Here is a 230,686-nt window from a genome sequence, read left to right on the forward strand (position 1 = left end):
CGGTGTCCGGCAACGCAACGTCACCATCTTCGCCGACGGCCAGGTGGACCGGTCGCCGTGCGGCTCCGGCACCTCCGCCGTCCTGGCGCTGCTGCACGCCGACGGCACCCTGCCCGAGGGCGCGACGCTGCGACACGGCTCCATCGTGGGCACCGAGTTCCTCGGCCGGGTGGTCGGGGAGGGGCCCGACGGGGTGGTCACGGAGATCACCGGGATGGCGTACCGCACGGGGGAGTCGGTGTTCGACCTCGACCCGGCCGACCCGCTCGGCACCGGGTTCGTGCTCCGGTGAGCGCGCCCGCCGGGACCGACCTCGCGGCGCTCGGCCTGCGCGGTGCCATCGCCGCGATCGCCGACGCGCTGTGCGCCGGGCTGGACCCCGAGGCCGACCCGCCCCGGAGCATCGTCGACGTGCCGGCCGGGCAACTGCTCCTCATGCCGGCTTCGCACGACGGGTACGCCGGCGTCAAGGTCGCCACCGTCGCCCCCGGCAACCCAGCGCTCGGCCTGCCCCGGATCCAGGCGCTCTACCTGCTGCTGGACGCGGCCACCCTGACCCCGGTGGCCACGCTGGACGGCACGGCGCTGACCGCGCTGCGCACCCCGGCCACCTCCGCCGTCGCCGTCGCGCACCTCGCGGCCCCCGACGCGGCGCACCTGCTCGTCTTCGGCACCGGACCGCAGGCCGCCGGGCACGTCGCCGCCGTCCGGGCGGTGCGCCCGATCAGCCGGGTCACCGTGGTCGGGCGCGATCCGGGGCGGGCCGAGCGGTTCGCCGCGGAATGGGGCGCCGTGGTCGGCGTACCCGACGAGGTGGCGGACGCCGACGTCATCTGCTGCTGCACGACCGCCTCGACCCCCCTCTTCCCGGGCGGGCTCGTGCGGTCCACCGCGACGGTCGTGGCCGTCGGCTCGCACGAACCGGCCGTCCGGGAGACCGACGACGACCTGGTGGCCCGGTCCGACGTGTGGGTGGAGGCCCGGTCGGCGGCGTTCCGCGAGGCCGGCGACCTGATCGACCCGGTCGGTCGGGGCGTGATCACCCCGGGGCATGTCCGCGGCACCCTTTCCGACCTGGTCACCGGCCGGGTGGCCCCGCGCGCCGACCGGCCCCGGTTCTTCAAGGGCGTCGGCATGGCCTGGCAGGATCTCGTGGTGGCGGCCGCCGCGCATCGGGGCTCGCCCTCGTCGCCGATGGGGTAGAACTGGGGGATGGTCGAGAGCGAGAGCGACCGGGCGAAGCGGAACTTCGACGAACTGCTCCAGGAGTTGCGGGTCGCGCAGACCGGCAACCAGATCCTCTTCGCCTTCCTTCTGACGGTCGCCTTCACGCCCCGATTCGCCCAGGCGACCGGGCCGGAGAAGTTCGTCTACGTCCTCACCGTGCTGTCCGCCAGCGCCGCGACGGCGTTGTTCATCGCCCCGGTCAACCACCACCGGCTCACGTTCCGGCGGGGCATGAAGTCGCAGATCCTGCCGATGTCGTCCCACCTGGCGATCGCGGGCCTGTTCTTCATGATGCTCGCCCTGAACGGGGCGCTGTATCTGGCCGTGCGCACGGTCGTGGGCGCACCGTGGGCCGGGATCGCCACGGGCCTGATCGCCACGACCTATGTGGTGCTCTGGTATGGCGTCCCCCTCATCAGGAGGATCCGCGGCTATCCTCCCCAGGAGCCATGACTATCCTGTAGTCATGGCAGTACTGAGGGTCGACCGCCCAGGGGTTCCGCGGCACGCCCGACTCCTGGTCGAGGGCGATCTGGACATGACCACCTCCCCGGAACTGTCGACGGCGATCCGCGCGGCCCTCGGCGACGGCGCCACCGCGATCAGCGTGGACCTCTCCGGCGTCGGCTTCCTCGACTCGACCGGCATCCGGGCCCTGTTCGACGGGTACCTCGACGCCACCCGGCTCGGCGGCGAACTCGCCGTGCACGCCGCGAGCGACTGGGTCCGCCGGGTGCTGGAGATCAGCGGCGTCGCCGAGGTCCTGCTCGCCCCGGCCACCGCGGAGGCCCGGGGCCGCTAGTCACACCAGGTGCCCGAGCCCGGTGAGCTCCAGCACCTGACGCGCCGGTCCGCCGACCGGAGCCACCAGCCGCAGCCCGTCGCAGTCCGCCGCCAGCTGGTGCAGCAGGACCACCCCGGCGCTGGCCAGCTGACTCACCCCGGTCAGGTCCACCACCACCGGCAGCGCGCCGCCCCGGCTGGCCGCCATCACCGCGTCCCGGACCCGCTCGACGGTGTCCTGGTCGACCGGGCCGGACACCCGCAGCACCGGCCGCTCGTACGCGGTGCGCAACTCCTCCGCGTCCCGGCCCGGCTCGGCGGCCGACCCGAGCCGCACGGCCCGGCGCAACGGCTGGTGGAACGTCACCGCCGTCCCCGACGACGTCGCCGACACCTCCACCCGGTCCACGAGGGAGCGCATCAACCGCAGCCCCCAGCCCCGCCCGGCCGGCTCCGGGGTCGGCTCCCGCCACCGGCCGCCGTCGGACAGGGTCAGGTGCGCCACCCCGTCCTCGCCCAACCGGCACTCCACCCGCATCCGGTGCCGGACCCCTGCCGGGTACGCGTGCTCGATCGCGTTCGCCGCCGCCTCGCCCACCACCAGCTGCAACCCGTCGGCGTCCATCCCCGTGACGTCCAGCGCGGCGAGCCACGTGCCCACCGACCGGCGCAGCCCGCTCAGCGCCCCACTGGACGCCGGGAAGTCCACGCTGAGGTCCGCACGCCGCGGCACCGGCTCGGCGGCCAGCAGGGTGACGTCGTCGGAGTACCCGGACAGGGCCAGGCGCTCCACGACCAGCGCGCACACCCGGTCGACCATCAGGTCCGGCACCGTCGTGTCGTCGCCCACCGCGTCGCGCACCACGGCGGAGGCCACCTTCGACAGCCGGGCCATGCCGTCGGCGAGGGTGCGACCGGGGCGCTCGACGAGGCCGTCGGAGTACAACAGGACCAGCTCGCCCGACGTGAGCGGCTCGCGGTGCACCTCGGCCTTCGCCGACCCGGAGCCGAGCGGGCCGCCCGGCGCGCCCGCCAGGAACCGGGTCACGCCGTCCGGGTCCACCACGAGGGGGGCGGGGTGCGCGCGGCTGGCGTACCGCACCTCCCCGGCGCCCGGGTCCAGTACCACCAGGCACACCGTCGCGCCCCGCGCGGTCGGCACGTGGTCGGCCAGCCCGTCCAGGCGGGCCACGGTCTCGGCGATGTCCGCGCCGGACGTCAGCGCCTGCAGGGCCACCGCGCGCAACTGGCCCATCGCCGCCACCGCCGGGGCGCCGTGCCCGACGACGTCCCCGACGAGCAACGCGGCCCGGCCGTCGCCCAGCGGCACCACGTCGAACCAGTCGCCCCCGGCGGCGGTGTCGGCCCCGGCCGCCAGGTACCGCGCGGACGTGCGCACCCTTGGCAGCACCGGCATCCCCTGGGGGAGCAGACCGCGCTGCAGGCCGAGGACGAAGTCGCGCTGTTCGCGGTAGCGGTGCTCGGACGCCGCGGCCCGGTCCTCCGCGGCGTGGCGCAGCCGCACCAGCTCGGTGTTCTCCACCGTGTACACCAGCAGTCCCCGGACGGTGCCGTCGGCGTGCAGGGCCGGCTGCGCGGAGTACGTGAAGAAGCCCTCCTCCAGCTCGCCGTCGCCGTCGCGGTCGATCAGGACCCGCAGTCCGGGCTGGGACCGGCCCCGGCCGGTCACGTAGATCTCGTCGAACATCGCGAAGATCTGCTGGCCCTCGAGCTCCGGCAGCACCTCGCGGACCGGCCGGCCGACGATGTCCGCCCGGTGGCCGGCGGAGGCGCGGGCGGCCCGGTTCGCGGCGACGACCCGGTGCTCGGGGCCCTCGAAGGCCCACAGGATGGCGGGCAGGTCCTCGAAGGCGCGCACCACATCGGCCGGTTCGCCGGGAAAAGCCGTGCTTGGCTCCATATCCGGCATCCTAGCCACGGGCACGCCGACCCCCGGGCAGGCTGGAGGCCGTGTCCGCCTCTGGGTCGCGTAAGACCGCGGGGTGCCGCCCGGGCCGACACGGCACGTCGACCCGGGCGGCCGGGTCCTACTGGAAGTAGGAGAAGGACCAGCCGGAGACGCGGAAGTGGCACTCCACGGTGTCGATGCCCCAGTACTCGGCGGCGAGGCGGTTGCTCTCGCACGCCTCGAGGGTCGGGTACCGGCTGGACTCGTGCCACGCGGGGGCCCCGAACGCCGCGGAGGCCGACGACGGCAGGGCGAGCAGTGTCGCCGCGGTGACGGCGGCCGCCGCGGCCAGGGTGGCGCGCACAAGGACTCGGTGCATGGGGGCTCCTCGAAGGTCGACCGCGGGCGAACTCGCCGGTGGGGAGCACCGGCGGACGCGCCTCGGGTCGGCCGCCACCCGCGAAGGTCACAGTCTATAGTGGACAGTCTGGGTTGTCGATGCGTGAGCCGTCAGGCCGTGGGTATGGTCACAGCAGGTTCGTAGGCCCCGAGGGCACGGACCGCGGCGGCCACGGGGTGGGGTCGGCGGCGCAGATCGCGGCGAGCGCCGAGGCGGGGGCCCCGTCCTCGGCGAGGTCCCCGAGGGTCAGGATGCCCACCGGTCTGCCGCCCTCCGCGCACACCGGCAGCCGGCGGACGGCGTGCTGGCGCATCAGTCTCAGCGCGAAGTCCACCGGATCCTCCGGGCCGAGGACCAGGGGGTGCCCGGTGGCCAGTTCGCCGCACGTGGTGCTGTCCGGGTCCAGGCCGGCGGCCACCGCGCGGACCACCAGGTCGCGGTCGGTGAGGATGCCGCGCAGGGTGCCGCCGTCGAGGACGAGCACGTCACCGATGTCGTGGTCGGCCATGTGCTCGGCCGCCTCGGTGAGGGTGGCGTCCGCCGGCAGGCAGATCGGGCCACGGGTCATCAGGTTGCGCACGAGTCCGCGCATCGGGGGATCCTCTCAGACGGTGGGGGGTGAGGCGCTGATGTCGGCCAGCGCGGAGTCGGGGTCGCGTTCCACGGCGAGGTCGCCGAGGGACAGGATGCCGACCGGCGTGCCGTGGGCGTCGCACACCGGCAGGCGGCGGACGCCCAGGTCGCGCATCATCTCGACGGCTATCTCGACCGGCTGGTCGGGTTCGAGGACCGCCGGGCTGGTGGTGCACAGGGTGCCCACCGTGGTCGCGAGCGGGTCGGCGTGCAGGGCCAGGCCCCGGACCACGAGGTCACGGTCGGTGATGATGCCCTGGAGCGTGCGGCCGGAGACGACGAGTACGTCGCCGATGTTGTGGTCGCGCATCTGTTCGGCGGCGTGCACGAGCGTGGCGTCGGTGGGCACGCACACCGGGTTCGGCGTCATCAGGTAACTCACTGTGTCGGACATCGGGTGTCCTCCTCTGGTCGACATGGCCCCGGGTACCCGGAAAGGGGTCACCGCAAACGCCGGGACCACCGCAGCAGCCGGCCGACCGGCCAGCTGTTGACGATCCGGTCGGTGGGCACCCCGGCGCGTTCGGCCCGGGCGCACCCGTTGTCGAGCCAGTCGAGCTGGCCCGGGGCGTGCGCGTCGGAGTCGATCGAGAACAGGCAGCCGGCGTCGACCGCGACCTTCAGCAGCCGCGACGGCGGGTCGAGCCGCTCCGGCCGGGAGTTGATCTCCACGGCGACCTGGTGCTCGGCGCACGCGGCGAACACGGCCTCGGCGTCGAAGGCGCTCTCCGGGCGGTTCCCGCGCTCCGAACGCAGCCGCCCGGTGCAGTGCCCGAGGATGTTCACCCGCGGGTCGCGGACCGCGCGGAGCATCCGGCGGGTCATCCGGGGCGAGGCCTCGCGCAGGCCGCTGTGCACGCTGGCCACCACGACGTCGAGCCGGTCGAGCAGGTCGCCGGCCTGGTCCAGGGTGCCGTCGGCGAGGATGTCCACCTCGATCCCGGCGAGGACCCGCATCCGGCGGCCCAGGACCCTGTTCACGGCCCCGATCACGTCGAGCTGCTCGGCGAGCCGAACGGCGGACAACCCCCGGGCGATCGTCAGCCGCGGCGAGTGGTCGGTGACCGCGAGGTACTCGTGCCCCAGCTCCATCGCGGCGACGGCCATCTCCTCCACGGAGTGGCTGCCGTCCGACCAGCTGGTGTGGCTGTGGCAGTCCCCGCGCAGCTCGGCGCGCAGGGCCGTGGGCTCCGGGGCGCTGATCCTGCGCAGGTAGGAGGGCTCCTGGCCGGCGATGGACTCGGCCACGCAGGCGGCGGTGACGGCCCCGATGCCCGGTACGTGGGTCAGGGTGCCGGCCGCCAGGTGCGCGGCGAGGGCGGTGGCCCCGAGCCCGGCGACCGTGTCGGCGGCCTGCCGGAACGCCTGCACCCGGTAGCTGCCCTCGCCGGAGCGTTCCAGGGCGAAGGCGATGGCCCGCAGGTCCTCGGCGGGATCGCGGGCGGTGCTCCGGCGTGTCCGGGACCGGCGTGTCGGGCGCCGGGCGAGCAGCGGCGCGTACAGGTCCCCGTCGGAGGCGACCCGGTCGAGCACCTCCGGCGCCGTCCACAACCGGGGCTCCTCGTCCCAGCCGAACGGCGTCGACACGGTCGGGTGCTCCGTGGCCCGCAGCGAGTACGGGGCCACGGTCGTCTTCGCCGCGTTGTTCTGGCTCCAGTCGATGAACACCTTGCCGGGCCGCAGCGCCTTCGCCATCCGGGACACCACGTCGCCGGGCGTCTCGCGTTCGAGTTCCTGGGCGACGGCGAGGACGTAGCCGGACACCTCGTCGGAGGTCCGGTCGCCGGGCAGCGCCGCCATCAGCTGCATGCCCTTGCGGCCGCTGGTCTTCGGGAGTGCCACCAGGCCGTCGGCGGCGAGCCGGTCGCGCAGCCGCAGGGCGACGGCGAAGCACTCGGCCAGTCCGGCGGGCGGCCCGGGATCCAGGTCGATGACGAGCCGGTCGGGGTGCTCGGGGTCGGCGGTGCGCCACTGGGGCACGTGCAGCTCCAGCGCGTTGAGATTCGCCAGCCACACCAGCGTCGCCAGGTCCTCGACGAGGGGGTACTCGACGTCGCCGACCGTCACGGTCGGTACCCAGTCGGGCCGCCCCGCCGGGGCGTTCTTCTCGAAGAAGCTCTCCCTGGCCGCGCCGTGCGGGAACCGGATCCGGGTCAGCGGCCGTCCGCTCAGGTGCGGCAGGAGCACCGGGGCGATCCGGGAGTAGTAGTCGAGGACCTCCGCCTTGGTGAAACCGTCCGGGTACATCACCTTGTCCAGGCTCGACAGCCGCAGCACCCGGCCCTCGACGTCCACGGCCACCCGGTCAGGCATCCTCGACCACCTTCCGCAGCCGGGGGAACCGCAACCGGCCCGCCATGGTCTCCTCCCCGTAGGCGACCTCGACCGTGACCAGCGGTTCCACCCAGTGCGCCCCGCGCCGGTCCTCGGCGGGCAACTGTTCGGCGAACGCGGAGGTGGGCCGCTCCAGGGGTGCCAGCAGCGCCAGCAGGTGCCGTTCGGTGGCCGCCGAGATGCCGCCGCCGACCCGGCCCCGGTAGACCAGGCCGCCGTCGGTGGGGCTGCCGACGAGCAGCGCCCCGATCCGCCGGGCCCCCGGCCGCCAACCGCCGACGACACAGTCCATCGTGTACTCGTGCTTGTGCTTGATCCAGTCGGCGCTGCGCACCCCCGGCTGGTACCCGGAGGAGAGTCTCTTGGCCATCACGCCCTCCAGTCCCAGCTCCCGGGACGCCACCCACGTGGCCGCCCCGTCGTCGAAGCTCGGCGGGACCAGCACGTGCGGGTGCGCCAGGGCGAGACCCTCCAGACGGGCACGCCGCTCGGCGTACGGCAACGCGCACAGGTCCTCCCCGGCCAGCCGGGGCGCGTCGAACACCATGTACGTCACCGGCAGCCGCGCGACCAGCGCCGCCGGCGGCCGGTCGGTGTGCATCCGCGACGCGAGCAGTTCGAAGCGCGGCACCCCGTCGTGCAGCAGCACGATCTCCCCGTCGAGCACGGTGCCGGCCGGCAGCACCAGATCGGCCAGCTCCGGGTACCGGACGGTGATCTCCGTGCCGGACCGGGCCCACAGCCGCGGCCGGGCGTCGAACCCGGCCAGGCACCGCACGCCGTCCCATTTGGCTTCGAACGCCCAGTTCCCGCCCGTGGGCAGCGGGCCGTTCGTGGCCAGCATCGGCGCCATCGGAGCGGGCATCCCACCATTTTCCCAGCTCACCCGGTCGATGACGGCCAATCGTGCGATGCTGGCCCGGTGAGGGCGATCTGGAAGGGCGCCGTGTCCTTCGGCCTCGTGGCGATCAGCGTCAAGCTGTACTCGGCCACCGAGGAGAAGGACGTGCGCTTCCATCAGGTGCACCGCGCCGACGGCGGACGCATCCGCTACAAGAAGGTCTGCGAGGTGTGCGGCGAGGAGGTCGGCACAGCCGACATCGTCAAGGGCTTCGACATCGGCGGCGGGGAACTTGTCCTCCTCGACGACGAGGACATGGCCCACCTGCCGCTGAGTTCGTCGCGGGCCGTGGACGTGCTGGAGTTCGTGCCCGCCGCGCAGATCGACCCGATCCTGTACAACAAGGCCTACTACCTCGAACCCGAACCGGTCGCCGTCAAGCCGTACGTGCTGCTCCGCGACGCCCTGCGCACCGGCGAACGGGTCGCGATCGTCAAGGTGGCCCTCCGCCAGCGCGAACAGCTCGCCACCCTGCGGGTCCGCGACGACGTGCTGGTCCTCAACACGATGCTGTGGCCCGACGAGGTCCGCACCCCCGACTTCGGATTCCTCGAGGACGACGTGCACGTCCGGCCGCAGGAGCTGGCGATGGCCGCCTCGCTGATCGAGTCGATGAGCGGGGACTTCGAGCCCTCGGACTTCTCCGACCAGTACCGGGCGGCGGTGCAGGAGGTCATCGACGCGAAGATCGCCGGGCGCGAGACCGTGGCCCCGCCCCTCGTCGAGGCGCCCGCCGGCAAGGTGATCGACCTGATGGCGGCGCTCAAGGCCAGCGTCGCGCAGGCGCGCGCCGGGCACACCGGGGATGCCGAGCGGGAGGTGCCGGCTCCCCGCAAGGCGGCACCCCGCGCGGCCGCCGCCCGCACGGCCGCCCCGCCGGCCGTCGCCGCGCCGAAGAAGGCCACGGCCAAGCGGGCGCTGAAGTCGGTGCCCGAGCCGGCGAAGAAGACGGCGACGAAGGTCGCTGCGGCACCGGAGAAGAAGGCCCCGGCCCGCCGGCGCAAGACCGCCTGACCCGCCGCCGTCCGGCAGCCCCTGTCACGCTTCGGCCCGGTCCGACCCGTGCCGCTCCGACCCGGGCCGCGACGGTGTCACCCCACGCGGATCAGCCGGTAGCCGAGCGGCTCGGAGGGATCCTCGATCGCGAGGACGTGCAGGCCGCGGTCGACGCCCACCCGGCGCAGCACGTCGCCGAGCGCCTCGTGCACCCCGGCGACGATCAGGTGCGCTGGCCGGCCCCGCGCGGTCTCGTTGATCGCGCGCCGCAACCGTGGGTCGCGCAGGGCACGGGCCATCCGGTCAGCGGCCTCACGGTGGTGTCGGTCGGAACTGGCCGGCTCTGTGATCACACGCGCGAGCATAACCAGACGCCTGGCGGCGCCCTGCGGATCGCCGCCACGGTCGAACAGGGCGTCCGGTCGGCGACCACGCCGCCGGGGACCGGACGGCCACCGCCGCCGATCACCGGTCTGGCCCGCCGATCACGCGTCCCCGCTGGTCTCCATCCAGGTGTGCAGCTGGTCCAGCGCCCCGCGCAGCAGCCGCGACACGTGCATCTGGGACAGGGCCACCCGGTCGGCGATCTCCGACTGGGTCAGGTCCTCGCCGTAGCGGAGCGCGAGGATCCGGCGTTCGCGGCCGGAGAGCCGGGCGAGCAGCGGGCGCAGGCTCTCCCGGGTCTCCACGACGTCGAGCGCGTGGTCCTCGGCCCCCAACAGGTCGCCGAGTTCCGCGCCGGAGTCGACCGGGGCCTGCAGGGACACGGCCGTGTACGCCGCAGCGCAGTCCTGCCCGGCCCGCACGTCCTCCTCGGTGATCCCGAGGTAACCGGCCAGGTCCGTCACGGTCGGGGTCCGGCCGAGCCGCTGGCCGAGCAGCGCGACCGCCTGGTTGAGTTCGAGCCGGGTCTCCTGAAGCCGGCGGGGTACCCGCACGCTCCAGGCCCGGTCGCGGAAGTGCCGTTTGAGTTCGCCGGCGATGCAGGGCACGGCGTAGGCGGTGAAGCCGGGGCCGCGGGCCGGGTCGTACCCGTCGACGCAGCGGACGAGGGCCACCCGCGCCACCTGCACGAGGTCCTCGAGGGCCTCGCCCCGGTGCGCGAACCGGTGGGCGATCCGGTCGGCCACCGGCAGTGCCGCGGAGATGGCGCGCTCGCGCAGTGCCGCCCGGTCGGGGTGGTCGGCGGGGAGGGCGTGCAGGTGGTCCAGCGCCGCGGAGATCCGGTCCTCGGCGGGCCGGGTGGTAAGGGCGGTAGTCGACACGACGTCCACCTCCAGCGAAGCGTCCACGGGGCGCGTGGCACCGCGGTCATCGAAGGGATCGCGGTGTCGGTGCCCGCTGCTGGAGCGCCGGAGCAGGCTCTTCGCCCGGGGCCTGGTCTGGACTCCTGAGCGTGCGCGTCCGCTGATAATCACACTACGCTCGTGCTTCGTCACGTGCGGTGCGCTCAGCTGGACAAATGATCGGACGGCTGATCGGATGGGGCCATGACGGAGGAAGTACCCGCGAGTACCGATCCGGTGGAAGCGCTTTCGGGCATGGTGGCCCGCCTCCGCAGCGAGCGGGACGGACTGCGCCGGGCGATGCGCAACCGCGCCGTCATCGAGCAGGCCAAAGGCGTGCTCGTCGAACGGATGGCCATCGACCCGCAGACGGCGTTCGACCAGCTCGTGGAGCTGTCCACCCACAGCAACGTCAAGCTCGTCGAGCTGGCCGCCGCGCTGGTCGCCACCCGCGCGCCCGCACCGACCGCCGTCGACGAGGGCCGCCAGCCCGGCGTGGCGGCGCTCGACCGGCTCGCGACGACGGGGGAGCCCCGCCCGGCGCCGGTCCCGGTGTCCGCGGACCTGGAAGCCCTGCGCGCCCAGCACCAGCTGCTGTCCGGCCGGGTCGCCACCTCCCGGTCCTACGACGAACTCGCCGAGACCCTGGCCGACAGTGCCGCCGGCTGGCCGCCGCCCAGCACCGTGATGGTGATGGAGAGCGAGGCCGACGGCGCGCTGCTCCTCCTCGGCGCCTGGGGGTTGTCCGCGGAGTCGCGCAGCCAGTGGGAGCGGGTGCCGCCGATCCAGGACCTGCCGATCGTCGCCGCCGCCCAGACCCGTTCGCCGGTACTGGTGGCCCACGCCCCCGACGACCGGTGGCTGTCCCGTGCCGTCGTCGCCCTGCCCCTGGTGCGCGACGACCGGGTTCTCGGCGTCATCAGCCTCGGCTGGGACGCGCCGCTGGTCGTCGACGACGAGGTCCGAACGTACCTGTTCGCGCTGGCTGAGCCGTGCGCCCGCCGGTTCGCCGAGCTCGCCGCCCCGCCGCCCGGCTCCCCGCACGACGGCGGCGCGGAGGGCCGCACCGACACCAGCGTGCTCCCGCTGCTGGTGGAGGCGTTGCGCCGGCCGGCGGTGGTGCTCGTGCCCGAGTACGACGACGACCGGATCGTCGACTTCCACGCCGAGTGCGCCAGCCCGGCGGCCTGGGAGCTGGCCACGACCGAGGGCTTGGACGCGTCCGACGCCAGTGTCCTGACCGTCCTGCCCCAGCTCGGCAGCCAGGTGCTGCTGCCGGCGCTCGCGGAGGTGGTCCGCACCGGGGAGTCCCTGGACCTCGCCGACGTGTGGGTTTCCCCGGAACGCGAGGGCCTGCGCGGCTCGTACCTGGTGGACCTGCACGTCGCGCGGCTATGGGACCGGCTGCTGGTCACCTGGCGGGTGCACGCCGAGGCCGACCTGCTGCACGAACAGCTGCTGTTCTCCGAGGAGGTCCTCGACGCCGGCTCCTTCCGGTGGAACCTGCGCACCGGCGAGACCCGCTGGTCCCCGGGCCTGTACCGGCTGGCCGGCCGCCGACCCGGCGACGGCCCCTTCCCCGTCGAGCAGGCCGACAGGCTCGTCGACCCCGAGGACCTCGCCGGGCTGCCCAAGGCCGTGGACGACACCCTGCGCGCCGGCCGCGCCCTGCGGGTCGACCTGCGCGGCGCCGGTCACCTCGCCGGCCGGCGGCTGCGGGTCACCGCCGAGCCGAGGACCGACCCCGACGGGACACTGTGGGCGGTGCTGGGCACGGTCCAGGACGTCACCCCGACCGGTACCCGCGACCCCCGGGCCGAGCTGGCGGCCGCCTCCCGCCGGCACCGGCTCCTCGACGAACTGCTCGCTCCGCCGTCCGCCCGGCACGACGCCACCGGGCTGGCGGTGTCGGCGCGGGCCGGCGGCCTGGGCAGCTGGCACGACATCGTCCCCGCCCCCGACGGCGGCACCCTGCTCCTCGTCGGCGAGGTGGCCGGGGACGGCGCGGTCGCCGCGGCCCAGCGGCTGCGGCACGCCGCGGCGGCGTACGCGGTCGCCGGCCTCGCCCCGGGCGGCCTCCTCGCCGGCCTGAACGCCTTCCTCCGCCAGCGCGAACCGGGCCGGACGGCCACCGTCGTGGCCGCCCGGGTCGCACCCGGCGGGCGGACCGTGCGCTGGGCGGTCGCCGGCCAGGTCATCCCGCTTCTGTACCCGGCGGCCGACGCGCCCCGGGTCCTCGCCGGACCCCTCGGCCTGCCCCTGGGCGTGACCGACGGCGTCGGGTACGACGAGTCCGAGTCGCCCCTGCAGCCCGGCGACCGGCTGCTGCTCTACCCGGAGGGCCTGCTCGCCGGGGGACTGGCCGGGGGACTGGCGACCCTGCTGGCGGCGCGCGACCCGGACCTCGAGGCGCTCGCTGGCGGACGCGACCTGTCCCTGCTGCTGGCCGGCGCGACGGACTGACGCGGGCATCCGCCAGGTCGCCGGGGAGAACGGGGTGGCCGTGACCCCGCCGCAGGACGTGCGGCGCGGGGGCGGCGGCGTAACGTTCCCGTTATCCCGATACGGCCCGGTGGGTCCGGGTGGTGCGCCAGATGAACAACAGGTGCCGTCCCGGGGCGGGCGCGCGAAGGCCCGGATTCGGCCCCGCCGGTGGTTACGCTGGGCGACATGTTGGCGAGCAGGCCCGTCCGCGAGGGCGTCCCGGAGCACGGACGCGTGCCCAAGTACTTCACCGTGAAGGCCCGGCTGGTCAGCCGGCTCGCCGAGCTGGGCGAGGGCGCGCCGCTGCCGGCCGAACGGGAACTCGCCGCCGAGTACGCCGTGTCCCGCGCGACCCTGCGCCAGGCCATCTCCGAGCTGATCCTCGAGGGCCGGCTCAGCTCCCAACAGGGCCGGGGCACCTTCGTCGCCGCGCCGAAACTGATCCAGCCCCTCGGCCTGGTGTCCTACACCGAGGCCGTGCGCACCATGGGCCGCGAGCCCAGCCGGCGGATCGTCACGGCCGAACGGGTGCCGGCCACCCCGGTCCTCGCCGGCGTCCTCGGCCTGGCCCCCGACGCGGAGGTCATCCACCTCGAACGGGTGCTCCTCGCCGACGGGGAGCCGATCGGGCTGGAGAGCACGTACCTGTCCGCCGGGCGGTTCGCCACCCTGCTCGACGTCCTGGCGCCGGGCGCGTCGCTGTACCGGTGCATGCGCGAGGAGTTCGGCGTCGAACTGGCCGAGGCCGAGGAGCAGATCGAGACGGTGCTGGCCAGCCCGCGCGAGGCGGCGCTGCTGGGCGCGAACCCGGCGCTGCCGATGCTGCTCGTGCACCGGGTGTCCCACGACGCGGCCGGGACCCCGGTCGAGCAGGTCCGGTCGCTGTTCCGCGGCGACCGGATCGGCTTCCGGACCCGACTGCGGGGCTAGCCCCTCGCGGCCAGGCCGGACCCGGCCGCGAGGCTAGGCCGGAACCGGCAGGATCTGCCGCAACCCGAGCGGCACGCCCCGCCGGTACTGACGCTCCCTCGGGTAGCCGATCGACACCTCCTCGAACCGCACCCCGTCCTCCACGGTGGTGCGCGGGATGTGCAGGTGCCCGTAGACCACCACCTCCGCGTTGAACCGCAGGTGCCAGTCCGCCGACCGGGTGGTGCCGCACCACTGCGCGAACTCCTGGTACCGCAGCGTCCGGGTCGCCTCCCTGGTCAACGGGAAGTGGTTGACCAGCACGGTGCGCGCCCCGTCCAGATCCAGGAGCCTCTTCTCCGTGTACTCCACCCGCGCCGAGCACCACGCGGCCCTGCTCGGATAGGGGTCCGGGAACAGCAGCGCCTCGTCCGTGGCCACGATCCCCGCGTTCAGCGCGATCTCCAACCCCTGTTCGGGGGTACTGGCGCCCTCGGGCATGAACGAGTAGTCGTACAACAGGAAGAGGGGTGCGACCGTGACCGGGCCGCCCTCGCCGGTGAACACGGGATACGGGTCCTCCGGCGTGTGCACGCCCATCTCCCGGCACAGCCGCACCAGGTGCTGGTAGCGCTCCTCGCCCCGCAGCGCGTTCGGGTCCTTCGGGTGCGACCACAGCTCGTGGTTGCCCGGGGTCCACACCACGGTCCCGAACCGGGAGGCGAAGAGCCGCAGGGTGGCCTCCACGTCGGCCACCGCCTCTCCGATGTCCCCGGCCACGAGCAGCCAGTCCTCGTCGGACTCCGGGCGCAGCCCCTCGACCACCTGCTGGTTCTCCGGATAGCGGACGTGCACGTCACTGATGGCGAACATCTTCACCCTCGAATCCTACGTGGCCAGGCCGTGCCGATTTTGTCTTCTGGTTGCGCGAACGGGGCGACAATGGGCCCATGCGCCGACCCGTCCCCGACCCCCGGACAGTGTTCCGCTGGGGCGTGGCGGCGGCGGCCGGGGCCGGGGGCCTGTTCCTGCTGGCCTGGGCCGTGTACGGCGTCCGGGACCTCCTCGTGCAGGTCTTCATCGCGCTGTTCGTCGCGATCAGCCTCGACCCGGCCGTCCGCTGGCTGGTCCGGCACCGGATCCGCCGGCCCTGGGCGGTCACCCTCGTGATCCTGTCTGCCGTGCTGTTCGTGGCCGGCTTCCTGCTCGCCGTCGTGCCGCCGCTCGTCCAACAGGCCCAGAACCTCGCCGCGGACGCCCCGCACTACCTCGACCAGCTGCGCCGGCAGTCCGAACGGCTGCGCCACCTCGACGAGAAGATCCACTACCGCGACAAACTCGACGCCTGGCTGCGCACCCTTCCGGCCGCCGTCGGCAGGCAGCTGCTGACGTTCGGCACCCGGTTCTTCGGCGCGCTCGCCTCGTTCCTGCTGATCTTCGTCCTGTCCCTGTACTTCATGCTCGACCTGCCCCGCCTGGTCGACCTCCTGGTCGGGGCCGTGCCGGAGAACCGCCGCGAACGGGTCAGCCACGGGGTGCACGTCCTGATCGACAAGATCGGGTCGTACATGATCGGGAACATCGTCATCTCCCTGATCGCCGGCGTCGCCTCCTTCGTCGCCCTCGAACTCCTCGACGTGCCCTTCGCGCTGCCCCTGGCGTTCCTGGTCGCGTTCACAGACCTGATCCCGATGATCGGCGCGACCCTGGGCGCGGCCATCTGCGTCCTCGTCGCCGTCGCCTCGGTGCCGCTCTGGCCCCAGGCGATCGGGGTCGCCGGCTTCTTCGTCCTCTACCAGCAGCTGGAGAACTACCTGATCGCCCCGCGCGTGATGCGCAACGCCGTGGACATGCCCGCGATCGGGGTACTGCTCGCGGCCCTCGTCGGCGGCCAGATCCTGGGACTGGTCGGCGCGCTGATGGCGATCCCGCTCGCGGCGGCGATCAAGATTATCTATGTCCGGGGTCGGGAGGCGCGCCGGGAGGCGGCGGCTCCGGAGTCGGAACCGGCGGGGGACTGAGGCACCCGCCGCCCCCGGCCCCGTCCGGCAGGCCCCGCGGCCCGCCGGACGTGACCGGACACCCGCCAATTTGGTAGGAAGTGTATGGATCCGGCACGATAGTCGCGTGACGCGGCGACCCGGATTCCTGTCCCTGGCCCTCGCGGCCGTCCTCACGATGTCCGCCTGCTCCGGCGACAAGGGCGCGAAACCCGCCCCGTCAACGGCCACCACCCCGGCGAGGAGCACCGTGCCGTTCTCCCTCGCGGTCACCCCGGCGGCGAACGCTTCCGGCCTTCCCCTCTCGACGGAGATCGGCACAGCGGTGACCGGAGGCAGGGTCACCGGCGTCGAGGTGCTCTCCGCCGGGAAGAGAGTCGAGGGCGCGCTGCGCGCCGACGGCACCGCCTGGGTCCCGGCCAAGCCCCTGACCCCCTCGACGTCCTACACCGCGACCGTCACGGCCACCGGCGACGACGGCAGGACCGAGTCGCGCGCCACGAGGTTCACGACGATGTCGCGGCCCGGGAACCGAGTCGGCACCGGGATGTACCTGTTCTCCGGCGGCACCTACGGCGTCGCCATGCCGGTGGTGGTCGAGTTCGTGGACTTCCAGGTGCCCGAGGCCGAGCGGGCCGCCGTCGCGCGCCGCCTGTTCGTGACGAGCGATCCGCCGCAGCTCGGCGGCTGGCACTGGTTCGGCGGCAACCAGGTCCTGTTCCGCCCCAAGGAGCACTGGAAGCCCGGCACCAGGCTCACCGTGCGCGCGGCCCTCGACGGCCACCCGCTCGGCAACGGGAGGTACGGCGACCAGGAGCGGGCCGCCAGCGTCACGATCGACGCGTCCGCCCGCTCCCTCGAGGTCGACAACGCCACGAAACAGATGGTCGCCAGGAAGGACGGCCAGGTGGTCCGGACGATGAAGGTCAGCCTCGGCAAGACGTCGACGCCGTCGTCCAGCGGGAACCTCGTCGTGATGGACAAACTCGACAAGACCATCTTCGACTCGTCCACCTACGGGGTCCCGGCGACCTCACCCGACGGGTACCGTTCCGAGATCCACTACGCGCAGCGGCTCACCTGGAGCGGCGAGTTCATCCACGCCGCCCCCTGGTCCGTGGGCGACCAGGGGGTGCGCAACGTGTCGCACGGCTGCGTCAACGTCTCCTGGGAGGACGCCGAGTGGGTCTTCGGCTTCACCGCGATCGGTGATCCCGTGACGATCCGGGGGACCGAGCGCACGGTGACGGCGGGCAACGGGTGGACAGCCTGGGATCTGCCGTGGGAGGAGTTCACCCAGGCCTGAGGCCGCGCGCCGGTGCCCGGCTACCCTCGGCCGTCGGGGACGAGGGGCACCGGACGCCAGCTGTCCGGCTCGCGCGGGTCGGTCGTGAAGTCGTACCGCACCCGGCCGTCCGCCGACAGTGCCACCAGGGAGACCGAGCCCGTCGCGTACCGCCGGCCCTCGTGTTCCCGGTCGACCAGGATCGCCCGGTCGTCGTCCCCGGGCAGCCCGCCGCCGGCGAGGAGGTCCAGCCACCCGCCCCAGGCCGCGGCCGTCGCCAGCCCGGGCTCCGGCGTCGTCCCGCCGAGCGCGCGGAAGGCCGGCATGGTGTGGCTGACCCGGGGGTGTTCGAGGTTGTCGGCCCCGAGCGAGGAGACGATGTGCCTGCCGTCGGCCAGCTCCCGCCGGTCGAGCGTCTCGCCGTCCCAGCTCAGCAGCACCGCCGAGTCCAGGGAACACCGCAGCAGATGGAACCCGGCGTACGGCTCCGGATCCAGGTCGAGCGAACGCAGCGCCCGCAACGGCAGCGTGCCCCGGGAGACGGTGGCCTCCGCGTCCCGGGGCACCGGCTGCTGGTTGAGCACCACGGCGACCACCGGCGCCGCGGTGTCGACGGCGAGCCACGTGCCGCCGGCCACGTCGTCGCGGCCGCCCAGCACCTGCGCGCCGAGAGCCGGCCAGTACGCGGCCGGCGGGGACCACGGCCGGTCGGCGAACTCGTCGCGGACACCGGCGAGGAGCACCGGCCACGGCCGGGAGCGGTCGAGATCGATGAACACGGTACACATCAGCCCCAGCGTAGCCGCGCGTCGGGCACGCTGGGGTGCGGGCGACGGTGGCTGGTGGGCGGGCATGATGGCAGGGTGCGGATTCGAGCGGTCACCCCGGAGGTCCTCGTCACCGAACTCGCTGACCGGATCGCCGCCGCCCCACCCGACGGCTGGGTGCGGGTCGCGCTGGACGGTGCCCCGGCGGCCCACCCGGGCCGGCTCGCCGACGACCTCGTCGCCCCGCTCCGCCTGCGCGGTCGGGCCACGCTGCGGGTGTCGGCGGCTGACTTTCTCCGCCCGGCCTCGCTGCGGTACGAGTTCGGTCGCACTGACCCCGACTCCTACTATTCCGACTGGCTGGACGCCAGGGCGCTCAACCGTGAGGTGCTCGACCCGCTCGCCGAGGGCGGCACAGGACGGGTCGTGCGCGCGCTGTGGGACGCGGCGTCCGACCGCGCGACGCGCACCCCGTACGAGGTCCTGGCCCCGGGAGGTGTCGTGCTGGTCGACGGCGCGTTGCTCCTCGGGCAGGGGCTGTCGTTCGACCTGGCCGTGCACCTGTGGCTGTCGCCGGGCGCGCTCGCCCGGCGCACCCCGCCCGAGGAACACTGGACCCTGCCGGCGTTCGCCCGCTACGAGAACGAGGTCGGGCCGACCGGGTTCGCCGACCTCGTGGTGCGGATGGACGACCCGCGCCGCCCGGCGGTGTTCACCCCACTCGCGGACTGAACACGCCCGGCCACCTCCGCCACAGGGCGACGCGGACGGGCCGCTGGAACCAGGGGCAGGTGTCGCCGTAACCGTCTGATGGGTTTTCAGGCGCTGGCCAGGCCGCCGTAGAAGTTGGTGGGCACGGCGCCGGGGGACTCCCCGTCCGCGAGTCCCCAGGCGGCGGCCGGCCGGATGCCGTCGGCCGTGAGCGTCCACGGCCCCAGCAGCGCCGCGAACTCGGCGGGCTCGCGCATGTGGAACGGCTCGCCCATCATGGCCAGGACCTGCGGATGGTCGGTGAGCAGCCGGCTGTCGAAGTCGAACGCCAGGTGGCTGCCGGCCGGGACCGCGGCGTGCAGGTCGGCGAGCGCGCGGCGCAGCGTGTCGTCGTCGAAGAACACCGGCAGCCCGAAGACGGCCACGCCGACGGGGGAGCCGTTCCAGTCCGGCAGGGTCACGGTGCTCAGATCGGTCAGATCCCCGAAGGCGTACTCCACCCCCGGCACCCCGGCGACCACCTCCCGGCCGAGCGCGATGTTCTCCGCGTCGATGTCGAGGTAGAGCACCCGGGAGTCGGGCGCGTGCTCGTGCACGTTGCCGCAGGTCGGGATGCCGGCGCCGAAGACGAGGTAGTCGCGGATCCCGAGCGCGTGCAGCCGGCCGACGGCGCGGCCGATGAACCGGCGCAGGTCCCGGAACACGGCCGGTCCCGGCGGGTAGGCGGCCTCCAGCGCGCCGGCCGCCGCGACGTCCACGGGGTGGTGGTGGCTGCCGCCGAGCCAGTGGTCGATGATCCGCGCGGTGCTGGGGGTGTCCGGAGTGTCCATGAGGGACAACCCTAGCGCGCGGCCCGAGGGGCGGCGGGTCGACAGCCCGGCCGGTTAAAGCAGGGGACTCATAATCCCTTGGTCGTGGGTTCGAGCCGCCGTCGATGTGGGACAACCTGTCCTCGGGATCTATCAGGAAGCCTTCCTATCTAATACGCTCGATGGCACCACCTCACCCCTCCGGAGGATCACCATGAGATCCAGAACCCCGTTGGCCCTGCTCGCGGCGCTGGTCGTCGTGTCGGGCGCGGCCAGCCCCGCCCTCGCGGCCCCCGCGCCGGGCCGCGCCCCGTCCCAGGTCGGGGCCCGCAGCGCAGCGCCGGCCGGTGGCTGGGACGCCGCCCTGGCCCGGGCCTCGGACGCGGCCACCGCCGCTGAGGCCACCGAGGCGGGCACGGCGTCCGCCGCCGAGGCCGGCCGGGCACTTGCCGTCACCAGCCGCATGTCGACCCTCGTCCCGGTCCCGGTGACCGTCCAGCCCGCCACCGGCGCCGACTACCCCCTCACCGCCACCACCTGGATCTACGCCGACCCGGGCGCCGAGGCCCCCGCCGCGTACCTGGCCGGCGTCCTGCGCCCCGCCACCGGCTACCAGCTCCCGGTCCAGCCGGCCCCCGGCACCGGCATCTCCCTGCTGCTCAGCGGCGCGGACCCGACCGTCGGAGACGAGGGCTACCAGCTCGACGTGACCGCCGCCAAGGTCGTGCTCCGGGCCCGGACCGCCGCCGGACTGTTCGAGGGCGTCCAGTCCCTCCGCCAGCTCCTCCCCGCGAGGGTCGAGAGCCCGACGGCCCAGTCCGGACCGTGGCAGGTGGCCGGCGGGCACATCGTGGACCACCCCCGGTACGCGTACCGGGGCGCGATGCTCGACGTCGCCCGGCACTTCCGTCCGGTGGCCGACGTCGAGCGGTACATCGACGAGGTCGCCCGCTACAAGATCAATTATCTGCACCTGCACCTGACGGACGACCAGGGCTGGCGGCTGGTGATCAACAGCTGGCCCCGGCTGGCCACGTACGGCGGCAGCACCCAGGTCGGCGGCGGCCCCGGTGGCTACTACACCCAGGCCGACTACACCGCGATCGTGGCGTACGCGCAGGCCAGGCATGTCACGATCGTCCCCGAGGTGGACATGCCCGGGCACACCAACGCCGCTCTGGCCTCCTACGCCGAGCTGAACTGCGACGGCAAGGCCCCGCCGCTGTACACCGGGGTCGACGTCGGCTTCAGCACGCTGTGCGTGCACAAGGAGCTGACGTACCGGTTCATCGAGGACGTGGTCACGGAGCTGGCGGCGCTGACCCCCGGCCCGTACCTGCACCTCGGCGGGGACGAGGCGACCTCGACCACTCCGGCGGACTACGCGACGTTCGTCAACCGGGTGCAGGCCATCGCCCACGCGCACGGCAAGATCGTGCTCGGCTGGCACGACGTGGTGCACGCGACGCCGCTGCCGACGACCGTGGCCCAGTACTGGGGGACCGAGACCAGCGACGCCCAGGTCGCGGCGGCCACGAAGAAGGGCACCACGCTCATCATGTCGCCAGCGAGTAAGGCGTACCTGGACATGAAGTACACCGCGAGCACCCCGCTCGGCCAGGACTGGGCCGGGCTGATCGAGGTGAAGGCCGCCTACAACTGGGACCCGGGCTCCTTCCTCAGCGGCGTCGCGTCCTCGGCGATCACCGGGATCGAGGCCCCGGTGTGGACGGAGACGCTGAAGTCGCAGCGCGACGTCGAGTACATGGCGTTCCCGAGGCTGCCGGCCCTCGCCGAGCTGGGCTGGTCGCCGAAGTCCACCCACGACTGGAACACCTTCAAGGTGCGGCTCGGCACGCAGGGCCCGCGCTGGAAGGCTGCCGGCGTCACGTACTACCGCTCGCCCCAGGTGCCCTGGGCGACATCCTGATAGATCGGCTCTTGACCAGTTAAATCGATGATTGTAGGTTGAGCGGCGCGGGGGATCAGAAAGGTAACCTACCTATCTAAGTGGAGGTCCCCATGCGTCGACCCGGACTCGCGGCATTCACCCTCGCGGCTGTGACCGTGCCCCTGCTGACCGTCCCCGCGACGACCGCCTCGGCGGGCACCCTCGCCGGCCCGACCGCCGCCCAACTGCTCGCCCGGGCCGGGCAGGGCTGCACCGTGGTGTCGCACGGCAAGTACGCCACCGACGACGACACCTCGTCCACCGTGAACATCTGCAAGGCGGGCTCCGCGTTCGTCTGGAAGGCCGATCTGGACGTCGACTGCGACGGGGTGCAGACGAGCCACTGCAACCACAGCACGGATCCGTGGTACCAGGACCAGACGTCCTTCCAGACCTCGAAGGGCAAGTCGTTCACGGCCGACGTCACGCACTACTTCGTGATCCCGCTGCCCAGCTCGCGGTTCAGCTACAAGTCCAACGGGATCAAGCCCGGCAGCGTCGCCGCGGTCATCTACAACAACAAGGTCGTCTACGCGGTGTTCGCCGACGAGGGCCCGAGCAACATCATCGGGGAGGCGTCCTACGCCACGGCCCAGGCCCTGGGCATCAACCCGGACCCGGCCAACGGCGGCGTCGACTCGGGCGTGACCTACATCGTGTTCCCCGGCCAGGTCCCGAGTCCGGTGGAGACCAACAGCGTCATCGACAGCAAGGGCGCGGCGGCGGCCAACGCCTTCGTGAACAGCTAGCAGTAGGGGCGGGCTTCACGGCCCGCCCCACCATCACACCCATCAAATCTTTCGGTGGGCCTCTCCTGCAGCGTCGGCCCTGGATTCCGGAGTGATCGGTCACGCACCTCGGCCACCCGGACGCGGGCGATCACCCGGTCGTCCGGGGCGGCGGTCAGAACGCCGGGCTGCCCAGCCGCGCGAACAGCGCCTCGCGGGCCGCCGACAGTGACGCCTCCAGCGCCCCGAACAGCACCGCGTCGTCCTCCACCCCGGTCACCGCGATCGGGGTCCGCAGCTCGCCGATCTCGCCCAGCGAGGCCTCCACGGCCGCCCGGAGCGGATCGGCCCCGGCCTGCGCGACCTCCCCGGCGAGCACCACCAACGGCGGGTCGAGCACGGCCACGACGGCGGCGAGCCCGACGGCGATACGCGCGGCCAGTACCCCGAGAAACGCCCGGCCCCGCCCGGCGGCCTCCTGCGGCCCACCCGCCAGCGCCGCGCCTCCGGCCGTCCCCACCGCCGCCACGGCCAGCGCCACCGCGTCATGCGCCGTCTCCGCCACGAACCCGTACTCCGCGGCCAACGCCACCACGGCGGGCCCGCCCACGAGCTCCTCGTAGTCGGGCCGCCGCTCGGCCCCGGGCAACCCGACCGGCATGTACCCGATCTCCCCGGCCCCCTGCCGGGCCCCGCGCAGCAACGTCCCCCCGAGGTCGATGGCCAGCCCGACCCCCTCGCCGAGCCACAGCATCGCGAACCCCGCCGAGGGGTCGGCCGCGGCCACCCCCCGGTGCCGCTCGGCCACGGCCGCGAGGTTCACGTCGTTGTCGACGTGCGCGGCCCGGTACGCCCGGCGGACCTCGCCGAGCAGCCCCGGCCGCTCCCACCCGGGCACGTGGATGTGCCGAACCATGTCGGTGCGCTCGTCGTAGGACCCGGGGATCGCCAGCTGCACGTGGTCGAGCTGGTCGACCCGCAGCCCGGCCCGTCGGCACAGCTCCTCGACGGCGCCGGTGACGGCCCGGGCCGCGTCGGTACCCGCGAAGTCGACCTCGACCTCGATCCGGGCCCGCAGCGCGCCGGACAGGTCGCACACGGCCGCCGCGATCGTGGAGGCCTTGCGCACGGACACGGCGGCGGCGTAGGCCGCCTCCGGGTTCGCCGCGTAGATCTCGGCGGTCGGCCCGGGCCCACCGCCCTGGGTGCGACCCACGGTCAGGGCGAGCCCGGCGTCCTGGAGCCTGCGGAGCACCTCGGAGGTGGACGGCTTGGACAGGCCGATCAGCGCGCGCAGGTCGGCCCTGGTCAACGGGCCGCTCTCGAGCAGGTGCGCGAGTGCCGCGGACTCGTTGATGGCGCCCAGGAGCCGGGACGAGCCAGAGACCCTAGCCATCATGCCGCCTTCGTCGGTAACGGAGTGTGGAGCAACAGTGTCTCAGCCCTTCACCGAGGCCGCAGCCAGCCCGTCGACCACATATCGCTGGAAGGCCAGGGCGAGCAGCACCGGGGGCAGGGTGGCCAGCACGCCGCCGGCCGCGACGAGCCCGAAGTCGGCGCTGTAGCGGCCGGTGAACTCGGCGATCGCGACCGGCACGGTCTTGGCCTCGGGCGTGGCCGTGAAGATCAGCGCGTAGAGGAACTCGTCCCAGGACATCAGGAACGTGAACATCATCGTCGCGAACAGCCCCGGCCGGGCAACCGGCAGCACGACCCGCAGCAGGGCCCCGAGCCGGCTGCACCCGTCGACCCGGGCGGCCTCCTCCAGCTCCACCGGGAGGGAGAGGAACTGGTTCGTCATGATCCACAGTACGAAGGGCGTGGTGAACGACGTGTACACCACGATCAGTCCGATCTTGCTGTCCAGCAGCTGGAGCTGGGTGAGCACCAGGTACAGCGGGATGAGCAGCGCGATCGGGGGCAGCATGTACGCGATCAGGAACGCCACCATCGTGCTCCGCCGGAACCGGAACCGCAGCCGGGCCAGGGCGTAGCCGCCCAGCACCCCGATCACCATGGACACCGCGACCGTGCCGAGGGCGACGATCACGCTGTTGCCCATCGACTGCCGGAACAGCCCGGCCACGTCGGAGCCGTCGGAGTTGGCGATCGCGTCGTACCGCGACCAGGTCGGGTGCTCGGGGATCCAGTGCAACGGCCGGGCGAGCAGGTCACGGGGCTCGGACACGCTGGCGATGACGAGCCAGGCCAGCGGGGCGAGGAACACCGCGGCCACGAACGCGGCGGCGGCGTGGATGAAGATCTTGTACCTCACAGCAGTGCCCCCCTCTTGCGCAGCGTCCGCAGATACACCACGGACAGCACCAGCACCACGGCCGTGACCAGGTACGACAGCGCCGAACCGTAGCCGAGCCGCTGGTCGGAGAACGCCCGGACATAGGTGTAGAACGCCACGGTCTGCGTGCCGCTCGCCGGGCCGCCGCCGGTGACGATGTAGACGATGTCGAAGATGCGCACCGTGTCGATGGTGCGCAGGACGAGCACGATCACGATGCTCGGCACCAGCATCGGCACCGTGATGGAGAAGAAGGACCGGATCGGGCCGGCCCCGTCGATCCGGGCCGCCTCGTACAGGTCGGACGGGATGTTCTGCAGGCCCGCCAGGAGCAGGAACGCCACGAGCGAGGTGTTCTTCCAGACGTCGGCGGCCATCACCATGTTCAGGGCCAGAAACGGGTCGGACCCCAGCCACGACCTGTACTCGTCCATCAGCCCGAGCTGGGTCAGCACCGCGTTCAGCGCGCCGTACTGCCCGGAGAAGATGTAGCGCCACATCGCGCCCGACACGATCGTCGGCAGCGCCCACGGCACGATCACGATGGCCCGGAACAGCCACCGGGCGCGCAGCGGCGCGTTGAGCAGCAGCGCGATGCCGACCCCGAAGACGACCTCGAAGAAGATGGAGGTCACGGAGAAGTACGAGGTCTGCCACACGGCCCGCCAGAACCCGGGGTCGCCCAGGGCCTCGACGTAGTTGGACACCCCGACGAACGGGGTGCTGTCGTCCAGCGGCCCGTCGACGTCCAGCACGGACGTGACCAGGGTGCGTACGACGGGGTAGACGACGACGCCGAACACGACGAACGCGGCCGGCAGCAGCAGGAAGAGCGCGAAGCGGGCCTCGCCCCGCCCCGCGCGGGAGGGACGCACGGGCGTCTCCTGCGCGCGGGGCGGGGCGGGCCGGTTGAGCTGGTCGGTCACTTGAGCTCGCTCGCGGCGGCGGCTGCGGCGTCGTCGAGCGCCTTCTGGACGGGCTTGCGGCCCAGCAGGGCGTTGGAGATCTCGCCCTGCAGGATCTGCGACACGGCGTTGTAGTGGTTCACGCCGGGCCGCAGGATCAGCGAGTCGAGCTCGGCCTTCGCGGCGGCCACGGTCTCCGGGCTCGTCGCGACGACCGTGTCCTTGGTGTAGGAGGCCTTCCACACCGGCAGGGAGCTCTTCGCGTACTGCTCCTGCGTCGCCGCGCTCGTCAGGTGCTGGATGAGCTTCCAGGCGTCGTCGGGCTTCTTGCTCGTCGCCGGGATCGCCAGCGCCATCGACCCGTTGCACCCGGGCCGCTTGCCGCCGTCGCCGGCCGGGGTCTGGCCGATGGTGACCTTGCCCTTGACCTTGCTCTCCTTCTCGTCCTGGGTCTTGGCCCACATGAACGTCCAGTTCAGCGCGAACGAGGCGTCGCCGTTCGGGAACGCCTTGGCCACGTCGTCCTCCAGGCTCTCCATCGAGGCCGGGTTGCTCAGCCCCTCGTCGAGGGTGGACTTCATGAACTGCAGGGCCCTGACCCCGCCGCCGGTGTTGAACGCCGGCTTGCCGGCCGCGTCGAGGAACGTGCCGCCGAACGCGCCGAGCAGCTGGGTGTAGTCGCAGATCACGGCCTCGGTCTGCTTCCAGCTCCAGATCAGGGGGTACTTCACCACCCCCTTCGCCTTGATCGCGCGGGCCGCCTCGACCACGCCGGACCAGGTGGTCGGCGCGGTCGGGGCGAGCCCGGCGCGGGTGAGGTGCTCGGTGTTGGAGTACAGGTACTTGGCGTCCAGGATCCACGGCACGCCGTAGAACCTGTCCTTGTAGACGGCTGTGGACAGCGCCCCCTCGAGCATCTGGGTCTTCCACTCGGCCGGCACCCGGGGGGTGATGTCGGCGATGAGCTTCTTCTCCGCGAACTCGGGGGGCCAGATCACGTCGATGAGGACCACGTCGAAGGTGCCGGCCGGGGCCGCCGCGACGATCTTGTCGCGGAGCGCCTCGTACGCCACGAAGGTTTTGTTGATCTTGATCTTCGGGTTGTCCTTCTCGAACAGCGCCACCATCGCCGAGATGTCCTCCTCGGAGTACCCGGCCTGCTGCATGAACAGCACGTTCAGGGTGCCCTCGGCCGATCCCGAGGACGTGCCGCAGGCGGCGAGGGCAGCGCCGACGCCCGTGAGCCCGATCGCGCTCAGGACGGTGCGCCGTGACCAGTTGTCCATCTAGTACTCCAGAAATGTGCGGGTGGTCAGGATGTTTCGAGGTAGTCCGCGTTCGGACCGCCGTTGGCCGTGGTCGCCGTCGCGCGCACGGTGCTGGTGCCGGCCGGCAGTGGCACGTTCAGGGTCACCGAGGCCCAGGTGTCCCAATTGCCGGTGCCGGGGAATGCCACGTCGGTGGCGACCACGGTCCCGTTGACCGTGATGGTCATCGGGCGGTTGACCGTGGTGCCGTTGGCGTAGCGCAGGGTGAGTGTCGAGGTGCCTCCCGTGACGGTCCACTGCACCCAGCCGCCGGTGATGTTCGTGTAGTCCACGAATCCGGAGCCGGAGTAGCCGAGGTGGTTGCTGGCCACCGTGGCTTGCGAGAGGGTCGCGTTCTCCGCCTCGTACCGGCCGGTCGACGTGCCCGGCGTGGTCACCGACAGGGGAGCGGTCGGCGGCGAGGAGTTGCCCGCCGCGTCGCGGGCCACGACGGTGTAGGCGTAGGTGGTACCTGCCGTCAGGGTCGGGTCCGTGTACGTCGTGCCGGTCACCGTGGCGATCGGGCTGCCGTCGCGCAGCACGTCGTACCCGGTCACGCCCACGTTGTCGGTGGACGCGTTCCACGCCAGCGCCGCGCTGGTGCCCGTGACCGCCGTGGCGCGCAGGTTGCCCGGCGTGGACGGCGGCTGGCCGTCGCCCCCGCCGCCGGCCGGCACGGTCTGGGTGGCCGCGTTCCAGCCGGACACCCGGACCTTCGGCGCGGCCCCGTGCAGGTCCGCCGTCCGGTACGTCGCGGTCAGCGTCGTCTGCTCGCCCGGCCACAGGCTGACGGCGTTGTCGGACCACTTCACCGGCAGCACCGGCTTGTCGCCCGTCCCGACCAGGTGCGCGTCGAGGTAGAACGCCGGCGTCTTCGCCGTGCCGGTGTTCTTCAACGTCACCGACGTCGTGGTGGTGTCGCCGCTGACCGTGGAGGACGCGGTCGCCGACACCGGGGCCTGCGCCATGCCGGTCAGGCCCTTGAGGTCGGCGTAGGAGGTGGTGGGGACGTAGTACCAGTCGTTGTTGGGCCAGTCGATGACGTCGTCCTTCGTCGACAGCCAGTACACGTTGCGGCTGACCTCGTGGCCGCTGGCGTCGGTCAGCAGCAACCGGGCCAGGTAGGTGGTCGAGAGCCCGGTCACCGATGCCGGCACGGTCACCGCCGCGGCCTTCCCGCCGCCACCGGCCACGGAGAGCCCCGTCGCGGTCTGGGAGAACTTGTTCGTCCCGTCCGGGTTGAACAGGTCCACCTTCACGGTCAGACCCGACGCGGCTCCCGGCTGGGAGTTGACGACCACGACCTGCCGGTTGTCATAGGAGTACTGCACGTGCAGCGGCTCTCCCGCCTTCTTGGCCCCATAGTAGGAGCCGCCCTGGTCGAGGTAGTAGTCGAACAGCTGCCAGTGCAGCGACGTCCAGCCGCTGTTGAGCATCCAGTAGATGACCCCGTCGGCCGGGTTCGACGCGTCGGTGAAGTTCCGGCCGAACGACTCGAACTGCGCGCGGGTGTTCTCGTACTGCGCGAGCTGCGCCTTGCGGACGTAGTCGTCCAGGCTGGTCGGGGCCCCGTAGCGCCCCGTGATCGCGTTGTCGAAGATCTTCAGGGTGCCGAAGGTGGCCGACTGCGACCGGTGGTACTGCGTCGCGTTGTAGTTCTTCCACAGCGTGTCCAGCTCGGCGGACGACATCATCCGCTTCAACGTGTCCAGGGTTGGCACGTCCGGCCCCGCGCTGGTCTCCGAGGCGAACCCGAAGGCCCCGCCCTCGCGCTTGTTGTACCAGTACCCCGGCGGCACCCAGTCGTACGGACCCGGCATCTTCATCCCCGACGCGCCCGTGATCGGGGCGGACCGGTCAGCGGCCGACGCGACGACCGGGGTGGCCCAGTCGGCGGCGTTGAGCGCGTCCACGTAGTTCTTCTCGATCGTCGCCGTCGGGGCGAAGTCGCTGCCGATCAGGAACGAGATCACGCTCGGGTGATCCCGCAGCCGGCGCGCCTCGGCCGTCATCGAGTCCTTGGCCGTGACGTAGTCGGCGGCGGTCCAGGTGTCGCCGGGTTCGCCGCCGTTGACCTGGCCCTCCCACTTGTCGCAGCACTCCCAGCCGGGCAGGGTGAGGATGCCCATCTCGTCGGCCATCGCGAAGAACTCGTCCGGCTCGATGTGCCCCTCGAGGCGCACCGTGTTCAGGCCGAGGTCGAGGACGTAGCGCAGCTTGTCGGCGGCGTAGCCGGCGTCCCAGCGCAGGAACAGGTCCGGCGACCAGCCGCCGCCCTTGATCAGCAGCGGCCTGCCGTTGACGCTGTAGCGCCGGTGCCCGCTGCCGTCCAGGGGTGCCTTGACGTCGCGGATCCCGAACCTCTCCGTGTACGTGTCGGAGACGGCGCCCCCGACGCTCGCGGTCAGCGTCAGGTCGTTGAGGGTCTGCGCGCCCATCCCCGCCGGCCACCACAGCCCCGGGTTGTTCACCGTGACCTGCCCGAACGTGACCGTCTTCGTCTCGTGCGCGGCGAGGGCCACGGTCTGGGTGAGCGCGGCTCCCGCCACGGAACCGGCCACTGTCGCGCTGACCGCCGCCGCCGAGTCGTTGCGGACCTCGGCCTTCACGGTCAGGTCGGCCCGGGTCAGGCCCGGGTTGAGGGCGGTGACAACGTGCCCGCCGCGCAGCGCGACCGCCCCGCCCCGGTGCACCCGGACGTCGCGGACGATGCCCATGTTCCTGTCCGGCGGGGTCTGGGCCCAGTCGATCCACCCCATGGACAGGTCCTTGTTGGGGTCGTTCGGGTAGACCCGGATCGCGATGCTGTTCACCCCCGCGCGCACGAGCGCGGTCAGGTCGAACTCGTGCGCCGTGTACGCGCCAACGACCTGCGCGCTGGTGGCCACCTGGGTGCCGTTGACGAAGATGTCCGCCTTGGACAGCACTCCGGAGAGGTTCACGTAGGTGCGCGTCGAGGTGTCCGTGACGGCGAGGTCCGCCCGGTACCACCACGGCACCGTGAAGTCCGCCGTCGGGATGTTCTTCATGTTCGTCGAGTAGAACGGGTCGGGGTACTTGTTGTTCTGCAACAACCCGGAAAGCACGGTCGACCGCGCGCCGACCGGGTACCAGCCGGCGGTGTCGTACCCGGGCTGGGAGATCTGGGCACCGGTGCCGCCCGTCTTCGCCGAGGACTGAAGCAGGAAACCGGGGATCGCGGTGCTGCTGCCGGGGGCGGCGGGAATGGCGACCGACGCGGTGGGGGACGCGTCGGCGCGGGTGGGGGAGCCGGCGACGATGCCGGTTCCCGCGAGGACCACCGCGACGACGGCCGCGAGGGGGAGTCGCAGTCGGGCGTGGTTCGAGGGGGGTTCCACGATGCCTCCTGAGGGGCGACGTTAGATAGGTAGGCTACCTAACCAATGGAGCGTAGCGACGGCCCTCGATCCTGACAAGACGCTGTCCCTTACATCCCCGAAAGGGGACGTTGCCGCCCGTTGAGCGGCCCCGTCCCCTGTGCGGTCATCTACCGCGCCCCGGCCCGGCGGCGGGCGCCGGCGTCGCAGCCGTCAGCCGCCCGGGGGTCAGCGCGGCTTCAGCCCCCGCAGCACCTCGGGCACCTCACCCGGGCACAGCACCCCGAGCCGCCGCGTCGACCGGGTCAACGCCACGTACAGGTCGTTGTGACCCCGGGGCGACTCGTCGAGGATCGCCTGCGGGTCCACGATCAGCACTGAGTCGAACTCCAGGCCCTTGGCGTCGCGGACCGTCAGCACCTGGTCGTGCACGCCGACTTTCCGCAGCTCCGGCCGGCCCTCCGGCACTATCACGCCCACCCGGCCGTGCGCGCCCTCCTCGGCGAGCAGCGCCGCGATCCGGCCGGCCAGGTCCTCGACCTGCTCCACCCAGGGGTCGATCCCCACCGAGCGCACCGGGCGCGGCGCGGCCAACGACGGGTCCACGACGGCGAGCACGTCGTCGGCGACCGCCATGATCTCCGCCGGGGTGCGGTAGCTGACCGTGAGCTCCGCGAGGCGCCACCGCTCGGCGACGTAGCCGCCCAACGCGTCCTGCCAGGACGCGGCCCCGGCCAGGTCACCGGTCTGCGCCACGTCCCCGACCAGGGTCATCGACCGGTTCGGGCTGCGGCGCATCAGCAGCCGCCAGACCATCGGCGACAGCTCCTGCGCCTCGTCCACGATGATGTGCCCGAACGCCCACGTCCGGTCGGCCGCCGCGCGCTGGGCGGCCGTCAGCCGTTCGACGTCCTCCTGGCGCTCGGCGAGCTGCCCGGCGTTGACGACGTCGGCGACGAGCAGCAGCTCCGGGTCCAGCTCGTCCTCCAGGTCGATCGACCGCGAACCCAAGGCGATATCCATGACGCCCTCGGCGTAGTCGGCGTCGACGGCCGGTCGGGCCGCGGACTCGACGGGCTCCTCCTCGCCGAGCAGCTCGGCGGCCTCGTCCAGCAGCGCGACGTCCGCCGGGGTCCAGGCGCCCCGGGCCCGGTACAACGAGAGGCGCTCTTCGGAGGTGAGCAGGTCACCGGCCGCGATGTCGATCCGGTCCCGGTCGGCGTAGAAGTCGGCGAGCAGCCGCTCCGGGGTCAGCTCCGGCCACAGCTCCTCGAGGGTCGCGGCCACCTCGGGGTCGGCGGTCAGCTCCTCGCGGATCTCCACCAGGTCGGCGGGCCCGAGCAGGTTGTCCCCGCCGAGCGGGTCCGCGCCGATGCGGTCGGCGGCCTGGCGGACCAGGGCGTCGAGCACGTCGTCGACGAACGTGGGCCGGGCCAGGTTGTGCGGCCGGCCGGTGCCCAGTGCCCGGGTGCGGGCCCGCTCGCAGGTCACCGGGTCCAGCCACAGCGGCTCGTGGTCGTAGGTGAGCTCGAGGGGCTCGTCGGGCACCCGCTGCCGGTCGGCCACGGCGTTGGCGAGGACCTCCGCCATCACCAGCCGGCCCTTCACCTCGGCGACCCGCGCCGGTTCGGCCGCCGTCGCGGTCACCCCGGGGAACAGGCCGCCGGGGGTACGCAGCAGCACGCCCGTCTCCGCCAACGACGGCAGCACCTGGGAGATGTACCGCAGGAACGTCGGGTTCGGCCCCACGATCAGCACCCCGTGCCGTGACAGCTGCTCGCGGTGCGTGTAGAGCAGGTAGGCGGCCCGGTGCAGCGCGACGGCCGTCTTGCCCGTGCCCGGGCCGCCCTGCACGACGAGGACCCCGCCCATCTCGGAGCGGATGATCACGTCCTGCTCGGCCTGGATGGTCTCCACGATGTCGCGCATCCGGCCGGTCCGCCGGGCGTCCAGGGCCGCGAACAGCGCCGCCTCGCTCGTGATGCCCACCTCGGCGTCGTCGCGGGCCGCCTCCGCGAGGTCCAGCACCTCGTCGTCGAGCTCCGTGACGTACCGGCCCTGGGTCCGGATGTGCCGGCGGCGGCGGACACCGTCGGGCGCGGCGGCCGTGGCCAGGTAGAACGACCGGGCGGCCGGGGCGCGCCAGTCCATCAGGAGCTGCTCGTGGGCGCCCTCGGTGTCGAACAGCCCGATCCGGCCGATGTGCCGGACCGTGCCGTCGTCGAGGTCGAGTCGGCCGAAGCACAACCCTTGCTCCAGCGCGCCGAACTCGACCACCTGGTCGGAGTAGAGCGTGCTGGCGGAGTCGCGCTCGGACCGGTTCTGCGGGGTGCCGCCGGGGGTGTAGCGCAGGGTGGAGGCCAGTCGCTCCCGTGCCCCGGCGCGCAGGGCGTCGAGGTGACCGTAGAGCATGGACAGGTAGTCCTGTTCCTGGCGGAACTCGGCGGCAGTTGACAAGCCAACTCCTTGTTTGGTACGGTCGCGTCTCTGGTAACACGTCTCGAACCGCTCTTCGCAGCGGTTCTTTTTTGTTGCACGAACTTCCCAGTATACCCATGCCCGTCGCCCGGGGTGGCGTCGCCGGCCGACCCGGCTACTGGGCGACCCGCGACGGCGGGGACGTGCGTCCCGGCTCGGGACCCGTGGCAGATGTCGCGGAGAACCCGACGGCAGCGGCCGGTCACCCGCACCTGGTAGCCGCCCTCGAGGCGGGGCGTCGCGCGCCTGGCGCCCACATCGCCCCAGCTCCCAGGCTTACGCTCCGTCAAACCTCCCGAGGTGGTCGGATAGTCGACAATCGACTGATTGCTATGCCTTGGCTACGCTGGGAATCGGGAGACTCGCCACGGGGAGTAACGGACTGGGGGATCGTTGATTCGTACGGTGCTCGGACACGAGAGAGCGCTCTGGCGGGGAGCACTGAGAGCGATGCTCGCCCGGGAGCGCGATCTGATCGTGGTGGCCGAGGTGGGGCGCGGCGAGGATCTTCTGACCGTCGCCCTCCGTGAGCGGCCCGAGGTCGTGGTGCTCGACATCGCGCTCCCCGGCACCGTCGAGGTCGACGAGCTGTGCGTGACGCTCTGCGAGGAGTTACCCGACGCCGGGATCCTCGTCCTGGTCGACCGGCGGACCTCGGCGGCCATCGGGCCCGAACTCACCCGGCTCGCGCCCCGGGTCGGCTTCCTCGCCACCGACTCCTCGCCCCGCCAGCTCGTGGACGGTATCCGGGAACTCGCCCGGGGCAAGCCGGTGCTCGACATCGACATCGCCGTCGCCGCCCTGTCCGCGGAGAACAACCCGCTGACCAGCCGGGAACGCGAGGTGCTCCGCAAGGCCGTGGACGGCGCGCCGGCCGGGGAGATCGCCGCGGAGCTGTTCCTGAGTACCGGCACGGTGCGCAACTACCTGTCCAGCGCGGTGTCGAAGACCGGCGGCCGCAACCGGATCGAGGCCATCCGGATCGCCCAGGACGCCGGCTGGGTCTGACCACCGGCCCGACGGCGGGTCGGGCCCGCCACGGTCGTCGGGTCGCCTGCGCCGGGTGGGTCGATGCGGCCCGGCCGCCGCTGTGGGAGGTGTCGATCCCGTCCGTTGTCCGGTTCAGGGGGCCGGCTGGGTCTGGCCGGCCCGCCAGTGCCCGAGGAGTTCGCGGTACAGCGGGGACGCCGCCAGCACCGTGTCGTGGTCCCCGACCGCGGCGGTCACCCCGTCGAGGACCAGCACCCGGCGGGCCCGCGACGCGGAGCTGATCCGGTGCGCGATCACCACCACGGTCCCGCCGCGCGCCGCGAACGCCTCCTCCGCCCGGCGCTCCGCCTCCGCGTCGAGGTGGCAGGTGGCCTCGTCGAGGACGACGACGGGCGCGTCGGCCAGGTACGCCCGGACCAGGGCGAGCAGCTGGCGTTCCCCGGCGGACAGGCTGGCGGGGGACAGGAGGGCGGAGTAGCCGCCGAGGCGGGCCAGTAACGCGTCTGCGCCGAGCGCGGCCACCGCGTCGTCGAGCAGGGGGGCGCTGGCGTCGGGGCGCAGGTAGCGCAGGTTCTCCCCGACGGTGCCGGTGAAGACGTACGCCTCCTGGGGGATCAGGACCCGCTGGTCGGTCCGCAAGGCCGTGACGGTGCCGGCGTCGGGGGCGCGCAGACCGCAGAGCAGGCCGGCCAGCGTGGACTTCCCGATCCCGCTCGGGCCGACGACGGCGAGGTGGTCACCCTCGGGGATGTCGAGGTCCAGGTCGCGCAGCACGGGTTCGGAGTGCGGCCCGTAGGCGAACGTGACGCCGCGCAGCCGGATCCCGCCCTCCCGCACGGAACCCGGGCCGGCCGGGCGCGGCGTGGACCCACTGTCCGGAGTGGACGTGTGGCCGGCGTCCAGGATCCGGCCCAGGGTGACCACGAACCGCAGGCCGCCGCCGCCCAGCCCGTTCACCAGCGCGCCCAGCGCCGGCTGCAGCCCGACCAGCACGTACGTCAGCGCGCCGAGCAGCGCGCCGGCCGTCAGGCCCCGCCCCACCAGCCACGGCCCGGCCGCGAGCAGCACCAGCAGCGGACCCCACCCGCCCACGGCGAGACACAGGGTCCGCAGCGCGCCGACCCGGGCCAGCGCCAGCTCGGCCGCCGCCTGCTCGGCCACCGGGCGGCCGACCAGCGCCGCCGCGTGGTCCTCGGCGCCGACCCCTGTGACGTCGCGCAACCCGGCGAGCACGGCACCGGCGGCGCCGGCCAGCCGCTCGTCGGAACGGACGTACGCGCGCTGCCGGCCGGTCGCCACGCCCAGGGTGGCCAGGAACGCGCCGAGTCCGAGCAGGAACGGCGGCCCGACCAGCACCCCGACCACCGGCGCGGTGGAGGCCAGGCCGACGGTCGCCCCCACGGCGGTGACGACGAAGCCGCGCACGACGACGACCAGGCCGGCGTACGTGTCGCGGACGATCTCCACCTGGTGGGTCAGCCGGGCCACGGCCCCGTCGTCGGGGCGGCCGGCGACGCCCCGGCGCAGCGCTCCGCGCACCACGTGCCGGACGAGGTCGTCGCGGAACGGCTCGACCAGGTCCCCGAGCCGCCGGTACACCTGTCGGGCCCCGAGCGCGCCGACCCCGGCGGCCCCCAGGAGTGCGGCGAGCCAGGCGAGCCCGACGAGCGGCCGGCCGGCGAGGAAACCGGCGTCCACGGCCCGGGCCACGGCCAGGCCGGACAGGGCCGCGGGCACCGCCTCGGGCACCGACCAGGCGAGGAACGCCGCCGTGGGCCGGCGCCGCAGCGCCGCTAGCGCGTACCGCACCTCGCGCCTCACGTCGGGAACACCGCCCGGTAGCCGGGGTCCGACCACAGGGCGTCATGCGGGCCGACGCCCCGGACCCGGCCGTCCTCCAGCCACACGACGAGATCCGCCCGGGCCGCCGTGGACACGCGGTGGGTGACGATCAGACGGGTACGGTGCCCGTGGTCCTCGGTGAGCGTCCGACTGATCCGCATCTCGGTGACCATGTCCAGGCTGGACGTCGCGTCGTCGAGGACGAGGAGCCGGCCGGCGTGCCAGGCCCGGGCCAGGCCGAGCCGCTGGGCCTCGCCGCCGGACATCGGGGCGTCGGCGAGCGCCGTGCCGTAGCCCCGGGGGAGCCGGGTAACGAAGTCGTGGGAACTGGTGGCGTGGGTCGCGGCGAGGACCCGGGCCGGGCCACGGCCCATGCCGACGGCGTCGGCGACGGTGTCCCCGACGAGGACGGGCCGCTCGAACGCGCTGGCGACAGCCGCCCGCAGGGCGGAGTGCCGCAGCTCGGGGAGTGGCACGCCGTCGAGGAGCACGGTGCCGGAGTCCGGGTCGCGCAGCCGGGCGGCGAGCGCGGCCAGGACCGACTTGCCGGCCCCCGACCGGCCGACGACCGCCACGGCCGAGCCCCCGGGCACGTCCACGGTGATCCCGTCGAGGACCATCCGAGGCCCTGACGACCGGTCCACCAACGAGTCCACCCCGCTCGGCCCGGCCCCGCTCGGCCCGGCCCCGCTCGGCCCGGAACCCGAAGGCGCGGTGCTGGACGGCGCGAAGCGGGACGCGGCGGAGTCACGTCGTGTGGACGCGGACGGCGGGGGCGGGGTGTCCGCGCGCACCGTGACGTCGACGAACTGGAGGCGGCCCGGGCCGGGGGGCAGGTCGCGTGCGCCGTGGGTCGCCGGGGTGAGCGTGAGGACCTCCTCCAGCCGGGCGGCCCCGGCCCGCGCCCGGGCCAGGCGGCCGAGGAGTCCGGTGAGCCCGCCGAGGCCGGCGCCCTGCACGGCGTACTGGCCCGCGGCGAACAGGTCGCCCGCCGTGATCCGGCCTGCGGCGAGGGCCAGGCCCCCGGTGGCCAGGACGGCGACGAGGACCAGGGGGCCGACGAGCGCGCCCTGGGCAGCGGTGCCGGCCAGGACGTGCCAGGCGCGTACCCCGTGCCGGCGCAGCTCGACCAACGGTCCCAGCACCCGGGTCTCCTCCCGGTGTGCGGTGCCGGCCGCGGCGATCGTGCGGGCCCCGGCGAGGGCTTCGGCGAGCCGGCCGGCGATCCGGCCCTGGGCCTCCTGGTAGAGCCGGGCGGCCTCCGTGGTGCGCCGGGTGAACGTGCGCAGGACGAGTGCGACGAGGCCCAGCCCGGCGAGGAACGCCCCGGCCAGCCACGGGTCGAGCACGGCGAGGAGGACGAGGCTGCCGGCCGGGGGCAGCACGGCCGCGACCAGCAGCACGAGCGCGGGGCCGGCGTGCGCGGCCGAGGCTGCGCCGGAGGACACCCGGGTCACCAGGTCGCCGGGCGCGAACGGCCGGGCCGGCCCGGGGCCGAGGTCGAGGACGTGCCGGACCAGGCGGCGGCGGAGCCTGGCCGTGGTGTCGGCGACGGAGGCCGCGCCGGCGTAGCCGCCGACGAGGTCGCAGGCGACGACCACCGCGACGGCGAGCGCGGCCCAGCCGACCCATGACAGTCCGCGCGGAGACCTGTTCCCGCCGGCGACCAGGCCGTCGACCGCCAGACCCAGAACCCAGGGCAGCGCGAGCCGGGCGGCGCCCGCGCCGATCGCGGTCACCGCGACCAGCGACAGCCAGCCCGCACCGGCTCCCGCCCTGCGAGCCGCACCTCCGACCCCCACTGGCATCTAGACTCCTCGATACGGGCCGTGGCCCCGGGCGAGCGACAATCGCCCGGGGCCACGGTCGGGTGCGCGGTGGTGCTAGTCGCAGAGCAGCACGCTGAGGCCGCTCTCGCCGCACAGCGCGACGCTCAGGTTGCTGCCGCCGTGGCCGTGCTCGGGGGCGGTGGTCAGGCCCTGCAGGTCGAGAAGTGTCATCGGATTCTCCTTCGAGGGATTCTCAGTGACCCGCGCCGGTCGGCGCGGGGGTCTGTGGGGCCGGCGCCGGGCGCGGCCAGGGGGAGAGCAGAGGCGCGTGCACGGGCTCGTCGTGCAGGACGGCGCCGAGGGCGAGCAGCACGCCGGCCGTGCCGGTGGCCAGGTCCATCGACAGCCGCAGCAGCGCGGTGCCCGGGAAGGCCGTCCCGCCGCCGTGCGGCAGCGCGTGCCAGTCGAGGCCGCGCACCTGCCGGGCGACGTCCGGGTCGGTCCGCGGGTCCGGCGACCGGCCGGCCAGGTAGAGCAGGATCCCGGCCCGACCGGTGAAGAGGCCCGGCAGGACGTACATCGGGGAGCGGGCCGCCAGCGCCACGCCCCGGCTGGCCGCGGCGAACTCCTCGTCGGCGCGCCGGGCCAGGTACCCGTCGAGCACCAGCCCGATCCCCACGCTGCCCACGTCGAGGTACGGGTTCGTCCGCCACCCCTCGTCGACCTCCAGCACCCCGGAGGGCCGCACGGAGCACCGCGCGAGGTCCTGGCGCAGGGCCGTGGCCGCGTGGTCGAGATACCCGGTGTCCCCGGTGTCGTCGTAGGCCCGCAGGAACAGCAGCGCCCGGCCGGCCCCGCCGCGCATCAGCCCGACCCCGGAACCGGCCCGGCCCCCGGCGGCCCGGTCCGCGACGAGCTCCGCCGCCCGGTGCGCCACCGCCCGCAGCGACGGCTCCCCGGTCCGGTCGGCGAGGTGCAACAGGTTCAGGCCGACGCCGGCGAGGCCGCCGAACAGGTCGGCGGGCAGTCGTTCCCAGTGTTCGCGGAGGAAGACGTCGACGGCGTCGAGCGCCTCCTGGCGGTACCCGAGGTGGTCCAGGGTGAACGCCGCGCCGTGCAGGCCGTCGTACAGGCCCAGGCGGGTGCCCGGCGCCGGGGTGCGGACCCGGCGGACCAGCCAGTCCTCGCACCGCTGGTGGCGGCCGGCGCCGGTCGCCGACAGCGCGTGCAGCACTCCGGCCGCGCCGTACGCCAGGCCCAGGCCGCCCACCTCGAACTGCCCGATGTCGCCGGGGAACAGCCGGTCGTCGCGCTCCGGGGTCGCGCTGGCCACGATGGACCGGGCGAGGTCGGCGCGCAGGGTCGGCCAGCCGGCCGGGTCGGGTTCGATCCGGGCCAGGGGCGCCACCGGCAGCCCGGGCGGGGCGATCACCTCGACGGCGCGGGCGAGGAACGTCGGCGGTACCGGGAAATGGTCCTGGATGATCTCGGCGTGCCGCCGGGCCTTGGGCCGGTGCAGCCACAGGAGGTTCGTCATCGGCAGGAACAGGGCGAGGCGCAGGCAGGCCAGGGAGTACAGGTCCAGGTCGACGCCGGTGACGCCGCGCGGGGCCGCGAAGCCCTGATTGCCGAGGCCGGCGCGGGTGGAGTCCTCCACGAAGGACGCCACCTCGAAGTCCAGCAGGGTCACCGGACCGTCGCCGACCAGCACGTTGAACAGGTGCAGGTCGCCGTAGACCACGCCCCGGGCGTGCACGGCGGCCAGGGTCTCGGAGACCTGCCGGTGCACGTCCATGGCCCAGTCGGTGTAGCGGGCCCGGTCCCCGGCGTCGGCCGTCGGGTCGATCAGGGGGTAGCGCCGGACGATCTCGGAGCTGAGCACCGTGCCCTCGACGTACTCCATCACCAGGAACCGGTGCTCGCCGAGCGTGAACAGGTCGTGCGCGCGCGGGATCCCTGGGATGCCGTCGAGCCGGCGGAGCATCGCGTACTCGTGCTCCACCCGGCGGACCGCGTCGTGTCCCCAGGCGTCCAGCCCCGAGTGCGGCCGGCCCTCCTTGAGCACCACCCGCGCGCCGGTCCGGGCGTCCAGCCCGGTGTAGACGCCGCCGCCGTTGGAGAAGTGCAGCACCCCGTCGATCGTGTACGGCAGACCGGCGACCGTCACGGCGTCGCGCGCGGCCAGGTGCGGAGCGAGGAACCCGGGCAACGTGACCCAGTCCGGCACGTGGAACACGGGGTCGCGCCGGTCGGCCACGAGCGTGCCGTCGGGGGCGCTGATCGCCGGCACCAGCTCGCCGTCGTCGCCGACCAGGTGGCGGCGGGCGAAGGCGCCGTAACGCACGTGCAACGGCCCGTTCCCCCACCGCAGGTCGGTCAGGATGGTGGGATTGGGCTCCCCGTCGAGCAGGGCCCCGAGCTCGGTGAGGATCGTCTCGCACGCGGCGTCGTCGGCCGGGTACAGGGTGACGAGCTTGCCGCTGTGCCCGCGCGGCGCGTACTTCGACACCCGGGCGGTGAGCGCGGCCCGGGACCGGAGGAACTTGAACCCGATGCCCCGCGGCACGCAGTAGTCCCACACCGCGTCGAGGATCCGGTCGGCGTTGTCCCGGGTCGCCGAGGCGTGGATCTTCCAGCCCTGCGGCGGCAACGCGGCGTCGGGGCGGCGGAAGACCAGCCAGTCGTCCTGTTCGGCGCGGGACCAGCCGGCCGGCAACGGGCGGTCGGCGGTCGCGAAGGACTGTCCGGCGGTCGCCGCGGAGTGCAGGGCGTCGTAGAAGGTCCGGTCCGCCAAGCAGTAACTCTCGTACCGTTCTGCCATGCCGCGCCCCGATCCGATCGGCGGTGTCAACGATTCCCATCTTTCGGGGGAATGGCGCGGCACAGTAGTGCGGTCCGTCATAGGGCGGATATGAATCGCTCACCGAAGATTCGTGGGTATTTCACGACCGCGAACGCGTTTAGAAACTCCTTCCGACGGTAACCTCCGCGACCATCCGCTGTGGACTCAGCGCAGTCCCGGTCGGACCGTCAGGTCGGTGACCTCCGCGTCCCGGGGCAGGTCGAGGGCCGCCATCACCGCCGAGGCGACGCTGTCGGGCTGGATCCACTCCTCCGGCACGTAGTCGGCGCCCTCCTGCAGGTGCACCTTCTCCTGCATCGCCGTCGCGGTCCGCCCCGGGTACACGCTCGTGACCCGTACCCCGTTGCCGTGCTCCTCGGCGCGCAGGGCGTCGGCGAGGGCGCGCAGGCCGAACTTGCTCGCCGCGTACGCGCCCCAGCCGGCGTGCGCGGCGAGCCCGGCCCCGGAGTTGACGAGCACCACGTGGCCGGCCGCCGCGCGCAGCGCCGGCAGCGTCAGCCGGGTCAACTCCGCCGGTCCGGCCAGGTTCACCGCGAACATCGTCTGCCAGATCTCCGGATCCAGGTCGCCCACCGGGCCCAGCTCCACCGCTCCGGCGCAGTGCACGAGCGCGTCGAGCCGGTCGGGCAGCAGGCCGGCCAGTTCGGCGGCGAGCTCCGTCGGCCGGCCCACGTCGGCGACGAGGACCTCGGTGCCGGGGAACTCCTTGGCCAGCGCGTCGAGCGCCGCCCCGTCCCGGCCGAGCAGGAAGAGCCTGTCCCCCCGGTCGTGCAGTCGTTGTGCGATGACCTTGCCGATACCGCCGGTGGCCCCGGTGAGCAGTGAGTTCGCCATGGACCCCATGATGCCAGCCGGCCCGGTCGGGTCCCTGGCAACTCCGTGGCAGTTGTCGGGCGCGCCGGCTAATGTCCCGACCATGATCGACACCTACGTCCTGCCCGGCGACGGACTCTTCCCCGAGGGCATCACCGAGGACCCCGACGGCCGCACCTTCTACGTGTCCAGTTCCCGGAAGGGCACCCTTTTCCGGGGTACCACCGACCGGGCCGACCTTGAGGTCTGGCAGCCGGCCGGCGCCGACGGCCGGACCGGTGCGCTCGGCATGACGGTCGACGGGCACGGCCGGCTGCTGGTCTGCGGGTTCCGCACCGGCCACCTGTTCGCCTACGACCTGGCCACCGGCGAACTGGTCGCGCGGCGGACCGTGCCGGGGGACAAGGTCCTGCTCAACGACATCGTGGTGGCGGGCGGGCACGCCTACGTCACCGACTCCGAGCGCCCCGTGCTGTGGCGGTGGCCGGTGGGCGCGGAGATCGGCGAGCTGGAGGAGTGGCTGACGGTGCCGGACCCCGGCGCGCTGCCGTACCTCAACGGGATCGTCGCCGTGCACGACGGCGCGACGCTCCTGGTCGCGGCCCAGGGCACCGAGGTGCTGTGGCGGATCGACGTGGCCACCGGCGCGGCCGAGCGCGTGGAACTGGGCGGCCCGCTGGCCGCCGACGGCATGGTCGTGGCGGACGGCGCGCTGTTCACCTGCGACAACGTCGAGCTGCCCGACGGCACGGTGGAGTACGCGGTCAGCCAGGTGGCACTGTCCGCCGACGCGCGCACGGGGAAGGTGACGCGGCGCTGGGTGCGGTCGGCGGCGGACACCCCGACCACGATCGCGTACCTGGGCGGCCGGATCCTGCAGGTCAACTCGCAGTTCGGTGCCGAGCGGGCCGGCACCGCCACCACCCCGTTCACTGTTAGGGCCCTGGACGTGACCGACAGTCACTAGGCTGGCGGCGTGACCCACGACGCCGAGCTGTACCCGGCCGACCGGCTCGACCGGGCCCGCACGGCCGCCGTCGCCGCCGGGTACGACGCGCTGCTGATCTCGCCGGGCCCGGACCTGCGCTACCTGACCGGGTACGACGCCCAGCCCCTCGAACGCCTCACCTGCCTGGTCGTGCCGGCCGGCGGCGAGGCGTTCCTCGTCGTGCCCCAGCTGGAGCGGCCGGCCGCCGCGGCGTCGCCGGTCGGCGGGCTGGGGATCGAGATCGCCGGCTGGGCGGAGACCGACGACCCGTTCCAGCTGGTCGCGGCCCGGTTGCCGGCCGGACTGGGCCGGGTGGCCGTGGACAACCACATGTGGGCGGAGAAGGTGATGGCCTTCCGGGGCGCGCTGCCCGGGGTCGACCAGGGCCTGGCCGGCGACGTGCTCAGCGGGCTGCGGATCCGCAAGTCCGCGGCCGAGGTGGCCGCGCTGCGCCGGGCCGGGGCGGCCATCGACCGGGTGCACTCCCGGATGGCCGACTGGCTGCGCGCCGGCCGCACCGAGCGGGAGGTGGCCCGCGACATCGCCGAGGCCATCCTCGCCGAGGGGCACGCGCGGGTGGACTTCGTGATCGTCGCGTCCGGCCCGAACGGGGCCAGCCCGCACCACGAGGTGTCCGACCGGGTGGTCGCCGACGGCGACCCGGTGGTGGTGGACATCGGCGGCACCATGCCCGACGGGTACTGCTCGGACTCCACCCGCACCTACGCCGTCGGCCGGCCGCCGGACGACTTCACCGACTACTACGACGTGCTGCTGCGTGCCCAGACCGCCCAGACCGCCGCTGTGCGGCCCGGGGTGACGGCCGAGGTGCTCGACGCGATCGGCCGGGACATCATCGACACCGCCGGCTACGGGAAGAACTTCATCCACCGCACCGGCCACGGCATCGGCCTCCAGACGCACGAGGAGCCGTACATCGTGGCCGGCTCGACGCTGCCGCTGGAGCCGGGGATGGCGTTCTCCGTGGAGCCCGGCATCTACCTGCCGGGCCGCCACGGGGCGCGGATCGAGGACATCGTGGTGTGCACGGAGACCGGCGGCGAACGCCTCAACGTCACCGGGCGGGATCTGGCGCTGCTGTAGCCCGCCGGGCGCCGAAGAGCACCTTCCACACCATTTTCGGGGTACGCAGCGCCTCCGGCCCCTCGATCAGGTGCTGCACGGCCGTGAACGTCCGGCGCACCTCGGGATCGGTCTGCGCGGCGATCTGGATCCGCCGCGAGTACCAGTTGAGCAGTCCGATGCCCTTCGGTCGGGGCCCCTGGGTCTGCGGGTAGGCGAAGTCCCCGCCCACCGCGAACTGCCACGGGGTGGAGATCACCGCTGCGGCCCGCTGGTAGAAGGCCGTGGTCAGTTCCGCGTCCACCTCCGCGCGCCCGTCGAGGAGTTCGCCGAGCGCGACGGCCTCCAGGGTCGCGCAGGTCATGCCCTGGCCGTAGATCGGGTTGAAGCTGCAGATCGCGTCGCCGAGGGCCACGTACCCGGCGGGCACCGATGTCAGGTCCTCGAAGTGCCGGCGCCGGCTGGACGGAAACCCGTGGTAGGCGATGTCCCCGAGCGGCGCGCACCGCTCCAGCAGGCCCGCGATGTCCGGGTGCGGCAGGGACCGGATGTGCTCGTCGAACCCGGCCTCGTCCTTCGGGTACGCCCCGTGCCAGCCGCCCACGGTCACCAGCCACCGGTCGCCCTCGACGGGCAGCGCCAGGCCGACCCTGCTCTCCTCGGGCGCGGACGGCACCACGAACACGGCCTGACCGGCGGCGAGATCGCCGGGCTTGCGGGTGAAGAACCGGGTCGCGTACCCCACGCCGACCTTGACCTCGGTGACCGTCGGGGCGTCGAAGCCCAGCGCGCCGAGCCACCGGTCCGAGCGCGAGCCCCGCCCGGAGCAGTCGACGACGAGGTCCGCGCCGACGGTCTCGCCGGTGTCCAGGACGACGCCGGTGACCTTGCCGTCCGCGCCGACCAGGTCGGAGGCCGCCACCCCGTCGCGGATCTCCACAGTGGGCAGCCGTGCCACCCGGCGGCGCAGGGCCAGCTCCAGCAGCGGCCGGCTGAACGTGACGAGCCGCAGCCCGATCGGGATCCGCTCCCAGGTCGCCCCGAACCGGTGGAACGTCAGGTCCAGCCCCGGGTCGAACTCGCTGGCCCCGTCGGCGACCAGCTCGGCCATCAGGCCCGGGAACTGCTCCTCCAGGGCCTGCTGTCCGGCCACGAGGAGCACGTGCCCGTGGCCGCTCTGCGGCACCCCCTTGCGGGGCGTGGCCGTGTCCGGCAGGCCGTCGCGGTCCAGGACGAGGACCCGGGCGAACCGGGGCGCGAGGGCGCGGGCGGCGGCGAGGCCGGCGATGCCCGCGCCGATCACGACGGCTGACTGGTGCGAAGGCGTTCCCATCCCTGCATGTTAGGCGTTTGGTCCGTTGTGCGGTGCGGGGGAGGACCCGTCGACCAGTCGGGTCGGGGCGCCGGAGCCGTCGGCGGGCACCGTCCACACCGTACCGGCGCGGCCGTAGCCCACGGTGGCGTCGTCGAACCAGACCGCCTGGTCGTCGACCTCGGCCGACTCCGCGAGGGGGTGCTCGGCCATCGTGGACAGGTCGAGGACGTACAGTCGCCAGCCGGTGCCGACCCGCTTCTTGAAGGCCAGGCGACCGCCGTCCGGGGACAGCGACGGGCACTCGACGTTCTCCCGCACCGTCCGCGCGCTCCACTCGGCGAAGTCACCGCGCACCAGGTACGTCCTGCCCCTGCTGGCCAAGGTCGCGTAGAACGTGTTGTCGTCGGCGGCGAAGGTGACGCCCCAGACGTTGATGTCGGGCGCGTGGTAGCGCTCGCCGTCGACGTACAGCTGCAGGTTCTCGATGTTGACGACGAAGGTGCCGGTACGGGCGTCCAGGATTCCGGTGGCCGTGGAGAACGTGCCGGACGCGGCGTAGGAGTCCCCGGTGGTGAAGGTCGTCCAGGACAGGAACCGACCGGTGGGCGACACCTGGGCCCGGCTCGGGATGCCGGGCAACTGCAGCCGGCGGGTCTCCCGCAGGTGCCCGTCGAGGACGATCCCGGTGGTGGTCGGCACGGCCCCGGGGGTCGCCACCAGGCACAGTCCGGTGCCGGCCGCCGCCGAGAACCGGTCGCACGCCCGGTCGCCGGTGGTGACCTGGCCGTCGGGGCTGCGGGCCGTCACCCGCCCGTCGGGTGCCCGGAACAGCAGCGCGCGGGCGTCGAGGGTCAGCGCCGCGCCTGTGGCCGTGACCCGGCGCGCGGAGTGCAGGGTGTACCCGACCGCGACGGCGACCAGCACCACCGCCGCGACCAGCGTGATCCACAGTCGAGCCTTCACGAGTCCTCCTTCGGCAACAACAACGGCGCGGCCACCAGCGCGCACGCCAGCCCGACGGCGGCCACCGCCAGGGCAGCGGTCATGCCCCACCCGGTCCACGCGGCGCCGAACAGCACCGACGAGCCCAGCCGGGCCAGGGCCTGTGCGGTCTGCACCTTGGCGAGGGTCCCGGTCCGCCGCGCCGGGTCCGACAGCGGCCCGGCGAGGGCCATCAGGACCCCGTCGGTCGCGGCGTAGAACACGCCGTGCAGGGCGAGGGCCGCCACGAGCAGGGTCGCCCCGGCGATGGGTGACAGCAGCAGGGCGTACACGGCCGCCAACGCCCCGTGCCCCGCGAGGAACACGAGCCGTCGGCCGTACCGGTCGGCCAGCATCCCGGCGGGCACGGCCAGAGCCAGGTACAACCCGGCGGTGCCGAGCGGCAGCAGCGGGAAGTACCCGTCGGGCAGCGCGAGCCGGTCGCGGAGCACCAGGTAGACGAACGGGTCGGCGACCGTGACGACCCCCAGCAGCGCGGCGGTCAGGCAGATCCGCCGCACGGCGGGCCCGGCCGTGCCGCGCGCGACGACGGCGCGGGCGACCCGGGGCGCCTCGTGGACGAACAGCACCAGCAGCAGCACCCCGAACGCGCCGATCCCGCCGCTGACCACGAACACGGCGTCGTACCCGCCGGACGCGACGGCGAGGATCCCGAACGCGACCAGCGGCCCGAGGAGCGCCCCGGCCGTGTCCATGGCCCGGTGCACGCCGAACGCCTGGCCGAGAGCCCCGGCCGGCGAGCTGAGCGTGATCAGCGCGTCGCGGGGCGCGGTGCGGATGCCCTTGCCGGCCCGGTCGACGACCAGCGCGCCTACCAGCCACGGCACGGTGCCGACCAGGAAACCGAGCCGGGCGAACGCGGACAGCCCGTAGCCGAGGCCGGCGACGAGCTTGTGCCGCTGCCAGCGGTCGGCCGCGTGCCCGCCGGCGAGGCGGACCAGGGCGGTGACCCCGCCGTACAGGCCGTCGAGGAAGCCGAACTGCAGCGGACTGAGCCCGAGGCCCAGGACCAGGTACAGCGGCAGGACGGCGGTGACCATCTCGGACGACACGTCGGTGACCAGGCTGACCGTGCCGAGTACGAGCACGGTGCCGGCCACCCGTCGCCCGGACCGGGACGCGACGCGCGCGTCCCGGTCGAGGGTGACGTACATCAGTGGCAGGTGTACGTCGGGCTGGTGTCCAGCACGCTGTTGTCCACGCCGATCAGCTGCGAGCTGAACGCGTTGTCCGAGAACGTCAGCTTGAGCACCCCGAACTTGCCGGTGATCCGCTTGAGGCTGTTGGGCTGCACGTTCACGATCGGGTACGGGTTCGCCCCGCCCATCCCGCCGAGGATCTCCACCGGCCCCTTCGGGTCGGACTGGGCGGTGGGCGACTGCGGGCCGAACCGCTCGTAGTGGTGGTCGTGGCCGTTGAGGATCAGGTCGGTGCCGGCCGTGTACAACGTGTCCCAGACCGGCTTGCTCACCGGGTCGTTGCCGTGGTCGCCGGAGCTGAACAGTGGGTGGTGCCAGTACGCGGCCACGCAGCCCTTGGAGTTCGCGGCCAGGTCGGCCTTGAGCCAGGCGAGCTGCGCCGCGTTGTCGAACAGGTTGGAGTCCAGGGCGAGGAAGTGCCAGTTGCCCTCGTCGTAGCTGTAGTAGCTCTTGCCCTGCGGGAACGCGATCGCGCCGAAGTAGCCCTTGTAGCCGACTTCGAACCCGGCCGGGTCGTAGGTCTCGTGGTTGCCCGGGGCCGGCTTCGTCTTCGCCTTGAACGCGCCCCAGGTGGTGTCGTAGTAGGCGCGGAAGTCCGACAGGCGCGCGTCGTCGTACTGGTTGTCACCCATCGTGATGACGAACTTCGGGTTCATCCCGGCCACGACCTGGGCCGTCTTCGGGTGCTGACAGCTCGAGGTCGACGCCGTGCACTGCTCGGCGATGTCCCCGGCCGCCGCGACGACGAAGGAGCCGCCCGGGCTCGCGGTGGGGCTGGGGCTGGGACTCGAGCTCGGGCTCGCCGAAGGGCTCACCGACGGGCTCGGCGACGGGCCGGGGCCGCCGGGGGTGCCGTACACCTCGACCTCGTGCAGGGAGTAGCCGTAGGAGGTGCCGCGCTGGGTGCCGGTGACCCGGACGTACCGGCCGGCCCCGGTCAGGCCGGTCAGGTCGTCGGTGCCACCGTTGCCGGCGGTCGTGGTGTAGATCCGGGTCCAGTTCGTGCCGTCGTTGGAGACGTCGAACTGGTACTTCTTCGCGTAGGCGGCCTCCCAGACCAGCTTGATCCTGGACACGGCGGACACCGCGCCCAGGTCCACCTGGATCCACTCGGGATCGTGGCCCTCGCGGGAGGCCCAGCGGGTGCTGGTGCTCCCGTCGAAGGCCTTGTCGGCCGAGTAGGACGAGGTCTCCACGGAGGAGGCCGTGGCCGGCTTGTTCCTCGACAGCAGCGGATCGGCCGCCTGGGCGGCGGTGACCCCGACGCCGAGCAGGGCCGCGACGAGGGCGATCGGGATGACGGTATGGCGTAAACGGAACACGTCTGCCTCCTGGGCAGGGAAACACGGGCGGGCGTCCCCACCGTCCTCAGGGGGAGGGCGGTGGCTCGGCGGGCGCGCGTGCGCCAGCCGACGGCCGGGTCAGTGCTTCTTACTGAGCGCGTCACCTCGCAGTGGGGAGGCCGCGCCGAGCCGCTGGATCGATCACAGCGGATCATGCGGGTGTTTGTCAAGCAACCTAACTATCTATTGGCACCCTTGAGGTCATTCAAGATCGCTGATACAAAGGGAGCGCTGCGCGGGACGGCCATCCGTCCCTACTCCTCCGTGGAGGAAACATGTCCGACCCCTCGACGCCGCGCCGTGCCCTGACCGGATCCGCCCTGTCCCGCCGGACCGTGTTCCGGGGCGCCGTCGCCCTCGGTGCCGGCGCGGCGCTCGGTGGCCTGGAGCTCTCCGGGGCCGCGTCGGCCGCCGTCACCGTGCCCACCATCGCCAGCTGCGCCTCCTGGGGCGCCCGCCCGCCGGCCGACCCGCTGACCGAGATCACCACGGACCCCAACAAGATCCTGATCCACCACACCGCCACCCCGAACGTCACCGACTACTCCCAGGCGCACGCCTACGCCCTGGCCCGCTCCATCCAGAACTTCCACATGGACGACAACCACTGGTCCGACACCGGCCAGCACTTCACGGTCAGCCGCGGCGGGTACGCGACCGAGGGCCGCCACTTCAGCCTCGCCCACCTGACCAGCGGCGCCGGCATGGTCGTCGGCGCGCACTGCACGGGGCAGAACAACCAGGCGATCGGGATCGAGAACGAGGGCACCTACACCTCGACCACCCCCACCACGGCTCAGTGGGCCAAGCTCGTGGACCTGTGCGCGTACATCTGCGAGCGGTACGACCTCGCGCCGACGAAGATCTACGGACACCGCGACTACCTGAACACCAGCTGCCCGGGCGACGCCTTCTACGCCCAGCTGCCCCAGCTGCGCCTGGACGTCGCGGCGAAGCTCAACGGCACGCCGCCGTTCTCCGTGGTCGTCGACAACTCCGCCGCCGGGTTCCGGGCGTCGGCGGCGTGGGACACCTCCAGCTTCTCCGCCCAGCGCTACGGCGCCGACTACCGGTTCGCCACCCCGGTCGGATCCAGCGACGCCGCCTACTACGCGGCGACGCTGCCCGCCGCGGCGAACTACAAGGTGGAGACCTGGTACCCGGCCGACGCCGGCTACAACGCCGCCACGCCGTTCGTGGTGTTCGCCTCCGGCGGCAACCGGACGGTCAACGTCAACCAGCAGGCCAACGGGGGAGGGTGGCGCGACCTGGGCACCTACCCGTTCGGAGCGGGCGCCCGCGACGTCGTGGCCGTGAGCCGTTGGACGTCGGGGACCCAGTACGTGATCGCCGACGCGGTCCGGATCACCCGGGTCTGACACCCGCCGCCGGACCCGGGACACCTCCCGGGTCCGGCTAGGAGTCCACCGTCGACTGCAACCGCAGAGCTTCCGACGTGTACGCCGCCGCCAACGCGTTCGTGTGCAGCTCGCCCAGCCGGCGCGCCGTGCGGGCCTGTGCCCGCCGGTCCCCGATCCGCTCGAAGATCTCCCAGGCCCGGGTCAGCCGCGCCACCGCCCCCACCGTCCGGTCGAATCCGGCGAGGTCGGTCAGGCAGTACGCCTCGCCGTGCGCGTCCCCGAGCGCCGCGAACCCCTCCAACGCCGCCCCCATCGCCGCCAGCGCCCCGGCCCGGTCCCCGGACCGCAGCCGGACGACGCCGAGCTGGTGGGTCAGGTGCGCGGTGCGGTGCGCGTCGTCGACCTCCCCGGCCAGCCGCAGGCCGGTGAGCAGCGCGTCGGCCGCCGCGCGCAGGTCGCCGCCGGCCAGCGCGACCGCGCCGAGTGCCCCGTGCACGTACGCCTGGCCGTGCCGGTCGCCGTCGGCGGAGTAGAACGCCAGGGACCGCCCGAGGCAGTCGCGGGCCTCGTCGAGTTCGCCCCGGATCCGGTGCACGGCGCCCAGCCCCGCGCACGCGCCGGCCTCGCCGCGCGGGTTGCCGAGCCGCGCGTACAGCAGCCGGGACCGGCCGAACGCCTCCGTCGCCGCCCCGTACCGGTCCCGGTACAGGTGCACCTGCCCCAGGTCGCGCAGCGTGACCGCCTCGCCGAGCAGGTCACCGGCCCGCCGGCACGCCGCGTGCGCGGCCCGGGTCGTGCGCTCCCAGTCCGTGGTCCGCCCCACCAGGTCGCACCACGGCACGAGGGCGTGCGCGAGCTCCCACGCCAGATCCGGGTACCCGGCGCGCGCGGCCAGCCCGACGGCCGCGACCAGCGAGTCCCGCTCGGCCGTGAACCAGGCCACCGGGTCGGCCGTGAGCACGTCGCCCCCGGGCACCGGCCAGCGCTGCGCGACCAGCGCCCCCGGACCGAACACCCGCACCGGCAGCGTGCGGGCCGCCCGGTCGGCGAGGGCCAGGTAGCCGCCGAGGACCCGGCGGACGGCCGCGTCGTCGGGGACCCCCGGCAGGTCCGGGGCGAGCAGTCCGACGAGGACGGGCAGGGCGAGCCGGGGCTGGCCGAGGGCGTCGACGCCGTGGTCGCGTACCAGTCGACGGGTGTGCAGGGTTTCCAGCACCGACCGCCAGGAGGTGCGGTCGGCCAGCGCCCCGACCACCCAGCCGGGCACCGGCCCGAGCCCGAGCCGGGCCAGGCCGCGCAGCACCCCGGCCGCCTCGCCGTCCAGCCGCGCCGCCCCGGCGAGCCCCGGCACCTCGTCGCGGAGCAACAGCGACCGGTGCAGGGCCCGCAGCGCCTCGCCCGGCTCGACGCCCAGCTCCTCGGCCAGGGCGCGCCGGGCCCGGACGTAGGCGGCCAGGGCCTCGGCGCGCCGCCCGGTGGCCTCCAACGCCGTCATCAACAGCAGCCACGAGTCCTCGCGCAGCGGATCCTCGGCGACCAGGGCCCGCAGATCCTCCAGCCGGCCCGCCGGGTCGGCGGCGGCCCCGGCCTGCCGCACGGACCGCCACCGCTCCACCAGCCGGTCCACCTCTGCGGCCCACAGCGGGGACTGCGGCAGGTTCTCCACCGGGAATCCGCGCCACAGCCGCAGCGATCCGGGGTCGTCCGCGTCGAACCGGGCAGCGTCCAGCTCGCCGTCGCCCAGTTGGAGCCGGTACCCCGGTGGCCGCCGGTGCAGCCGGTCGTCGCCGAGCAGGCCGCGCAGGTAGCTGACATAGGTGTGCACATTGGCCACGGCGGAACGCGGCGGCCCGTCCGGCCAGAGCACCTCGACCGCGTGGTCCACGGACACGGTCCGGCCGTGGTGCAGGGCGAGGGTGGCCAGCAGCTGCCGGGGCTTGCGGCCCTCGACGGTAACCGTAACCCCGTCGCGGACCAGTTCCAAAGGGCCGAGGATCCGCAGTTCGAAGCCGTCCGACATCGACACATCACCCACGATTCAAGATCGATGGGGCTGAGCCTAGCGGTGGCCGATCTTCCGGACCAGTGCCGTGTGGAGGGAATCTGTAGCGGCCCTGGAGGACCGGACAGCAGGCTGGGCGCGCCCCCGCGCAGCAGCGGAACCCGCGCGAAAGGAGCCCTTCGTGGGGCCCGCCGTCCCCCGTCGGCGGGCCCGCGGCACGTCACTTCCGGGGCGTCACCCGGCGGGTCGGCGGTGCCGTCGTCGGGTCCTCCGGCCACGGATGCCGCGGATAGCGCCCCCGCAACTCACCCCTCACCTGCGGGTACGCGTTCCGCCAGAACGACGGCAGGTCGCCGGTGACCGCGACCGGCCGCCCGGCGGGGGACAGCAGGTGCAGGACCACCGGCACCCGACCCTCGGCCACCGTCGGCGACGCGGCCCAGCCGAACACCTCCTGCACCTTCACGGCGAGCACCGGGGCCGCCGGGTCGGCGTAGTCGAGCCGGACCATCGATCCACTGGGGACGGCGAGCCGCTCCGGCACCACCTGGTCGAGGCGGGCGGCCTGTGCCCACGGCACCAGGCGGCGCAGCGCCGAGGCCACGTCGGTCCGGGCGAGCTGGGCCCGCCGGACGGCCTTGCGCAGCTCCGGTCCGAGCCACTCGGCGGCCCGGTCGAGCAGCGTCGCGTCGTCCACGGCCGGCCACGGTTCCCCCAGCGCGCGGTGGCAGCAGGCGAGCCGGTCCCGCAGTCCCCGGGCCGTCGGCGACCAGTCGAGCAGGCCCAGGCCCTCCCTGCGCAGTCCGGTGAGCAGCGCATCGGCGACCAGTTCCCGGTCGGGCGCCGTCAGCGGGCGTTCCACCAGGACGATCGCGCCCAGGCGCTCCACCTGGCGGGCGAGGACGTCGCCGTCGGTCCAGGTGACCTGCTCCTCGGTGCGCACCATCGGGCCGCCCAGCTCGCGGGCGGTCGCCTCGTCGAGCGGGGCGGCCAGCCGGATCCTGGCGGACGCGCGGCCGGTGGGCCGGTCCGCGGTGGCCACGGCGAGCCACGGCAGGCCGGTGAGCGGGGAGCCTTCGGCGAGTTCGGCGCCGGTGCCGCCGGCCATCAGGTACTCGCGGCCGCCGGCCCGGCGCAGCTTCGCCAGCCGCTCGGGGAACGCGAGCCCCACGACGATCCCGGCCGCCGTCTCGTCGGGGATCCAACCCTGTCCGGCGGCTGGTTCCCGGCCGCCGTGGATGCCGCTGCCACGGGAGGCCTTGCCGCCCGGCGGGGTCGTGCTCCGGTCCGGCAGCAGCCGGCGGGTCTCGTCGCGCCAGCGGGCCGTCGCCGCCCGGTCCACATTGTCCCGCAGCCGCCGCCAGTCCGCCGCCAGGTCGTCGGTCGTGTGCGCCTCCTCCGTCAGCAGCGCCACCACCTCGGCCGCCGGCCGGTGACCAGCGCGCCCAACCCCCGGGCCAGGTCGATCCGGGGCGCACGGGCCAGGCCGGCGTCCACCACGATCCGCACCCCGGGCACGGTGAGGCTGCTCTCGGCCACGGCACTGGCGAGCACGACGCGGCGGCGGGTGCCGGGTCGCAGCACGGCGTCCTGGGTGCCGGCCCCCTGCCGCCCGTGCAACGTCAGCACCTCCACCGGCCCGCCGTAGGGGTCCGTGAGGCCCGACAGCCGGCCGGCGACGGCCGCGATCTCGCCGGCCCCGGGCAGGAAGACGAGCACGTCGCCCTCCGCCTCGCGCAGCGCCCGGCGCACGGTGGCCGCCACGTGGTCCAGGAGCCGCGGGTCGACCCGCAGCCCGTGCGGTGGCGGCAGCGGTCGGTCCGGGGGACACCACACGGTGGTGACCGGGTGCAGCGCCGCGTCGGCGGAGACCACCGGCCCGCCGACCACCCGGGCCAGCCGGTCCGCCTCTGCGGTCGCGGACGTCGCCAGCAGCCACAGGTCCGGGCGCAACGCCGCCCGGACGTCCACGGCGAACGCCAACGCCAGGTCGGTGTCCAGGTGCCGCTCGTGGCACTCGTCGAGCATCACGGCGCCGACCCCGGGCAGTTCGGGGTCGCGGGCGAGCCGGCGGACCAGTACCCCTGTGGTGACGACCTCGATCCGGGTCCGGGGGCCGACCCGGCGGTCGCCGCGCACCGCGTACCCGACGGTGTCGCCGACGTCCTCGCCCAGCAGGGCGGCCATCCGGCGCGCCGCGGCCCGGGCGGCCACCCGGCGGGGTTCGGCCACCACCACGGTGCCGGTGACGTGTTCGGCGAGGGCGAGGGGCACCACGGTCGTCTTGCCGGTGCCGGGCGGGGCGACCAGTACCCCCGCGTGGTGTTCGGCCAACACTGCGAGCAGCGACGGGAGCACGGCCCCGATGGGCAGATCGGTGCGCAGCATCCCGACAGCTTCGCACGGCCCGACGTCGACCCGGCCGGACTCCGCCCGGGCGTCGGTCACCGGGAACGTCCACCCGGCGTTTCATGATCGAACCCCGGCAACGGCCCCGGTGCGCGATGCGCCCGCTTACGATGCGAGCATGAGCGGAAAAGTAGTACATTTCGAGATTCCAGCCGACGATCTGGAACGCGCCCAGTCCTTCTACGCCGGAGCCTTCGGCTGGAACCTGGACCCGATGCCCGACTACGGCTACACCATGGTCCGCACGGTCGACACGGACGAACAGGGCATGCCCAAGGAACCCGGCGCCATCAACGGCGGCATGGCGAAACGGAAGGCTCCCCTGACGAGTCCGGTGCTGACCATCGACGTCGAGGACATCGACACGGCGCTGGAGAAGGTCACCGAGCTGGGCGGGAAGGTCCTGGAGGGCCGCCAGGAGGTGATGGGGATGGGGTTCACGGGCTACTTCGCCGACACCGAGGGCAATACGATCGGCCTCTGGCAGAACGCCACGCCCGCCTGACGGGTACGTCAGTCCTCAACCCGGCCGTAGATCGCCCTGCGCACGATCGTGACCAGGGTGTCCACCGTCTCGTCCGGGTCCGCGCCGCTGTCCCCGGCCAGCACGGCGTACTTCATCACCAGGAGGGTCCTGGCCAGGACGTCGGCGGGCGGCCCTGGCGGGGCGAGGCCGGCCGCGCGGTCCCGGGTGATTCGGGCACTGGCCTGGCGCACTCCGTCGGAGACCAGCCGCTCGCGGAGTTCAGCGAAGGCCGGTTCCGGGTCGGGGGCCGTCATGACCTGCCGGAGCAGCGCGCCGTGGGTCCGCCAAAGCCGGGCGCTCGTGGCCATGGTGCGGCGCAGCGACTCGACGCCCGAGCCCTGGCCGTCGAGCCACTCGGCGCTCTCGCGGTGCATCTCCTCGGCGATCTCACCCATCAGGTGGGTGACGACGGCGGCTAGGGAGTCGAAGTAGAAGTAGAACGACGAGCGGGAGATGCCCGCCGCGCGGGCGATCTCGTCGATCGTGATCTGGCGGAGCGGCTTGTCCTCGACCAGGCGCCGGGTGGCGGCGAGGATGTCGAGCTCGCGCTGGTCGCCCTTGCTCAGTCCGCGTCGCCGCCGTCCCGGTTCCATCCGGTCGATGCTACCCACGTTCTCGACACAGTGTCGACGATCACCGACGACAATAATCGACAGTGTGTCGATTCTGTGCGACGGTGGATTCTTCCCCGACTCCGCTCTGACCAGAATCGATGCGCACCATGCCCCAGCAGCACAAACCCCGGCCCGAGGGCCTGATCCTGTTCGCGCTCGGTCTCGGCGCCATGATCGTCTCGATGATGCAGACCCTGGTCGTCCCGATCCTGGGCACCATCGGCCACCGGCTGCACGCCAGCTCCACGGACGTCAGCTGGGTGCTCACCGCGAACCTGCTCGCCGCCGCCGTGCTGACCCCGCTGCTCGGCCGGCTCGGCGACCAGCTGGGCAAGAAGAAGGTGCTGGTCGCCAGCATGATCGTCCTGGTAGCCGGCTCGCTGCTGGCCGCGACCACCAGCTCGCTGGGCCTGTTGATCACGGCCCGGGCGCTGCAGGGCGTCGGTACCGCCATCTTCCCGCTCGCGATCGGCATCGCCCGCGACGAGATCCGGCCCGCGAAGCTGCCCGGAGCGATGGCGCTGATCAGCGCGACGCTGTCCGTCGGCGGCGGGGTGGGCCTGGTCGCCACCGGCCTGCTCATCCAGGGTGACAACCCCGACTACCACCGGGTGTTCTGGCTCGCCACCGCCCTCGCAGCCCTGGCCCTTGTCGCCGTCGTGGCCCTCGTGCCGGCCGGTACCCGGGCCAAGGTCGCCAGCCGGGTCGACTGGCTCGGGGCCGCGACCCTCGGCGCGACGCTGGTCGCACTGCTCCTGCCGCTGTCGCAGGGCAACAGCTGGGGCTGGACCTCCGCGCGCACCCTGGGCCTGTTCGCCGCCTCCGTCGTCCTCGCCGGCCTGTGGGTGCTCGTCGAGCGCCGGGTGGCCGCGCCGCTGGTCGACCTGCGGATGTTCGCCCGCCGTCAGGTCGCGATGACCAACATCGCCGCCCTGCTGTTCGGCTTCGCGATGTTCGGGATGTTCATCGGGGCCTCGACCATGGTGCAGATCCCGCACGCGCTGGCCGGGTACGGCTTCGGGGCGACGGTGCTGCGCGCGGCCGTCGAGTACCTGCTGCCCAGCTCCCTGGTCAGCGTGCTCGCCGCACCCCTGGGCGGCCTGCTCGTCCGCCGGATCGGGGCCAAGGCCGTCCTCGCGCTCGGCACGGTCACCGGCGTCGTCGGGTTCAGCTCGTTCGCCCTGTGGCACGAGAAGTCCTGGCAGGTGATCGCCGCCGTGATGATCTCCGGAGTGGCCATCTCCCTCGGGTACGCGGCCATGCCGGCCCTCATCGTCGCCGCCGTGCCCGTCGAGCAGACCGGCATCGCCAACGGGCTCAACTCCATCGCCCGGACCGTCGGCAGCTCCGTCGCCAGCGCCGTCGTGACCACGCTGCTCACGTCGCGGCTGGTCGTGCACAAGCCGTTCCCGCCACTGCCCGCCGAGTCGGGCTTCACGCTGACGTTCTGGCTGTGCGCCGGGGCCTGCGCGCTCGCTGCCCTCGTGACCCTGATCGGGGTACGCGGCAACACGCACTCCGAACCGCCGCACGTCGTGGCGCTCAACGACGTGGAGGCGCTCCCGGAGCTCGCCGGCGCCGGTCGGAAGATCTGACGACGTCGAGCCGCCGGCACGGGCCGCCACGTGACCCGGCCGGCGGTGGAGTGGGTGCACACCCTCGCCGGGTTCCTCGCGGACCACTTCCTGGCCTGGGGATCAGCCCACCCCGATCTCGCGCATCGCCTCCTCGAAGCGGCGCAGCGCGCGGCGGGCCTCCCCGTGCCGGCCGCTGTCCCGCAGCAGCCGGAGCAGGAACCGGTGACACCGCTCGTCGTACGGATCGATCGCCAGCGACCGGTGCACGTACCGGATCGCCTCGTCCGGCGGGCTGATCTCGGCGAGGACCGTCAAAACCCGCAGGTACACGCTGCGCGCCTCCTCCCGCAGCGGCACCGACCACTCGTCGTACGGCTCGTCGGCCAGGAAGTCCCCGCCGTACAACCGCTCGGCCTCCGTGAGGACCCGGCCAGCCTCGGCGAGGTCGCCGCGCTCGTGGGCGGCCAGCCCCCGCCCCGCGTCGGTGAGAAACACGTCCACGTCCAGCCACAGCCGGGACGGGTCGACGGCGGCGCTGGCCCGGTCCACGCGGAGGAAACCGCTGGTCCGGTCCGGGTCGAGCTGGCCGCGCAGCCCGGACAGCTCCGTGGACAGCCGGTGTCCGACGTCCCCGGGGCCGCTCGCGCCCCACAGCAGCTCGGTCAGCTCCTCCCGGGGCACCGGCCGGCCGCGCCGGGCGAGCAGGATCCGTAGCAGGTCGCGTGCCTTACGGCTCGGCCAGCTGACCGGCGGCGCGCCCCGCCCGCCGGCCCGGACCTCGAACCGGCCGAGGGTGCGGATCACGATCGGCTCCGCGCCGGGCTCGCACAGCCCGGCCGCGACCAGCCGGTGCCGGGCCCGGCGGCCCTCCGAGCGCTCCTCGTCGGTCGCGCCGGGCAGACCGGCCAGTTCGACGGCCATCCGGTCGGCGTCGCCGGTCGCCCCGGCTTCGGCCCAGATCGACCGGGCCTCGGTGAGGGCGGCGTGCCGGGCGGCCGGGTCGGCGGCGAGCGCGGACCGGAGTTCGAGGGCGTCGGCCAGGCCCGCGCGGTCGCGGTGCCGGCGGGCGATCCCCTCCGCACGGGTGACGGCGGCCATGGCCTGGTCGGGGCGTCCCGCCGACCGTTCGACCCGGGCCGTGGACAGTTCCGCGACCCCGAGGAGGCGGCCCACGGCCCGGCTGGCGGCGTTCTCGGCCAGGGCGGCGGCCACCTCCGGCTCGGAATCGGCGAGCAACAGGACCAGACCGGCCGTGGCGGGGACGATGCCCTGCAGGTCCGCGCACGACTCCGAGATCCGCAGCGCCTCCTCGTGCGCCGTCCGGGCCAGGGTGGGCCGGCCCTGGCGGCGGTAGACCTCGCCGAGCCCGTTCAGCGCGTACGCGGCGGCCGCGTCCCCGGTGTTCTGGCACAGGGTGAGCGCGATCTGGAACCGCTCGACCGCCTCGTCCAGCACGCCCAGCCGGAGGAGCGCCTGCGCGTGGTTGGACACCGCCACTACCAGGTACGCGGGGGTGCCCGCCAGCTCGGCCGCCGCGGTGGCCACCTCGGCGGCCTCTCTGGCCGTGGCGTACGCGGCGACCTCCAGCGCCTGGGACGCCTGGTTCGTCCGGATCCTGGCGATCTGCCGCCGGTCGCCGGCCCGCTCGGCGTGCACGAGGGCCCGGCGGTAGTGGAACTGGTTCGCGCCCCGGTCCCCGAGGCGCTCGGCGTGCAGGGCCGAGGCGACGTGCGCGGCGGCCAGCGCCCGTTCGCAGCCGGCCGCCGTCGCGATCCGCAGCGCCCGGGCGGCCAGATCGCCGCAGCCCGGCACGTCGCCGACGGCCCACCGGGCGGTGGCGCTCCACGCGGCCAGCTGGGCCTCGTCGCCGGTGTTCTCCGTCGGGTACGCCCCGCGGTCGAGGATCTCCGTCGCGGTGGCGAGCCGGCCGGCGAGGTAGTGCACCATGCCGAGCCGCCATGCGAGCCCGGGCGGGAGGGGGCCGGTCGGACCGGCCAGCGCCGCGAGGACCGCCAGCGCGGCCTCGGGCTCGGCGTCGGCCAGTTCCTCGGCGTGCAGCAGCGGCTCCCGCTCGCCCATCACACTCCCCGTCCGTGCTCGTCCGGGTTCGGATCCCGTTCGGACTTCTCCCGGAGGTTCCCACTCATGCTCGTCCGTGGGTGCCGGCATGGCATCGAAAGTATCGGAAGAAGGACTCCACATGCGAGGACGAACTCTCACACCACGAATCGCCCGAATGTTCGCGGCGTTGGCGATGGTCCTGGCCGGCCTGTTCGTGGCCGTCGGCCCGGCCCAGCCGGCGCAGGCCGGCTCGCCCTGCGTTCCGCTCTACGACAGGTGGGGCCGCATCGTCGGCTGGGACTGTCCACCGCAGCTCTGGGACCCCTGGGGCTGGAACCGCCCGGACCCGCCCTGCTTCTGCCCGGACTGGGTGATCGAGTGGCGGGACCTGATCGACCCCGAGCGTTTCCTGACCGACCTGAACGAGGGCCTGAGCCGGGAACGGATGGGTGACACCGCCGGGGCGCTGGACGTGCTGACCCAGTCCGCCAAGGAACTGCAGGGCAACCAGTTGACGTTCGGCTCGGTGGGCCAGTTCTACGCCGAGGAGGGCGTCTACAAGGAGGGCCAGGACGACGCGCTCGCCGACGCCGGGTACCTCATCGCCTCCGGCGAGCGCTACCTGCAGAAGGCGATGGTCGACGAGCAGAACGCCGGCTACTACAACCGGCTGGCCATGAACCGGTTCGACAAGGCGATCAGCCGACTGATGGAACGGCGGCAGTAGCCGCCGGCCGGTGGCCGCGGCGGTGCGGGACCCTGCCGGTCCACCCGCCGCGGCCCCCGCGGTGGACCGGGGAGCAGGGGGCGCGGCGGTCGAGGATAGGCTGAAAGGGCTGCTCGCCGCCCGTACCCCATTGTGAGGTTTGTCCCGTGACCGCGTTGACCATGCAGGATGCCCTGACCCGACTCGCCGAGTACTGGCGCGAGCAGGGTTGCCTCACGGTGCAGCCCATGAACACCGAGGTCGGCGCGGGAACCCTCAACCCGGCCACCTTCCTGCGGGTCCTGGGCCCCGAGCCGTGGAAGGTCGCCTACGTCGAGCCGTCGGTCCGCCCCGACGACGCCCGCTACGGCGAGAACCCCAACCGGCTGCAGACGCACACCCAGTTCCAGGTGATCCTGAAGCCCGAGCCGGGCAACGCGCAGGAGCTGTACCTGGGCTCGCTCGTCGCGCTCGGGATCGACGTCGCCGCACACGACATCCGCTTCGTCGAGGACAACTGGGCGCAGCCGGCCGTCGGTGCGTGGGGCCTGGGCTGGGAGGTGTGGCTCGACGGGCTGGAGATCACCCAGTTCACCTACTTCCAGCAGGTCGGCGGCCTGAACCTCGACCCGGTGCCGGTGGAGATCACCTACGGGATCGAGCGGATCCTGATGGCCCAGCAGAACGTCACCCACTTCAAGGACATCGCCTACGCGCCCGGCGTCTCCTACGGCGAGGTGTTCGGCCAGGGCGAGTACGAGATGTCGCGGTTCTACCTCGACGACGCCGACGTCGACACGGCCCGCGCGCTGCTCGGCCACTTCGCCGACGAGGCCCAGCGGATGATCGACGCCGGGCTGCCGGTGCCCGCGCACACCCTGATCCTGAAGTGCTCGCAGGCGTTCAACATCCTGGACTCCCGGGGCGCGGTGTCCACGAGCGACCGGGCCGCCGAGTTCGCCCGGATGCGGCGCATGTCCGGCGACGTCGCCAAGCTGTGGGTCCAGCGCCGCGCCGAGCTCGACCACCCGCTCGGCGTCGCGCCGACCGCCCCGCTCGCCGTGGCCCCCGCCGCCACCGGGCACGCGATCCCCACCACGACCAGCTCGGCGGCCCCCGGCCCGCAGACCCTGCTGTTCGAGATCGGCGTCGAGGAGATGCCGCCCGCCGAGGCGCGCGCCGCCCGCGAGTGGCTCGCCCAGACCGTCACCGACAAGCTCGCCGGCACCCGCCTGGCGCACGGCGCGGTGTACGCGCTGGCCACCCCCCGCCGCCTCGTCGTCACCGTCGAGGGCGTCGCCGCCGTCGAGGAGGACGCCACCCGGACGGTGAAGGGGCCGAAGGTGTCGGCCGCGTACAAGCCCGACGGGACCGTGACGCCGGCCGCCGCCGGGTTCGCCCGCTCGCAGGGCGTGGCCGTCGAGGACCTGGTCAGGGTCGAGATCAGCGGCGTCGAACACCTCGCCGTCGTGAAGGACGAGCCGGGCCGGACCGCGCCCGTCGTGCTCGCCGACCTGCTCGGCGAGGTCGTCACCGGCCTGCGGGGCAGCCGGAACATGCGCTGGCTCGACCCGTCGCTGTCGTTCACCCGGCCCGTGCGGTGGCTGCTCGCGCTGTGGGGGACCGAGGTCGTGCCGGTGGTCGTGTCGACCCTGGCCGCCGACCGGTACACCCGGGTGCACCGCACCTCCGCCGAGCCGACCCTGGCGATCACGTCCGCCGACAGCTACTCCGGGCAGCTCGCCGCGACCGGGATCGTGCTCAACCCCGACGCCCGGTGGGAGCTCGTCACCAAGGGCGCGCTGGCCCTCGCGGCGTCCGTCGGCGGCACCGTCGACCTCGCCGCCGAGGCCGGCCTGCTCGACCAGATCTGCTACCTGATCGAGCAGCCCACCCCGCTGCTCGGCTCGTTCGCGCCGTCCTACCTGGAGCTGCCGGAGGAGATCCTCACGGCCGTCATGCGCAAGCACCAGCGCTACCTGCCGGTCCGGGCCGCCGACGGCACCCTGCTGCCGTACTTCGTCGTCGTCGCCAACGGCGCGATCGATCCGGACCTGGTCCGCGCCGGCAACGAGGGCGTGCTGCGCGCCCGGTACGAGGACGCCGCCTTCTTCCACCGTGCCGACCTGGCCACCCCGATCCCGGACATGGCAGCCCAGCTGTCCCGGCTGACGTTCACCGACAAGCTCGGCTCGATGGCCGACCGGGCCGCCCGGATCCGGGCCCTGGCCGGGGTCCTCGCCGACACCGTCGGCCTGGCCGGTGACGACCGCGCGACCCTGGACCGGGCCGGCGAGCTGCTGCTGTTCGACCTGGGCTCGCAGATGGTCACCGAGATGACCAGCCTCGCGGGCGTCATGGCCCGGGAGTACGCGACGGCGGCCGGCGAGTCGCCCGCCGTCGCCCGCGCCCTGTTCGAGGCCGAGCTGCCCCGGCAGGCCGGCGACATCCTGCCCACCAGCGTGCCCGGCGCGCTGCTCTCCCTGGCCGCCCGGCTCGACATGCTCACCGGGCTCGCCGCGACGGTCGGCCTGCCCACGGGCAGCAGCGACCCGTACGCGCTGCGCCGCGCCGTGCTCGGCGCGATCAGCGTGCACCGGTCGCAGCCGGCCCTCGGTGGGCTGTCGTTCGCCGAGTCCCTGGCGGCGGCCGCGCGGCTCCAGCCCGTCGACGTGACCGTGCTCGACGCGCTGGGCGAGTTCGTCACCCGCCGTTTCGAGCAGCAGCTCCTCGACGAGGGGTACCCGGTCGACCGGGTCCGCGCCGTCCTCCCGCACGCCGACCGGCCGCACCGCGCCGAGCTCGTCCTCGGCCAGCTCACGGCCGTGGCCGGCGAGGACGCGTTCCTCCGGCTGGCCGCCGCGCTCCAGCGCGCCCGGCGGATCGTGCCGGCGGGCACGGCGACGGCGTACGACCCGGCGCTGCTCACCGAGCCGGCCGAGCAGCTCCTGCACGACACCCTCGGCAAGGTGCACGCCGACCTCACCCCGGGCGTGGACCTCGCCGGGCTGGTCGCGGCCACCACCGCCGCCGGGCTGCCCGACGCCGTGGACCGGTTCTTCGACGACATCCTGGTGATGGCCGAGGACCCGGCGCTGCGGGCCGCGCGGACCGGGATCGTCGCGGCGGTCGCGGCGCTCGGGGACGGGCACCTCGACTGGGTGGAGCTGCGTGTCGCCCGCTGACCCCACCCCACAGGTCGTCACGCCCGCCGTCCCCGGGTCGTTCCCGTGGAGCGTCCTGCACGACCGGCACCCGAAACTGGTGGCCGGCGTGCGCGATGCCCACCCCTACGGCCCGGACCAGCGCCGGGCCCTCGACGCGCTGGTCGCCGAGTCCCTGACCGGCGTGATCGCACGTCTGCCCGCCGACGCGCACGACGCGGCGCGGTGGGAGACCTGGGGCACCGGCCACTACGGCCGGCGCTGGTTCGACGTGCCCTTCCTGTTCGCCGAGAGCTACTTCTACCGCCGGATCCTCGACGCCGTCGGCTATTTCGCTCCGGGTCCCTGGCAGGGCGTGGACCCGTACGCGTACCTGAAGTCGGCGGAGGCCCGCACCAGCTCCCCCTCGACCGGTTCGCTGCGGGAGCTGCTGGTCGCGGCCGTCTGGGGCAACCGGGCGGACCTGAGTTTCCGGATCGGCCAGCACGGCGGGCCGGCCGACGAGGGCTCGCTCGTCGTGGACGACTCCGCGGCCCTGTGCGCGGCGCTGGAGGCCGGGCTGGGCCGGGAACTGTGCCTGGTCGCCGACAACGCCGGCGGCGAACTGCTCGCCGATCTCGCCCTCGTCGACCACCTGCTGGCCACGGGGCTGAGCGAGCGGGTGGCGGTGCACGTGAAGCCGTACCCGTACTTCGTGTCCGACGCCCTGGCCACCGATGTCGCCGAGTGCGTGTCCGTCCTGGACCCGGCGACGCGCGACCGGCTGCTGGCGGCCGCCGCCGAGGGCCGGTGGACGCTGCGCACCCACGACTTCTACCGCGCGCCGCTGTCCTACCACCACGCGCCGGAGGATCTGCGGGCCGAGTGGTCGGCGGCGACCCTGACCGTGTTCAAGGGGGACCTGAACTACCGCAGGCTGGTCGGCGACGCGCACTGGCCGGCGCTGACGCCGTTCGCGGACGTCGTCGAGTATTTCCCGGGGCCGGTGGCGGCGCTGCGTACCCTGAAATGCGAGGTTGTCGTCGGTCTCGCGGCGGGGACCCTGGCGGCGCTGGACGCCTCGGGGGAGGAGTGGCGGGTGACCGGTGCGCACGGGTTGCTCCAGACGGCCGGCCTGGACAGCCGACCCGGATCCTCCCCGGCGCCCGGTTAGCGGACGGGTGGAGGCGGCGTCGGCCCGGGGCACGCGGTGCCGAGCTTCTCGGTCAAACCGCGCAACCGGTCGGACAGGCCGGTGTCCTGCCCGTGGTTGAGTTCCTTGTAGAGGTCGACGGACGCCGTGCGGTACTCGCCGGCCAGCCCGGTCAGCGCGCTCTTCAGTTTCGGGTCGACGGCGTGGCCGGCCTCGGTGTCGTACGCGGTCGCGAGGTCGGCCAGCGCCTGCGCGGCGGGTCGCTCGGCCTCCTCCGCGGCCTTGTCATCGTGACGGTCGACGGCGGCGTCGAACGCCTGCATGCTGGTGTTGAACGCTTTGAGCTGCATGACCATGGCCATTGCCGCGTTGCCGCACACGTCGCGCCGGTTGGTCACCGGGTCGACCGTCGGGCTGGGCGAGGCGCTGGCCGTGGGCCGCGCGCCACCGGCGGCCGGGGCGGCTCCGTCGTCACACCCACCGGCCGTGCCCAGCACCACGGCAGCCGCCACCACCGCGAACAGACGCCTCTTCACAAGCACCCTCCCCGTCGAACGGAACCCGCGAAGGCTAGCCGACCCTCCCGGCCCCGCGCAGCCCTGTCCGGCGCGCTGTCCCCGAACGCGCGACCTCCGTCCGGGCCCGGTCGTTGTTCCGGGTGAGGTGCCGCTGGCGTGGTCGCGCGCGGTGGGCCGCGTACCCTATGAATCTGACGTTTTCCCGACTCGATGCCCATCAAAGACATAAAGGGCAACGACCATAGGGGTGTACCGGGCGGGGGCCCGGGCGGTGGCGGGCATCCAGCCCGAACCCGAATGGTGGTGGGGACAAAGACGGGTGCGGCTGCAGCGCACCGTCCCCACCACCATCCGCCCCCGCGTGCGGCGGGACCAGATGATGGCGACCCGCGTCCCAGGTTCTCGCCCATCGGACGGCGGCTGTGTCGTGGGTGGAGTCGATGTCCTGGTCAGTCGCTTTGTGTGGCTGGTGGAGCGAACCTTCCGGGCACTGATGGCATATCGGGACATCGAAATTTTTGGTGCCAGTTGGTGGTAACCCCTTGTGTGCCCGGATCGCGGTGCGTAGCGTCCCCGCAACCGCCGGCGGAGCAGCGCGAAGCGGAGAAGGGATGCTGGGACGCTCTGCTGAAGCTTGTTTGCGAAACAGCTTCGCGCCCGCAACCCTGGTCCTCATGGCGGACGGCTCCACCAAGCCAATCAAAGACGTGATGGTCGGCGACTTGGTCTGGGCCACTGATCCAGAGACCGGCGATGCGACCGCTGAACCCGTCACCCAACTGCATCTCAACAATGACCATGACCTCACCGACCTGCAGATCATCAATGCGGCCGGCGAGACCAGCATCATCCACACGATGCAAGAACACCCCTTCTGGGACGCGACAGAGCGTACATGGGTCGACGCTGGCAAACTGCCCCCCGGTCACGGACTGACCACCTCCAACAGGTCGGCCCAATACGTCGGAACCGTTACCAACTACACTGCCCAAGACTGGATGCACAACCCTCACAGTCGCCGGGATCCACACGTACTATGTCGTTGCAGGCGACACGCCCGTCCTCGTACACAACACAGGGTGCGCTGTTCCCGCCGTCGATTCCACAGGCAAGCTCCATGGTGAACTTCCACCGGGAAACCGTGTGCCAGGGAACTGGACGGCCGAGGAACTTGAGCAGCTTGAGCGAGACTTGAAGGCCAGCATTGTACGTCGCAAGCAAGTCAATAGCGACCTTGGTATAGACCGCGGGCATGCCAAGTGGGTCGCCGACGAAGAGGCACTACTTCGCGATGTCCGCAACAAACTGAATGGGAAATAATGAGGTTGGAATGAAGATTCAAAATGGCGATATTCTGATCCAGCGTATCTGTGATGCTAGTCGCAGTGATGAGGCGCGCAGTGAAGATGCCTACGCATTGCTGCAGGAGCTATTTCATGGATATCCCATATTGAACCTTAAAGCTTTGTTGGATGGCGGTGAGGTGGGCGCGGTTGAAGTTGGTGTTTGGGTCCTGTCTGAACTCGGAGGCGAGGCTAAGCCTCTACTTGGACGGGTGGATCGACTTCTGGAACACCCGGGCCGGAAGGTTAAGTACTGGGCGATCGACGTAGTGCACTCCAGTGCGGGAGTTGATGACGGAAAATTAATTGGCAAAGCATTTGGACTATTGGAGGATACTGACATTGCAGTACGACGTGCTGCCCTCTATTTCTTGGCGCACGCGTCGAAACAGCAACTGGCGGCGGCGATCGAACAGCTTGGAACGAGCAAGCTGGGAATCCTGTTGGCGTGGCTTTCCAGCGCCGCTGATGATGCCTCCGTCCAGGGCATGCTGAGTCGAATCGATGACGACGATCGAATTGTCAGGATGGTCGCGGTGGCTGCGGCTGTTCGCATTGCCGGGCTTGGCCGCCCGGTCCTTGAGCGAGCAGCCGCCCTCGGCGACGCAGAGATAAGCATGTTCGCATCAAGAGAGTTGGGACACTGAGGCCTGGCCCTTATTTGGTGAGTCCTCGCTCAGTGTTGTGGCAAGTGCATAGCTCAAGGGCACCCGCCCAGTGGAACGCCGGCGCTGCGGTTCTACGAGCGGCTGGGCGCGCGGCCGGCCGCGAAGATCCGCTACTCGCTCACCCCGGAATCGCCCGGCCCGCCGATCGGCACGGGTGCCGCAGGTCACGCTGACTGAATGAGGACGGGTTGCGGCGGCCCGGGAATCTGGGGGCCGCGGCAACCCGTGGCGGTTCAGTTGTCGCGGAGTTTGCGGCCCTGGATGTCCGTGCCGCCGTTCACCAGGATCAAAATCCCGTCGATCAGCGGCCACAAGCTACCGAACCCGCAGGTCAGCCACGTCACCGCGATCTGGGCGATGGCGATGTTGGTGTGTCCGGTGTAGAACCGGCCCACCCCGAACCCGCCCAGGAAGATCTGCAACAGGCCGGCGACCAGCTTGCTCTTGTCGGACAGGATCTCCCCGGTCATCGGGTCGACCGGGTACCCGTACTGCGGGCCGGGGGCGTAGCCGGGTGGCGGGACCTGGCCGTACTGGCCGGCCGCGGGCGCGCCGTACTGACCCGGCGGGGTGTCGTAGGACGCGGGCGGCGGCGTGCCGTAGGACGGCGGCACGGAGGTCACCGGCGGGGTGCCGTACGCCGGCGGACCGGACGGCACCGTCCCGTACGACGGCGGCACGGAGGTCACGGGAGGCACCGGGGGCGTGCCGTAGGTCGGCGGCACCGGACTCGGCGCGCCGTACGACGGCGGGACGGACGTCGGGGCGGCTGGGTACTGCTCACTCCCGTGAGGCTGGTGAGCGGCGTCGTCAGAGGATGGGTACGTCACGGGCACCAGCCTAACGGAGGATCCGGTCGCCGACATCGGGTAAAACCCCTGGTGCCTGGACGGGCAGACCTGTCTGTCCTGCCGGCGGCCCCGCCTGGCCAGGGGAGGGATGCGACCGGAGCGCGGTGCGGAGGGTCCACGCCCCTGGCCCGCTCATAGGCCCCGCTCCGGCCGGGCCGAGGCCGCGCGCGCCCGGCTGGGTCAGTGGCCGAACTGGTGCTCCAACGCCGCCCGCCGGGCCGTCACCTCATCGGGGTCGTCTCCGTACACCAGGATCTGCAGCGTGCACTCCGCCACCGGTGCGTCGGTGCGCAGACTGTCGTGCCCGGCGATCACCAGCAGCCCGCCGGCGCGCACGGCCGGTCGCAGCGCGGTGAGCAGGTCGCCGAGCGGCCCCGTGCCGGACAGCTTCGCCGATTCGGCCGGCAGGTCGAGCGCGTGCGGGCGGATGGAGCGCAGGGCGAGCAGCGGGATGGAGCCGCTGGTGATCCGGAAGTTCAGGTCGAGGACGACGAGCTGGCCGTCCTCGGACTGGGCGCAGTCGAGGCTGCACAGGCCCCGGTACCCGACGTCGGCGGCGCGTTGGGCGATGGCGAGGCACTCGGTGAGCAGTTCGAACGGCGGGGCGTTGACCAGACCGAACCGGCCGCCGGCGTAGATGCCGGCGTCGTCGATGCGCTGTTCGGTGACGGCGAGCAGGCGGGCGCGGGCGTCGGGGCCGATGTGGAGTTGGATGCCCCAGTTGCGCTTGATCCGCAGGTACTCCTCGATGACGAACTCGTCGAGTACCGTGGCGAAGACGGGGAGTGAGATCGGGGAGCCGGCCTCGTGCAGGTACACGTCGAGACTGCCACCGTGTGCGGCGTTGGTCGCGGCCTTGAGCACCCAGGACTTCTCGGCGGGGGCCGCGTCGGCGAGTTCGGCGCGGGTGACGACGCTGCGCCGGGCCTGGAACCGGGGGTCGACGAGGGTGCTGATGCTCGCCTTGTTGTTCAGGTAGCCGACGAGCAGCGCGGTCTTCACGGTCCGGGCGTCGGGGCACAGGTCGGTGGGCTGCGGGTATTCCATGGAGATCAGCAGGCCGTCGGCCATCGCCTCGGCGACCCGGGCCGCGAACTCGGCCTCGGTGCGGAACTCGCGCAGGTCGGTGCCGACGGGCAGGCCGCCGTCGCGCATGACGGCGAGGAGTTCGGGGTCGGTGCCGCCGGCGCTGCAGAGGACGGCGGTGTCGTCGGCGACGGCGAGCGGCCGGGCGGACAGCGCGTCGCGGGTGTGCCGGTGCCGGGCGGTGGGCACGCCGGCCTCGACCAGGGGGCGGGCGCAGACGGCGACGCCGGGGCCGTAGACGTCGGTGAGGGTGCGGGGGGAGTCGACAGCGTGCGACCGGGGCGGGGAAAGTGTGATGGCGTGTCTCCTGGTGGATCGGCACGCGCCGGCCGGTGGGCGGGTGCGTGGAGACGGCGTTCGCGGTGGCGGACGCCGGAAGAGCTGGTGAACCGGGGACGGTGGAAACGCCCGCGGGAGCGGACCCGTGCGATGCGTGGACCCCGGGCGCCCGGGGCGTCCGATACGTGGACGACCAGCCCGGTGCGAGCCGTGTTCACCAAGAGTCTCACGATTCGGCCGACTCGCCCAATGCGCCCCGCCACAGATCAGGCGTTAGAGGACAAAAGAGCCTTTTCATGGGTACGGTCGCCCGCGCCCGCCAGCGGCAGCCCCACCAGCAGCCCGAGCGATATCCACACGAACGCGTTGCTGCCGAGCACCCCGAGGGCGCTGCGGCCGTCGTCCCACCACAGCCAGACCATGCTGCTGGACAGCATGAGGTAGAGCAGCCCGGTCACTCTCCACCGGCCGGAGTCGGCGAGCACGACGAGCGCCGGCAGCACCCAGACCAGGTGGTGCACCCAGGTCACAGGGCTGACCAGGCACGCGGCGAGCCCGGTCAGCGCGAAGCCGGAGGGCACGTCGGCGCGCCGGACCCGCCAGGCCCAGATCGCGAGCGCCACGAGGACCGCCAGCGCCCAGGGGAGCTTGTCGGTGACCCCGAAGCGGGCGAGCGCGCCCTGCAGGGACTGGTTGGACACGTAGGCGAGGTTGCCGACCCGGGAGGTGTCCCACAGGGTGTGGGTCCAGAACTCCCGCGAGGTCCCGGGCAGCACCCACCACGCGAGCAGGGTCGCCGCCGCCGTGGTGCCGACGGCCGTGGCAGCCGCGCGCCAGCGACCGGTCACGACGAGGTACCCGACGAACAGGGCCGGGGTGAGCTTGACCGCGGCGGCCAGCCCGACGCCGATCCCCGCGTACCGGGCCCAGCGGCCGGACAGCAGGCGCGCGTCGGCGAGCACGAGGACGAGGAGCAGCAGGTTGACCTGGCCGAAGCTGACCGTGTCGCGGGCCGGGCCGTAGAAGGCGAGCAGGCAGCCGCCGAGGGCGAAGGCGTACCACCGGCTCCAGCCCCGGCGGCGGGCCACCGGGTCGACGAGCCAGCACAGCAGCACCGCCGACGCCGCCACGTTGAGGGCCACGCTGACGGCCACGGTGGCGTGCCAGCCCAGCAGGGCCATCGGCAGCATGCACAGCAGCGCGAACGGCGGGTACGTGAAGCCGTACAGGTTCGTGGGCGGGCGCAGGTAGTCGTACGGGTCGCCGCCGGCCAGCCAGTGCCGCACGGTGCCGTGGTAGACGCCGACGTCGAACCAGCCCCGGTGGCCGGGGGCCACGGCGATGAAGACGGCGATGGCCAGGGCCAGGCCGGACACGAGGGCGATCCGGCGGGTCACCACAGGCGGTAGCCGACCGCGTGCAGGCGGGGTTCGGGGGCCAGTTCGACGCCGGTGACCCACCACCACGCGGCCACCACGGCCAGCAGCGCGCCGCCGAGCGCGACGGCGAGCCGCTCCGGGTCGGGGCCGAACCCGTCGGGGAGCACGGCCAACGCGAGCACGCCGCTGGCCCCGGCCGCCCAGCGGCGGACCGCGCCCGTCGGGGCCGCCGCAGCGATCGGGACCAGGCCCCACAGCAGGTACCAGGTCCGCAGCGCCGGCCCGAGCACCGCCATCGCCGCCAGGCACAGGCCGAGCGCGTGCACCACGCCGAGCTGTTCGCGGCGCAGCCACACGAACAGGCCGACCGCGCCGACCGCGCCCAGCCCGATCCACCGCCACGCCGACACCCCGAGGTGGGTGTCGAGGACGACGCCGGTGAGCCGGCCGAGGGCGCTGGTGACCGACCAGTTGGTGGCCGAGATGGGGGTGCTCAGCGCGCCGATCCAGCCGTAGCCGGTGCCGGCGACGCCGGTGGCGATCACGGTGGTGGCCAACCCGGTCCCGCCGGCCCGGAACAGGGCGAGGGGCCACCGCCACCGGCCGGCCAGCTGATCGGCCCAGATCGCCGCCACCACGAGCAGACCCAGCGCCGCGGGCGCCTTGACCAGGGCGGCGAGGGTGACCAGGACCGCGCCCAGTGCCGGCCGGCGGTGCAGCGCGACGACCAGGCCGGTGACGAGCAGGCCGAGCATCACGGCGTCGTTGTGCGCGCCGGCGACGAGGTGCAGCAGGACCAGGGGATTGAGCAGGCCGAGCCAGACGGCCGGCGACGGGTCCACCCCGCAGGCCCGGGCGAGCCGGGGCAGGCACACCGCCAGGGCCGCCACCCCGAGCAGCGCCACGGCGCGCATGCCGAGGACCCCACCGGCGATGTGCCCGTCGGCCACCCGCGACACCCGGGTCGCGAACGTGAGGAACACCGGCCCGTACGGCGTGGGCGTGGTCTGCCAGATCGCAGGGACCTGCGCGGCCAGGGGACCGCCGAGGGTGGCCGGGCCGAACTGGTACACGTCGATGCCCTCGCCGACCATCCGGCCCTGGGCGAGGTAGCTGTACACGTCCCGGCTGAACAGGGGCGGGCCGAGGGCCAGCGGCGCGGCCCACACCGCGAACGTGATCAGCAGGCCCCGGGTCGGCGGCCGGATCGTGCCGAGCCACCACCAGGCCAGCACGAGCAGGGCAAGCCCGAAGTACGTGCAGGCCAGGCCCGGGGTGGCGTAGCCGCGCAGGTCGCCCAGGCCGCGCACCGGCGTCAGGGTGTCGCGCACCGGCAGCGCGCCGGCAGCCAGGCCGCCGAGCGCGACGGCGGCCGAACCGACGAACCCGAGCGCGCGACAGCGGCGGTGTTCGGCGGCCGGCACCGCTGTGGCGAACAGGCTCAACACCCAGGCACCCTGTCAGGGGCGCGTGACGGGGAGACGGGGGCGAGTTGACGCCCGGGTGACGGGATCATGTCGGGGACGGTGTTTCACATTTCTTCGTCTGCCGGACAACCGTGGGTTCCCCGGCGCACCCGTGGCATTCCTACCGTGCGGGCATGCGAGTCGCGATCATCACAGAGTCGTACTCGCCGGACGTCAACGGCGTGGCCAACTCCGTGGCCCGGGTGGCAGACCATCTGGTCGCCCGCGGGCACAGTCCCCTGGTCATCGCCCCGAGGCCGGCGTCCACAGTGCTGCCCGCCGACGATCCGGAACACTATCCGGTACTGCGGGTGAGCTCCCTGCCCATGATGGGCTACCCGAGCGTGCGCCTCGGCCTGCCGACCCGGCGGATCCTCGAGGCGCTCCGGGCGCACCGCCCGGACGTCGTGCACCTGGCCAGCCCGTTCGTGCTCGGCGCGTGGGGCGCACGGGCCGCGGGTGAACTCGGGGTGCCGATCGTGGCCGTCTACCAGACCGACGTGCCCGGCTTCGCCCGCGCGTACCGGGTCGGGCTCGCCGAGTCGATGGCCTGGGGCTGGGTCCGCCGGGTGCACAACCGCGCGGCCCTGACCCTCGCGCCGTCCTCCTCGACGGCCGACCAGCTCACCGAGCGCGGCGTGCCCCGGGTGCGGCGCTGGGGACGTGGCGTGGACACCGACCTGTTCCACCCCGCCCGCCGCGACGAGGCCCTGCGCCGCGAACTGGCCCCGGACGGCGAGGTCATCGTCGGGTATGTCGGCCGCCTCGCCCGGGAGAAGTGCGTCGAACTGCTCGCCGCGACGTCCCGGCTGCCCGGGGTGCGCGTCGTGGTCGTCGGCGACGGGCCGACCCGCGACTCGGTCCGCAAGGCGATGCCCGACGCCACCTTCCTCGGTACCCGGCACGGCACCGACCTGGCCCGGATCTACGCCAGCCTCGACGTGTTCGTGCACACCGGACCGCACGAGACCTTCTGCCAGACGGTGCAGGAGGCCCTGGCCAGCGGGGTGCCCGTGGTCGCCCCGGCGGCCGGCGGCCCCATCGACCTGGTCGAGCCCGGACACACCGGCACCCTGGTGACGCCCTCCGACGAGGCCGCGGTCACGGCCGCCGTCGCCGAGCTGGTGGCCGACCCGGCCCGCCGGGACGCCTACGGTCTGGCCGCCCGCGAGGCCGTCGCCCGCCGGACCTGGGGCGCGCTCACCGACGAACTGATCGGGCACTACGCGGCGGTCGGGGCGGCCACCCCGGTGATCGCCGCGTGAGGATCGTCCGGCTCGCCAACTTCGTCACGCCCACCTCCGGCGGCCTGCGCACCGCCCTCTACTCCCTCGGCCAGGGCTACGCCGGGGCCGGCCACGAGCCGGTGCTGGTGATCCCCGGTGCCGACCACGGCGAGGAGGACACCCCGCAGGGCAAGGTCATCACGCTGCCCGGCGTGCACGTCCCCGGCCTCGGCGGCTACCGGGTGATGCTCCGCCGCCGCCCCCTCCTCGACCTGCTCGGCCGGCTCGACCCCGACCGGCTCGAGGTGTCCGACCGCACGACCCTGCGCTGGACCGGCGCGTGGGCCCGCGCGCACGGCGTACCGGCCGTGATGGTCTCGCACGAGAGCCTCGACGGCCTGCTCGGCGTCGCCCGGCTGCCCGGCCCCGCCCTGCGCTGGCTCGCCGGCCGGCTCAACCGCAACACCGCCCGCGACTACGACCGGGTGATCTGCACGACGGACTGGGCCACCCGCGAGTTCGACCGGATCGGCGTGCGCAACGTGGACCAGGTACCCCTCGGAGTGGATCTCGATCTGTTCCGCCCCGACCGGCGCGCCCCGCACGGCGGGCCCGGGGTGCTGCTCGTGTGCTGCGTCCGGCTGTCCCTGGAGAAGCGGCCGCAGCGGGCCCTGACCACCCTCGCGGCGCTGCGCTCGCGCGGCGTCGACGCCCGGCTCGTGATCGCCGGCGACGGCCCGCTCCGCGAACGCCTGGAGGCCGAGGCCGCGGCCGGCGGCCTGCCGGTCACGTTCACCGGCTGGATGTCGGACCGCGGAGCCCTCGCCGACCTGCTCGCCTCCGCCGACGTCGTGATCGCCCCCGGGCCGGTCGAGACGTTCGGGCTCGCGGCGTTGGAGGCGCTGGCCTGCGGCAGCCCGGTCGTGGTCAGCTCCTCCAGCGCGTTGCCCGGGGTCGTCGGGGACGCCGGGGTGGCCGTGGCCGGCGAGGACATGTCCGCCGGGGTGGTCGAGCTGCTCGGCCGGCCGGAGGCCGGGCGGCGGGCGGCCGCGCGGGCCCGGGCGGAGATGTTCGGCTGGGACGCGGCGGTGCGCGGCTTCCTCGCGGTGCACGCCGACCTCTGAGCGGTTCGCCGCCTGCGCACTATCGTGCGATGTCGCTCAAATCGGATAAATATGGACAATGGGGCCTGATCGGACTTAGGCTCGGAGGATGAGCGACAGCCCGTTCGCAGCACTCGCCCCGGACCGCCCGCTGTTCGCGGAGTTCGCGGCCTCCGTCCCACACACGATGGCGGTCGTCGCGGCGGTGACCGACGACCAGCTCGACGCGCCCACCCCGTGCGCGGACTGGGACCTGTCGGCCCTGCTCAACCACGTCCTGTGGGACGCGGCCGCGGGGGCGCGCACCGGCCGGCACGCCCCGGTCCCCGCCGATGCCTCGGAGTCCCCGGACGCCGACCGACTGGTCGGGGACTGGCGGTCGGCCTACGCCACTGCCGGGGCGGCTGCCGGCGACGCCTGGAGCCAGCCCGGAGCCTGGGCGGGCGAGACCTCGCTGGGCGGCGGGACGCTGCCCGCGGGGGCGTTCGGCACGTTGTTTCTCATCGACCTCATCGTGCACGGCTGGGACGTGGCCCGCGCCACGGGGCGGCCGTACGCCCCTGACGAGGATGCCGTCGGGGCCGTGCACGAGTGGCTGAGCACCCGCGCGGAGATCGGCCGGAGCACGGGCGCGTGGGGGCCGCCGGTGCCGGTCCCCGTGGCCGCGCCGCCGCTGCACCGGGTCCTGGGCCTGGTCGGGCGCGACCCGCACTGGGGAGGCGAGGGCACCCGCTGACGCGCCAGGTCAGCCCGTGGCCACCCCGACCAGCAGGATCACGGCGCACAGGATGCCCAGCACGTACGCGAGGATCCACTCGCGTTGCCGGCTGACGATGGCCATCACCAGGCCGAGCGCCGGCAGGAGCACGCCGAACTCGTGCGCCGTCTCGTACCGGTCAGGGTATTCGAACCCGCTGACCATGGACCCTTTCAGGTACAGGATCGGGGTGCCCACCAGCCAACCGACCAGCAGGACGCCGAGGAGCACCGACACAGCCCGCACCGGGGCGCGTTCCACCTCGTCCGACTCGAACTCGGCGTCGTCGTCCACCTCACCAGTCATCGCCACGACCTCGCCCTTCCACCTTCGTGGCTGGTGAGACTACGCCCGTGCGGGAGCCGGGGCCATGGGGTACCCGGCCCCTTGCCGACCCCTGACGTGTGGTTTCCGGCCCAACCCACCGATCCCGGTCACCGTGGGCGTCGCGGCGGGCTACTCGAACGGCGTCGGGTCGCCGGCCCCCACCCGGAGGATCTCCGGCTCGTCCCCGGACAGGTCGATCACCGTCGTCGGTTCCACCCCGCAGTCCCCGGAGTCGATCACCGCGTCGATCTGGTGGTCCAACAGCTCCTTGATCTCCCAGCCGTTCGTCATCGGCTCGTCGTGGCCGGGCAGGAGGAGCGTGCTGGACAGCAGCGGCTCGCCGAGTTCGGCGAGGAGGGCCTGGGCGACCTTGTGGTCGGGGATCCGGACCCCCACGGTCTGCTTCTTGGGGTGCAGCAGGCGGCGCGGCACCTCCCGGGTCGCCGGCAGGATGAACGTGTAGCTGCCCGGGGTGGCCGCCTTGATCAGCCGGAACACCGCGTTGCTGATCTTCACGAACTGGCCCAGCTGGGCGAAGTCGCGGCAGACGAGGGTGAAGTGGTGCCGGTCGTCGAGCTTGCGGATCTCGCGGATCCGGTCCAGGCCGGCCTTGTTGCCCATCTGGCAACCGAACGCGAAGCACGAGTCGGTCGGGTAGGCGATCAGGCCGCCGCCCTTGACCAGGTCGACGACCTGGCTGATCGAACGGGCCTGCGGGTTGTCGGGGTGCACGTCCAGATACCTAGCCACCCGGTGAGCCTAGTACCTCCGGTCGGGACACCGGCCACGAACACGCCTCAGCGGGAGCGGTACACCGTCGCGAGTGGGGTCTCGCACACCACCGGGCCGGTCATCAGCGCCGGCGTGCCGGGGCCGTACTGGTCCTGGTGGATGTAGTAGTCCACTCCGGCCGGCGCGCCGTTCGGGATCCACACCACCTGCCCGGCCCAGCCCGGGCGGCGCAGCACGGCCAGCTCCGTGAGCCGGGGTGCGCCCTCCTGCCGGTTGTAGCCGACCAGGGGCGTGCCGGGCAGGCGCAGGACGCACGCCTCGAGTTCGGCGGTGTTGGCGACGTTGCGGTAGACGTACCGGCCGCCGACGCCGGCGAGGAGCAGGCCGGTGAGGGCCGCGGCCACCACCGCGAACCGGCGCGCCGCCCCGGCCGCGCTGACCCTGGGACCGGCCGTGCCGACCGTGGCTCCGGTCGCGCCGAACGGGGACCGGGTCGGGGTCACCGACAGGACGACGCCGACCATGAGCAGGTAGACGTACGGCCCGGCGTAGTGCTCGTCGGTCTTCCAGGGCAGCAGGTTGGCCAGGTACAGCGCCCCGCCCCCGGCGACGGCCCACGCGACGCCGTCCCGCCCGGCGTACCGCAGCCCGAACGCGAACGCGCCCAGCGCCACGACGAGCAGCGGCGGGCCGATCTGGCGGGCGGCGTCGAGGGCGGAGGCGAACAGTTTGGCCGATCCGAAGTCCAGCGCCGCCGTGTAGTCGCCGGCCTGGCTGTACGTGTACGCGGTCACGAGCGTGCCGGCGCCGGCGGCGAGCGCGACGAGCCCGTGCAGCCGGTCGGACAGCCGGCGCTCGCCGGGGCGGACCAGGAGCAGGACGCCGTAGCAGACGAGCAGCCAGGAGAACGGGGACTTGAACCAGGCGGCGGCGAGCCAGAACAGGATCCGGGGCCACGGCCGGCGGTAGGGGAGCAGTCCGAGGGCTACGAGGGCGACGCCGGGGCCCTCCTGCAGCGACGGGTACGCCAGGTTGCGCAGCAGGCTCGGGTTGCCGGCCAGCAGCACGGCGGCCCCGGCGGCAAGGGGCCGGCTGCCGGTGCGCCGCCAGACGAGCCAGGCGGGGATCGCGACGGCCGTGGCGAGCATCAGCATCCGGGCCGTGAACGCGATCTTCACCGGCAGCAGGTAGAAGGTGCCCATGTACAGCCAGAACATCGGCCGGAACAGGCCCCAGGAGCCGTCGGTGAACCGGTAGAGCTCGGCGGTCTGGCGGACCCCGATCGACTGGACGTGCCCGAGGGCCTGCCCGTCGTCGATCAGCGACCACTCCCAGGGCACCAGCAGCCACCCGGCGACGAGGAGGACGGCAGCCAGGATCAGCAGGCGCAGAGGGGTACGCACGGTCGCCCAGCCTACGGTCCGAACCTGCGCCCGGCGACTCCAGGCGACGTCCTCACGCTTCGAGTGTGATCGATAACTCAGTGTGCCGGCGGCGGAGGGGCACGACGAGCGGCGTACCCGTCTCGGGGTCCTCGATCACCCGGCAGGGGAGGCCGAACACCTCCTCGACCAGCGCCGGGGTGATCACGTCGCGCGGGTCGCCCTGCGCGGCGACCGTCCCGCCCCGGCGCATCGCGACCAGGTGGGTGGCGTACCGGGCGGCCTGGTTGAGCTCGTGCAGCACCGCGACCAGGGTGTGCCCCTCGCGCTCGTGCAGGTCGGCGCACAGGTCCAGGACCTCGTGCTGGTGGGCGATGTCCAGGAACGTGGTCGGCTCGTCCAGCAGCAGGATGCCGGTGCGCTGGGCGAGCACCATCGCCAGCCAGACCCGCTGCCGCTGCCCGCCGGACAACTCGTCGACGAACCGGTCGGCCAGTTCGGCGGTGCCCGTGCGGCGCAGCGCGTCGGCCACGGCGGTCTCGTCGTCGCGGGACCACTGCCGCAGCAGTCGCTGGTGCGGGTAGCGCCCCCGCGCCACCAGGTCGGCGACGGTGATCCCGTCCGGCGCCGTCGACGACTGCGGCAGCAGCCCGAGTCTCCTGGCGACCTCCTTCGACGGGTACGAGGAGATCAGCGCCCCGTCGAGGAACACCCCGCCAGCCTTCGGCCGCAGCATCCGCGCCAGGGCCCGCAGCAGCGTGGACTTGCCGCACGCGTTCGGCCCGACGATGACGGTGAACGAGCCGTCGGGGATCTCGATCCCCAGTCCGGTGGCGACGGTGCGCTGCTCGTAGGCGAGGGTGAGGTTCTCCGCGTACAGCCGGGTCATCGGGTCGCCTTCCGCGTCATCGGTTCGCCTTCCGCCAGGAGTGGGCCAGGAGCCAGGCCAGGTAGCAGCCGCCGACCGCGCCGGTGGCGATGCCCACCGGCAGACTCGGGGCCAGTCGTTGCGTGGCCAGGTCGCACCCGGCGAGTAGCAGCGCGCCGGTCAGGGCCGCCGGGAGCAGCGCGGCGCCGGTGGACCGGGTCAGCCGGCGGGCGATCTGCGGGCCGGCCAGGGCCACGAACCCGATCGGGCCGGCCGCCGCCGTGGCCACGGCCGCCAGGCCCACCCCGACGGCGACGAGGACGAGCCGGGTGCGCTGCACCGGTACGCCGAGCGCGTGCGCCGCGTCGTCGCCCATCTCCAGCAGGGCGAGCCGCCGCCCCTGGTACAGGGCCACGGGCAGCAGGACCGCGCACGCGAGCGCGAGGGGCACCACGTGCTCCCAGCGCCGGCCGTTGAGGGTGCCGATCAGCCAGGACTGCGCGGCGAGGGCGTCCTGCCAGGACGCCCGGGTGATCAGGTACGCGTTGACCGACAGCAGGATCGCGCTCACCCCGATCCCCATCAGGATCAGCCGGGTGCCCTGCACCCCGCCCCGGACGGCGAGGAGGTACACGACCGCGGCGGTGCCCAGCCCGCCCAGCACCGCGCCGGCCGCGACGGCGAATGGGTCGCCACCGAGCAGCAGGATCGCCACCAGTGCCCCGGTCGCCGAGCCGGTCGTGAAGCCCACGATGTCGGGGCTGCCGAGCGGGTTGCGGGTCAGGCTCTGGAACAACCCGCCGCTGACCCCGAGCCCGGCCCCGACCAGGAGCGCGGTCAGCAGCCGTGGCAGGCGCAGGGTGCCGACGACGAAGTCGGTGCCGCCGTCGCCCCGGCCGACGAGCCAGGCCCCGACCTCGGACACGGTCAGCGGGAAGTCCCCGGTGGTCAGCGCGACCAGTCCGACCGCGAGCGCGCCGGCGGCCAGCAGGACGCACACGGTCGCGGCGCGCGGCGCGTACCGCAGGGACAGCCGGTCGCCCGGGGTGCGGAGTGTCCTCGTGGCGGGTCTCGCCGGGGTGCGTGGCGTCCTCACAGCCGGGCCAGCTTCCGCCGCCGGCACAGTGCCAGGAACACCGGGCCGCCGAGCAGGGCGGTCACGATACCGACCTGCAACTCGCCGGGCGCCGTGGCCACCCGGCCGATCAGGTCGGCGCCGAGGAGGAGGACCGGGGCCAGCACCATCGAGTAGCCGAGGACCCAGCGCTGGTCGGGGCCCACGATCATCCGGGCCACGTGCGGCACGGTCAGGCCCACGAACCCGATCGGGCCGGCCGCCGCCGTGGCCGCGCCGCAGAGCAGGGTGACCGCCACGGCTCCGAGGACCCGGGTCCGGCCGAGGTGCGCGCCGAGCGCCCGACCCGCGTCGTCGCCGAGGCCGAGCGCGTTGAGCGAGCGGGCCAGGCCGAGCGCGAGCAGGATCCCGACCAGCAGGAACGGCCCGACGGCGAGCACGATGTCCATCCTGCGGCCGGCCAGGGAGCCCACGTCCCAGAACCGGAACCTGTTGAACGCCGCCGGGTCGAGCAGCAGGACGGCCATGTTGAACGCGCCGAGCGCCGCCGTGACCGACGCCCCGGCGAGCACCAGGCGCTCGGGGGTGGCGCCGGACCGGCCGGCCGAGCCGAGCGCGTAGACGAGGAGGGTGGCCAGCGCCGCCCCGGCGAAGGCGAACCACACGAAGCCGGCGACGGCCGTGATCCGCAGGAACGCGATGGCCACCACGACGGCGGTGGCCGCGCCCATGTTCACGCCGAGCAGCCCCGGGTCGGCGAGCGGGTTGCGGGTGATGGCCTGCATCAGCGCGCCGGACAGGCCGAGGGCCGCCCCGACGGCGACGGCGAGGACGGTGCGCGGCAGCCGCACGCCGTGCACGATCACCGCCTCCGTGGATCCGTCCGGTTGCCAGAGCAGGTGCCAGGTGGTCGCGATCGGGATGTGTCGGGAGCCGACCCAGAGACTGAGCAGGCACAGCGTGCCGAGCGCGACCGCGGCGACCAGCAGGCCGGCCGCACGGCGGGCGGGGGCGAGGGGAGCGGGCACGAGATTAGGTTAGCCTAAGCTTTTCTACGCCAGGGGGTGGGGCAGTGAGCGCAGGTCGACTCTTACGATCCTCGATCGGGGGCCAGGCCCGGCACATCGCCACCGGGGCGACCCTCGCCGCGGCACACCAGGCCGGCGAGGTGATGGTCCCGGTCCTGATCGGCGTCGTGATCGACCGCGCCGTGGCCACCGGGGCCGGCTGGGCGCTCCTCGGCTGGCTCGCCGTGCTCGCCGTCGTGTTCGCCGCCCTGTCCACCAGCTTCCGGCTCAGCGCCCGGTCCGCCGAACGGGCCAACGAACAGGCGGCCCACGAGCTGCGGGTCGCGGTCACCGCGCGGGTCCTGCACCCCCGGGGCGGCGCGGACACCGGCCGTCTGTCCGGCGCGCTCGTCACCCTCGCCACCGGCGACGCCCAGCGGGTCGGCGCGGTCAACGGCGCGCTGGTCTGGGGGGTCGCCGCGCTGCTCGGCATCACGGTCAGCGCCGTGGCACTGCTGCGGATCTCCGTACCCCTCGGACTGCTCGTCCTGCTCGGCACCCCGCCGCTGCTGTTCCTCGCCCACCTGATCGGCCGCCCCCTGGAACGGCGCAGCGACGTCGAACAGGACCGCGCGGCGCACGCCTCCGGCATCGCCGCCGACCTCGTCGCCGGCCTGCGGGTCCTCAAGGGCATCGGGGCGGAGGCCGTCGCCGTGTCCCGGTACCGGGCCACCAGCCGAGACTCCCTCGCCGCCACCCTGCGCGCCGCCCGCGCCCAGGCCTGGAACAACGGGGCGATCGTCACCCTGACCGGGGTGTTCATCGCGGCCGTCGCGCTCGTCGGCGGCCGGCTCGCCGCCGCAGGCGACATCAGCATCGGCGGACTGGTCGCGGCCGTCGGGCTGGCGTTGTTCCTGCTCACCCCGTTCGAGACGTTCGCGTGGGTGAACGGGGAGCTCGCCCAGGGCCGGGCGTCGGCGGCCCGGATCGCCGCGGTCCTCGACGCCCCGCACACCGCGTCGGCCGGTGTCACGGATCCGGCGGCGCCGGTCGAGGGCCGGGTCCGGTTCTGGGCCGTCACCCACTCCGCGCTGCGCGACCTGCACCTCGACGTCGCCCCCGGTGAACTCCTCGGCGTGGTCGCCGCCGACCCCCTCGCCGCCAGCGCGCTGCTGGAGTGCCTCGGCCGCGACGTCGACCCGTACGCCGGCTCCGTCGAACTCGACGGCCGCTGCCTGTCCGGTCTGGACCCGGCCGGGGTCCGGGCCGCCATCCTCGTCGCGGCGCACGACGCGGACCTGTTCGAGGGCACCGTGCTCGACAACGTCGGCGGCACCGGGCCCGGCGGCGGGCCGGACGCTGCCCCGTCGCCCGGTGCCGACGGGGCGCCCGGCCCGGCACCCGATCCGGCGGTCCGGCCCGGCGGCCGGGTCCGCGCCGCCTTGGCCGCCGCGCTCGCCGACGAGGTGGCCGGCGCGCTGCCCCGGGGACTCGACACCCCCGTCACCGAACGCGGCCGGTCCCTGTCCGGCGGCCAGCGGCAACGGGTCGCCCTGGCCCGGGCCCTGGCCGCCGACCCGCCCGTCCTCGTCGTGCACGACCCGACCACGGCCGTCGACACGGTCACCGAGGCCCGGATCGCCGCCGGGGTCCGTGACCTGCGCGAGGGCAGGACCACGATCCTCGTCACCACCAGCCCGGCGCTGCTCGCCGTCACCGACCGGGTCGTCGTCCTGCACGACGGGGCGGTGACGGCCGAGGGCACCCATCCGGAGCTGGTCCGCGACCACCCGGGCTACCGCGCGACGGTCCTCGCGTGACCGCCGGCACGCACCGCATGGCCCCGGACGCCCCCCGCCCCGCCGTGCACACCGCGCCCGGCCCGGTCCGCTGCTTGTCCGCGAGGCCCGCGCCCGACCTGGCCCGCTGTTCCTCGGCGAGGCCGATGCCCGGCACGACCCTCCGCTCCACCGCGCGCCCAACGCCAAGAACGATCCGCCCCGGCACGCGGCCCGCACCCACGGCGACTTTCCGGCCCGCCCGCGGCACGATCCGACCCGCCGAGCCGCTGCCATTGCCCGACCTCTCCTGGAGTTCCCGATGACCGAGGCGTCCCCGGACCGCGTCCTGCTGCCCACCGCCGACGGGCCGGCCACCCGGGCCGCCGTCCGCGCCCTGCTCCGCCCGCACCGAAGCCTGGCCCTCGGCGCGTTGCTGGTCCTGGTCACCGGCACCTCCGTCGGCCTGCTCACCGCCCCGCTGCTCGGCCGGATCGTCGACCTGGTCGTCGCGCACCGGCCGGCCGGCGCGGTCACGCTGCCCGTCGCGCTGCTCGTCGTCGCCGCCCTCGGCCGGGGGGTGGCCACCGGGATCGGCGGCTCGCTCGTGGCCCGGCTCGGCGAGAGCATGCTCGCCACCCTCCGGGAACGGTTCGTCGGCCGGGTCCTGCGCCTGCCACTCGACCAGGTCGAACGGGCCGGCTCCGGCGACCTGAGCGCCCGGGTCACCACGGACGTGTCCGTCATTGCCCGCGCGGTCCGCCAGGCGCTGCCCGAGTTCGCCGGGGCGCTGCTCACCATCGTCCTCACCCTCGTCGGGTTGGCCGTCCTCGACTGGCGGTTCCTCCTCGTCGTGCTGCTCGCCGTGCCGGTCCAGCTGCACACGGTCCGCTGGTACGGCCGAAGGGCCGTCCCGCTGTACGCCCGCCAGCGCGTCGCCGCCGGCACCCTGCAGCAACAGCTCCTCGACACGATCGGCGGCGCGCGGACCGTCCGGGCGTTCCGGCTCGCCGACGGGCACGTCGACCGGGTCCGGGACCGGTCGCGGACCACGGTGGACCTGACCCTGGCCGGTATCCGGCTGCTCACCCGGTTCTACGCCCGGCTGAACCTGGCCGAGTACGTCGGCCTCGCCGGTGTCCTGCTGGCAGGCTTCGTGCTGGTCGCCAACGGCACGGTCACCCTCGGCACGGCCACCGCCGCGGCCCTGTACTTCCACAGCCTGTTCAACCCGATCAACTCGGCCCTCGCCCTGGTCGACGACGCGCAGTCGGCGACGGCCAGCCTGTCGCGACTCGTCGGCGTCGCGGACCTGCCGGCGGCCCCGGAGCCGGCCGACCCCGGCACCCCGGCCGACGCCTCGGTCACGGTCGTCGGCCTCCGGCACGGCTACCTGCCCGGCCATCCGGTCCTGCACGGCGTGGACCTGACCATCGCCCCCGGTGAACGCGTCGCCCTGGTCGGGGCCAGCGGCGCGGGCAAGACGACCCTCGCGAAGCTCGTCGCGGGCGTGCACCGCCCGGACGCCGGGGAGATCCTGCTCGGCGGTACCAGCCTCGACGCGCTCGGGCCGGCGGCGACCCGCCGGGCCGTGGCGCTGATCAGCCAGGAGGTGCACGTCTTCGCCGGCCCGCTCGCCGAGGACCTGCGCCTGGCCCGGCCGGGGGCCACCGAGGCGGACCTGCGCGTGGCCCTCGACCGGGTCGGCGCCCTTCCCTGGGCCGACGCCCTGCCCGAGGGCCTGGACACCGAGGTCGGCGACGAGGGGCACCGCCTCACGGTCACCCAGGCCCAGCAGGTGGCCCTCGCCCGGCTCGTGCTCGCCGACCCGCCGGTGGCCATCCTGGACGAAGCGACCGCCGACGCCGGCAGCGCCGGCTCCCGGGTCCTGGAGGCGGCGGCGGCCAACGCGCTGGCGGGGCGCACGTCGCTCGTGGTCGCGCACCGGCTGACCCAGGCGGTGACGGCCGACCGGGTCGTGGTGCTCGCGGCCGGCCGGGTGGTGGAGACCGGTACGCACGCGGAACTGGTCGCGGCGGGCGGCCGGTACGCGGCGCTGTGGGAGGCCTGGTCGGACACCCGGTCCTGAGCGACGGAAAAGGGCCGGGACGCGCGGAGCGCGGCCCGGCCCTTTTCCGTGCGGGAACTCAGGACACGGAACTCACCGTGGACGGTTCAGCGCACCGACAGCGGCCGCAGGTCCGTCCAGTGCGCCTCGACGTACTCCAGGCACTCCTCGCGGGACGCGTCGCCGAACACCGTGGTCCAGCCGCCGGGTACCGGGATGAACGCCGGCCACAGGGAGTGCTGGTCCTCGGCGTTGGTGAGGACCAGGAACCGGCCGTCGCGGTCCTCGAACGGGTTGGTGCTCATGACGTGCGCTCCTTCGTGATGTCGGACAGGGGGCGGTGCGGGTCGCCGACCGCCGCGCCGAGGACGGCGAGCAGGTCGGTGGTGAGACGTTCGGCCGTGGCGCGGTCGAACAGGTCGGTGCGGTAGATCAGGTCGCAGTGCACCGGGGCGTCGCCCCGGGGTTCGTAGAAGCTGAGGGTCAGGTCGGCAGTGGCGGCCCCGGTCGGCACCTCGTCGAGGTCGCCGAGCCCGCCGGGCAGGGTGGCCTCCTCGTGGTGCACGACCATCACCCGCGGGTGCGTGGCGTCCAGCCCGGCGGCGGCGAGCACGTCGCCGATCGGGACGTCGGCGTGGTCGAACGCCCGCAGGTCCGTCTCGCGGACCCGGCGGAGCAGTTCGGCGAAGGACGGGTCGCCGGCCGTGTCGGTGCGCAGGACGAGCGTGTTGACGAAGCAGCCGACGAGCCCGGCCAGGGCGTCCTCGGTCCGGCCGGCGGCCAGGGTGCCGATCGGCAGGTCCGTGCCGGCCCCGCCCCCGGTGAGCAGTGCGGCGAGCGCGGCCTGCAGGACCATGAACATGCTGGTGCCGGTCCACCTCGCCAGCGCGTCCACGCCCCGGTGCAGGTCCTCGTCGAGGCGGAACGCGACGACGTCGCCGCGCCCGGTGGGTGCCGCCGGTCGCGGCCGGTCGGTGGCGATCTCCACCTCGACGGGTACGCCGCGCAGCGCCTCCCGCCAGTAGCCCAACTGCCGGGCGGCGAGACTGGTCGGATCGGCCGGGTCGCCGAGCACCTCGTGCGCCCACAGCGCGTAGTCGGCGTAGCTGACCGGCAGCGGCTCCCCGCCGGGTGCCCGGCCGGCGACCCTGGCCGCGTACGCGGCGTTCAGGTCCCCGACCAGCGGCACGACGGACCACTCGTCCACGAACAGGTACGACGCGGTGAGCAGCAGCGCCTGCGCGCCGGCCCCGTCGGTGAGCAGCCGGACCCGGAAGGCGGGCGCGGAGCGTTCGCCGGCGAGCATCCGGAGCCGACCGTCGAGGTCGGCCCCGCCGGGGAGCACCTCCAGCGCCGGCCACGCGCGGGCCGGCCTCTGGACCGGCCACGCGCCACCGGGCACGATCTCCGTGCGCAACGCCGGGTGCCGCTGCACCACGTCGCGCACCGCCGCCGCGAGGGCCTCGGGGTCCAGCGGGTTCGACGGCCGCAGCACGAGGGCGATGTCCGGGGCCGCGTCCCGCCCGGTCCAATGCCGGCGCTGGGCCGGCGCGATCGGGACGACGTCCGCCGCCGGACGGGGCCGCAGCGGTGCGCGCCCGGCCACCGCCGTGCTCAGCAGCGCCGTGACGCCCGCCACGGTCGGGGCGTCGAACACGTCCCGGACCGCCAGCTCCACCCCGAACGCCGCCCGGATCCTCCCGACGAGCCGCATGGCCGCCATCGAGTGCCCGCCGAGGGCGAAGAAGTTGTCGTGCACGCCGACGTCGGCCAGGCCGAGGATCTCGCCGAACAGGCCGGCCAGGATCTCCTGCTCCCGGGTGACCGGCAGGTCCCCGCCGGTGAGTCCGGCCCAGTCGGGCACCGGCAGCCGCCTGCGGTCGAGCTTGCCGTTCGGGGTGAGCGGCAGCGGCCCGTCGAGCACCACGACGGCGGTCGGCACCATGTACTCCGGCAGCGTGGCGACCACCCCGGCCCGCACGTCGGCCGGATCGAGTACGCCGGTCCCGGCCGGCACGACGTAGCCGACCAGGCGGGTGATGTCCCCGTCGCGGTGGGCGACGACGGCAGCCTGGGCCACGCCCGGGTGCCGCGCGAGGACGGCCTCGATCTCGCCGAGTTCGATCCGGAAGCCGCGGATCTTCACCTGGTCGTCGACCCGGCCGAGGAAGTCCAGGTTCCCGTCGGCCCGCCACCGGGCCCGGTCGCCGGTCCGGTACATCCGCGCTGACGGCCGGGGACCGGAGGCGTCCTGTGCGGAGGATCCGGGGCCGCCGTCGACAACGAACGGGTCCGCCACGAACCGTTCGGCGGTCAGCCCCGGCCGGCCGAGGTAGCCGCGCGCCAGGCCGCGCCCGCCGACGTACAGCTCGCCGACCACGCCCACCGGGGCCGGCCGGAGCGCGGCGTCGAGTACGTAGCACCGGGTGTTCGGGTCGGGCACCCCGATCGGCACGGCCCCGGTCCAGCCGGGCACCGCGTCCCACAGGGTGGAGTTCACGGTCGCCTCGGTCAGCCCGTACGCGCCGAACAGGCGCAACCGCTCCGCCCACCGGCCGACGAGGTCAGGGGGCACGGTCTCCGTACCCACGAGAACGACGGCGTCCTTGGGCAGCTCGCAGTCGGCCGGCAGGGCCGAGACCAGCGACGGCGGCAGGATCATGTGGGTGATCCGGCGTTCGGCGACGAACCCGGTGAGCGCCGGCCCGGGCACCCGCGCGTCGTCGGGGACGCAGACGAGCCGGCCGCCGACGCACAGCGCCATGGCCAGTTCGAACACGAACACGTCGAAGCCGATGGACGCGAACTGCAGCACCCTGCTGTCGGGCGCGATACCCATCCGGTGCACGGCGGTCGCGACGAGGCTGCCGATGCCCTCGTGGGTGAGCACGACGCCCTTGGGCCGGCCGGTGGAGCCGGAGGTGTAGATGACGTAGGCGGCGTGGTCGACGCCCGTCGGGGCCGGCGGTAGCGGCGCGTCGCCCGTCTCGTCCAACGACAGTCGGGGCAGCACGTCGGGCAGCGCGGTCTCCGGGGCCGCGACGACGAGCCGGGCCCCCGAGTCGGTGAGCATGTAGGACAGCCGGTCGGCCGGGTGCGCGAGGTCCAGCGGCAGGAACGCCGCCCCGAGCTTGAGGGTGCCGAGCACGGCCGCCACCAGGTCGGCGGATCGGGGCAGGGCGAGGGCCACGACGTCCTCGCGGCCGACGCCGCGCGCGGCGAGCAGCCGGGCGATCGCCGTGGCCCGCTCGTCGAGCTGGGCGTAGCTGACGGACCGGTGCCGGTCGACGACGGCCACCGAGTCCGGGGAGATCGCGACCCGGGCCTCGAACGCGGCGATCATCGACAGTTCGGCGACGGGCCGGGCGGTGTCGTTGAACCCTTCCAGGACCCGGTGCCGCTCGTCGGCGTCGAGGATGTCGATCTCGCCGACCCGCAGCGTCGGGTCGGCGACCGCAGCGCCGAGCAGGCGGGTCAGCCGCTGACCGATCGTGGTCACGGTTCCGGGATCGAAGAGATCCGTCCGGTACTCGACGTAGGCGTCCCCGTCGGAGAACGTGAAGGCCAGGTCGAACTTGGCGGTACCGGTCTCGAAGTCCACGAACGCCGTCTCCAACCCGGCGAGGGCGAAGTCGTCCCCGACCGGATTGCGGTAGCTCAGCATCACCTGGAACAGCGGGTTGCGCGACGTCGAGCGCGTCGGGTTGCACGCCTCCACCACGGCCTCGAACGGCACGTCCTGGTGGTCGAACGCGGCCAGATTCGTCTCCCGCACCCGGGCGACGAGTTCTCCCATCGTGGGGTCACCTGACACGTCCTCGCGGAGCACCACGGTGTTGACGAAGAACCCGACCAGGTCGTCGAGGGCCTCGTCGGTCCGGCCGGCGACCGGCACCCCGAACGGGATGTCCGTCCCGCAGCCGAGCCGGGACAGCAGCGCGGCGACGGCGGCCTGGAACACCATGAACGCGCTCGCGCCGTACTCCTGGGCGAGCCGGCGCACCCCGTCGGCCACCTCGGGGGTGAACGCGATCCGCTCTGCGCCACCCCGGAAGTCGGGGACCGCCGGCCGGGCCCGGTCGGTGGGTAGCTCGATCTCCTCGGGCAGCCCGGCGAGCGCGGTCCGCCAGTAGTCGAGCTGGGCCGTGGTGTCCAGGCCCTGCTGCCACAGCGTGTAGTCCGCGTACTGGACCGGCAGCGGGGCCCAGTCCGGCGCGCTCCCGGCCAGCCGCGCGGCGTAGGCGGCCGCCAGGTCGGCGAGGAACGGGCCGTCGGACCACTCGTCGGTGGTGACGTGGTGCAGGAGTACCACCACGAGGTGTTCGCCCGGCGCGGTCTCGGACACGGTGACCCGCAGCGGCACCTCGGTGGACAGGTCGAACGGCCGGTCGATCGTGGCGGCCAGGTCCAGGTCGGCGACCACCTCGAAGGGCACGTCCGCGTCGAGGATCCGCTGGTAGGGCCGCCCGTCGTGCTCGGCGAACACGGTCCGCAACGCCTCGTGCCGCCCGGCGACATCCCCGAACGCTGCCCGCAGCGCGCCCAGATCCAGGGCCCCGCGCACGCTGAACGCGATCGGGAAGTTGTACGCCGAGGAGTCCCCGTCGAGCTGCTGCACCAGCCACAGTCGCCGCTGCGCGAACGACAGCGGCAGCCGCTCCGGCCGGTCCTGCGGCACCAGGGCGGCCCGGTCGGACACCCCGATCCGGCGGACCAGGTCCGCGACGGTCGGCGCCTCGAACAGGTCCCGGATGGACAGGTCCGCCGACAGCGCGGTCCGGGCCCGGCTGACGAGGCGGGTGGCGAGCAGCGAGTGCCCGCCCAGGTCGAAGAAGCTGTCGTCCACGCCGACCGTGCCGACGCCGAGGACGTCGGCGTACAGGGCGCACAGCACCCGTTCGGCCTCGGTGGCCGGCGCGCGGCTCGGCACGGCCGGGGTGGCGTCCGGTGCCGGCAGTGCGCGGATGTCGAGCTTGCCGTTCACGGTCAACGGCAGCCGGTCCACGGACACCAGGGCGGCCGGCACCATGTAGGCGGGGAGCCTGGCCTTCAGGTACTCGCGCAGCGTCGGCGCGTCGCCCACCACATAGCCGACCAGGCGCTTGTCGAGCACGACGACGGCGGCGTGCGTGACGTCCGGGTGCGCCTCGACCGCGGCCTCGACCTCGCCCAGTTCGATCCGGTAGCCACGGATCTTCACCTGGTCGTCGGTGCGGCCGAGGAAGTCCAGGTTGCCGTCGGGGCGCTGCCGGACGAGGTCGCCGGTGCGGTACATCCGGGCGCCTGCCTCGCGAAGCCCGGAGGCGTCCTTTGCCGAGGAGCTGAGCGAGCCAGACGACACAGCGCCGAACGGGTCCGCGACGAACCGGTCGGCGGTCAGGCCGGGCCGCGCGTGGTAGCCCCGGGCCAGGCCGACGCCGCCGACGTACAGCTCGCCGGGCGCGCCCACCGGCACCGGCCGCAGGCAGCTGTCGAGCACGTACGCCCGGGTGTTCCAGATCGCCCTGCCGATCGTGGGGGTGTCGCTGTCGGTGGTGCCGCCGCCGAGCGTGTTGATCGTGTACTCCGTCGGCCCGTACAGGTTGTAGCCCAGCGTGCCCTCGGCGTCGCGCAGCGCGGACCACACCGCGTCGGACACCGCCTCGCCGCCCAGCAGGACGAGCGCCGGCCGGTAGTGCCCCTCGGCGAGTAGCCCTTCCTCGATCAGGTGGTGCGCGTAGGTGGGGGTCACGTTGATGACGTCGATCCGGTGCGTGTCGCAGTAGGCGACCAGGGCCTCGGCGTCGCGGCGCAGTTCCTCGTCGCACACGTGCACCTCATGGCCCTCGACGAGCCACAGCAGCTCCTCCCACGACATGTCGAAGGAGAACGACACGGTGTGCGCGATCCGCAACCGCCGGCCACCCGCCCCGGCCACCACCGGGTCGAAGATGGCCTCCCGGTGGTTGAGCTGCATGTTCGTCAGCCCCCGGTACGGCGTGACCACCCCCTTCGGCCGCCCGGTCGACCCGGAGGTGTAGATCAGGTACGCCGGGTGCTCCAGGTTGAACGTGCGCCGGAGCGGGTCGGCGGGCAGCGCGTCGAGGGTGGCGGCGGTCGCCGGATCGTCGATCAGCAGCGCCGGCACCCCGGTGTCGGGCAGCGTCGCGGCGACGGCCACCGTGGACACCACGCACAGTGGCGCGGCGTCGTCGAGCATGAACGCGAGCCGCTCGGCCGGATAGTCCAGATCCAACGGCAGGTACGCCGCCCCGGTGCGCAGCACGGCGAACAGCGCCGCGACCATGTCCGCCGAACGCGGCAACGCCAGGGCCACCACCCGCTCCGGCCCGGCGCCGGCGTCGGCCATCAGCCGGGCGAGCCGGTTGATACGGGCGTCGAGCTCGGCGTACGTCCAGACCTGCGCGCAGAACACCAGCGCCGTCTCGTCCGGTGTCCGCGCCACCCGCTCGGCGAGCAGGTCCGCGACCGTGCTGCCGTCGAGCGGCCGGCGGCTGGCGTCCCAGTCGACGGCGAGCCGGTCGCGCTCCCGGGCCGGCACGACGTCCAGGGCCCCGACCAGCACGGACGTGTCCTCGACGAGCCGCTCCACGATCGTGGTGAACCGGGTCAGCAGCGCCTCGGCGGCTGCCGGTGCGAACAGGTCTGCCCGGTAGTCCAACCGGACCAGCAACTTCTCCCGGGGGGCGATCACCAGGACCAGGGGGTAGTGGGTGGCGTCCACGCTGCCGGAGGACACGATGCCATGCCGTTCCTTGAGCCCGGCGAGGTCGTCGTCGCCGCCGGAGAAGTTCTGCAGCACGTACAGCGTGTCGAACAGGTGGGTGTGGCCCGCCTCGCGCTGGATCACGCCCAGGCCGACGTGCTCGTGCGCCATCAGCCGACCCCGGTCGTCCTGGATCCGTCGGAGCAGCGCCCCGACCGTCTCGCGCGGGTCGAGCGCCACCCGGACCGGCACGGTGTTCAGGAACAACCCGATCACGGACTCCACACCGGGTACGTCCGCCGGCCGCCCGGCGACCGTGGTCCCGAACACGACGTCGTCGCGGCCGACCTGGTTGGACAGCGCCAGGGCCCAGGCGGCGTTCAGCACGGCGTTGAGGGTGACCCCGGCGCTCCGGGCCCCGGCGCGGACCCGGTCGCTGACCCGCTCGGACAGCACGGCCTCGTGCCGGTGCGGAATGACAGGTCGCGGATCGCGCCCGGCCGGGGCGACCAGCGTCGGCTCCGCCAGCCCTGCGAGCGCGTCCCGCCAGGCGAGCGCTGAGGCCGCCGTGTCCTGGCCGGCGAGCCACACGAGGTAGTCGCGGTAGGAGCCGGGGGTCTCGCCGCCCGCGCCTCCGGTCTCGTACAGGGAGAACAGTTCCTGCAGGAACAGGCCCTCCGACCAGCCGTCCCACAGGATCAGGTGGTGGCTGACCACGAGCCGGTCGGTGTCGCCCAGCCGGATCAGCAGCAGCCGGCACAGCGGTGGCCGGGCCAGGTCGAACCGGCGGGTCCGGTCGGCGGCCATCAGCTCCGCGACCCGCAGCGGCCGCGACTCCGGGTCAAGGCCCGTCAGGTCCACCTCCGTGACCGGCAGCTCGCACCCGGCGGCCACGAACTGCACCGGCGAGGCCAGCCCGTCGCTGGTGAACCCGGCCCGCACGCTGGGGTTGCGCGCCAGCAGCGCCCGGCCGGCCGCGCGCAGCCGGTCGACGTCCACCCGGGCCAGGTCGAAGTAGTCCTGCGCCGTGTACAGGTCGATCGCTCCGGCGTCGTAGCTGGAGTGGAAGTACAGCCCCTCCTGGAGCGGCGACAGTGGCCAGATGTCGGCCACCGCCCCGCCGGCCGCCGCCTCGACCCGGACGATGTCGTCCTGGCCGAGGGCGAGGACGGTCAGGTCCGAGGGGGTGAGCCCCGACGTGCCGGTGACGTCCGACGCCAGGTCGCGCAGCGCGTCAGCCCAGCGCTCGCCGAGCGCCGCCACGTCCTCCTCGGACAGTCCGCCGTCGGACCACGTCCAGGTCACCGTCAGGCGGGGACCGTCCGGGGTCTCCTCGCACACGGCGTCGACCTGGAGCAGGTGCGAGGGCGCGATCCCGCCGTTGACGACGTCCAGCGCGTCGGCCTCCGGGGCCGGGGTCCAGTCCGCGCCGGTGGCGGAGGGGAACCGGCCGAAGTAGTTGAACAGCACCTGCGGCGCGGCCATCCGGGCGAGGATCGGGGCGACCTGCGCGTTGAGGTACCGCAGCAGCCCGTGGCCGAGCCCGCCGTCGGGGGCCTCCCGCAGCCGCTCCTTGACCTGCTTGACCACCTCCCACCCGGCCACGGACCCGACGCCGACAGTCGCCCCGGACCCGGATCTGGACCGCGCGCCCGCGCCCGCGCTCAGGCCACCGCCAGCACCGTCGCTGGCGCCCAGGCCCGCCCCTGCGGCCGAGGCCGCGCTCGAGCTCGCACCCGCGCCGGGGGCCAGTCGGACCGGCTGCACGCTCGTGAACCAGCCCACGGTGCGGGACAGGTCCAGCCGTTCGCCGAGGTCCTCCCGGCCGTGCCGTTCGACGTCCACGAGCAGGTCGGCGGGGGAGTCCACCGCGATCCGCAGCGCGGCGAGCAGCACGTCGGTGACGTCGGCGTGCACCGCCGCCGGCACGGTCGTCAGCAGCGGCGCGGTCTCGGCGGACGTCAGCCGGGTGACGCGCCGCCGGGCGGTGCCGCCGACCGTCGCGCCCGGCACGAGGTCCGCGCCGGGGGCGAGGGTCCGCGCCCAGTGGGTGAGTTCGGTGAGCCGTCCCGGCCCCTGGGCCTGGGCGGCCACGGCCTTCGCGTACGTGCGCAGCGACGTGCCCACCGGCTCCAACGGCTCGCCCCGCCACGCGGCGGCGAGGTCCTCGAACAGGATCCGCCACGACACCCCGTCCACCGCCAGGTGGTGCACGGCGAGCAGCAGCCGGCCGGGCACGTCCGGCCCGCCGTCGAACCACACGGCCTGCACCATGACCCCGGTGTCCGGGTCGAGCCGCCGCACCGCCGCGCCGAACTCCGCCGCGATCCGCTCGCGCAGGTCGCCGGTGCCCGTCAGGTCGACCGTGCGGAGCAGATCCGTGGCGCGGACCGTGCCGGCCGGTGTCGTCTCCAACGACCACAGCACCGACGCGATCCTGGTCAGCGTGAGCCGCAGGGCCGGGTGGTGGTCGAGGACGGTCTGCAGCGTCGCGGCGATCGACGCGGCGTCCGCGCCGGCCGGTGTGGTGATCAGCATGGGGAGCGTGTAGCCGGCGATGTCGGGGCTGTGTTCGCGCAGCCAGTGCATGACCGGCAGCGCCGGCACGTCACCCACGCCGTCGTCGGCGGGTCCGGTGGCGACCGGCGGCGCGGCGGGGGAGCCGATCGTGGCCAGGGCGGCCGGGGTGCGGTGCACGAACACCTCTCGCGGACTGATGTCGATGCCCTCTCGTCGGGCGCGGTTGGAGACGCTGATGGACAGGATGCTGTCGCCGCCGAGGACGAAGAAGTCCTCCTCGGGGCCGACGTCGGACAGGCGGAGGACCTCGGCGAACACGGCCCGCAACACGCCGAGCGCCCCACCCGCCGGAGTCACGGCGGGCACACCACCCGCCAATGCGGCGCCGGGGACCGCCCGCGGCAGGTCCGGTGCCGGGAGCGCCGGCCGGTCCACCTTGCCGCTCGGCGTGAGCGGCAGCGCGTCGAGGAGCACGAACACCCCCGGCACCATCGGCGCGGGCAGCGCGGCGGCCACCCAGGCCCGCAACGCGTCCCCGGCGGGCGCGGCCCCGGGCACCGGCACGACGTACCCGACGAGCCGCACCGACCCCGGCCCGTCCGTCCGGGCCAGCACCACGGCCCGGGCCACCGAGGGCTCCGCCGCCAGGCGCGCCTCGATCTCGCCCAGCTCGACCCGGTGCCCCCGGACCTTCACGTGCTGGTCGGTGCGCCCCCGGTACTCCAGGGCCCCGTCCCCGCGCCGGGCGACGATGTCCCCGGTGCGGTACATCCGGGCCCCGGCCGGCCCGTACGGGTCGGCGACGAACCGGTCGGCGGTCAGCCCGGCCCGGTCGTGGTAGCCCCGCGCCAGCTGGTCCCCGGCGAGGTACAGCTCGCCCTCCGCGGCGGGGCGCAGGCCAGCGTCGAGCACGTACAGCCGGGTGTTCCACACCGGACCGCCGAGCGGCACGGCCGACTCCTCGGTGCCGTCGGTGCCCCACCAGGTGACCTGCACGGCCGCCTCGGTGGGCCCGTAGAAGTTGTCCAGCCGGGTGCCGGTGAGGGCGTGCCACCGCTCGGCCAGGTCGGCGGTCAGCGCCTCGCCGCCGCAGGACACCCAGCGCAGGCTCGCGGCCCACGACGGGTCGGCGGTGACGTCGTCGGACCGCAGGAACGCCTCGACCAGGGACGGCACGAACGTGACGGCGCTGACCCGGTGCGCGCGGATCAGCCCGGCGAGGTGCGCGGGGTCGAGATGGTCGCCGGGCAGCACGACGGCCGCGCCGGAGGTCAGCGGCCAGAACAGTTCCCAGACGGACGTGTCGAAGCTGGGCGAGGCGAGTTGCAGCACCGCGTCGCCGACCCCGAGCGGGAACCGGTCGGCGGACCAGGCGAGCTGGTTGCCGATCGCGCCGTGGCTGACGACGACGCCCTTGGGCCGCCCGGTGGACCCGGAGGTGTAGATCAGGTAGGCGGCGTCGCCCGGCCGGAATCCGCGCGACCCGGGATCGTGGGCCGGTGAGCCGAGGGCCGGGCCGGAACCGTCGGGCCGGTCGCCGGCCCCCACCAGCACGGGCGTCACCCCGTCGACCTGCGGCAGCCGGGTGTCCGCACTGGTCAACACCATGCGCGCACCGGAGTCGGCGAGCATGAACCGCACCCGCTCCACCGGATACCCGGCGTCGACGGGCAGATAGGCCGCCCCGGCCTTCAGCACGGCGAGCAGGGCGACGACCAGGTCCACCGAGCGGGGCACGGCGACGGCGACGACCTCCCCCGGCCGGACCCCCCGGTCGACGAGCTCGGCGGCGAGCCGGCCGGCCCGGGTGTCGAGTGCGGCGTAGCTGGCCCGTTGGGTGCCGGACACCACGGCGGGGGCGTCGGGCGTGCGGGCGGCCTGTGCCGCGAACAACTCCGCGACGGTGCTGGGTGGCACGGGGACGGACGCGCCGGTCAGCGGTCCCCAGGTCCCGAGGTCGATCTGGGACACCGGCCGCCCCGGGTCCGAGGCGACGGCGGCGAGGAGGAGGACGAGCTGGTCGGCGAGCCGGGCGGCGGCATCGGCGTCGACGCGCCCCGGGTCGTGTTCGAGCCGCAGGTCGAGGCGGTCGCCGTACCCGACGAGCAGGGACAGCGGGTAGTGGGTCGCGTCGAGGCTGCGGGTGCCGGTCACGGCGAGGTCGCCGGAGCGCGGCAGGTCCCCGCCGGGCAGGTTCTCCGACACGACGAGGGTGTCGAACAGTGCGCCGACGCCGCCGATCCGCTGGAGTTCGGCGAGCCCGAGGTGCTGGTGGTCGAGGAGCAGGGACTGTTCCTCCTGCAGCCGGGTGAGCACCGTGGCGACGGAGTCCCCAAGTGACCAGCGCATCCGGACCGGCAGCGTGTTGATCAGTGCTCCGACCAGGGACTCGACCCCGTCGACCTCGGCGTGCCGCCCGGAGACGGTGGTGCCGAACACGACGTCCTCGCTGGCGGTGCGCCGGCCGAGCAGCAGACCCCACGCGCCCTGCACGACGGTGTGCACGGTGACGCCGAGGTCGCGGGCCCGGGCGGTCAGCGCGTCGGTCAGCCCGTCGGGCAGGGCGACCGCGAGCTGGACCGGCCGCCCCGGAGGCCCGGGCGGCGCCACGATCGTGGGCCCGTCGAGCTGACCGAGTGCCCCGGTCCAGGCGGCGCGGGCGGCCTCGCGGTCCCGGCCGCCGACGAACTCCAGATAGTCCCGGTACGAGGGCACGGCCCCCAACCGCGCCGCGTTCCCCCCGGGCGCGTACCGCGCGAGGAGTTCCCGGACGATCAGCGGCTCCGACCACCCGTCGGACACCAGGTGGTGCAGGGTGAGGACGAGCCGGTGCCGGTCGGCGGCCAGCGGCACGAGGAGGAACCGGATCAGTGGCCCCGACGCCGGGTCGAACCCCCGGGCTCGCTCGGCGGCGGCCAGCTCGTCGGGGTCCCCGACGGCCTCCCTCCACTCCGCGTCCACCCGGGCGGCGATCAGCTGCACGACCTGCCCGTCGGCGCGCTGCCGGAAGGAGGCCCGCAGCGGCGCGTGCCGGTCGAGCAGGTCCTGGGCCGAGCGGCGCAGGGCCCCGGGGTCGAGCGGCCCGGAGAGGTCGATGTGCCGCTGGGGGACGTACAGGTCGGCGGCGTTTCCGTCGACGTGCGCGTGGAAGTACAAGCCCTCCTGCAACGGGGTGACCGGGAGCACGTCGGCGAGCCCGGCGACCTCCGCATCGTACCCGTCGATCTCGTCCTGGGTCAGTGCCACGAGCGGGAAGTCGGACGGGCTGTGCCCGGTGCCGGTGTGCCGGGCCAGCGCGCCGAGCGCGTCGAACCACAGCCGGGCCAGCGCGGCGACCTCGCCGTCGGCGAACACCCCGTCGGGCCACGTCCAGGTCGCGGTCAGCGCGGGTTCGCCGGCCACGTCGCGGGCCGCGCAGTTGACCTCCAGGAGGTGGCCGAGCGGCATGTCGGGGTCGAACGCGTCGCCCATCGGCTCGGCCTCCGGTGCCGCGTCCCAGGCGGTGGCCTCGCCGATCGCGAACCGGCCGAGGTAGTTGAACAGCAGCGGCGGCACCGGCAGCGCGGCCAGGGCCTCGCGGGTGTCGGCGTTGAGGTGCCGGAGCAGGCCGTGGCCGATCCCGTTGCCGGGGACGGCGCGCAGCTGTTCCTTGACCCGGCGCAGGACCCGGCCGACGACGGGTCCGCCGGCGAGGAACTCGTCCCAGTCGACGGCCCCGGCGTCCAGCCGGACGGGGTAGATGCTGGTGAACCAGCCGAGGGTGCCCGACAGGTCGACGCCGGCGAGGGAGTCCTCGCGGCCGTGGGACTCCAGGTCCAGTACCAGGGCGGTGTCCTGCCAGCGGGACCACGCGACGGCCAGGGCCGTGAGCAGCACGTCGTTGACTGCGCCGTGGTAGCCGGCGGGCACGGTGGTCAGCAGCGGGGCGGTCAGCCCTGCCGGCAGGGTGATGGTCAGGTGCACAGCCGTCCCGGCAGAATCGCGGGTCTCGAGCTTTCGGAGGCCGGGTTCGGGCACGCCGCCGGCGAACACGCCCCGCCACCAGTCCAGTTCGGCGGCCCGGGTCAGCGCCTCGGCGGACAGCACCTGCGACCAGCGCCGGAACGAGGTCCCGACGGGCGGCGGGGTGCGCCCCCCGGCCAGGTCGGCGAGGTCGGAGCAGAGGATCCGCCACGTGACGCCGTCGACCACGAGGTGGTGCAGCGCGACGAACAGCCGGCCGGCGTCGGGGAACCACACGGCCTGCGCCATCACGCCGGCGTCCGGGTCCAGCCGGCCCACGGCGGCCCGGGTCTCCGCCTCGCTGACCGGCCCGGCCACGGTCGTCAGCGGCATCGTGCCGGTGCCGACCGGCGCGACCTCCAGGGCCCAGTCCGCGTCGCGCCGCAGCCGGGACCTCAGCAGGTCGTGCCGGTCCACCAGGGCGGCGAGCGCGGCGGGCACGCCCTCGAACCCGACGGGCACCGTGAGCAGCATCGACTGGTGGAACGTGGCGATCTCGCCGCCCAGCTCGCGCAGCCAGTGCGTGATCGGCGTCGCCGGGACGAGACCCACCCCGTCGTCGGACACCACGGTCGTGGCGTCGCCGGCGACGGCGGCGAGCCGGGCCACGGTGCGCCGCTCGAACACGTCGCGCGGGCTGATCGTCAGGCCGGCGCGCCGGGCCCGGCTGACCAGCCCGATGGCGACGATGCTGTCGCCGCCGAGGGCGAAGAAGTTGTCGTGCGCGCCGACCCGGGGCAGCCCCAGGGTCTCGGCGAACAACGCGGCCAGGGTCTCCTCGACCGGCCCGGTCGGCGCGTCGTCGCCGGTCATCGCCGCCCAGTCGGGGGCGGGCAGCGCCGACCGGTCGAGTTTGCCGTTCGGGGTGAGCGGCAGCGGACCGTCGAGCGGCACCACCGCCGGCACCATGTACTCCGGCAGCGTGTCGGCGAGGTGCGCCCGCAGCGCGACGGGGTCGACGTCGCCGACGGCGTACCCGACGAGGTGCCTGACGCCCGGCTGGTCCTCGCGGACGGTCACCGCCGCCTGGCCGACGCCCGGGTACGCCATCATCGCCGACTCGATCTCGCCCGGTTCGATCCGGTGGCCACGGATCTTCAGCTGCCCGTCGGAGCGGCCGAGGAAGTCCAGGTTCCCGTCGGCCCGCCACCGGGCCCGGTCCCCGGTCCGGTACATCCGGGCCCCGGCGCACCCCGCGTACGGGTCGGCGACGAACCGCCCGGCGGTCAGTCCCGGCCGTCCGAGGTAGCCCCGGGCCAGGCCGCGCCCGCCGACGTACACCTCGCCGACGGCCCCGACCGGCACCGGCCGCAGCGCGGAGTCCAGCACGTAGCACCGGGTGTTCGGGTCGGGTCGGCCGATCGGCACCGGGCCGACCCAGTCCTCTTCGGCCGGCCAGAGCGTCGAGTTCACGGTCGCCTCGGTCAGCCCGTACGCCGCCACCACGGTGAGCCGCCGCGCCCACCGGGCGATCAGCTCCGACGGCACGGTCTCGGTCCCCACGATCAGGACGGACCCGTCCGGCAGCGCGCAGTCACCGGGCAGCGCGGCGACCAGCGACGGCGGCAGGATCATGTGCGTGGCCCGGTGCGCGGCGACGTAGTCGGTCAGCGCCCGGCCGGCGACCCGGCGCTCGGCGGGCACGACGATCACCCGGCCGCCCACGCACAGCGACATCACCAGATCCCAGACGGTGACGTCGAACCCGACCGACGCGAACTGGATCACCCGGCTGGAGCGGTCGATCCCGATCCGCTCGGTGGCGGTCGCGACCAGGCTGCCGATCCCGTCGTGGGAGCAGACGACGCCCTTGGGCCGGCCGGTGGAGCCGGAGGTGTAGATGACGTACGCGGCCTGGTCGAGGGCGACCGGCACGTCGAGTCCGGTGCCGTCGAACCCGTCGGCGTCGCCCAGGAACACGGGGGAGTCCCCCGTGCGGACCGCCGGCACGTCCCCGGCCAGGGCCGGCACGGTGAGCACGAGCCGCGCGGCCGCGTCGGTGACCATGTAGTCGAGCCGGTCGGCGGGATGCTCGAGGTCCAGGGGCAGGTACGCTGCCCCGGCCTTCATGACCCCGAGCAGCGCGACCACGAGGTCCACCGACCGGGGCACGGCCACGGCCACGACGTCCTCGGCGACGACGCCCCGGGACCGCAGCAGTCGGGCGACCCGGTTGGCCGCGGCGTCGAGTTCGCCGTAGGTGAGCCGCTCGGACTCGCACACCACGGCCACGGCCGCCGGGTCGCGCCGGGCCTGGGCCTCGAACGCCGCCGGCCACGTCAGGTCGGCGACCGGGGCGTCGGCGACGGCGAACTCGCCCAGCACCTGGGCGCACTCGTCCGCCGAGAGCAGGTCGATCGTGCCGACCGGGCCGGCGGCGTCGAACGCGTCGAGGACGGCGAGGAACCGGCGCTCGTGGTCCTCCAGGGCTTCCGGGCCGCACGCGGCGGGGTCGGCGGCCAGGACGAGGTGGGTCGGGTACACGAAGAAGGACAGGTCCGAGACGGGCCCGCGCGACAGGTCCACGAACGGCCACGGCCCGCTGTCGGGGACGACCGTCACGGCCGGCCCGACGAGTTCGCGGATCCCGCCGGGCACCCGCAGGTCCCGGCACAGCTCCTCGGCCCGGTACCGGGAGTGCTCCGTCAGCTCCGCGACCGCGCGCGCGACGTCGGCGACGAGGTCGGAGGTGACGGTGTCGGGGCGGACGGCGACCCGCAGCGGGAGCACGGTGGAGACCATGCCGGGCACGTCGCGGGTCGCCTGGTCGAGCCGGGCGGACACGGGCAGCCCGAGCACCACGTCGTGCGCCCCGGTCATCCGGTGGGTGTAGGCGGCCACGGCCGCGACGGCCAGCGCCGGGTCCACGGCCCGCCCGACGGTGCGGCGCAGCGCGAGCCGCCCGCCCGACCGGGCGGGCTCCACGAGCCGGGCCGGCTCCGACACGCCGGCCAGCAGGTCCGTCCAGTAGGCCCGGTCGGCCGCCGGGTCGTAGCCGGCCTCCGCGTCGAGCAGGTCCTGCGGTCCCCCGTCGGGGAGGAGGTCCGCCGCGCCGGCGTAGAGCGCCGCCGCCCGCCGGGTCAGGGCCGCGCAGCCGTCGGGGTCCATCACGAGCATGTGGTATCTCTGGTACCACCACACCCGCCCGTCCTCCAGCACGTACAGCGCCTGGCCGAACAGGTCCGTGGCGTCGGCCAGGTCCGCGAGCATCCGGTCTCGCGCCTCGCCGGGCGAACACCGCAGCACGGGCAGCTCCGCCCGGGCGGGCACCGGCTCCTGCCGCACCCGCCCGTCGGACTCCGTGAACCGTACGTGCAGGCACCCGGCCCCGGCGACCGCCCGCCGCACGCAGGAGGCCAGCCGGTCGACGTCGACGTCGCCGCCCACCTCGGCGTACCCGCCGATCCGGTACGCCGGACCGGTTCCGAGCTGGTCGGCGTACCAGATCCCCTGCTGCGCGCGGGTCAGTTCCATGTGCGGTGTCGCCTTTCGGGAGTGTCTTACTTGGACAGCAGCGGGACGAGCTGGTCGATCGCGTACGGGATACTCAGCACGGTGTCGAAGGACAACGCGGCCCCGGCCGGCGGCGCGGTGTACGGCACGAAGACGGCCCTCCCGGCGGTGACGACCGCGAGCTTCGCGTACACCGGGTCCTCCTGGATCCGCTTCTCGGCGTCCGGGTCGTCGATGACCCACAGCAGCCGGTCGACGTCGAGCAGGTCGAGCCGCTCGGAGCCGATGTCGGCGAAGCTCTGGGTGCCGGCCAGCTTCCCGATCGCCTCTGAGGGCCGGAATCCCAGCTCCTTGAGGAACACGGTCTTCGGGTCGGCGGGGGAGAAGACCGAGTACTTGCCCGGCTCGTAGCTCTCGGCCACCACGACCGTCTGCTTCGCGAACTCCGGATGCGCGGCCCGCACGTCCGCGAACCGCTTCTCGATCCCGGCGATCAACTCGTCGACCCTGGCCTCCCGGCCGAGCGCGCGGCCGATGACGCGGGTCATCTCCTGCCACGGGGCGGCGTAGTCGTCGTGTTTCGCGGACTGGGCCACCACAGGCGCGATCTTCGACAGCGTCTCGTACTGGTCCTTCTTCATCCCGCTGTACTGCGCGACGATCAGGTCCGGCCTCAGCGCCGCGATCTTCTCGAACTGGTAGTCGTCGCGCTCGCCGACGATCTCCGGTAACGAGTCGCCCCACAGCGGCTGCGCCCACGGCCACTTGCCGAACGGCCGCTCCTTGAACCAGTCGACCACCCCGACCGGCCTGATCCCGAGGGCCAGGACGGTGTCCTGGTCGCTGAGCCCGAGCGTGACGACCCGGGTAGGCGCCTTTCTCACCTCGGTCTTGCCGTACTTGTGCTCGACGGTCACGGGGAACCCGCCCCCGGCGGGCGAGGAGGTGCCGCCCTTCGCCGAGCCGCCACACGCGGACAGCAACGACGCCGCCACCAGGGCGGCGAGGGCCACCGGCAGGAACTTCTTCACGGGATTCTCTTCCTGGTCGGTCAGGCGGAAAGGGCTGGGGCCGGCGTGGAGGAGTCCAGCCGAGCCCGGCGGTCGAGGATCGACCGCAGGATCTCCCCGGACCGCACGGCGGTGTTCGACAGCAGCGACGACGTGATGCCGTGGGTGTGTTCGGTGCCGCCCTGCAGGTAGACGCCCGGCTCGACCCCGGGACCGGTGACGGCCCGGTAGTCGCGGGTGACCCGGGGCCGGCCGTGCCCGTCGCGGGCGCAGTACCGGGCGGCCTCGCCCAGCAGGCCCAGCGGGTCGGCCGGCTGGTATCCGGTCGCGCACACGACGACGTCGGCGTCGAGCGCGACGTTCTCGCCGGACAGCAGCTGGGCGATGTCGGCGCGTACCCCGGTGGCGGTCTCGGCGACCCCGGTCAGCCGGGACACGTTGAACATCCGCAGCCGGGGGGCGCCGGTCACCTTCTCCCGGTAGTACGTGCTGTACAGGGCGTCGATCAGGTCGCCGTCGACCACGGAGTAGTTGGTGTTCGCGTGGTACCCGTCGACCAGGGTCTTGACGTCGGCGGGCGCGTCGAAGAACTCGCCCACGGCCGCCGGGTCGAAGATCCGGTTCGCGAACGAGCTGTCGTCGGCGGGGCTGTAGCCGTAGCGGGAGAACACGGCGCACACCTCGGCGTGCGCGAACCGCTCGTGCAGGAACGCTGTGGCCTCCGCGGCGCTCTGTCCAGCGCCGACGACCACGAACCGGTACGGCGAGTCGGCGGACAGGTCGCTCACCCGGTGCAGCAGCTCGCTGGTGTGCCAGACCCGGTCGGAGGCCGCGACCCCGGCGGGCAGCGCCGGCTGGAGCCCGGTGGCCAGCACCAGGTTCCGCGCCCGGTAGACGCTGGTGCCCTGGGCGCCGCGCGCGGTCACGTCGAAGTGGACGACCGTGTCCCCGTCGGTGACGGGGGTGACGCCGACCACGTCGTGGCCGTACAGCACGAGGTCGTCGACCTTCGCCGCCGCCCACTCCAGGTAGTCGTGGAACTCGACCCGCAGCGGGTACAGGCTCTTGTGGTTGACGAAGTCGACGAGCCTGTCCCGGTCGCGCAGGTAGCACAGGAAGCTGTACTGGCTCGTGGGGTCACGCAGCGTGACCAGATCCTTGAGAAAGGACACCTGCATGGTCGCGTCGTCGAGGAGCATTCCCCGGTGCCAGCCGAACCGCGGCTGCCGTTCCAGGAAGACGGCGGTGGCGGCCTCTCCGGCCCGCGCGTTGTGCTCGGTGACGGCGACGGCCAACGCCAGGTTCGACGGCCCGAAACCAACCCCTACCAGGTCATATATCGGTACTTCGTCGTGCAGCGGCACCTGTGGCATAACCCGTCCTATCGCTCGGCTGGAGCCAGGTTAGCCTAACCTAAGTTTCCAGCGGAACCGGGGATCTAGTTAGGTTAGGCGTTGCTTACCTAGGTAAGGCTTGCTTAACTAGCCGTGCCGGTCAACACTTCGAGGAGGAAGCCCCTATGCGGGTCGTCATGTTCGGGTACCAAACCTGGGGCCACCGCACGTTGCGGGCATTGCTGGAGTCCGATCACGACGTCGCGCTCGTCGTCACCCACCCGGCCAGCGACCATGCCTACGAGCGGATCTGGTCGGACTCGGTGGCCGACCTGGCCGGCGAGCACGGCGTGCCGGTCCTCGTCCGCGAACGCCCCGACGACGAGGAGCTGCTCGCGGCCCTCAAGGCGGCCGACCCCGACGTCATCGTCGCCACCAACTGGCGCACCTGGATCCCGCCCACGATCTTCGAGCTGCCCCGGTACGGCACCCTCAACGTGCACGACTCGCTGCTGCCCGCCTACGCCGGCTTCTCCCCGCTGATCTGGGCCCTGATCAACGGGGAGAAGGAGGTCGGCGTCACGGCGCACATGATGGACCCGACCCTCGACGCCGGCGACATCGTGCTCCAGCGCGCCGTGCCGGTCGGCGAGCGCGACACCACGGCGGACCTGTTCCACAAGACCCTCGCCCTGTTCGGGCCGATCACTGTGGACGGGCTGGACCTGATCGCCTCGGGGCGGACCGACTGGGTGCCGCAGGACCGTTCGAAGGCCAGCTTCTTCCACAAGCGCGCCGACGAGGACCTGCGGATCGACTGGGGCTGGTCGGCCGTGGAACTCGACCGGCTGGTGCGCGCGCAGTGCGCGCCGTACCCGGCGGCGTTCGCGTTCCACCGGGGCCGGCGGTTGGAGATCCTGGCGGCGGACGTGTCCGAGGGCGTGTACGGCGGTACCCCCGGACGGATCTTCTTTCGGGAGGGCGACGGGGTGGTCATCGTCGCCGGGGCGGACGCGCGGTACGGCCGCGACCGGGGACTGCGGGTGCTGCGGGTGCGCACGGCCGACGGGGTCGAGCGCGCGGCGGCCGACTACTTCCGCACCATGGGCGGCTACCTGACGTCGCGGCCGTGAGACGGGCGGGCCCGGCCCCGGCGGTCACCGGCGCCGGGCCCGCCACTACGCTCCCGCTGACGCGAGCACCCGCTCCCAGTCCACGGTCCGGGCCCAGTCCCCGAAGGAGTGCCACCCGATTCCCGGGTACTCCGCCCGCAGCGCCGCCCGGTCCACGAAGTCGGTGTTGACCTCGAACGCCGCGAACATCGCCGCGATCTCCTCGCCGGCCCGCCGCCGGATCACGTCCGCCGGGATCACCTGGTAGGGCAGCTGCCGGCCGAGCAGCCTACCGAGCACCCCGGCCACCTCGGTGCCGGTGACGGTGTCGGACGCCAACTCCACCCGGCGGCCGGCCATCTCCGCCGGGTGCTCCACGGCGTGCGCCGCCATCGCCGCGATGTCGAGGACCGTCACCTGGTCCAGCCGGGTCCCGGGGGACAGCGGGGTGGCGAAGACGCCGTCGGACAGCCGGTGGAAGGAGACGTTGAGGGCGTTCTCCATGAAGTACACCGGGGCGAGGACGGTCGTGGGGCCGGGACGGTCGCGCAGGTACCCCTCGATGAGGCTCTTGCTGTTCACATGCTCGACCGTGGACGCTGCCCGGTCGGCGCCCCGGACCGAGGAGTAGACGAGCTGCGCGTCGCCCGCCGCGTCCAGGAGCGCCCGGCCCTGGGCGACCTCCCCGTCGAGCCCTCCGTCACCGAACGGGACGGTCAGCCCGAACACCGCGTCGACCCCTTTCGCGGCCCTGGCCAGGGTCTCCGCGTCGGCGAGGTCGCCGGCCACCAGCCGAGCCCCGGCCGCCGCGAGCGCCAGCGCCGCCGGCGCGTCCGCCCTGCGCACGTAGCCGGTCACCTCGTGGCCCCGCTCCAGCAGCAGCCGGGCGACCGCGCCGCCCTGCCGGCCGGCCGCGCCGGTCACCAGCACCCGCGCCATCTCAGTTGCCCCCGTTCGCGACGAGCACGACCTTGCCGCGCACGTGCCCGGTGCCGACGGCACGGTGCGCCTCGGCGGCCTGGTCCAGGGGATACGACCGCACGGTGACCCGCAGCGCACCGTCCTCCCACAACCTGGTCAGCTCGGCGAGCCGTTCCGCCGAGCGTCGCGAACCCAGCCGCCGGACGCCGAGCCGTTCCGACAGCGGGTTGAAGCCGACGGTGCCGATCCGATCGGCGGCGGCCAGCTCCCGGGAGACGGTCAGCGACTCCTCCGTGGCCACCGCGTCGAGGACCGCGTGCACGCCGTCCGGCGCGAGGGCACGCACCCGGTCGACGAGCCCGGAGCCGTACGCGACCGGCACCGCGCCGAGCGCGCGCAGGTAGTCGTGGTTGCGGGGGCCCGCCGTGCCGATCACGATCGCGCCCAGGGCCCGGGCGATCTGGACGGCCATGCTCCCGACCCCGCCGGCGGCGGCGTGCACTAGCAGCGTTTCGCCGGCCGCCACCGCCAGGTCCTCGAGGGCCGTGTGCGCCGTCTGCCCGGACGCCGACAGCGCGCCGGCCTCGGTCCACGGCATGGCGGCCGGCTTGCGCACGAGGTCGTGTTCGCCGACGACGGCCAGGTCCGCGAATGCGGCGAGGGCCACCCAGCCCAGCACCTCGTCGCCGACCGCCCAGGCCGTGACGCCCGGGCCGACGGCGTCGATGACGCCCGCGAGTTCGTTGCCGACCTGCTGGGGGAACGTGGCCGGCATGTACCGGGCCGCCTCGCCGGTGCGGAAGAGGTTGTCGAAGGGTTGGACGCCGGCGGCGCGGACCCGGACCAGGACCTGCCCGGCCGCCGGCCGCGGGGGCTCGACGTCCACGAGGCGCAGAACCTCGGGGCCGCCGTACTCGGTGAAGACGATCGCCTGTGTCATGCGACCCATTCAATCAGTTGGCTGAAATTTGTCAATCACATGATTGAAATCGCCTCCGCCGCTAGGGTGTGCTGATGGTCACCGAGCACACCCCGCGCCCCGCCCGCCGAGCGGTCGAGCCCGCCGAACGCGGCAAGGCGGCCGACCGGACCAGGGAGAAGATCCTCCGCGCCGCCGTCGAGGAGTTCGGCGCGAAGGGGTATTCCGGCGCCCGCACCGCCGGCATCGCCGCCCGCGCCGGGGTCAACCAGCAGCTGATCTCCTACCACTTCGGCGGCAAGCAGGGCCTGCTCGACGCGCTGCGGCGCGACTGGGCGGCGGCGCAGGAGACCCGGTCCGCCCCGGGCGCGTCGTTCGCGGAGTCGTTCGGCGCGTACCTCGACGTGGTCGGCGACCAGCCGGACTGGTCCCGGCTGGTGCTCTGGCAGGCGCTCGGCGACGACCCCGGCGGCTCGGAGGAACAGGCCGAGGCGCTGCGGACCCGGCTGGCGGGGTCCGTCGAGCGGGTCGCCGGCCGGCAGCGCGACGGGGAGATCACCGACGGGGTGGACCCGGAGTTCGTGATGCTGCTGTCCTATGTGCTGGCGTTCGCACCGATCGCGCTGCCGCAGCACGTGGCCGGGATCACGGGGCGCGACCCCCTGGCGCCGGACTACCGGACCTGGGTCCGCGACCAGCTGCTCGCCCTGCTCGCCCCGTAGCCGGCCCGGTCCGCGCCCCGGCCCTGGCACCGGCCGCGGCCCGGATCCGCGCCCATCCCTGGCGCCGGCCGGGCGGCAGCGCGCCCGGCCGGCCTGCGCTAGCCCTTCGTCGCGTGCAGCACGCTACCCAGCAGGCACGATGGGTCCGCGTAGATCGACAGCACGCCGATGTTCTTCGCCTCGGGGGCCACCCGCAGCGCCGTGCCGCCGTAGCCCTCGGGCGCCGACGGCATCCGGAACACCCCGTAGTTGATCGTGTACGGGACGACCTCACCGTCGGCCGTCAGCACCGGCTCCGGGACCGGGCGCAGTCGGCGTTGCAGGACCGCGCCGCCGTCCATCGAGGACGCGACCCGCTCGGCCCACACGTCCGGATCGGTGTCCACGCCGAGGATCACCCCGTGCCCGCTGTGCAGCAGCACCGGCTTGAGCACCAGGTCCTCGCGGTGCTCCAGGGCGTAGGGCAGCAGGTCGACCCGGGTGCCGTCCTCCAGGGTGACCTCGCCGGGGCGGGTGACCCGGGTCCACGGCAGCAGCCGGTCGAGGGTCGCGAGGGTGTCGGCGTCGAACAGGTGCCGGTGGGCCTCGTCGGACAGCAGGGCCAGGGCGGCCTTCGAGCCGTACACCTCGCAGCCGATCGGGGTGAAGATCTTCACCTCGCCCCGGTCGGCGGCGTCGAGCAGCGGGGTCATCAGCTCGCGCGCGCCGGGCAGCACCGCGTGTTCGAGCATGAAGATCCGGTAGATGACGTCGATCGGGTCGTCGCCGACCCAGACCCGGCCGTCGCGGTACTCCAGCATGCCCAGGTGCGCGGACACCGTCCTCACGTTGTACTGCTCGTGCAGCGCCCCGCACAGCTTCAGTGCCGCCTCGTTCGCCGGGTACTCGCCCGGCCAGTCGCACAGCGCCATCGTCGGCCGCTCGTCGGCCGCCAGCCCGGTCTCCTGCCGCATGCTGACCAGCGACTCCCCGACGGTGTCGACGTAGCCGAGGCCGTGTTCGGCGGCGAAGGCGGCCAGGGTCGGGTGCTCGACCATGCCGTCGTTGAGCAGGCTCACCTCGATCAGGCCGACGGTGCTGCCCATGTTGTACTCCATCAGCCGGAAGCCGGTGGCGTCCGCGTACAGGTCGGCCCGGCCGAACCGGGTGACCGGCCGCCCCGCCTGGGTCCGCATCACCAGGTCCACCTGGTCGCCGACCATGCCCACGGCGCGGGCGAACGCTGCGAGGTCCCCGCCGAAGAGTTTGTCCGGCAGGCTCTCCAACGCGTCCTGCAACCGCCCGAGGTCCTCGGTGAGCCGCCGGTACTCGGCGTGCCCGAGGAACACGGGCCGGGCGAGGAACTTGTCCTGATAGAACGCCTCCAGGACGGGGTGCACCCGATCGGCGGGAATCAGGTCTGTCGGGGTGAGTCCGGTCCGGCCGACCTCGTCGAGGTACAGCGCGGTGAGGGAGGGATCTGGCATCCCACGACCTTACGGCCGACCCTCCACGGACGACAGGGGCTGGTGTCGCGGGCGTACACGAGAACGCTGTTGGACGCCGTCGCCTCCCTGGGCGGCGGCACCACCCGGACCGCCCCGCCGGCCGCGCCCCCGGTCCTCGACATCCGCGACCTCACCGTCGTCTACCGGGGCGGCGTCCGCGCCGTCGACCACGTCAGCCTGACCGTCGCCCCCGGCGAGGTGCTCGCCCTGGTCGGCGAGTCCGGCTCCGGCAAGACCACGGTCGCGGGCGGGCACGATCGCCGGCCTGCTCCGACCGACCTCCGGCGAGGTGCGTCTCCGTCCAGTCCACGATCCTGGACCTGTTCGGCGACCTCCAGTCCCACCTGCGCTTCGCCTGCCTGTTCATCAGCCACGACCTGGCCGTCGTGGAACGCCTGTCAGACCGCGTGGCCGTCATGCATCAGGGCACCCTGCTCGAACAGGGCCCCACATCACGAGTGCTGTCCGCACCGGAACACGCCTACACCAGCCGCCTACTAGCGGCGGCCCCGGTAGCAGACCCCGACCGCCAACAGACCCGCCGCACAGCCTGGCGAAACCTACGCACGGCGTAACGGACCGCTCCGATCGCAGCACACGGGGCCGCCGGCCCACCCACCCCGCGATCACCCACAGTCACACCCCCCGGTGGTGATCATCACCGAGATGACTTTCCGACACCCGAATTTGCCCCCGGTGGGTACCGTACGTGAGTGCGGCCACCGACCCGGGACATTTGGTTACCCATAGTGATGGGCTGCCTCCAGTTCGCGGTCTGGCCGATAGGCCCGTGGCTGACCGGCCGACCGGTCAACCCCACCCAGGCCATCGGCGCCGGCACCTGCGTCCTCCTGGCATTCCTCGCCCTGGCCTTCCGCCGCACGGCCCCCGTACCGGCCGTCGGCGTCGTGCTCGGCATGCTCGTCCTCGCCACCGCCATCGTCGCCCCCGTCTCCACGGAACTGTCCGAACAGCACCTGTTCGTCGTCGGCTTCGTCGACCTCGTCGCGCTGTATTCCGTGGCGGTGCACCGCCCGGCCCGCGCCTCGGTCCTGGCGGCCGTCGCCACGCTGGCCGCCCAGACCGTCATCCAGCTCGGGCTCGTCCAGTCCGGCGCGGTCGGTGCGATCGGCGTCCTGTTCAGCGCCTCGTCCTACTCTCTGGCCTGGGCCCTGGGCCGGGTGCGCCGCCGCTGGCGGGCCCGCAGGGAGGCCGTCGCGACCCGGCTGGCCGCGACCCGCGCCGACCACGCGTACGCCGCCGCCGAGGAGCGCCAACGCCTCGCCCGCGAACTGCACGACGTCTCCGCCCACCACCTCAGCGGCATCGTCGTGCACGCCCAGGCCGCACAGCGTCTCGCCGACCGGCAGCCCGAACTCGCCGCCCAGGCCCTCGCCTTCGCCGCCGCGACCGGCCAGGAGACCCTGGAGTCCCTGCGCCGCCTGGTCGAGGTGATGGACGTCGAGCCGGAGCCCGGGGCCGACGGGGAACCGCCGACCCTGCGGGCCGTCGGCGAACTGGCCGCCGGGTTCGCCCGGCTCGGGCACCCGGTCACCCTCGAGGTCGAGGGCGAGCGCGGCGCGGTGCCCGCCGACGTGGCCGCCGCCGGGCACCGGATCGTCCAGGAGGCACTGACCAACGCCCTGCGCTACGCCGGCGGTGCCCCGGTCCGCATCCGGCTCGGCTACGGCCCCGGCCTCGTCGTGATCACCGTGGACGACGACGGACAGGGCGGCGCGCAGCCGGCGGCCGGGCTCGGCTCCGGCCGGGGCGTGTCCGGCATGCGCGAACGGGCCCGCGAACTCGGCGGCGACCTGCAGGCCGGCCCCGGTCCCGACGGCGGCTGGACGGTCCGCGCGGTGCTGCCGTACGCCGAGGGGGTCCGGCCGAAGGCCGCCGACGTGGCCTGGTGGCGGCGGATGGGCGACGCCCAGGTCGTGGACGTGCTGCTCGCGGTCCTGGCCGGCGCGTGGCCGGCGCTGATCGCGTACGGGGCGGCCCGGCAGCCGGAGACGTCGCCGATGGCCCCGGGCGTGGCGTCCCCGGTGATCCTGACCCTGGTCCTGGCCCTGCACGGGGTGCCGGTGCTGTGGCGACGCACCGAACCGTGGCTGGCCCTCGCCGCCGTCCTCGCCGTCGACGGGCTGTGGCTCGGCCTGCTGCTGTCCGAGGCGCTGCCGCCGCGGGGATTCTGGCTGATCCTGATGGCGGCCCTGTCCGAGGGCCTGGTCGTCTACGCCGTCGGAGCCTACGCCCGGCGCGGCTGGCTGACCTGGCTGAGCGCGGTCGCCGCCGGCTCCGGGGTCGCGGCGGTGATCTGCGCCGTCGGGCACAAGCTCGACACGAGCGGCGGGAGTCTCCTCGAGGCGCTCACGTTCTGCCTGGGCTTCGCGCTGGTGTCCACGGCCGTGCTCGTGCTGTTCGCCTGGCTGCCCGGCCACTTCGTCGGCCGCCGCCGCGGCCGCGCCCTGCGACGCGACACCGCCTCCCTGGACGCCGCCACCGCCACCGTCGTCGGGGCGGCCCGGGAGGAACGGGACCGGATCGCCCACGGGCTGCGCGGTTCCGTGTTCACCCACACCACCCGGGTCGTCGAACGCGCCGGCACCGGCGAGCCGGCGGCCCTGTCCGAGGTGGTCGCCGAGGCCCGCGCGGCCCTCGGCGCGATGCGCGAACTCCTCGGCGTGCTGCGGTCCGGCCCCGAGGGCGTCGACGGCAGCCCGGCGCCCACGGCCGCGGCGCTGCCCGGCCTGTGCGCCCGGCGCGGGGTGCAGCTGGCGGTCGAGGGCGAGCCGCGCCGGCTGCCGGTGGAGGTCGACGTGTCGGCGTACCGGCTGGTCGAGGCGGCGTTGACCCCGACGGAATACGCCGCCCGCGCCGAGGCGACCGTGGTGTATGGCAGCCGGCACCTGCGGGTGCACATCCTGGGCGCGCCGGCCCTGGCGGCGCACGTGGCGGAGTTCGCCGAACGGGTCGACGCCACGGGCGGCCGGTTGACCGTGAAGGCCGCGGAGTCGGGGTGCGACATCGACGCCTGGTACCCGGCCCCGGCCTGAGCCAGCCGCGGCCGTCGCCCGGCCCGACCGGCCGCGGACCCGGTGCCTGTCCGCTGCCGGGCCCCGGCCTAGGCGGCGGCGATCGGGGCCAGCACCGCGCCGGTGAGTTCGACCAGGTCGGCGGGGGAGAGCTCGATCTCCAGGCCCCGCCGGCCGGCCGACACGTACACCGTGGCGAAGTCCGCCGCCGAGCTGTCCACGACCGTCGGCAGCCGTTTGCGCTGGCCGAGCGGGCTGATCCCGCCGCGCACGTACCCGGTGGTCCGTTCGGCGAGCACCGGGTCGGCCATCGCGGCCCGCTTGCCCCCGACGGCCGCCGCGAGCCCCTTGAGGTCCAGGCTGCCGGCGACCGGCACGACGGCGACGGTCAGCGTGCCGTCCACGTCGGTCACGAGAGTCTTGAACACCCGCCCGGCCTCGACGCCCAACGCCTCGACGGCCTCCGCGCCGAACGACGCCGCCCCCGGGTCGTGCGGGTACTCGTGCACCACATGGGTCAGTTTCCGCCGCGCGAGCAGGGCGGTCGCGGGTGTTCCTCTGCCGGCCACACCCTGATTCTTCCGTACGCCCGTCAGACCCTCTCGACCACCACCAGCGGGATGTCGCGCCCGGCCACCTCCTGGTACGCGTCGTAGCGGGGGAACCGCTCCGCCATCGCCCGCCACAGGCGCTCCTTCTCCGGCCCGGACGCCGCGCGCGCCGCTCCCGCGCGCCGCTCCCGCGTACCGCTCCGCCCCGATCTGCACCTCGACGGCGGGTTCGGCGGCCAGGTTGAGATACCAGGCCGGGTGCCGTGGGGCCCCGCCGTTGGAGGCGACCAGGACGACGCTGTCGCCGTCGCGGCCGTAGATGAGCGCGGTCCGCCGGAGCCGGCCGGTGCGCCGGCCCCGGGTGACGAGCAGCAGGATGTCGTTGCCGTGCAGCCGGCCGCCGTCCCGGCCGTCGGTGTCGACGTAGCGGCGGATGTGCTGGGCCACCCATTCGGTGGGACTGTCCAGAATGTCATCGGTCATGCCCCGACGATACGGACTCCCGGCACCGCACCCGTCGGGTAGTCGGCACGGGTATTGACCCCGATCATGTGTTCGGGGACACTGCCTGACACGGGGAAGGGCGATGCTGGCGTGCCCTCCTGGTCGACCAAGGAGGATGGTGCATGCCCACTGTGCTCGATCGGGCCCGCGCCGTCGCCGCGCACAGCCCTTCCCGGCTGCGGTCCCTCGGGGCACTCGCGGTCGCCGGGCTGCTCCTCCTCGGCCTGGTCGGCGGGATCACGCTCGACAACCGCGCCACGGCGGCCCGTGACCTGGCCACCCGCAGCGAGCCGCTGTCGCTGGACGCCCAGGAGTTGTACCGCTCGCTGGCCGACGCCGACGCCACCGCCGCCAGCGGATTCCTGGCCGGCGGGATCGAGCCCGCGCTGCTGCGCGAACGGTATGACGCCGATATCGCCCGCGCGATGGCCAGCCTGAGCGACGCCACAGCCGTGGGCGGGGCGGACGCCGCCGGATTCGCCCAGGTCGCCCGCGACATCCCCGTCTACACCGGACTGGTGGAGACCGCGCGGACGAACAACCGGCAGGGCCAGCCCGTCGGAGCGGCGTACCTGCGGGAGGCCTCCGGGCTGATGCAGAACAGCATGCTCCCCGCCGTGAACCGGGGCTACACGGCCCAGAACGCCAGCGCCGCCGCCGACGGGGACCGGGCCACCGGCTTCCCGTGGTGGCTCGTGATCGTGCTCGTCCTCGTCGGCGCGGGTCTCTACCTGGGCCAACGTGACCTGGCCCGCAGGACCCGCCGCGTGTTCAACCAGGGCCTGGTCGCCGCCACCCTCGCCGTGGCGCTCGCCTTCGGCTGGGCGGTGATCGGCCTCGGCGCCGAGGCCGTGCACCTGTCCACCGCCCGGTCCGAGGGCTCCGACCCGGTGCTGGCGCTGTCCGCGATCAGACTCGCGGCGTTGCAGGCCCGCGCGGACGAGAGCCTGACCCTGGTGGCCCGGGGCACCGGCGACTCCTACGAGGCGGACTTCGCCCGGCAGGTCGCCTTCATCGGCGGCCGGGGCGGGTTCGACCGCACCGCGGAGCTGACCCGGCACCTGCCGGTGTCCGGTCTGGTCGGCGAGGCGCGGACCGCGTTCAACAGCTGGCTCGGCGCGCACGCCAAGGTCCGCGAGCTCGACAAGGCCGGCAACTACCCGGACGCCGTGCAGACCGCCATCGGGTCGGCCCCGACGTCGGCGGCCTCGGCGTTCACCGTCCTCGACGCCCGGCTGGGCGCGGCGATCGAACGCAGCCAGGCCACGTTCGCCACCGAGGCGGCCAGGGCGCGCGGTTCCGTCGCCGGGGTGGGCGTCGGCTTCGGGCTGCTGTGCGCGCTCGGCGCGGCCGCGGCGGCGTGGGGCGTCGGCCAGCGGGTCAAGGAGTACCGATGAACAAGGGTTTTCCGCTCGTGGTCCTGCTCGCCGGGGCGCTGCTCGCCGGCTGCTCGGTGTCCGTGCCACCGGCCACCCCGCAGCCCTCCCCGGCGCGGCCCCGCCCCGTCGGCGTGGTGGAAGGGCCCGGAGCCGTGCCGAGTCCGGTCGCGCCCGGCGCCGTGCCGCAGTGCGACCCCCGGGCCAGCCTGCGCCCCGACGGCGCGCTGCCCGCGCCCGGGGCCATGCCGGCCGGTTCGACGATGCGGAGGATCCAGGACCGGGGCCGGCTCGTCGTCGGCGTCGACCAGAACGCCTTCCTGTTCGGCTACCGCAACCCGGCCACCGGGCAGCTCGAGGGCTTCGACATCGAGATGCTCCGCGCGGTCGCGAGCGCCATCCTCGGCGACCCGGACGCCATCACCTACAAGGTGATCACCCAGGCCCAGCGGATCCCGGTCGTGAAGTCCGGCGAGGTGGACATCGTCGCCGACACGATGACGATCACCTGCGGCCGGCTCCAGGAGGTCACCTTCTCCACGGTGTACTACGAGGACGGCCAGAAGGTCATGGTCCTCAAGGGCTCCGGCATCAAGGGCCCCGACGACCTCGGTGGCAAACGCGCCTGCGCGTCCAAGGGCACGACGTCGATCGCCGAGTTCCAGAAGCTGCCGGCCAAGCCCGTCACCGTCGGGGTGGACAACTGGACCGACTGCCTCGTGATGCTCCAGCAGGGCCAGGTGGACGCCATCTCCACCGACGGCGGCATCCTGGCCGGCATGGTCGCCCAGGACCCCAACACCGAGATCGTCGGCCGGGCGTTCACCGAGGAGCCCTACGGCCTGGCCATCGCCAAGGAGAACCCCGACCTCGTGCGGTTCGTCAACGCCGTCCTGGAGAAGACGAAGGCGAACGGCGAGTGGGCCGCCAGCTACCGGCGGTGGCTCGAACCCCGGATGGGACCGCAGGCCCCGCCCCCGGCGAAGTACCTGCCGTGACCCGACCGTTCCCCGCCGACCGGGCCGACGAGGCGCTCGGCCGGTTGGCCGCCGAACACGACCGGATCTCGGCCACCCTGGTCGAACTCGACGCGCACCCGGCCCGCCGGCTGCTCGACGTCGGCGTCCTGACCGGCCAGACCGCGCGCCGCTGGGCCGTGGCCCGGGCCGGCATCGAGCAGCTGTGGAAGCTGTACGAGGCGTACCAGGCCGTCCTGCACCACGCCCGCGACGTCCGGGCCCGCCGGGCCAGACCGAACGCCGAGGACCTCGCCGAGCTGACCACCCTGCTGCTGGGCCGCTCGGTGTGGCTGGTCGGCCCGGACGTGCCCCTCGGCCAGCGCAGCCTCGCCGGCCCCACGGCCGTGGTCGAGGAACTCAGCCTGGCCGAGGCCGTGGCCCGGATGGAACAGGCGTTCGCGACGGCGTCCGGCCTGGTCGCGGCGGTGGACGCCGTGTGGACGGCCCTGAACCCGGAACTCGCGGCCCTCGGCGACCGGTTGGCGTCCACCCACCGGCTGGCCGGCGACCTGGGTTCCGCCGTGGACCCGGGGCTGGACCGGGACCTGGAGGCGCTACGCACCGGGGTGCAGTCCGACCCGCTGGCGTTCGTCACCCCGGAGGGGCCGGACCGTTCGACGCTGGACCGGCTGGCCGACCGGATCACGTCGACGCACGCCGGCCTGGAGCGCGCCGCGCGCAGCCGCGACGAGCTGGAGTCCCTGATCGTCCGGCTGGAGACCGGCATGGCCGAGCTGGCCGCCGGGGAGGACGAAGCCGCGGCCGTGCACGCGACCGTGGTGGAGAAGATCAGCGCCCCGCCGGTGCCGGCGCCGCCGACGGTGACCGGTCCGCTGCGGACCCGGCTCGAGGCGCTGCGGGTGCTCGGGCAGCGCGGCCGGTGGGCGCTGCTGGCCGAGGAGGCCGAACGGGTCACCGAGGCGATGCGTGCGGCCGGGGGCGCGGTCGCCGCCCGGCGCGCCGAGCTGACCGGGCTGCTGGACCGGCGTACGGAGCTGCGCGGCCGGCTCGCGGCGTACCGGGCGAAGGCGCACCGGCTCGGCCTCGCCGAGGACGCCGAGCTCGCCGGCCGGCACGAGGAGGCCCGGCTGCTGCTGTGGACGGCGCCCTGCGACCTGGAGGCCGCGGCGGCGGCGGTCACCCGGTACCAGCGGGCGGTCCTCGCCCGAGACTACGGAGGCACCCGATGACGATCTGCGACCGGCCCGGCTGCGGCGGCACGGTGGAGGACGGCTACTGCGACGTCGCGGGGCACGCCTACGGCACGGCCCCGGCCGGCGCGACCGGCTCCTCGGCCTCGGTGGCCACGTCCCCGTCGAGCGGCCCCGCCACGATCGGGCTCAGTTCCGCGCGCGGCTCCCGCAGGCCGGGCTCCGGCCGCACCTCCGGCCGCACGGTCGGCCGGGGCACCCTGGGCGCCGGCCTGATCGACATCGCCCCGGTGCCGTACCGCGACCCGGCCACCGCCGTGCTCGACACCGCGGAGGTGCCCGAGCGCAAGCGGTTCTGCAGCCGCTGCTCGGAGCCCGTGGGCCGGGCGTCCGGCGACCGGCCGGGGCGCACCGAGGGCTTCTGCAAGGCGTGCGGCCACGCCTACTCCTTCACGCCGAAGCTGCGCCGCGGCGAGCTGCTCGGTGGCCAGTACGAGGTGCTCGGCCCGATCGCGCACGGCGGCCTGGGCTGGATCTACCTGGCCAAAGACCGCAACGTCAGCGACGCGTGGCGGGTGCTCAAGGGCCTGCTCGACTCCGGTGACGCTGACGCGATGGCCGCGGCGGTGGCCGAGCGCCGGTTCCTCGCCGAGGTCGACCACCCCAACATCGTGAAGATCTACAACTTCGTGCAGCACGTGGACGCGACGTCGGGGGAGAACGTCGGCTACACGGTGATGGAGTACGTCGGCGGCCGGTCGCTGCGCGACATCCTCCTCGACGAGCGGGCGGCCGGCGGGCACCAGGGGCCGCTGCCGGCGGAGCGCGCGATCGCGTACATGCTGGAGATCCTGCCGGCGCTGGGCTACCTGCACCAGCGGGGCCTGCTGTTCTGCGACTTCAAGCCGGACAACGTGATCCAGACCGAGGAGCAGCTCAAACTCATCGACCTGGGCGGGGTGCGCCGGATCGACGACCTGGACAGCGCCATCTACGGCACGGTCGGCTACCAGGCGCCGGAGATCGCCGACGAGGGGCCGTCGGTCAGCTCGGACCTCTACACGGTGGGCCGCACCCTGGCCGTGCTGAGCCTGAACTTCCAGGGCTACGCCACCACCCGCTCCGACGCGCTGCCCCCGGTGTCGGCGACCCCAGAGCTCGCCGACGCCGAGTCCTTCCACCGCTTCCTGCGCCGGGCGACCCACCTGACCCCGGACCTGCGGTTCGCCTCGGCCGCCGACATGGCGGAACAACTCACGGGGGTACTCCGCGAGCTCCTCGCCAGCCGCGACGGCCAGCCCCGCCCGGCCCCGTCGACCCTGTTCGGTCCGGAACAGCGGGTCGCGCCGGCCGACCCGGACCCGGCGGAGGCCGCGGCGTGCCTGCCCGTGCCCCTGGTCGACCTCACCGACCCGGCCGCGGGCTTCCTGGCCAGCATCACCGTCACCGACCCGGCCGAGCTGCTCGCCCTGCTGGCCGCGGCCCCGCGGACCACTCTCGAGGTGACCCTGCGCCGGGTCCGGGCGCACCTCGCGGCCGGCGACGTGCCCGCCGCGTCCGCCGAGCTGGCCCAGGTGCCCGCCGACGAGGCGCTCGACTGGCGGGTCGGCTGGTTCAAGGGGATCGCAGCGCTGTCCGCCGGCGACACGACCGGGGCCACGGCCCTGTTCGACGCCGTGTACGACGCGCTGCCCGGCGAGGCGGCCCCCAAACTCGCGCTCGCCGCGACCGCCGAGTGCGCCGCGGACCTGGCCACCGCCGACCGGTACTACGAACTGGTCTGGCGCACCGACCGCGGCTACGTCGGCGCGGCGTTCGGCCTGGCCCGGGTCCGGGTGGCCGCCGGCCGGCACACCGCGGCCCGCGACGCCCTCGACGCCGTCCCGCACACCTCCAGCCACCACCTCACCGCCCAGCTCGCCGCGATCACCGCCCACGTGAACGGTCGGGCCCCCGGCGACCTGTCCGCCGCGGAACTCCTCGCGGCCGGCGCGCGCCTGGACGCCCTCACGGTCGACGCTGAGCGGCGCGGCTGGATCGTCCTGGACCTGCTGTCGGCGGCCCTGGCCTGGCACGACGCCGGCCGTCCCGGCGGGGAGCCCCCGGGCGCCCGGCTCCTCGGCACAGGCCTCACCGAGCGGGACCTGCGCACCGGCCTGGAGGCCGCGTACCGCACCCTGGCCCGGCTCGCCCCCGACGCGGCTACCCGGGTGAACCTCGTCGACCAGGCCAACGTGGTGCGGCCCAGGACGTGGGTGTGACCGCCGTGGTGAGTTGTCCGGGCTGCGCGGAACCCGTCGGGGCCGCCGACGGCTTCTGCGAGGCGTGCGGCCGGTCGCTGAAGCCCGCCCCGGCGTGCGTGCGGTGCGCCGTCGGCACCGTCGACGAGGACGGGTACTGCACGGCGTGCGGCGCGCGCCAGCCCGGCCCCGGCGACCACGAGGAGCTGGACCTGGGCGCGGTCGCCGGGGTGACCGACCGGGGGCTGCGCCACCACCGCAACGAGGACGCGATGGCGGTCCGCCGCACCGGCGACGGGGTGGCGGCGGTGGTGTGCGACGGGGTGTCGGTGTCGCCGCGCCCGCACGAGGCCTCCCGGTTGGCGTGCGACACGGCGGTGGCGATCCTGGCGTCGGGGCCGCCCGAGACGGTGCCCGCGCCTCGGCGGCCCGACATCGAGCCCGGACCGCCTGGACCCGCGCCCGCACCGGGCGCTGATGCCCTGACCGGGCCCGCCGATGCCGCCACCCGGGAGGCCGCCCGGGCAGCGGCGGCGGCCGTCGCAGCCCTCGGCACCCCCACGGCGGCCCCCGCCTGCACCTACGTGTCGGCCCTCGTCCGCGGCGGCTCCTTCACGGTCGGCTGGATCGGCGACAGCCGGGCGTACTGGCTGCCCGGCACCGGCGACGCCGAACTCCTCACCGAGGACGACTCCTGGGCGGTGGAGATGGTCGCGCACGGCCTGCTCACCCCCGAGCAGGCCAACGCCGACCGCCGCGCGCACGCCATCACCCGCTGGCTGGGCGCGGACGCCGGCCCGGCCGACCCGCACGTCGTGACCCGGCGGCCCGACGTGCCGGGCGTGCTCCTGCTGTGCAGCGACGGCCTGTGGAACTACCTGCCGTCGGCCCCCGACCTCGCCGCCCGGTACGCGGACCTGACCGGCCCGGCCGTCGACCGCGCCCGGGCCCTCGTCCGGTACGCGCTGGACGCCGGCGGGCACGACAACATCACCGTGGTGCTGCTGCCCGTCCCGACACCCCCCGAGGAGGACCCGTCATGACCGAGTTCCAGGTCGAGGTGGACCAGAACGAGTACCTGTCGGACGGCGCGAGCACCGTCGACGCGATCGCGACGGTCACCTCCTCCGGCCAGGCCGAGGCGGCGGTGGCTCCCCAGGCCGCCGAGATCATCGTGATCGACCGGTCGGGCTCGATGGAGTACCCGCCGACGAAGATCAAGGCCGCGCGGGAGGCCACCGTCGCGGCGATCGACTGCCTGCGCGACGGCACCCTGTTCGCCGTGATCGCCGGATCCTCGTCCGCGCAGGTCGTCTACCCGCGCTCGCGCGGCCTGGTCCCGGCGAACGCCACCACCCGGGAGGAGGCCAAGATCGCGGTCCGGGCCGTCAAGCCCGGCGGCGGCACGGCGATCGGCACCTGGCTCACCCTGGCCCGCGATCTGTTCGCCCCGCACACCGACGCGATCCGGCACGTCATCCTCCTCACCGACGGCAAGAACGAGAGCGAGTCGCCCACAGACCTGCAACGCGCCCTGGACATCTGCGGCGGCGTGTTCGTGTGCGACGCCCGGGGCATCGGCACGAACTGGGTCGTCGAGGAGTTGCGGAAGATCACGACGGCGCTGCTCGGCTCGTTCGATATCGTCGCGGACCCGGCGAACCTGGAGGCCGACTTCCGGGCGCTGATGACGCACGCGATGGGCAAGGCGCACGGCGACATCCGGCTGCGGCTGTGGACGCCGCAGGGCGCGACCGTCAAGTTCGTCAAGCTCGTCGCCCCCGAGGTCCGGGACCTGACCGGCAGCCGGATCGACGTCGGCGCGCAGATCGGCGACTACCCGACCGGCTCGTGGGGCTCGGAGCGCCGCGACTACCACGTCTGCGTCCAGATCAACCCGGGCGGCGTGGGGGAGGAGATCCTCGCCGGCCGGCTGCGCCTCGTGGAGGTGTCCCCCGACGGCACGGAACGGATCCTCGGCCAGGGCCTGGTCCGGGCGGTGTGGACCGACGACATCGTGCTGTCCACCCGGCTGCACCCGTCGGTGGCGCACTACACCGGCCAGGCGGAACTCGCCGACGCGATCCAGGAGGGCCTGGAGGCCCGCCGGGCCGGCGACACCGACACGGCGACGTCGAAGCTGGGCAAGGCCGTGAAGCTGGCCGCCGAGACCGGCAACGAGGCCACCTCGAAGCTCCTGAAGAAGGTCGTGGACGTCCTCGACGCCGACACCGGCACGGTCAAACTGAAGCCGAAGGTCAGCGCCGAGGACGAGATGACCCTGGACGTCGGGTCGACCCGCACCGTGCGCACCACCAAGAAGTGACGGGGGCCACGATGGCGACCTGCCCGAACGGCCACGAGTCCGCCGACGCCGACTACTGCGACGTGTGCGGCGCGCTGATCGGGGGCGTGCAGCAGACCACCGCGCCGGCCTCCGACCCGTCGGGTGCCGCGGCTGCCCCCGCACCGCCGGCCACGTCTGCGGCCGGGACCGTGTCCGGGACCGGAGCCGACCCCGGCACCGGAGCCGCGAGTGGATCCCCGGTCGGCGCCGGGCACGCCACCGCCGGCGCGGGGCCGGGAACCGCCCCGACCGGCGGCACCTCCCCGACCTGCCCCGCCTGCGACGCGCCCCGGACCGGCCGGTTCTGCGAGGAGTGCGGCTTCGACTTCACCTCAGCGGCCGTCCCGCCCCGCGTTCCGCCGACAGCCGAGCTGCCGTCCACGCCCCCCGGACAGCCCACCGGCGGCTGGAGCGTGACCGTCGTCGCCGACCGCGACTACCACCGGGCCGTGGCCGACCGCGCCGACGACGAGTCCGAGGCCGTGCCGTTTCCCGCGTACTGCCCCGAGCGGCGCTTCGCCCTCACCGGCGGCCAGCTCCTGATCGGCCGCCGGTCGCGCTCCCGGGGCATCGTGCCCGACATCGACCTGACCGGCCCCCCGGAGGACACCGGGGTGTCGCACGTGCACGCCCTGCTGGTGGCCTCCGGCGACGGCTGGGAACTGGTCGACCCGGGCTCGACGAACGGCACTCGGCTCAACGGCGCGGAGGACCCGGTGCCGGAGAACTCCCCGGTCCGGCTGGCCGACGGCGACCGGATCCACGTCGGCGCCTGGACCACGATCACGATCCACACCGCTTCCTAGATCACAACCACCCAGACATCACATTTTACGGAGGCCCGGCCCCCGCCGCGCATCGGCCGAAGCCAGGAGGGGCGATCCGGTGCCCCGGGCGGGCCACGCCCGTCCTCGCAGCGGTCCGAACAGCTCCCGGAACCACGGGCCACCTCCCCCCGCCGCGACCTGGCGTCCGCGCCACGAACCGCGCCCCCGGTACACGCCGCCGGGCCGCCCGGACGCGTCGGTAGAATCCGGCCGGTGTCCGAGACAGCCCAGCCCACGCACCCCGACCCCGCCGGCCGCCAGCTCCTGAGCCTGCGGGCCGACTGCGCGAACTGTTTCGGGCTGTGCTGCGTCGTACCGGCTTTCGCCGCCTCCGCGGACTTCGCCATCGACAAGCGCGCCGGCCAGCCCTGCCCGAACCTCCAGCAGGACTTCCGGTGCGGCATCCACACCACCCTGCGCGACCGGGGCTTCCCGGGCTGCACCGTGTACGACTGCTTCGGCGCCGGCCAGCACATCGCCCAGGTCACCTTCGGCGGCCGGGACTGGCGGGCACATCCGGACACCCGCGCGGAGATGTTCGCCGCCTTCACGGTGATGCGCCACCTGCACGAACTCCTGTGGTACCTCACCGAGTCCCTGACCCTGGCCGCGGCCAGCCCCGTGCACGCCGACCTCCGCCGGGCTCTCGCCCGCACGGAACTGCTCACCCGTGGCGACGCCGGGTCCCTGGTCGAGGTCGACGTCGACCGGCACCGCCAGGAGGTCAACGTCCTCCTGCTCCGGGTGAGCGAACTGGTCCGAGCCAAGATCCCGGGCCGTCGACTCGACCGCCGGGGCGCGGACCTGGTCGGCGCGGACCTGCGCACCACGGACCTGCGCGGCGCCCACCTGCGCGGCTCGCTCCTGATCGGCGCGGACCTGCGCGGCGCGGACCTGAGGAACGCCGACCTGATCGGCGCGGACCTCCGGGGCGCCGACCTGCGCGGCGCGGACCTGTCAGCGAGCGTCTTCCTGACCCAGTTCCAGGTGAACGCGGCCCGGGGCGACCTGTCCACGACACTCCCGGCGGCACTGACCAGGCCGCCCCACTGGCCCCGGACCCGAACCCCCGCCTCCCGGGGCACCGCGGCCACCCGGGACGCCTCCGTCACCCGGGACGCCCGCGCCAGGCGGGACACCACCGCGACGCGGGACACCTCCGCCGCCCGGAGTGGCCGCACCACCCGCACGGGTGCGGGTGCCGGGACCACCTCCACCGACCAGCCGACCCGCCCGAAGCACCCCCGCCGCTGACGCACCGGCGCGGCACCTCGACGAGCCGGGCCCTCGAGCACCCGCCCGACCCGGCGGCGCGCCCTTCTCGGCGTCGGGGACGTGCCGCCCGGCGACCGGTGCGCGTCGTCGGCGTGACCGCCGGTACCCGTCGCGTTGGCCCTGCGAAGCACGCCATTCGGCACTATCCATCAAGGACCGATGTCCGGGTACCATTTGATAGATCAACATAGGGGAGGAGTTGTCCGTGACGACTGCCAATGCCGATCTGTTCACGCCCGCTTTCCAGTCCGACCCGCACCCGGTGTACGCGAGGCTGCGCACCGACGAGCCCGTGCGCCTGGTGACGCTCCCGGGTGGGAACCAGGCCTGGCTGGTCACCCGCTACGAGGACGCCCGCCGGGCCCTGGCAGACCCGCGGCTGTGCAAGAGTGGCGTCCTCGCCCCGACCGGGCCGAACACCCTGATCGATCCGTCGGTGGTGGAGGCGATGAGCAAGCACATGCTCACCGCCGACCCGCCGGACCACACCCGGCTGCGCCGCCTGGTGTCGGCGGCGTTCACGAACCGCCGGGTCGAGCTGCTGCGGCCCCGGGTGCAGGAGATCACGGACGGGCTGCTCGACGCGATGGCCGGCCGCGACGAGCTGGACCTGATCGACGCGTTCGCGTTCCCGCTGCCCATCCAGGTGATCTGCGAGCTGCTCGGGGTGCCGGCGGAGGACCGGGAGTCGTTCCGCGAGTGGTCGGACACGATCGTCAGCGGCGTCTCGGCCGGCGAGCGGCTGCCGTGGGCGTTCGCGTCGATGCTGGAGTACCTGCGCGCGATGCTGGCCCGCAAGCGGGTCGAGCCGGCCGACGACCTGGTCTCGGCGCTGATCGCGGTGAGCGAGGAGGGCGACGCGCTCACGGAGAACGAGCTGACGTCCACGGTGTTCCTGCTGCTCATTGCCGGGCACGAGACGACCGTCAACCTGATCGGCAACGCCGCCTACGTGCTGCTGTCGCAGCGGGAGCGGTGGGCGGAGCTGCGGGCCGACCCGGAGCTGCTGCCGGGCGCGATCGAGGAGTTCCTGCGGTTCGAGAGCCCGGTGGAGACCGCGACGTTCCGGGTGGCCGTCGAGGACGTCGAGCTGGGTGGCACCACCATCCCGGCCGGGGCCGCGGTGCTGATCGGGCTGCTGTCCGGCAACCGGGACGACCGCAGATTCGCCGACCCCGACCAGTTCGACCCGGCGCGCCGGGACAACGCGCACCTGGCGTTCGGGCACGGCATCCACTACTGCCTGGGGGCGCCCCTGGCCCGGCTGGAGGCCCGGATCGCGCTCGGTTCGCTGCTGGACAGGTTCGGCGACCTGCGCCTGGCTGTCGACCCGGCCGAGGTGCTGTGGCGGCCGGGGGTCCTGATGCGCGGGCTGACCGCCCTGCCGGTCACCGGGCTTCGCTGAGTTCGACCAGGTGCCCGTCGGGGTCGCGGAGGAAGCAGCGGATCTCCGCGCCCCAGTCGTGGGGCGGGGTGAGGAACTCGACTCCCTTGCCCCGCAGCTCCTCGTACGCGGCCCGGCAGTCGGTCACGCGCAGTGTCAGCGCGTGGCCGACCCGGTCGGGCTCGGCCGGCGGCGCGAAGGTCACCCCGGGCTTGTCCGCGGTGGGGCCGCCGCCGGTGACGAGGAGCAGCCAGGTGCCGCGCAGGTCGAGGACCACGCTGGACCCGTAGCCGCGGAACACCGTGGCGCCCAGGGTGGTCGTCCACCAGTCGGCGGACCGGGCCGGATCGGTGACGACGAGGATGTGGGTGACGGCGGCGACGTCCATGGACCCGACGCTACGCGCCGGACGCCCGCGCCGCGGCCGATCGCACCCGGCCGCCCGCCACACCGGCGACCCGGTCCTGGACTTCGGTCGGCTCAGCCCGACGTCGAGCCGAGCCGGACCCCGTCGAGTTCCAGGACGAACCCCGCGCCGAACGCCGTCGCCGGCGTGTACGCCCCGGCCGCCAGTCCCGCCATCCTGGGCACGGCCCGCAGCACGGCGTCGGCCGTCAGGTCGTACGGGTTCGGGGTGACCAGAGTGTCCGACACCGTCGAGCCGTCGGGGGCGGACACCTCGCCCCACACCTCGGTCCTGGTGCTGGCCCGGGTGGCCGCCGACGGCCCGGACATCGTGGACCGCACGAGCCGGTCGGCGACGGCCCGGGCCCCCGGCAGCCGCAGCAGTCCGGGGCCGAGTCCCGCCCCGCCGGGCAGCACGGTGTACGTGGTGATGTTGGGGATGCCGGTGCTGCGGTACGCGGTGGCGAGGTCGCCCCACGGGATCGCCGACACGGTGCGCGGCCCCGAGGGCAGCGGCACGCTCCGGGTCGCGTCCGCGCCGGTGACCGGGACCAGCCGGCCGGCCACCCGTCGCCACAGCCGCCCGCCCCCGGCGAGCGCGGTGCGCGCGGTGCCGCGGCTGAAGCCGCCGCCGGCCATGAACGCCAGCTCCAGGCTGGTCGCCCCGGGCAGCCGGGCGTGCAGCATCGCGGCGAGGCAGTCGGTGGGCACGACGTCGAACCCGGCTCCGGGCAGCAGCGCCACCCCGGCGGCCACGGCCTCGTCGTGCCGGGCGAAGACGGTCTCGAACACGGCGATCTCACCGGTGATGTCCAGGTAGTGCGTGCCGGTGGCCAGGCACGCGTCGACCATCGGGGCGGCGGTGTCCTGGAACGGGCCGGCGCAGTGCGCCACGACGGCGACGTCCGCGAGGTGCCGGGCGGCGTCGGCCAGGTCGAACACGACGTGCTCCAGGCCGAGCTCTGCGGCCAGGCGCGCGACCGGCGCCGCCGAGCGGCCGGCGAGGACGGGGCGCTCGCCCCGCGCGACCGCGAGCCGGGCGACGAGTTCGCCGGTGTAGCCGTTCGCGCCGTAGACCATCCAGTTCGTCACCCCGCCAAGCTACTCGCAGGTAGCCTCCTGGGTCGAGTACCCGGCGAGGATTTCGAAATGCACGAACCATGGTCCGGGTACGCCAGCGCCAACCAGCCACCCGGACCGCGCACCCCGCCGGCTACGACACCAGCAACAGGACCACATCCGCCAGCGCCACCACGAGCACCGCCCGGAAGGCCGCGCGCGATCCGGGGGCGCGCCCGGCGTACAACCCGATGGACAGCACCACGGCGGCGGTGGCGGTCACCGCCCACCCGAACCACGTCGGCGGCCCGGGCGGCCCGAACGCCAGCACCGCCGACGCCGCGAACAGCCCCAGCGCCGCCAGCACCCGGCTCCCGGCCGCCCCGAGCCGGTGCGGCAGCCCGCGCACCCCGGTCGCCGCGTCGTCGGCGAGGTCGGGCAGCGCGTTGGCGAAGTGCGCCCCGAATCCGAGCAGCGCGCCGGCTGTCATCAGCCACCACGGCGGCGTCGCCGGCAGCGCGGACACCACGAACGCCGGCAACGCCGCGAACGACACCAGGTACGGCACGGGCGACAGGACGGTACGCTTCAGCGGCCAGTTGTACGACCACGCCGACACCAGCGCGACGGTCAGCACGACCCCGGCCCGCCACCCCGACAGCAGCGCGAGTGGCACGGTCGCGACCCCGGCGACCAGCGCGGCCACCCCGACGGTCCGCCGGGACACCTGCCCGGCCGCGACGGGCTTGTCGGTCCGGCCGACCCGGGCGTCGCGGTCCGCGTCGAGCCAGTCGTTGCCCCAGCCGACGGACAGCTGACTGGCGAGCATCGCCACGGCGACGGCCGCCACGCCGGACCACGACAGCCCGACGTTCACCGCCAACAGGGCCGTGACCAGCGTGACCGCGAGGGTGGGCTCGGGGTGGCAGGCCCTGATCAGAGGAGACACACCCGATAGTGTGGGCCTCGGGCCCGGGGCGTGCCACTCTGGACGGGTGCGTCGCCCCCCGAACGACCTCGGACTCTACGACGACCTCGCCGACGAGTGGTGGGACCCCGCCGGGGCGTTCGCCATGCTGCACTGGCTCGCCGCCGCCCGGGCCCGGCTCGTCCCGCCGGCGACCCGCTCCGGCGCGGTCCTCCTCGACCTCGGCTGTGGCGGCGGCCTGCTCGCCCCGCACGTGGCGGGCAAGGGCTACCGGCACGTCGGTGTCGACCTGGTGCCCAGCGCCCTCGGCCACGCCACCCGGCACGGCGTCGACGCGGTCCGCGCCGACGTGTCCGCGCTGCCGGTCCGTTCCGGCCGCGCCGACGTGGTCAGCGCGGGGGAGATCCTCGAACACGTCACCGACCTGGAGGCCACGGTCGCCGAGGCCTGCCGCGCGCTGCGTTCCGGCGGGCTGCTCGTCCTGGACACCCTCGCCGACACGGCGCTGTGCCGGCTGGTCGCGATCACCCTCGCCGAGCGGGTCGGCGGCGCGCCGCGCGGCGTGCACGACCCGGCGCTGCTGGTCGACCCGGCCCGGCTCGTCGCGCTGTGCGCCGAACACGGGGTCGAGCTGGAGGTGCGCGGCATCCGCCCGTCGCTGACCGGCCTCGCCCGCCGCGCCGCCGGCCACCCGGGCCCGGTGCCCATGGTCCCCACGTTCACGACGGCCGTCTTGTACCAGGGAAAGGGAGTGAAGTGGTGACCGATCTCGTCCGTACCGCCGAACGGCTGGCCCGGGGTTTCGCGCCCCGGGCGGCCCAGCACGACGCGTCCGGGGTGTTCCCTGCCGCGGACTTCGCCGACCTGCGCGCCGCCGGCCTGCTCGGCCTCATGGTGCCGGCCCGGCTGGGCGGCCTGGGCGCCGGCTTCGCCGAGTACGCGGCGGTGGCCACCGAACTGGCCAGGGGCAACGGGGCGACGGCCCTGGTGTTCAACATGCACGCCTCGGTGACCGGCGCGCTCGCGCACACCCCGGACGCCCTGGTCCGGGCCCTGGGCGCTCCGGACTCCTACTTCGAGGCCCGCGACCGGATCCTCACGGGCGCGGCGACCGGCTCGCTGTACGCGGTGGCGATGAGCGAACGTGGCGCCGGCTCGCGGCTGTCGAAGCTGACCACGTCGTACACGAGAGTGGACGGGGGTTTCCGGATCACCGGGTCGAAGACCTTCGTCTCCGGGGCCGGGCACGCCGACGCCTATCTCGTGGCCGCCCGCGACGGCGGGGAGGTGTCCCAGTTCCTGGTGCCGGCCGGCGAGGGTCTGCGGGTCGAGGAGACCTGGGACTCCCTCGGCATGCGGGCCACCGGCAGCCACGACCTGCACCTCGACGTCGTCGTCTCCGCGGACGCCCTGCTCGGCGGCCTGGAGGGCCTGGCGCTGCTCGCGGCCCAGCTGATGCCGCAGTGGCTGGTCGCCTCCTACGCGGCGGTGTACGTGGGCGTGGCCCGCGCCGCCATCGACGCCGCCGTCGCGCACCTGGTGGAGCGGAATCTGCACGAACTGCCGGCGGTGCGGGCCAGGATCGGCCGGGCCGACGCCGCCGTGGCTGCGGCGGCACTCGTCGTCACCGAGGCCGCGAGACGGGTCGACTCCGCACCGGGCGACGACGAGACCAACGTCTGGGTGTGGCGGGCCAAGCTCCTGGCGGGCACGACGGCCGCCGAGGTGGCGGCCTCGATGCTGGAGGCCGCCGGCACCTCGGCCACCCGGCGCGGCCACCCCCTGGAGCGGCTGTACCGCGACGCCCGGTGCGGTTCCCTGCAACCGGCCACCTCCGACGTGTGCGCCGACTGGCTGGGCACCGTCGCGCTCGGCGGCGATCCGAACCCGGGCCGATGGTGACCCCGACGATCGCCGGCATCGGGATCGCGCTGCCGGCGGCCAGCAGTCAGGACGCGCTCTGGCACGGCTACTTCCACCGGCACTTCAACGGCTCGGCCCTCGCCAAGCGGATCTTCGCCAACGCCGGGGTCGACCAGCGGCACACCGTGCTCAACCCGATCGGCGAGGACTTCTCGGGGGAGTCGACCGGCACCAGGATGCGCCGGTACGCCGCGGAGGTCGTGCCGCTGGGCAAGTCCGCGGTGATCGCCGCGCTGGCCGACGCCGGCGTGGAGGCGGGCGCGATCGGACTGCTGGCCGTGGCCACGTGCACCGGGTACACGACGCCCGGGCTGGACATCCTGCTCGCCAGGGACCTGGACCTCGACCCGGGGCTGCGCCGCCTGATGATCGGGCACATGGGCTGCTACGCGGCGCTGCCCGGCCTGGCGTCCGTCGCCGACTACGTGGCCGCGTCCGGCAGACCCGCCGTGCTGCTGTGCGCGGAACTGCCCAGCGTGCACGTCCAGCCGCCCACCACCGAGGTCGACCAGATCGTCTCGCACGCCCTGTTCAGCGACGGCGCGGCCGCCGTGGTGGTCACGCCGGGCGGTCGGGGGTACGCGGTCGAGGGCTTCGCAGCCCGCACCGACCCGGCGACGGCCGACCACATGACGTGGGAGGTCACCGACCACGGTTTCCGGATGGGCCTGTCGCCGAAGGTGCCCGACGTGCTGGAACTGCACATCGCGCCCCTGGTCGACGAGCTGCTCGGCGCGCACGGCCTGGGCCGGTCCGACGTGGACGGCTGGGCGCTGCACCCGGGCGGGCCGGGCATCCTCGCCGCGGCGGCCAAGGGCCTGGGCCTGCCGTCGTCGGCGCTGGACGTGTCGCGGGCGGTGCTCCGCGCACACGGCAACTGTTCCTCGGTCACCGTGCTCCTCGTTCTCGAGGCGCTCCGGTCGGCGGGCGCCTCGACGGTCCTGGCGGCGGCGTTCGGCCCGGGGCTCACCCTGTACGGCGGACTGCTCCGCAAGGTCGGCTGAGCCGGTCCGGAAACGCCGGACGGCGACGACTCGGGGGAGTCGTCGCCGTCCAGCGAGGGCCCGGCGCTGCGGGGTGAGGCGCGCGCTCAGCGACCCGCGAAGTCCCGGGCGAGGACGCCGATGTCGGCCATGTCGGTGAAAAGCCCGTCCACGCCCGCCCGGTGGAACGCGACCTGCTCGTCGATCGCCCGGCCGTACGCGTTCGGGTCGGTCCCGGTCCGGTAGTCCACCGGCAGGAACTGGTTCTCGGCCCGGAACGTGTACGGGTGCACGACCATCCCGGCCGCGTGCGCGTCGGCGACCAGCGAGGTCGGCGTGCCCAGCGTGCCGTCGGCCCTGCGCGGGATGACCAGGCTCTTGTCCGGCCCGATCCCGGAGACGAACCGGCTGAGCTCCTTGAGCCCGTCGGCGGACAGGTAGCTCGCGTACGGCCGCGGGTCCCCGAACGGGCCGCCCGCCGCCGACGCCAGGAACACCAGCCGGGCCCGGACCTTGTGCACGTCGTGCAGGTCGCGCAGGTTGTTGGCCTCGAAGGACTGCACGAACACCGGGGCGGTCGGCTTGTTCAGGTTGTTGTGCCGCAGCGCCTCGGCGAGCGGGGCCTCCAGCGCCAGACCGATCGAGCGGAAGTAGCTCGGGTGCTTGGTCTCCGGATACACGCCGATCTCGCGGCGCAGCTCCTTGCACAGCCGGTCCTGCAGGTCCAGGATCTCCTGGAACGTCGGCACCTCGAACAGGCCGTTGTAGATCGTGTTGCGCTGCCGGACGGCGGGCAGCCGCTCCACGGCGCGCAGCGTCTTGAGCTCGGCGAGCGTCAGGTCCTCGGTGAACCAGCCGGTCACGGTCACGCCGTCGATCACCTTGGTCGCCTTGCGGCCGGCGAACTCGGCCCGCGAGGCGATGTCGGTGGTGCCGGAGATCTCGTTCTCGTGCCGGGCGACCAGCACCCCGTCCTTCGTGGACACCAGGTCCGGTTCGACGAAGTCCGCGCCGAGGCGGGCGGCCAGCTCGTAGGAGGCCAGGGTGTGCTCGGGGCGGTACCCGGACGCGCCCCGGTGGCCGATCACGAGCGGGCGGTTCGAGGGCTTGCCCGGGGCGGCGAAGGCCACCTCCGAGGCGATCACGGGGGCGGCGATGGCGGCACCGGCCGCGAGCGCTCCCATGCGCAGTACCTGCCGACGGTCGGCCACAGCTCCTCCAAGGGTTGATGATCGTCCTACCTGGCCGGAGTCAACGCGTCCCGGGCGACCCGTGGCCCAATCGGGGGTGAACGCCAACCGAATACGCGCCACACTCGCCCGGGTGCCGTGCGCGTCCCGGTATTCCCTCGTTGTCCGAGTTCGTCGGGCCGGCCGGGTCGAGGACGGGGGGAGCGGTCGGTGACCCTCGGCCCGTATGCCGTCCAGCCGGCCGCGTTGCCGACGGTGCGCGCGGCCCGGGCGGGCCGGCCGGTCCAGGTGGTCGGCCGACCCGCCTGACTGTGCGTTGCGTCACACTGCATGCACGGCGGGTGAGATGAGCGTGACGCCGGTGATCAACCGGACAGAATCGCCTCGGTTTGTTGTTGTTTTGAGTTGATTACAGGCATTGCCGCGACATCGGCCCCCCTCTACGGTGAGATGACGTTTGCGAGCACCTGCTGATGTAGCTGCGAGGACACCGGCATGGCGGAGAGAAGAGGTCCCCGGGCGAGCGTCCGGCGATGGACCCTCGGAGTGGCGACCACGCTCGCGCTCGCGGTCGGCCTGACCCCGACGACGGGCTGGGCCGATCCGGCGGTGGGCGACACGGGCACCCCGGCCCCGGTCGAGCCCAACCCGGACGCCACGACCCGGAACGACACCCCGACGGGTACCGGCGACCCGGCCGCCGGGCAGTCCACGGCCCCCGGGGCGGGAACGGCCGACCACGCGGGGGAGTCAGGGGCGACGCCCCCGGCCACCGGGCAGCCAGCGGCAGCGGATCAGCCCGCGGCGGCCGACGCGCCCGCCCCCGGCCAGCCGGCGCCCACCGGCCCCGCGGCGACCCCGTCCCCGCAGACGCCGGCCGGCACCCCGAGCCGGGCCGGGGATCCCACCCCGGCCACACCCGAGCCTTCCCCGTCGCCCACGCCACCACCGGGCCCGGGCGTCCCGACCGCACCCCCCACGGCCGGGCCGCAGCCCTCCGACACACCGAGCCCCACGCCGAACGCCACCCCGAATCCGGCCCCGAGCCCGACGGCCGGGCCCGCCCCGATCCCGTCCGGAACACCGGGCCCGACGCCGTCCGGCACGCCGGGTCCGACGCCGACCCCGTCCGACACCCCGAGCCCGTCCGGGACCCCGGGCCCGGGCCCCTCCCCGACGCCGTCGGGCACCCCGGGGCCCACCCCGAGCCCCTCGGGCACGCCGACCCCGTCGTCCTCCCCGTCGCCGGGCCCGACCACCCCGAGCGAGCCCGAGCCCGCCCGGCCGAAGCCGCCGGCGCGGCCGGTGCCGCCGCTCGTGCCCGCCCAGCCGCCCCTCGCCCAGGGCACGACAGCCGCCCAGCTGGCCCTGGAGGCCGCGATCCGGGCCGCTGACGAGGCGAAGGCCGAGGCGGCCACGGCGGCCCAGACGGCGGCCACCGACGCGGCCGCCGTGACCACGGCCGAGGCGGCCGCGACGGCCAGCCGCGCTACCCGCGACCATCTGCGGACCGAGTTCAACGACGAGATCAGCCGGCTGTACCGGGGGCCGTCCTACAACGACCTGCGGCAGTTCGCGCCGGACACCTCCGTGCGCAAGAGCAGCGAGCTGGCCGGGAAACTGAAGTCGGCGGAGGAGCAGGTCACCGCCGACGAGGCGGCCCTCGTGGCGGCCAGGGGCAAGGCCCTGTTGAGCGCGGCGGCGTCGAAGGCCGCCGAGGACCGCCGGGTCGCCGCCGACGCGAAGGTCGAACTGCTGCGCGCCGAGGTCGGCCGGCGACCAGCTCCCCCGGTGGTGGTGACCGCGACGCCGTTCACCCTGTGCCTGGCGGCCGCCCCGGCGGGTTCCCGGATGGGACTCTCGCCGGCCCAGTCGGCCAACGCCGCGACGATCGTGGCCGTGGGGCGCCGGCTCGGCGTACCCGAAAAAGGCCTGGTGGTCGCTATTGCCACCGCCATGCAGGAGTCCTCGCTGCGCAACCTCGCCAACGTCGCCTATCCGGAGTCGTTGTCGATGGCCAACCAGGGCGTGGGCTACGACCACGACTCCCTCGGCCTGTTCCAGCAGCGCCCGGCCACCGGCTGGGGCACCCCGGGCGAGGTGATGACCCCGGAGTACGCGGCGGAGAAGTTCTACCGGTCCCTGCTCAAGGTCCCCGGCTGGCAGGACCTGCCGGTGACCGTGGCCGCGCAGTCCGTGCAGCGCAGCGCGTTCCCCGACGCCTACGCCCGCCACGAGGCCGCCGCCGCCCAACTCGTCGCCGGCCTCGCCGGGATCGAGTGCGCCACCGGCGCGTGGGTCGCGCCGGTCGGCGCGTCCATCACCTCCGGCTACATGCAGCCAGGCCGCCCCGACCACCACGGCGTCGACCTGGGCGCGGCCCGGGGCACCCAGATCCGGTCTGCGGCGGCCGGGGTCGTGCGCACGGCGGCGTGCGACGCCACCCAGGGCGGCCGCGACTACGGCTGCGACACCGACGGCTCGGTCGCCGTCACGGGCTGCGGCTGGTACGTCGACGTCGAGCACGCCGACGGGGTCATCACCCGCTACTGCCACATGCTCCGCCGCCCCGAGGTGACCGTGGGCGACCAGGTCGCCGCCGGCCAGGTCCTCGGCCAGGTGGGCACGAGCGGCAACAGCTCCGGGCCGCACCTGCACTTCGAGGTGCACCTCGGTGGGGGCCGCGACAACGCGTCCACCACGGACCCGGTCGGCTGGATGCGCGGCCACGGCGTACCACTGAACTGACGGTGCGGGCCCGTCGCGGGTCAACGGCGAGGCCTAGAGTGTGCCCATGATCATTCGCCGGGGGACCTCGGAGGACGTGGCGGCGCTCGCGGAGTCGCGGGACGTGGGCGCCGACCGGCTCGGCGAGTTCGCGGCGTGGATCGACGCGCACGCGGACACGCACCTTCCGTACCTGGCCGAGGTCGACGGCGAACCGGTCGGGTACGCCTGGCTGCTGGTGGCCGAGCGGGTCCCCGGCGGCGGCTCGTTCGACCGGCGGTACGGCGACGTCCAGGCGGTCTGCGTGCGCGAGGCGTACCGCGGCCGCGGCGTCGGCGGCGCCCTGATCGCGGCGATCCTGGACGAGGCGCGCACCCGTGGTCTCCTGCACGTGACCGTGCACTCCGGCCGCCGGGCGGTCGACTTCTACCTCAGGTCCGGTTTCCGCCACGACCGCCAGACACTGTACTGGGACAGCGCCGGCGGGCCGGACACCGCCACGTCGGACCGCTCGGCCCCTTAGAGCCGCCGGACGCGCAGCACGCCGGTGAGCATCGGCAGGGTGAACGCGCCGCTGGCGGTCTCCGGTCTACCCGCCAGGAAAGCCCGGATCCGGCCGAGCGCGGCCCCTCGGTCCTGTTCGGGCATGACCAGCATCCCCGAGCTCGAGGCCGGCGACCCAGCCGACCCGGTCGTCCAGGACGTTCCACAGGCCGGCCAGGACGCCCCCGGGCACGAGGACCCATCCACGCGGCCACCCTATCCGCGCCGCCGCCGGTCGGCCACCGACACGGCGCGGACACGTGTCGATGGCCGCCGACGGGCCCGCTACCCGCCGAGGAAGCCCCCCGACTGCTGGGCCCACAGCGCCGCGTAGAGGCCGTCGCGGGCCAGCAGTTCCGCGTGCGTCCCGTCCTCCACGACGCGCCCGGCGTCGAGGACCACGATCCGGTCCATCCGCGCGATGGTGGACAGCCGGTGCGCGATCGCGATCACCGTACGGCCCGCCGTCACCTCGTCGAACGTGTCGTGGATGGCCGCCTCGACCTCAGAGTCCAGCGCCGAGGTCGCCTCGTCGAGGAGGAGGATGGGCGCGTCCTTGTGCAGGGCGCGGGCGAGGACGATGCGCTGCCGTTGCCCGCCGGACAGCGTGACCCCGCGTTCCCCGACATGGGCGTGGTAGCCGGTGCGTCCGTCCTGATCGGACAGCGCGACGACGAACCCGTGCGCCGCGGCCCTGCGCGCCGCCGCGACGATGGCCGCGTCGTCCGAGGTCGGGGAGCCGATGTTGTCGCGGACGGAGCGGTGCAGCAACGCCGCCTCCTGGGTCACCACCGCGATCTGCCGGCGCAGGCTGCGCTGGGTCACCGCCGCGATGTCCTGGCCGTCGATCTCGACCGTCCCGGCCTCCGGGTCGAAGAACCTGAGCACCAGGTTGACCAGCGTGGACTTGCCGGCGCCGGACCGCCCGACCAGTCCCACCCGCTCCCCGGCGGCGATCTCGAGGCTGAGCCGGTCCAAGCCGCCGCCGTCCTTGCCGTAGTGGTGGCTGACCTCCCGGAACCGGATCGCCCCGCCCCCGACGACGAGGTCACCGGCGTCGGGCCGGTCGGCGACGGCGAGCGGCTGCGCGACGGTGGACAGCGCGCGCCCCAGGGTGCCCAGCGAGCCGAAGAGCGCCGACACGCCGTCGAGCAGCCACTCGGCCATCGCCGTGATCCGGAACGTGAGCGCCAGGGCGGCAGCGATCAGCCCGATCGGCGCCGCGCCCGCCTGCCACAGCACGATGCCGTAGCCGATCAGCCCGACCATCAGCACCCCGCTGAGCGTCACCATGCCGACGTTCATGGTGACCTCCAGCCGCTCGACCCGCAGCCGGGCGCGGCGCGCGGCGGCGAAGACCTCGCGGTCGGCGTCGGCCGGGGTGTCCAGCAGCGCGAGGGTGTCGATGTTGGCGTAGGAGTCCACCAACAGGCCGGTGAGCGCGGAGTCGGCGTCCTGCTGCCGCCCCGACGCGCGGCGGTAGCGGGGCACCACGTAGCTCATCAGGGCCGCGTAGAGCACGATCCACAGGCCCAGCGGCAGCATCAGACGCGGGTCGACGGAACCCATCAACCACACCGATCCGACGATGTACGTGAACACGTAGGTCAGCGTGTGCACGACGACGTACGTCGCGGTCATCGCTGCGGAGGCGCCCTCCCGGACCCAGGTGGCGATCCGGCCGGACAGGCCGGCGCGGAACCAGCCGACTGACTGGCGGGAGACGTGCCGGTGCGTCCGCCAGAGCACGTGCGTGAGGGCGTTGGGCCGGAATGCGAGGTCGTCCAGGCCCTCGTTCAGCAGGTGCAGCAGGGGCCGGACGAGGAGGACCAGTGCCGCGACGGCCGCCAACTCGACCCCGTGGGCGCGCCACATCCTGGTGGGGTCGGTCGTCGTGAGGGTGTCGACCAGCCGGCCGGCGTAGCCGATCAGCCAGACCTCCACGCCGGCGCCCACGACGGTCGCCAGCAGACTCGCGACCAGCACCGGGCGCAGTGGCCGGAACTGGGCCACGAGGAACGGGAGCACCCGGCGCGGCGGAGCGCTCAGGTCATCGTGGCGGAAGGGATCGACGGCGTTCTCGAAGAGACGGAACACGGACAAGCTCCAGGCAAGGGAGGGAAAGGGGGGAGACGCACGGGAACCTGCCGGAAGTCCTCATGGTCACTCCTTGCCTTGACGTGCCGGTGGCGTCGAACGAGCCGGAGCATAGCGGCGATCCGGCCCGGGACGCACCGCATTTCCGGGGCGACAGGCCGCTGCAGCCGTTCCGCCGCGATCCGGTGCACCCGTGCCGGGCCTACGCCCGCCGCGCCCGCACCCGCGCGTACCCGGCGACGGCGACCACCGTCCACACCGCCATGTGTGCCAGGGTCCACCCCGCGGCCCCGATCCACGCCCCCCGGGCGGCGTCCCGCGCGGCCGCCATCACCGGCGGCACCAGGAACGCGACCGGCGAACCGTGCCGCCCCAGGACCAGCGCCAGCGTGGCCCCGCCGACCAGCACGAGCACGCCCAGCCCGACACTGCGGGTCACGGCGCGGCTGGCCCACGCGCCGAGCGCCACGGCCGGCGGCACCGCCAACAGGTGCGTCCACACCCCGAGGAGCAGCGCGGACCCGACGCCGTCGGGCAGCGTGACGAGGCCGAGCACCATCGGCACCCCGATCAGCGCCGGCACCCAGGCCAGTCCGGCGAGCAGCGCGGCCCCCAGCCCGGCGGCGCCCTCCCTGCGGGCGCCGACCGCGATCCTGGACAGGTGTCGCTGCCTGTCGGGCTCGACGTCGAGGAGCGCCTTGGTCTGCCACGCGTGCAGGACGAACAGCGCCAGCCCCGAGGCCCCGAAGGAGTTGGCGGCCGGGGCGGCTCCGCCGCTGTAGATCAGGCCGTAGACGACGAGCGCGCCGAGGAGGGGGCCGAGGGCGACCTGGCTGCGCAGGTACCCGGCGAGCCGGTTGCGGATCAGGGTTCTCATCGCGGCCGGACCCCCAGCACCTCGTGGCCCTGCGCGCGCAGGGCGGTGACGGTGCCGGCGGCGTCGGCGGCCGGCACCTCGATCTCGATCACGCACCGGGAGGGGTCGTCGCCGTCGGGGTGCACGCCCCCGTCGCGGACCGTCCACCGCTGGGCGACGGCGAGTCGGGCGATCTCGCCCCGGTGGTCACTGACCAGCACGATCCCGCCGCCGGCCGTGACCTCGCCGACGATCAACGGCACCTCGGCCCGGGCCACGGCGTCCAGGCCCTCCCAGGGCTCGTCGAGGACGAGCAACTCCGGCGGCACGAGCAGGGCCTGGGCGAGCCCGACCTTCTGCGCGGACCCTTTGGACAGCCGGCCGAGCCGGACGTCGAGGAACGGGCCGAGGTGCAGCCGCTCGGCCCAGTGCGCGACGGCCCGGTCGGCGCCGGCGGCGGTGAGCCCCCGGATCCGCCCGGCGCCGGCGAGGTACTCCCGCGCCGTGAACGGCTGGGCGGCCGGGAAACGCTCCGGGACCCAGCCGACGACGGCCGGCCGGTCGGTGACCCTGCCCGTGTCGGGGCGGAGCACACCGGCGCACACGTTGAGGAGGGTGGACTTGCCGGCGCCATTGCGGCCGAGGACCACGACGGCCTCACCGGGGTGGGCGGCGACCGACACGCGATCGAGGATCCAGGGCCCGGACCGCGCGTAGCGGACGCGGACGTCGTCGAGCAGCATCCGCCCGACAGTACCCGCGCGTGGGCCGTCCCGACGCCCCCGGCCGCCGCGTCAGTCCAGCACCACCCGCAACGCCAGCCGGGTACTCGTCTGCGCGACCCCCGCCGTGTCCTTCAACGCCCGGATCAGGGCGTCCAGTGTGGCCGTGTCGGGCACCCGGGCCCGGATCAGGTAGTCGCTGTCCCCGGTGACGTGGATGACCTCCGTGATCCCGGGCAGCCGCACCACGGCGTGCTCGAACCGCTCGGCGGTCGTCTCGGGCCGCAGCCGGGCGTCGATGAGGATCGCCAGCGCGGAGTCGGTGACGGCGGAGCGGTCGACCAGGGTGGTGAAGCCCCGGATCACCCCGGTGCGGCGCATCTTGCGCACCCGGTCGGCGACGGCGTTGGCGCTGCGGCCCACCCGCCGGCCCAGGTCTTGGTAGGAGATCCGCGCATTCTCCTGCAAAGCGTCGAGGATCTCGCGGTCTGTGGCGTCCACACCGCGATTATCGCAGGATCCGTCGATTTCCGGGAGCGCCCCCTCGGCGGGCCGGCCGATAGTGGGACCCATGGACGCGTGGTGGTCGATGGCGGCGGCGGGCGGGGCCGCCGGGTTGGGTGTGGCGGTGCCGCTCGGCGGCGTCGGGGTGCTCCTCCTCCAGGAGGGGATGCTCGGCTGGCGGCGGGGCCTGGCGGCGGCGAGTGCCGTGGCCTGCGTGGACGGGGCGTTCACCGCCGGGGCGGTGCTGGCCGGCTCGGCGGTGAGCGCGCTCCTGGCCGGGCACGAGCGGCCGGTCCGGTGGGCGGCGGCCCTGGTCCTGGCGGCCGTGGCGGTGCGCGGCCTGCTGGGGCTGCGCCGACCGGTCGGCCCACCGTCCACCGCGCCGCCGGCCGCGCGGATCTTCCTGCGGTTCGTGGGCCTCACCGCCGTCAACCCCACCACGATGGTGTACTTCGCGGCCCTCGCCGCGGCCCTGCCCGGCCGGATCGGCGGCGGCGGGCCGCTCGGCGTGTTCGTGGCCGGGGTGCTGGTGGCCTCCCTGGCCTGGCAGGTGACCCTCGCCGCGGTCGGCGCGACCGTGGGCGCGCGCCTGGGCACGGGGGCGCGGCGCTGGACCCACGTCCTCGGCAACGCCCTCGTCCTCGGCTACGCCGTCCTGCTGGTGCTGCCGACGTGAGCCGGGCCCCCGAAGACGGGAGGCCCGGCAGATCACAATCCTTTTCCGGGTACGCCCCCGGCACCGCCGGTCCCGGGGCACCCGGCCCTAGAAGGTCAGGTTCCAGGCGTCGATCTTCCCGGTGTCCTGGCTCGCGACGTCCTGCACCCGCAGCTTCCAGGTGCCGTTGGCGACCTCGGAGCTGGCGTTGACGGTGTAGGTCTTGGCCACGTTCGCCGTGCTGTCGGAGTTCACGAAGTCCTCCAGCAGGTACACGCTGCCGTCGGGGGCCACCAGGGACACGATCAGGTCACCGCGGTAGGTGTGCTTGATGTCCACGCCGACCTTCAGCGTGGTCGGGGCGTTGCCCGTGACCCCGCTGACCACGATCGAGGACTCCACCGTGGTGTTGTCCGGGATCGCCACGTCGGTGAGGTTCTCGAAGTACTTCCCGGGGGCCGGCACGACGGCCAGCAGCGTTGCCGTCGCGTCGGCGAGCCCCGAGCCGCACCCGCCGGTGCAGGTACCCGGCAGCGCCCTGGCGTTGTTCTTGATCGCCGTCTCGATCTGGGCCGGGGTCAGGGTCGTCTTCGCCGCGATCAGCGCGACGAGGCCGGCGACGTGCGGGGCGGCCATGCTCGTGCCCATGTAGGTCTTGTAGCTCTCCGCGCCCGGCGTGGTCAGGCCACCGTTGAGCGTGGAGTAGATGCCGTCGGCCGGGGTGGTGCGGCTGCCCGGCGCGTCGGTCTCCAGGCGCACCTCGCCACCGGGGGCCGTGATGTCGATCTTCGCGCCGAAGTTCGAGTAGAACGCCCGGTTGCCGGCCCGGTCACTGGCCGCCACGGTGATCACGTTGTTGCAGTTGGCCGGGTTGAAGCCGGACACGTCGACATTGGAGTTGCCGGCGGCCACCACCACGGTCGTGCCGCGCGCGACGGCGGCGTTGATCGCGTTCTGGTACGTCACCGAGCACGCCCCGGACCCGCCCAGGCTCATGTTGATCACCTTGGCCGGGGTCGGGTTCGCCGGGACGCCGGCCACCGTGCCGCCCGACGCCCAGGTGATCGCGTCGGCGATGTCGGAGGTCGCGCCCCCGCACTTGCCCAGCACCCGCACCGGCTGCACCTTCGCGTTGTACGCGATCCCTGCGATCCCCTTCGCGTTGTTCGTCACGGCCGCGATAGTGCCCGCCACGTGCGTACCGTGCCAGGAGGAGTCCTCCGGCTTGCTCGGCACCGGGTTGCCGTTGGCGTCCGTGCCGCACTCGCCGGCCGTCGCCACCCAGTCACCCTCGTCCGCCGGGTTGTTGTCCCGACCGTTGCCGTCGCGGGCCGCCGAGGAACTGGTGATGAAGTCGTACCCGGCCACGATGTTGCCGGCCACGTCCGAGTGCGCCACGTACCCGGTGTCGATCACGGCCACGGTCACGCCCGCGCCGGTCGAGGTCGCCCACGCGCCGGGCACGTTCATGCCGGCTGTGGCCTCGAACAGGTCCCACTGCTGCGCGTAGTCCGTGTCGGTCGGATCCGCGAGCGGGTGCATCATCTGGTCGGCCTCGACGTAGTCCACGTCCGGGTCGGCCTTGTACGCGGCGATCACGGCCGCGGCGTCCCGCGCGTCCTTCGACCCGAGTCCGACGACGACACCGCCGGTGGCCAGCCGCCGCTCGGCGCTCAGCGCCCGGCCGTGCGCCTTGGCCGTGGCGTCCTTGGCGGCGCTCGCCAGGTCCCGGGCCTTCGCCGACCCGGGCTTGTACCCGACGATGATGGACGCGACCGGCTGGCCGCCCGCCGCCACCGGGGCCGGCGGGTCGGCGGCCGCCGGCAGCGCCGTGGCCAGACCCGCGCCGGCGAGCAGCAGCACGCCCAGCGCGGCACCCGACAGGGTGCTGCGTCGTGAAAGAGCCATGGAGGGGTTCCTTTCCGGGGAAAGGCAGGACCCGCCGTCACGCGCACGAGAAGGTGATGGCGGTCACTGCGTGCGCAGAGAGTGACAGCCGGAAGGTCAAGGGCACCTGTCGCGAGACTTAAAAATGCCTGAACGCGACGCGCAGCGTATTAACAAACCTAACTATCCGTAACCCGAGGCACCCGTCCCTGGCCGGTCCCGGACCACTGTCAGGCCGCGTCGGACAGGAACTCCCGCTGGGCGGCGCGCAGACGGTCCACGTCCCGGTCGGCCCCCGGCGGACTGAGTCGCCCCAACTCTGCCCACGCCCGCGCCAACTCCCGCCGCACCGCCGCCACCTCGGCGCCGTGCTGCCGACGCAGGTCGGCGCGCAGCGCCTCGCACCGCCGCGCCCAGCCGGCGGAACTCGCAGCGGCCCGCTCCTCGACGACCCGGACCCGATCCTCCGCGACCCTGACCCGCTCGTCCGCCGCACGCCCGGCGCCCGCCAGACGGCTCTCCAGGGCGGCGGCCCGCTGGTCGGCGGTCCCGGTGTCCCTGGCGGCGCGCGCCATCCCCACCGGCACCAGCGCGGCGAGCGGCTGGTTGGTCCGGTCGTCCACGATCACGGTGACCTGCCCGGCGGCGCGGGCCAGCGCGGCCAGGTGCGGTAGTCGCATCCGGACATCCCTGAGCGGCAGGGCCCGGCCGACCTCGTCGGCCCCGGTGGCGCGTGCTGCGATCTCAGCCATGCGCCCACCCTGACATCAGGGTCTGACAATTTCCCCGCCAGAAGTCCCGCCCGACGTCGCCGGCGCCGGGAGCCGTCACGGCCGGACGGCGGCCTCCCGGCCGGGTCTCACAGCGCCCCGACGTCCAGCCTGCTGATCCGGCCGTCCGTCAGCTGGAAGTGCCAGAACGTCGGCATGTCCCACTGGTCGGAGTGGAACGTCCCGGTCAGGTGCCGCCCGCCGCCCTCCTGTCGGTCCACGTGCAGCCTGCCGTGCGACCGGAAGATCTCCCGTTCCGCCCACGTGGCCAGCGACTGCGGCTGGCCGTCGTCGGTGAGCTCCGCCCCGGGCGCGAACGCCGCGAGGAACGCCTCCCGGTCGCCGTCCACCATCGCCTCGACCACGCCGCGTACCACCGGATCGGTCAGTCTGTCGAGATCCATCGCCTACCCCCGGGCCAGTGTGCTTTCCCCGATTGTGGGGGATCGCCCGACCCCGGGCCCCCGGAACGAAACGAAACGATGATCGGCCCGGTCGGCGGTACCAGAAAAAGGGGGACCCGGGCCCCGCACCGCCCCTACCCTGCGGGTATGACTGACACCACCACCCACGTCTGGCCGGGTCTGCGCTACGTGGACGCGCCGGCGGCGCTGGACTTCCTCGTCAGGGCGTTCGGCTTCGTGGAGACCGCCCGCTACCCGGGCGGGGAGCCGAACTCCGTCGGGCACGCCGAACTGCGCTGGCCGGCGGGCGGCGGGATCATGCTCGGCTCGCCGCGCACCGACAGCGTGCTGCGCGACCTGCCCGCCGGGACCGGCTCCGTCTACATCGTGTCCGACGACGTCGACGCCCTGTTCGCCCGGGCGGTGGCCGCCGGGGCGACCGTGGTCCGGGGCCTGGCCGACGAGGAGTACGGTTCCCGGGGCTTCACCGTCCGTGACCCCGAAGGTGTTTACTGGAGTTTCGGCACCTATCGGGGGGAATGACCGTCCAGGCCGTGGAGCACGCGCTCCGTGGCCGGCTAGAGTCTGGGGTGACCGGCCGACGGACGCGGGGAGGGCTCATGGCGCAGGTGCACGGTGCTGTTCCGTGGCGTCCGTTCACGCTGGCCAACGCCATCACCGTTCTGCGGCTCCTCGGCGTCCCGGTGTTCCTGTGGCTGCTCCTCGGCCCGGACCGGCACGACATCGCCGCCGTCGTGGTCCTGGCGGTCGGTGGCACGACCGACTGGCTCGACGGGTACGTGGCCCGGCGGATGGGCCAGGTCAGCCGCCTCGGTCAGCTCCTCGACCCGGTGGCCGACCGGCTCTACATCCTCGCCACCCTGATCGCGCTCACGGTCCGTGACGTCGTGCCGTGGCCCTTCACGGCGGCGCTGCTGGCCCGCGAGGTCGTCCTCGGCCTCGGCCAGCTCGCGATCCGCCGGTACGGCTACCCGCCGCTGCCCGTGCACTACGTCGGCAAGACCGCCACGTTCGTGCTGCTGATGGCGTTCCCAACCCTGCTGCTGGCCGCCGCGACCACGGGCACGACCCACACCTGGGCGTACGCGGCCGGGTGGGCCACCGCCCTGTGGGGCCTCGCGTTGTACTGGCTGGCCGCGGCCTTCTACTTCTGGCAGATCGCCGGCCTGATCCGCGACGCCCGGTCGGAGGCGCGCGCGTGACGGCGCCCCGTGCCGGCGACGGCCCGGCGGACCGCGACGCCGGCGGCCCGCCCCGCGACGCGACGGGCCAGGCGCCCCGCGACGCGCTCCCGGGTCAGCAGTTCGGCGGCGACCTGCTCACCGAGATCTTCAACAACTCCATGGACCCGGGGTACGCCGCGGCGGCGAAGAAGGGCCGCGGCCACACCCCGCTCGGCGTGGCCGGCCGGGTGCTGGCCCTGGCGGCGATCGGTTTCCTGTTCGCCGTGGCGTACCTGAAGGTGGTCGCGGACAGCCCGGCGACCACCCAGGCCCGGGAGAAGCTCGTCTCCGACATCCGCCGCGACCAGACCACCGCCGACAAGCTGGAGTCCGACGCGGAGAAACTGCGCGACGAGGTGTCGGGCATGCGCGACCAGGCGGTCCGCGAGGCCGGCGGCGACGCCAAGCACCTCCGCGACCTCGAGGCGGTCACCGGCCTCGGCCGGGTGCGCGGCGACGGCATCGTGGTCACCGTGGGTGACGCCGAGAGCGCGAAGGACCCGGTGACCGGCAAGCCGAAGGCCGAGAACAGCGACGGCAAGATCTACGACCGCGACCTGCAGAAGATCGTCAACGCGCTCTGGTACGCCGGGGCGGAGGCCGTGACCATCAACAACCAGCGGATCTCCGGCAAGACGACGATCCGGGCCGCCGGCGGGGCGATTCTGGTGGACTTCCGGCCGGTCGACGGTCCCTACCGGATCGCGGCGATCGGGCCGGACGCGATGCGCAAGACGTTCGAGAACACGCCGGTCGCCAAGCAGTTCCGGGCTCTGGCCAGCAGGTACGGGCTGTCGTTCGGGGTGAGGGACTCCAGCAAGATGACCTTCGCCGCCGCCGGGGACCCCCAGCTGCGCCTGGCTGAGCCGGTGCCGTCGCCGAGCCCGAGTCCCAGTACTTCCCCCAGTACGACGCCGTCCGGAGGTGGCCGTTGATCGCGGTGCTCGCCCTGATCGCCGGAGTGGCGCTGGGACTGATCCTGAAGCCGACCGTCCCCGTCGAGCTCCAGCCGTATCTGCCCATCGCCGTGGTGGCCGCGCTCGACGCCCTGTTCGGCGGGCTGCGGGCCAAGCTGAGCAAGATGTTCGACGACCGGCAGTTCATCATCTCGTTCGTGTCGAACGTGCTGGTGGCGGGCCTGATCGTGTTCCTCGGCGACCAGTTGGGCGTGGGCGGGCAGCTCGCCACCGGGGTGGTGGTCGTCCTCGGGGTGCGCATCTTCAGCAACGTGGCAGCCATCCGCCGACACTTCTTCAAGGCCTGACCGTGAGCGACGACGAGCCCCGCCCCGACGAGGAGCCCACCGCGGCCCCGGACGACACCGCCCCCGTCCCCGCCTCCGACGAGGAGACGGTCGTGCTGGCGTCCCCGGTCGTACCCGTCGAGGCGTCCGCGGCCGGGCCCGCGACGGCGGCCGAACCGCCCGCCGAACCAGCCTCCGACGACAAGCCCGACGGCCCCGGCCGCACCCAGATCAGCCGCCGGCTCTCCGGCGCCCTGATCGCGCTCCTGCTCGCCGTGGTCGGCTTCGCCGTCGTCATCCAGGTCCGCAGCAACGCCACCGACGAGGGCCTGACCAGCGCCCGGCAGGAGGACCTGGTCCGGATCCTCGGCGACCTCGACTCCCGCCAGGAGCGGTTGCGCACGGAGCTGTCCGCCCTGGAGGAGAGCAAACGCCAGCTGACCTCCGGCGCCCAGAACAAGGAGGCCGCGCTGGCCGCCGCCCGGGCCCGCGCGGACGAGCTGGGCATCCTGGCCGGCACGCTGCCGGCCCAGGGCCCGGGTCTGGACATCCGGGTGACCGTCGGCAGCAAGGCCATCCCGGCGGCCACCGTCCTCGACGCGATCGAGGAGCTGCGCGGCGCCGGAGCCGAGGCGATGCAGATCTCGGGCGCCAACGGGGCCTCGGTGCGCATCACGGCGTCGACGTACTTCATGGACGATGGCGGCCGGCTCAACGTCGACGGGTCGAAACTGGACGCCCCGTACGCGATCCTCGTGATCGGCGACCCACAGACGATGCGAGCCGCGCTCAACATCCCGGGCGGGGTCGTCGACACCGTCAAGCGGGCTGACGGTAACGTCGTGGTCTACGAGCCCGGTGTGGTGCGGGTGACCGCGCTGCGGCAGGTCAGCACGCCCCAGTACGCTCGACCTGTCTCATGATCGAGAGGAACGCACGGTGATTCCCGAGGACCTTCGCTACACGGCCGAGCACGAGTGGGTGCGCGCGGACGGGGACACCTTCCGGGTGGGCATCACCCATTTCGCGCAGGACGCGCTGGGCGACATCGTCTACGTGGACCTGAAGGACGCCGGCGAGGAGCTGGCCGCCGGCGACTCCGCCGGCGAGGTCGAGTCGACGAAAAGCGTGTCGGAGATTTATGCTCCGGTGTCCGGTACGGTGACGGCTCGCAACGCGGCACTCGCGGACGCGCCCGACCTGATCAACACTGACCCGTACGGCGACGGTTGGCTGCTCGAGATCAGGCCGACCGACCCGTCTGTGCTGGACTCCCTGCTCGACGCCGCGGCGTACCGCGCGCTGACCGAGCAGTCCTGACCGTAGGTAGACGTCGGCGGGGCCCCAGCCCCGCCTGGCCAGATCCGTGAGGTGGTCCGATGACACGTTCCGATGACGAGTACCCCCCGCTCGATGTGACGTCGACCCTGAATCTCGGCGCGATAGACGACGCGCTGGCCTCAGATGACGAGGTGATGCCCGCCAGGGTCTCCGGCTCGCTGCCCCCGGGCACGGCGCTGCTGGTGGTCCGGCGCGGCCCGAACGCCGGTGCCCGGTTCCTGCTCGACCACGACGTCACGACGAGTGGCCGGCACCCCGACAGCGACATCTTCCTCGACGACGTGACGGTGTCGCGTCGGCACGCGGAGTTCCAGCGCGAGGGCGGCTACTTCACCGTCCGCGACGTGGGCAGCCTCAACGGCACCTACGTCAACCGCGAGCGCGTCGAGGCCGTGACGCTGAGCAACGGCGACGAGGTCCAGGTCGGCAAGTTCCGGCTGGTCTTCATCGCTGGTCCGCGCCCGGACGAGGAGGTCGGCGGGGCGTGACGAAGTCCGGGAGCGCCGCGGCGGCGGACCTCGGCGCTCAGGGTCTGATGAGCATCGGCGAAGTTCTGGCCCAGCTGCGCGCGGACTTCCCGGACATCACGATCTCCAAGCTCCGGTTCCTGGAGACGGAGGGCCTGGTCGAGCCGTGCCGGACGGCCTCCGGTTACCGGAAGTACTCGTGGGGGGACCTGGTCCGGCTGCGCTTCATCCTGACGGCGCAGCGCGACCAGTACCTCCCGCTGAAGGTGATCCGCGAGCAGCTCGACGCCGGCGCGCACGAGATGACCCTGCGGCTGGTGACGGCCGACGAGCGGGCCGGCGTCGAGCAGCTGCTCACCCGGGCCGAGCTGCTGGTGCGCACCGGGCTGGATGAGGAGTGGCTGCGCGGCGTCGAGCAGTACGGCCTGCTGGCCGCGCGCTCGGACGGCCGGTACGACCCGGAGGCCGTCGAGGTCGCCACGGTCGTCGCCCAGCTGGGCGAGCACGGCCTGGAGCCCCGGCACCTGCGCGCCTTCCGGGGCGCGGCCGACCGGGAGGTGGGCCTGTTGGAGCAGGTGGTGGCCCCGATGGCCCGGCAGCGCAGTCCGGAGGCCCGGGCGCGCGCTGCGGAGACGTTGCGGGAGTTGGCGGCCCTGGCGCTGCGGCTGCACGCGGCCCTGTTGCAGGCGGGACTGCGGGGGAGCGCGGGCGGGTAGCCTGAAGTGGAGACGGCGCGTTCGGACGGCGCGCCGCCGGCAGGGCGGAAAGAGGGCTGGCGTGCACGAGTTGAACGTGGTCGGGGTGCGGGTCGAGTTGCCCACCAATCAACCGATCGTGCTTCTCAAGGAAGCCGCGGGCGAGCGGTACCTGCCGATCTGGATCGGCGCGGTGGAGGCGACCGCGATCGCGTACGAGCAGCAGAGCGTCAAGCCGCAGCGGCCGTTGACCCACGACCTGCTCAAGGACGTGCTGGCGGCGCTGAAGGCCCCGTTGCAGGCCGTGGAGATCACCGAGCTGCGCGACCAGATCTTCTACGCGGACCTGGTGCTCGGCGAGGGCGTGCGGGTGTCGGCGCGGCCGAGCGACGCGATCGCGCTGGCGTTGCGCTCGGAGGCGCCGATCCGGTGCTCGGAGCAGGTCCTGGCGGAGGCCGGGATCGTGATTCCGGACGCGCAGGAGGACGAGGTCGAGAGGTTCCGCGAGTTCCTCGACCAGATCAACCCGGAAGACTTCGAATAGTCACTCCTTGTGATTGACTGTGCACGGGGAGCGCCTCGCCGACTGTGACGGACATCGCTTCGGCGTGTCGTCCGTTCACGGGACCTCGATCCCCAATGTGGGCTATAGCGTGGCGGTTGGCACGACAAGCCGGGGGAGGTGGTCGCAGTGGACGAGCGGTTCTCTGAAGGGCCCGGAGCAGGGGTCCCAGGCCCCGTGCAGGGTGTCCTCTTCGACGGTGGCGAGGTCGGCGACGACGGCGACGTGGGCTACCGGGGTGTGACGGCCTGTCACGCCGCCGGCATCACGTACCGCCAGCTCGACTACTGGGCGCGCACCACCCTCGTGGTGCCGAGCATCCGACCGGCGGCCGGCTCCGGCTCGCAGCGGCTCTACTCGTTCCGGGACATGGTGGTCCTCAAGGTCGTCAAACGCCTGCTGGACGCCGGGGTGTCCCTGCAGAACATCCGCAAGGCCGTCGACACCCTGCGCTCGCGCGGCGTCGACGACCTGGCCCGGATCACCCTGATCTCCGACGGCACCACCGTCTACGAGTGCCGCTCCCCGGAGGAGGTCGTCGACCTGCTCCAGGGCGGCCAGGGCGTGTTCGGCATCGCGATCGGCGGCGCGTTCAAGGAGATCCAGGGCACCCTGGCCCACCTGCCGTCCGTGCGGGCCGAGGTGGAGCGGCCGGCGGCCGTGGCGCTCAGCCACACCGACGAGCTCGCGGCCCGCCGGGCCCGACGCAGCGCCAGCTGACCGACCCCGGCACACCGTCGCCGAGGAGGTGTCGGTCGCTCCGGCCGACATTCCGGCACCTGCCGGTCGGTCCGGCCCCTGGCCGGTCTCCGGGGCGGCACACCGAAGGTCAACCCCGTTCGACGGCTACGAACGCGTCTCCGACCCGGCGCGCGCCGGTTCCTTCCGGCCCGACCGGCCGGTCGCGCCGATCGCCACCGCCGCCAGCGCCACCCCCACGCCCAGCACGGTGTTGACGGCCAGCTGGTGCCCGGGCGCCGGGGCGACGAGGTCGAGCACCACGGCCCCGACGAGCTGACCGGCCACGCTGCCCAACGCGAACACCAGCACCCCGGTGGCGCGGACCACGGTCGCGGCGATCGCGATGAACAGGATGCCGAGCGGCCCGCCGACGTACAGCCACGGGGCGGTCGGGAGGGTGTCCGGCAGGCCACGTGTCGCGGTGACGACGGCGGCGACGAGCACCAGCGCGACGGTGCCGGCGAGGAAGTTGACCAGCGCGGCCGGCAGCGCGGCGTTCGCGGCCTCCCGTACCCGGCCGTTGACGGCCTGCTGCCAGGCGATGGCGACCCCGGCGGCGACGGCGACCCCGGCGAGCCCGATCCCGGACAGGCTGGTGACCCGGTCGGCGACGGCCACGGCGACCGCGATCAGGGCGATGCCGGCCCCGACGAGCCGGCGGGCCGTGATCGGCTGGGCGGCGCCGGGGCCGAGCCCGGCCCGGTCGACGAACAGGCCGCTGGCGAGCTGGCCGCCGACCACGGACACGCTGAACAGCGCGACCCCGAGGGTGGCGACCGTCAGGCCCTGGGCGGCGACGAGCAGCGCCCCGCAGGTGCCGCCGAGCAGGTGCCAGAACCGCAGTTCCCGGGCGCGCAGGGCGTCCCGGATCCGGCCGAGGGCCCGCCGGCCGGCCGGGAACGTCGGCACCAACAGCAGGAGCAGGATCAGCCCGGAACCGAAGGAGAAGGTCGCGGCGGCGACCCCGTCGTGCAGTTGGTGGCCGAGTTCGCCGTTGACCCGGGCCTGCACGGCCATGGCGGCGCCGCACAGGGCGGCGAGGGCGGTTCCGAGGGGGCGTTGCATTCCCCTGATCCTGCCCCATAAACCGGTGACGATCCTTGCGAGGATGAACACAGGGCCGCCCGGCGCCTGCCCCCTTAGCGCATGGACACGCCGAGCGGGGCCCGGCAGAATCCGCCGCCGACCTGCACCAGGTCCAGCTCGGTCGACCAGTCGGGCTCGGGCTGGCCGGAGAGGACCTTCTCCGCGTACACCTCGGCGTCGTCGACCGGGTGGTAGCCGATCTCCTTGCCGGCCTCCAGGGACCACCAGCGCCGGGTGTTGGCGCTGACCCCCCACACCGCCCGGTACCCGCCGAGCGGGGTGGTCAGCGTCGCCTCCACCAGCCGGCCGCAGTCGTCCGGGGACAGCCACGTCGCCAGGGACCGGGCGTTGAACGGCTCGGGGAAACACGACCCGATCCGCAGCGCTGTGACGGTCATCCCGAACCGGTCGGCGTACAGCTTGCCGAGAGCCTCCATCGTGGCCTTGCTGACCCCGTAGTACGTGTCCGGACGGGCCTCGACGTCGGCCGGCAGGTCGCCCTCGCCGCGCTCCTGGAACCCGACGGCGTGGTTGGAGGACGCCAGGATCACCCGGGACACCCCGGCGGTCCGGGCGGCCTCCAGGACCGCCCGGGTGCCGTCGATGTTGATCCGGAGGATGTCCTCCCAGCGGCCCTCGGAGGACACGCCGGCCAGGTGCACGATCGCGTCGACCCCGGCGCACGCGTCGGTGAGGGCGTCCATGTCGGCGATGTCGGCGGTCCGGATGTCCTCGGGGCCGTCCTCGACCGGGGCGACGTCCAGGAGACGGAGGGTGTGGTGGGCGAGGCGGGTGCGCAGCATCCGCCCGACGGAGCCGGCCGCGCCGGTGATAAGCACATGAGTCACGACACGGAACACTACCTGCGGCACCGCCAGGACGTCGCGTCGTCCCGATTGGTGAACTCCGCGTAGGCGTCGCGGCCGTGCTGGCGCTGGCACGCCGCGGTGAGGTCGGTGCCGTACAGGAACAGGCCCAGGGAGTCCGCGCACGACCAGTTGTCGATCGCGGCGTCGGGGCCCTGTGCCGGGCGGCGCAGCCGGGCCTGGCCGCCGGTGGTGGCCGCGCACTGCCCGGCGACATCGGGTGCGCCGAGCACGGTGACCGTGGGGCCGGCCGTGGTCGGCGGGGCGCTGGTGCGCGGGATCCGGCTGGGCGTGGGGCTGGGCGACGGGCCCGGGGTCGGCGCGCCGGTCGTGGCCGGGGCCTGCCGGGTGGTCGCCGGTGCCGCGACCGGGGCGGCGGGGGTGGGCAGGACGGGATCGTGGCGGGGGTCGGTCCGGGTCGCCGTCCACAGTCCCACCCCGGCGAGCAGCACGATCACCCCGCACAGCACCACCATCGCGTACCGGCGCCGGGGCCGGCGCACCAGGCCCAGCTCGACGGTGTCCTGACCGGCGGCGACGGGCAGCTCCCTCGTGGCGTCGTCTCCGGTGACGGCGTGCTCCGGGGGCAGCCAGGGTGCGACGCGCAGCCGGCTGCCGGGGCGGTCATCGGGGGTGGACATCCGGCTCCCTTCGGGTGGGCAGGGATGCAGCGTACGGAGTCCAACGGGCCCGACAGGCACGGGGACACGGTGTTGAGAATGATTTAAGGGTCTTTCCAGGGATAACCCTATTCACCGTTGGCCCGACACCCTATGTTCATATTCATCGTCCCCGAACGATATGACGACCACGCGTGGCGAACCCCTCCGGTCCCAGGGCCGCGTCCACAGTGGTGCACAGGTCGGCGGCCGTCCCGTTCCGCGGGGTGGCCGCCGACTCGACTGACGGCCCCGTGGGCGGGGTCAGCCGGTGACCGTGACCGTCCGGAGCACCTCCGCGCGGCCCTGGCTCCCGAACAGCCAGTTCTCGGCCCACCGGCGCAGTCCGCACGGCCAATGCATGCCGCACAGTTCGCAGACCGGGAACCGGTCGTGGCTGGTGTGGCAGGCGTACTCCTCCAGCGCGATGGAGGTCAGTTCCGCGATCACCTCGGGGGTGTCCTCCGGAGGCTCCGCCTCATCGACCTGCACGTCGTCCTCGCCCATGCCGCCCACCGCCCTCAGGTTTCGCCCCATTGTCCATGACGCGCCCGCAACAGGCGGGTGACGGCACTATTCGACACCATGGCCGGATATCGTCCGTCACCGCACCCGGTGATGCGGGGGGCTCAGGCGGTAGTACCCCTGAATGCTCTGAGGATCTGTTCTGCCGCCAGGGTCGGGGTGAGGGTGCCGTCGACCACGGCTTTCTCCAGCTCAGGTGCCATGCCCACGACGGCAGGGTCGGCTCGCAGCGCGTCGAGCAGCCGGTTGTGCACGGTCGCCCACACCCAGCCGACCTGCTGCCGGCGACGTTTGGCCGCCAGTTCCCCGGACGCCGCAAGGGTGTCCTGGTGCCGGACGATCTGGTCCCACACCGCGTCGAGCCCGACCCCGGTGAGCCCGCTGCACGTGAGCACCGGAGGGTCCCAGCCGTGTTCGGGGGACCGCAGCAGGCGCAGCGCCCCGGCGAGTTCCCGGGCCGCCGAGCGCGCGCCGGCCTCGAAGTCCCCGTCGGCCTTGTTCACGGCGAGCACGTCGGCGAGTTCCAGGACGCCCTTCTTGATGCCCTGGAGCTGGTCGCCGGTCCGGGCGAGGGTGAGCAGCAGGAACGAGTCCACCATGTCCGCCACGGTGGTCTCGGACTGGCCGACGCCGACGGTCTCCACGAGGACCACGTCGTAGCCGGCGGCCTCCAGGATCACCATGGCCTCCCGGGTGGCCTTGGCGACCCCGCCGAGGGTGCCGGCCGTGGGGGAGGGCCGGATGAACGCGTGCTCGTCGGCGGCCAGCCGGGTCATCCGGGTCTTGTCGCCGAGGATGCTGCCCCCGGTCCGGGTCGAGGACGGGTCCACGGCGAGCACAGCGACCCGGTGCCCGAGCCCGGTCAGGTGCACGCCGAGGCCGTCCACGAACGTCGACTTGCCCACCCCGGGCACCCCGGTGACGCCGACCCGCCGGGCGTTCCCCGCGTCGGGGGTCAGCTCGACGAGCAGGTCCTGGGCGAGCGCCCGGTGGTCGGGCCGGGTGGACTCGACCAGGGTGATCGCCCGGGCGATCCAGGACCGGTCACCGGCGCGGGCCCCCCGGGCGTACTCGTCAACCGTCGGCACGAGAGTGGCCGAGCTGGGCGGCCAGGTCGCGCAGCAGGTCCAGGGCGGCGTCGGCGATCACGGTCCCGGGCGGGAAGATCGCCGCAGCCCCGGCCTCGCGCAGCTCCGCGAAGTCCTGGGACGGGATGACGCCCCCGACCACGATCATGATGTCGGGCCGGCCGAGCGCCGCGAGTTCCGCCCGCAGCGCCGGCACCAGGGTCAGGTGCCCGGCCGCCAGGGACGACACCCCGACGATGTGCACGTCGGCCTCCACGGCCTGGCGCGCCACCTCGCCCGGAGTCTGGAACAGCGGGCCGACGTCCACGTCGAAGCCGAGGTCGGCGAACGCCGTCGCGATCACCTTCTGCCCCCGGTCGTGCCCGTCCTGGCCCATCTTGGCGACCAGGATCCGGGGCTGGCGGCCCTCGTTCTCCGCGAACAGCGCGGTCGCGGCGCGCACCTTCTCGATGTTGGACACCGCTCCCGCCTCCGCCATGTACACCCCGGAGATGGTACGGATCTGCCCCGCGTGCCGGCCGAACACCTTCTCCAGCGCGTCGGAGATCTCGCCGACGGTGGCCATGGCCCGCGCGGCGTCGATGGCCAGCGCCAGCAGGTTCGCGTCGCCGCGCGCGCCCTCGGTGAGCGCGTGCAGAGCGGCCTCGACGACGGCGGAGTCCCGCTCCGCCCGCAGTCGGCGCAGCTTCTCGATCTGGCTGGCCCGGACCTGCGCGTTGTCCACCTTGAGCACGTCGATCGGCTCGTCGACATCGGGCCGGTACTTGTTCACCCCGATCACCGGTTGCCGGCCGGAGTCGATCCGCGCCTGGGTCCGCGCCGCCGCCTCCTCGATCCGCAGCTTCGGGATGCCCTCGTCGATGGCGCGCGCCATGCCGCCGGCCTTCTCGACCTCCTGGATGTGCGCCCAGGCCCGCTCGGCGAGATCCTGGGTGAGGCGTTCCACGTAGTCGCTGCCGCCCCACGGGTCGATCACCCGGGTGGTGCCGGACTCCTGCTGGATGACGAGCTGGGTGTTGCGGGCGATCCGGGCGGAGAAGTCCGTCGGCAGCGCCAGGGCCTCGTCCAGGGCGTTGGTGTGCAGGGACTGGGTGTGCCCCTGGGTCGCCGCCATCGCCTCGATACAGGTCCGGGCCACGTTGTTGAACACGTCCTGCGCGGTCAGCGACCAGCCGGACGTCTGGCAGTGCGTGCGCAGACTCAGCGACTTCGGGTTCTTCGCCCCGAACTCCCGCACCAGCTTCGCCCACAGCAGGCGGCCGGCGCGCAGCTTGGCGACCTCCATGAAGAAGTTCATCCCGATCGCCCAGAAGAACGACAACCGGGGCGCGAACGCGTCCACGTCCAGGCCGGCGTCGCGACCCGCGCGCAGGTACTCCACCCCGTCGGCCAGGGTGTACGCCAGCTCCAGGTCAGCCGTCGCGCCGGCCTCCTGGATGTGGTACCCGGAGATGGAGATCGAGTTGTACCGGGGCATGTGCTCGGACGTGTACCGGAAGATGTCCGAGATGATCCGCATCGACGAGGTCGGCGGGTAGATGTAGGTGTTGCGGACCATGAACTCCTTGAGGATGTCGTTCTGGATGGTCCCCGACAGCTGCTCCGGCTTCACCCCCTGCTCCTCGGCCGCCACGATGTACAGCGCGAGCACCGGCAGCACCGCGCCGTTCATCGTCATCGACACGCTCATCTTGTCCAGCGGGATGCCGTCGAACAGTTGGCGCATGTCGTAGATGGAGTCGATGGCCACGCCCGCCATGCCCACGTCGCCGGCCACCCGGGGGTGGTCGGAGTCGTAGCCCCGGTGCGTGGCCAGGTCGAACGCGACCGACAGGCCCTTCTGCCCGCCCGCCAGGTTGCGCCGGTAGAACGCGTTGGACGCCTCGGCCGTGGAGAACCCGGCGTACTGCCGCACGGTCCACGGCTGGGTCACGTACATCGCCGGGTAGGGGCCGCGCAGGTACGGCGCGATGCCCGGGTACGTCTCCAGGAAGTCCAGGCCGGCGGTGTCCGCGTCGGTGTAGACCGGCTTGACGTCGATGCCCTCGGGGGTGCGCCACACGGGTTCCGCTGCCGGAGTCCCCGGCGTCGGGGAAACCGCGCCCAGCTCGACGGTCGAGAAGTCGGGGATCATCGGGCCACTCCCAGGTCGTCGAGGGTCGAGTCGCACACGGCGACGGCGTCGCAGCCGGCGTACAGGTAGTCGGCGACCTGTTCGCTCGTGCCCCGCTTCCCGGCCAGCCAGACCCGGGTCGCGCCGGCCGCCCGCAGCGCGTCGGCGGCGGGGCCGGCCTGCTCGGCGTAGATCCTGTCGCTGGAACACAGGCACGCGACGGTCGCGCCGCTGCCCGCGAAGTCGGCCACGTCGCCGGTGACCGTGGCGATGCCGCCCGCCGCGAACAGGTTCGCCGCGAACGACGCCCGCGCGGTGTGCGCGGCCACCGGGCCGAGGGTGGCGAGGAAGACCGTCGGCCGGGTCGGGTGCGCGTCGGCCCGGTCCCGCAGCGCCTCGAAGTCCTGGGCGTAGCGGACCCGGGGCAGGCCACCCGCGCGCCCGGCGGGGGCGGCCGACCGGACCGGCAGCTTCTCGTCCAGGTTCGGGAACTCGCTGACCCCGGTGATCGGGTCCTTGCGCCGGGCGATGTTGGCCCGCCGTTTCGCCCAGGTCGCCGCGAGCCGGTCCGGCACCGGCCCGTCGAGGGCCGCGGCCATCCCGCCGGCCCGTTCGATCTCGGTGAACCAGTCCCAAGCGGCCTTCGCGAGGTCCTCGGTCAGGTTCTCCACGTACCAGGAGCCGCCGGCCGGGTCGGCGACCCGCGCCACGTTGGACTCCTCGACGAGCAGCGACTGGGTGTTGCGCGCGATCCGCCGGGTGAACGCGTCCGGCAACCCCAGTCGGGCGTCGAACGGGGCGACGGTGACGGCGTCCGCGCCGCCCACCCCGGCGGCGAACGCCGCGAGGGTGGTGCGCAGCATGTTCACCCACGGGTCGCGGGCGGTCATCATCGCGTCGGAGGTGACGGCGTGCTGGCGCTGGCCGCGCGCGCCGGGGGCCGCGCCGCACACCTCGGCGACGCGGGCCCACAGCCGGCGGGCGGCGCGCAGCTTGGCGATGGTGAGGAACTGGTCGGCGGTGGCGGCGAAGCGGAACTCGAGCTGGTCGAGGGCGTCCCCGACAGTCAGGCCGCCGGCGGTCAGCGCGCGCAGGTACGCCACGCCGGTGGCCAGGGCGCAGCCCAGCTCCTCGGCGTCGGAGCCGCCGGCGTCGTGGTAGACGGTCGCGTCGACGGTGACGGCCCGGGTGCCGGCGGGGGCCCGCCGCGCCAGGTCCGCCAGGTCCAGCTCGACGGTCTGCCCGGTCCGGGCCCTGAGCCCGAGCGGGTCGGCACCCAGGTTGCCGCCGGACGCCACGTCCCGCCCGGCGGTCAGCGCGAACCACGCCTCGGCGGCGGCCAGGGTGTCCGCCCCGGCGTCGAGAACCACCGGCGCGAGGTCGAGCAGCACCCCGTCGAGGACACGGCCGAGATCCGACACCGGCACCCCGGCCGGGCCGAGGACCAGCCACACCGACGTGACGCCGTTCTCCAGGTCCGCCAGCACGGCCTCGCCGGTCACCGCCGGGTCCGGGTGCTCGTGGCGTTGCCGCAGGTCCCAGCCCCCGGCTGTCGCCCGGGTGCCCCGGGTATAGGGCGCCGTCCCGGGCAGCCCGGTCGCCGGCACGCCGTCGGAGGCCGTGTACAGGGGCGCGATCCGCACCCCGTCGTACGTGGTCGTGGCCAGTTTCTCCTCGATCTGGTCGAGGGGGGTCTCCTCGTCGGCTCTGCCCAGTTTGCGCAGCACGGCGGCGGCGAGGTGCCGCCACTCGTCACGCGTCGCCGTGGGAAAGCCGGTGGCCAGGAGAAGCTCGTCGGGACGCACCGTCATGAACGGATGTTAAGGCCGGGCGACCCGCGACCTACGCGCGAGTAGCCGATTGTGAGAATGTCCACCCGCGTGTCGCCCCGTCCCGGGCGCGCCGCCCGGCCACCGGCACCCCTTCGGCCACGGAAACCCGTCTTCCGGGTACCGCGTCCCCTGCGTCCGGTTCCCGCGTAGTGTCGGGGTGAGGTTCCTCGTGCAGGGAGGCGGCCATGGGTGACGCCGACGTCGTGCGCCGGGTCGCGTTGGAGATCTTCAACGAGGGCAACGTGGCGCTGATCAACGAGATCTTCACCCCGGACTTCGTGGAGCACGTGACCAGCCCGGGCTTCCCCGAGGGCCGCGCCGGCCTGCGGGCCTTCGTCCTGGGCATGCGCGGCGCGTTCCCCGACTTCCACTACGAGATCCTCGAACAACTCGACGACGGCGACCTGCACGTGCTGTACGTCCAGGCCAGCGGCACCATGGCCGGCGACTTCATGAACCTGACCGCCACCGGCCGGTCGGCCACCTGGCTGGAGATGCACATGGCCCGGATGCGCGGCGGCTGGATCGTGGAGCACTGGGCGGTGCTGGACCAGCTCGGCATGCTCCAGCAGCTCGGCGCGCTCCCGGCGGCGTAGACCCGGTCACGGCGCGCGTAGGGCGAGCACCCCGTCCACGACGTCGCGGCTGCCGGCCCCCGGCCGGAACGGGCCCGGCACGGGCAGTGGTCGGTAGTCGGTCACGGTCCACCCGGCGTCCTCGAACGGCGTGAGTGAGTCCAGTCCGTACACCGTCAGGCCCGGGGCCACGGCCGCCATCGCGCGCGCGGAGGTCACCGTCACCACATCGGTGAGCCACACCGCCCCGGGCCGGGCCAGCACCCGCGCGAGCGCCGCGATCCCGTCGGCCGGCAGGTACGGCAGCACACCCTCCGTCACCAGCACCGGCGCGCCGTCGACCGTGGCCAGCGCCCGGGCGAGCGCGTCGTGGTCGCGCAGGTCGAGGCCGATCCGGCGCACCGGCCCGCGCGGGGTGTGCCCGGCCAGCACCCGCTCCTTGGTCGCGATCACCTGGGCGGAGTCGAGTTCCACGACGGGCCGGCCGGCGAGGTCGAGGCGGTAGGGCCGGGCGCAGTACCCGGCGCCCAGGTTGACGATCGTCCCCGGGTGCGCGTCGAGCAGCCCGTCGACGATCCGGGTCCGCTCGACGACCTGCTCGCCCCCGGCCCTCAGCGCGCCCGGGTGCCCCGGCCCGTCGGCGAGAAAGAGCCGCGCGTACGGGTCGGTCAGCCTGGGCCGGGGGCGGCGCGCCTCGGCGGCCCGGAACGCCGCGGCGAGCAGCGCCGTGTCCCGGACGGCCCGCTCTACTCCCACCGTCCGGCCCCCTCGCGCACGCCTACTCCCACCGTCCGGCCCCCTCGCACGCCTACTCCCATCGGAACAGCCGGGCCGCGGCCGCCGAGCACGCCACGGTCACCCCGCCGAGCACCGCGAGGGCCGCAGGCACCTGGTCGCCGCCGTGGCCGGACCACGCCCAGCGCAGCGCGTCGACCCCGTAGGACAGCGGCAGCGCGTCGCTGACCGTGCGCATCCACCCCGGCATGATCTCCAGGGGCACCGTCGCGCCGGTCAGGAAGATCATCGGAAAGTACGCCAGGTTCGCGATCACCACCGCCGTACTCTCCGACCGGGCCACCGCGGCGATCAGCAGCCCGAGGCTGAACATGGCCGCCCCGGTCAGCAGCAGCGTGCCGGCGAACGCCACCGGGTGTCGGGGCGCCGACAGGTCGAACACGGTCGCGGCGCTGGTGAGCAGCACCCCGACGCCGAGCAGGCACACGACCCCGTTGACGACGACCTGGGCGGCGAGGAAGGCGCCCGGCCGGGCCGGGGTCGCGCGCAGCCGGCGGAGGATGCCCCGGGACCGGTACTCGACCATGCCGAGCGGCAGGCTCATCAGGCCGGCGACGGCGAGGACCATCGCGACGTACGCCGGCACCGAGGCGTCCACGGTGCCGACCCCGTCGAACAGGTCGGACGGCTCGTTGCCGTAGATCCCGCCGAACACGGCCAGGATCATGACGGGGAAGGCGAGCCCGAAGAACAGCGGCGGGAAGTTGCGGACCATCCGCCGGGCCTCGAACGCGAGCACACTACCGAACATCATTGCCTCCTGATGGTTGCCCGGTGAGCCGCAGGTACACGTCGTCCAGGGACGCCGGCACCTCCCGGACCCGGGCCCCGCGCTCCGCCAGCAGCCGGGTGACCAGCTCCCGCGCCGCCCCCGACGCGTCGACCAGCAACTTCTGCCCGGCGGGACTGACCAGCACCCCCGGATCCACGGCCTCCAGCTCGCGGCGCAGCCCCGGCCCCGCGTCCTCCACGACGAGCCGGTCGGTGTCGCCGGCGTGCGCCCGGACCAGCCCGACCACGGAGTCCAGCGCGACCAGCCTCCCGCCGACGAGAACGGCGACCCGGTCGCACAGGAACTCCACCTCCTCCATGTGGTGCGAGGTGATCACGATCGTCAGCCCGTCGGTGTTGCGCCGACGCAGCCCTGCCCACACGTCGCGGCGCGCCGTCGGGTCCAGTCCGGTGGTCAGCTCGTCGAGGAACACGACCTCCGGCCGGCCGATCAGCGCCAGGACCAGGGACAACCGCTGCTTCTGGCCGCCGGACAGCTTCGTGGCCCAGCTCCGGCGCGACCCGCCCAGCCCGAACTCGTCCAGCAGCGCGCCCCAGTCGGCCGGGGCGGGGTAGAACCCGGCGTACAGCCGGCACAGTTCCTCGACCCGGGCCCGGTCGGGATACGAGGAGTGCTGTGGCTGCACGCCGGTGACCAGGGCCAGCCGGGCGCGGTCGGCGAGCGGGTCCAGCCCGGCGACGGTGACGGTCCCGCCGGCCGGCCGGCGCAGCCCCTCCGCGCACTCCAGGAGCGAGGTCTTGCCGGCCCCGTTCGGCCCGATCACCCCGACCACCTCGCCGGCGCCGACCGTGAGGCTCACGGCGTCGACGGCGACCTTCGGCCCGTACCGGACGGTGATGTCGCGCAGTGTCACGGCGTCAGCCATGGGCCCTCCTGTCGAAACTGGCGTGGGTGTAGTACCCGGCGAACGAGGCGTGCACGAGGACCGCCGGGAGCACGGACCCCTCCGCGAGGACCAGCAGGCCGCCGACCAGGGACAACGCGCCGCTGGCCAGGCCGAGGACCAGGGCCTGCGTCCGGTTCTCGGTCAACAGCACCTGGCCGGTGGTGAAGACGAGGCCGGCGACCGCGACGGCCAGCCACGCCGGCGTGCCGTGGCCGAGGAGCGCGAAGAGGAGTACCCCTCGGAAGAAGAACTCCTCCACGGCGGCGCTGATCATCGGCACCACCCAGCGCCACCGCCGGCCGAACGCGCCGACCTCCTGGACCCACCGCACGGTGGTGACGGCCCCGGCGAGGTCGAGCCCCGGCCGGGCGGCGGCCACGACGCCCATCGCGAAACCGGTGAGCGCGTTGGCTCCGACGACCGCGAGCAGCGTGGTCGCGGCCCCGTGCGGGGTGACCCGCCAGGACAGCACGCCCGGCAGCCGCACGCCGGCCACCCACGCCAGACCCCCGGCTGCGAGCAGCCCCGCCACCAGGTAGATCGCCGTGCCGACCACCGGGAACACCAGTCGGCCGGGCAGCGGGGTGCGCGAGGCCACCCACAGCCGGAATCGTTGCCGGGTGCGCGGCGACCGCAACGGCAGCCGGTACACCGCGAGCCACGCCGCTGCCGCGAGCAGCCCCCACAGCGCGGTCACGGTCGACCCCCGAGCCGGGGCAGCACCGTCAGCACCAGCACGTTCTGCGTGACGTGCGCGATCACGGGCACCAGCACGCTGCCGCCCGACAGCGCGTACAACCCGCCGAACAGCAACCCGGTGGCCACTTTCTGCGCGACGGTGTCCCACCCGAAGTAGAGGTGGTTGAGCCCGTAGGCGACGGCGACCGCGCCGATCGCCGCCACGGCCGGCAGGCCGAGGACACCGAGCAGGTGCTGCGCGACCCCTCGGAACAGCACCTCCTCGGCGAGTCCCGTCACGACGGCGGCGGCCACCGCCCGCGACGCGGACCCGTGCAGCGCGACCCGGGCGACCCGCCGCCGCCGGAGCGCGGCGACGACACCGACCTCGACCCCGATCGCGCCGGCCCCGACCGCCACGGCGGCCAGGCACCACCACCAGCCGTGCGGCCGGGCGAGCACCCCGGTCGACGGCGCGACGTACCAGGCGAGCCCGGCGACCCCGGTCACCGCCGCCGCGAGCCGGGCCGGCCCGGCGTACCGGAACGCCTGCACCGGGCACGCCGCGCCGACCAGCACGAGGAGGCTAAGGGAGAGGGTGGGGGTGGTCATGGGCCACTCCGCCGTAGCTCCGCATCCTCGGGTGCGCCTTCGGGGGCATGCCGGGCAGGCACATGCTCAACAGCTCGGGGATCAGGACCCGGACCACCTTCCACGGGGTGCCGTCCAGCTCGGGCGGCGTGATATCCAGGTACGTCGCCCACTCGCTCACCCCCGCGACCATGGCGATCAGGTCGTCGAGCGGGTTGTCCAGCCCCGGGATCTCCGACAGCTTCACCGACCCGGCGAACCGCTCGGCCACGATCCGCCGCTTCAGCGCCGCGTCGGTCGGGGTGGCGTAGTAGAGCACGTTGGTGTCGAGGTCCAGGTACGGCGACGTGTTGGCCGACGCGTGCACCTTCACCGGGTCGAACACGGCGCTGTACATGCTCAGGCCGAGGATGGCGGCGGACTCCATCGTGCCGCGGATCATCGCGTACCGGGGGTCGCCGTCGCCCTGCACCCCGAACGTGAGCAGCGGCAACGTGTCGGAGCGGCGGTCCATGTACACGCCGATCGTGGGCAGCGGCAGCTCGGGCCGGGTCAGGTAGATCGGCCGCACCTCGTAGTCGGAGGTGGGGCCCAGCTTGAGTTTGCCGAGGAGGCGGTGGGTGGCGTCGTCGTCGACCACGACGGCCGGCGCGGGGGTCGGCGTGTACCAGTTGAGGATGAACGCGTCGATCTGCACGGCCTCGATCAGGGCGTTGCGCAGCGCGTTCTCCAGGCTGACGTGCGCCGCCGTCCCGGTGGAGAACGAGGGCGTGAACAGCAGGTCACCGGCTGGGGACGACGTGAAGCCGAGGAAGAACAGCTGCGCCGGCACCCACACGTCCTCGCCCGGTCGGGTCAGCGACGGGCACTTCACCCAGGCGATCAGGTCGTCCTCGGTGGGCGGCCGGTCGGTGTAGCGGTGCAGTTTCGAAGCGAGCACCGCCTGCTGGGAAGCGTCGAGGATGCCGAGGTACTCCAGAGGCATCGTCGGCCCCTCGGTCGCCATCTCCTTGTAGGACGCGTAACGGAAGTCGAACATCGTGATGGCCGCCATCGCCGCGTACCGTTCGACGCTCTCGCCCATCAGCTTGACCAGGGCCTCCTCGTTGTACAGGCCGTAGCCACTGAGGTGGTACTGCACCTCCATCAGCGGGTCGTCCATGATCAACCGGTGGTACTGCGGCATCGTCGCCGTCATCGCCCGCATCTGTGGCTCGCCCGGCACGTCGGCCACCGACACCAGGAACCCGGGCATGATGCCGCCCTGGTTGCCGCCGAGGTGCGCGTACCGCCGCAGGACGTTGGTCATCGACGGGTAGTGGGTGATCACCGCAGCACCCCCGAGATGATCCGGTCCACGGCCGACCGGCTGCTGAAGTTGATCTCCCGCACCCGTTGCCGGGCGACCCGGCCGCACGCCGGACAACTCGGCATCCGCAGCAGGTCCTGGGCCTGGATCTCCATCGTCGGCAGGTGGATGCTCAGCACCCGCCCGGACAGCCGCGAGGATCCGACGCTGGCGTGCAGGTACCCCTCGGTCACGGCCAGCACGGTCAACGTCGCCATCATCGGCGCGTCCGTGTCGCCCGGCTCCGGCCGGCCGATCGGCCCGCGCGCGAAGTCGTGGTAGCTGACGTGGTCCTCCAGCCGGGCGAGGGCCCGCTGCTCGAAACACTCGAAGCATCCGGTGTACGGCGACCGCAGCCCCACCACCGACAGGAACGGCCCGTCGATGAAGGCGCTGATCCACGCGGTGTCGGTGCCCTCGAGCACCCGGTTGAGGTTGCGCAGCTGGGGCAGGGAGGGCCGCTGGAAGCAGGTCACCACGGTGCGGCCGGTGAGCGCGGGCCGGAGTCGTTCGATGGCGGCCTCCGTGCCGTACCCGTCGATCCTGGTCGTCAGGTCGCCGGACGCCAGCTCCTCCAGCACGGCCGGATCCAGGGAGGTGAACCGCGCCCGCATCCCGGCGGCCAGGTTCCGGGCCTGCTCCAGCGAGGCCGCGCAGTCGGTGGCGAACAGCAGCTCCTGCGTCGGAGGCTCCGGGGACCCGGGATAAGGGGAGCGCAGCCGCCCCAGCAACGCGGCCGTGATGGCCTCCTGGCTGGTGTGCGCCACGGCGGTGACCAGCATGCCGGCCTGTTCGAGATCCACGAACAGCTTCTCGACGTTGGCCCGCTCGATCGGCAGCAGCCCGGGGTCCAGGTGCGCGCCGACCTCGGTCCGGCCGAGCGCGAGGGCCCGCAGCGCCGAGCGCACCGAGCCGGCCACGGCGGGGGACTCGCGGCTGACGTCGATGACGGCCTCCTCGTAGTTCCACACCCCGGTGCGCAGCCGGATCCGGCCCTGGCCGTCCTCGATGATGCGGACCGTCCCACCCAGTCGGTACTCCACGCCTCAGCCTTCCTGTCCGATGACGGTCATGTGCACCACGTGCCGGGACAGCCCGTCGAGGCCGAGGGCCCGTTCGATGCCCTGCTTGTCGTAGCCGCCCTGGTCGACGCCGGCGAGCGCGAGGGCCGTGCGGGTCAGGTGCACGGTCTGGCTGATCCCGCCGACCTCGATCAGCCCGAACACCACGCCCGCGTCGCCGTACTTGCGCGAGTTGTGCAGCAGGTTGTACACGTACGTCAGCACGAAGCCGGAGCCGGCGACGTCGAAGTCCACGGACCGCAGCACGCTCGCCGGGTCGCCGTCGAACTCGACGACGCCGAGGGCGTGCGCGTGCGGCAGGTACTCGTACGCCCCGTCGGCCAGCCCGTCCACGTGGAATGCCTGCACGAACAGGGTGACCGGGTACAGCCCGCCGCCCGACGGCACGGTGCGCAGCCGTATCACGCCGTGCGGGTCGTTCGGGTTGCCGTAGGGCAGCTCCCCGGTCATCCCCTGCGCGTGGTGCAGCACCGTGGCCAGGTCGGCCAGGCTCACCGGATCCTTGCCGAAGTCGCGGGTGCTGCGCCGGTTGTCGACCACCGCCGACAGCCCGGTCCTGATCCGCTTCGGCTTCGGTAGGGTCGCCACCGCGCGCAGGTCCTCCTCGAGCTCCGCGTGGCAGGCGGTGAGCACCGCGTCGGGTTCGAAGAACCGGCCGATGCCGAGCTGGAAGCTGATCCTGGCGTTGTCGGGGCGGTAGTTGAGCAGTAGCTGCTCCCCGCTGAAGTCCTCGCCCGGCGTGGCCCACCGGCCCCGGATCGTCGTCTCGGGGGTCTTCACCACGGTGGACGGGGAGTAGATCGACACGATCGTGTGCTGCATCGCGAAGCTGCCGACGGTGCGCAGGTAGTCGACCTCTCCCGCGGCGGCCTCGACCTCTTCCTTACTTCTCCGGTAGGGCACTGCGGGCCTCCTCGCCGATGGGGAGAGGGGCCCTGCGTTCCAAGGCCCCTCGGGGTGCTACCAGGAGCAGCAGCTCGAACAGCAGCAGTTGCCGCCGCCGCACGTGGTGGACGCTCCCGGGGCGACAGTGACGGTGAGGCCGCCGGTGGCGGTGCTCCCGACGTGGCCGGAGAAGCTCAACATTCGCATTCACCTCCTCGAAGGAACGGGTGGTTACCAGGAGCAGCAGCTCGTGCAGCAGCAGTTGCCGCCGCCGCACGTGGTGGAGGCTCCGGGGGCGACGGTCACGGTGAGGCCGCCGGTGGCGGTGCTCCCGACGTGGCCGGAGAAGCTCAGCATGTGCATTCACCTCCTCCCCGCAACAGGGGTGTCACGGTGTGTCAGAACCGCGGGTCCCATCAATGTAGGTGAATGAACTTCACAAGAGCAAGGGTCGGACGGGGGTGATCCGGCACCGGGTCGCAAAGATGAGGGATCCACAGTAGAACTTCGCGTTTCCGCAGGCCGGAGCGTCGCGAGAGCGGCCGTCGGCCGAATGGGCGCCGGCGGCCCCCGGCCCGGTTCCGGTGCGCGGACCCCCGTGGTGGCGGGTTTCTCCGGCCGTTCGGCGGGCCGCCGGGTCCCGGGCCGAGGGCCCCGCCGTAGGCTGGCCCGGTGACCGAAACTGCTGGCCTGCGGGCCGAGGTGGCCGACGACGGGGTGGCCACCCTGACCATCGCGCGCCCGGAGAAGCGCAACGCGTTCACCGCCGCCATGTGGTCGGCGTTCCCCGGGGTGCTCGCCCCGCTCGCCGCCGACCCCAGGGTCCGGGTCCTGCTGGTCACCGGCGAGGGCGGCACCTTCTCCGCCGGCGCGGACATCGCCGAGCTCAGCGAGACCTACTCCGACCCGGCGCGCGCGGACGCGTTCCACGGGACCGTCGTCGCGGCGGAGGAGGCGCTCGCCGCCTTCCCGAGGCCGACGCTGGCCGTCGTGCGCGGGTCCTGCGTCGGCGGCGGCTGCCAGCTGGCCGTGGCCTGTGACCTGCGGTTCGCCGAGCCCGGGGCCCGGTTCGGGATCACCCCGGCGAAGCTCGGCGTCGTGTACTCCTCGGTGCCGACGGCCCGGCTGACCCGGCTGGTCGGCCCGGCCCGGGCGAAGTACCTGCTCTACTCCGCCGAGTTGGTGTCGGCCGCCCGCGCCGAGGCCTGGGGCCTGGTGGACGAGGTGGCCGACGACGTCGACGCCCGGGCCCGGGAGTTCGCCCGGATCCTGGCGTCGCGGTCCCCGCAGACCCTCGGCGCGGCGAAGGCCGTGGTCGACGCGGCGGCGACCGGCGGGGACGCCCAGGCGGCCGTGGAGCCGTGGGAGAGGCGGTCGCGGGTCGGCCCGGACGTGCGGGAGGGGCTGGCGGCCTTCCTCGAGGGCCGCCAGCCCCACTTCACCCCTTGACCCCGGTCAGCGTGACGCCCTCCACGAACGCCTTCTGCGCGAGGAAGAACACGAGGATCACCGGTGCCATCACGAGCACCGTCGCGGCCATCACCAGGTTCCACTCCACGTGGTGCAGGCTGCGGAAGGACGCCAACCCCAGCGACAGCGTCCAGTTCGACTCGTTCTCGCTGGTGTAGAGCAGAGGCCCGTAGTAGTCGTTCCAGGCGTAGAAGAACTGGAACATGGCCGTCGCCGCGATGCCCGGCTTGGCCATCGGCAGCACCACCCGCAGCAGGGTCTTCCACTCGCCGCACCCGTCGACCCGCGCCGCGTCGAGGTACTCGTCGGGGATGGTCAGCAGGAACTGCCGCAGCAGGAAGATCGAGAACGCGTCGCCGAGCAGCATCGGGATGATCAGCGGCCACAGGGTGCCGGTGAGCCCGACCTTCGCCCACATCAGGTACAGCGGCACGGTCACCACCTGGGGCGGGAGCATCATCATGCAGATGACCGCGAGGAACATCGTGGTCCGGCCCTTGAACTTGATCTTCGCCAGCGCGTACGCCGTCGGCACGCTGGCCAGCAGCATCGCGCCCGTCGCGCCGCCCGCGTACAGGATCGTGTTGAGCAGGTAGCGGGGCATGGGGGTGCGTTGGAACACCTCGACGTAGTTCTCCGGGTGCCAGCTCGTCGGCCAGAAGTTGGCGGTGAGGGCCTGTTCCCCGCTCATCAGGGAGGTGAGGACGATGAACACGACGGGGCCCATGAACATGATGGTCAGGGCGATGCCGATGCTGTGCTGGGCGATCCAGACCAGTCGGGACTTCACGAGGCACCTCCCAGGAACGCCTTGTTGCGGCGGAGCAGGATGACGGTCACGGAGAACGCGACGAGGAACAGCACCACGGCCAGGGCGTTGGCGTAGCCCATCGCGCCGTAGCGGAACCCGACGACGTACAGCCACAGCGGGTAGGTGAACGTCGACTCCTGCGGATAGCCGAAGGTCGAGCTGATCCCGCCGCCCGTGGTGGCCTGGTCGGAGGCGACACTGGCCGCGACCGCCGCCTGGGTGAAGTACTGCAACGTCGCGATCGTCGTGGTGATCACGGCGAACAGGATCACCGGCGAGATCGTCGGCAGCGTGATGTGCCGCATCTTGTGCCAGGCGTTGGCCCCGTCGAGCTCGGCGGCCTCGTACAGGGCCGTCGGCACGTCGAGCATCGCGGCCAGGAAGATCACCACCAGGTCGCCCATGCCCCACAGCAGCAGCAGGGTCAGCGACGGCTTGGACAGGTCCGGGTCGTTGAACCACAGCGGCCCGTCGATGCCGACCGACTCCAGGATCGCGTTGACCGGCCCGGTGCCCGGCTTGAACAGCGCGACGAACGCGATGGTCGCCGCGACCGGCGGCGCGAGGTAGGGCAGGTAGAAGATGGTGCGGTAGAAACCCGAGGCTTTCCGGTACTTCGTCAGCAGGAACCCGGTCAGCAACGACCCCAGCACCTTGGCCGGCACCATCACGGCCACCAGCCACGCCGTGTTGTACACCGCCTTCCGCAGACTCGCGTCCTCGAACATGAACGCGTAGTTGTCGAACCCGACCCACCTCGGCGTACTGAGCAGGTCGAACTTCGTGAACGACAGGAACACGCTGGCGACCAGCGGGTACACGAAGAAGATCGTGATCCCCAGGAGCGCCGGGGCGGTGAACGAGATGACGGCGAGTCTGCGGCGGGCGGCGTACCTCACGTCAGCCGCCCAGCTTCAGCACGGCGTTGACCTGCTTGTCGACCTCGGCCAGCCCGGACTCGGTGGCCTTGCCGGCCTGCCACTCCTCGAGCCACTTGGCGAACGTCTCCTGGTAGGCGGGCCCGGAGGAGGTCGGCGGGGTGGTGGAGGAGTTCTTGTTGTTGAACATGTCCACGAACACCTTGAAGTCGGCGTCGAGCTGCAGGTCGGGGGCCGCCAGCGCGGCCTTGGTGCTCGGGATGTTCTTCAACGTGTTGGACAGCCCGACGATCGCCTTGGTGTCGTTGGTCAGGTAGCGGATCAGCTCCCAGGCGGCCTCGGGGTTCTTCGCCGTCTTGGACACGCCGATCACGTTCCCGGTGACGTAGCCGCCGCCGTGCCGGTCGGCGGTCAGGGTCGGCAGCGGGGCGACCCCGAACTTCACGTCCGGCGCCTGGTCCTTGAGGAACGCCGCCCGGAACTCGCCGTCCACGTTCATCGACACCTGGCCCTTGTGGAAGGCGTTGTCGGCGGAGAACTCGTCGCCCAGGCTGGCCTTGAACTTCTCCAGGTTCGCGTACCCGTACCAGTCCACGAGGTCCTTCTGCCACTTCAGCAGGTCCTTCCACGCCGGGTCCGTACCGATCGCCGAGGTCTCGTCGCCCTTGAGCCACGTGCCGCCGACCATCGGGCCCCAGTGCGAGGCGGAGTTCTCGTAGAAGCCGAACAGCGGCAGAAAACCGGCCCGCTCGATCGTGCCGTCCGCCGAGCGCTTGGTCAGCTTCTTCGCGGCGTCGGCCAGCTCCGCGAGGGTCCTCGGCACCGCCGTGATCCCCGCCTCGGCGAGCTGGTCCTTGTTGACGTAGAGCCCGTAGGAGTCGGCGAGGAACGGCATCGCGCACCGCTTCCCCTTGTACTCGGTGTACTGCTTGACCAGGTCCGGGTACCCGCCCATGTCGACCTTGTCCCGCCCGATGTAGGGCGACAGGTCCCGCCACGCGCCCGACGCGCACAGCTTGCCGACCATGTCGGTGGAGTAGGACAGCCCGACGTCGGGCCCCTTGCCGCCGGCGATGGCCTGGACCATCTTGCTGTCGTCCTGACTGTCCTTGACCACCACCTTGATCTTCGGGTGCGCGGTCTCGAAGTCCTTGACGGCACCGGCGACGGCGTCCGCCTCGCGTCCGGTGAAGAAGTGCCAGAACTCGACGGTGCCGGTCGCCTCGGTGCCGGCGGCGGCGATCGTCTCGGTGCCGGCGGACGTGCAGCCGGCCAGAGCCAGGGCCACGGCGAGGACCAGTGCGGTGCGTTTCATGGGGGTGCTCTCCTGACGGGGGGATCAGAACTGCAAACCGGACAACAGGTGTTCCCGGACGGCGGACAGGGCCGCGTCCAGCGCGCCGAGCAGGGCGGCGTCATCGGTGACCCCGGTGCTGCTGATCGGGGTACGCAACGGGCCGGCGGTGTTCAGCGCCGCCTCGACGGCCGCCCGCAGCGGCTCGCCCCCGGCCTGCGACACCTCACCGGCGAGGACGACGAGCGGCGGGTCGAGGACCGCGACGACGGCGGCGAGACCGACGGCGATCCGTTCGGCGAGCGCGGCGAGGAAGGCCGCCGCCTCGGGGGTGCCGGCCGCGACCGCCAGGGCCACGGCCGCCGGACCGGTGCGGGCGGCGAACCCGTGCTCGCGGGCGAGGACCTCGACGGCCGGGCCTCCGACCAGGTCCTGGAAGTCGGGCCGGCCGTCGGGGCCGGGCAGCCCGATCGGCATGTACCCGATCTCGCCAGCCCCCTGCCGGGCCCCGCGCAGCAGAGTGCCGGCGAGGTCGATGGCCAGGCCGATGCCCTCGCCGAGCCAGAGCAGCGCGAAGCCCTCGGCCGCGCCTCCGTCCGGGTGCGCGGCAACTCCCCGGTGCCGTTCGGCGACGGCGGCGAGGTTCACGTCGTTGTCGACGTCGACGACCTTGAGCACCCGGCGGCGCAGCTCGCCGACCAGCCCGGGCCGGCTCCAGCCCGGCACGTCGATGTGGTGCACGGTGTCGGTCCGCGCGTCGTAGGAGCCGGGCACCGCGACCTGCACGTGGTCGAGCTGGCGTAGGGAGATCCCGGCCTGCCGGCACACCTCGGCGAGCGCGTCGGTGACCGCGTCGACCGGGTCGGTGGCCCGGGGGTCCACGTGCAGCTCGGCGCGGGCCCGCAGGGTGCCGGTCAGGTCGCACACGGCCGCGGCGAGGGCCGGCATGGTGGCGCTGCCCAGGGTGTCGCGCACCGACACCGCCGCGGCGTACGCGGCGTTCGGGTTGGCCGCGTACACGTCGGCGTTGGGGCCCGGCCCGCCGCTGGTCCGGCCCACGATCATCGCCAGGCCCGCCTCCTCGAGCCGGCGGAGCACGTCGGAGGTGGTCGGCTTGGACAGCCGGGTGAGCGCCCGCAGGTCGCCCCGGGTGAGGGGGCCCCGTTCGAGCAGGTGGCCGAGCGCGGCGGATTCGTTGATCGCCCGGAGTAGTCGTGAGGACCCCGCAAGCCTCGCCATGGCGCCGCCTTCGTCGCAGTGATGAATAGAAAGACTGACTTACTAATGTGGGTGAAAGCTAAGACGGTGCACGCCCCGTGTCAATGGGTTGACGGGATCCTTAACAATTGGGCTGGTCAGAGGGCAGGAAAACCGACACTGTGCCAATAGGAAGACTGCCTTACCGAATTCCTTGACACTCTTCGATCACCAGGCATACCTTCCGATTCGTCACCCGGGCCCGGGTCACAGCGCGTCACCCTCATGACCGCCCGTAACGAGGAGGCACCATGCCCCGCCCCCCTGTGATCGCCCTGTCCGTCACGATCGTCGCGGCCCTGGCCCTCGGCGGCCTGGCCGTACTGCCAGCGGCCGCCGCCGAGCCCAACCTGGCCCTGAACCGGCCCGTCGCCGTGTCCTCGTCGGAGTCGTCGTCCTACGGCGGTGCCAAGGCCGTCGACGGTTCGACCAGCAGCCGGTGGGCCTCCGTCGAGGGCCACGACCCGGAGTGGCTCCGGGTGGACCTCGGCGCGACGTACCCGGTGACCCGGGTCCTGCTGCGCTGGGAGGCCGCGTACGCGAAGTCCTACCGGGTCGAGGTCTCCGACGACACCACCACGTGGCGGCCGTTGTTCTCGACCACGACCGGCAACGGGGCCAGTGACGACCTCACCGGCCTGTCCGGCTCGGGCCGCTACGTCCGGGTGTACGGCACGCAGCGCGGCACGGCCTACGGCTATTCCCTGTTCGAGATCGAGGTGTACGGCGGCGCGACCCCGACGCCGAGCGCCTCGGCGAGCCCGACCGCCAGCCCGACCGCGAGCCCCAGCCCGACGGTCAGCCCGACCACGCCCCCCGCCGGCCAGGCGGTCCCGTTCGGCAGCCACGTCTACCCCTACGCTGCCGGCACCCTGCGGCCCACCGGCTCGCAGTCCGCCCAGGACCAGGCGGTGGTGGCGTTCTACCAGAAGTGGAAGACCAACTTCCTGCGGCAGAACTGCGGCAACGGCTGGTACGAGGTGATCTCCCCGGACGCCGACCACCCGTACGTCGCCGAGGCACAGGGCTACGGCATGGTCATCGTCGCCACGATGGCCGGCGCCGACCCGGACGCGAAGAAGATCTTCGACGGCATGGTGAAGTTCATGCTCGCCCACCCCTCGGTGAACAACAAGGACCTCCTGGCCGCCGAGCAGGACACGGCGTGTAAGAGCGTCAACGGCGGCGACTCGGCCACCGACGGCGACATGGACGTCGCGTACGGGCTGCTGCTGGCCGCCCAGCAGTGGGGCAACGCCGGCACGTACGACTATCAGCAGTTGGCCGTGAAGCACGTCAACGCGATCAAGGCCGGCGAGATCAACCCGTCGACCCACCTGCTCACCCTGGGCGACTGGGACACGTCGGGTGACCCGATGTACTACGTCACCCGGCCGTCCGACCACATGATCGACCACTTCCGGGCGTTCCGGAAGGCGACCGGCGACGCGGCCTGGGACACGATCCGCCAGGCGCACCAGACGTTGACGACGAACCTGGAGAACCAGTACTCGCCGAACACCGGCCTGCTGCCCGACTTCGTGGTGAACACGAACTCGAGCCCGAAGCCGGCGGCCGGCAAGGTCCTGGAGGACCCGAACGACGGGTACCACTGGTGGAACTCCTGCCGCACCCCGTGGCGGCTCGGCGCCGACGCGGCGGTCAGCGGCGACGCGGCCAGCCGGACCAGTGCCCGGAAGATGACCAGCTGGATCCGGTCGAAGACGGGCGGTGACCCGGCGAAGATCGCGGTCGGCTACAAGCTGGACGGCACCCAGATCTCCTCGGGCAGCGAGCCGGCGTTCTTCGCGCCGTTCGCCGTCGCGGCGATCAACGACCCGGGCGCGCAGCCCTGGGTGGACGCGTTGTGGTCGAAGATGCTGACCACGACCCCCGGCGTCAACGACTACTACTCGACGAGCATCCAGCTCCAGACGATGATCGTGGTGTCCGGGAACTACTGGCAGCCGTAACGGGTCTCCGGGGGCCCTCGGGCCCCCGGAACCTCACAGCGACCGCCGCCGCACCGACACCAGCCAGTCCTCGACCCGCCCCTTGTCGGGTTCCGCGGGCAACGGGCTGCCCGGCAGTGCCTTCTCGAACCGCACGACGGCGGCGTCGTGCCAGGCGCGCACCTCGTCCCACGGCACCTCCCCGCGCCGCACCGCCAGCAGCCGTTCGCGCTCCGCGCCGACGTCGATGGTCAGGGCCCCGGTCGCCAGCAACCCGGTGCCGGCGTCCAGCAGCCGCAGCAGGTGCATCACGTGCTTCCAGGTCGGCGTCCCGTCCCGGGCGATGGCGTTCTCGGCCCGGTTGAGCTGCGCGCGGACGTACCCGAGGTAGGTCTGGTGGACCTTGCGGGACAGGAACGCGTCGCGCAGGCCGAGCAGTTCCTCGCCGAGGGGCGTGATCACCTCCACGAGCGGGGAGTGCAGCACCTCGAGGATGTTCGGGTTCGCGGTCAGGGCCAGGCCGCAGAACCGCTCGACCTCCCAGCTGAACCGCTCCTCCTCCGGCCCCTCCAGGTGGGTCGGCGGCTTGTCGAAGCGCCAGAACAGGGGCGCGGGGGCCGCGTACACGCCTCGGCGGTCGTGGTCGGAGGTCGCGGTGGCCAGCCCGAAGGCGCGCGATCCGGCGACGACGGACAGGAGTGTGTGTTCGGCGACCAGGTTCATGCGCCGATTGTCCCCGAGGCCGAAACCCTTTTTCGGGTACGCAGCGTGAGCACCCCGTGCGCCGCCAGCCCGGCCAGGAGCCCCCAGAACGCCGACCCGACGCCGAGAACGGTGACCCCGGACGCCGTGACCGCCAGGGTGATCAGCGCGGCCTCCCGGGCGGGCACGTCCTCGACGGCCCCGACGAGCCCGGTGAGCACCGCCCCGAGCAGCGCCACCCCGGCCACGACGGCGATCAGGGCCTTGGGCAGTGCGGAGAACGCCTGCACGAGCCCGGCGGAGAACACCCCGATGAGCAGGTAGAACACCCCGGCGGTGTACCGCCTGCGCGGGTCGGGGTGCGCCTCGGGCCCGGTGCAGATCGCGGCCGTGATGGCGGCCAGGTTGACCGCGTGGCTGCCGAACGGGGCGAGGAGCACCGACACGATCCCGGTCCCGCCGAGCAGCTTCCGGTCGTCGGGGGTGTAGCCGGACGCCCGCAGCACCCCCAGCCCGGGCGCGTTCTGCGAGGCTGACGTGACCAGCAGCATGGGGATGCCAATGCTGATCACCGCCGACAGCGAGAACGCCGGCATCGTGAACTCCGGCCGGGTCACGTGCGCGGTGACCTGCGACAACCCGTCGAGCTGCCCCTGGGCTGCGGCGATCGCGACCCCGACGAGGAGGGCGACGAGGACCGCGTACCGGGAGAGGAGTCTTTTGGCCAGCACGAACACCACGATCACCGCGACGGTGAGCACGGGCGCGCCGGGCACCGCCTGGAACGCGTGCAGCACGAACTGCAGCAGAATGCCGGCGAGCAGCGCCGACACGATGCCCTTCGGGATCCGGTCGATCAGCCGCCCGAACACGCCGGTCAGCCCGATGACCGTCATCGCGACGGCACTGAACAGGAACGCCCCGACCGCCGCCCGGTACGGATGGTCCCCGAGCGACGTGACCAGCAGCGCCGCGCCCGGCGTCGACCAGGCGGTGATCACCGGCATCCGGGTCCACCAGCTCAGCGCGAGCGACGTCACCCCGCTGCCGACGGCGATCGCCCACACCCAGGAGGCGCGCTGCCCGGCCGTGAGGTGCCCGGCGTCGGCGGCCTGGGTCACGATCGCGAACGGGCCGGAGAAACCGACCAGCACCGCGACGAGGGCCGCCACGGCCGCGGAGGGGGAGAAGTCCCGGAAGATCGTCACCGTCCGCAAGCTACTGTCCGCCACCACTCACGCGCTGTGACCCCGATCACGACGACCTCCGCCCGGGCGGTCCCTCCGGACCTTGGGACGTCCACCAGCCCGGGCCACCCTCCCGCCTCGCCCCGCGCGGCCCGGCCGCCCATCGCCGGCCGGCCCGTGCCGCGTGTCGCGCGGGGCGACGGGCCGCCACGGTGGCTCACTGGACCGGACTCGGTGCCGCGGCGGTGGTGTCCCAGGGGGTGAGGCCGGCGGACGGCGGCGCAGGGTCTCGCCAGGTCCGCCGTAGGGTGACCGGGGTGGTGACCCACTATCTGGCCGGGATCGTGCTCGGCCTCGGCCTGATCACGCCGATCGGCGCGCAGAACGTGTTCGTCCTCGGCCAGGGCGTCAGCGTCGGCCTGCCCCGCGCCCTGTGGGCCGTGGTCGCGGCGGCCGTGTGCGACACGCTGCTGATTCTGCTGGGCGCGGCCGGCGTCGGCGGGCTGCTCACCGCCGTGCCGGGGCTGCGGGCGACGATGCTCGGCGCCGGGGCGCTGTTCCTGGCGTTCCTCGGCGTGCGCGCGCTGCGCTCCACCGTCGCCGACCACGAGCCCGACGCCGCGCCGGCCGCGTTCACGGTGCGCGGGGTCCTGGGCCGCACCGTCGCGGTATCGCTGCTCAACCCGCACGCGATCCTGGACACCGTCGGCGTGATCGGCGCGGCGATCGTCGCCCAGCCGGCGGCCGGCCGGACGCTGTTCACGGCCGGCGCGGTGACCGCGTCCTGGCTCTGGTTCGGGGTGCTCGGGATCGGGGCCGCGCTGGCCCGCCGGTTCTTCACCCCGCGCCGCCGGGTCTGGTTCGACCAGTTCTCGGGCACGGTCCTCATCGTCTTCGCGGTGCTCCTCGTCGTGGAGCTGGTGCGCGGGTAGCCCTAGGTCCGCCGGGGTGGCGGCGTGTCGCGCCCGGGCCCTAGGGTGGCCGATCATGAACAGCTCCTACTGGCGACTGTGGACCGCCACCGTCGTGTCCCGGCTCGGCGACAGCGTCCGCCAACCGGCGCTCGGCCTGCTCGCCGCGGCACTGACCCGCGACCCGGTGGCGTTCGCCGTGGTCGCGATCGCCGGCCAGCTCCCGTGGCTGCTCGTGGGCCTGTTCGCGGGGGCCCTCGCGGACCGGTGGGACCGCCGACGGACGATGGCCGCCGTGGACGGGCTGCGGATGCTGCTCGTGCTGGCCTTCGCCGGTCTGGTCCTGGCCGACCGGGTCACGATCGCGGCCCTGGCCGGGTTCGCGTTCCTGCTCACCGCGCTGGGCACCCTGTTCGACGCCGCCGCCACCGCGGTGCTGCCCGCGATCGTGCCCGCCGCGCGGCTGCCCACCGCCAACGGCCGGATGGCCGTGGGCATCACGGTGATCGGCGGTTTCGTGGGCACCCCGCTCGGCGCGGTGCTGTACGCCGTCGCCGCCGCGTTGCCGTTCGCGGTGGACGCGGTGACCTTCGCCGTCGCCGCCCTGCTGGCCCTGACCCTGCCGTCGGCCCGCCCGCCGGCCGCCGACCGGCCGGGCCTGTTCGCCGAGGCCCGGCTCGGGCTGCGCTGGCTGGCCGCGCACCCGACCCTGCGGGCGCTCACCGGGCTGACCGCCGGAGCGAACCTGGTGGTCGGAGCGCTGCTCGCGGTGCTCGTCCTGCTGGCCCTGGAACACCTGCACGTGCCGGCCCGCGGGTTCGGGTTGTTCTTCGCGGTCGCATCACTGGGCGCGGCGCTCGGCGGGCTGCTCGCCGGTCGGGTCGGCCGACTGCTGGGCACCCTGCCGGCGCTCGCGGTGGTCCTGGTCGCCCAGACGGCCGCCCTGGTGGCCCTGGCCGTGCTGCGCGCGCCGGCGCCGGGAGCGGTCGCGCTGGGCCTGTTCACGGCCGGCGGCGCCCTGTGGAACGTGCTGGTCATGTCCTACAGCCAGGGTGAGGTGCCGTCGGGGCTGCTCGGCCGGGTCGGCACGGCGCAGCGGATGGCCGGGGTGGCCAGCGCCCCGGTTGGTGCGGCCCTGGGCGGGGCGCTGGCGGCGTGGCTGGGCCTGACCGGCCTGCTGCTGTGCTGCGCCGCGGCGATGGCGCTGGTCGCGGTGGCCACCGTGGTGCTGGCCGGCAGGTCCCGCCGGGCCGAGTTCCGGCCCCGGCCGGTGCTACCCGCTGGTACTACCGGGCGGTAGGCTCGGCGGCATGGCGGAGGTGTGGCGGGAGCTGGGCCTCCCCGGGCTGATCGACGTGCACACCCACTTCCTGCCGCCGTCCGTGCAGGCCAAGGTCTGGGCGTACTTCGACGACGCCGGCGCGAACTACGGCGTCGACTGGCCGATCCACTACCGGGGCACCGTCGCGGAGCGGGTTGCCCAGCTCCGCGCCCTGGGGGTGCGCGCCTTCACCAGCCTCGTCTACGCGCACAAGCCCGGCATGGCGGCCTGGCTCAACGACTGGGCGGCCGGGTTCGCCGCCGCCACCCCGGACTGCCTGCGCTCGGCGACGTTCTTCCCCGAGCCCGGGGCGGGGACGTACGTCCGGGCCGCGATCGAGGACGGCGCCCGGGTCTTCAAGGCCCACGTCCAGGTCGGCGGGTACGACCCCCTCGACCCGCTACTGGACCCGGTGTGGGGCCAGCTCGCCGACGCCCGGGTCCCGGTGGTGATCCACTGTGGTTCGGGTCCGATGCCGGGCCGGCACACCGGGCCCGGTCCGGTCGGCGCGGTGCTCGCCCGGCACCCCGGGCTGCGGCTGGTGATCGCGCACCTGGGCCTGCCGGAGTACCACGAGCACCTGGACCTGGCCGACCGCTACCCGGGCGTGTACCTCGACACCACGATGGTCGGTACCGACTTCACGGAGAAGCTGGCCCCGCTACCCGCGGACATCGGCCCCCGGCTGGCCGGGCACGCCGACCGGGTCCTGCTGGGCTCGGACTTCCCGTCGATCCCGTACCCGTACGGCCACCAGCTCGACGCGCTGGTCCGCCTAGGGCTGGGCGACGACTGGCTGCGCCGGGTGCTGTGGGCCAACGGGGCGGAACTTTTCGGGATAAGCCTCGCTTAGTTCACCTTGGCGGGGGACGCCGGTCACCTCATACACATAGAAATGTTTTCATGTTTCTCTCCGCCCCTCGGCGTGCCCTGCTGGGCACGCTCGCGGCCCTCGCCGCGACCGCCGTCCTGATTCCCGCCAGCCCGGCCCAGGCGGCCACCCCGCGCCTGAAGGTGCTCAGCTACAACGTCTTCCTGATGAGCCGCAACCTCTACCCGAACTGGGGCCAGATGGCGCGGGCCGACCTGATCGCGAACGCGTCCTTCGCCTCGGGCAACGACGTGATCGTGTTCCAGGAGGCGTTCGACAACGGCGCGTCCGACCGGCTGGGGGCCAACCTGGCCGCCCGCTACCCCTACCAGACCCCGGTCGTCGGCCGCTCGACGTCGGGCTGGGACGCCACCTCCGGCAACTACTCCTCGTCGACGCCCGAGGACGGCGGCGTCACGATCCTGAGCAGGTGGCCGATCGAGCGTCGCGAGCAGCACGTCTTCGCCGACGCCTGCGGCGCGGACTGGTGGTCGAACAAGGGCTTCGCCTACGTCGTGCTGAACGTCAACGGCGTCCGCGCGCACGTCGTCGGTACCCACCTGCAGTCCACGGACCCGGGCTGCTCGGCCGGGCAGGCCGCCGAGATCCGCGCGAAGCAGCTCCGCGCGATCGACGCGTTCCTGGACGCGAAGAGCATCCCGGCCGGCGAGCAGGTCATCGTGGCCGGCGACCTGAACGTCGACTACGCCTCGGGGGAGTACCCGGCGCTGCTGACCGCCGGTGACCTGGCCCCGGCCGACACCCGCGACGGCTGGGCCTACTCGTTCGACACCCGGGACAACTCGATCGCGCACTACCGCTACCCGGACGACCCGCGCGAGAGCCTGGACTACGTCCTGTACCGCAACGGCAACGCGCGCCCGTCCGGCTGGCACAACACGGTGTTCAAGGCGCCGTCGCCGACCTGGTCGGTGACCAGCTGGTTCACCACGTACACGTACACGGACTTCTCCGACCACTACCCGCTCGTCGGCGGCTGATGTCATTACGACACCACTACCCCTTGACTGACATCGGGGATGACGTCATGATGGTGTCATACCCGATGTCAGTCGAAGGAGTTCCGCCATGAACATCAATTTTTTCCGCCGTCTCGGTGCCCGCCCCGAGTCCACGCTCCGTGCGCCGCACGCCGCCCGTCGGGTCGCGCTGAGTGCCCGCCGGAGCGAGGATTTCCGCCTCGCCGGCCGGTGACGCCGGCCCGGCGGGGCCGGGGTGACGTCACCCGGCCGCCGCTGCCGCCACACCCAGGATCGTCACGCCGACCCCGGCCAACTGCCACCGCGACAGCCGTTCGGTGAGAACCTGCCGCGCGATCAACGCCGTCACCACGGGGGACAGCGACGCCAGCGCCGACACCACCGACAGCATCGCCCCCGGCTGGGTCGCGGCCAGGGTGTAGGTCAGGTTGGCGCTGATCTCGGTGCCGGCGATCAGCGCGATCCGCCCGAGCGAGCCGGGACCCACGGTCACCTGGTGCCGCGAGGCGAGCACGATCGCCGCGATCAGCGCCGTCATCGTGATCCGCTGCACGATCAGGGTCGTCGTCGCGTCCTGCTGGGCGCCGAGCGGGACGGCCGTGTAGACCACCCCGACGCACGCCGCCGAGGCCAGCGCCATGATCATCGCCGGTCGCGGGGTCCGGCCGTGCGCGCCGGGCGCGCGGGCCACCAGGGCGACCCCGGCCAGCGCCGCCCCGACGCCGAGCAGCTGCACCGGCTGCGGACGCTCCCCGGTCGCGATCCCGACCAGCACCGGCAGCACCGCCGCCGACGCGCCGATCGGGGCCACGACACCCATGGCCGCACCCGCCAGGGCCCGGTACATCGTGATCATCGCCGCGACCGCCGCCACTCCGGCCACGACGCCCCAGGCCGCCGCGCCCAGGTGCGGGGTCAGCCCCCGGGCCACCACGATCACGCAGGTGCCCACCAGGATCAGCGGCTGGGCGATGAACAGGACGGTCAGGGCCGGCATCTGCCGGCTGATGCTGCCGCCGAGGAAGTAGGACGACCCCCACAGGCCGCTGGCTGTCAGCGCGAGTACCGCCGCGAACACCCTCTACCTCCGTACACTTTGTTGGACTGCGAGCACAGTACAGTGCGCAGCCCACTGGAGTGAACTAGAGGTGCATCACAATGCACCATGGAGGTCGATGTGACGGAGCAGGACGTGGTGGCCCAGGCGATCGCCGCGCACCTCAAGGAGCTCCGCGCCCTGCGCGGCTGGAGCTTCGACGAACTCGCCCAACGCTCCGGCGTCAGCCGGGGGATGCTGATCCAGATCGAGGGCGCGCGCACCAACCCGAGCGTCGGCACCCTGGTCCGGGTGTCCCAGGCCCTCGGCGTCACCCTGGCCCAGCTCGTCGTCACCGACGTGTCTCCGGTGCTGCGCACCGTCCGGGCCGCCGAGACCGTCCGGCTGTGGCAGGGCGGGGCCGGCGGCTGGGCGCAGCTGGTGATCGGCTCCGACCCGCCCAACGCCGTGGAACTGTGGTCCTGGGAGATGCGCCCCGGCGAGCACTACCAGGGGGAGGCGCTGCCCGGTACCCGCGAACTGCTCACCGTCACCGACGGGGACCTGGTGCTGATCGTCGGCGGCGACGAGCAGACCCTCGCGGCCGGCGACGCCGTCGCGTTCCGGTCCGACCGCCCGCACGGCTACCGGGTCGACACCTCCGTCCCCGCCCGGTTCACCTGCGCTGTGCTGCGACCCGCCCAGGACCTTTCGTGACCGGACAGGTCAGCCGATCGGCACGATCTCCTGGCCGACACCATGATCCGGACACCGGTCCCGGAGCGCATGATGAGAGTTCACAACCGCATCTGGACCGGGGGTGGAAGTGACCATCCAGCACGACAGCCCCGACACGGCTGTCGTCCGCGACGCGGCCGGGCTGTCCCGGCTGATCCGCTCCGGGCGCAGCAGTGACGCCGTGGCCCGCGCCGACGAGATCCTGCCGCACCTCGCCGACCCGGTGGAGGCGATCCGGGTCCAGCTCACCAAGCTCGCGGCGCTGCTCAACCTGGGCAGGATGACCGAGTGCCCGCGCGCCATCGACCAGGCCGACGCCGCACTGCGCGCCCTCCCGCCCGGCCACGACGAGCCGGCGATGCTCGGCGAGTTCCACGCCCTGGCCGCCAGCGTCGCCCACCACCAGGGCTCCCTCGAACGCTGCGTCACCCACCTCGTCCGGGGCGCCCGGGCCCTCGACCTGGCCGGGCCGGCCGACCCGGGGGCCGCGCGCGCCTGGCTGGACCTGGCCGTCACCTACTCCTGGGTGGGGTTCCACCGGCACGCCGTCGCCGCCCAGCAGCGGGCCATGGAGATCTCCCGAGCCGCCGGCATGGACCCGGTGTTCGTCACCCACCCCGAGATCCGGGTCCGCCACGCCCTCGCCCTCGACCACCAGGGCGACACCGAGGCGTGCCTGCGCGCCCTCGGCGAGATCACCCGCACCCTCGGCCCCGACGACGTCACCGGCTTCGAACTGCCCTACCTCGGCTACGCCCTGGCCCGGTACGCGGCCCTCGGCGGCCGGGGCGGCATCGACGCCCGCCCGCTGCTGCGCACCGACCTGGAGCCGTACCAGGAGAACGGCGAGCTCCGCCGGCTCGGCGAGGCGTGCCTGGCCATCGCCGAGAACCGGCCGACCGTGGCCCTGGCCCTCCTCGACGGGGCCTCGGCCGCGGCCTCCCGGCTGGGCGCCGCCGAGGTGCCCCGGCTGCGGGCCCTGGCGCACACCGCGCTCGGCGACCACGTCGCCGCGCACGCCGACGACCGGGTGGTCGCCGGCATGCTGGCGCGAACCACGACCCGGCTGTACGACCTGTTCGTCGACGGGGTCACCGCCCGGCTCGACCACGACGAGCTGCGCCGGTCCGTCACCCGGTACGCCGACGAGGCGCACACCGACTCCCTCACCGGCCTGCCGAACCGCCGCCACCTGGAGCGCTACGTCGCCGAACTCGCCCGGCACGGCACCTACGGCACGGTCGGCGTCGCGGACCTCGACGGCTTCAAGTCCGTCAACACCGTGCACGGGCACCTGTCCGGCGACCAGGTCCTGCAGCACGTGGCGGCGATCCTGACCCGGGCGCTGCGCGGCGGGGACTTCCTCGCCCGGTTCGGCGGCGACGAGTTCGTGGTGGTGCTGCCGGGCACGCCGCTCGCCGAGGCGCAGGAGGTCGGCAGCCGGCTGGCCGCCGCCGTCGCCGGCTACGACTGGAACACTCTGGTCCCCGGCACGCCAGTGACGCTGACGATGGGGCTCGCGGAGCTGAACAGCCGCACGAGCCTGACGGCGGCGTTCCGGGCCGCGGACCTGGTGATGCTCCAGGCGAAGGCCGGCTGACCCCGACCGGGCGGCCCTGCGGTCGTGAACACCGGCGCGGCCCGCGTGACCCCACGTCGGGCCCGGGTCAGGCTCCGGTCGACCGCGCCGTGACCGAGCGCCACACCTCCAGCGCCCAGGCCAGGTCGTCCGGGTCGGCGTACAGGCAGATCACGTGCGCCGCCGTGCCCCGCCGCACCACGTGCCCGTAGAACTCGCGGCCGTCGGCGGACTCCTGCCACAGCGCGTGCCGCAACCCGCCGTCGCCGCCCTCCAGCAGCCTGCCCTCCGGATCGGCGGGCGCACCCTTCAACATCGTCTCCAGGGTGTACTCCGGCTCCCAGTCCTCCGGCGTCGTCAGCACGTCCACGATCACGGTGCGGCCGGGCCCGACGAACCGCAGCCCCTCGGCCGTCTGCACCGGGGCCAGTCCGGCGGTGCGCTCGAACTCCCACCGGTCGGTGACCGGCTGGCGCACCGGCACCGGCACGGCGCACCCCATCCGGCTCAACGTGTCGTCGGCGTCCCACTCCAGGCCCAGCACCTCCAGCAGCGTCGGGTTGCTGCTCTCCACCAGGGTCGGCAGGTGGGCCGGGTCGAGCACGGCGGCCGTGGCGGGGGCGCCGAGCACGGCCGGCCCCCAGGGCAGGATGGTGTTGGCCAGCGTCCCGTCGAGGACCAGCTCCCCGTATCCGGGCTTCGCCCAGACCAGGAACGCCCGGTGCAGGTCCTCCTCCGACACCCGCAGCCAGGTACTGAACGTGATCGTCGACCCGCCCCGCAACCGCACCGGCAGCAGCACCCGGACGAACGCCCCGCCGCCCTCGGCACGCATCAGCAGGTCGTTGCCCCACTCCCGGGCGGTCACCCCGTCGGGCAGGTCGACGCGCAGGTCGAGGTCGTACGGCTCCGGTTCAGACACCCCGGCACTGTATCGGCCGGTGAGGAACACCACTGTCGCGGCCACGGTGGACGCACTACGGTGGCGGCATGATCACCCCCGCTGAGTTCGTCCCCGAGTGGGAACTGTGGCACGCCAGCCGGCAGAAGCGCGTCGCGGCCACCCACGGCCCGCTGACCCTGACCGGCACCCACTGGCTGCTGTACGGGGACACCGTCATCGACGGCGTCCCCGGCACCTGGCGCGCCGAGGACGGCCAGGTCCGGCTGACCGGCGGCGAGGGCCTGTCGGTCACCGAGGGACTGCTGCCGGTGGACCGGTGGCTGCACTACGGCGAGGTCGACCTGCTGACCATCCAGCGCGGCGAGGACCTGGCCGTGCGGGTGTACGACCCGCGCGCCGAGGCCGTGGCCCGCTTCACCCGGATCGACGCGTTCGCACCCGACCCGGCCTGGCGGATCGAGGCCGAGTTCGTCCCGGCGGCCGACGCCGACAGCGTGCACATCGCGCACTCCAACACGGCCAGGGAGGAGGACTACCCGGTGTTCGGCACGTTCGTCTTCGAGGTCGACGGCGTCCGCGCCGAACTGGTCGCCCTGCACTCCGGCGAGGAGAACGGCGCGCACCTGACCTTCCGCGACGGCACCAGCGGCCACGAGTCCTACGGCGCGGCCCGGTTCCTGTTCGTGACGGCCCCGCCGGCGGGCGGCCCGGTGACCCTGGACTTCAACCGGTCGCAGTTGCCGCCGTGCGCGTTCTCCGACGCGTTCGTGTGCCCGCTGCCGCCGCCGGGCAACATCGTGCCGTTCCGGATCGAGGCCGGCGAGCAGCGGGTGGTCTCCGAGGGGTAGGCAGCCGACCGGTGGCCTTCCGGACCGTCCGCGTGCTCCGCGGAGGCCGCCGACGTCGAAAGCGGCGAAGCCGGCCCAGCCCGGAGGAGGGCCAGCGCCTCCCTGCGGGGGCCGGCGTCGCGCGCGGCCCGCGACCCCGTCCGCCGGATCGCCGCCAGCGGCCGGCGCTGGCCACGCCGATATGCCTCGAGGTGTCGGGCCGGCGGAGACCGGGGCAGGTGTGGCCGTAACCGGAAAAGGTTTTCGGGTCTATGCCGCCGCGCGCAGCGGGTGCCGCATCGGTAGTCGCAGCAGTGCCCGCACCGGCCGCGAGGCGTTCCCGCGCCCCCTGACCTGCACCCCCAACTCCCGCCCGTCGCGGAACGGCGGCCACGACCCGGGCGTCTCCTCCAGCAGCACGTCGGCGGCGGCCCAGGCGGGCCCGTGGCTCACCAGCACGCTCCCGCACTGCCGCGCGAGGGCCGCAAGCTGCTCGGCGTCGCGGACGCTGACGGCACCGGCGGGCAGCACCACGACCGACCCGCGCACGTGCAGCAGCTCGGCGACGACCCGGGGCCAGCCGGGACCGGGGTCGGGGAGGGCGGCGACCTCGCCGGGCACGAGCCCCACGACGACGGGCATCCCGACGGCGGTGACCCGGGCGCCGGCGGAGGCCGCCTCGGCGAGCAGCGCCAGGAGCAGGGTCAGCGACCCGGTGACCGACACGGTCGAGCCCCGGCGCAGCCCGTCGGCGGGGAGCAGCCGGCGCAGCACGGGCGGGGTGGTGGGGGAGAGCATGGCGGAATCGTACACCTGTTCGAAGTCGGTGTTCAGGTCTGTTCGTGCCAAGGTTGGGCCCCGGAGACGAACGTGTCCAATGGATCTCCGTGCACGACCCGGCCGGGCGGGCGGTCCCGGACCACCCGCGCCGCCAACCGGCCCACCGGCACCCCGCCCGGCGCCGTGGACGCCGCGAACACCACGTTCCCGAACCGCCGGCCGCGCAGCATCCCCGGCTCGCCCACCACGCACACGTCGGCGAACGCCGCCCGCAGCGTCGCCGCCTGCCGCCGGGAGAACAGCAGCGGCGGCAGGTCGGTGACGTTGACGGCGTAGAGCCCGCCGGGCCGTAGCACCCGGGCCACCTGCCGGGCGAACTCCAGGCTCGCGACGCTGGCCGGCATCTGCGCGCCCCGGTACACGTCGGCGACCACCAGGTCGTACCAGCCGTCGGCGCTGCTCTCCACCACCTCGCGCGCGTCGGCCACCCGGAACTCCACCTCGGCGGCCAGCGGCAGGATCCGCCGCACCGCCTCCAGCAGCGTCCCGTCGCGCTCGACGACCCGCTGGGTGGAGCCGGGCCGGGTGGCGGCGACGTACCGTGGGAGGGTCAGCCCGCCCCCGCCCAGGTGCAGCACCCGCAGGGGAGCCCCGGCCGGCCCGGCGACGGCCACGATCGCCGCGACCCGCCGCATGTACTCGAACTCCAGATGTCCTGGATCGTCCAGATCGACGTAGGACTGCGCGACCCCGTCGACGAGCAGCGTCCAGCCGGCCCGGCGGCGCGGGTCCGGCACGAACTCGGCCTCGCCGAGGTCCACCGGCATCGTCAAGGGGTGCATGGGCTCACGCTAGCGCCGCCCGCCCGCCGGGACGCGGGCAGCACGGCCGTAGAGTTCTCGGGGCACACGGAAGAGGGGCAAGACCATGGGAATCGATCCGGAGCGGCTGTCGGCCGCCCTGCGGGTGCTCGCCGAGGCCGAACAGCTCGAGGCGGAGCACCCGGACGCCGTCGCGCTGCGCCGCGCCACGGCGGGGCTGTTCAAGGCCGTCAAGCAGCGCCGGCGCGCCGACCGCCGGGCCGCCGTCATGGCCGCCGACCTGGCCGTCACCGAGGCGACCGCCACCGGCGCGCCCGACCGGATCGACGACGAGACCCAGGGCATCCTGCTGGAGTCGCCCACGATCGGCCAGTCCGCCGGCACCCTGATCCGGGCCCGGGCCTGCTACACGTGCAAGACCCGCTACACCGAGGTCGACGCCTTCTACCACCAGCTGTGCCCGCCGTGCGCGGCCCGCAACCGGTCCCGCCGCGACGCCAGCGTCGACCTGACCGGCCGGCGCGCGCTGCTCACCGGCGGCCGGGCCAAGATCGGGATGTACATCGCGCTGCGGCTGCTCCGCGACGGCGCGCACACCACGATCACGACCCGGTTCCCCAACGACGCGATCCGCCGTTTCTCCGCGATGCCCGACTCTGCGGACTGGCTGCACCGGCTCAAGATCGTCGGGATCGACCTGCGCGACCCGGGCCAGGTCGTGGCCCTCGCCGAGTCGGTGGCCGCCGCCGGCCCGCTCGACATCCTGATCAACAACGCGGCGCAGACGGTCCGCCGCTCCCCGGGGGCGTACGCGCCCCTCGTCGAGGCCGAGTCCGCCCCCCTGCCGGCCGGCGAGCTGCCGGAGGTGCAGACGTTCGGTCACCTGCCGCGCGGCCGGGCCGAGCTGACCGGGACGGTGGAGCACCACTCGTTCACCCCGGCGATGCTCACCGAGCTGGCCCTGACCGCCGGGTCGACGTCGCCGGCCCGGATGGCCAACGCGACCGCCATCGACGCCGGGGGCCTGCGCCCCGACCTGCACGACGTGAACAGCTGGACCCAGAAGGTCGACCAGGTCGACCCGGTCGAGCTGCTCGAGGTGCAACTCTGCAACCAGACAGCCCCGTTCATCCTGGTCAGCATGCTGCGCCCGGCGATGGCGGCCGCCGAGGCCCGGCGCAAGTACGTCGTGAACGTCTCGGCGATGGAGGGCCAGTTCAGCCGGGCGTACAAGGGCCCGGGGCACCCGCACACCAACATGGCCAAGGCGGCGCTGAACATGCTGACCCGCACCAGCGCGGAGGAGATGCTGACCGACGGGATCCTGATGACGGCCGTGGACACCGGCTGGATCACCGACGAGCGTCCGCACCCGACGAAGATGCGGCTGCACGAGGAGGGCTTCAAGGCCCCGCTGGACCTCGTCGACGGCGCGGCCCGGGTGTACGACCCGATCGTGCGCGGCGAGAACGGCGAGGACCTCTACGGCTGCTTCCTGAAGGACTTCGAACCGGCCGCCTGGTAGCGCGCGCCCCGGAGGTCGCCGCCCACCCGGGCCGGCGACCTCCGGAACGTCCCCGCCATCCCCTCAGATGGCGGCGACCCCCGACGAGGCACCGCCGCGCCGCCCGGCGAGCGGCACCTCCCCGCGAGTCGTGGTCCTCACATCAGCATTCCGCCACGTCGACGCCCATCCGGACGTCGGTCCCGGGCATGCTCATCCACCCGGTGTTCGTCGCGGTGCCGGTCTGCGCGTAGTGGCTGACCCGCACCGCGGCCGCCGACATCCCGAACAGCCCCCGGTTGGGTTCGACGGGCCGCAGCCCGGACGTCTCGGCCCCGGTCATGGTCAGATCGGCCCCGTCGAGCTGTTGCGCGTCGAGGACGAGGTTGGTGATCCGGACCCGGTGGCCGGGCGTGCCGGCGGTCGCGCGCCACACCACGGGCCCGACCCGCCGGGACTGGCAGACCCGGGCGGCGGTGGCGTTGTCCAGGACGGCCACGGCGCCGGTGTCGCTGGTGGCGTACATCGCGAAGTTCTCGCCGGTGAGGTCGTCGACGCTCATCCGGTAGTTGTCGCCGGTGGCGGCGAACGCGACCGGGACGACGCCCAGGTCGATGAGGGGGGCGAGCACGATCAGGCCGCCGAGTGCCGCGGCGGCCGCGGTGGTGAGACGTCTTCTGTCGTGGGCCATGTCCTCAAGGTAGGTGTCAGATCCGCCACGGGTTATGGCGTGCGATGACACGTGGTTGCTATTTTCGGACACTGTGACAGTCTCCTGGCCGCAGCGCCGTGCCACCGCCGGTATCCGGCACATGCTCGCGGTGGCCGCTGAGGACGGCGTTCCGGCGGAGAGGTGCCTCGCCGGCACGGGCCTGCCCGCCGACCTGCCGGCGGAGGCGACCGGGGACCAGGAGCTCACGGTGGCCCGCAACCTGATCGCGGCCCTGGGCGACCCGCCGGGGCTGGGTCTGCGGGTGGGTGGCAACCACCGGCTGCCGGAGTTCGGCATCTGGGGGTTCGCGCTGCTGACCAGCCCGACGTTGCGGGACGCGGCCGTGGTGGGCCTGCGGCACCTGGGGTTGACGTTCTCCTTCGCCCGGATCCGGCTGGTGGAGGGGCCCGAGGAGGTGGCGATGGTCATCGACGACTCGGACGTGCCGGCCGACGTGCGGGCCTTCCTGTTGGAACGCGAACTCGTCGCGATCCACGCCATCATCGACACCCTGGTCGGCGAGCCGCTGCAACCGTTGCGCCTGGAACTGTCCGTGCCCCGCCCGCCGCACGGCGACCTGTACGAGTTGGCGGCCGGCTGCCCGGTCACGTTCGGGGCGCCGGAGAACGTGATCGTCGCCGACGCGCTGCTGCTGGACCGGCCGTTGCCGCACGCCGACCCGCACACGTGGGAGGTGTGCGAGCGGGAGTGCCGTGAGTTGCTGGTCCGCCGGGCGGAGGGCACCCTGGCCGTCGCGGTCCGCGACCGGCTGCTGGCGGGGGTGGGCACGGTGCCGGCGATGCCGACGGTGGCCGCGGAGCTGCACGTCACGGCGCGGACCCTGCACCGGCGGCTGGCGGCGGAGGGCACGTCCTACCGGCGGCTGCTCGACGAGGTCCGCCACGGGCTGGCGGTGGAGCTGTTGGGCACGACGGGGCTGAGCGTGGAGCAGGTGGCGGCGCGGCTGGGCTACACGGAGGCGTCGAGTTTCATCCACGCGTTCCGCCGCTGGACGGGCACGACCCCCAGAGCCCACAAACCTTTGTAGAGGTACGGAGGAGCCCGACCCGGTAACGCCGGTGGACCGGGGATCCCGGGTCGCGCGCGACGACCCCCAGAAGCCTAGCGACCTAGGATGCGCCAGCGGGAGTGACGGATGTCAACCTGTCAGTCACCCCTCGACGACGCAGCGCGCACGCTCCCGCGCGGGTCTGCGGCCCGGGTCGGTATGCGGCTAGGGTGGCTTCGGTCTACGGGAGGACGAATCGTGTCGATGCGCGGGCTCGTGCTGGGTGTGCTGATGGTGCTGACGGTGTCCGGGTGCGGGGGAGGTGCGGCCCCGAAACCGGTCTCGGCCCCGGAGGCGACCGCCGTGGCCCCCTCTCCGTCGGCGAGCCCGAGTGAGGAGCACACGACGGCGGCGATGGCCGCGGCCCCGACCCCGTCGCCGTCGAAGTCCGCGGCCCCGAAGCCGAAGCCGGCCCAGGTCAAGCCGAGCTACCAGGCGCCGACCGCCCCGGTGCCCACCCCGCCGGCCCCGCCGCCGCACACCCCGGGCAGCGACTGCCGGCACTACGAGGGCACGAACGCCGACCGGCCGGCCGTGAAGGCGGCGTTGACGGCGGCCGCTGGCCGGGAGTACTGGCAGTCGGTGCACTTCACCGTTCCGCTGACCCTGATGAAGGCCATCGCGTGGCAGGAGTCGGGCTGGCAGTCGGCGATCATCGCGTGCGACGGCGGCATGGGCACGATGCAGTTGATGCCGGGCACGGTGGACTGGATGAACCTGAAGTTCAACGACGCGCCGGAGGACCCCAAGACGCTGAAGGGGAACACGGTGTTGGGCGCGGAGTACCTGTCGTGGCTGATCCGGTATTTCGGGGACACCTACTTCGACCACACCTACGACCTGGCGAACGAGAACCTCCTCGACGTGGTGATCGCCGCCTACAACGTGGGCCACGCCGGGGTGCAGGACGAGGCCACGCACACGATCAAAATCCCGAACCAGCAGTACGTGAACAACGTTCGGGCTCTGATGACCAACTGCGAGTGCCTGAAGTTCTGACGCTGTTCACCCCGGCGGCCTACGGTCGCGCCATGAGAACTCCAGGACGGTTCGCGCTCGCTGTGAGCGTCGCCGCGTTGACGATCGGGCTGTCGGCCTCCACCGCCGGGGCCACCCCCACCTTCGGTCAGGCCACGCTGACGGGCTTCGCCGTGCTGCCGGCGCGCACGTTCGTGCCGGGGAGCGAGCCGGCGGGCGCCGCGCTGGGCACCGCCCCGGTGAACGGGGTGGCGTTGCCGTTCGCCGACCAGCCGGTGCAGGGTTTCAGCGGGGTGCTGCGCAACTCCGACGGCACGTTCGACGTGATCTCCGACAACGGGTTCGGCAACAAGGCCAACTCGGGGGATTTCCTGCTGCGCATCCACCGCCTCGCGCCGGACTTCGCGTCGGGGAAGGTGGACGTGGTCGGCGGGATCACGCTGACGGACCCGGACGCGAGGATCCCGTTCGCGTTGACCCGGCCGGACCGGGTGCTGACGGGTTCTGACTTCGACATCGAGTCGATCACGCGCACGCCGGACGGTTCGTACTGGATCGGTGACGAGTTCGGCCCGTACCTGCTGCACGTGGACCGGGCGGGTCGGGTGCTGCAGGCGCCGATCCCGTTGCCGGGGGTCAAGGCCCCGGAGAGCCACGAGCTCGAGGTGGGGGAGAAGCCGAACCTGGGCAGCTCCAAGGGCTTCGAGGGCATGGTCAAGAGCGTGGACGGGAAGTACCTGTACCCGCTGCTGGAGGGCACCGTGGCCGGGGACGCGCCGGGTGCGCTGCGGTTCAACGAGTTCGAGCTGAGGTCGGGCGCGTACACGGGAAAGCGGTGGACGTACCAGTTGGAGTCGCCGTCGAACTCGATCGGCGACGCGATCGCCGTGGACCCCGACCGGTTCCTGGTCGTGGAGCGCGACAACCTGCAGGGCGCGGCGGCGGCGTTCAAGAAGATCTTCCTCGTGGACCGGCGTGACCGGGACAAGGACGGCAAGATGGACAAGACGGTGGTCGCGGACCTGCTGAGCCTGGCGAACCCGCAGCACCTGGCGGGGGCGGGGGACACGTTCACGTTCCCGCACCAGTGCGTGGAGGACCTGGTGATCCTCGACGACCGCACGCTGGGGGTCCTCAACGACAACAACCTGCCGTTCTCGGCGGGCCGGGTGCCGGGGCAGGCCGACCCGAACGAGTTCATCACGATCAGGCTCAGCGAGCGGCTGCACGCCTACGAGCAGGCGAAGAGCTAGTCGGGGCAAACGGGGACGGTTCCGGCCGTCCCCGTTCCCTTTTACCCCAGTTTCCTAGGATGCACTACGCGCGGTGACCTGGGCCATCCGCGGAACCGATCACCGATGGTACGGTTGCCGTGCCGTCTCACCCGAGTGGGAGAGACCCCCTGGCCTTGTCGGCAGGGGGCGCCGAAGGGGCAATACCTCCCCGGAAACTCTCAGGCAAAAGGACCACTCGGGCAGGCACCTCTGGACTGGGCCGTGCCCGCGCGCAGAGGGGGAGGAAGCTCATTGCCCGAGCCGACTCTCCTGGAGTACACGTATGGCCAGTCAGCGCGCCAGTCTCACCGACCTCTCCCGCGGTGTGCCGTTCTCCCGCCGCCACATCGGCCCGTCTGCGGCCGACTCGCAGAGGATGCTCGACCTCGTCGGCTACGGCTCGACCGAGGAGCTCCTCGACGCCGCGATCCCCGACGCGATCCGCACCACCCAGGGCCTGAGCCTGCCGGCCGCGGCCACCGAGCCGGAGGTCATCGCGGAGCTGCGCGCCATCGCGGCGCGTAACCGGCCGATGGCGCAGATGATCGGCCTGGGCTACTACGGGACGCACACCCCGCCGGTGGTGTTGCGCAACGTGCTGGAGTCCCCGGCGTGGTACACGGCGTACACGCCGTACCAGCCGGAGATCTCGCAGGGCCGCCTCGAGGCGCTGCTGAACTTCCAGACCGTCATCTCCGACCTGACCGGGCTGCCGACGGCCGGTGCGTCGCTGCTCGACGAGGCGACGGCCGCCGCCGAGGCGATGACGCTGACCCGCCGGGCGAGCAAGGTCAAGAGTGACCGGTTCGTGGTGGACGCCGACGCGTTGCCGCAGACCATCGCCGTGATCGAGACCCGGGCGGAACCGCTGGGCATCGAGGTCCTCGTCGCCGACCTGTCCGCCGGCCTGCCGGAGGGCGAGTTCTTCGGCGTCCTGGTGCAGTACCCGGGGGCGTCGGGCGTGGTCCGCGACCACGAGGCGCTGATCGTCGACGCGCACGCGCGCGGTGCCCTGGTCGCGGTGGCCGCCGACCTGCTGGGGCTGTGTCTGCTGCGCGCGCCGGGTGAGATCGGCGCGGATATCGCGGTGGGTTGCGCGCAGCGGTTCGGGGTGCCGATGGGCTTCGGTGGTCCGCACGCCGGGTACATGTCGGTGCGCGCCGGGTTGGAGCGCAACATGCCGGGCCGGTTGGTGGGTGTGTCGAAGGACGTGGACGGCAATCCGGCGTACCGGTTGGCGTTGCAGACGCGTGAGCAGCACATCCGGCGGGAGAAGGCGACGAGCAACATCTGCACGGCGCAGGTGCTGTTGGCGGTGATGGCGTCGATGTACGCGGTGTATCACGGCCCGGACGGGTTGCGGCAGATCGCGGAGCGCGCGCACCGGATGGCCACTGTGCTGGCGGCGGGGCTGCGTGAGGGTGGTGTCGAGGTGGTGCACGGGGCGTTCTTCGACACGGTGACGGCGCGGGTGCCGGGCCGGGCGGCCGAGGTGGTGGCGCACGCGGCGGAGGCGGGGGTGAACCTTCGGCTGGTGGACGCTGACCTGGTGGGGATCTCGTGTGACGAGACGACGGTGGACGGCGATCTGCTGAGTGTGTGGCGGGCGTTCGGGCTGTCGTCGGTGTCTGTGTCGGATCTGGACGCGGCGACGCCGGACGCGTTGCCGGAGGGGCTGCTGCGGTCCGGTGAGTTCCTGACGCATCCGGTGTTTCACGCGCACCGGTCGGAGACGGCGATGCTGCGGTATCTGCGGTCGTTGTCGGACAAGGACTATGCCCTGGACCGGGGCATGATCCCGTTGGGTTCGTGCACGATGAAGTTGAACGCCACCACGGAGATGGAGGCGGTGACGTGGCCGGAGTTCGCGGACATTCACCCGTTCGCCCCGTCAGAGCAGGCGGCTGGGTACGAGTCGCTGGTTTCTGATCTTGAGGGTTGGTTGGCGGAGGTCACCGGGTATGACGCGGTGAGTGTGCAGCCGAACGCGGGTTCGCAGGGCGAGTTGGCGGGTCTGTTGGCGATCCGGGCGTATCACCGCGACAACGGGCAGGCGCACCGGGATGTGTGTCTGATCCCGTCGAGCGCGCACGGCACGAACGCGGCGTCGGCGGTGATGGCCGGTATGCGCGTGGTGGTGGTGGCGTGTGACGACGAGGGCAACGTTGATCTTGTGGACCTTGACGCGAAAGTGGAGAAGCACCGCGACAACCTGTCGGCGATCATGGTGACGTATCCGTCGACGCACGGGGTGTATGAGGCGGGGATCACGCAGTTGTGCGCGAAGGTGCACGACGCGGGTGGTCAGGTGTACGTGGACGGGGCGAACCTCAACGCGTTGCTGGGGTGGGCGAAGCCGGGTCAGTTCGGGGCGGATGTGTCGCACCTGAACCTGCACAAGACGTTCTGCATCCCGCACGGTGGTGGCGGTCCGGGTGTGGGTCCGGTGGGGGTGCGCGCGCACCTGGCGAAGTACCTGCCGGGGCATCCGTTGCACAATGAGTCGCCTGTGGGTCCGGTGTCGGCGGCGCCGCACGGTTCGGCGGGGATCCTGCCGATCTCGTGGGCGTATCTGCGGCTGATGGGTCCGGACGGTCTGACCCGGGCGACGGCGTCGGCTGTCCTGGCGGCGAACTATGTGGCGGCGCGGCTGCGCAACCACTACCCGGTGTTGTACGCGGGCAACAAGGGCCTGGTGGCGCACGAGTGCATCCTCGACCTGCGGGGGATCACGAAGGACTCGGGTGTGACGGTCGATGACGTGGCCAAGCGTCTGGTGGATTACGGGTTCCACGCGCCGACGATGTCGTTCCCGGTGGCCGGCACGTTGATGGTGGAGCCGACGGAGTCGGAGGACCTGGGTGAGTTGGACCGGTTCTGTGACGCGATGATCGCGATCAAGGGTGAGATCGACCAGGTGCAGGCGGGGGTGTGGCCGGCGGAGGACAATCCGTTGCACAACGCTCCGCACACGGCGGCGGCGGTGACGGCCGATGGTTGGGCGCATCCGTACTCGCGGCAGTTGGCGGCGTATCCGGGTGGGGTCAGTGCTGTGAAGTACTGGCCGCCGGTGCGGCGGATCGATCAGGCGTTCGGGGACCGTAACCTGGTGTGTTCGTGCCCGCCGCCGGAGGCGTTCGAGGAGTAGAGACGGATCAAGGGGCGTCCCGGGTGTGGGGCGCCCCTTTTTCTTTTGGGGTACTTCAGGCGGCGGTGAGGTGCAGGGCCGGTCCGCGGTGGGGGGCGATGGTCTGGCCGTCTGGCAGGAGTTCGCCCGTGTCCTCGAATATGATCACGCCGTTGCACAGGAGGCTCCAGCCCTGTTCGGGGTGGTGGTGGGTGATCCTGGCGGCTTCGCGGTCGACCGCGTCGGCGGTGGGGCAGGCTGGCTGGTGGGGGCACATTGTCGGTTCTCCGGTCTGGCGTGACGTGTCTCACAGACGCACTTCGCACGCTATCAAGTTCAACGGGTTTTGTGGCACACAGTAACGGGGGGAACGGAAGAAATGACCATTCGGTTGAGTCTGACGGCTCCTCCGGTCACTCCGCGTAATTGTCAAGGGACTGTGAGGGTTCGGGATCGGCTGGAATGGCGGGTAGGGGACCCTGGTGATCCGGCCGCGTTGGCTGAGGAATTCCTCACCCTCCACCGTATGCCGGTCGCCGACCTGTCGTTACTTCCAGGAGGCTCTTGTCCGGGCGGACCGGACGGGTCGCTGTGCGGGGCGGCGGTGCTGTTGTCGGGGGCCGGCGGGGCGGCGGCGATCGGCGCGCCGACGGGCGCGCCCTCCCCGTCGCCGGCGGTGCCGGATCTGGTGGTCGTCGTGTACGAGCACTGTCCACCGGCGGCCCCCGCGGTGTCGGGTGGGTGGCGGTTGGGGGCGTGGGCCCCGTCGTGGAGTACCCGCCAGCACGCTGAGGCGGTCGCCAGCGTCCGTGCGGCCATCGGCCGGGGTGACGTGTACCAGGTGAACGTGGTGGGGCACTGGTCGGCCTCGTACACCGGTGACCCGTCGGCGGCCCTGGAACGGGTCGCGGCGATCGAGGGCGCCGTGTACGGGGGCGTGGTGTCCGGGGACGGGTGGGCGGTGGCGTGCGCGTCGCCGGAGACCCTGGTGTCGGTGGCGGCCGGGCGGGTGCAATCCCGGCCGATTAAGGGCACCCGGCCGGCGACGGAGCAGGGCCGGCGGGAGTTGTTGGCGTCGGCGAAGGAACGCGCCGAGCACATCATGATCGTCGACCTGGTCCGCAATGACCTGGCCCTCGTGGCGCGCACGGGTTCGGTGCGGGTGGAGGAGCTGTTCGCGTTGCGCCGCTGGGTGGGGCTGTGGCAGGCGGAGTCGGTGGTGGCCGCGGACCTGTCGGGCGGCGTGGGGCTGGCCGGGGTGTTGCGGGCCGTGGCGCCGGGGGGTTCGGTGACCGGTGCCCCGAAGCGGGCGGCTCTGGCGGAGGTGGCGCGTCTGGAGCGGGTGGGTCGGGGGCCGTCGATGGGTGCGGTGGGGTGGGTGTCGGCGTTCGGGGTGGATCTGGGGTTGACGATCCGGACGGTGGCCGCCGACGGCGACCGGGTGCACGTGTGGGCGGGGGGCGGGATCACGTGGGGTAGTGAGCCGGCCGCGGAGGTGGCCGAGGCGGCGGCGAAGGCCGGTCCGCTGTTCGGCGCCCTGCGGGGATAGAAAGAAGGGGGGCCAACCGGCCCCCCTTCTTCGTGTGTGGTCTAGCTGAACAGCGCGTCGAGCATGACGGGGCCGATGTCGCGGGCCGTCTTGGACTGCAGGGCCCGCCCGCCGGACGCCAGGGCGATCTTCTGCAGGGCGCCGAAGTCGGGGTTGGGTCCGTAGCCGATGGTGACGACCTGGACCTTCTTCTTGCCGTCCTCCTTGGCGTTGCCGTCCTTGAGTTTGGTGACGAGGGCGTCCAGGCTCAGGCCGCCGGGGACGGTCTCCTCCGAGCCGTCGGTGATGACGACGACGACGTTGGCGGCGTCGGGGAGGAAGTGGCCCTGGACCTCCTGGTGGGCGGCCCAGGTGGTGTTGAACAGTGCGGTGTTGCCGGCGGCGGTGAGGCCGTTGATCTGTCCGACGAGGTTTTCGCGCTGTTCGGTGTCGAGGGTCTTGATGGGGGCGACGGGCCGGTAGTCGGGGCCGCCGGGGGTGGGGGTGGAAAACGCCCACAGTCCGACGTGGGCCTGGGTGCCGAACATGCCGACGGCGTTGGTGGCGGCTTCCTTGGCCAGGTCGAGCTTGGTGCGGCCGCCGGTGCCGGGGACGACCTCGTTCATGGAGCCGGTGACGTCCATGACGAGGAGCAGGTTGACGGGGCGGGCCAGGGCCGACCAGGTCTTGCGGGTGACGGCGACGGACTCGGGCAGCAGCACGGCGCGGGGCAGGGTCTGCACCTGGGGCTGGATGCCGGTGGCGGTGGCGAAGTTCGCGCCGCCGATGCGGTTGGAGTCGCGGTACCCGTCGGCCTGGAACGCCGCGCGCCCGTGGTCGCCGCGCAGGTAGGTCAGGAAGCTCTTGCCGACGGCCTGGCGGTCCTTGTTGGTCCAGGACGCGTTGAGGGCGATGAAGGGCACGTCGGCGTCGGCGCTGCCGCCTTCGGGGTACACGGCGACGAGGGGGACCTTGGGTTTGGTGTTGTTGTAGTTGATGATGTCGCGTTCGAGCGCGGGGAAGCCGGAGACGTACTGCAGGGCGGCGTTCTCGCCCTGTCCGTCGGCTTTGGCGAGGCCGGCGAAGAGCTGTTCGGTGCTCTCCTTGTACATGTCGGATTTGGCGACGGCCTGCTTGAAGTTCCAGACGGCCTGGCGTTCCTTGCTGTCGACCTCGCCGTCGTCGTTGGCGTCGGTGACGGCCATGAGGGCGTGCAGGCCGGCGGTGGACTTGGCGGGGTCGGTCATGCCGACCTTGAGGGCGCCCCATTCGGGTTTGCCGTAGCTTTCCCAGCTGGCTCCGCTGCCGAGGGCTGCGATGAGGGAGTCCCAGGTGGGTTTGCGGTCCTTCCACGCCGTGGACGCCAGGGCCTTGACCATGGGTTCGGGCATGGCGATGACGGTGGGGGTGCGTCCGAGGCTGGGCTGCAGGTCAGGCAGGAGCCGTTCGGCGGTGTCGTCGGCGGCGGCTTCGCGGACCCAGGCGGTGGAGGCGGGGATCCACACGTCGGGGGCGGGGCCGGTCAGGCGGGCGTCCCAGTCGTTGCCGAGGGCGAGGGCCACGTCGGCGGAGTCCTTGGCGAGGATCTCGACCTCGACGCAGCGTTGTTCGCCCTTGGCGTCGGTGATCATCGGTTCGGTGTCCTGCCATTCGCGGGACAGCTTGTCGAGGATCGACTTGACGGACGGGTCGGCGAGGATCTCGGCGCGGACCGGGTCGCCGGAGCAGCCGCTGTTGGCGAGGTAGACGTATCCGCCGGTCATGCCGGACAGGACCAGGGTGGACACACTGGCGATGACGATCCACGGCGCGACGGTGAGGCGGCGGCGGGGGCCGCCTCGTCGGTGGGACCGCACGTTGGCATGACGGCCATGCGGTGCCATGGGGGTTCCTCCGTACACGTAGATCAAGCCTGGGACCGGCATAGTGTAGGGCGTTGGCGGGCCGGTGTTGAGTGGTGGAACACGAGGCGTGACCTGGCACTTCGAGCCGTATCTGGCCTGTTACGCAGGGCTACGATTTTCGTCCGAATTTAATAGGACGTGCCTTGTATGGATAGATAAAGTTTGACCGAACGGTGTAGTCGAGTTGTTAACTTCCCTGCCCGAGACGTGCGTGTCGGGCCCGGACGTTACGGTGTCAGACATGACCATGCGACCCATCCGGATCATCGGCGACCCCGTGCTGCGCACCCCCTGCGACGAGGTCACCACCTTCGACGCCGGCCTGCGCGCCCTCGTCGGCGACCTGATGGACACCCTCCTGGGCGCGCCCGGCCGCGCCGGGGTCGCCGCCCCGCAGATCGGCGTCGGGGCCAGGGTGTTCGTCTACGACGCCGGCGGCGAGCGCGGGCACATGATCAACCCGACGTTGGAGCTGTCGGAGGAACTGCAGGACGGCGACGAGGGCTGCCTGTCCGTGCCGGGGCTGTGGTATGAGACGCCCCGCGCCCAGCACGCGGTGTGCCGGGGCTTCGACCAGCACGGCGAGGCCCTCGAGGTGCGCGGCTCGGGGTTCCTGGCCCGCGCGTTGCAGCACGAGACGGACCACCTGTCGGGCACGCTGTACGTGGACACGCTGACCGGGGACACCCGCCGCCAGGCCCTGCGCGCCATCCGGGCCGCGAACTGGCCGCGGTCGACCGCCAGCGCCTGAGGGGGAAGCCATGCGCGCGACGACGATTCACGGCCCGTTCGACATCCGGGTCACCGACGTGCCCGACGCGGCCCTGCACGGCCCGACCGACGCGGTGGTGCGGGTCACGCACGCGTGCGTGTGCGGCAGCGACCTGTGGGCGTACCGGGGGGTGGCGGCCCGCCAGGAGGGCCAGCGCATCGGGCACGAGTTCGTCGGCGTCGTCGACGCGGTCGGCGCCGACGTGGTGACGGTCCGGCCCGGGGACACCGTCATCGCCCCGTTCGTGTGGTCGGACGGGGTGTGCGAGTTCTGCCGGGCGGGCCTGCACACCTCCTGCCCGCACGGCGGGTTCTGGGGCACGCCCGGTTCCGACGGCGGGCAGGGGGAGGCGGTGCGGGTGCCGTTCGCCGACGGGACCCTCGTGAAGGTCCCCGCCGGCACCGACCCGGCGTTGACGCCGGCACTGCTGTCGCTGTCGGACGTGATGTCCACCGGGCACCACGCCGTCGTCAGCGCCCTGGCCGGCCCGGGCCCCGGGCCGCACGGCTGGGTGGCGGTCGTCGGCGACGGGGCCGTGGGCCTGTGCGCCGTCCTGGCCGCCCGACGGCTGGGCGCGCGCAACATCATCGCCCTGGGCCGCCACGTGGAGCGGACCCTGATCGCGTCGAAGTTCGGGGCCACCCACATCGTGCCCGAACGCGGCGAGGACGCCGTCGCCGCGGTGCGGGAACTCACCGGCGGACTCGGCGCGCACCACGTCATCGAGGCGGTGGGCACGGAGGAGTCGATGCGCACCGCCATCGCCGCCACCCGCGACGGCGGCACCGTCGGCTACGTGGGCGTCCCGCACGGCGGCAGCGCCGGGGTGACGATCTCCGACATGTTCAACCGCAACGTGGCCCTGCGCGGCGGCGTCGCCCCGGCCCGAGCCTACATCGGTGAACTCCTCACCGACGTCCTGGCCGGCACCCTGGACCCGTCGGCCGTGTTCGACCTGACGGTGCCCCTGTCCGGCACCCCCGACGGGTACGCGGCCATGCATTCCCGGCGCGCGTTGAAAGTCCTCATCGAGATGTGAGCAGCACCTGCGGTTTGGGGTGCGACAGGAAGTCGTGGTGGGACACCTCGAAGCCGTACGCGCCGGTGTCGTCGAACACGAGCACGTCACCGACGCGCAGGCGGTCCACGTGCCGGGCGCGGCACAGGACGTCGCGGGGGGTGCACAGTTCCCCCGCCGCGGTGACCGCCACGTCGGTGACCTGCGGGCGGGGCAGGTCATAGGGCCACTCGTCGACCGGGTGCACCGTGAACGGGTGGTCATAGCCCCAGGCTGCCGGCAGCCGGAAGTGGTGCGTGCCGCCGCGCAGCAGGGCGAACCACTGCCCGTGGGTGCGTTTGAGGTCAAGGACCTCGGCGGCGTACCGGCCGGCCGGTGCCGCGGCGTAGCGGCCGATCTCCACGACGAGGCGCGGGTCGGGCGGCACGAGCCGGGCGAAGGCGTCCAGGTCGAAGGACCTGTCACCGGTGTAGTCGACGCCCAGACCGCCGCCGATGTTGACGACGTCGGCGCCGGGCAGCACCGCGTCGGTGTAGGCCAGGCAGTCGGCGGCGTAGGCGGCGTGCGCGGCGGCGTCGAGGTTGTTGGACACCGCGTGCAGGTGCAGGCCCCGCAACCGCAGCCACCGCGACCGCCGCGCCGCCACCACCACGTCCGCCAGCTGCCGCTCGTCGATGCCGAACGCCGTCGGCGCGCCCGTCATCCGGTGGCTGCCGTCCAGGGGTGAGGCGGCCCGGTTGACGCGCAGGCAGATGTCCACCGGCCGGTCGGCGAACGCGTCGAGGCGGGCCAACTCCCACGCCGACTCGACATTGACGTGCGCCCCGGCCGCCACCGCCGCCCGCAGCTCCGCGTCCGTCTTGGCCGGCCCGCCGAACACGACCCGGCGCGCCCCGGCCGCCACCGCCTTGGCCAGCTCACCCCCGGAGGCGACCTCCAACCCGTCGGCGACAGCCGCCGCGGCGGCCAGGAACGCCGGATGGCTGTTGGCCTTCACCGCGTAGAACACCCCGGCGCCGGCCGGCAACGCCACCCGCACCGCCTCCAGCCGCCCCGCCAGCACCGCCGGGTCATACAGGTACGCGCACACCGGGCGCGCCGCGTCGCCGATCACGCCGCGAGGGGATTGTCGACGGGCACGTACTCGTCGCCGCCACCGGACAGGCGCATACGCACCAGGGCCTTGTGCGCCCACGGCCCTGCCGTCAACGCCCCCAGGTCCTCCGCCGCCGCGACACCCACCAGCGCATCGTCGAGAAGCGGCGCGTACACGCCGCGCAGGACCCGGCCCACCGTCGCCCACCCGACCGCCCCCAACCCCAGCCCGTCGACGACGGCCCCCAGATGGTTGCCCAACGCCGTGTACGCGACCTTCGCGCGCAGCACGTCCGCGTCGTCGGTGCCGGTCACCGAACCCGGCCACAGGGTCAACGGATGCCCCGCCGCCGCCAGACGCGGCCCGTGCAGACGCACCCCGCCCAGGTCCCGGAACACCATCCGGGCACACCGGCCGGCGGTGAACAGCGGCACACAGTTCTGCAGGTGCGCCTCCAGGCCCACGCCGTGCGCCAACAACCGCAGCACCGGCCCCAGCAGCGCGGTGGCGTAGTCGGACAGCCACGCCACCGGCCCGTGCGGGTGCGCCGCCGCCAACAGCTCCAACACCGTCGACCCCGTCGCCGGGCACACCGCCGGCAGGGCGTTGGCCGGCACCGCCAACTCGCCGGCCGACACCACCCCGGCCAGGGGGTGGCGCAGCACGGCCGTCACGTCGCGCTCCGAGGCGGCCAACAGCGCCCCCGCGCCGGCGAACTCACCCAGAAGGCTCCCGCCCGTACCCGCAAGGAGGGTTTCCACCAACGCCGACACCGGCGGCCCGTTACGGGCCGTCGCCACCGAGATCGACCGCCGCGTCGACGTGATCTGCACATCCAACGACACCTTCACCAGCTGCCCCGCGCCCGTGAGCACCGTGCGCAGCGACGCCGTCGGCGCGCACGGCACCCGCAACCCGTCCACCACCCGCCACAGACCGGCCCGGCCCGCGTCGGCGTGCCGGGTGCGCAGCACGTTGGCCACCTGCCACGGATGCGCCGGCTGCAACACGAAACCGTCCGGCGCGGCCGGCAGCCCCAACGCCGCCCCCACGTCATCACCCACGTGCACATCCGCGCGCAACGCCACCACCGCCAGGTCGAACCCCGGCCCCTCCAGGTCATAGGCCAACACGTCAGCGACGCTCATCCCCAGCCGGGTCCGGCCGCACGGATGCAGATTGTGCCCCTCCGTGGCCAACCGCTCCAGGAACAACACCCCCTCATCCGGTCCCAACCGGCCGGCCGCGGACACCGCGTCCGTGCCCGCCACCGCCGGGCGGCGCGCCGTCCCGATCGCCAGGTTCACCACCGCGTCGACCAGCTCCGCCGGCAACGTGCCCGTCTCGACGCCCACCAGCAGCGCCAACAGCGCCGCCGGGTCGGTCACCGGCACCCGCACACACCCGGCCTCATGCCACACCGGGCCCGTCACCCGCACCGTCGACGCCGCCCCCCGCACTCCCGGGAACGTCACCACCCCACCGGAACGCGCCGGCCACACCCACACGTCACCCAACGCCCGCAGCCCGCCACGCGACCCGGCCACGTCCTCGGTGAACACCGCCTCCACCAGCCGCGCGCACACATGCGCCGCCGCCTGCGGCAACGCCGCCCGGAACCCGCCCACCAGGTCGGCCGGCAACCGGGGCACCGCCCGGGCCGCCGCGGCCGCCAACAACGCCGGCAACGTCGACGGCGCGACCGTCACAACGTCGCGACCGGACTCGGCACCCACGCCCACACATCCTCCAACGGATCGGAAGCCAACCGCATCGCCGTCAACGCCTTCATCGGCCACGGCCCCCGCACCAGACCCGGATGCCCCGACAACGCCTGGGCCACCGGCCACCACAACAACCGCGCCGACACGCCCGTACCCCGCGCCAGCACCGCCACCACCTCGGCGAACATCGTCGACAACGCCGAGGAGGCGAACTTCGCCCGCAACACCGCCGGATCATCACACCCGACATCCCCGAACAGCGGGGGACAGTCCACCCGGTGCCGGGCCAGCAGAGCCGGGGACACCCGCACCCCACCGAAGTCGCGGTACACGCCGCGCACCGGACGCCCGTCACGCAACACCACCAGAGTGTTCTGCCCGTGCGCCTCCAACGCCACCCCCATCGTCAACAACGCCAACAACGGCGGCAGCACCGCGTCCGCCAACGCCGACACCCACCCCACCGGATCCGCCCCCGCCAACGCCACCACCAGCGGATCCGGGCCCGCGCACAACGCCGACACCGCCGCCACCGACTCACCGGCCCCCACCACCGGCCCCGCCCGCAACACCGCCGCACGCGCACGATCCCCGCCCACCGAACCCGCCGCCGGCTCGGCCAGCACCTCCAGACCCGTCAACGACCCCACCAGCGCCGACAACGCCGGACCGTTACGCACCGACGCCGCCGACACCGTGCGCACCGCCGACGTCATCTGCACACTCACCGCCGTCTTCACATGCCACCCGTCATCGAGTACGAGGGTCCGCAACGACATCAACGGCCGCGCCCGCAACGAACCGGCCACCACCGCACCCGACCACACATGCTCCCGCTGCCACGGATGCACCGGAAGCAGGTAATCGGCCCCCTCCCGCCACGGCCAGTCACCCACCCCCACCCAGTCCGCCGCCCGCACCCGCACCAGATCCACATCCACCACGGGGGAGAACTCCGGGGCGTAGCGCAGCTGCTCGGCCGCCGACATGCCCGTACGCGTCCGGCACAACGGATGCAACGGATGACCGTCGACGACCCTGGCCTCCACATCCACCAGATCCCACGGCCCCCACCCGGGGGTGGCCTCCCGCACCGTGCCGCCGCCCAGATCCGGCAAGCGTGGGGGAGGAGCGGTCCTCGACAGGGCCAGATTCGCCACACTGTCGGCCAGCTCCGCCCGCAACCGCCCCGGCCAGCCCAGACCCGCCGCCAACCGCTCAGGATCGTTGTACCCCACCCCGCCCAACGTCACCGTCAACCCCGACGGGCACACCGCGAACGGCAACCCCGCCTCCGCCGGCCCCACCAACCGACGGCCGTCGGCGAGAGTCACCACCGTCTCCCCGGACACCGACTCGCGCGACACCACCTGCGCCACAGGCTCCCTGCACAACGCACCCCACAACCGGCCCAACACCGCGGCCCGGGCACCGGCAAGCTCCACCAACGGGGTCGACACGAACCCAAACACCCCAATCCGTCAAGTAAGGGTCACCTTACAGGCAGTATTCCTCGGCCGTTAGGCCAGTGGTCACCCACCCCGCACCGTGGCAGGCTACGCCCCGATGAGCACGCCCGAGCAGTACCGACACGACGCCGGCGAACCCCGCCACGCCCGGCGACGCCGGACCGCCCCCATCATCGCCAGCATCGTCTTCGCCGCAGCGGCCCTCACCGCCGGCACCGCCCTGGCCTACCGCACCCTCGACACCCCCACCCCACCCGTACCACCCGCCGCCAGCGGCCCCGCCCACACCCACGACACCACCGGCCCGGCACCCACCACCGGCCCACCAGCCCTCACCTACCCCGCCGACGGCCCCGGCACCTACACCACCACCGGCGACACCGGCCCCATCCGCGGCCACGCCGGCACCCTCCTGCGCTACCACGTCGCCATCGAAAACGGCCTCACCCAGATCGACCCCACCACCGTCACCACCCTCATCGACACCACCTACAACGACCCCCGCGGCTGGACCTCCGCCGGCGCCTGGCGCTTCCAACGCGTCGCCGCCACCCAACCCGCCGACCTCACCATCTACCTCGTCACCCCCGGCACCCGCGCCAAACTGTGTGGCGACCCTACCGACCACTACACCAACTGCCGCACCGGCGACAAGATCATCCTCAACGTCGCCCGCTGGGCCCACGCCACCCCCGACTACGGCGGATCCCTCGACATCTACCGCCAATACGCCCTCAACCACGAAACCGGCCACCGCCTCGGCTTCGACCACGAACTGTGCCCAGCCCCCGGCACCGCCGCCCCCGTCATGCAACAACAAACCCTCGGACTCCACGGCTGCGCCGCCAACGCCTGGCCCTACCCCGTCAAAGGCATCCGCAACGCCGGAACCCCCGGCGAATACCCCGACCCCATCCCCGCCGGATAGCCACCAGGCCAGCGACAGGCCGAACGGGCGCGCGCCCGTTCCCACACCGAGGGCAGGCCGGCCCCCGCGCCAACGGCGCGCCACATTCCCGCGCCGTTGGCGTGCGCCCCCTTGACCCGGCGTCAACGCGCGCCCCGGCCGCCACCGCCGCCACCAGCTCCGCGCCCGTCTCAGCCGGCCCCAGTCCGGCGATACGATCCGTCGCAGGGTCGCAGGGTCGCAGGGTCGCAGGGTCGCAGGGTCGCAGGGTCGCAGGGTCGCAGGGTCGCAGGGTCGCAGGGTCGCAGGGTCGCAGGGTCGCAGGGTCGCAGGGTCGGCCAGTCAGTCCGTCCGCCGCGAACGCCGACGGACAGCGGGATACACCCACACGGCCACCGCCGACACCAGCCAGGCGCCGATATGCCACGGGAAGCCGGTCAGTAGGACGAGATACGTCCCGACCACACCACCCAGACCACCCGCGCCCCAGCGTTCCGAAGCGGAACCGTCACGGTCGTCCAGATGCGCGGCAGGCGCGCCGGGAACATAGACGACACACGCGTAGTCGCCGAACGCCCCGAGCCGCGCGAACAGATCATGATCCAACCGAACAGCGTCCAGCCGCACACAGTTACCGGTCCCCGTGTCAACGGACACCTCCACCACCCGCGGCGGCATCACCCGCACCACAGTGACCGCATCGAAGATCCTGTCCTGCTGCCCGCGCAACGCCGCATCGCTGTGTGCGACCCGCTTCACCCGCCACGCGTGCGGATAGCCACGCAGACCATCACGGACCAACTTCTCACCGGCGTCCGACGCCGCGAACACCACGACCACGTCCCCGTCACAGGTGAAACCCGCGAGCTCGTCATGGTGCGCCGCGTCAAGGGCGGCGACAGGGCCCAGATCACCGCTACACGACCCCGTGAGACCACCCGCCCCACCGCCGGGCCAGGAGAACCCGGACAGCACCGCCCCGGACCAGTGCCGCGCACCAAACCCCACCGACGCCGCGGCCAGGACACCGGCGGGGATGAGAACCGCGAGCCCGAACACCGTCGAAACGGCCAGCAGGAATCGACGCATGTGATGAGTGTCGAAACGGGGAATCACGAACACGTCCCGGCCCGCTCACGGATACGCCGCCAATGCCGGGACCGCCAGCGGCACCGGCCATCGCACCGACAGCCTGCGGGCCAGATCCCGCCGCACGGCAGCACCAGGTCTCCTGACAAGACCACACCCCAGAGCCGCACGCCACGAGCCGCGGACCGAGCCGTACGCCGCGACGGTGTCGGCCGCCCACCGGAACCGGGGCACGACGGCCGTCGAGCACCAGGCGGCGGTTCGCCCAGGGCCGCACAGCATGAACCGGCAGGCGCGCCCCGGAACCACCGGGTCCCACCGATCAGAGCGCCGCCGCCGGCCGGGCCGCCGAGGCCAGGGCCCGGCAGGTCACACGCCGGCAGCGTCTCCACGCCTCGCCACCCCGACGCCACCCCCGCCGACCCTCACGTGATCACCCAACCCCGCCAGGGCCCTGACCCCGCTGCATCCGACCGCCGCAGCCGTCACCGGCGGCGGTTCAACGCAGGTCGACCACCACATCGCGCGCCACCAGCACGGCCAACAGATCTTCCACAGTGACCGCCGGAACCAGCCGACGCCGATCGTAGCCGGCCACGAGGCTCCCACACGCTACAGCCGAGTCACGCCAGACCAGCCGAAACGGCGCCCGCGCGCCGAACCTCCCACGAAGACAGTCATGAAAAGCGTCCAGGTTCCAACCGAAGTATCCACCCGGGCCGTTGACCGCCTCACCGATCGCGCAGTAGAACCCCTCGACATCGGTCACGAACCGACCATCCAACTCAAACGTCGTACCCGCCGGCTTGTCCACCACACCGGGCCGCCGATGGGTCAGCGCCACCCCGGCCCACAGGTGCCGCAACTCCCGACCGTAACCGGCCCACACATTCCTCTCGACGGGCCGGCCCGCATACCAATGCCCCAAGACGCCCAGCATCCCGGTCGGCAGCGGCTCCTGAGGATCACTGGCGACCGTCACGTCAACAAGCCCGGCGCCCAACCGCGACGGCTCGGCGGCCTCCACCGTCCCCGACACCATCGCGCCGATCACCCGACCGGCCGAACCGTCAGCGGCGACCGCATGGACCTCCGCGCGAATCCGGCGACGCCGCACACCAGCCCCACCCGACCGCCCCACGGCGTCCAGCGCCGTCGACAACGAAGACTCCGGCCGACAACCCAGCAGCCGGACCCGCGGCACGAGCGGCGCGGCCCGCACACGGAACACACCCGTGACGTCCCGACACGTGCCCAACGGCACCCCGTCACGACCCTCGAGGACGAACTCGGCGACATCACCAGGACGCACCACCGCGTCCGTACGATCATCGACGTGGACGAACCCGTCGAGGTCAACATCCACCGCCCCCGGCACCGCGACACTCGGCCGACGCGCCAGAACGACAACATCACCCAGATCCTCACCCCACCACGACGGCGCGCCCGGCGACGGCCCCAACAGCGACACGTCACCCAGCCAGGCCTCGCCCGTGCCGAGGGCCTCAACGGGCAGACCGGCGAGAGCACCGGCGGGGGAGCAGCCCACCAACGTGAAACTCTCCCGGGGCCGGGGCGGCAGGTCAACGAACAACCCCTCGATATCCGCGCACAACGCCAACGGAGTGTCGACCTCATCGGAACCCTCGAAACCGACATCACCCAGAAGCAGCCAGCGCGGGCCGACCGGATGCTCCCACCGCCGCGGCGAACCCTCAGCCGCGAAACCGGCGCCCGTCGTCACCCCGAGACCCTACCGGCCCACGAGCCCGCGAGGGGGCACGCCCACCGCACCCACAAGGACCACAACCCCGATGCCACTCGCCCCGCCCAAACACGAGACCAGCCCGCACACCCAGCCAGAACCCACCCACAACGGGAAGCGAAGAGCGAACACACTCGGGTGGCCGACGCGACCCACACACGCCGCCACCCACCAGACGACCGCCACCACCACGACAACGGCCACCACCACTACGACTGCGGCAACTCCGCCAACCGGGCCTCCACCTCAGCCAACTGCCGCCGCAACCGGTCAGCCTCCTCCTCAGCCGCGGCCCGCGCCGCCGACACCAGATCCTCCACAGCCTCCCGCACCGCCGGAGCATCCAACAACGCCACCATCGCCAACGCGTCCGGAGCCCGCACCGGAGTCGGCTTCGCCACCACCTTCACACCCCGCGCCGCCTGCACCGACCACACACCCTCCTGACACGTCAACGTCACCGTCAACTCCGCCGGAGCCTTCACCTTCGCCGGCTTACGAGGCGCGACAACCTTCTCCACAACACCAGTCTCCATAGTCGTAATTGTCGGCTTCGGCGCCGGCGGCAACAGCGGCGGCCCCTCCAGAACCGGCTCAGCCGCCACCGGCTCAGGCTCCGGCGCGCGCGGCGCCGGCATCTTCTTCGGCGGCACCAGCAGGTCAGCGGGGGAGAACCCCAACTCATCCTTCCCGAACCGCACCGCCACGAACTCCGGACCATCCGACGGATCATCCAACCGGACCACCTGACCCAGCTGACCGGCCATCTGCCCAGCCGACGGCGCGAACATCACCCGCGGCCGCTTGCCGGACTCCAAGACAGCCCGCAGACCCTCCACATCCTCAGTGGACAACACGATTGACCTCCCAGAGTCACCAACGTCCCGGCAATTTTTAGCACACCGGTACGACAACGCCGCACCCCGACGCCCTAAGACTCCTGCAAACGCTCCAACAACCGGTACGACGGATTCGACCGAGCCGCGTCCCGCAACTCCCGCGCCGTCGTCTTCAGATACCCCTGACTCGCCGACAACGACCGGTGCCCCAACAACTCCATGATCTCCATCGCCGACGCACCCGACTGCCCCAACCGCGTCGCGAACGTGTGCCGCAACGCGTGCACCAACGCCCCCCGCTCCACCCGGTCAGCCACCCCCGAATGCCGGTAACACTGCCGCACCAGATACTGCAACTGGTTACGCGTCAACCGCTCACCCCGCACATCCACGAACAACGGCGCCATCGTCGGCAACGGCCGACGCTCCCTCGGCAACCGGGCGCGCCGCGTCGCCACATACGCCTCGATCAGGTTCTCCAACGACGGCTCCACCGGCAACGACCGGTCAGCGTCACCCTTACCCGCCCGCACCGACAACCGCCGCTCACCCACCGGCCCCGCCAGATCCCCGACCGTCAACGCCAACAACTCCGCACTGCGCAACCCCGTCAACAACAACGTCGCGATCACCGTCAGATCCCGCTCCGGCCACGGGTCGCGCGCCTTGCGGGCCCGGCTGGCCAGGGCCACCAGCAGGTCGTCGGGGGTGTCCTCGCCCCGCAGCGGCTTCGGTTGCCGCTGCGGGGGCTGCGGGCGCGCCACCCCGGCCATCGGATTGCCCTCCAGGATCCCCTCGGACACCAGGAAGCCGCAGAACGTGTTCCACGTCGACCAGCACCGCGCGATCGACGACTTCGCCCGGCCCTGCGCGAACCCCGCGAACGCCTTACGCAAGGGGGACAGGGTCAGAGCGGAGCAGGGGAGCGCCTCCAGCGGCACGCCGGCCAGCTCGGCCAGGAGGGTGGACACGAAGAGCAGATCCCGCCGGTACGCCGCCACGGTGTGGGGGGAGTCCTTCCGTGGGGCGCGGGCGGTGAAGAAGCCGTCTGTCGCGTCGATGATCCGCATCACCGGTTCAGTATGACCTCCGGGTACGACACTCCCCCTATACGTGCTTTGTCCGCATAACGCCACTTATGCTTAATTCGTGAGAGGGGTACGGGACCGGCCTGCGCGGGGAGGGGGGTCGTGCCCGCGCAGGCCGGTCCCTCGGGTGCCCACTGTCGGGGTGCTGCGGCCTGTGGGGTGCCGTGGTGGACCGGGTGGGCGGTGCCGACGCGTGCGGGGTCGGCCTTCTCCGTAGTCGGATGACGATGTTGATCTTGGTTTGGGGTTTGAGGTCTTTCGTCCTCGACTTCGCCGAATCTCCTTGTGAGGACCTGTTTGCGTCACGGTGACGAAACGAGGCGTCGCAGGGCGGGGGGACGCCGGGGAGGCCGCGCGGGCCGGCCCGGAAATTCGGTGCCGCCGAAGGCCCGAGTCCTCGGGGATCGGCGACCGCGCCGCCCACCCGCCGCTCCGGCTCCTGATCGCAAGCCGCGACGTGACCGCGTTCGTGCCCGACGCCCGCCGCGACACCTGGCTGCGACACCATGCCGTGGCCGCCGTCGAACACGCGGAGATCCTCGTTTCCCAGGGTTTCCGCGCCTACTCATCCTGTGGCGATAATCGACATTATGTTAAGTAGACCGTTGAGGAGGCTCCCCTTCCGACGCTGTCGGACCCACTCGGGTTGCGTGCACGCTGTGGAATGTCGCGTACACAATCTGTCATGTCGAGTCGATGGTGCTCCGCGTCCCGTGCGCGCACCATGACGGTATGAACAGGCGTGGAACTGTGTTGGCCGTGTGCCTGGTGATGATGGTGGCCCTGTCCGGGTGTTCCCGGTCCGAGCCGCGTTCCGCTCCCCCGTCGTCGGCCGGCCCGTCCACCACCCGGACCCCGACGCCGACTCCCCCGGTGAACACGCCGACGGCCGAGGGCCCGTCGGAGGCGTACCGGTCATACACCACTAAATGCGACTGGATGTGGCCCGGTGGCGGGGCCGCGTGCACCGTGGCGCACCAGAACCCGGTGCCCCCACTGTCGGGCGTCACGTCGATCGCCGCCGGACAGCACTCCGGCTTCAACCGGCTCACGTTCGTGTTCGACCACGCCGTCCCCGGCTACGACGTGCGCTTCGTCCGCGAGCTCCTCGACGGCGGCCGGGGCGTGCCGATCCCCCTCGAGGGCGCCGGTGGCGTGCTGCAGATCCGCTTCGACGGCGCGCGGGCCAACGCCGTGACCGCTCAGCCGCCCGGCACCGTCGGGCTGAGCCGGATCCGCAGCTTCGCCAAGGGTGAGGACTTCGAGGGGATCGTGCGCTACGGCGTCGGGCTCAACGGGCCGGTCGGCGCCGACGAGCACGTGCGCGTCCGGGTGGCCGAGGGGCAGCGGGCCGACGGCGGGTACGTGGTCGTGGTGGACGTGGAGGGCTAGCCCCACAGCAGCCAGGCGAGCCCGGCTCCGGCGTACGCGGCGGCCAGTCCCGCGGCGATGCTGGCCGTGGCGTAGCCGAGCGCGTGGTGGCCGCGGCGCTGTTCGATGAGGGACATCATGTCGTAGCTGAAGGTGGAGTAGGTGGTCAGCGCCCCGCACAGGCCGGTGCCCAGGAGGGTCCACAGGCCGTCGGGGACGGCGTCGAGGAGGACTCCGGCGGCCAGGAAGCCGAGGAGGAGCGAGCCGGCGGTGTTGACGGCGAGGATGCCCCAGGGGAACGGGCGGCCGTGGCGGCGTTGGATCCACTGGTCGGTGGCGTAGCGCAGGGGTGCGCCGACGGCCGCGCCGAGGGCGACGAGGAGCCAGGTCACGGGTGCCGCCGGGCGGTCATGGCCTTCTGCCCAGGAGGGTGCCGAGGGTGACGGCGGCCAGGGCGGCGACCGGGGTGACGGTGAGGTACAGCAGTGCCAGGGCCGGGTGGTCGGCGTCGAGGAGGCGTTGGGCCTCGAGGATGTAGGTGGAGAAGGTGGTGTAGCCGCCGAGGAAACCGACGCCGAGGAAGAGGCGGTGCGCCGGCCAGCGGGCCAGGAGGAGCCCGATGAGCAGGCAGCCGGTGACGTTGATGGCGAGGATGCCCCACAGGTCCGGCCAGGTGGTGGCGACGGCCTGGCGGGTCAGTGCGCCGAGGGTGCCGCCGGCGGCGATGACGCTAGGCGTGCGCCAGTTCATGGTTGTGCAGCGTAGTGGTGGTGGGGACGCCGGTCGGCGGGGGCTGGTGGGTGATGAGCAGGACGGTGCGGCCGGTGGTGGCGGCGAGCAGGTCGTGTTGGAGTTCGGCGGCGGTGGCCGGGTCGAGGTGTTCGGTGGGTTCGTCGAAGACGAGGACCGGGAAGTCGGCGAGCAGGGCGCGGGCGAGGGTGAGGCGTTGGCGTTGGCCGCCGGACAGGCGGGTGCCGTGTTCGCCGACGGGGGTGAGCAGTCCTTCGGGGAGGGTGGCGACCCAGGTGTCGAGGCGGGCGGCGTGCAGGGCGGCGTGCAGTTCGGTGTCGGTGGCGTCGGGGCGGGCGAGGCGCAGGTTGGCGGCGATGGTGCTGTCGAACAGGTGGGCGTCCTGGGCGCACAGGCCGATGGTGCGGCGCAGGGTGTCGGGGTCGAGGGTGGCGATGTCGACGCCGCCGAGCAGGATCCGGCCGGCGGTGGGGTCGCAGAATCCGACGGCGACGGCGGCGAGGGTGGATTTTCCGCTGCCGGAGGGGCCGGTGAGGACGTGGGCGGTGCCGGCGGGGATGTGCAGGTCCGGCAGGTGGCAGCCGCGGGCGGTGAGGCCTTCGACGACGAGGTCGTGGTGGCCGGACGGTGTGGCGGTGACGGGTCGGGCCGATGGTGGGGTGAGGGCGTCGACGCGGGCGCGGGCCGCGCGGATCCGGGGCAGGGTGGCGGCCGCGGGGACGAGGGTGGCGAAGAGTTCGTGCAGGGCGAGGGGTAGCAGGACGAGGACGGCGACGTGCACGCGGTCGACGTGGGGGTTGGCGGCGGTGAGGGCCAGTGCGGCGAGGACCGCTCCCCCGGCGGCGGCGGTGGCCAGGGCCTGGGCGGTGCCGCGGCCGGTGGCGGCGCGCCGTTCGGCGGTGGTGAGGCGGGTGTCGGCGGTGGTGAGTGCGGCCAGGGCGTGGTCGGTGCCGTTGTGGGCGGTGAGTTCGGCGGCGGTGCGCAGGGTGGTGAGGATGTGGGTGGCGAGGTGGCCGTGGAGGGGGGCGAGGTGGGCTTCGGCGTGGCGGGCGTGGCGGCCGGCGATCCAGGGGGCTGCGAGGGCGACGGTGGCGAGGCTGAGGGTGAGGGTGATGCCGGTGGCGGGGAGCAGGAGGGTGCTGAGGGTGATGGCGGCGGCTGCGACGGTGGCGGCGGTGGCGTACGGGAGGGCGATGCGTAGCCACTGGTCGGCGAGGGTGTCGATGTCGTCGACGAAGCGGGTGGCGAGGTCGCCTGAGCGGCGGGTGAGGTCGGCGGCGGAGTTCTCCAGGCGGCGCCAGGTGGTGACGCGGAGCCGGGCGAGGATGCGCAGGGCTGCGTCGTGGCTGGTGAGGCGTTCGGTGTAGCGGAGTACTCCCCTGCCGATGCCGAAGGTGCGCACGGCGACGACGGCGACCATGAGGTACAGGACGGGTGGGTGTTGGGCGGCGCGGGAGATGAGCCAGGCGGCGGTGGCGGTGAGGCCTACGGCGCAGGTGGCGGCGAGGGTGCCGGTGGCCCACGCGAGGGCGAGCCGGCGGTGGGTGCTGGTGGCCGGGTGGTCGTCGGGTGTGTCACGCGGGGCGGCCCCGGTGTCGTTGGTGGCCGGTCGGTCGGGGGCGGGCTCGCGGTGGGCGGGTGCGGGGTTCTTGATGACGGAGACGGCTGCTGGGCGTGAAGTCACCGCGTGCGTGAAGTGCTGACGCTGCCGGGTGTGGCCGCTGGCGCCGTGTGCTGCGGCCGGGTGCTCAGCGGCTTCTGGGGCGAGTTCGACGACCCGGTCGGCGGCGGCGATGAGGGCCGGGCGGTGGGTGGCGACGAGGACGGCGGTGCCGTGGGCGGCGTGGGCGCGCAGTACTTCGATGATGAGGTTTTCGCGGTGGGGGTCGACGCCGGCGGTGGGTTCGTCGAGGAGGAGCAGGGCGGGGTGGCGGTCGAGGGCGCGGGCGAGGGCGACGCGGCGGCGTTGGCCGGCGGACAGGCCGGTGCCGTGTTCGCCGATGGGTTGGGTGGGGTCGAGGTCGTCGAGGAACGGGTGGGCGGTGGTGTCGACGAGGTCGGCGACGGTGCCGGTGGCGAGGTGGGGTTCCTGGGGTACCCAGCCGATGGTGCGGCGCCAGGCCTGCGGGTCTAGGTCGGTCAGTGGGGTGCCGTCGACGGTGACGGCGTCGGTGGGGGTGAAACCGAGGAGTGCGCTGATCAGGGTGGATTTGCCGGTGCCGGAGGGTCCGCTGACGGCGAGGAACTCCCCCGGTCGCAGGGTCAGGGACAGACCGGCTGGGGCGGGGGTGGGCCGGTCGGGGTGTTCGACGGACAGGTTCGTGACGGTCAGGTGTGGGGCGGGTGCGGGGTGGGTGCCGGTGGCCGGGAGGGGGGTGTCGAGGAGGGCGAAGGCGGTTTTCGCGGCTTCCAGGCCGTCGGCGCTGGCGTGGTAGTGGGTGCCGACGGCGCGCAGGGGTAGGTAGGCCTCGGGGGCGAGGAGGAGGACGAGGAGGGCGGTGGTGAGGGTGAGGTGGCCGTCGACGAGGCGTAGGCCGATGCCGACGGCGACGAGGGCGACGGAGAGGGTGGCGAGGAGTTCCAGGACGAGGGAGGACAGGAACGCCAGGCGCAGAGTGGCCAGCGTGGCGGTGCGGTAGTTGTCGGTGATCTTCGCGATGTGGGCGGCCTGGGCTTTGGCGCGGCCGAACACGCGCAGGGTGGGCAGGCCGGTGACGACGTCGAGGAAGTGGTGGCTGAGGCGGTGCAGGGCGTGCCAGCGGCGGCGGGTGTGGGTGGCGGTGGCCAGGCCGACGAGGGCCATGAAGACGGGGATGAGGGGCAGGGTGGCGGCGACGATGGCGGCCGAGGGCCAGTCGGCGGGGGCGATGGTGGCCAGGACGGCGGTGGGGACGAGGACGGCGAGGAAGAGTTGGGGGACGTATTTGGCGAAGTAGCCGTCGAGGGCGTTGACGCCGCGGGTGGCGAGGCTGGTGAGGTCGGTGGTGCGTTGGCCGGTGAGCCAGGTGGGGCCGAGGGCCAGGGCGTGGGTGACGATGCGGGTGCGCAGGTGGGACTTGACGGCGGCGGAGGCGCGGTGGGCGGCGGTTTCGGCGGCCCAGGTGACGGCGGCGCGGGCGGCGGTGATGGCGGCGAGGAGGGCCAGGGCGTGGGGCAGGTCGGTGGTGTCGCCGGTGAACGCGGCGGCGAGGGTTTTGGACAGGAGGAGGGCCTGGGCGATGACGAGGCCGGCGGTGGCGGCGCCGAGGGCGATGACGGCTGCGACGGCGGGGCCTGCGAGGCGCAGGAGGCGGGGGTTCACGCGGGGATGTCCTTGACGCTGATGCGCTTGCGGAACACCCAGTAGGTCCAGGCCTGGTAGCACCCGACGATGGGGGTGAAGATGACGGCGACCCAGGTCATGATTTTCAGGGTGTACGGGGTGGACGCCGCGTTGTGCACGGTGAGGGAGAACGCCGCGTCGGTGGTGGAGGGCATGACGTTCGGGTAGAGGCCGCAGAACAGGGTGGTGACGGTCAGGGCGATGGTGGCGGCGGTGCCGGCGAAGGCCCAGCCCTCTCGGCCGGCCCGGTTGGCGGCGAGGGCGCCGAGGAGTGCGGCGGCGGCGAGGGCGGCGGTGGTGATGGCGGCCGGGGTGTGGTGCAGGCCGAGGGTCCAGGTGAGGAACGCGACGGCGAGGGCGGCGGTGACTGCCCCGGCGCGCAGTGCGAGGGCGTTGGCGCGGGTGCGGACGTCGCCGCCGGTCTTGAGTGCGAGGAACAGTGCGCCGTGGGTGATGAACAGTCCGACGAAGGTGAGGCCGCCGAGGAGGGCGTAGGGGTGCAGGAGGGTGAGGAGGGTGCCGGTGTATTCCTTGTCGGCGTCGATGGGCACGCCGTGGTAGAGGTTGGCGAACGCGACTCCCCACAGGAGGGCGGGGAGGGTGGAGCCGACGATGACGGCGAGGTCCCAGCGGTTCTTCCAGGCCTGGTCGTGGCGCTGGTGGCGGTATTCGAAGGCGACGCCGCGGATGATGAGGGCGACGAGGATGGCCAGCAGGGGCAGGTAGAAGCCGGAGAAGAGGGTGGCGTACCAGTGGGGGAAGGCGGCGAAGGTGGCTCCTCCGGCGACGATGACCCAGACTTCGTTGCCGTCCCAGACGGGGCCGATGGTGTTGATGAGGACGCGGCGTTCGGTGTCGTTTCGGCCGAGGACGGGTAGGAGCATGCCGACGCCGAAGTCGAAGCCTTCGAGGACGAAGTAGCCGGTCCAGAGGGTGGCGATGAGGATGAACCAGACGGTGGTGAGTTCCACGGCGTGGGCCCCTTAGTACGCGAAGGCGAGTTGGTCGTCGTCGGTTTTCTGGCTGGGCGGTGCGGCGTCGGGGAGGCCGGCGCTGGCGGTCTTGAGCACGAGGCGGGTTTCGATGACGGCGAGGGTGCCGTAGAGGAGGGTGAACACGGTCAGGGAGGTGATGACCTCGCCGGTGGAGACGGACGGTGAGACGGCGGCGGCGGTTTTGAGGAGTCCGAACACGGCCCAGGGTTGCCGGCCCATCTCGGTGAAGATCCAGCCTGCGGAGTTGGCGGCGAGGGGCAGCAGGGGCAGGACGAGGCCGGCGCGCAGCAGCCACGTCGACGTGGGGGTGCGTCCTCTGCGCAGTGTCCACAGGGTCAGGAGTGCGATGGCGGTTCCGAAGGCGCCGAAGCCGATCATGGCGCGGAAGCCCCAGTAGGTGACGGGGATGACGGGGGCGTAGTCGCCGGGGCCGTAGGTGGCGCGGTAGTCGGCTTGGAGGTTGTTGATGCCTTTGACCTCGCCGTCGAAGCTGCCGGTGCCGAGGAAGGACAGCAGGTTGGGGACGGTGAGTGCCCAGACCTCTTCGGTGCCGTCGAGGGTGCCGATGGTGACGATGGAGAAGCTGGCGGGTTTCTCGGTGCGGTAGAGGGCTTCGGCGGCGGCCATCTTCATGGGTTGGGTCTCGGTCATGACCTTGCCGAGTTGGTCGCCGCTGATCGCGACGGCGGCGAAGGCGACGATCATGGTCCAGGCGCCGAGTTTGGCGGCGCTGCGGAAGGCGGGCTTGTCGGTGTCGCGGCCGCGGACGAGGTGGTAGAGGGCGACGCCGAGGACGAGGCCGCCGCCGGTGAGCATGCAGGCGGCGAGGGTGTGCGGGAGGGTCGCCAGGACGACCTTGTTGGTGAGGACCGCGGGGAAGTCGGTGAGTTCGGCGCGCTGGGTGGCCGGGTTGTAGGTGAAGCCGACGGGCCACTGCATGAAGGAGTTGGCGGCGAGGATGAAGTAGGCCGACAGGGCGGTGCCGATGGCCGCGGCCCAGATGGCGGCGAGGTGCAGGTGTCTGGGGAGCCGGTCCCAGCCGAAGATCCACAGTCCGAGGAAGGTGGACTCGAGGAAGAAGGCGACCAGGCCCTCGATCGCGAGGGGCGCGCCGAAGACGTCGCCGACGAAGCGGGAGTAGTCCGACCAGTTCATGCCGAACTGGAATTCCTGCACGATGCCGGTGACGACGCCCATGGCGAAGTTGATGAGGAAGATCTTGCCGTAGAACTTGGTGAGCTTGAGCCATTTGTCGTCGCCGGTGCGGTGCCAGGCGGTCTGCAGGCCGGCGACGAGGAAGATCAGACCGATCGTGAGGGGTACGAACAGGAAGTGGTAGACGGTGGTGATGCCGAACTGCCACCGGGCGAGGTCGAGTGTGTCCACGTGAGTCCCCCATCCGCGAGGCTCCCCACGGAACCTCTACGCGTCGTAGAAGATTCTACGACGCGTAGAAGATGGGTCAGTCGCGCGGGGTCACCCACAAGCGGTCCAGCTCCCCCGCGGCGGCTTTGACCTGCTCCAACACTCCCCGCAGCTCCCCGACCGACGCCGATTCGTCGAGAATCACTGTCGCATCGGACACGGCGCACCGCAGGGCGAACAGGCGATCCTGCAGATGGTCGAGCTCGGCCCGGCTGACCACCACCGCATCCGGCGGAAGCCCAGCCCTCGCCGCCAGCGTGCGCTGTTCGTACGCGCGCTGGCGGCAGGACTGGGCACAGTACAGGCGGGGGCGGCCGAGGCCCGCCCGGGACGGCAGTGTGCTTCCGCACCACGTGCACCGGGCTCTACTGGCCATAGCGGTCACCACGACCACAGACCGTATCAGGCGCGCAGAGCGGTCACGATCTGCCGCGCGAGGGCCTCGTGCTTGGCGTACGCCTCGGGGAAGGCGGAGACCTGCACCGACTGGATGGCGTAGGTCAGCGGCATCGCCCACCAGTTGGGGATGGTCACCAGGACCTTGTAGAAGGCGGTGGCCGCGTACTCCGGGTTCAGCAGCTCGGGCACGGTGCCCCAGTTGGGACGCTGCTGGAAGAGGCCCACGGAGTCGTGGTCCCAGCCCACACCCTGGTTGGGCAGGGCCAGGGAGTCCGGCAGCACGCCACTGGCGAGGTTGAGCAGCCGGGTCTCCTGCAGGGAGCACATGACGGCGGCGATCTTGGCCTCGGCCGGCAGGTACATCTTCCCGCCGACTGCCACGATGATCGCCGCGTTGTCCATCTGCGCCTGGGACAGGCCCCCGACGGGGGTCACGTGCAGGAGGGGGCCCTGGGGGGCCGCCTGCTGGGCCGGGGCCGCCGCCTGAGGGGCGGAGCGGTCCATGCCCCGGGAGGCCTTCTGGGGTACGTCGCGGGCGACGTCCCCGGTGGCGGCCTGGGCCACGATGTCCGACCGAACGGAAGTCTTCTGCAGTCCGCCCATGGGGAGGAACAGGCCACCGGCCACTGACAGAACACAGGCTCCCGCGACAATACGGGGGCCGAAGGTTTCGACGAGCCGACGGTGACGGCCCGACGACGCGGGGGGTTGTCTATGTCGCATCGAGCAACCATAGACAGAGAACCATAACGGCCGCGACCTGCGGGAACGTGGGTTTGACAACAACTGGATAACTGAAAACGGGACACTATCTGCGTCTGCGGCGGATATATGCCAAAACAGCTTCACGGGTGGTGGTCACCCCGAGGGCGTCACGGGCCTGGGCGATGCGCCTGTTGGCAGTGCGTAACGACAGGTACTCCGCCGCCGCGGCCGCCGCGATGGTTTCGCCGTTGGCCAGCCGTTCGAGCAGTTGGCACTGCTCTTCGGACAGAGGTAGGGCGTCGGAAGTACCGTCCTCGACACCGCGCACGACAGGCCCCACCCGACTCAGATCGGCCAGAAGTGCGCGACCCAGGTCGGATTCGCACTCGATCACGGCCACCACGCCCGCGCCCCGCGCGGCGGCCAGCACCGCCAGCCGGACGGTCTCCACGTCGATGATCCGGCCGAACAGCACCAGGCGGGCGTCGGAGACGTCCCAGGCGGCCTCCGGTAACGCGAAACTTTCCCGGGTGCGCCAGCCCTCGCGCGCGAGCCGACGCAGGACCGTCGTCGCGTCCGCACCGGTGCCGACGACGTACCGAGGTCGGTTCACAGCACCTCCAGACAGCGTGCCGCGGCCTCGGTGCGAGTCCGGGCACCCAACTTACGCATCCCCGCACGGATGTGGGTCTCTACTGTCTCGCGTGAGACACCCAGAACGCTAGCTATCCGCCTCGTCGGTTCACCCTGGGCGACGAGCTCCAGCACCTGTCTCTCGCGCTGGGTGAGCGAACCGTCACTCTGAGGTCCCCGCGGGTCCCTGCGGACCGCGTGCCGACGCAGACCCACCCGCGCCCGCCCGGCCAGAAGCACCATGCCTGAGGAGGTCGCCAGCGCCTCGGCGGCCAACAGTGGGGGCACGGCCACGGCCGGGTCGGCGCTCAACAGACCGAGGGCGAGCAGACACCGCACCTCCTCACGCACCGCCACCGCCCGCCACGCCTGAGCCGCGCCGGTAAACCGGTCCGGGCGGCCGGCCCACGCGGCGAGGGTCTCGGCGACGGGTGGCGGACCGGCGGGCGCGTCCGGCGGCGGGGTGCCGCCCGCGCCGTCCAGGCGGGCCCAGTGCGCGGTGATCCGCCGCAGGCCCGGCAGCAGCGGGCCCAGGGTGTCCCCCGCCGCGAGGGCCAGGTCGGGTTGGCCGTCGAGCCACGCGGCCTCCGCGGCCACCCAGTCCACAGGAGAGTCCGGCACCGACACGCCGTCCAGTCGCGACCGGGCCGACCGGGTCAGTCCGGCGTCGGCCTCGGCAAGGGCAGCCGCCGACAGGGCGTAGCCGCGCGCCACGGCCGGCAGGGTGCGGTCGGCCAGTTCCACGGCGCGGCGGGCCACGTCGTCCAGGCCCGTGCCCGACAGGGCCGCGCACCACAGTTCGATGGCGACGAACCGGGACTGCCAGGAGTAGGCCACCTCCACGGCGCACGCCGCCGCCGCGGACCGGGCGGTGTCGCGGGCCTGGGTGAGCCGGCCGTCGGCGACGAGGGTGCAGACGAGTTGCCAGGCGCACCAGCGCGCGGACAGGGCGTCGCCGGACGCGCCGGCGGCGGTGGCGGCCGACGCCAGGGCGTACTCCCAGCCGTGGTCGCGGCGGTGCGCGGCGACGGCGGCCACGGCGGCGCGCAGGCCCGGGTCGTCGGGGGTCGCCGGCAGGCCGGTCAGCAGGGCCGGGGCGGCGGACGGGTCGACGGCGAGGGTGGCCAGGATCCGCACCCGCAGGGCGTCGGGGTCCTCACCGCCGGGAGCCGTCGGGCCGGGTGGGCCGGTCCGGCCGGGGGCTGCCCGGTCACCCGCTTCGGCCAGGCCGGAGGCGGCCTCGTCGCCCGCTTCGGCGTCGAGGACGGCCAGGGCGGTGCGGGGGTCGCCGGACTGCAGGTGGGCCTCCGCGCGCACGGCGACGGCGTCTGCGGGTGCCACGGCCAGGGCCGCGGCGGGGCGGCCCACGGTCAGGGCCGCGCGCGCCGCCGCGGTGCGCACGGCCGGGTCGGTGGTCAGGGACGCGGCGAGCAGGAGTGCCTCGGCGCGGGCGGCGGCGGAGTCGGCGAACTCGGCGGCGAGTTGGGCGCGTTCGCAGGCCGCGTCGGGGTCGCCGGCGGCGGCCAGGTGCCGGGCGGCCTCCAGGCCCTCGGTGAGTTCGGCGAGGCGCTGGTGCAGGGCGCGGCGTTCGGTGGGGTCCAGGGCGCCGGCGGCGACCTCGGCGACGTACGGGGAGGTGGGGGCGGCCGCGCCGTCGCGGACGGTCACGAGGTCCGCGGCCGTCAGCTCGGCCAGGCCGCCGCCGAGGAGGTCGGGTTCGGCGGGGCGGCCCAGCAGGCCCAGGGCCGCCAGGGCGGTGCGGGCCGGGCGGGTCAGGTCGGCGACGGCCTCGGCGACGACGTAGGCCATGTCGTCGCGAGTTCCGGCCCCGCCGGAGCGGGCGAGGGCGCGCACGGCCAGGGGCAGGCCACCGGCGCGCGCGACGACCGCCGCCACCTCGGGGCCTGACAGGCCGGGGGCGGTGGCCATGGCCAGGTCGGTGGCCTCGGCGACCGACAGAGCCGGCACCGTCAGCCACGCGGTGGCGGCGGAGCGTAGCCGGTCCTCGGCGCCGTCGGGTAACCGGTGCGGGGTGCGCAGCGCCACCAGGACCCGGACATGGGCACTGATCAGCGGCAACGCGTCGAGCGTGACGACGTCCGCCCACTGCAGATCGTCGAGAACCAGCAGGCCACCGGCCACCCGGGACCGCACGGCTTCGGCGAGCAGCGCCGGATCGTCGGCGGGCAGCCGCGCACGGACGGCACGGGTGAGGGGCAGCGCCGGCGTACCGCATAGGATCGCCAGGCCACCACCGGACAGCACCGGTCCGGCGAAGCCCGCACTGACGCGACCCAGCGTCGTACTGCGCCCACTTCCCGGGCCGCCGGTGAGCACGACGAGGCCCGGCTCGACAAGATGGGTCAGGATGTCGGGCGGGGCGAGCACTGCGGGGGCACCTCCCGAGGTGGCACGAACATGTGATCCTGCCAAGGCAGAGTATTCGTAGTGTGGCCTGTGGTGTCCAGGCCAACGGAGGAAGGGGCGGTACATGACGTCGGGACCATTGAGCGCGAGAGTGGCGGGCATCTGCGTGGACGCCGCCGCACGCATCGGAGGTCCGACCCGCGCGCAGCTCCTCGACGTGCAGCGACGTCTCGACGAACCCCTGCGGGTGGCGATCGCCGGCCGGTTGAAAGCCGGCAAGTCCACCCTGGTCAACTCCCTGATCGGCCGCCGCGTCGCGCAGACCGAGGTCGGCGAGTGCACCCGGGTCGTCACCCAGTTCCGCTACGGCACCTCCGACCGGGTCGACGTCGTGCGCCGCGACGGCAGCCGCGCCAGCCTGCCCCTGGACGACCTGGGCATGATCCCGCAGCGCCTCGGCGTGCCGTCGCACGACATCGCCTACGTGGATGTCACGTTGACCAGTGACCGGCTGCGTGACCTGACCGTCGTGGACACCCCGGGCCTGTCGTCGACGAACACGTCCGTGTCGGCCGGTACCCGGCGGTTCCTGTTCAACGAGGCCCCCATCGACGACGACATCGACCCCGACTCCGCCGGCGCCCTGTCGGGGGCCGAGGCGATCATCTACGTGTTCACCCAGAGTGTGCGCGAGGACGACGTGCAGGCCCTGGAGTCGTTTCGGTCCATGTCGTCGCGGCTGTCGAGCAACCCGATCAACTCGGTGGGCCTGTTCAACAAGGTCGACAAGCTCGCCGGCGCCGGCACCGACCCGTGGGGGGTGGCCGCGGCCCTGGCCACCGACCAGCGGCGGGTGCTGCGCCGGGTCGTGTCGGATGTCGTACCCGTCATCGGGTTGCTCGCCGAGACCACCGAGGCCGGCCGGCTCACCGCCGCCGACTGCGAGGCTCTGCGCGAACTGGCCCGCCTCCCCGAATCCGAACGCCTCGTCCTGCTGGCGTCGGTGGACCTGTTCGCCACCCGCGAGTGCGTCATCGACGCCGAGCAACGCACCCGCCTCCTGCGCCTGCTGGACCTCTACGGCATCGGGTACGCGATCGCGGCCCTGACCGCCCAGCCCCAGCTCGCCACCGGTGAACTGCTGCGCATGCTCCTGGCGGCCTCCGGCATCGCCCGGCTGCGCCAGACCCTGGAGGAGACGTTCAGGTGGCGCACCGACGCCATCAAGGCCGGCTGGGCCCTGTCGAGCCTGGAGAAGATCGCCAGCCACGCCGCCCAGCCGCGTGACCGTGAACTGCTCCGCGACGCGATCGAAAGGGTGCTGCAGGAGCCGGAGTACCACCGGCTGCGGCTCCTGGAGGTCGCCCAGCTCGTCACCACCGGCGCCGTGGACCTGCCCGACCAGATGGAAGGCGAGCTGACCAGGCTCGCGTTGTCGACGGACCCGGGCTGGATCCTCAACCTGCCCGGCGCGCCCCAGCAGCATCTCGCCGACGCCGCGTTGCAGGCCGCCAGCCGGTGGCGGGCCTTCGCCGTCGCCGGCGCCAGCCCCGCCCAGTCGCGCGTCGCCCTCGTCGCCCACCGGGGTTTTCACCTGCTGTCGCAGCGCATGCGCGGCCAGGCAGCCTACAGCTAGCAGATCCGACCCACCCCTTTTCCAGGAGAAGCGATGTCCCCCAGCAGTCTCCGTGCCATCGCCGCCGGCGTCGCGGCGTTCGTGGCCGTCCTCACCGGCATCCTGGCCGGCCTCACCGGCGGTGGCGAACAGTGCACGACCGTCATGACGGCTGAGAACCGCCCCGGCGAGATCGGCCCCCTCAAGCACGAGGACACCAGCTGCGAGCCCGACGGGTTCGCCCCGGTCCCGGCCGTCGCCGGGTTCGTGGGCGCCGCCGTCGCCGGCGGGGTCGTGCTCGTCGTCACCGCGTTCGTCCGCCCGCCGGCCGCCGTGGCGGTGCCCAGCGTCGCCGTCGACAACGGCCGGGTCGCGGCCCTGGAGGTCGAACGCGACACCCTCGTCAAGACGTGCGTGTACGTGCGCGACCGGGCCAACAGCAAGGCCATCGCCGACCGGCTCGGCTGGGCCCTGTCGGAGGTCGGCGTCGCCACCGTCAGCCCCGTCGGGGTGCCGTTCGACCCGGCCCAGCACGAGGCCGGCGGCTCGGCCGCGTCGCCTGACCCCGGCAAGGCCGGCCTGATCGCCGCCGTCGAGGTCCCCGGCTACAGCGACCGCGGCTCCGTGCTGCGCGCCCCCGTCGTCACCGTCTACCGGGACGGCCAGTGACCGCCCCGGCGGGCGCGCCCGCCAAACCCGACCTGGGCAAGATGCTCAAGACCACCATCGACGGCGGCCTGGCGTTCCTGCGCAAGGTCGACCCCGACGCCGCCGCCGACATGGACGCCGTCCGCCGCCGGGAACTGGGCCGGCCGTCCATCGTCGTCGTCGGCGAGACCAAACGGGGCAAGAGTTCGCTGACCAACGCCCTCGTCGGGGTGCCGAACCTGTCCCCGGTCGACGCGGCGGTGGCCACGTCGTCGTACCTGGAGTTCTCCCACGCCGAACGGGCCGCCGTCCGCGCGCACGTCCCCGGGCACGAGATGCCGATCACCCTGTCGGTCGGGGACCTGCGCGACTGGGGCACCGTGCTGGGCAACCTGCCCGACGGGATGCGCCCGCCCCGGCGGATCGAGGTCACCCACCCGGCGCCGCTGCTGAAGTACCTGACCCTGGTGGACACCCCCGGCGTCGGCGGGCTGGACTCGCTGCACGCCGAGATCGCCCTCGACGCCGTCGAGCGGGCCACGGCCCTGCTGTTCGTCGTCGACGCGTCCTCGCCGTTCTCCAAACCCGAACTGGACTTCCTGCTGGAGGCCAGCAAGCGGATCAACTTCGTGATCTTCGCGCTGACGAAGGTGGACGCCTACCCCGGCTGGCGCACCATCCTCGACGACAACCGCGCCCACCTGCAGGCCCACGCCCCCCGGTTCGGAGCCGCCCCGTTCTACCCGGTCTCCGCGCGGCTGGCGGAGCTGGCCATGACGCTCAAGGGCGACGCCGGCAAGGAACTGGTCAAGGAGTCCCGGGTCGGCGAACTGCAACACGCCCTCGTCGAACTCGCCGGAAAGGGCCACCTGCTGCAGCAGACGAACATCCTGCGCACCCTGCGCAGCGAACTCGTCCGCCTCGACATCGGCATCGGCGACAAGCTCAAGTCCACCGACCCCGACCCGGCCGACGCGCAGCGCGCCAAGGACGAGCGCACGAAGATCGCTTCGCGGAAGCGGTCGGAGTCCAAGCAGTGGTCACTGGCCCTGAGCACCGAGACGTCCCGGGCGCGGGTGGACGCCACCGGCCTGCTGCGCACGTACGTGTCGAAGCTGCAGGAGGAGTACCTCACCAAGATCGAGAAGGGGAACGCCGCCACGGTCAAGGCGCTGCCCGGCGACATCGACAAGGCGTTGCAGGCGTTGTCGATCCGGCTGTCGCAGGACCTGGAGTTCAGGTTCCGCAAGATCGGTGAGCGGATCCTGGCCCAGGTGTTCACCCAGCAGGAGCTGGGTCAGGTGCTGCGCCGGCTCAACGCCCGGCTGCGGCACGCCATCGCCACCAAGCCGCGCCGCGAGGGCGGCCAGGACGGCCTGATGCTGCTCACCTCCACGGCGGGCATGGCCATGATGGCCGGCCGGGGCGCGATGGCCGGCGTCGGCGCGATGGGCGTCGGCAGCGTCGTCGGCGGCGGACTGATCATCCCCGGGGTCGGCATCGCCCTCGGCCTGGCCGCCGGCGCGTTCATGCTGTACCGCAAGAAGGTGCAGGGCGACAAGCAGCAGGCCAAGGTGTGGCTGCGCGAGGTCCTCGGCGAGGCCCGCGCCGCCCTGTCCGATGAGATCATGCACCGGTTCACCGACCTGCAGTACGCGCTCACCCTCGCCCTCGACGACGCCATCGAACGCCGCCTCAAGCAGCTCGACGACCACATCGCCGACATCGACAAGTCCATGGCCGAGGACAAGGCCAGCCGGGCCAAGCGCCGCACGACCCTCACCGGCGAACGCGAGGCCCTGCGCGCCCGCCTCAAACAGCTCGACGAGGTGCTCGTGCGGATGCGGTCCATCACCCCCGCCGGCCCCGCCGAAGCCAAGGAGTAACGGCAGTGGAACACGAGGAGTGGCCCGACGGGGGCGAACACGGACCCGACGGGTACGAGCACGCCTACGAGCCCCACCTGGACGGCACCTGGGACGCCCACGACGACCCGCACGCCCACCACGAGGAGCCCGACACCACCGACCTCGGCGCCCACCACGACCTCACCGACGAGGTGCCCTACGGCGACGACGACGGCGGGCCCTCCGACGTGTTCCCACCCGCCCTGGACTTCGAAACCCCCGAACCGGTCGACGGGTTCCCGTGGACCGACCCGACGAGCCTCGGCGGCACCGGCGGCTACGAACCGGCCATGGAGACCCCACCGGTGTCCGAACTCCTCGCCTACGACGGGGTCGACGCCACCGACGCCGACCCGTGGACGACCCTGGAGAACTCCGAGGACCCGGCGACCAGTTCCCTGGCCCGCTGGTGGCGCCCCGACAACTGACCGAAACACCATCCGACGGTTACGCCAGGCACCTCGCCCGGCGCGCGGCGGTGACACCGGGGCCGGACGGCGGGGCCCCTTCAGGGGAACCGTCCCGGCGAGTGTGGCCGCCCCTGACAGGGAGTGCCCACCATGGCGACCACACCACCCGGCTCGGAGGAGACGTCGCCCCGGCCACGACGCACCCCGCGCACGGATGGCCTGACGGTCAGCGACCTGGTCGAGGGCTGGCGCGCGGTCGGGATCCGCGCCGGCATGGCCCTGATCGTGCACTCGTCGCTGTCGAGCCTCGGACACGTCACGGGCGGGGCCGGCACGGTCGTCGCCAGCCTCCGCGCCGCGCTCGGACCCGCCGGCACGCTCGTCACCCCCGCCTTCACCGAACAGGTCCGCGACCCGGCCGGCGACCACCCTGGCGCGTCCGGGGACATGGTCGTGGCCCTGCGCGCGCGGGTACCCGTCTTCCACCCAGCCCTGCCCACCACCATGGGCGCCATCCCCGAGGCCGTGCGCACCCTGCCCGACAGCCTCCGCAGCACCCACCCGAAGGTGTCCGTCGCCGCCATCGGCGCCCACGCCGCCGACATCGTGTCCCGCCACCCCCTCAACTTCGCCCTCGGCCCCGGAACCCCGTTCGGCCGGCTGCACGACCTCGACGGGCACATCCTGCTCCTCGGTGTCGGCCACGACCGCGACACGTTCCTGCACCACGCCGAAACCCTCGCCCCGAACCGCCGCCTCCGCGTCCGCCGCTTCCCGCTCGTCGTCGACGGCGAACGCGTCTGGGTCGAGACCACCGACGTCGCCAACGACAACGGCACCCACTTTCCGACCGTCGGCGCCGCGTTCGAGCGACAGTGGGGTATCCGCGAGGTCATGGTCGGGGCCGCACCCTGCCGCCTGCTGCCCATCCGGCCGCTCGTCGCGTTCGCCACCCGGGCACTGACCGGACTCCTCGCGGCCGACGCCGCCCAGCGGCCACACCACCTCGGGTAGCCGCCGGTCCTAGTGCGGGGTGCCCCGGACGTTCCGGCGGCATCCGATCCTGGGGCGGCACGCGCCACGGCGTACCCGATGATGGGGTTAGGCCAGGCGGTCGAGGGCCGCGGTCGCGAACTCCACGAAATGCGCCCGGTGCGCGCCCGGCACCAGCACCCAGTCCTTCATGGCCCGCCCCTTGCCGCTCGGGTCGAACAGCTCAGCACCCGCCAACCCCAACGCCCGGGCGTGCTCCGCGGTCCCCGCGACGAGCCTGAACGCCACGGACCCGCCGAACAGACAGGCCAGGGCCTTGCCGTCGGCGTTCTTCAGAGTCGGTTTGCCGAACATCTGACCGGCGGCGACGCCCCGGCCGGCGAGCTCGTCGACGAGGACGGTGAAAGCTTCCACACCCGGAATCCTGCCACAACGGCCTGACCCGGGCCGGCCTTCAGCCCCGACTGCTGCCGGCGGCCCCGACGACGGCCGGGGAGCAATACCCGGCTCACCGCGCGCCGGCCGCGAACCGTCACCACGCCACCAACGCGGCAGGACCGACGGCACCCCGACGAACCGGCGGCCGGGCCGACCGCCGCCACGTGACCCTCGAACCTACGGCAGGGAAACCGCCAGCACCCCGATGAACCCCACCAGCACCACCACCGCCACGATGATCATGACCATCGGCCCGGGCTGCTTGTACCACCGCGGCTCCGCCGTCGCCTGCTGCACCTGCATCGGCCGGGTCGGCATCGGCTGCGGCTGCGGCTGCGGCTGCGGGGCCATCATCGGCGGCCGCGGCGGAGCCACCGGACGTTGCGGCTGCGGCATCGGCTGCGCGGGTCGGGCCTGCGGCTGGGGCTGGGGCTGCGCCGGACGGGCCTGCGGCATCGGCGGACGCGGACCCTGGCCCTGCGGGGCCATCATCGGCGGCCGGGGCATCTGCTGCTGCGGACGCGGGGCCATCACCGGCGGGCGCGGCGGGGCGATCGGGCGCTGCTGGACCTGCTGGGCCGGCATCGGCGGGCGCTGGACCTGCTGCTGGGGGCCCATCGGCCGGGGCGGGCCCTGGTTGGGGCGCTGCTGCTGCGGCGGGGCGATGCGCTGGGCCTGCGGGGCGACCTGGCGGGGCGCGCCGGACTGGGGCCGAAACCCTGTGGTCGGGGCGCCGCCCACGCACAGCGCGCCCTCGACGACGACCGTCTCGGGCTGCTCCAGGGTGGTCGGGGCCACCGACAGCTCGCTGTGGATGAGGTGCGCGGCGAGGGGGATGCGGCTGGAGCCGCCGACGAGGAAGATGCCGACCAGGTCCTTCGGGGCCAGCCGCGCGTTGGTGACGGTGCGCTCCAGACACGTGACGGTGCGCTCCAGGTACGGCCGGATGAGCGCCTCCAGCTCCTCCCGCGTCAGGTGCGCGTCGACCTCCAGGGCCGGCAGGTGGATGTCGGCGGCGGAGGTGCGCGACAGCATCTCCTTCGCGCCGCGCACGTCCTCGTAGAGCATCCGGCGGTGTCGGCGGTCCCCGGCGTCCTGCGGGTTGATCAGACGCTTCCACAGGTCACTGTGGCTCGCCTCGTACGTGTTGCCCAGGTGCTCGATGATCGCGTGGTCGAAGTCGACGCCGCCGATGTCACCCAGGCCCTCCTCGGCGAGCACCTCGAACCCGGTCTGGGTGCGGCGCACGACAGTGGCGTCGAACGTGCCGCCGCCGAGGTCGTAGATGGCCAGGGAACGGCCCACGGGCACGCCGGAACCCAGCACCGCCGTGAAGTACGACGCGGCGCCGACCGGCTCGGGGATCAACTGCGGCTGGGGCATGCCGGCGATCCGGGCGGCCTCCAGGAGCAGCCGGCGGCGCTGCTCGCCCCACCGCGCCGGGTGGGTCATGCGCACCTGCTCCGGGTCCCCGCCCAGCTGGCGGCGGGTCTCGGCCATCACCTGCTCCAGGACGTAGGCCATCACCCGGGGCACCGGGATCTCCTGGTCGCCGAGGAAGATCGTGCCGTCGTCGATCCGGCGCTTCGGGTTGGGCTCGAAGCGGCTCGGGTCCAGCCGGGCGCTGCGCTCGGCGTCCTTGCCGATGGTGATCCGGCCGTCGGGCTGCAGATACACCGCCGACGGCAGCAGGGGGGACCCGTCGAACAGCAGCGGGCGGACCCGCCCGTCGGGGGTCCGCAGCATGGCGACGGTGTTGGAGGTGCCGAAGTCGATGGCAAGGGCGCGCATGGAAGCACCTTACTGGGTGCCCACCACCGGCCCCCCGAGCGGCCGGGGCACCACAATGGCCGGCGCACAGTGGAACGGCCCCGACACTACAGCCTACGACGAGCCAACCCGAATACGAGACAATTCCATATAATAAAGGAATTCACGGATGATTCTCAGATACGGTGCGTAAATGTCGGTTACTGCGCGGTTGCGGTTACCGGTGGCATGCTCCGTCGCTGAGGAGGAACGATGTTCGGTACCCGAAGAATCAGGCTGGTCGGGGCGCTGGTGGCCGCTGTGGCCACCTTCGCCATGATGCCCGCGTCCGGCGTGGCCGCCGCCGTCGTCGAGGAGCGGCCCGACGAGCAGGTGACCTGCCTGGACCTGACCAACGAGGCAGTCAGGAGTCTCACCGACGCCCTCACCGGACTGCGGGCCGAGGCGCCGGACCTCGCCGGGATCACCGGCATGGTCCAGGCCGCCGACCGCAAGGTCGCCGACCTGACCGTCCGCCAGTGCCTGCCCGCCCAGGCCGCGGCGGCCACGACCCCGGCCACGGCCGAGGACGGGCTCCTGCCGCTGCCGCTGCCGCTGCCCGATCCGCTCGCGCTGCTGCAGAGCCTGCTGCAGACGGTCCTGGACCTCCTGTCCAGCATTCTCGGGGCGCTCGGGTTGCCGTTGCCGCTACCCGTGCCGTAGGACGCCACAAGGCAGGGCCCTCGCCGGAACGAACCCTGGCGGGGGCCCTGCCAGCTGCCGGACACCATAATGGCCCGGTGCATCCTTACCTGACCGGCCAGTCCGGGCCGATCGCCTTCGCCCACCGGGGCGGGGCGGCGGCCGGCGCCGAGAACACCATGGCGGCCTTCGAGCGGGCGGTCGCGCTCGGCTACCGGTACCTGGAGACCGATGTGCACGCCAGCTCCGACGGGGTGGCCGTGGTCTTCCACGACGCGGACACCCGCCGGCTCACCGGCCAGCCCGGCACCATCGCCGGCCGCACCTGGGAGCAGATCCGCCAGCTGCGGGTCGACGCCGAACCGGTGCCGAGCCTCGACGAGCTGCTGGCGGCGTGGCCGGACGTGCGGCTCAACATCGACGTGAAGTCCGAGGCGGCGATCGGCGCGACCGTGGCGGCGATCGACAGAGCCAGAGCCCATGACCGGGTACTCCTCGCCACGTTCAACGGTGCCCGCCTGCTCCGGATCCGGGCCGCCGCGCCCGGGGTCGCCACGTCGCTGACCCCGCGCGAGGTGGCCGGACTGCGTTTCCGGGGAAAAAAGCCCGCCGCGGGGATCGCGGCCCAGGTTCCGGTGCGCTACGGTCCGGTAACCGTGGTCAACAAGCGGTTCGTCGAGACGGCACACGAGTGTGGGATCCGGGTGCACGTCTGGACGATCGACGACGCCGCCCAGATCAACGCGCTCCTCGATCTCGGGGTGGACGGGATCATGACCGACCGCGTCGACGTGCTGCGCGACGTGTACCGCAACCGTGGCCTCTGGACGGAGCACTGATGGAAAGCACGCGCCGCGAACGCGTCGGCTGGTACTTCTACGGCTGGGCCGACCACGCCTTCTACACGACGGTCACGGCCGTGGTCATCGCGCCGTACCTGACGGGGATCGCCAAGGTCGCCGCCGGCTGCACCGCCTCCTCCGACGACAAGTGCGCCGGCGGGTACCTGCACCCGCTGGGCCTGAAGATCGCGGCCGGCTCGTTCTACCCCTACCTGGTCACGCTCGCGGTGATCCTGTCCGTGGTCACGCTGCCCGTCGTGGGCGCCATCGCCGACCGGTCCACGCACAAGCGCAAACTCCTCGGCGTGTTCGCCGGCATCGGCGTGCTGGCGACGTTCGGGTTCTACTTCGTCACCGGCGACAGGTACCTGCTCGGCGGCGCGCTGTTCATCCTCGCCACGATGGGGCTGTCCGCCGGGGCGGTGGTGTACAACTCGTTCCTGCCCCAGCTCGCCGCGCCCGAGAGACGCGACATGGTGTCCAGCATCGGCTGGTCGCTCGGCTACATCGGCGGCGGCCTGCACCTGGCGCTGTGCCTGGCGGCGTTCACCGTCTTCGGCATCTCCGGCACCTCCACCCGCTGGGTGATGGTGTCCGCCGGGGTGTGGTGGGGCCTGTTCACGGTCGTGTCCCTGGTCAGGCTGCGCGACCGGCCGCCGATCGAGTTCGCCGAGCTCGGCGGCAACCGGCTCACGGCCGGGTTCAAGCAGCTCGGGCACACGCTGCGCGACCTGCGCAAGTACCCCCTGACGCTGTTCTTCCTCGGCGCCTACCTGATCTACAACGACGGCATCCAGACCGTCATCTCCCAGGCCAGCCTGTACGCGACCGAGGAGCTGGGCCTTCAGACCGGCACCCTGGCCACCACGATCCTGGTGATCCAGTTCGTGGCGTTCGGCGGCGCGCTGTCGCTCGGACAGCTCGCCAAACGGATCGGCGCATGGAAGACCGTGCTGCTGTCCCTGATCCTGTGGATCGGCGTGGTGCTGACCGCGTTCTGGCTGCCCGCGCACAACCCGGTCGCGTTCATGCTCCTCGGCGCGGCCCTGGGCCTGGTGCTCGGCGGTAGCCAGGCGCTGAGCCGGTCGCTGTTCAGCCAGCTGATCCCGCGGGGCAAGGAGGGCGAGTACTTCGGCTTCTACGCCCTCGCCGACAAGGGCATGAGCTGGCTCGGCCCCCTGGTGTTCGGCCTGACCTACCAGTCCACGCACAACTACCGGTCCGGCATCGTCATGCTGCTGATCTTCTTCGTCGTCGGTTTCTTCGCCCTGCTCGCCGTGCCGATGCGCCGCGCGATCGTCGCCTCGGGGAACGTGCCGCCGCAGGTACTTTAGGGCGATGGATCTCGAGGCGGTCTACCGCGACCTGCACGCGCACCCCGAACTGTCCTTCGCCGAACACCGCACGGCCGGCATCGTCGCCGGGCACCTGCGCGCCCTCGGTCTCGACGTGACCGAGGGCGTCGCCGGCACCGGGGTCGTCGGGCTGCTGCGCAGGGGCGAGGGCCCGACGGTGATGCTGCGCGCCGACATGGACGCGTTGCCCGTCGAGGAGGACACCGGGCTGCCCTACGCCAGCCGGAACCCGGGCGTGATGCACGCCTGCGGGCACGACGTGCACGTGACGTGCCTGCTGGGCGCGGTGCGCGCACTCGTGGCCGACGACGGGTGGCTGGGCACGCTGATGGCCGTGTTCCAGCCGGCCGAGGAGGGCGCGGGCGGGGCGGCGGCCATGCTCGCCGACGGGCTGTTCGAGCGGTTCGGCACCCCGGACGTGTGCCTCGGGCAGCACGTCGCGCCGCTGCCCGCCGGGGTCGTGGCGTACTGCCCGGGGGTGGCGTTCGCCGCGTCCGACAGTATCCGGATCGTCCTGCACGGTCGGGGCGGGCACGGGTCTCGGCCGGAGACCACGGTGGATCCGGTGCTGATGGCCGCGTCCCTGATCATGCGGCTGCAGACCATCGTGTCCCGCGAGGTGGCGGCCACCGAGTCGGCGGTCGTCACGGTCGGCGCGGTGCACGCCGGTACCCGGGGCAACATCATCCCCGACGACGCGGAGCTGCGACTGAGCGTGCGGACCTTCGACCCGGGGGTACGCGACCGGGTGCACGCGGCGATCGGCCGGTTGGCCCGCGCGGAGGCGGCCGCCGCCGGCGCGGACCGCGAGCCGGAGGTGGTCGTGGACAACTCGTTCCCGCTGACCGTGAACGAGCCGGCGGCCACTGAACGGGTCGCGGAGGGCTTCCGGGCGGTGGGGCTGACCGTGTCGGCGGTGGGGCCGGCGTCGGGCAGCGAGGACTTCGGGCTGTTCGGGGCGGCGGCCGGCGTGCCGTCGGTGTATTGGCTGCTGGGCGGCGGTGAGTGCGACTCGAACCACTCACCCAGATTTGCCCCGAAAATCAACCCTACGCTCGACGTGGGGGTCGCGGCGTTGGCCAACAGCGCGAAAACGTTCTTTTTA

The 230,686-nt window shown here is 73.3% G+C and carries 194 protein-coding genes, 4 pseudogenes and 1 riboswitch (2 of these 199 running past the window's edge); of the genes and pseudogenes, 87 read left to right on the plus strand and 111 right to left on the minus strand.

From position 1 onward, the window contains the following. The 4 genes in view from IW245_RS06745 to IW245_RS06760 are tightly spaced (at most 13 nt apart) and all read left to right on the plus strand, a layout consistent with a single transcriptional unit that may run on beyond the window. A protein-coding gene (locus IW245_RS06745; protein ID WP_197002333.1) for a proline racemase family protein crosses the window boundary here: on the plus strand, positions 1–292 show its final stretch. 755 nt of this gene lie to the left of the window's left edge; only the last 292 of its 1,047 coding nucleotides appear in the window; its start codon lies off the left edge, out of view; its stop codon occupies positions 290–292. Then, a complete protein-coding gene (locus IW245_RS06750) occupies positions 289–1,203 on the plus strand; it encodes an ornithine cyclodeaminase family protein (RefSeq protein WP_197002334.1) in 915 nt (304 codons plus the stop codon). The genes IW245_RS06745 and IW245_RS06750 overlap by 4 nt, the downstream gene beginning before the upstream one ends. Positions 1,204–1,212: 9 nt before the next feature. Continuing rightward, entirely contained in the window at positions 1,213–1,680 is a 468-nt protein-coding gene (locus IW245_RS06755) for a DUF6328 family protein (RefSeq protein WP_197002335.1), read from the plus strand. Between the two features lie 13 nt (positions 1,681–1,693). After that, positions 1,694–2,029 carry an STAS domain-containing protein gene (locus tag IW245_RS06760; protein WP_197002336.1) on the plus strand — a complete coding sequence of 112 codons (336 nt, stop codon included), beginning with the start codon at positions 1,694–1,696 and terminating at the stop codon, positions 2,027–2,029. Here the strand turns inward: IW245_RS06760 and IW245_RS06765 are convergent, their stop codons facing one another. From IW245_RS06765 to IW245_RS06795, 7 genes and pseudogenes are all read right to left on the minus strand, one after another. Further along, positions 2,030–3,931: a SpoIIE family protein phosphatase gene (locus IW245_RS06765; protein ID WP_197002337.1), complete on the minus strand. Its 1,902-nt coding sequence runs from the start codon at positions 3,929–3,931 to the stop codon at positions 2,030–2,032. Positions 3,932–4,058: 127 nt separating this feature from the next. Then, positions 4,059–4,298: a hypothetical protein gene (locus IW245_RS06770; RefSeq protein ID WP_197002338.1), complete on the minus strand. Its 240-nt coding sequence runs from the start codon at positions 4,296–4,298 to the stop codon at positions 4,059–4,061. Positions 4,299–4,446: 148 nt separating this feature from the next. Beyond that, on the minus strand, positions 4,447–4,911 hold the full coding sequence (locus IW245_RS06775) for a CBS domain-containing protein (protein WP_197002339.1): 465 nt from the start codon (positions 4,909–4,911) through the stop codon (positions 4,447–4,449). Between the two features lie 12 nt (positions 4,912–4,923). Further along, positions 4,924–5,346 (minus strand): CBS domain-containing protein, encoded by a 423-nt coding sequence (locus tag IW245_RS06780; protein ID WP_197002340.1) that lies wholly within the window; start codon positions 5,344–5,346, stop codon positions 4,924–4,926. Positions 5,347–5,393: 47 nt separating this feature from the next. Further along, positions 5,394–6,443 carry a PHP domain-containing protein gene (locus IW245_RS06785; RefSeq protein ID WP_197008359.1) on the minus strand — a complete coding sequence of 350 codons (1,050 nt, stop codon included), beginning with the start codon at positions 6,441–6,443 and terminating at the stop codon, positions 5,394–5,396. Then, positions 6,426–7,265, minus strand: a pseudogene (gene ligD / locus IW245_RS06790) (non-homologous end-joining DNA ligase); the annotation flags it as partial. The gene IW245_RS06785 and the pseudogene ligD, both read right to left, overlap by 18 nt. Further along, entirely contained in the window at positions 7,258–8,151 is an 894-nt protein-coding gene (locus IW245_RS06795; RefSeq protein ID WP_197002341.1) for an ATP-dependent DNA ligase, read from the minus strand. The gene IW245_RS06795 and the pseudogene ligD, both read right to left, overlap by 8 nt. A 57-nt stretch (positions 8,152–8,208) precedes the next feature. Here IW245_RS06795 and ku point away from each other — a divergent pair, with 57 nt between their 5' ends. Then, the gene (gene ku / locus IW245_RS06800) at positions 8,209–9,201 is read left to right on the plus strand and encodes a non-homologous end joining protein Ku (RefSeq protein WP_197002342.1); all 993 of its coding nucleotides are present in this window, start codon (positions 8,209–8,211) and stop codon (positions 9,199–9,201) included. 77 nt (positions 9,202–9,278) lie between these two features. Here ku and IW245_RS06805 read toward each other — a convergent pair whose 3' ends face one another. Together IW245_RS06805 and IW245_RS06810 are read right to left on the minus strand one after the other, a co-directional pair. After that, on the minus strand, positions 9,279–9,536 hold the full coding sequence (locus IW245_RS06805; RefSeq protein WP_197002343.1) for a hypothetical protein: 258 nt from the start codon (positions 9,534–9,536) through the stop codon (positions 9,279–9,281). 132 nt (positions 9,537–9,668) lie between these two features. Continuing rightward, complete coding sequence (locus IW245_RS06810; protein WP_197002344.1) at positions 9,669–10,448, minus strand: SigB/SigF/SigG family RNA polymerase sigma factor; 780 nt, start codon at positions 10,446–10,448, stop codon at positions 9,669–9,671. Between the two features lie 225 nt (positions 10,449–10,673). Here IW245_RS06810 and IW245_RS06815 point away from each other — a divergent pair, with 225 nt between their 5' ends. Beyond that, positions 10,674–12,932, plus strand: coding sequence for a SpoIIE family protein phosphatase (locus IW245_RS06815; protein ID WP_197002345.1), 2,259 nt, complete (start codon positions 10,674–10,676; stop codon positions 12,930–12,932). A gap of 207 nt (positions 12,933–13,139) precedes the next feature. Next, positions 13,140–13,883 carry a GntR family transcriptional regulator gene (locus tag IW245_RS06820; protein ID WP_197002346.1) on the plus strand — a complete coding sequence of 248 codons (744 nt, stop codon included), beginning with the start codon at positions 13,140–13,142 and terminating at the stop codon, positions 13,881–13,883. Between the two features lie 33 nt (positions 13,884–13,916). Here IW245_RS06820 and IW245_RS06825 read toward each other — a convergent pair whose 3' ends face one another. Continuing rightward, positions 13,917–14,735, minus strand: coding sequence for a metallophosphoesterase family protein (locus tag IW245_RS06825; RefSeq protein WP_197008360.1), 819 nt, complete (start codon positions 14,733–14,735; stop codon positions 13,917–13,919). Positions 14,736–14,812: 77 nt separating this feature from the next. Here IW245_RS06825 and IW245_RS06830 point away from each other — a divergent pair, with 77 nt between their 5' ends. Further along, positions 14,813–15,883, plus strand: a complete 1,071-nt coding sequence (locus IW245_RS06830) for an AI-2E family transporter (RefSeq protein ID WP_197002347.1) — start codon at positions 14,813–14,815, stop codon at positions 15,881–15,883. 157 nt (positions 15,884–16,040) lie between these two features. Beyond that, complete coding sequence (locus IW245_RS06835; protein WP_197008361.1) at positions 16,041–17,168, plus strand: L,D-transpeptidase; 1,128 nt, start codon at positions 16,041–16,043, stop codon at positions 17,166–17,168. A 20-nt stretch (positions 17,169–17,188) separates the two neighbouring features. On the opposite strand, the gene IW245_RS06840 is transcribed toward IW245_RS06835, so the two are convergent. Then, complete coding sequence (locus IW245_RS06840) at positions 17,189–17,935, minus strand: NRDE family protein (protein ID WP_197002348.1); 747 nt, start codon at positions 17,933–17,935, stop codon at positions 17,189–17,191. A 75-nt stretch (positions 17,936–18,010) separates the two neighbouring features. Between IW245_RS06840 and IW245_RS06845 the strand changes: the two genes are divergently transcribed. Beyond that, positions 18,011–18,646: a nucleoside/nucleotide kinase family protein gene (locus IW245_RS06845; protein ID WP_197002349.1), complete on the plus strand. Its 636-nt coding sequence runs from the start codon at positions 18,011–18,013 to the stop codon at positions 18,644–18,646. 86 nt (positions 18,647–18,732) lie between these two features. Here IW245_RS06845 and IW245_RS06850 read toward each other — a convergent pair whose 3' ends face one another. Beyond that, on the minus strand, positions 18,733–19,455 hold the full coding sequence (locus IW245_RS06850) for an SAM-dependent methyltransferase (protein WP_197002350.1): 723 nt from the start codon (positions 19,453–19,455) through the stop codon (positions 18,733–18,735). A 193-nt stretch (positions 19,456–19,648) separates the two neighbouring features. On the opposite strand from IW245_RS06850, the gene IW245_RS06855 reads away from it, so the two are divergent. Beyond that, on the plus strand, positions 19,649–21,364 hold the full coding sequence (locus IW245_RS06855) for a beta-N-acetylhexosaminidase (RefSeq protein ID WP_269215932.1): 1,716 nt from the start codon (positions 19,649–19,651) through the stop codon (positions 21,362–21,364). A gap of 92 nt (positions 21,365–21,456) precedes the next feature. Beyond that, entirely contained in the window at positions 21,457–22,134 is a 678-nt protein-coding gene (locus IW245_RS06860; protein WP_197002351.1) for a glycoside hydrolase family 75 protein, read from the plus strand. A gap of 154 nt (positions 22,135–22,288) precedes the next feature. On the opposite strand, the gene IW245_RS06865 is transcribed toward IW245_RS06860, so the two are convergent. The 6 genes from IW245_RS06865 to IW245_RS06890 form a co-directional block, all read right to left on the minus strand. Beyond that, positions 22,289–23,512, minus strand: coding sequence for an ROK family transcriptional regulator (locus IW245_RS06865; RefSeq protein ID WP_231398688.1), 1,224 nt, complete (start codon positions 23,510–23,512; stop codon positions 22,289–22,291). Positions 23,513–23,551: 39 nt separating this feature from the next. Next, positions 23,552–24,388, minus strand: a complete 837-nt coding sequence (locus tag IW245_RS40365; protein WP_197002352.1) for a carbohydrate ABC transporter permease — start codon at positions 24,386–24,388, stop codon at positions 23,552–23,554. Next, positions 24,385–25,335, minus strand: coding sequence for a carbohydrate ABC transporter permease (locus tag IW245_RS40370; RefSeq protein ID WP_197002353.1), 951 nt, complete (start codon positions 25,333–25,335; stop codon positions 24,385–24,387). Before IW245_RS40370 ends, IW245_RS40365 begins: the two co-directional genes overlap by 4 nt. Beyond that, complete coding sequence (locus IW245_RS06880; protein WP_197002354.1) at positions 25,332–26,600, minus strand: extracellular solute-binding protein; 1,269 nt, start codon at positions 26,598–26,600, stop codon at positions 25,332–25,334. The genes IW245_RS40370 and IW245_RS06880 overlap by 4 nt, the downstream gene beginning before the upstream one ends. A gap of 26 nt (positions 26,601–26,626) precedes the next feature. Further along, on the minus strand, positions 26,627–29,980 hold the full coding sequence (locus IW245_RS06885) for a glycosyl hydrolase 2 galactose-binding domain-containing protein (RefSeq protein ID WP_197002355.1): 3,354 nt from the start codon (positions 29,978–29,980) through the stop codon (positions 26,627–26,629). A 207-nt stretch (positions 29,981–30,187) separates the two neighbouring features. Continuing rightward, a complete protein-coding gene (locus IW245_RS06890) occupies positions 30,188–32,416 on the minus strand; it encodes a HelD family protein (protein WP_497942712.1) in 2,229 nt (742 codons plus the stop codon). Between the two features lie 471 nt (positions 32,417–32,887). Between IW245_RS06890 and IW245_RS06895 the strand changes: the two genes are divergently transcribed. Next, positions 32,888–33,445: a response regulator transcription factor gene (locus IW245_RS06895; RefSeq protein ID WP_197002356.1), complete on the plus strand. Its 558-nt coding sequence runs from the start codon at positions 32,888–32,890 to the stop codon at positions 33,443–33,445. 114 nt (positions 33,446–33,559) lie between these two features. Here IW245_RS06895 and IW245_RS06900 read toward each other — a convergent pair whose 3' ends face one another. The 5 genes from IW245_RS06900 to IW245_RS06920 all read right to left on the minus strand — a co-directional run bounded on the left by IW245_RS06900 (position 33,560) and on the right by IW245_RS06920 (position 40,735). Next, a complete protein-coding gene (locus tag IW245_RS06900; RefSeq protein ID WP_197002357.1) occupies positions 33,560–35,248 on the minus strand; it encodes an ATP-binding cassette domain-containing protein in 1,689 nt (562 codons plus the stop codon). Continuing rightward, the gene (locus IW245_RS06905; RefSeq protein ID WP_197002358.1) at positions 35,245–37,077 is read right to left on the minus strand and encodes an ABC transporter transmembrane domain-containing protein; all 1,833 of its coding nucleotides are present in this window, start codon (positions 37,075–37,077) and stop codon (positions 35,245–35,247) included. Before IW245_RS06905 ends, IW245_RS06900 begins: the two co-directional genes overlap by 4 nt. A gap of 75 nt (positions 37,078–37,152) precedes the next feature. Then, on the minus strand, positions 37,153–37,269 hold the full coding sequence (locus IW245_RS06910; protein WP_197002359.1) for a SapB/AmfS family lanthipeptide: 117 nt from the start codon (positions 37,267–37,269) through the stop codon (positions 37,153–37,155). 22 nt (positions 37,270–37,291) lie between these two features. After that, positions 37,292–39,859 carry a class III lanthionine synthetase LanKC gene (gene lanKC / locus IW245_RS06915; protein WP_197002360.1) on the minus strand — a complete coding sequence of 856 codons (2,568 nt, stop codon included), beginning with the start codon at positions 39,857–39,859 and terminating at the stop codon, positions 37,292–37,294. Positions 39,860–40,045: 186 nt separating this feature from the next. Next, positions 40,046–40,735, minus strand: coding sequence for an SDR family oxidoreductase (locus IW245_RS06920; protein WP_197002361.1), 690 nt, complete (start codon positions 40,733–40,735; stop codon positions 40,046–40,048). Positions 40,736–40,817: 82 nt separating this feature from the next. Between IW245_RS06920 and IW245_RS06925 the strand changes: the two genes are divergently transcribed. Both IW245_RS06925 and IW245_RS06930 read left to right on the plus strand, forming a co-directional pair. Continuing rightward, entirely contained in the window at positions 40,818–41,681 is an 864-nt protein-coding gene (locus IW245_RS06925; RefSeq protein WP_197002362.1) for an SMP-30/gluconolactonase/LRE family protein, read from the plus strand. A 9-nt stretch (positions 41,682–41,690) separates the two neighbouring features. Continuing rightward, a complete protein-coding gene (locus IW245_RS06930) occupies positions 41,691–42,806 on the plus strand; it encodes a M24 family metallopeptidase (RefSeq protein WP_197002363.1) in 1,116 nt (371 codons plus the stop codon). Here the strand turns inward: IW245_RS06930 and IW245_RS06935 are convergent. From IW245_RS06935 to IW245_RS40375, 4 genes are read right to left on the minus strand one after another with little or no spacing between them, the layout of a single operon-like run. Then, positions 42,778–44,118, minus strand: coding sequence for an NAD(P)/FAD-dependent oxidoreductase (locus tag IW245_RS06935; protein ID WP_197002364.1), 1,341 nt, complete (start codon positions 44,116–44,118; stop codon positions 42,778–42,780). The two genes, IW245_RS06930 and IW245_RS06935, sit on opposite strands and share 29 nt — an antisense overlap. 9 nt (positions 44,119–44,127) lie before the next feature. After that, positions 44,128–45,063, minus strand: a complete 936-nt coding sequence (locus tag IW245_RS06940; RefSeq protein ID WP_197002365.1) for a TolB-like translocation protein — start codon at positions 45,061–45,063, stop codon at positions 44,128–44,130. Then, complete coding sequence (locus tag IW245_RS06945) at positions 45,060–46,256, minus strand: MFS transporter (protein WP_197002366.1); 1,197 nt, start codon at positions 46,254–46,256, stop codon at positions 45,060–45,062. The genes IW245_RS06940 and IW245_RS06945 overlap by 4 nt, the downstream gene beginning before the upstream one ends. Further along, positions 46,256–47,623 carry a discoidin domain-containing protein gene (locus tag IW245_RS40375; protein ID WP_233472574.1) on the minus strand — a complete coding sequence of 456 codons (1,368 nt, stop codon included), beginning with the start codon at positions 47,621–47,623 and terminating at the stop codon, positions 46,256–46,258. Before IW245_RS40375 ends, IW245_RS06945 begins: the two co-directional genes overlap by 1 nt. Positions 47,624–47,919: 296 nt before the next feature. Here IW245_RS40375 and IW245_RS06955 point away from each other — a divergent pair, with 296 nt between their 5' ends. Next, on the plus strand, positions 47,920–49,023 hold the full coding sequence (locus tag IW245_RS06955; protein WP_197002367.1) for a golvesin C-terminal-like domain-containing protein: 1,104 nt from the start codon (positions 47,920–47,922) through the stop codon (positions 49,021–49,023). A gap of 37 nt (positions 49,024–49,060) precedes the next feature. On the opposite strand, the gene IW245_RS06960 is transcribed toward IW245_RS06955, so the two are convergent. Together IW245_RS06960 and IW245_RS06965 are read right to left on the minus strand one after the other, a co-directional pair. Continuing rightward, positions 49,061–51,025 (minus strand): AfsR/SARP family transcriptional regulator, encoded by a 1,965-nt coding sequence (locus IW245_RS06960; RefSeq protein WP_197002368.1) that lies wholly within the window; start codon positions 51,023–51,025, stop codon positions 49,061–49,063. 202 nt (positions 51,026–51,227) lie between these two features. Continuing rightward, positions 51,228–53,395 (minus strand): annotated as a pseudogene (locus IW245_RS06965) (ATP-dependent RNA helicase). A gap of 139 nt (positions 53,396–53,534) precedes the next feature. Here IW245_RS06965 and IW245_RS06970 point away from each other — a divergent pair. Beyond that, positions 53,535–53,921: a VOC family protein gene (locus tag IW245_RS06970; RefSeq protein WP_197002369.1), complete on the plus strand. Its 387-nt coding sequence runs from the start codon at positions 53,535–53,537 to the stop codon at positions 53,919–53,921. 8 nt (positions 53,922–53,929) lie between these two features. Here the strand turns inward: IW245_RS06970 and IW245_RS06975 are convergent, their stop codons facing one another. Beyond that, positions 53,930–54,535: a TetR/AcrR family transcriptional regulator gene (locus IW245_RS06975; protein WP_197002370.1), complete on the minus strand. Its 606-nt coding sequence runs from the start codon at positions 54,533–54,535 to the stop codon at positions 53,930–53,932. 119 nt (positions 54,536–54,654) lie between these two features. Between IW245_RS06975 and IW245_RS06980 the strand changes: the two genes are divergently transcribed. Further along, complete coding sequence (locus IW245_RS06980) at positions 54,655–56,151, plus strand: MFS transporter (RefSeq protein ID WP_231398690.1); 1,497 nt, start codon at positions 54,655–54,657, stop codon at positions 56,149–56,151. Positions 56,152–56,253: 102 nt separating this feature from the next. Here the strand turns inward: IW245_RS06980 and IW245_RS06985 are convergent, their stop codons facing one another. Beyond that, the gene (locus IW245_RS06985) at positions 56,254–58,212 is read right to left on the minus strand and encodes a BTAD domain-containing putative transcriptional regulator (RefSeq protein ID WP_197002371.1); all 1,959 of its coding nucleotides are present in this window, start codon (positions 58,210–58,212) and stop codon (positions 56,254–56,256) included. Between the two features lie 121 nt (positions 58,213–58,333). Here IW245_RS06985 and IW245_RS06990 point away from each other — a divergent pair, with 121 nt between their 5' ends. From IW245_RS06990 to IW245_RS07000, 3 genes are all read left to right on the plus strand, one after another. Then, complete coding sequence (locus tag IW245_RS06990) at positions 58,334–58,921, plus strand: hypothetical protein (RefSeq protein WP_197002372.1); 588 nt, start codon at positions 58,334–58,336, stop codon at positions 58,919–58,921. Positions 58,922–59,067: 146 nt separating this feature from the next. Then, positions 59,068–62,085 (plus strand): glycine--tRNA ligase, encoded by a 3,018-nt coding sequence (locus IW245_RS06995; protein WP_233472565.1) that lies wholly within the window; start codon positions 59,068–59,070, stop codon positions 62,083–62,085. Next, positions 62,072–63,217 carry a damage-control phosphatase ARMT1 family protein gene (locus tag IW245_RS07000; protein WP_197002373.1) on the plus strand — a complete coding sequence of 382 codons (1,146 nt, stop codon included), beginning with the start codon at positions 62,072–62,074 and terminating at the stop codon, positions 63,215–63,217. Before IW245_RS06995 ends, IW245_RS07000 begins: the two co-directional genes overlap by 14 nt. On the opposite strand, the gene IW245_RS07005 is transcribed toward IW245_RS07000, so the two are convergent. Continuing rightward, positions 63,214–63,732 carry an Rv2240c family protein gene (locus IW245_RS07005; protein WP_197002374.1) on the minus strand — a complete coding sequence of 173 codons (519 nt, stop codon included), beginning with the start codon at positions 63,730–63,732 and terminating at the stop codon, positions 63,214–63,216. The two genes, IW245_RS07000 and IW245_RS07005, sit on opposite strands and share 4 nt — an antisense overlap. Positions 63,733–64,424: 692 nt before the next feature. On the opposite strand from IW245_RS07005, the gene IW245_RS42590 reads away from it, so the two are divergent. Both IW245_RS42590 and IW245_RS07015 read left to right on the plus strand, forming a co-directional pair. Continuing rightward, positions 64,425–64,838, plus strand: a complete 414-nt coding sequence (locus tag IW245_RS42590) for a polymorphic toxin-type HINT domain-containing protein (RefSeq protein ID WP_372445303.1) — start codon at positions 64,425–64,427, stop codon at positions 64,836–64,838. A 206-nt stretch (positions 64,839–65,044) separates the two neighbouring features. Beyond that, positions 65,045–65,704, plus strand: coding sequence for a hypothetical protein (locus tag IW245_RS07015; protein WP_197002376.1), 660 nt, complete (start codon positions 65,045–65,047; stop codon positions 65,702–65,704). Positions 65,705–65,958: 254 nt separating this feature from the next. On the opposite strand, the gene IW245_RS42595 is transcribed toward IW245_RS07015, so the two are convergent. From IW245_RS42595 to mptB, 4 genes are all read right to left on the minus strand, one after another. Further along, on the minus strand, positions 65,959–66,555 hold the full coding sequence (locus IW245_RS42595) for a TM2 domain-containing protein (protein WP_372445100.1): 597 nt from the start codon (positions 66,553–66,555) through the stop codon (positions 65,959–65,961). A 201-nt stretch (positions 66,556–66,756) separates the two neighbouring features. Then, positions 66,757–68,211 (minus strand): hypothetical protein, encoded by a 1,455-nt coding sequence (locus IW245_RS07025; protein ID WP_504739614.1) that lies wholly within the window; start codon positions 68,209–68,211, stop codon positions 66,757–66,759. Further along, positions 68,208–69,341: a glycosyltransferase 87 family protein gene (locus IW245_RS07030; RefSeq protein ID WP_197002378.1), complete on the minus strand. Its 1,134-nt coding sequence runs from the start codon at positions 69,339–69,341 to the stop codon at positions 68,208–68,210. The genes IW245_RS07025 and IW245_RS07030 overlap by 4 nt, the downstream gene beginning before the upstream one ends. Beyond that, positions 69,335–70,768 carry a polyprenol phosphomannose-dependent alpha 1,6 mannosyltransferase MptB gene (gene mptB / locus IW245_RS07035; RefSeq protein ID WP_197002379.1) on the minus strand — a complete coding sequence of 478 codons (1,434 nt, stop codon included), beginning with the start codon at positions 70,766–70,768 and terminating at the stop codon, positions 69,335–69,337. Before mptB ends, IW245_RS07030 begins: the two co-directional genes overlap by 7 nt. 152 nt (positions 70,769–70,920) lie before the next feature. Between mptB and IW245_RS07040 the strand changes: the two genes are divergently transcribed. The 3 genes from IW245_RS07040 to IW245_RS07050 all read left to right on the plus strand — a co-directional run bounded on the left by IW245_RS07040 (position 70,921) and on the right by IW245_RS07050 (position 73,851). Then, positions 70,921–72,051, plus strand: coding sequence for a glycosyltransferase family 4 protein (locus IW245_RS07040; RefSeq protein ID WP_197002380.1), 1,131 nt, complete (start codon positions 70,921–70,923; stop codon positions 72,049–72,051). Next, complete coding sequence (locus IW245_RS07045; RefSeq protein ID WP_197002381.1) at positions 72,048–73,136, plus strand: glycosyltransferase; 1,089 nt, start codon at positions 72,048–72,050, stop codon at positions 73,134–73,136. The genes IW245_RS07040 and IW245_RS07045 overlap by 4 nt, the downstream gene beginning before the upstream one ends. An 88-nt stretch (positions 73,137–73,224) precedes the next feature. Further along, on the plus strand, positions 73,225–73,851 hold the full coding sequence (locus tag IW245_RS07050; RefSeq protein WP_197002382.1) for a TIGR03086 family metal-binding protein: 627 nt from the start codon (positions 73,225–73,227) through the stop codon (positions 73,849–73,851). A 9-nt stretch (positions 73,852–73,860) separates the two neighbouring features. On the opposite strand, the gene IW245_RS07055 is transcribed toward IW245_RS07050, so the two are convergent. From IW245_RS07055 to IW245_RS07080, 6 genes are all read right to left on the minus strand, one after another. Beyond that, complete coding sequence (locus IW245_RS07055; RefSeq protein ID WP_197002383.1) at positions 73,861–74,178, minus strand: hypothetical protein; 318 nt, start codon at positions 74,176–74,178, stop codon at positions 73,861–73,863. Between the two features lie 150 nt (positions 74,179–74,328). Continuing rightward, a complete protein-coding gene (locus IW245_RS07060; protein WP_197002384.1) occupies positions 74,329–74,949 on the minus strand; it encodes an L-threonylcarbamoyladenylate synthase in 621 nt (206 codons plus the stop codon). Positions 74,950–74,996: 47 nt separating this feature from the next. After that, positions 74,997–76,334, minus strand: coding sequence for a hypothetical protein (locus IW245_RS07065; protein ID WP_197002385.1), 1,338 nt, complete (start codon positions 76,332–76,334; stop codon positions 74,997–74,999). Positions 76,335–76,386: 52 nt separating this feature from the next. Then, entirely contained in the window at positions 76,387–77,202 is an 816-nt protein-coding gene (locus IW245_RS07070) for an ABC transporter ATP-binding protein (protein WP_197002386.1), read from the minus strand. Positions 77,203–77,218: 16 nt separating this feature from the next. Beyond that, positions 77,219–78,277, minus strand: coding sequence for a FecCD family ABC transporter permease (locus tag IW245_RS07075; protein ID WP_197002387.1), 1,059 nt, complete (start codon positions 78,275–78,277; stop codon positions 77,219–77,221). Further along, positions 78,274–79,284: a FecCD family ABC transporter permease gene (locus IW245_RS07080; RefSeq protein ID WP_197002388.1), complete on the minus strand. Its 1,011-nt coding sequence runs from the start codon at positions 79,282–79,284 to the stop codon at positions 78,274–78,276. Before IW245_RS07080 ends, IW245_RS07075 begins: the two co-directional genes overlap by 4 nt. Before the next feature lie 44 nt (positions 79,285–79,328). On the opposite strand from IW245_RS07080, the gene IW245_RS42100 reads away from it, so the two are divergent. Both IW245_RS42100 and IW245_RS07090 read left to right on the plus strand, forming a co-directional pair. Continuing rightward, the gene (locus IW245_RS42100) at positions 79,329–81,083 is read left to right on the plus strand and encodes an ABC transporter ATP-binding protein (protein WP_197002389.1); all 1,755 of its coding nucleotides are present in this window, start codon (positions 79,329–79,331) and stop codon (positions 81,081–81,083) included. A gap of 280 nt (positions 81,084–81,363) precedes the next feature. Continuing rightward, a complete protein-coding gene (locus IW245_RS07090) occupies positions 81,364–83,130 on the plus strand; it encodes an ABC transporter ATP-binding protein (protein ID WP_197002390.1) in 1,767 nt (588 codons plus the stop codon). Between the two features lie 86 nt (positions 83,131–83,216). Here IW245_RS07090 and IW245_RS07095 read toward each other — a convergent pair whose 3' ends face one another. Genes IW245_RS07095 through IW245_RS07110 form a run of 4 tightly spaced genes read right to left on the minus strand, consistent with a single transcriptional unit; the run spans position 83,217 to position 102,173 of the window. Further along, entirely contained in the window at positions 83,217–83,414 is a 198-nt protein-coding gene (locus IW245_RS07095) for an MbtH family protein (RefSeq protein ID WP_197002391.1), read from the minus strand. After that, complete coding sequence (locus IW245_RS07100) at positions 83,411–99,811, minus strand: non-ribosomal peptide synthetase (RefSeq protein ID WP_197002392.1); 16,401 nt, start codon at positions 99,809–99,811, stop codon at positions 83,411–83,413. The genes IW245_RS07095 and IW245_RS07100 overlap by 4 nt, the downstream gene beginning before the upstream one ends. A 26-nt stretch (positions 99,812–99,837) precedes the next feature. After that, entirely contained in the window at positions 99,838–100,821 is a 984-nt protein-coding gene (locus tag IW245_RS07105) for an iron-siderophore ABC transporter substrate-binding protein (protein WP_233472563.1), read from the minus strand. A gap of 20 nt (positions 100,822–100,841) precedes the next feature. Further along, the gene (locus IW245_RS07110; protein WP_197002393.1) at positions 100,842–102,173 is read right to left on the minus strand and encodes a lysine N(6)-hydroxylase/L-ornithine N(5)-oxygenase family protein; all 1,332 of its coding nucleotides are present in this window, start codon (positions 102,171–102,173) and stop codon (positions 100,842–100,844) included. A 146-nt stretch (positions 102,174–102,319) separates the two neighbouring features. Between IW245_RS07110 and IW245_RS07115 the strand changes: the two genes are divergently transcribed. Further along, on the plus strand, positions 102,320–103,267 hold the full coding sequence (locus IW245_RS07115) for a methionyl-tRNA formyltransferase (protein WP_197002394.1): 948 nt from the start codon (positions 102,320–102,322) through the stop codon (positions 103,265–103,267). A 45-nt stretch (positions 103,268–103,312) separates the two neighbouring features. Here IW245_RS07115 and IW245_RS07120 read toward each other — a convergent pair whose 3' ends face one another. Continuing rightward, a complete protein-coding gene (locus IW245_RS07120; protein WP_197002395.1) occupies positions 103,313–104,185 on the minus strand; it encodes an NmrA family NAD(P)-binding protein in 873 nt (290 codons plus the stop codon). Position 104,186: 1 nt separating this feature from the next. Continuing rightward, positions 104,187–105,107: an NADP-dependent oxidoreductase gene (locus IW245_RS07125; protein ID WP_197002396.1), complete on the minus strand. Its 921-nt coding sequence runs from the start codon at positions 105,105–105,107 to the stop codon at positions 104,187–104,189. Between the two features lie 74 nt (positions 105,108–105,181). On the opposite strand from IW245_RS07125, the gene IW245_RS07130 reads away from it, so the two are divergent. Next, positions 105,182–105,808, plus strand: coding sequence for a TetR/AcrR family transcriptional regulator (locus tag IW245_RS07130; protein WP_197002397.1), 627 nt, complete (start codon positions 105,182–105,184; stop codon positions 105,806–105,808). A gap of 98 nt (positions 105,809–105,906) precedes the next feature. On the opposite strand, the gene IW245_RS07135 is transcribed toward IW245_RS07130, so the two are convergent. After that, positions 105,907–107,274, minus strand: a complete 1,368-nt coding sequence (locus IW245_RS07135) for a hypothetical protein (RefSeq protein ID WP_197002398.1) — start codon at positions 107,272–107,274, stop codon at positions 105,907–105,909. 219 nt (positions 107,275–107,493) lie between these two features. Here IW245_RS07135 and IW245_RS42600 point away from each other — a divergent pair, with 219 nt between their 5' ends. Continuing rightward, complete coding sequence (locus tag IW245_RS42600) at positions 107,494–107,796, plus strand: hypothetical protein (protein WP_372445304.1); 303 nt, start codon at positions 107,494–107,496, stop codon at positions 107,794–107,796. A 212-nt stretch (positions 107,797–108,008) separates the two neighbouring features. Continuing rightward, a complete protein-coding gene (locus IW245_RS07140) occupies positions 108,009–110,351 on the plus strand; it encodes a sensor histidine kinase (protein WP_197002399.1) in 2,343 nt (780 codons plus the stop codon). A 68-nt stretch (positions 110,352–110,419) separates the two neighbouring features. Here IW245_RS07140 and ybaK read toward each other — a convergent pair whose 3' ends face one another. Continuing rightward, a complete protein-coding gene (ybaK, locus tag IW245_RS07145; RefSeq protein ID WP_197002400.1) occupies positions 110,420–110,899 on the minus strand; it encodes a Cys-tRNA(Pro) deacylase in 480 nt (159 codons plus the stop codon). A 23-nt stretch (positions 110,900–110,922) separates the two neighbouring features. Continuing rightward, positions 110,923–111,364, minus strand: a pseudogene (locus IW245_RS07150) (nitroreductase/quinone reductase family protein). A 143-nt stretch (positions 111,365–111,507) separates the two neighbouring features. Here IW245_RS07150 and IW245_RS07155 point away from each other — a divergent pair. The 9 genes and pseudogenes from IW245_RS07155 (at position 111,508) to IW245_RS07195 (ending at position 123,025) form a co-directional block, all read left to right on the plus strand. Next, entirely contained in the window at positions 111,508–112,782 is a 1,275-nt protein-coding gene (locus IW245_RS07155; protein WP_197002401.1) for a GlnX family signal transduction membrane protein, read from the plus strand. Then, complete coding sequence (locus IW245_RS07160; RefSeq protein ID WP_231398691.1) at positions 112,779–113,759, plus strand: glutamate ABC transporter substrate-binding protein; 981 nt, start codon at positions 112,779–112,781, stop codon at positions 113,757–113,759. The genes IW245_RS07155 and IW245_RS07160 overlap by 4 nt, the downstream gene beginning before the upstream one ends. Beyond that, on the plus strand, positions 113,756–114,970 hold the full coding sequence (locus tag IW245_RS07165; protein WP_197002402.1) for a hypothetical protein: 1,215 nt from the start codon (positions 113,756–113,758) through the stop codon (positions 114,968–114,970). The genes IW245_RS07160 and IW245_RS07165 overlap by 4 nt, the downstream gene beginning before the upstream one ends. Then, complete coding sequence (locus IW245_RS07170; protein ID WP_197002403.1) at positions 114,967–117,192, plus strand: serine/threonine-protein kinase; 2,226 nt, start codon at positions 114,967–114,969, stop codon at positions 117,190–117,192. The genes IW245_RS07165 and IW245_RS07170 overlap by 4 nt, the downstream gene beginning before the upstream one ends. Continuing rightward, positions 117,189–118,214 carry a protein phosphatase 2C domain-containing protein gene (locus IW245_RS07175; RefSeq protein WP_197002404.1) on the plus strand — a complete coding sequence of 342 codons (1,026 nt, stop codon included), beginning with the start codon at positions 117,189–117,191 and terminating at the stop codon, positions 118,212–118,214. The genes IW245_RS07170 and IW245_RS07175 overlap by 4 nt, the downstream gene beginning before the upstream one ends. Next, positions 118,211–119,497: a vWA domain-containing protein gene (locus IW245_RS07180; RefSeq protein WP_197002405.1), complete on the plus strand. Its 1,287-nt coding sequence runs from the start codon at positions 118,211–118,213 to the stop codon at positions 119,495–119,497. The genes IW245_RS07175 and IW245_RS07180 overlap by 4 nt, the downstream gene beginning before the upstream one ends. Before the next feature lie 11 nt (positions 119,498–119,508). Continuing rightward, a complete protein-coding gene (locus IW245_RS07185; RefSeq protein ID WP_197002406.1) occupies positions 119,509–120,324 on the plus strand; it encodes an FHA domain-containing protein in 816 nt (271 codons plus the stop codon). Positions 120,325–120,609: 285 nt separating this feature from the next. Then, positions 120,610–121,425: pseudogene (locus IW245_RS07190) on the plus strand (pentapeptide repeat-containing protein); the annotation flags it as partial. 400 nt (positions 121,426–121,825) lie between these two features. Continuing rightward, positions 121,826–123,025 carry a cytochrome P450 family protein gene (locus IW245_RS07195; RefSeq protein ID WP_233472559.1) on the plus strand — a complete coding sequence of 400 codons (1,200 nt, stop codon included), beginning with the start codon at positions 121,826–121,828 and terminating at the stop codon, positions 123,023–123,025. Here the strand turns inward: IW245_RS07195 and IW245_RS07200 are convergent. From IW245_RS07200 to IW245_RS07210, 3 genes are all read right to left on the minus strand, one after another. After that, positions 123,009–123,392 (minus strand): VOC family protein, encoded by a 384-nt coding sequence (locus IW245_RS07200; protein ID WP_197002407.1) that lies wholly within the window; start codon positions 123,390–123,392, stop codon positions 123,009–123,011. The two genes, IW245_RS07195 and IW245_RS07200, sit on opposite strands and share 17 nt — an antisense overlap. 92 nt (positions 123,393–123,484) lie before the next feature. Next, on the minus strand, positions 123,485–124,501 hold the full coding sequence (locus IW245_RS07205) for a saccharopine dehydrogenase family protein (RefSeq protein WP_233472557.1): 1,017 nt from the start codon (positions 124,499–124,501) through the stop codon (positions 123,485–123,487). 121 nt (positions 124,502–124,622) lie between these two features. Continuing rightward, positions 124,623–125,417: a UbiA family prenyltransferase gene (locus IW245_RS07210; RefSeq protein WP_233472550.1), complete on the minus strand. Its 795-nt coding sequence runs from the start codon at positions 125,415–125,417 to the stop codon at positions 124,623–124,625. A gap of 46 nt (positions 125,418–125,463) precedes the next feature. Here IW245_RS07210 and IW245_RS07215 point away from each other — a divergent pair, with 46 nt between their 5' ends. The 3 genes from IW245_RS07215 to IW245_RS07225 are packed head-to-tail and all read left to right on the plus strand — an operon-like array spanning position 125,464 to position 128,323. Then, complete coding sequence (locus IW245_RS07215) at positions 125,464–126,159, plus strand: class I SAM-dependent methyltransferase (protein ID WP_372445101.1); 696 nt, start codon at positions 125,464–125,466, stop codon at positions 126,157–126,159. Further along, on the plus strand, positions 126,156–127,298 hold the full coding sequence (locus IW245_RS07220) for an acyl-CoA dehydrogenase family protein (RefSeq protein ID WP_197002408.1): 1,143 nt from the start codon (positions 126,156–126,158) through the stop codon (positions 127,296–127,298). Before IW245_RS07215 ends, IW245_RS07220 begins: the two co-directional genes overlap by 4 nt. Next, entirely contained in the window at positions 127,292–128,323 is a 1,032-nt protein-coding gene (locus IW245_RS07225) for a type III polyketide synthase (RefSeq protein WP_197002409.1), read from the plus strand. Before IW245_RS07220 ends, IW245_RS07225 begins: the two co-directional genes overlap by 7 nt. 86 nt (positions 128,324–128,409) lie before the next feature. Here IW245_RS07225 and IW245_RS07230 read toward each other — a convergent pair whose 3' ends face one another. Both IW245_RS07230 and IW245_RS07235 read right to left on the minus strand, forming a co-directional pair. Next, positions 128,410–129,513 (minus strand): glycerophosphodiester phosphodiesterase, encoded by a 1,104-nt coding sequence (locus tag IW245_RS07230; protein WP_233472548.1) that lies wholly within the window; start codon positions 129,511–129,513, stop codon positions 128,410–128,412. Positions 129,514–130,286: 773 nt separating this feature from the next. Next, positions 130,287–130,841 carry a hypothetical protein gene (locus IW245_RS07235; RefSeq protein ID WP_197002410.1) on the minus strand — a complete coding sequence of 185 codons (555 nt, stop codon included), beginning with the start codon at positions 130,839–130,841 and terminating at the stop codon, positions 130,287–130,289. Between IW245_RS07235 and IW245_RS07240 the strand changes: the two genes are divergently transcribed. Then, positions 130,810–132,240, plus strand: coding sequence for a M23 family metallopeptidase (locus IW245_RS07240; RefSeq protein ID WP_233472547.1), 1,431 nt, complete (start codon positions 130,810–130,812; stop codon positions 132,238–132,240). The two genes, IW245_RS07235 and IW245_RS07240, sit on opposite strands and share 32 nt — an antisense overlap. Positions 132,241–132,286: 46 nt before the next feature. Beyond that, positions 132,287–132,742, plus strand: coding sequence for a GNAT family N-acetyltransferase (locus tag IW245_RS07245; protein ID WP_197002411.1), 456 nt, complete (start codon positions 132,287–132,289; stop codon positions 132,740–132,742). On the opposite strand, the gene IW245_RS41520 is transcribed toward IW245_RS07245, so the two are convergent. From IW245_RS41520 to IW245_RS07270, 5 genes are all read right to left on the minus strand, one after another. Next, the gene (locus tag IW245_RS41520; protein WP_267919885.1) at positions 132,739–132,867 is read right to left on the minus strand and encodes a hypothetical protein; all 129 of its coding nucleotides are present in this window, start codon (positions 132,865–132,867) and stop codon (positions 132,739–132,741) included. The two genes, IW245_RS07245 and IW245_RS41520, sit on opposite strands and share 4 nt — an antisense overlap. Positions 132,868–133,047: 180 nt before the next feature. Then, entirely contained in the window at positions 133,048–134,859 is a 1,812-nt protein-coding gene (locus tag IW245_RS07255; RefSeq protein ID WP_197002412.1) for an ABC transporter ATP-binding protein, read from the minus strand. 202 nt (positions 134,860–135,061) lie between these two features. Beyond that, positions 135,062–135,736, minus strand: coding sequence for a hypothetical protein (locus IW245_RS07260; RefSeq protein ID WP_197002413.1), 675 nt, complete (start codon positions 135,734–135,736; stop codon positions 135,062–135,064). Then, positions 135,733–136,458 (minus strand): ATP-binding cassette domain-containing protein, encoded by a 726-nt coding sequence (locus IW245_RS07265; protein ID WP_197002414.1) that lies wholly within the window; start codon positions 136,456–136,458, stop codon positions 135,733–135,735. Before IW245_RS07265 ends, IW245_RS07260 begins: the two co-directional genes overlap by 4 nt. Positions 136,459–136,509: 51 nt before the next feature. Beyond that, positions 136,510–136,938, minus strand: a complete 429-nt coding sequence (locus IW245_RS07270) for an Lrp/AsnC family transcriptional regulator (RefSeq protein WP_197002415.1) — start codon at positions 136,936–136,938, stop codon at positions 136,510–136,512. Between the two features lie 70 nt (positions 136,939–137,008). Here IW245_RS07270 and IW245_RS07275 point away from each other — a divergent pair, with 70 nt between their 5' ends. Continuing rightward, positions 137,009–137,617, plus strand: coding sequence for a LysE family transporter (locus tag IW245_RS07275; protein WP_197002416.1), 609 nt, complete (start codon positions 137,009–137,011; stop codon positions 137,615–137,617). Positions 137,618–137,704: 87 nt separating this feature from the next. Here the strand turns inward: IW245_RS07275 and IW245_RS07280 are convergent, their stop codons facing one another. The 3 genes from IW245_RS07280 to IW245_RS07290 form a co-directional block, all read right to left on the minus strand. Beyond that, positions 137,705–139,504 carry a S8 family serine peptidase gene (locus IW245_RS07280; RefSeq protein WP_197002417.1) on the minus strand — a complete coding sequence of 600 codons (1,800 nt, stop codon included), beginning with the start codon at positions 139,502–139,504 and terminating at the stop codon, positions 137,705–137,707. Between the two features lie 209 nt (positions 139,505–139,713). Further along, positions 139,714–140,235 (minus strand): hypothetical protein, encoded by a 522-nt coding sequence (locus IW245_RS07285; protein ID WP_197002418.1) that lies wholly within the window; start codon positions 140,233–140,235, stop codon positions 139,714–139,716. Positions 140,236–140,342: 107 nt separating this feature from the next. Beyond that, positions 140,343–140,657 carry a nuclear transport factor 2 family protein gene (locus IW245_RS07290; RefSeq protein ID WP_197002419.1) on the minus strand — a complete coding sequence of 105 codons (315 nt, stop codon included), beginning with the start codon at positions 140,655–140,657 and terminating at the stop codon, positions 140,343–140,345. A 147-nt stretch (positions 140,658–140,804) separates the two neighbouring features. On the opposite strand from IW245_RS07290, the gene IW245_RS07295 reads away from it, so the two are divergent. The 10 genes from IW245_RS07295 to IW245_RS07340 all read left to right on the plus strand — a co-directional run bounded on the left by IW245_RS07295 (position 140,805) and on the right by IW245_RS07340 (position 146,929). After that, positions 140,805–141,200, plus strand: a complete 396-nt coding sequence (locus IW245_RS07295; protein ID WP_197002420.1) for a VOC family protein — start codon at positions 140,805–140,807, stop codon at positions 141,198–141,200. Between the two features lie 77 nt (positions 141,201–141,277). Continuing rightward, positions 141,278–141,880 carry a cardiolipin synthase ClsA gene (gene clsA / locus IW245_RS07300; RefSeq protein WP_197002421.1) on the plus strand — a complete coding sequence of 201 codons (603 nt, stop codon included), beginning with the start codon at positions 141,278–141,280 and terminating at the stop codon, positions 141,878–141,880. Beyond that, on the plus strand, positions 141,877–142,836 hold the full coding sequence (locus IW245_RS07305) for a DUF881 domain-containing protein (protein ID WP_233472546.1): 960 nt from the start codon (positions 141,877–141,879) through the stop codon (positions 142,834–142,836). The genes clsA and IW245_RS07305 overlap by 4 nt, the downstream gene beginning before the upstream one ends. Then, positions 142,833–143,165, plus strand: coding sequence for a small basic family protein (locus tag IW245_RS07310; RefSeq protein WP_197002422.1), 333 nt, complete (start codon positions 142,833–142,835; stop codon positions 143,163–143,165). Before IW245_RS07305 ends, IW245_RS07310 begins: the two co-directional genes overlap by 4 nt. Positions 143,166–143,167: 2 nt before the next feature. Beyond that, positions 143,168–144,067 carry a DUF881 domain-containing protein gene (locus IW245_RS07315; protein WP_233472545.1) on the plus strand — a complete coding sequence of 300 codons (900 nt, stop codon included), beginning with the start codon at positions 143,168–143,170 and terminating at the stop codon, positions 144,065–144,067. 16 nt (positions 144,068–144,083) lie between these two features. Further along, entirely contained in the window at positions 144,084–144,464 is a 381-nt protein-coding gene (gcvH, locus tag IW245_RS07320) for a glycine cleavage system protein GcvH (RefSeq protein WP_197002423.1), read from the plus strand. Positions 144,465–144,523: 59 nt separating this feature from the next. After that, positions 144,524–144,973 carry an oxoglutarate dehydrogenase inhibitor Odhl gene (gene odhI / locus IW245_RS07325; protein WP_197002424.1) on the plus strand — a complete coding sequence of 150 codons (450 nt, stop codon included), beginning with the start codon at positions 144,524–144,526 and terminating at the stop codon, positions 144,971–144,973. A 47-nt stretch (positions 144,974–145,020) separates the two neighbouring features. Beyond that, the gene (gene ftsR / locus IW245_RS07330; RefSeq protein ID WP_197008379.1) at positions 145,021–145,668 is read left to right on the plus strand and encodes a transcriptional regulator FtsR; all 648 of its coding nucleotides are present in this window, start codon (positions 145,021–145,023) and stop codon (positions 145,666–145,668) included. 61 nt (positions 145,669–145,729) lie between these two features. Beyond that, positions 145,730–146,191: a bifunctional nuclease family protein gene (locus IW245_RS07335; protein WP_197002425.1), complete on the plus strand. Its 462-nt coding sequence runs from the start codon at positions 145,730–145,732 to the stop codon at positions 146,189–146,191. A 147-nt stretch (positions 146,192–146,338) separates the two neighbouring features. Beyond that, the gene (locus IW245_RS07340; protein ID WP_197002426.1) at positions 146,339–146,929 is read left to right on the plus strand and encodes a MerR family transcriptional regulator; all 591 of its coding nucleotides are present in this window, start codon (positions 146,339–146,341) and stop codon (positions 146,927–146,929) included. A 126-nt stretch (positions 146,930–147,055) separates the two neighbouring features. Here IW245_RS07340 and IW245_RS07345 read toward each other — a convergent pair whose 3' ends face one another. From IW245_RS07345 to IW245_RS07375, 7 genes are all read right to left on the minus strand, one after another. After that, on the minus strand, positions 147,056–148,015 hold the full coding sequence (locus IW245_RS07345) for a DMT family transporter (protein WP_197002427.1): 960 nt from the start codon (positions 148,013–148,015) through the stop codon (positions 147,056–147,058). A 74-nt stretch (positions 148,016–148,089) separates the two neighbouring features. Then, complete coding sequence (locus tag IW245_RS07350) at positions 148,090–148,884, minus strand: NAD-dependent epimerase/dehydratase family protein (RefSeq protein ID WP_197002428.1); 795 nt, start codon at positions 148,882–148,884, stop codon at positions 148,090–148,092. 11 nt (positions 148,885–148,895) lie between these two features. Further along, positions 148,896–149,543: a hypothetical protein gene (locus tag IW245_RS07355; RefSeq protein WP_197002429.1), complete on the minus strand. Its 648-nt coding sequence runs from the start codon at positions 149,541–149,543 to the stop codon at positions 148,896–148,898. A 282-nt stretch (positions 149,544–149,825) separates the two neighbouring features. Beyond that, on the minus strand, positions 149,826–150,068 hold the full coding sequence (locus IW245_RS07360) for a hypothetical protein (RefSeq protein WP_197002430.1): 243 nt from the start codon (positions 150,066–150,068) through the stop codon (positions 149,826–149,828). 122 nt (positions 150,069–150,190) lie between these two features. Next, the gene (meaB, locus tag IW245_RS07365) at positions 150,191–151,174 is read right to left on the minus strand and encodes a methylmalonyl Co-A mutase-associated GTPase MeaB (protein WP_197002431.1); all 984 of its coding nucleotides are present in this window, start codon (positions 151,172–151,174) and stop codon (positions 150,191–150,193) included. Continuing rightward, positions 151,161–153,308, minus strand: coding sequence for a methylmalonyl-CoA mutase (gene scpA / locus IW245_RS07370; RefSeq protein WP_197002432.1), 2,148 nt, complete (start codon positions 153,306–153,308; stop codon positions 151,161–151,163). Before scpA ends, meaB begins: the two co-directional genes overlap by 14 nt. Continuing rightward, positions 153,305–155,098: a methylmalonyl-CoA mutase subunit beta gene (locus IW245_RS07375; RefSeq protein ID WP_197002433.1), complete on the minus strand. Its 1,794-nt coding sequence runs from the start codon at positions 155,096–155,098 to the stop codon at positions 153,305–153,307. The genes scpA and IW245_RS07375 overlap by 4 nt, the downstream gene beginning before the upstream one ends. 206 nt (positions 155,099–155,304) lie before the next feature. On the opposite strand from IW245_RS07375, the gene IW245_RS07380 reads away from it, so the two are divergent. Next, on the plus strand, positions 155,305–155,715 hold the full coding sequence (locus IW245_RS07380) for an ester cyclase (protein WP_197002434.1): 411 nt from the start codon (positions 155,305–155,307) through the stop codon (positions 155,713–155,715). A 6-nt stretch (positions 155,716–155,721) separates the two neighbouring features. On the opposite strand, the gene IW245_RS07385 is transcribed toward IW245_RS07380, so the two are convergent. The 9 genes from IW245_RS07385 to IW245_RS41525 form a co-directional block, all read right to left on the minus strand. Continuing rightward, a complete protein-coding gene (locus tag IW245_RS07385) occupies positions 155,722–156,450 on the minus strand; it encodes a class I SAM-dependent methyltransferase (RefSeq protein ID WP_197002435.1) in 729 nt (242 codons plus the stop codon). A 52-nt stretch (positions 156,451–156,502) separates the two neighbouring features. Further along, positions 156,503–157,243, minus strand: coding sequence for an ABC transporter permease (locus IW245_RS07390; RefSeq protein ID WP_197002436.1), 741 nt, complete (start codon positions 157,241–157,243; stop codon positions 156,503–156,505). Further along, the gene (locus IW245_RS07395; RefSeq protein WP_197002437.1) at positions 157,230–158,147 is read right to left on the minus strand and encodes an ABC transporter ATP-binding protein; all 918 of its coding nucleotides are present in this window, start codon (positions 158,145–158,147) and stop codon (positions 157,230–157,232) included. The genes IW245_RS07390 and IW245_RS07395 overlap by 14 nt, the downstream gene beginning before the upstream one ends. Continuing rightward, positions 158,140–158,865 (minus strand): CPBP family glutamic-type intramembrane protease, encoded by a 726-nt coding sequence (locus IW245_RS07400; protein WP_197002438.1) that lies wholly within the window; start codon positions 158,863–158,865, stop codon positions 158,140–158,142. The genes IW245_RS07395 and IW245_RS07400 overlap by 8 nt, the downstream gene beginning before the upstream one ends. Next, the gene (locus IW245_RS07405; protein WP_197002439.1) at positions 158,862–159,458 is read right to left on the minus strand and encodes a CPBP family intramembrane glutamic endopeptidase; all 597 of its coding nucleotides are present in this window, start codon (positions 159,456–159,458) and stop codon (positions 158,862–158,864) included. The genes IW245_RS07400 and IW245_RS07405 overlap by 4 nt, the downstream gene beginning before the upstream one ends. Beyond that, positions 159,433–160,767 (minus strand): YcaO-like family protein, encoded by a 1,335-nt coding sequence (locus IW245_RS07410; RefSeq protein ID WP_197002440.1) that lies wholly within the window; start codon positions 160,765–160,767, stop codon positions 159,433–159,435. The genes IW245_RS07405 and IW245_RS07410 overlap by 26 nt, the downstream gene beginning before the upstream one ends. Further along, positions 160,764–161,828 carry a TOMM precursor leader peptide-binding protein gene (locus IW245_RS42105; RefSeq protein ID WP_197002441.1) on the minus strand — a complete coding sequence of 355 codons (1,065 nt, stop codon included), beginning with the start codon at positions 161,826–161,828 and terminating at the stop codon, positions 160,764–160,766. Before IW245_RS42105 ends, IW245_RS07410 begins: the two co-directional genes overlap by 4 nt. A gap of 3 nt (positions 161,829–161,831) precedes the next feature. Continuing rightward, a complete protein-coding gene (locus tag IW245_RS07420; protein ID WP_197002442.1) occupies positions 161,832–162,770 on the minus strand; it encodes a SagB family peptide dehydrogenase in 939 nt (312 codons plus the stop codon). Positions 162,771–162,983: 213 nt separating this feature from the next. Continuing rightward, entirely contained in the window at positions 162,984–163,115 is a 132-nt protein-coding gene (locus IW245_RS41525) for a hypothetical protein (RefSeq protein WP_267919881.1), read from the minus strand. A gap of 309 nt (positions 163,116–163,424) precedes the next feature. On the opposite strand from IW245_RS41525, the gene IW245_RS07425 reads away from it, so the two are divergent. Continuing rightward, positions 163,425–164,201, plus strand: coding sequence for an enoyl-CoA hydratase/isomerase family protein (locus IW245_RS07425; protein WP_233472536.1), 777 nt, complete (start codon positions 163,425–163,427; stop codon positions 164,199–164,201). Here IW245_RS07425 and IW245_RS07430 read toward each other — a convergent pair. From IW245_RS07430 to IW245_RS07445, 4 genes are read right to left on the minus strand one after another with little or no spacing between them, the layout of a single operon-like run. Then, on the minus strand, positions 164,191–165,012 hold the full coding sequence (locus IW245_RS07430) for a carbohydrate ABC transporter permease (protein ID WP_233472534.1): 822 nt from the start codon (positions 165,010–165,012) through the stop codon (positions 164,191–164,193). The two genes, IW245_RS07425 and IW245_RS07430, sit on opposite strands and share 11 nt — an antisense overlap. Continuing rightward, the gene (locus tag IW245_RS07435; protein ID WP_197002443.1) at positions 165,009–165,932 is read right to left on the minus strand and encodes a carbohydrate ABC transporter permease; all 924 of its coding nucleotides are present in this window, start codon (positions 165,930–165,932) and stop codon (positions 165,009–165,011) included. Before IW245_RS07435 ends, IW245_RS07430 begins: the two co-directional genes overlap by 4 nt. 1 nt (position 165,933) lies before the next feature. Further along, positions 165,934–167,226, minus strand: coding sequence for an ABC transporter substrate-binding protein (locus tag IW245_RS07440; RefSeq protein WP_197002444.1), 1,293 nt, complete (start codon positions 167,224–167,226; stop codon positions 165,934–165,936). A 24-nt stretch (positions 167,227–167,250) separates the two neighbouring features. Beyond that, positions 167,251–168,444, minus strand: a complete 1,194-nt coding sequence (locus IW245_RS07445) for an ROK family transcriptional regulator (RefSeq protein WP_197002445.1) — start codon at positions 168,442–168,444, stop codon at positions 167,251–167,253. A 269-nt stretch (positions 168,445–168,713) separates the two neighbouring features. On the opposite strand from IW245_RS07445, the gene IW245_RS07450 reads away from it, so the two are divergent. Then, positions 168,714–170,435, plus strand: coding sequence for a glycosyl hydrolase family 8 (locus tag IW245_RS07450; protein WP_197002446.1), 1,722 nt, complete (start codon positions 168,714–168,716; stop codon positions 170,433–170,435). Between the two features lie 33 nt (positions 170,436–170,468). On the opposite strand, the gene IW245_RS07455 is transcribed toward IW245_RS07450, so the two are convergent. Together IW245_RS07455 and IW245_RS07460 are read right to left on the minus strand one after the other, a co-directional pair. Beyond that, on the minus strand, positions 170,469–171,137 hold the full coding sequence (locus IW245_RS07455; RefSeq protein ID WP_197002447.1) for a nucleotidyltransferase domain-containing protein: 669 nt from the start codon (positions 171,135–171,137) through the stop codon (positions 170,469–170,471). Continuing rightward, entirely contained in the window at positions 171,134–172,324 is a 1,191-nt protein-coding gene (locus IW245_RS07460) for a benzoate/H(+) symporter BenE family transporter (RefSeq protein ID WP_233472532.1), read from the minus strand. Before IW245_RS07460 ends, IW245_RS07455 begins: the two co-directional genes overlap by 4 nt. 296 nt (positions 172,325–172,620) lie before the next feature. Here IW245_RS07460 and IW245_RS07465 point away from each other — a divergent pair, with 296 nt between their 5' ends. From IW245_RS07465 to IW245_RS41530, 5 genes are all read left to right on the plus strand, one after another. Next, entirely contained in the window at positions 172,621–173,235 is a 615-nt protein-coding gene (locus tag IW245_RS07465; protein ID WP_233472530.1) for a LysE/ArgO family amino acid transporter, read from the plus strand. A gap of 55 nt (positions 173,236–173,290) precedes the next feature. Then, positions 173,291–174,514: an MFS transporter gene (locus IW245_RS07470; RefSeq protein ID WP_197002448.1), complete on the plus strand. Its 1,224-nt coding sequence runs from the start codon at positions 173,291–173,293 to the stop codon at positions 174,512–174,514. 10 nt (positions 174,515–174,524) lie between these two features. Next, positions 174,525–175,388, plus strand: coding sequence for an amidohydrolase family protein (locus tag IW245_RS07475; RefSeq protein WP_197002449.1), 864 nt, complete (start codon positions 174,525–174,527; stop codon positions 175,386–175,388). 50 nt (positions 175,389–175,438) lie between these two features. After that, complete coding sequence (sph, locus tag IW245_RS07480) at positions 175,439–176,407, plus strand: sphingomyelin phosphodiesterase (RefSeq protein ID WP_197002450.1); 969 nt, start codon at positions 175,439–175,441, stop codon at positions 176,405–176,407. An 88-nt stretch (positions 176,408–176,495) separates the two neighbouring features. Next, complete coding sequence (locus IW245_RS41530) at positions 176,496–176,621, plus strand: hypothetical protein (protein ID WP_267919879.1); 126 nt, start codon at positions 176,496–176,498, stop codon at positions 176,619–176,621. A gap of 27 nt (positions 176,622–176,648) precedes the next feature. Here the strand turns inward: IW245_RS41530 and IW245_RS07485 are convergent, their stop codons facing one another. After that, positions 176,649–177,485 carry an EamA family transporter gene (locus tag IW245_RS07485; protein WP_197002451.1) on the minus strand — a complete coding sequence of 279 codons (837 nt, stop codon included), beginning with the start codon at positions 177,483–177,485 and terminating at the stop codon, positions 176,649–176,651. A 99-nt stretch (positions 177,486–177,584) separates the two neighbouring features. Here IW245_RS07485 and IW245_RS07490 point away from each other — a divergent pair, with 99 nt between their 5' ends. Both IW245_RS07490 and IW245_RS42110 read left to right on the plus strand, forming a co-directional pair. Further along, positions 177,585–178,160, plus strand: a complete 576-nt coding sequence (locus IW245_RS07490; protein WP_197002452.1) for a helix-turn-helix domain-containing protein — start codon at positions 177,585–177,587, stop codon at positions 178,158–178,160. A 109-nt stretch (positions 178,161–178,269) separates the two neighbouring features. After that, positions 178,270–179,781 carry a GGDEF domain-containing protein gene (locus tag IW245_RS42110; RefSeq protein WP_197002453.1) on the plus strand — a complete coding sequence of 504 codons (1,512 nt, stop codon included), beginning with the start codon at positions 178,270–178,272 and terminating at the stop codon, positions 179,779–179,781. A gap of 67 nt (positions 179,782–179,848) precedes the next feature. Here IW245_RS42110 and IW245_RS07500 read toward each other — a convergent pair whose 3' ends face one another. After that, positions 179,849–180,682, minus strand: coding sequence for a hypothetical protein (locus IW245_RS07500; RefSeq protein WP_197002454.1), 834 nt, complete (start codon positions 180,680–180,682; stop codon positions 179,849–179,851). Between the two features lie 68 nt (positions 180,683–180,750). Between IW245_RS07500 and IW245_RS07505 the strand changes: the two genes are divergently transcribed. Further along, the gene (locus IW245_RS07505) at positions 180,751–181,512 is read left to right on the plus strand and encodes a DUF1684 domain-containing protein (RefSeq protein WP_197002455.1); all 762 of its coding nucleotides are present in this window, start codon (positions 180,751–180,753) and stop codon (positions 181,510–181,512) included. 249 nt (positions 181,513–181,761) lie between these two features. On the opposite strand, the gene imuA' is transcribed toward IW245_RS07505, so the two are convergent. Further along, positions 181,762–182,289 (minus strand): DnaE2-dependent mutagenesis accessory factor ImuA', encoded by a 528-nt coding sequence (imuA', locus tag IW245_RS07510; RefSeq protein ID WP_197002456.1) that lies wholly within the window; start codon positions 182,287–182,289, stop codon positions 181,762–181,764. Between the two features lie 32 nt (positions 182,290–182,321). Continuing rightward, positions 182,322–183,113, minus strand: a complete 792-nt coding sequence (locus IW245_RS07515) for a spermidine synthase (protein WP_231398697.1) — start codon at positions 183,111–183,113, stop codon at positions 182,322–182,324. A gap of 85 nt (positions 183,114–183,198) precedes the next feature. Here IW245_RS07515 and IW245_RS07520 point away from each other — a divergent pair, with 85 nt between their 5' ends. Next, positions 183,199–184,617 carry an SDR family NAD(P)-dependent oxidoreductase gene (locus tag IW245_RS07520; RefSeq protein WP_197002457.1) on the plus strand — a complete coding sequence of 473 codons (1,419 nt, stop codon included), beginning with the start codon at positions 183,199–183,201 and terminating at the stop codon, positions 184,615–184,617. Between the two features lie 142 nt (positions 184,618–184,759). Here IW245_RS07520 and IW245_RS07525 read toward each other — a convergent pair whose 3' ends face one another. Further along, the gene (locus IW245_RS07525; RefSeq protein WP_197002458.1) at positions 184,760–185,287 is read right to left on the minus strand and encodes a DUF6230 family protein; all 528 of its coding nucleotides are present in this window, start codon (positions 185,285–185,287) and stop codon (positions 184,760–184,762) included. 73 nt (positions 185,288–185,360) lie between these two features. Here IW245_RS07525 and IW245_RS07530 point away from each other — a divergent pair, with 73 nt between their 5' ends. The 4 genes from IW245_RS07530 (at position 185,361) to gcvP (ending at position 191,777) form a co-directional block, all read left to right on the plus strand. Further along, positions 185,361–186,356 (plus strand): AraC family transcriptional regulator, encoded by a 996-nt coding sequence (locus IW245_RS07530; RefSeq protein WP_197002459.1) that lies wholly within the window; start codon positions 185,361–185,363, stop codon positions 186,354–186,356. A gap of 225 nt (positions 186,357–186,581) precedes the next feature. After that, on the plus strand, positions 186,582–187,376 hold the full coding sequence (locus IW245_RS07535; RefSeq protein WP_231399425.1) for a lytic transglycosylase domain-containing protein: 795 nt from the start codon (positions 186,582–186,584) through the stop codon (positions 187,374–187,376). A 32-nt stretch (positions 187,377–187,408) separates the two neighbouring features. Then, positions 187,409–188,608, plus strand: a complete 1,200-nt coding sequence (locus IW245_RS07540; protein ID WP_197002461.1) for an esterase-like activity of phytase family protein — start codon at positions 187,409–187,411, stop codon at positions 188,606–188,608. A 126-nt stretch (positions 188,609–188,734) separates the two neighbouring features. Continuing rightward, a riboswitch (glycine riboswitch) is annotated at positions 188,735–188,834 on the plus strand. A gap of 78 nt (positions 188,835–188,912) precedes the next feature. Continuing rightward, a complete protein-coding gene (gcvP, locus tag IW245_RS07545; RefSeq protein WP_197002462.1) occupies positions 188,913–191,777 on the plus strand; it encodes an aminomethyl-transferring glycine dehydrogenase in 2,865 nt (954 codons plus the stop codon). A 55-nt stretch (positions 191,778–191,832) separates the two neighbouring features. Here gcvP and IW245_RS07550 read toward each other — a convergent pair whose 3' ends face one another. Then, entirely contained in the window at positions 191,833–192,033 is a 201-nt protein-coding gene (locus IW245_RS07550; RefSeq protein ID WP_197002463.1) for a DUF5999 family protein, read from the minus strand. Positions 192,034–192,135: 102 nt separating this feature from the next. On the opposite strand from IW245_RS07550, the gene IW245_RS07555 reads away from it, so the two are divergent. Then, entirely contained in the window at positions 192,136–193,305 is a 1,170-nt protein-coding gene (locus IW245_RS07555) for a chorismate-binding protein (RefSeq protein WP_197002464.1), read from the plus strand. A 41-nt stretch (positions 193,306–193,346) separates the two neighbouring features. Here the strand turns inward: IW245_RS07555 and IW245_RS07560 are convergent, their stop codons facing one another. Continuing rightward, positions 193,347–195,140: a substrate-binding and VWA domain-containing protein gene (locus IW245_RS07560; RefSeq protein WP_197002465.1), complete on the minus strand. Its 1,794-nt coding sequence runs from the start codon at positions 195,138–195,140 to the stop codon at positions 193,347–193,349. A gap of 289 nt (positions 195,141–195,429) precedes the next feature. Here IW245_RS07560 and IW245_RS07565 point away from each other — a divergent pair, with 289 nt between their 5' ends. Together IW245_RS07565 and IW245_RS07570 are read left to right on the plus strand one after the other, a co-directional pair. After that, positions 195,430–195,939: a peptide deformylase gene (locus tag IW245_RS07565; RefSeq protein WP_197002466.1), complete on the plus strand. Its 510-nt coding sequence runs from the start codon at positions 195,430–195,432 to the stop codon at positions 195,937–195,939. A 10-nt stretch (positions 195,940–195,949) separates the two neighbouring features. Further along, a complete protein-coding gene (locus IW245_RS07570) occupies positions 195,950–196,999 on the plus strand; it encodes a zinc-binding dehydrogenase (RefSeq protein WP_197002467.1) in 1,050 nt (349 codons plus the stop codon). Here IW245_RS07570 and IW245_RS07575 read toward each other — a convergent pair. Genes IW245_RS07575 through IW245_RS41535 form a run of 3 tightly spaced genes read right to left on the minus strand, consistent with a single transcriptional unit; the run spans position 196,986 to position 201,258 of the window. Further along, positions 196,986–198,092 (minus strand): alanine racemase, encoded by a 1,107-nt coding sequence (locus IW245_RS07575; protein ID WP_197002468.1) that lies wholly within the window; start codon positions 198,090–198,092, stop codon positions 196,986–196,988. The two genes, IW245_RS07570 and IW245_RS07575, sit on opposite strands and share 14 nt — an antisense overlap. Further along, on the minus strand, positions 198,089–199,810 hold the full coding sequence (locus IW245_RS07580; RefSeq protein WP_197002469.1) for an IucA/IucC family protein: 1,722 nt from the start codon (positions 199,808–199,810) through the stop codon (positions 198,089–198,091). Before IW245_RS07580 ends, IW245_RS07575 begins: the two co-directional genes overlap by 4 nt. Next, on the minus strand, positions 199,780–201,258 hold the full coding sequence (locus IW245_RS41535; RefSeq protein WP_197002470.1) for an IucA/IucC family protein: 1,479 nt from the start codon (positions 201,256–201,258) through the stop codon (positions 199,780–199,782). Before IW245_RS41535 ends, IW245_RS07580 begins: the two co-directional genes overlap by 31 nt. Before the next feature lie 106 nt (positions 201,259–201,364). On the opposite strand from IW245_RS41535, the gene IW245_RS07590 reads away from it, so the two are divergent. Continuing rightward, the gene (locus IW245_RS07590; RefSeq protein ID WP_197002471.1) at positions 201,365–202,195 is read left to right on the plus strand and encodes a DUF3152 domain-containing protein; all 831 of its coding nucleotides are present in this window, start codon (positions 201,365–201,367) and stop codon (positions 202,193–202,195) included. Between the two features lie 321 nt (positions 202,196–202,516). Here IW245_RS07590 and IW245_RS07595 read toward each other — a convergent pair whose 3' ends face one another. From IW245_RS07595 to IW245_RS07610, 4 genes are all read right to left on the minus strand, one after another. Further along, entirely contained in the window at positions 202,517–203,296 is a 780-nt protein-coding gene (locus tag IW245_RS07595) for a hypothetical protein (RefSeq protein ID WP_197002472.1), read from the minus strand. A 466-nt stretch (positions 203,297–203,762) separates the two neighbouring features. Beyond that, positions 203,763–205,007, minus strand: a complete 1,245-nt coding sequence (locus IW245_RS07600; RefSeq protein ID WP_233472521.1) for a barstar family protein — start codon at positions 205,005–205,007, stop codon at positions 203,763–203,765. A gap of 230 nt (positions 205,008–205,237) precedes the next feature. Continuing rightward, entirely contained in the window at positions 205,238–205,882 is a 645-nt protein-coding gene (locus IW245_RS07605) for a hypothetical protein (RefSeq protein ID WP_231399431.1), read from the minus strand. A gap of 77 nt (positions 205,883–205,959) precedes the next feature. After that, positions 205,960–206,937, minus strand: a complete 978-nt coding sequence (locus IW245_RS07610) for a tyrosine-type recombinase/integrase (protein ID WP_197008386.1) — start codon at positions 206,935–206,937, stop codon at positions 205,960–205,962. Positions 206,938–207,687: 750 nt separating this feature from the next. Here IW245_RS07610 and IW245_RS07615 point away from each other — a divergent pair. Beyond that, a complete protein-coding gene (locus tag IW245_RS07615) occupies positions 207,688–208,347 on the plus strand; it encodes an AMIN-like domain-containing (lipo)protein (RefSeq protein WP_197002474.1) in 660 nt (219 codons plus the stop codon). On the opposite strand, the gene crcB is transcribed toward IW245_RS07615, so the two are convergent. From crcB to IW245_RS07660, 9 genes are all read right to left on the minus strand, one after another. Beyond that, on the minus strand, positions 208,344–208,718 hold the full coding sequence (gene crcB / locus IW245_RS07620; RefSeq protein ID WP_197002475.1) for a fluoride efflux transporter CrcB: 375 nt from the start codon (positions 208,716–208,718) through the stop codon (positions 208,344–208,346). The two genes, IW245_RS07615 and crcB, sit on opposite strands and share 4 nt — an antisense overlap. Positions 208,719–208,734: 16 nt before the next feature. Next, the gene (locus IW245_RS07625; protein WP_197002476.1) at positions 208,735–209,076 is read right to left on the minus strand and encodes a fluoride efflux transporter FluC; all 342 of its coding nucleotides are present in this window, start codon (positions 209,074–209,076) and stop codon (positions 208,735–208,737) included. Next, positions 209,057–212,377, minus strand: a complete 3,321-nt coding sequence (gene cydD / locus IW245_RS07630) for a thiol reductant ABC exporter subunit CydD (protein ID WP_197002477.1) — start codon at positions 212,375–212,377, stop codon at positions 209,057–209,059. Before cydD ends, IW245_RS07625 begins: the two co-directional genes overlap by 20 nt. Beyond that, the gene (gene cydB / locus IW245_RS07635) at positions 212,374–213,369 is read right to left on the minus strand and encodes a cytochrome d ubiquinol oxidase subunit II (protein ID WP_197002478.1); all 996 of its coding nucleotides are present in this window, start codon (positions 213,367–213,369) and stop codon (positions 212,374–212,376) included. Before cydB ends, cydD begins: the two co-directional genes overlap by 4 nt. Positions 213,370–213,381: 12 nt before the next feature. Next, complete coding sequence (locus IW245_RS07640; RefSeq protein WP_197002479.1) at positions 213,382–214,779, minus strand: cytochrome ubiquinol oxidase subunit I; 1,398 nt, start codon at positions 214,777–214,779, stop codon at positions 213,382–213,384. Between the two features lie 76 nt (positions 214,780–214,855). Continuing rightward, positions 214,856–215,038 (minus strand): hypothetical protein, encoded by a 183-nt coding sequence (locus IW245_RS40405; protein WP_231398700.1) that lies wholly within the window; start codon positions 215,036–215,038, stop codon positions 214,856–214,858. 182 nt (positions 215,039–215,220) lie between these two features. Further along, positions 215,221–215,820 carry a hypothetical protein gene (locus IW245_RS07650; protein WP_197002481.1) on the minus strand — a complete coding sequence of 200 codons (600 nt, stop codon included), beginning with the start codon at positions 215,818–215,820 and terminating at the stop codon, positions 215,221–215,223. A 205-nt stretch (positions 215,821–216,025) separates the two neighbouring features. Continuing rightward, on the minus strand, positions 216,026–216,535 hold the full coding sequence (locus IW245_RS07655; RefSeq protein ID WP_197002482.1) for a LuxR family transcriptional regulator: 510 nt from the start codon (positions 216,533–216,535) through the stop codon (positions 216,026–216,028). Next, complete coding sequence (locus IW245_RS07660) at positions 216,532–218,943, minus strand: helix-turn-helix transcriptional regulator (RefSeq protein ID WP_233472511.1); 2,412 nt, start codon at positions 218,941–218,943, stop codon at positions 216,532–216,534. Before IW245_RS07660 ends, IW245_RS07655 begins: the two co-directional genes overlap by 4 nt. A 103-nt stretch (positions 218,944–219,046) precedes the next feature. On the opposite strand from IW245_RS07660, the gene IW245_RS07665 reads away from it, so the two are divergent. From IW245_RS07665 to IW245_RS07685, 5 genes are all read left to right on the plus strand, one after another. Next, the gene (locus tag IW245_RS07665) at positions 219,047–220,558 is read left to right on the plus strand and encodes a dynamin family protein (protein WP_197002484.1); all 1,512 of its coding nucleotides are present in this window, start codon (positions 219,047–219,049) and stop codon (positions 220,556–220,558) included. 33 nt (positions 220,559–220,591) lie between these two features. Beyond that, entirely contained in the window at positions 220,592–221,206 is a 615-nt protein-coding gene (grpE, locus tag IW245_RS07670) for a nucleotide exchange factor GrpE (protein WP_197002485.1), read from the plus strand. Beyond that, positions 221,203–223,071, plus strand: a complete 1,869-nt coding sequence (locus IW245_RS07675; protein WP_233472509.1) for a dynamin family protein — start codon at positions 221,203–221,205, stop codon at positions 223,069–223,071. Before grpE ends, IW245_RS07675 begins: the two co-directional genes overlap by 4 nt. A gap of 5 nt (positions 223,072–223,076) precedes the next feature. After that, on the plus strand, positions 223,077–223,520 hold the full coding sequence (locus IW245_RS07680; protein ID WP_197002486.1) for a hypothetical protein: 444 nt from the start codon (positions 223,077–223,079) through the stop codon (positions 223,518–223,520). A 132-nt stretch (positions 223,521–223,652) separates the two neighbouring features. Further along, the gene (locus tag IW245_RS07685) at positions 223,653–224,516 is read left to right on the plus strand and encodes an AAC(3) family N-acetyltransferase (protein ID WP_197002487.1); all 864 of its coding nucleotides are present in this window, start codon (positions 223,653–223,655) and stop codon (positions 224,514–224,516) included. Between the two features lie 87 nt (positions 224,517–224,603). On the opposite strand, the gene IW245_RS07690 is transcribed toward IW245_RS07685, so the two are convergent. Next, complete coding sequence (locus tag IW245_RS07690) at positions 224,604–224,909, minus strand: hypothetical protein (RefSeq protein WP_197002488.1); 306 nt, start codon at positions 224,907–224,909, stop codon at positions 224,604–224,606. A 201-nt stretch (positions 224,910–225,110) separates the two neighbouring features. Continuing rightward, positions 225,111–226,724 carry an Hsp70 family protein gene (locus IW245_RS07695; protein WP_197002489.1) on the minus strand — a complete coding sequence of 538 codons (1,614 nt, stop codon included), beginning with the start codon at positions 226,722–226,724 and terminating at the stop codon, positions 225,111–225,113. Between the two features lie 231 nt (positions 226,725–226,955). Between IW245_RS07695 and IW245_RS07700 the strand changes: the two genes are divergently transcribed. From IW245_RS07700 to IW245_RS07715, 4 genes are all read left to right on the plus strand, one after another. After that, entirely contained in the window at positions 226,956–227,405 is a 450-nt protein-coding gene (locus IW245_RS07700; protein WP_197002490.1) for a hypothetical protein, read from the plus strand. A 77-nt stretch (positions 227,406–227,482) separates the two neighbouring features. Beyond that, the gene (locus IW245_RS07705) at positions 227,483–228,223 is read left to right on the plus strand and encodes a glycerophosphodiester phosphodiesterase family protein (RefSeq protein ID WP_233472500.1); all 741 of its coding nucleotides are present in this window, start codon (positions 227,483–227,485) and stop codon (positions 228,221–228,223) included. Continuing rightward, positions 228,223–229,560, plus strand: coding sequence for an MFS transporter (locus tag IW245_RS07710; protein WP_197002491.1), 1,338 nt, complete (start codon positions 228,223–228,225; stop codon positions 229,558–229,560). Before IW245_RS07705 ends, IW245_RS07710 begins: the two co-directional genes overlap by 1 nt. 4 nt (positions 229,561–229,564) lie before the next feature. Next, positions 229,565–230,686: the 5' portion of an amidohydrolase gene (locus IW245_RS07715; RefSeq protein WP_197002492.1), read on the plus strand. The gene runs 15 nt beyond the window's last position; the window shows 1,122 of its 1,137 coding nt (coding positions 1–1,122); it begins with the start codon at positions 229,565–229,567; the stop codon falls past the right edge of the window.

Origin of the sequence: Longispora fulva, assembly GCF_015751905.1 — a bacterium.
Lineage (GTDB): Bacteria > Actinomycetota > Actinomycetes > Mycobacteriales > Micromonosporaceae > Longispora > Longispora fulva.

Excerpts from the sequence above, each read along its gene's own strand:
- IW245_RS07275 (WP_197002416.1), top strand. The coding sequence starts at position 137,009 with ATGGACGCGTGGTGGTCGATGGCGGCGGCGGGCGGGGCCGCCGGGTTG.
- IW245_RS06880 (WP_197002354.1), bottom strand. The coding sequence starts at position 26,600 with ATGGACAACTGGTCACGGCGCACCGTCCTGAGCGCGATCGGGCTCACG.
- IW245_RS07475 (WP_197002449.1), top strand. The coding sequence starts at position 174,525 with ATGGCGGAGGTGTGGCGGGAGCTGGGCCTCCCCGGGCTGATCGACGTG.
- IW245_RS07260 (WP_197002413.1), bottom strand. The coding sequence starts at position 135,736 with ATGAGAACCCTGATCCGCAACCGGCTCGCCGGGTACCTGCGCAGCCAG.
- IW245_RS07170 (WP_197002403.1), top strand. The coding sequence starts at position 114,967 with ATGACGATCTGCGACCGGCCCGGCTGCGGCGGCACGGTGGAGGACGGC.
- IW245_RS06825 (WP_197008360.1), bottom strand. The coding sequence starts at position 14,735 with ATGTTCGCCATCAGTGACGTGCACGTCCGCTATCCGGAGAACCAGCAG.
- IW245_RS07265 (WP_197002414.1), bottom strand. The coding sequence starts at position 136,458 with ATGCTGCTCGACGACGTCCGCGTCCGCTACGCGCGGTCCGGGCCCTGG.
- IW245_RS41520 (WP_267919885.1), bottom strand. The coding sequence starts at position 132,867 with ATGCCCGAACAGGACCGAGGGGCCGCGCTCGGCCGGATCCGGGCTTTC.
- IW245_RS07285 (WP_197002418.1), bottom strand. The coding sequence starts at position 140,235 with ATGGCTGAGATCGCAGCACGCGCCACCGGGGCCGACGAGGTCGGCCGG.
- IW245_RS07155 (WP_197002401.1), top strand. The coding sequence starts at position 111,508 with ATGCCCACTGTGCTCGATCGGGCCCGCGCCGTCGCCGCGCACAGCCCT.
- IW245_RS07440 (WP_197002444.1), bottom strand. The coding sequence starts at position 167,226 with ATGAAACGCACCGCACTGGTCCTCGCCGTGGCCCTGGCTCTGGCCGGC.
- IW245_RS07200 (WP_197002407.1), bottom strand. The coding sequence starts at position 123,392 with ATGGACGTCGCCGCCGTCACCCACATCCTCGTCGTCACCGATCCGGCC.
- IW245_RS06990 (WP_197002372.1), top strand. The coding sequence starts at position 58,334 with ATGCGAGGACGAACTCTCACACCACGAATCGCCCGAATGTTCGCGGCG.
- IW245_RS07395 (WP_197002437.1), bottom strand. The coding sequence starts at position 158,147 with ATGGCTGACGCCGTGACACTGCGCGACATCACCGTCCGGTACGGGCCG.
- IW245_RS06985 (WP_197002371.1), bottom strand. The coding sequence starts at position 58,212 with ATGGGCGAGCGGGAGCCGCTGCTGCACGCCGAGGAACTGGCCGACGCC.
- IW245_RS07115 (WP_197002394.1), top strand. The coding sequence starts at position 102,320 with ATGCGGGTCGTCATGTTCGGGTACCAAACCTGGGGCCACCGCACGTTG.
- IW245_RS06865 (WP_231398688.1), bottom strand. The coding sequence starts at position 23,512 with ATGATGGCTAGGGTCTCTGGCTCGTCCCGGCTCCTGGGCGCCATCAAC.
- IW245_RS07650 (WP_197002481.1), bottom strand. The coding sequence starts at position 215,820 with ATGGGCGGACTGCAGAAGACTTCCGTTCGGTCGGACATCGTGGCCCAG.
- IW245_RS06815 (WP_197002345.1), top strand. The coding sequence starts at position 10,674 with ATGACGGAGGAAGTACCCGCGAGTACCGATCCGGTGGAAGCGCTTTCG.
- IW245_RS06935 (WP_197002364.1), bottom strand. The coding sequence starts at position 44,118 with ATGGGAACGCCTTCGCACCAGTCAGCCGTCGTGATCGGCGCGGGCATC.
- IW245_RS06770 (WP_197002338.1), bottom strand. The coding sequence starts at position 4,298 with ATGCACCGAGTCCTTGTGCGCGCCACCCTGGCCGCGGCGGCCGCCGTC.
- odhI (WP_197002424.1), top strand. The coding sequence starts at position 144,524 with ATGACACGTTCCGATGACGAGTACCCCCCGCTCGATGTGACGTCGACC.
- IW245_RS07355 (WP_197002429.1), bottom strand. The coding sequence starts at position 149,543 with ATGTCCACCCCCGATGACCGCCCCGGCAGCCGGCTGCGCGTCGCACCC.
- IW245_RS07505 (WP_197002455.1), top strand. The coding sequence starts at position 180,751 with ATGATCACCCCCGCTGAGTTCGTCCCCGAGTGGGAACTGTGGCACGCC.
- IW245_RS07125 (WP_197002396.1), bottom strand. The coding sequence starts at position 105,107 with ATGACACAGGCGATCGTCTTCACCGAGTACGGCGGCCCCGAGGTTCTG.
- ftsR (WP_197008379.1), top strand. The coding sequence starts at position 145,021 with ATGAGCATCGGCGAAGTTCTGGCCCAGCTGCGCGCGGACTTCCCGGAC.
- IW245_RS07685 (WP_197002487.1), top strand. The coding sequence starts at position 223,653 with ATGGCGACCACACCACCCGGCTCGGAGGAGACGTCGCCCCGGCCACGA.
- IW245_RS06955 (WP_197002367.1), top strand. The coding sequence starts at position 47,920 with ATGTCCGACCCCTCGACGCCGCGCCGTGCCCTGACCGGATCCGCCCTG.
- IW245_RS07610 (WP_197008386.1), bottom strand. The coding sequence starts at position 206,937 with ATGCGGATCATCGACGCGACAGACGGCTTCTTCACCGCCCGCGCCCCA.
- IW245_RS07525 (WP_197002458.1), bottom strand. The coding sequence starts at position 185,287 with ATGGCCCACGACAGAAGACGTCTCACCACCGCGGCCGCCGCGGCACTC.
- IW245_RS07245 (WP_197002411.1), top strand. The coding sequence starts at position 132,287 with ATGATCATTCGCCGGGGGACCTCGGAGGACGTGGCGGCGCTCGCGGAG.
- sph (WP_197002450.1), top strand. The coding sequence starts at position 175,439 with ATGTTTCTCTCCGCCCCTCGGCGTGCCCTGCTGGGCACGCTCGCGGCC.
- IW245_RS06755 (WP_197002335.1), top strand. The coding sequence starts at position 1,213 with ATGGTCGAGAGCGAGAGCGACCGGGCGAAGCGGAACTTCGACGAACTG.
- IW245_RS07540 (WP_197002461.1), top strand. The coding sequence starts at position 187,409 with ATGAGAACTCCAGGACGGTTCGCGCTCGCTGTGAGCGTCGCCGCGTTG.
- IW245_RS07390 (WP_197002436.1), bottom strand. The coding sequence starts at position 157,243 with ATGATGTTCGGTAGTGTGCTCGCGTTCGAGGCCCGGCGGATGGTCCGC.
- IW245_RS07090 (WP_197002390.1), top strand. The coding sequence starts at position 81,364 with ATGACCGAGGCGTCCCCGGACCGCGTCCTGCTGCCCACCGCCGACGGG.
- IW245_RS07225 (WP_197002409.1), top strand. The coding sequence starts at position 127,292 with ATGGTGACCCCGACGATCGCCGGCATCGGGATCGCGCTGCCGGCGGCC.
- IW245_RS42590 (WP_372445303.1), top strand. The coding sequence starts at position 64,425 with ATGGTCGGCGACTTGGTCTGGGCCACTGATCCAGAGACCGGCGATGCG.
- IW245_RS06960 (WP_197002368.1), bottom strand. The coding sequence starts at position 51,025 with ATGTCGGACGGCTTCGAACTGCGGATCCTCGGCCCTTTGGAACTGGTC.
- gcvP (WP_197002462.1), top strand. The coding sequence starts at position 188,913 with ATGGCCAGTCAGCGCGCCAGTCTCACCGACCTCTCCCGCGGTGTGCCG.
- IW245_RS06975 (WP_197002370.1), bottom strand. The coding sequence starts at position 54,535 with ATGGAACCGGGACGGCGGCGACGCGGACTGAGCAAGGGCGACCAGCGC.
- lanKC (WP_197002360.1), bottom strand. The coding sequence starts at position 39,859 with ATGGCAGAACGGTACGAGAGTTACTGCTTGGCGGACCGGACCTTCTAC.
- IW245_RS07550 (WP_197002463.1), bottom strand. The coding sequence starts at position 192,033 with ATGTGCCCCCACCAGCCAGCCTGCCCCACCGCCGACGCGGTCGACCGC.
- IW245_RS07710 (WP_197002491.1), top strand. The coding sequence starts at position 228,223 with ATGGAAAGCACGCGCCGCGAACGCGTCGGCTGGTACTTCTACGGCTGG.
- IW245_RS07135 (WP_197002398.1), bottom strand. The coding sequence starts at position 107,274 with ATGCCAGATCCCTCCCTCACCGCGCTGTACCTCGACGAGGTCGGCCGG.
- IW245_RS06920 (WP_197002361.1), bottom strand. The coding sequence starts at position 40,735 with ATGGCGAACTCACTGCTCACCGGGGCCACCGGCGGTATCGGCAAGGTC.
- IW245_RS06905 (WP_197002358.1), bottom strand. The coding sequence starts at position 37,077 with ATGCCAGTGGGGGTCGGAGGTGCGGCTCGCAGGGCGGGAGCCGGTGCG.
- IW245_RS06945 (WP_197002366.1), bottom strand. The coding sequence starts at position 46,256 with ATGTACGTCACCCTCGACCGGGACGCGCGCGTCGCGTCCCGGTCCGGG.
- IW245_RS07375 (WP_197002433.1), bottom strand. The coding sequence starts at position 155,098 with ATGACGGTGCGTCCCGACGAGCTTCTCCTGGCCACCGGCTTTCCCACG.
- IW245_RS07130 (WP_197002397.1), top strand. The coding sequence starts at position 105,182 with ATGGTCACCGAGCACACCCCGCGCCCCGCCCGCCGAGCGGTCGAGCCC.
- IW245_RS07665 (WP_197002484.1), top strand. The coding sequence starts at position 219,047 with ATGACGTCGGGACCATTGAGCGCGAGAGTGGCGGGCATCTGCGTGGAC.
- IW245_RS07570 (WP_197002467.1), top strand. The coding sequence starts at position 195,950 with ATGCGCGCGACGACGATTCACGGCCCGTTCGACATCCGGGTCACCGAC.
- IW245_RS07095 (WP_197002391.1), bottom strand. The coding sequence starts at position 83,414 with ATGAGCACCAACCCGTTCGAGGACCGCGACGGCCGGTTCCTGGTCCTC.
- IW245_RS07290 (WP_197002419.1), bottom strand. The coding sequence starts at position 140,657 with ATGGATCTCGACAGACTGACCGATCCGGTGGTACGCGGCGTGGTCGAG.
- IW245_RS06855 (WP_269215932.1), top strand. The coding sequence starts at position 19,649 with ATGAGATCCAGAACCCCGTTGGCCCTGCTCGCGGCGCTGGTCGTCGTG.
- IW245_RS41530 (WP_267919879.1), top strand. The coding sequence starts at position 176,496 with ATGAACATCAATTTTTTCCGCCGTCTCGGTGCCCGCCCCGAGTCCACG.
- IW245_RS07565 (WP_197002466.1), top strand. The coding sequence starts at position 195,430 with ATGACCATGCGACCCATCCGGATCATCGGCGACCCCGTGCTGCGCACC.
- IW245_RS07180 (WP_197002405.1), top strand. The coding sequence starts at position 118,211 with ATGACCGAGTTCCAGGTCGAGGTGGACCAGAACGAGTACCTGTCGGAC.
- IW245_RS07535 (WP_231399425.1), top strand. The coding sequence starts at position 186,582 with ATGCGCGGGCTCGTGCTGGGTGTGCTGATGGTGCTGACGGTGTCCGGG.
- IW245_RS07110 (WP_197002393.1), bottom strand. The coding sequence starts at position 102,173 with ATGCCACAGGTGCCGCTGCACGACGAAGTACCGATATATGACCTGGTA.
- IW245_RS07695 (WP_197002489.1), bottom strand. The coding sequence starts at position 226,724 with ATGCGCGCCCTTGCCATCGACTTCGGCACCTCCAACACCGTCGCCATG.
- IW245_RS07050 (WP_197002382.1), top strand. The coding sequence starts at position 73,225 with ATGAGCGACAGCCCGTTCGCAGCACTCGCCCCGGACCGCCCGCTGTTC.
- IW245_RS07345 (WP_197002427.1), bottom strand. The coding sequence starts at position 148,015 with ATGCAACGCCCCCTCGGAACCGCCCTCGCCGCCCTGTGCGGCGCCGCC.
- IW245_RS06925 (WP_197002362.1), top strand. The coding sequence starts at position 40,818 with ATGATCGACACCTACGTCCTGCCCGGCGACGGACTCTTCCCCGAGGGC.
- IW245_RS07280 (WP_197002417.1), bottom strand. The coding sequence starts at position 139,504 with ATGGCTCTTTCACGACGCAGCACCCTGTCGGGTGCCGCGCTGGGCGTG.
- IW245_RS07405 (WP_197002439.1), bottom strand. The coding sequence starts at position 159,458 with ATGACCACCCCCACCCTCTCCCTTAGCCTCCTCGTGCTGGTCGGCGCG.
- IW245_RS07470 (WP_197002448.1), top strand. The coding sequence starts at position 173,291 with ATGAACAGCTCCTACTGGCGACTGTGGACCGCCACCGTCGTGTCCCGG.
- IW245_RS07445 (WP_197002445.1), bottom strand. The coding sequence starts at position 168,444 with ATGGCGAGGCTTGCGGGGTCCTCACGACTACTCCGGGCGATCAACGAA.
- IW245_RS07380 (WP_197002434.1), top strand. The coding sequence starts at position 155,305 with ATGGGTGACGCCGACGTCGTGCGCCGGGTCGCGTTGGAGATCTTCAAC.
- IW245_RS07590 (WP_197002471.1), top strand. The coding sequence starts at position 201,365 with ATGAGCACGCCCGAGCAGTACCGACACGACGCCGGCGAACCCCGCCAC.
- IW245_RS07450 (WP_197002446.1), top strand. The coding sequence starts at position 168,714 with ATGCCCCGCCCCCCTGTGATCGCCCTGTCCGTCACGATCGTCGCGGCC.
- IW245_RS06760 (WP_197002336.1), top strand. The coding sequence starts at position 1,694 with ATGGCAGTACTGAGGGTCGACCGCCCAGGGGTTCCGCGGCACGCCCGA.
- IW245_RS06830 (WP_197002347.1), top strand. The coding sequence starts at position 14,813 with ATGCGCCGACCCGTCCCCGACCCCCGGACAGTGTTCCGCTGGGGCGTG.
- IW245_RS07185 (WP_197002406.1), top strand. The coding sequence starts at position 119,509 with ATGGCGACCTGCCCGAACGGCCACGAGTCCGCCGACGCCGACTACTGC.
- IW245_RS07120 (WP_197002395.1), bottom strand. The coding sequence starts at position 104,185 with ATGGCGCGGGTGCTGGTGACCGGCGCGGCCGGCCGGCAGGGCGGCGCG.
- IW245_RS06840 (WP_197002348.1), bottom strand. The coding sequence starts at position 17,935 with ATGTGTACCGTGTTCATCGATCTCGACCGCTCCCGGCCGTGGCCGGTG.
- IW245_RS06835 (WP_197008361.1), top strand. The coding sequence starts at position 16,041 with ATGTCCGCCTGCTCCGGCGACAAGGGCGCGAAACCCGCCCCGTCAACG.
- IW245_RS06795 (WP_197002341.1), bottom strand. The coding sequence starts at position 8,151 with ATGCCCGCTCCGATGGCGCCGATGCTGGCCACGAACGGCCCGCTGCCC.
- IW245_RS07555 (WP_197002464.1), top strand. The coding sequence starts at position 192,136 with ATGACCATTCGGTTGAGTCTGACGGCTCCTCCGGTCACTCCGCGTAAT.
- IW245_RS06850 (WP_197002350.1), bottom strand. The coding sequence starts at position 19,455 with ATGGACACTCCGGACACCCCCAGCACCGCGCGGATCATCGACCACTGG.
- IW245_RS06820 (WP_197002346.1), top strand. The coding sequence starts at position 13,140 with ATGTTGGCGAGCAGGCCCGTCCGCGAGGGCGTCCCGGAGCACGGACGC.
- IW245_RS07360 (WP_197002430.1), bottom strand. The coding sequence starts at position 150,068 with ATGGGCGAGGACGACGTGCAGGTCGATGAGGCGGAGCCTCCGGAGGAC.
- IW245_RS06980 (WP_231398690.1), top strand. The coding sequence starts at position 54,655 with ATGCGCACCATGCCCCAGCAGCACAAACCCCGGCCCGAGGGCCTGATC.
- IW245_RS07040 (WP_197002380.1), top strand. The coding sequence starts at position 70,921 with ATGCGAGTCGCGATCATCACAGAGTCGTACTCGCCGGACGTCAACGGC.
- IW245_RS07700 (WP_197002490.1), top strand. The coding sequence starts at position 226,956 with ATGTTCGGTACCCGAAGAATCAGGCTGGTCGGGGCGCTGGTGGCCGCT.
- IW245_RS07100 (WP_197002392.1), bottom strand. The coding sequence starts at position 99,811 with ATGGAACTGACCCGCGCGCAGCAGGGGATCTGGTACGCCGACCAGCTC.
- IW245_RS07070 (WP_197002386.1), bottom strand. The coding sequence starts at position 77,202 with ATGACCCGGCTGTACGCGGAGAACCTCACCCTCGCCTACGAGCAGCGC.
- grpE (WP_197002485.1), top strand. The coding sequence starts at position 220,592 with ATGTCCCCCAGCAGTCTCCGTGCCATCGCCGCCGGCGTCGCGGCGTTC.
- IW245_RS06780 (WP_197002340.1), bottom strand. The coding sequence starts at position 5,346 with ATGTCCGACACAGTGAGTTACCTGATGACGCCGAACCCGGTGTGCGTG.
- IW245_RS06895 (WP_197002356.1), top strand. The coding sequence starts at position 32,888 with ATGCTCGCCCGGGAGCGCGATCTGATCGTGGTGGCCGAGGTGGGGCGC.
- IW245_RS41525 (WP_267919881.1), bottom strand. The coding sequence starts at position 163,115 with ATGCACATGCTGAGCTTCTCCGGCCACGTCGGGAGCACCGCCACCGGC.
- scpA (WP_197002432.1), bottom strand. The coding sequence starts at position 153,308 with ATGATCCCCGACTTCTCGACCGTCGAGCTGGGCGCGGTTTCCCCGACG.
- IW245_RS06860 (WP_197002351.1), top strand. The coding sequence starts at position 21,457 with ATGCGTCGACCCGGACTCGCGGCATTCACCCTCGCGGCTGTGACCGTG.
- IW245_RS06775 (WP_197002339.1), bottom strand. The coding sequence starts at position 4,911 with ATGCGCGGACTCGTGCGCAACCTGATGACCCGTGGCCCGATCTGCCTG.
- IW245_RS06765 (WP_197002337.1), bottom strand. The coding sequence starts at position 3,931 with ATGGAGCCAAGCACGGCTTTTCCCGGCGAACCGGCCGATGTGGTGCGC.
- IW245_RS07615 (WP_197002474.1), top strand. The coding sequence starts at position 207,688 with ATGAACAGGCGTGGAACTGTGTTGGCCGTGTGCCTGGTGATGATGGTG.
- IW245_RS07160 (WP_231398691.1), top strand. The coding sequence starts at position 112,779 with ATGAACAAGGGTTTTCCGCTCGTGGTCCTGCTCGCCGGGGCGCTGCTC.
- IW245_RS07625 (WP_197002476.1), bottom strand. The coding sequence starts at position 209,076 with ATGAACTGGCGCACGCCTAGCGTCATCGCCGCCGGCGGCACCCTCGGC.
- IW245_RS06970 (WP_197002369.1), top strand. The coding sequence starts at position 53,535 with ATGAGCGGAAAAGTAGTACATTTCGAGATTCCAGCCGACGATCTGGAA.
- IW245_RS07515 (WP_231398697.1), bottom strand. The coding sequence starts at position 183,113 with ATGCACCCCTTGACGATGCCGGTGGACCTCGGCGAGGCCGAGTTCGTG.
- IW245_RS07455 (WP_197002447.1), bottom strand. The coding sequence starts at position 171,137 with ATGAACCTGGTCGCCGAACACACACTCCTGTCCGTCGTCGCCGGATCG.
- clsA (WP_197002421.1), top strand. The coding sequence starts at position 141,278 with ATGGCGCAGGTGCACGGTGCTGTTCCGTGGCGTCCGTTCACGCTGGCC.
- IW245_RS07015 (WP_197002376.1), top strand. The coding sequence starts at position 65,045 with ATGAAGATTCAAAATGGCGATATTCTGATCCAGCGTATCTGTGATGCT.
- IW245_RS07295 (WP_197002420.1), top strand. The coding sequence starts at position 140,805 with ATGACTGACACCACCACCCACGTCTGGCCGGGTCTGCGCTACGTGGAC.
- imuA' (WP_197002456.1), bottom strand. The coding sequence starts at position 182,289 with ATGCTCTCCCCCACCACCCCGCCCGTGCTGCGCCGGCTGCTCCCCGCC.
- IW245_RS06910 (WP_197002359.1), bottom strand. The coding sequence starts at position 37,269 with ATGACACTTCTCGACCTGCAGGGCCTGACCACCGCCCCCGAGCACGGC.
- IW245_RS07520 (WP_197002457.1), top strand. The coding sequence starts at position 183,199 with ATGGGAATCGATCCGGAGCGGCTGTCGGCCGCCCTGCGGGTGCTCGCC.
- IW245_RS07055 (WP_197002383.1), bottom strand. The coding sequence starts at position 74,178 with ATGACTGGTGAGGTGGACGACGACGCCGAGTTCGAGTCGGACGAGGTG.